General features: G+C 59.4%; 211 protein-coding genes and 2 tRNA genes (2 of these 213 cut by a window edge). 129 read left to right on the top strand and 84 right to left on the bottom strand.

The window, feature by feature from the left end:
• From ABH15_RS08550 to ABH15_RS08540, 3 genes are all read right to left on the bottom strand, one after another.
• On the bottom strand, positions 1–944 hold the 5' portion of the coding sequence (locus tag ABH15_RS08550; RefSeq protein WP_128693928.1) for an RNA-guided endonuclease InsQ/TnpB family protein. 250 nt of this gene lie to the left of the window's left edge; only the first 944 of its 1,194 coding nucleotides appear in the window; it begins with the start codon at positions 942–944; its stop codon lies off the left edge, out of view.
• Positions 945–1,089: 145 nt separating this feature from the next.
• Positions 1,090–2,745: an adenine deaminase gene (gene ade / locus ABH15_RS08545; RefSeq protein WP_128693927.1), complete on the bottom strand. Its 1,656-nt coding sequence runs from the start codon at positions 2,743–2,745 to the stop codon at positions 1,090–1,092.
• A 6-nt stretch (positions 2,746–2,751) separates the two neighbouring features.
• Complete coding sequence (locus ABH15_RS08540; protein ID WP_128693926.1) at positions 2,752–3,102, bottom strand: hypothetical protein; 351 nt, start codon at positions 3,100–3,102, stop codon at positions 2,752–2,754.
• Positions 3,103–3,280: 178 nt separating this feature from the next.
• On the opposite strand from ABH15_RS08540, the gene ABH15_RS08535 reads away from it, so the two are divergent.
• From ABH15_RS08535 to ABH15_RS08520, 4 genes are all read left to right on the top strand, one after another.
• On the top strand, positions 3,281–4,180 hold the full coding sequence (locus ABH15_RS08535) for a ParA family protein (RefSeq protein ID WP_338323532.1): 900 nt from the start codon (positions 3,281–3,283) through the stop codon (positions 4,178–4,180).
• A gap of 33 nt (positions 4,181–4,213) precedes the next feature.
• Positions 4,214–7,819 (top strand): methyl-accepting chemotaxis protein, encoded by a 3,606-nt coding sequence (locus ABH15_RS08530; RefSeq protein ID WP_164913683.1) that lies wholly within the window; start codon positions 4,214–4,216, stop codon positions 7,817–7,819.
• Between the two features lie 10 nt (positions 7,820–7,829).
• Complete coding sequence (locus ABH15_RS08525) at positions 7,830–8,306, top strand: chemotaxis protein CheW (protein ID WP_128693923.1); 477 nt, start codon at positions 7,830–7,832, stop codon at positions 8,304–8,306.
• A 65-nt stretch (positions 8,307–8,371) separates the two neighbouring features.
• Positions 8,372–9,166: a CheR family methyltransferase gene (locus ABH15_RS08520; RefSeq protein WP_128693922.1), complete on the top strand. Its 795-nt coding sequence runs from the start codon at positions 8,372–8,374 to the stop codon at positions 9,164–9,166.
• Between the two features lie 49 nt (positions 9,167–9,215).
• Here ABH15_RS08520 and ABH15_RS08515 read toward each other — a convergent pair whose 3' ends face one another.
• Both ABH15_RS08515 and ABH15_RS08510 read right to left on the bottom strand, forming a co-directional pair.
• Positions 9,216–9,803 carry a hypothetical protein gene (locus ABH15_RS08515; protein WP_128693921.1) on the bottom strand — a complete coding sequence of 196 codons (588 nt, stop codon included), beginning with the start codon at positions 9,801–9,803 and terminating at the stop codon, positions 9,216–9,218.
• A gap of 6 nt (positions 9,804–9,809) precedes the next feature.
• Positions 9,810–10,070: a hypothetical protein gene (locus tag ABH15_RS08510; protein ID WP_128693920.1), complete on the bottom strand. Its 261-nt coding sequence runs from the start codon at positions 10,068–10,070 to the stop codon at positions 9,810–9,812.
• A gap of 167 nt (positions 10,071–10,237) precedes the next feature.
• Between ABH15_RS08510 and ABH15_RS08505 the strand changes: the two genes are divergently transcribed.
• Positions 10,238–10,852 (top strand): hypothetical protein, encoded by a 615-nt coding sequence (locus ABH15_RS08505; protein WP_128693919.1) that lies wholly within the window; start codon positions 10,238–10,240, stop codon positions 10,850–10,852.
• A gap of 36 nt (positions 10,853–10,888) precedes the next feature.
• On the opposite strand, the gene ABH15_RS08500 is transcribed toward ABH15_RS08505, so the two are convergent.
• The 10 genes from ABH15_RS08500 to ABH15_RS08455 all read right to left on the bottom strand — a co-directional run bounded on the left by ABH15_RS08500 (position 10,889) and on the right by ABH15_RS08455 (position 20,385).
• Positions 10,889–11,074, bottom strand: a complete 186-nt coding sequence (locus tag ABH15_RS08500) for a hypothetical protein (RefSeq protein ID WP_128693918.1) — start codon at positions 11,072–11,074, stop codon at positions 10,889–10,891.
• A 30-nt stretch (positions 11,075–11,104) separates the two neighbouring features.
• A complete protein-coding gene (locus ABH15_RS08495; protein WP_128694335.1) occupies positions 11,105–11,356 on the bottom strand; it encodes a DUF7123 family protein in 252 nt (83 codons plus the stop codon).
• 258 nt (positions 11,357–11,614) lie between these two features.
• Positions 11,615–12,517, bottom strand: a complete 903-nt coding sequence (locus ABH15_RS13625) for a hypothetical protein (protein ID WP_164913682.1) — start codon at positions 12,515–12,517, stop codon at positions 11,615–11,617.
• Positions 12,518–12,862: 345 nt separating this feature from the next.
• Positions 12,863–14,698 carry a DHH family phosphoesterase gene (locus ABH15_RS08485; protein ID WP_128693917.1) on the bottom strand — a complete coding sequence of 612 codons (1,836 nt, stop codon included), beginning with the start codon at positions 14,696–14,698 and terminating at the stop codon, positions 12,863–12,865.
• 15 nt (positions 14,699–14,713) lie between these two features.
• Complete coding sequence (locus ABH15_RS08480; RefSeq protein WP_128693916.1) at positions 14,714–15,913, bottom strand: potassium channel family protein; 1,200 nt, start codon at positions 15,911–15,913, stop codon at positions 14,714–14,716.
• Between the two features lie 34 nt (positions 15,914–15,947).
• On the bottom strand, positions 15,948–17,144 hold the full coding sequence (locus ABH15_RS08475) for a magnesium transporter (protein WP_128693915.1): 1,197 nt from the start codon (positions 17,142–17,144) through the stop codon (positions 15,948–15,950).
• Positions 17,145–17,166: 22 nt separating this feature from the next.
• Positions 17,167–18,114, bottom strand: a complete 948-nt coding sequence (gene rnz / locus ABH15_RS08470; protein ID WP_164913731.1) for a ribonuclease Z — start codon at positions 18,112–18,114, stop codon at positions 17,167–17,169.
• Positions 18,111–18,884 (bottom strand): sugar phosphate isomerase/epimerase family protein, encoded by a 774-nt coding sequence (locus ABH15_RS08465; RefSeq protein WP_128693913.1) that lies wholly within the window; start codon positions 18,882–18,884, stop codon positions 18,111–18,113. Before ABH15_RS08465 ends, rnz begins: the two co-directional genes overlap by 4 nt.
• On the bottom strand, positions 18,881–19,429 hold the full coding sequence (locus ABH15_RS08460) for an AAA family ATPase (protein ID WP_128693912.1): 549 nt from the start codon (positions 19,427–19,429) through the stop codon (positions 18,881–18,883). The genes ABH15_RS08465 and ABH15_RS08460 overlap by 4 nt, the downstream gene beginning before the upstream one ends.
• Before the next feature lie 233 nt (positions 19,430–19,662).
• Entirely contained in the window at positions 19,663–20,385 is a 723-nt protein-coding gene (locus ABH15_RS08455; RefSeq protein ID WP_241648053.1) for an anaerobic ribonucleoside-triphosphate reductase activating protein, read from the bottom strand.
• A 162-nt stretch (positions 20,386–20,547) separates the two neighbouring features.
• On the opposite strand from ABH15_RS08455, the gene thiC reads away from it, so the two are divergent.
• The 11 genes from thiC (at position 20,548) to ABH15_RS08400 (ending at position 30,414) form a co-directional block, all read left to right on the top strand.
• Positions 20,548–21,822, top strand: a complete 1,275-nt coding sequence (thiC, locus tag ABH15_RS08450) for a phosphomethylpyrimidine synthase ThiC (protein WP_128693911.1) — start codon at positions 20,548–20,550, stop codon at positions 21,820–21,822.
• Between the two features lie 109 nt (positions 21,823–21,931).
• Entirely contained in the window at positions 21,932–22,339 is a 408-nt protein-coding gene (locus tag ABH15_RS08445; RefSeq protein WP_128693910.1) for a carboxymuconolactone decarboxylase family protein, read from the top strand.
• A 57-nt stretch (positions 22,340–22,396) separates the two neighbouring features.
• A complete protein-coding gene (locus ABH15_RS08440; protein WP_128693909.1) occupies positions 22,397–22,960 on the top strand; it encodes a 5-formyltetrahydrofolate cyclo-ligase in 564 nt (187 codons plus the stop codon).
• A 74-nt stretch (positions 22,961–23,034) separates the two neighbouring features.
• Positions 23,035–25,452, top strand: coding sequence for a CDC48 family AAA ATPase (locus tag ABH15_RS08435; RefSeq protein ID WP_128693908.1), 2,418 nt, complete (start codon positions 23,035–23,037; stop codon positions 25,450–25,452).
• A gap of 112 nt (positions 25,453–25,564) precedes the next feature.
• On the top strand, positions 25,565–26,029 hold the full coding sequence (locus tag ABH15_RS08430) for an Hsp20/alpha crystallin family protein (protein WP_128693907.1): 465 nt from the start codon (positions 25,565–25,567) through the stop codon (positions 26,027–26,029).
• A gap of 104 nt (positions 26,030–26,133) precedes the next feature.
• Positions 26,134–27,231 carry a fructose-1,6-bisphosphate aldolase/phosphatase gene (gene fbp, locus ABH15_RS08425; protein WP_128693906.1) on the top strand — a complete coding sequence of 366 codons (1,098 nt, stop codon included), beginning with the start codon at positions 26,134–26,136 and terminating at the stop codon, positions 27,229–27,231.
• Positions 27,232–27,566: 335 nt separating this feature from the next.
• Positions 27,567–27,803 carry an LSM domain-containing protein gene (locus ABH15_RS08420; protein WP_128693905.1) on the top strand — a complete coding sequence of 79 codons (237 nt, stop codon included), beginning with the start codon at positions 27,567–27,569 and terminating at the stop codon, positions 27,801–27,803.
• 6 nt (positions 27,804–27,809) lie between these two features.
• A complete protein-coding gene (locus ABH15_RS08415; RefSeq protein WP_128693904.1) occupies positions 27,810–28,151 on the top strand; it encodes a helix-turn-helix transcriptional regulator in 342 nt (113 codons plus the stop codon).
• 77 nt (positions 28,152–28,228) lie between these two features.
• Positions 28,229–28,759 carry a type IV pilin gene (locus ABH15_RS08410; RefSeq protein ID WP_128693903.1) on the top strand — a complete coding sequence of 177 codons (531 nt, stop codon included), beginning with the start codon at positions 28,229–28,231 and terminating at the stop codon, positions 28,757–28,759.
• Positions 28,760–28,835: 76 nt separating this feature from the next.
• Positions 28,836–29,282 (top strand): universal stress protein, encoded by a 447-nt coding sequence (locus ABH15_RS08405; RefSeq protein ID WP_128693902.1) that lies wholly within the window; start codon positions 28,836–28,838, stop codon positions 29,280–29,282.
• A 265-nt stretch (positions 29,283–29,547) separates the two neighbouring features.
• A complete protein-coding gene (locus ABH15_RS08400) occupies positions 29,548–30,414 on the top strand; it encodes a fibronectin type III domain-containing protein (RefSeq protein ID WP_128693901.1) in 867 nt (288 codons plus the stop codon).
• A 13-nt stretch (positions 30,415–30,427) separates the two neighbouring features.
• Here the strand turns inward: ABH15_RS08400 and ABH15_RS08395 are convergent, their stop codons facing one another.
• On the bottom strand, positions 30,428–30,994 hold the full coding sequence (locus tag ABH15_RS08395) for an endonuclease dU (RefSeq protein ID WP_128693900.1): 567 nt from the start codon (positions 30,992–30,994) through the stop codon (positions 30,428–30,430).
• Between the two features lie 38 nt (positions 30,995–31,032).
• Between ABH15_RS08395 and aglJ the strand changes: the two genes are divergently transcribed.
• Positions 31,033–31,956: an S-layer glycoprotein N-glycosyltransferase AglJ gene (gene aglJ, locus ABH15_RS08390; RefSeq protein ID WP_128693899.1), complete on the top strand. Its 924-nt coding sequence runs from the start codon at positions 31,033–31,035 to the stop codon at positions 31,954–31,956.
• Here the strand turns inward: aglJ and ABH15_RS08385 are convergent.
• From ABH15_RS08385 to ABH15_RS08365, 5 genes are all read right to left on the bottom strand, one after another.
• Positions 31,927–32,466: an aldolase gene (locus tag ABH15_RS08385; RefSeq protein ID WP_128693898.1), complete on the bottom strand. Its 540-nt coding sequence runs from the start codon at positions 32,464–32,466 to the stop codon at positions 31,927–31,929. The two genes, aglJ and ABH15_RS08385, sit on opposite strands and share 30 nt — an antisense overlap.
• Before the next feature lie 102 nt (positions 32,467–32,568).
• Positions 32,569–33,219, bottom strand: coding sequence for an NADPH-dependent F420 reductase (gene npdG, locus ABH15_RS08380; protein WP_128693897.1), 651 nt, complete (start codon positions 33,217–33,219; stop codon positions 32,569–32,571).
• On the bottom strand, positions 33,216–33,503 hold the full coding sequence (locus tag ABH15_RS08375) for a thioredoxin family protein (RefSeq protein WP_128693896.1): 288 nt from the start codon (positions 33,501–33,503) through the stop codon (positions 33,216–33,218). The genes npdG and ABH15_RS08375 overlap by 4 nt, the downstream gene beginning before the upstream one ends.
• Before the next feature lie 62 nt (positions 33,504–33,565).
• Positions 33,566–35,032: a preprotein translocase subunit SecD gene (locus ABH15_RS08370; RefSeq protein WP_128693895.1), complete on the bottom strand. Its 1,467-nt coding sequence runs from the start codon at positions 35,030–35,032 to the stop codon at positions 33,566–33,568.
• A complete protein-coding gene (locus ABH15_RS08365) occupies positions 35,029–35,883 on the bottom strand; it encodes a protein translocase subunit SecF (RefSeq protein WP_128693894.1) in 855 nt (284 codons plus the stop codon). Before ABH15_RS08365 ends, ABH15_RS08370 begins: the two co-directional genes overlap by 4 nt.
• A gap of 265 nt (positions 35,884–36,148) precedes the next feature.
• On the opposite strand from ABH15_RS08365, the gene ABH15_RS08360 reads away from it, so the two are divergent.
• From ABH15_RS08360 to ABH15_RS08295, 14 genes are all read left to right on the top strand, one after another.
• Positions 36,149–36,463 carry a DUF2551 domain-containing protein gene (locus ABH15_RS08360; RefSeq protein ID WP_128693893.1) on the top strand — a complete coding sequence of 105 codons (315 nt, stop codon included), beginning with the start codon at positions 36,149–36,151 and terminating at the stop codon, positions 36,461–36,463.
• A 56-nt stretch (positions 36,464–36,519) separates the two neighbouring features.
• Entirely contained in the window at positions 36,520–36,789 is a 270-nt protein-coding gene (locus ABH15_RS08355; protein ID WP_128693892.1) for a hypothetical protein, read from the top strand.
• A 3-nt stretch (positions 36,790–36,792) separates the two neighbouring features.
• Complete coding sequence (locus tag ABH15_RS08350; protein ID WP_128693891.1) at positions 36,793–37,200, top strand: archease; 408 nt, start codon at positions 36,793–36,795, stop codon at positions 37,198–37,200.
• Between the two features lie 9 nt (positions 37,201–37,209).
• Positions 37,210–38,646, top strand: a complete 1,437-nt coding sequence (locus ABH15_RS08345; RefSeq protein ID WP_128693890.1) for an RtcB family protein — start codon at positions 37,210–37,212, stop codon at positions 38,644–38,646.
• On the top strand, positions 38,643–39,221 hold the full coding sequence (locus ABH15_RS08340; protein ID WP_128693889.1) for a hypothetical protein: 579 nt from the start codon (positions 38,643–38,645) through the stop codon (positions 39,219–39,221). Before ABH15_RS08345 ends, ABH15_RS08340 begins: the two co-directional genes overlap by 4 nt.
• 26 nt (positions 39,222–39,247) lie before the next feature.
• Positions 39,248–39,676: a DUF2111 domain-containing protein gene (locus tag ABH15_RS08335; protein ID WP_128693888.1), complete on the top strand. Its 429-nt coding sequence runs from the start codon at positions 39,248–39,250 to the stop codon at positions 39,674–39,676.
• 5 nt (positions 39,677–39,681) lie between these two features.
• Positions 39,682–40,662, top strand: coding sequence for a biotin--[acetyl-CoA-carboxylase] ligase (locus ABH15_RS08330; protein WP_128693887.1), 981 nt, complete (start codon positions 39,682–39,684; stop codon positions 40,660–40,662).
• Between the two features lie 82 nt (positions 40,663–40,744).
• Entirely contained in the window at positions 40,745–41,245 is a 501-nt protein-coding gene (locus ABH15_RS08325) for a biotin transporter BioY (RefSeq protein ID WP_128694333.1), read from the top strand.
• Entirely contained in the window at positions 41,242–41,916 is a 675-nt protein-coding gene (locus ABH15_RS08320; protein ID WP_128693886.1) for an ATP-binding cassette domain-containing protein, read from the top strand. The genes ABH15_RS08325 and ABH15_RS08320 overlap by 4 nt, the downstream gene beginning before the upstream one ends.
• Positions 41,910–42,608, top strand: coding sequence for an ATP-binding cassette domain-containing protein (locus ABH15_RS08315; protein WP_128693885.1), 699 nt, complete (start codon positions 41,910–41,912; stop codon positions 42,606–42,608). The genes ABH15_RS08320 and ABH15_RS08315 overlap by 7 nt, the downstream gene beginning before the upstream one ends.
• The gene (locus tag ABH15_RS08310; RefSeq protein ID WP_128693884.1) at positions 42,590–43,243 is read left to right on the top strand and encodes a hypothetical protein; all 654 of its coding nucleotides are present in this window, start codon (positions 42,590–42,592) and stop codon (positions 43,241–43,243) included. Before ABH15_RS08315 ends, ABH15_RS08310 begins: the two co-directional genes overlap by 19 nt.
• Before the next feature lie 50 nt (positions 43,244–43,293).
• Positions 43,294–45,036 (top strand): sodium-extruding oxaloacetate decarboxylase subunit alpha, encoded by a 1,743-nt coding sequence (gene oadA / locus ABH15_RS08305; RefSeq protein ID WP_128693883.1) that lies wholly within the window; start codon positions 43,294–43,296, stop codon positions 45,034–45,036.
• Positions 45,037–45,076: 40 nt separating this feature from the next.
• Positions 45,077–46,552 (top strand): acetyl-CoA carboxylase biotin carboxylase subunit, encoded by a 1,476-nt coding sequence (locus ABH15_RS08300; RefSeq protein WP_128693882.1) that lies wholly within the window; start codon positions 45,077–45,079, stop codon positions 46,550–46,552.
• A 70-nt stretch (positions 46,553–46,622) separates the two neighbouring features.
• Positions 46,623–46,733 (top strand) — tRNA-Met (locus tag ABH15_RS08295).
• A 220-nt stretch (positions 46,734–46,953) separates the two neighbouring features.
• Here ABH15_RS08295 and ABH15_RS08290 read toward each other — a convergent pair.
• The gene (locus ABH15_RS08290) at positions 46,954–48,513 is read right to left on the bottom strand and encodes a TrkH family potassium uptake protein (protein ID WP_128693881.1); all 1,560 of its coding nucleotides are present in this window, start codon (positions 48,511–48,513) and stop codon (positions 46,954–46,956) included.
• Between the two features lie 154 nt (positions 48,514–48,667).
• Here ABH15_RS08290 and ABH15_RS13620 point away from each other — a divergent pair, with 154 nt between their 5' ends.
• The 4 genes from ABH15_RS13620 to ABH15_RS08275 all read left to right on the top strand — a co-directional run bounded on the left by ABH15_RS13620 (position 48,668) and on the right by ABH15_RS08275 (position 54,193).
• The gene (locus ABH15_RS13620) at positions 48,668–48,814 is read left to right on the top strand and encodes a hypothetical protein (protein ID WP_164913680.1); all 147 of its coding nucleotides are present in this window, start codon (positions 48,668–48,670) and stop codon (positions 48,812–48,814) included.
• Positions 48,815–49,143: 329 nt separating this feature from the next.
• Positions 49,144–50,088, top strand: a complete 945-nt coding sequence (locus tag ABH15_RS08285; RefSeq protein ID WP_128693880.1) for a sensor histidine kinase — start codon at positions 49,144–49,146, stop codon at positions 50,086–50,088.
• 129 nt (positions 50,089–50,217) lie between these two features.
• Entirely contained in the window at positions 50,218–50,406 is a 189-nt protein-coding gene (locus tag ABH15_RS08280) for a hypothetical protein (protein WP_128693879.1), read from the top strand.
• A gap of 691 nt (positions 50,407–51,097) precedes the next feature.
• Entirely contained in the window at positions 51,098–54,193 is a 3,096-nt protein-coding gene (locus tag ABH15_RS08275) for a PAS domain S-box protein (RefSeq protein ID WP_164913679.1), read from the top strand.
• Between the two features lie 135 nt (positions 54,194–54,328).
• On the opposite strand, the gene ABH15_RS08270 is transcribed toward ABH15_RS08275, so the two are convergent.
• On the bottom strand, positions 54,329–54,742 hold the full coding sequence (locus tag ABH15_RS08270; protein WP_164913678.1) for a YybH family protein: 414 nt from the start codon (positions 54,740–54,742) through the stop codon (positions 54,329–54,331).
• 344 nt (positions 54,743–55,086) lie between these two features.
• Here ABH15_RS08270 and ABH15_RS08265 point away from each other — a divergent pair, with 344 nt between their 5' ends.
• A complete protein-coding gene (locus ABH15_RS08265; protein WP_128693876.1) occupies positions 55,087–55,479 on the top strand; it encodes a hypothetical protein in 393 nt (130 codons plus the stop codon).
• Positions 55,476–57,782, top strand: a complete 2,307-nt coding sequence (locus ABH15_RS08260) for an efflux RND transporter permease subunit (protein WP_128693875.1) — start codon at positions 55,476–55,478, stop codon at positions 57,780–57,782. Before ABH15_RS08265 ends, ABH15_RS08260 begins: the two co-directional genes overlap by 4 nt.
• 11 nt (positions 57,783–57,793) lie before the next feature.
• On the opposite strand, the gene ABH15_RS08255 is transcribed toward ABH15_RS08260, so the two are convergent.
• Positions 57,794–58,534, bottom strand: a complete 741-nt coding sequence (locus ABH15_RS08255; RefSeq protein WP_128693874.1) for a TrmB family transcriptional regulator — start codon at positions 58,532–58,534, stop codon at positions 57,794–57,796.
• A gap of 269 nt (positions 58,535–58,803) precedes the next feature.
• On the opposite strand from ABH15_RS08255, the gene eno reads away from it, so the two are divergent.
• On the top strand, positions 58,804–60,096 hold the full coding sequence (gene eno, locus ABH15_RS08250) for a phosphopyruvate hydratase (RefSeq protein ID WP_128693873.1): 1,293 nt from the start codon (positions 58,804–58,806) through the stop codon (positions 60,094–60,096).
• 30 nt (positions 60,097–60,126) lie between these two features.
• Here the strand turns inward: eno and glnA are convergent, their stop codons facing one another.
• Positions 60,127–61,455, bottom strand: coding sequence for a type I glutamate--ammonia ligase (glnA, locus tag ABH15_RS08245; protein ID WP_128693872.1), 1,329 nt, complete (start codon positions 61,453–61,455; stop codon positions 60,127–60,129).
• 196 nt (positions 61,456–61,651) lie between these two features.
• On the opposite strand from glnA, the gene kaiC reads away from it, so the two are divergent.
• The 7 genes from kaiC (at position 61,652) to ABH15_RS08210 (ending at position 68,228) form a co-directional block, all read left to right on the top strand.
• On the top strand, positions 61,652–63,415 hold the full coding sequence (gene kaiC / locus ABH15_RS08240; RefSeq protein ID WP_128693871.1) for a circadian clock protein KaiC: 1,764 nt from the start codon (positions 61,652–61,654) through the stop codon (positions 63,413–63,415).
• Positions 63,412–63,726, top strand: coding sequence for a circadian clock KaiB family protein (locus ABH15_RS08235; RefSeq protein ID WP_128693870.1), 315 nt, complete (start codon positions 63,412–63,414; stop codon positions 63,724–63,726). The genes kaiC and ABH15_RS08235 overlap by 4 nt, the downstream gene beginning before the upstream one ends.
• A 4-nt stretch (positions 63,727–63,730) precedes the next feature.
• Positions 63,731–64,087 (top strand): circadian clock KaiB family protein, encoded by a 357-nt coding sequence (locus ABH15_RS08230; protein WP_128693869.1) that lies wholly within the window; start codon positions 63,731–63,733, stop codon positions 64,085–64,087.
• 25 nt (positions 64,088–64,112) lie between these two features.
• The gene (locus tag ABH15_RS08225; RefSeq protein WP_128693868.1) at positions 64,113–65,921 is read left to right on the top strand and encodes a PAS domain-containing sensor histidine kinase; all 1,809 of its coding nucleotides are present in this window, start codon (positions 64,113–64,115) and stop codon (positions 65,919–65,921) included.
• Between the two features lie 307 nt (positions 65,922–66,228).
• Positions 66,229–67,218 carry a hypothetical protein gene (locus ABH15_RS08220; RefSeq protein ID WP_128693867.1) on the top strand — a complete coding sequence of 330 codons (990 nt, stop codon included), beginning with the start codon at positions 66,229–66,231 and terminating at the stop codon, positions 67,216–67,218.
• A 7-nt stretch (positions 67,219–67,225) separates the two neighbouring features.
• Complete coding sequence (locus ABH15_RS08215) at positions 67,226–67,570, top strand: hypothetical protein (protein ID WP_128693866.1); 345 nt, start codon at positions 67,226–67,228, stop codon at positions 67,568–67,570.
• A gap of 256 nt (positions 67,571–67,826) precedes the next feature.
• The gene (locus ABH15_RS08210; protein WP_128693865.1) at positions 67,827–68,228 is read left to right on the top strand and encodes a hypothetical protein; all 402 of its coding nucleotides are present in this window, start codon (positions 67,827–67,829) and stop codon (positions 68,226–68,228) included.
• Positions 68,229–68,849: 621 nt separating this feature from the next.
• On the opposite strand, the gene ABH15_RS08205 is transcribed toward ABH15_RS08210, so the two are convergent.
• From ABH15_RS08205 to ABH15_RS08190, 4 genes are all read right to left on the bottom strand, one after another.
• Positions 68,850–69,647, bottom strand: a complete 798-nt coding sequence (locus ABH15_RS08205) for a UbiA family prenyltransferase (protein ID WP_164913677.1) — start codon at positions 69,645–69,647, stop codon at positions 68,850–68,852.
• A 255-nt stretch (positions 69,648–69,902) separates the two neighbouring features.
• Positions 69,903–70,730: a helix-turn-helix transcriptional regulator gene (locus tag ABH15_RS08200; protein WP_164913676.1), complete on the bottom strand. Its 828-nt coding sequence runs from the start codon at positions 70,728–70,730 to the stop codon at positions 69,903–69,905.
• Between the two features lie 274 nt (positions 70,731–71,004).
• Positions 71,005–71,823: a potassium channel family protein gene (locus tag ABH15_RS08195; protein WP_128693862.1), complete on the bottom strand. Its 819-nt coding sequence runs from the start codon at positions 71,821–71,823 to the stop codon at positions 71,005–71,007.
• A gap of 45 nt (positions 71,824–71,868) precedes the next feature.
• Complete coding sequence (locus tag ABH15_RS08190) at positions 71,869–72,462, bottom strand: HD domain-containing protein (RefSeq protein WP_128693861.1); 594 nt, start codon at positions 72,460–72,462, stop codon at positions 71,869–71,871.
• A gap of 227 nt (positions 72,463–72,689) precedes the next feature.
• On the opposite strand from ABH15_RS08190, the gene ABH15_RS08185 reads away from it, so the two are divergent.
• Entirely contained in the window at positions 72,690–76,760 is a 4,071-nt protein-coding gene (locus ABH15_RS08185) for a hybrid sensor histidine kinase/response regulator (RefSeq protein WP_128693860.1), read from the top strand.
• Complete coding sequence (locus tag ABH15_RS08180; RefSeq protein WP_128693859.1) at positions 76,711–76,968, top strand: hypothetical protein; 258 nt, start codon at positions 76,711–76,713, stop codon at positions 76,966–76,968. Before ABH15_RS08185 ends, ABH15_RS08180 begins: the two co-directional genes overlap by 50 nt.
• Before the next feature lie 233 nt (positions 76,969–77,201).
• Here the strand turns inward: ABH15_RS08180 and ABH15_RS08175 are convergent, their stop codons facing one another.
• From ABH15_RS08175 to ABH15_RS08155, 5 genes are all read right to left on the bottom strand, one after another.
• Positions 77,202–77,645, bottom strand: coding sequence for a hemerythrin domain-containing protein (locus ABH15_RS08175; protein WP_128693858.1), 444 nt, complete (start codon positions 77,643–77,645; stop codon positions 77,202–77,204).
• A 96-nt stretch (positions 77,646–77,741) separates the two neighbouring features.
• Entirely contained in the window at positions 77,742–78,260 is a 519-nt protein-coding gene (locus ABH15_RS08170) for a PRC-barrel domain-containing protein (RefSeq protein ID WP_241648052.1), read from the bottom strand.
• A 134-nt stretch (positions 78,261–78,394) separates the two neighbouring features.
• Positions 78,395–79,213, bottom strand: coding sequence for a DUF2795 domain-containing protein (locus ABH15_RS08165; RefSeq protein WP_241648051.1), 819 nt, complete (start codon positions 79,211–79,213; stop codon positions 78,395–78,397).
• 370 nt (positions 79,214–79,583) lie between these two features.
• Entirely contained in the window at positions 79,584–80,285 is a 702-nt protein-coding gene (locus ABH15_RS08160) for a mechanosensitive ion channel family protein (protein WP_128693856.1), read from the bottom strand.
• Positions 80,286–80,480: 195 nt separating this feature from the next.
• A complete protein-coding gene (locus ABH15_RS08155; protein WP_128693855.1) occupies positions 80,481–81,557 on the bottom strand; it encodes a hypothetical protein in 1,077 nt (358 codons plus the stop codon).
• Positions 81,558–81,902: 345 nt separating this feature from the next.
• Between ABH15_RS08155 and ABH15_RS08150 the strand changes: the two genes are divergently transcribed.
• Positions 81,903–83,150: a GAF domain-containing sensor histidine kinase gene (locus ABH15_RS08150; RefSeq protein WP_128693854.1), complete on the top strand. Its 1,248-nt coding sequence runs from the start codon at positions 81,903–81,905 to the stop codon at positions 83,148–83,150.
• Positions 83,151–83,369: 219 nt separating this feature from the next.
• Here the strand turns inward: ABH15_RS08150 and ABH15_RS08145 are convergent, their stop codons facing one another.
• A complete protein-coding gene (locus ABH15_RS08145) occupies positions 83,370–84,776 on the bottom strand; it encodes an ATP-binding protein (protein ID WP_128693853.1) in 1,407 nt (468 codons plus the stop codon).
• A gap of 315 nt (positions 84,777–85,091) precedes the next feature.
• Between ABH15_RS08145 and ABH15_RS14070 the strand changes: the two genes are divergently transcribed.
• The 4 genes from ABH15_RS14070 to ABH15_RS08130 all read left to right on the top strand — a co-directional run bounded on the left by ABH15_RS14070 (position 85,092) and on the right by ABH15_RS08130 (position 89,281).
• Positions 85,092–85,226: a hypothetical protein gene (locus tag ABH15_RS14070; RefSeq protein ID WP_277749826.1), complete on the top strand. Its 135-nt coding sequence runs from the start codon at positions 85,092–85,094 to the stop codon at positions 85,224–85,226.
• Positions 85,227–85,261: 35 nt separating this feature from the next.
• Complete coding sequence (locus ABH15_RS08140) at positions 85,262–85,942, top strand: diphthine--ammonia ligase (RefSeq protein ID WP_128693852.1); 681 nt, start codon at positions 85,262–85,264, stop codon at positions 85,940–85,942.
• Complete coding sequence (locus ABH15_RS08135; RefSeq protein ID WP_128693851.1) at positions 85,939–86,505, top strand: glutamine amidotransferase-related protein; 567 nt, start codon at positions 85,939–85,941, stop codon at positions 86,503–86,505. Before ABH15_RS08140 ends, ABH15_RS08135 begins: the two co-directional genes overlap by 4 nt.
• Positions 86,506–86,689: 184 nt before the next feature.
• On the top strand, positions 86,690–89,281 hold the full coding sequence (locus ABH15_RS08130; protein ID WP_164913675.1) for a hybrid sensor histidine kinase/response regulator: 2,592 nt from the start codon (positions 86,690–86,692) through the stop codon (positions 89,279–89,281).
• A gap of 3 nt (positions 89,282–89,284) precedes the next feature.
• Here ABH15_RS08130 and mmp10 read toward each other — a convergent pair whose 3' ends face one another.
• Together mmp10 and ABH15_RS08120 are read right to left on the bottom strand one after the other, a co-directional pair.
• Positions 89,285–90,511, bottom strand: coding sequence for a methyl coenzyme M reductase-arginine methyltransferase Mmp10 (mmp10, locus tag ABH15_RS08125; RefSeq protein ID WP_128693849.1), 1,227 nt, complete (start codon positions 90,509–90,511; stop codon positions 89,285–89,287).
• 72 nt (positions 90,512–90,583) lie between these two features.
• Positions 90,584–91,378 carry a glycosyltransferase gene (locus tag ABH15_RS08120; RefSeq protein WP_128693848.1) on the bottom strand — a complete coding sequence of 265 codons (795 nt, stop codon included), beginning with the start codon at positions 91,376–91,378 and terminating at the stop codon, positions 90,584–90,586.
• A gap of 140 nt (positions 91,379–91,518) precedes the next feature.
• Between ABH15_RS08120 and ABH15_RS08115 the strand changes: the two genes are divergently transcribed.
• From ABH15_RS08115 to ABH15_RS08095, 4 genes are all read left to right on the top strand, one after another.
• Entirely contained in the window at positions 91,519–91,785 is a 267-nt protein-coding gene (locus ABH15_RS08115) for a DUF504 domain-containing protein (RefSeq protein WP_128693847.1), read from the top strand.
• Between the two features lie 50 nt (positions 91,786–91,835).
• Positions 91,836–91,908, top strand: a tRNA-Thr gene (locus ABH15_RS08110).
• 1,313 nt (positions 91,909–93,221) lie between these two features.
• The gene (gene ercA, locus ABH15_RS08100; protein ID WP_128693846.1) at positions 93,222–94,388 is read left to right on the top strand and encodes an alcohol dehydrogenase-like regulatory protein ErcA; all 1,167 of its coding nucleotides are present in this window, start codon (positions 93,222–93,224) and stop codon (positions 94,386–94,388) included.
• Positions 94,372–95,556 carry a PAS domain-containing sensor histidine kinase gene (locus tag ABH15_RS08095; protein WP_241648050.1) on the top strand — a complete coding sequence of 395 codons (1,185 nt, stop codon included), beginning with the start codon at positions 94,372–94,374 and terminating at the stop codon, positions 95,554–95,556. Before ercA ends, ABH15_RS08095 begins: the two co-directional genes overlap by 17 nt.
• A 454-nt stretch (positions 95,557–96,010) precedes the next feature.
• Here the strand turns inward: ABH15_RS08095 and ABH15_RS08090 are convergent, their stop codons facing one another.
• The gene (locus tag ABH15_RS08090) at positions 96,011–96,904 is read right to left on the bottom strand and encodes a class I SAM-dependent methyltransferase (RefSeq protein WP_206633429.1); all 894 of its coding nucleotides are present in this window, start codon (positions 96,902–96,904) and stop codon (positions 96,011–96,013) included.
• 120 nt (positions 96,905–97,024) lie between these two features.
• Here ABH15_RS08090 and ABH15_RS08085 point away from each other — a divergent pair, with 120 nt between their 5' ends.
• From ABH15_RS08085 to ABH15_RS08070, 4 genes are all read left to right on the top strand, one after another.
• Positions 97,025–97,633 (top strand): TetR/AcrR family transcriptional regulator, encoded by a 609-nt coding sequence (locus ABH15_RS08085; protein WP_128693845.1) that lies wholly within the window; start codon positions 97,025–97,027, stop codon positions 97,631–97,633.
• Positions 97,634–98,208: 575 nt separating this feature from the next.
• Entirely contained in the window at positions 98,209–99,972 is a 1,764-nt protein-coding gene (locus ABH15_RS08080; RefSeq protein WP_241648049.1) for a histidine kinase N-terminal 7TM domain-containing protein, read from the top strand.
• Between the two features lie 273 nt (positions 99,973–100,245).
• Entirely contained in the window at positions 100,246–101,448 is a 1,203-nt protein-coding gene (locus ABH15_RS08075; protein WP_128693844.1) for a cation:proton antiporter, read from the top strand.
• Positions 101,449–101,541: 93 nt separating this feature from the next.
• Positions 101,542–102,837: a sodium-dependent transporter gene (locus ABH15_RS08070; protein ID WP_128693843.1), complete on the top strand. Its 1,296-nt coding sequence runs from the start codon at positions 101,542–101,544 to the stop codon at positions 102,835–102,837.
• 9 nt (positions 102,838–102,846) lie between these two features.
• Here ABH15_RS08070 and ABH15_RS08065 read toward each other — a convergent pair whose 3' ends face one another.
• On the bottom strand, positions 102,847–103,290 hold the full coding sequence (locus tag ABH15_RS08065) for a cation transporting ATPase C-terminal domain-containing protein (RefSeq protein WP_128693842.1): 444 nt from the start codon (positions 103,288–103,290) through the stop codon (positions 102,847–102,849).
• A gap of 41 nt (positions 103,291–103,331) precedes the next feature.
• Here ABH15_RS08065 and ABH15_RS08060 point away from each other — a divergent pair, with 41 nt between their 5' ends.
• Positions 103,332–104,177 carry a DNA-methyltransferase gene (locus ABH15_RS08060; RefSeq protein ID WP_241648047.1) on the top strand — a complete coding sequence of 282 codons (846 nt, stop codon included), beginning with the start codon at positions 103,332–103,334 and terminating at the stop codon, positions 104,175–104,177.
• Positions 104,178–104,234: 57 nt separating this feature from the next.
• A complete protein-coding gene (locus tag ABH15_RS08055; protein ID WP_128693841.1) occupies positions 104,235–105,476 on the top strand; it encodes a GntP family permease in 1,242 nt (413 codons plus the stop codon).
• Between the two features lie 16 nt (positions 105,477–105,492).
• Here the strand turns inward: ABH15_RS08055 and ABH15_RS08050 are convergent, their stop codons facing one another.
• Positions 105,493–106,023, bottom strand: coding sequence for a hypothetical protein (locus ABH15_RS08050; RefSeq protein WP_241648046.1), 531 nt, complete (start codon positions 106,021–106,023; stop codon positions 105,493–105,495).
• A gap of 94 nt (positions 106,024–106,117) precedes the next feature.
• Between ABH15_RS08050 and ABH15_RS08045 the strand changes: the two genes are divergently transcribed.
• From ABH15_RS08045 to ABH15_RS08015, 7 genes are read left to right on the top strand one after another with little or no spacing between them, the layout of a single operon-like run.
• On the top strand, positions 106,118–106,384 hold the full coding sequence (locus ABH15_RS08045) for a hypothetical protein (protein ID WP_338323525.1): 267 nt from the start codon (positions 106,118–106,120) through the stop codon (positions 106,382–106,384).
• Entirely contained in the window at positions 106,381–108,108 is a 1,728-nt protein-coding gene (locus ABH15_RS08040) for a DUF4129 domain-containing protein (RefSeq protein ID WP_128693840.1), read from the top strand. The genes ABH15_RS08045 and ABH15_RS08040 overlap by 4 nt, the downstream gene beginning before the upstream one ends.
• Complete coding sequence (locus ABH15_RS08035; RefSeq protein ID WP_128693839.1) at positions 108,098–108,979, top strand: DUF4350 domain-containing protein; 882 nt, start codon at positions 108,098–108,100, stop codon at positions 108,977–108,979. Before ABH15_RS08040 ends, ABH15_RS08035 begins: the two co-directional genes overlap by 11 nt.
• Before the next feature lie 9 nt (positions 108,980–108,988).
• On the top strand, positions 108,989–109,963 hold the full coding sequence (locus ABH15_RS08030) for an AAA family ATPase (RefSeq protein ID WP_128693838.1): 975 nt from the start codon (positions 108,989–108,991) through the stop codon (positions 109,961–109,963).
• A gap of 3 nt (positions 109,964–109,966) precedes the next feature.
• Complete coding sequence (locus ABH15_RS08025; protein ID WP_128693837.1) at positions 109,967–111,280, top strand: DUF58 domain-containing protein; 1,314 nt, start codon at positions 109,967–109,969, stop codon at positions 111,278–111,280.
• The gene (locus ABH15_RS08020) at positions 111,277–111,747 is read left to right on the top strand and encodes a hypothetical protein (RefSeq protein ID WP_128693836.1); all 471 of its coding nucleotides are present in this window, start codon (positions 111,277–111,279) and stop codon (positions 111,745–111,747) included. The genes ABH15_RS08025 and ABH15_RS08020 overlap by 4 nt, the downstream gene beginning before the upstream one ends.
• Complete coding sequence (locus ABH15_RS08015; protein ID WP_128693835.1) at positions 111,744–112,514, top strand: hypothetical protein; 771 nt, start codon at positions 111,744–111,746, stop codon at positions 112,512–112,514. Before ABH15_RS08020 ends, ABH15_RS08015 begins: the two co-directional genes overlap by 4 nt.
• Here the strand turns inward: ABH15_RS08015 and ABH15_RS08010 are convergent.
• Complete coding sequence (locus tag ABH15_RS08010; RefSeq protein WP_128693834.1) at positions 112,492–113,472, bottom strand: DUF1616 domain-containing protein; 981 nt, start codon at positions 113,470–113,472, stop codon at positions 112,492–112,494. The two genes, ABH15_RS08015 and ABH15_RS08010, sit on opposite strands and share 23 nt — an antisense overlap.
• A gap of 485 nt (positions 113,473–113,957) precedes the next feature.
• On the opposite strand from ABH15_RS08010, the gene ABH15_RS08005 reads away from it, so the two are divergent.
• The 8 genes from ABH15_RS08005 to ABH15_RS07970 all read left to right on the top strand — a co-directional run bounded on the left by ABH15_RS08005 (position 113,958) and on the right by ABH15_RS07970 (position 129,554).
• A complete protein-coding gene (locus ABH15_RS08005) occupies positions 113,958–119,873 on the top strand; it encodes a CARDB domain-containing protein (protein WP_128693833.1) in 5,916 nt (1,971 codons plus the stop codon).
• Between the two features lie 22 nt (positions 119,874–119,895).
• Entirely contained in the window at positions 119,896–120,678 is a 783-nt protein-coding gene (locus ABH15_RS08000; RefSeq protein ID WP_164913674.1) for a hypothetical protein, read from the top strand.
• Positions 120,679–120,827: 149 nt separating this feature from the next.
• Entirely contained in the window at positions 120,828–123,875 is a 3,048-nt protein-coding gene (locus ABH15_RS07995; RefSeq protein WP_128693831.1) for a beta strand repeat-containing protein, read from the top strand.
• A gap of 229 nt (positions 123,876–124,104) precedes the next feature.
• Positions 124,105–125,355, top strand: coding sequence for a hypothetical protein (locus ABH15_RS07990; RefSeq protein WP_128693830.1), 1,251 nt, complete (start codon positions 124,105–124,107; stop codon positions 125,353–125,355).
• A gap of 243 nt (positions 125,356–125,598) precedes the next feature.
• Positions 125,599–127,335 carry a S8 family serine peptidase gene (locus ABH15_RS07985; RefSeq protein WP_164913673.1) on the top strand — a complete coding sequence of 579 codons (1,737 nt, stop codon included), beginning with the start codon at positions 125,599–125,601 and terminating at the stop codon, positions 127,333–127,335.
• A 15-nt stretch (positions 127,336–127,350) separates the two neighbouring features.
• Positions 127,351–128,343 carry a cohesin domain-containing protein gene (locus ABH15_RS07980; RefSeq protein WP_164913672.1) on the top strand — a complete coding sequence of 331 codons (993 nt, stop codon included), beginning with the start codon at positions 127,351–127,353 and terminating at the stop codon, positions 128,341–128,343.
• 8 nt (positions 128,344–128,351) lie between these two features.
• On the top strand, positions 128,352–128,960 hold the full coding sequence (locus tag ABH15_RS07975) for an archaellin/type IV pilin N-terminal domain-containing protein (protein ID WP_128693827.1): 609 nt from the start codon (positions 128,352–128,354) through the stop codon (positions 128,958–128,960).
• Between the two features lie 15 nt (positions 128,961–128,975).
• Positions 128,976–129,554, top strand: a complete 579-nt coding sequence (locus tag ABH15_RS07970) for an archaellin/type IV pilin N-terminal domain-containing protein (protein ID WP_128693826.1) — start codon at positions 128,976–128,978, stop codon at positions 129,552–129,554.
• On the opposite strand, the gene ABH15_RS07965 is transcribed toward ABH15_RS07970, so the two are convergent.
• Entirely contained in the window at positions 129,538–130,236 is a 699-nt protein-coding gene (locus tag ABH15_RS07965; protein WP_128693825.1) for a metal-dependent hydrolase, read from the bottom strand. The genes ABH15_RS07970 and ABH15_RS07965 overlap by 17 nt on opposite strands.
• Positions 130,237–130,392: 156 nt before the next feature.
• On the opposite strand from ABH15_RS07965, the gene ABH15_RS07960 reads away from it, so the two are divergent.
• The gene (locus ABH15_RS07960; protein ID WP_128693824.1) at positions 130,393–130,584 is read left to right on the top strand and encodes a hypothetical protein; all 192 of its coding nucleotides are present in this window, start codon (positions 130,393–130,395) and stop codon (positions 130,582–130,584) included.
• A 9-nt stretch (positions 130,585–130,593) separates the two neighbouring features.
• Here the strand turns inward: ABH15_RS07960 and ABH15_RS07955 are convergent, their stop codons facing one another.
• Positions 130,594–131,319: a DUF5714 domain-containing protein gene (locus tag ABH15_RS07955; RefSeq protein ID WP_128693823.1), complete on the bottom strand. Its 726-nt coding sequence runs from the start codon at positions 131,317–131,319 to the stop codon at positions 130,594–130,596.
• A 38-nt stretch (positions 131,320–131,357) separates the two neighbouring features.
• A complete protein-coding gene (locus ABH15_RS07950; RefSeq protein WP_241648045.1) occupies positions 131,358–133,154 on the bottom strand; it encodes an ABC transporter ATP-binding protein in 1,797 nt (598 codons plus the stop codon).
• 287 nt (positions 133,155–133,441) lie between these two features.
• Here ABH15_RS07950 and ABH15_RS07945 point away from each other — a divergent pair, with 287 nt between their 5' ends.
• Entirely contained in the window at positions 133,442–134,080 is a 639-nt protein-coding gene (locus ABH15_RS07945) for a DUF2284 domain-containing protein (protein WP_128693821.1), read from the top strand.
• A 47-nt stretch (positions 134,081–134,127) separates the two neighbouring features.
• On the opposite strand, the gene ABH15_RS07940 is transcribed toward ABH15_RS07945, so the two are convergent.
• The 3 genes from ABH15_RS07940 to ABH15_RS07930 all read right to left on the bottom strand — a co-directional run bounded on the left by ABH15_RS07940 (position 134,128) and on the right by ABH15_RS07930 (position 136,516).
• Entirely contained in the window at positions 134,128–135,162 is a 1,035-nt protein-coding gene (locus tag ABH15_RS07940) for a 6-phosphofructokinase (RefSeq protein WP_128693820.1), read from the bottom strand.
• A 2-nt stretch (positions 135,163–135,164) separates the two neighbouring features.
• On the bottom strand, positions 135,165–136,082 hold the full coding sequence (locus tag ABH15_RS07935) for an aldolase (RefSeq protein ID WP_128693819.1): 918 nt from the start codon (positions 136,080–136,082) through the stop codon (positions 135,165–135,167).
• A gap of 122 nt (positions 136,083–136,204) precedes the next feature.
• Positions 136,205–136,516, bottom strand: a complete 312-nt coding sequence (locus ABH15_RS07930; protein ID WP_128693818.1) for a hypothetical protein — start codon at positions 136,514–136,516, stop codon at positions 136,205–136,207.
• Between the two features lie 126 nt (positions 136,517–136,642).
• On the opposite strand from ABH15_RS07930, the gene ABH15_RS07925 reads away from it, so the two are divergent.
• The 4 genes from ABH15_RS07925 to ABH15_RS07910 all read left to right on the top strand — a co-directional run bounded on the left by ABH15_RS07925 (position 136,643) and on the right by ABH15_RS07910 (position 139,719).
• On the top strand, positions 136,643–137,428 hold the full coding sequence (locus tag ABH15_RS07925; RefSeq protein ID WP_128693817.1) for a basic amino acid ABC transporter substrate-binding protein: 786 nt from the start codon (positions 136,643–136,645) through the stop codon (positions 137,426–137,428).
• 162 nt (positions 137,429–137,590) lie between these two features.
• A complete protein-coding gene (locus ABH15_RS07920) occupies positions 137,591–138,268 on the top strand; it encodes an amino acid ABC transporter permease (RefSeq protein ID WP_128693816.1) in 678 nt (225 codons plus the stop codon).
• A 2-nt stretch (positions 138,269–138,270) separates the two neighbouring features.
• Positions 138,271–139,014: an amino acid ABC transporter ATP-binding protein gene (locus ABH15_RS07915; RefSeq protein WP_128693815.1), complete on the top strand. Its 744-nt coding sequence runs from the start codon at positions 138,271–138,273 to the stop codon at positions 139,012–139,014.
• Between the two features lie 15 nt (positions 139,015–139,029).
• The gene (locus ABH15_RS07910; protein ID WP_128693814.1) at positions 139,030–139,719 is read left to right on the top strand and encodes an amino acid ABC transporter permease; all 690 of its coding nucleotides are present in this window, start codon (positions 139,030–139,032) and stop codon (positions 139,717–139,719) included.
• A 16-nt stretch (positions 139,720–139,735) separates the two neighbouring features.
• Here the strand turns inward: ABH15_RS07910 and ABH15_RS07905 are convergent, their stop codons facing one another.
• The 3 genes from ABH15_RS07905 to ABH15_RS07895 all read right to left on the bottom strand — a co-directional run bounded on the left by ABH15_RS07905 (position 139,736) and on the right by ABH15_RS07895 (position 144,037).
• Positions 139,736–140,818, bottom strand: a complete 1,083-nt coding sequence (locus tag ABH15_RS07905; protein WP_128693813.1) for a DMT family transporter — start codon at positions 140,816–140,818, stop codon at positions 139,736–139,738.
• Between the two features lie 95 nt (positions 140,819–140,913).
• On the bottom strand, positions 140,914–141,702 hold the full coding sequence (locus ABH15_RS07900) for an ABC transporter substrate-binding protein (RefSeq protein ID WP_128693812.1): 789 nt from the start codon (positions 141,700–141,702) through the stop codon (positions 140,914–140,916).
• Positions 141,703–141,835: 133 nt separating this feature from the next.
• On the bottom strand, positions 141,836–144,037 hold the full coding sequence (locus ABH15_RS07895) for a BMP family ABC transporter substrate-binding protein (protein WP_164913671.1): 2,202 nt from the start codon (positions 144,035–144,037) through the stop codon (positions 141,836–141,838).
• A 206-nt stretch (positions 144,038–144,243) separates the two neighbouring features.
• On the opposite strand from ABH15_RS07895, the gene ABH15_RS07890 reads away from it, so the two are divergent.
• The 5 genes from ABH15_RS07890 to ABH15_RS07870 all read left to right on the top strand — a co-directional run bounded on the left by ABH15_RS07890 (position 144,244) and on the right by ABH15_RS07870 (position 146,527).
• Complete coding sequence (locus ABH15_RS07890; RefSeq protein WP_128693810.1) at positions 144,244–144,531, top strand: DUF2795 domain-containing protein; 288 nt, start codon at positions 144,244–144,246, stop codon at positions 144,529–144,531.
• 35 nt (positions 144,532–144,566) lie between these two features.
• Positions 144,567–144,821 (top strand): DUF2795 domain-containing protein, encoded by a 255-nt coding sequence (locus ABH15_RS07885; protein ID WP_128693809.1) that lies wholly within the window; start codon positions 144,567–144,569, stop codon positions 144,819–144,821.
• Positions 144,822–145,057: 236 nt separating this feature from the next.
• A complete protein-coding gene (locus ABH15_RS07880) occupies positions 145,058–145,291 on the top strand; it encodes a DUF2795 domain-containing protein (RefSeq protein WP_128693808.1) in 234 nt (77 codons plus the stop codon).
• A 244-nt stretch (positions 145,292–145,535) separates the two neighbouring features.
• Complete coding sequence (locus ABH15_RS07875) at positions 145,536–145,730, top strand: hypothetical protein (RefSeq protein WP_128693807.1); 195 nt, start codon at positions 145,536–145,538, stop codon at positions 145,728–145,730.
• Positions 145,731–145,837: 107 nt separating this feature from the next.
• On the top strand, positions 145,838–146,527 hold the full coding sequence (locus ABH15_RS07870; RefSeq protein ID WP_128693806.1) for a glycerophosphodiester phosphodiesterase: 690 nt from the start codon (positions 145,838–145,840) through the stop codon (positions 146,525–146,527).
• Positions 146,528–146,536: 9 nt separating this feature from the next.
• On the opposite strand, the gene ABH15_RS07865 is transcribed toward ABH15_RS07870, so the two are convergent.
• Together ABH15_RS07865 and ABH15_RS07860 are read right to left on the bottom strand one after the other, a co-directional pair.
• Positions 146,537–147,661 carry an aminotransferase class I/II-fold pyridoxal phosphate-dependent enzyme gene (locus ABH15_RS07865; RefSeq protein WP_128693805.1) on the bottom strand — a complete coding sequence of 375 codons (1,125 nt, stop codon included), beginning with the start codon at positions 147,659–147,661 and terminating at the stop codon, positions 146,537–146,539.
• Between the two features lie 98 nt (positions 147,662–147,759).
• Positions 147,760–148,446: an alpha/beta hydrolase gene (locus ABH15_RS07860; RefSeq protein WP_206633428.1), complete on the bottom strand. Its 687-nt coding sequence runs from the start codon at positions 148,444–148,446 to the stop codon at positions 147,760–147,762.
• Between the two features lie 123 nt (positions 148,447–148,569).
• On the opposite strand from ABH15_RS07860, the gene ABH15_RS07855 reads away from it, so the two are divergent.
• Positions 148,570–149,034, top strand: coding sequence for a GNAT family N-acetyltransferase (locus ABH15_RS07855; RefSeq protein ID WP_128693804.1), 465 nt, complete (start codon positions 148,570–148,572; stop codon positions 149,032–149,034).
• Positions 149,035–149,068: 34 nt separating this feature from the next.
• Here the strand turns inward: ABH15_RS07855 and ABH15_RS07850 are convergent, their stop codons facing one another.
• Positions 149,069–149,587 (bottom strand): cupredoxin domain-containing protein, encoded by a 519-nt coding sequence (locus ABH15_RS07850; RefSeq protein ID WP_241648044.1) that lies wholly within the window; start codon positions 149,585–149,587, stop codon positions 149,069–149,071.
• Positions 149,588–149,726: 139 nt separating this feature from the next.
• Positions 149,727–150,323, bottom strand: a complete 597-nt coding sequence (locus ABH15_RS07845; RefSeq protein WP_128693803.1) for a nitroreductase family protein — start codon at positions 150,321–150,323, stop codon at positions 149,727–149,729.
• Positions 150,324–150,431: 108 nt separating this feature from the next.
• On the opposite strand from ABH15_RS07845, the gene ABH15_RS07840 reads away from it, so the two are divergent.
• The 5 genes from ABH15_RS07840 (at position 150,432) to ABH15_RS07820 (ending at position 153,576) form a co-directional block, all read left to right on the top strand.
• On the top strand, positions 150,432–150,770 hold the full coding sequence (locus ABH15_RS07840) for a type II toxin-antitoxin system PemK/MazF family toxin (protein ID WP_241648043.1): 339 nt from the start codon (positions 150,432–150,434) through the stop codon (positions 150,768–150,770).
• Positions 150,771–150,835: 65 nt separating this feature from the next.
• A complete protein-coding gene (locus ABH15_RS07835; RefSeq protein WP_128693802.1) occupies positions 150,836–151,543 on the top strand; it encodes a PIN domain-containing protein in 708 nt (235 codons plus the stop codon).
• Positions 151,544–151,597: 54 nt separating this feature from the next.
• A complete protein-coding gene (locus ABH15_RS07830) occupies positions 151,598–152,422 on the top strand; it encodes a hypothetical protein (RefSeq protein ID WP_128693801.1) in 825 nt (274 codons plus the stop codon).
• Between the two features lie 225 nt (positions 152,423–152,647).
• Entirely contained in the window at positions 152,648–153,253 is a 606-nt protein-coding gene (locus ABH15_RS07825; protein ID WP_128693800.1) for an MJ0548 connectase family domain-containing protein, read from the top strand.
• Positions 153,254–153,291: 38 nt separating this feature from the next.
• Positions 153,292–153,576, top strand: a complete 285-nt coding sequence (locus ABH15_RS07820; RefSeq protein WP_128693799.1) for a DUF1294 domain-containing protein — start codon at positions 153,292–153,294, stop codon at positions 153,574–153,576.
• 20 nt (positions 153,577–153,596) lie between these two features.
• On the opposite strand, the gene ABH15_RS07815 is transcribed toward ABH15_RS07820, so the two are convergent.
• Positions 153,597–153,851 (bottom strand): hypothetical protein, encoded by a 255-nt coding sequence (locus ABH15_RS07815; protein ID WP_128693798.1) that lies wholly within the window; start codon positions 153,849–153,851, stop codon positions 153,597–153,599.
• Positions 153,852–154,052: 201 nt separating this feature from the next.
• Here ABH15_RS07815 and ABH15_RS07810 point away from each other — a divergent pair, with 201 nt between their 5' ends.
• The 3 genes from ABH15_RS07810 to ABH15_RS07800 all read left to right on the top strand — a co-directional run bounded on the left by ABH15_RS07810 (position 154,053) and on the right by ABH15_RS07800 (position 156,838).
• Complete coding sequence (locus ABH15_RS07810; protein WP_128693797.1) at positions 154,053–155,501, top strand: MATE family efflux transporter; 1,449 nt, start codon at positions 154,053–154,055, stop codon at positions 155,499–155,501.
• Positions 155,491–155,946, top strand: a complete 456-nt coding sequence (locus ABH15_RS07805; RefSeq protein ID WP_128693796.1) for a MarR family winged helix-turn-helix transcriptional regulator — start codon at positions 155,491–155,493, stop codon at positions 155,944–155,946. The genes ABH15_RS07810 and ABH15_RS07805 overlap by 11 nt, the downstream gene beginning before the upstream one ends.
• Before the next feature lie 175 nt (positions 155,947–156,121).
• Positions 156,122–156,838, top strand: coding sequence for an Hsp20/alpha crystallin family protein (locus ABH15_RS07800; protein ID WP_128693795.1), 717 nt, complete (start codon positions 156,122–156,124; stop codon positions 156,836–156,838).
• A gap of 196 nt (positions 156,839–157,034) precedes the next feature.
• Here the strand turns inward: ABH15_RS07800 and ABH15_RS07795 are convergent, their stop codons facing one another.
• Entirely contained in the window at positions 157,035–157,349 is a 315-nt protein-coding gene (locus ABH15_RS07795) for a DUF2769 domain-containing protein (RefSeq protein WP_241648041.1), read from the bottom strand.
• Between the two features lie 261 nt (positions 157,350–157,610).
• Between ABH15_RS07795 and rbcL the strand changes: the two genes are divergently transcribed.
• Positions 157,611–158,903 carry a type III ribulose-bisphosphate carboxylase gene (gene rbcL, locus ABH15_RS07790; RefSeq protein ID WP_128693794.1) on the top strand — a complete coding sequence of 431 codons (1,293 nt, stop codon included), beginning with the start codon at positions 157,611–157,613 and terminating at the stop codon, positions 158,901–158,903.
• A 30-nt stretch (positions 158,904–158,933) separates the two neighbouring features.
• Here the strand turns inward: rbcL and ABH15_RS07785 are convergent, their stop codons facing one another.
• The 3 genes from ABH15_RS07785 to ABH15_RS07775 form a co-directional block, all read right to left on the bottom strand.
• Positions 158,934–159,224 (bottom strand): hypothetical protein, encoded by a 291-nt coding sequence (locus ABH15_RS07785; RefSeq protein ID WP_128693793.1) that lies wholly within the window; start codon positions 159,222–159,224, stop codon positions 158,934–158,936.
• 75 nt (positions 159,225–159,299) lie between these two features.
• The gene (locus tag ABH15_RS07780) at positions 159,300–161,333 is read right to left on the bottom strand and encodes a copper-translocating P-type ATPase (RefSeq protein ID WP_241648040.1); all 2,034 of its coding nucleotides are present in this window, start codon (positions 161,331–161,333) and stop codon (positions 159,300–159,302) included.
• A gap of 33 nt (positions 161,334–161,366) precedes the next feature.
• Complete coding sequence (locus ABH15_RS07775; RefSeq protein WP_128693792.1) at positions 161,367–163,472, bottom strand: SpoIIE family protein phosphatase; 2,106 nt, start codon at positions 163,470–163,472, stop codon at positions 161,367–161,369.
• 217 nt (positions 163,473–163,689) lie between these two features.
• Between ABH15_RS07775 and ABH15_RS07770 the strand changes: the two genes are divergently transcribed.
• Together ABH15_RS07770 and ABH15_RS07765 are read left to right on the top strand one after the other, a co-directional pair.
• Positions 163,690–164,547 (top strand): cupin domain-containing protein, encoded by an 858-nt coding sequence (locus tag ABH15_RS07770; RefSeq protein WP_128693791.1) that lies wholly within the window; start codon positions 163,690–163,692, stop codon positions 164,545–164,547.
• Between the two features lie 704 nt (positions 164,548–165,251).
• Entirely contained in the window at positions 165,252–166,448 is a 1,197-nt protein-coding gene (locus tag ABH15_RS07765) for a PocR ligand-binding domain-containing protein (protein WP_164913670.1), read from the top strand.
• A 20-nt stretch (positions 166,449–166,468) separates the two neighbouring features.
• On the opposite strand, the gene ABH15_RS07760 is transcribed toward ABH15_RS07765, so the two are convergent.
• A complete protein-coding gene (locus ABH15_RS07760) occupies positions 166,469–167,641 on the bottom strand; it encodes a hypothetical protein (RefSeq protein WP_128693789.1) in 1,173 nt (390 codons plus the stop codon).
• A 360-nt stretch (positions 167,642–168,001) separates the two neighbouring features.
• Between ABH15_RS07760 and ABH15_RS07755 the strand changes: the two genes are divergently transcribed.
• Entirely contained in the window at positions 168,002–168,337 is a 336-nt protein-coding gene (locus ABH15_RS07755; RefSeq protein WP_128693788.1) for a cupin domain-containing protein, read from the top strand.
• Between the two features lie 6 nt (positions 168,338–168,343).
• Positions 168,344–168,613 (top strand): NAC family transcription factor, encoded by a 270-nt coding sequence (locus tag ABH15_RS07750; protein ID WP_128693787.1) that lies wholly within the window; start codon positions 168,344–168,346, stop codon positions 168,611–168,613.
• 60 nt (positions 168,614–168,673) lie between these two features.
• On the opposite strand, the gene ABH15_RS07745 is transcribed toward ABH15_RS07750, so the two are convergent.
• Genes ABH15_RS07745 through ABH15_RS13980 form a run of 3 tightly spaced genes read right to left on the bottom strand, consistent with a single transcriptional unit; the run spans position 168,674 to position 169,889 of the window.
• The gene (locus ABH15_RS07745) at positions 168,674–169,093 is read right to left on the bottom strand and encodes a pyridoxamine 5'-phosphate oxidase family protein (protein ID WP_128693786.1); all 420 of its coding nucleotides are present in this window, start codon (positions 169,091–169,093) and stop codon (positions 168,674–168,676) included.
• A gap of 60 nt (positions 169,094–169,153) precedes the next feature.
• The gene (locus ABH15_RS13985) at positions 169,154–169,414 is read right to left on the bottom strand and encodes a hypothetical protein (protein WP_241648039.1); all 261 of its coding nucleotides are present in this window, start codon (positions 169,412–169,414) and stop codon (positions 169,154–169,156) included.
• Between the two features lie 22 nt (positions 169,415–169,436).
• On the bottom strand, positions 169,437–169,889 hold the full coding sequence (locus ABH15_RS13980; RefSeq protein WP_241648038.1) for a class I SAM-dependent methyltransferase: 453 nt from the start codon (positions 169,887–169,889) through the stop codon (positions 169,437–169,439).
• Positions 169,890–169,984: 95 nt separating this feature from the next.
• Here ABH15_RS13980 and ABH15_RS07735 point away from each other — a divergent pair, with 95 nt between their 5' ends.
• The gene (locus tag ABH15_RS07735; protein WP_128693785.1) at positions 169,985–170,602 is read left to right on the top strand and encodes a LysE family transporter; all 618 of its coding nucleotides are present in this window, start codon (positions 169,985–169,987) and stop codon (positions 170,600–170,602) included.
• A 76-nt stretch (positions 170,603–170,678) separates the two neighbouring features.
• Here the strand turns inward: ABH15_RS07735 and ABH15_RS07730 are convergent, their stop codons facing one another.
• Positions 170,679–171,476, bottom strand: coding sequence for an ABC transporter ATP-binding protein (locus ABH15_RS07730; RefSeq protein ID WP_128693784.1), 798 nt, complete (start codon positions 171,474–171,476; stop codon positions 170,679–170,681).
• A 141-nt stretch (positions 171,477–171,617) separates the two neighbouring features.
• Positions 171,618–172,019 carry a cupin domain-containing protein gene (locus ABH15_RS07725; protein ID WP_128693783.1) on the bottom strand — a complete coding sequence of 134 codons (402 nt, stop codon included), beginning with the start codon at positions 172,017–172,019 and terminating at the stop codon, positions 171,618–171,620.
• Between the two features lie 173 nt (positions 172,020–172,192).
• Here ABH15_RS07725 and ABH15_RS07720 point away from each other — a divergent pair, with 173 nt between their 5' ends.
• Entirely contained in the window at positions 172,193–172,972 is a 780-nt protein-coding gene (locus ABH15_RS07720; protein ID WP_128693782.1) for a DUF169 domain-containing protein, read from the top strand.
• 40 nt (positions 172,973–173,012) lie between these two features.
• Here ABH15_RS07720 and ABH15_RS07715 read toward each other — a convergent pair whose 3' ends face one another.
• On the bottom strand, positions 173,013–173,774 hold the full coding sequence (locus tag ABH15_RS07715; RefSeq protein ID WP_128693781.1) for a dienelactone hydrolase family protein: 762 nt from the start codon (positions 173,772–173,774) through the stop codon (positions 173,013–173,015).
• A 208-nt stretch (positions 173,775–173,982) separates the two neighbouring features.
• Between ABH15_RS07715 and ABH15_RS07710 the strand changes: the two genes are divergently transcribed.
• Together ABH15_RS07710 and ABH15_RS07705 are read left to right on the top strand one after the other, a co-directional pair.
• Positions 173,983–174,414, top strand: a complete 432-nt coding sequence (locus ABH15_RS07710) for a VOC family protein (RefSeq protein WP_128693780.1) — start codon at positions 173,983–173,985, stop codon at positions 174,412–174,414.
• Positions 174,415–174,738: 324 nt separating this feature from the next.
• A complete protein-coding gene (locus ABH15_RS07705) occupies positions 174,739–176,232 on the top strand; it encodes a DHA2 family efflux MFS transporter permease subunit (RefSeq protein WP_128693779.1) in 1,494 nt (497 codons plus the stop codon).
• A gap of 49 nt (positions 176,233–176,281) precedes the next feature.
• Here ABH15_RS07705 and ABH15_RS07700 read toward each other — a convergent pair whose 3' ends face one another.
• Both ABH15_RS07700 and ABH15_RS07695 read right to left on the bottom strand, forming a co-directional pair.
• Positions 176,282–177,166 carry an ion transporter gene (locus ABH15_RS07700; protein ID WP_164913669.1) on the bottom strand — a complete coding sequence of 295 codons (885 nt, stop codon included), beginning with the start codon at positions 177,164–177,166 and terminating at the stop codon, positions 176,282–176,284.
• Positions 177,167–177,279: 113 nt separating this feature from the next.
• Positions 177,280–179,100, bottom strand: coding sequence for a dipeptidase (locus ABH15_RS07695; RefSeq protein WP_128693777.1), 1,821 nt, complete (start codon positions 179,098–179,100; stop codon positions 177,280–177,282).
• A 192-nt stretch (positions 179,101–179,292) separates the two neighbouring features.
• Here ABH15_RS07695 and ABH15_RS07690 point away from each other — a divergent pair, with 192 nt between their 5' ends.
• Positions 179,293–180,381: an AI-2E family transporter gene (locus ABH15_RS07690; RefSeq protein WP_128693776.1), complete on the top strand. Its 1,089-nt coding sequence runs from the start codon at positions 179,293–179,295 to the stop codon at positions 180,379–180,381.
• Between the two features lie 132 nt (positions 180,382–180,513).
• Here the strand turns inward: ABH15_RS07690 and ABH15_RS07685 are convergent, their stop codons facing one another.
• Positions 180,514–180,894: a hypothetical protein gene (locus ABH15_RS07685; protein ID WP_128693775.1), complete on the bottom strand. Its 381-nt coding sequence runs from the start codon at positions 180,892–180,894 to the stop codon at positions 180,514–180,516.
• Between the two features lie 331 nt (positions 180,895–181,225).
• Here ABH15_RS07685 and ABH15_RS07680 point away from each other — a divergent pair, with 331 nt between their 5' ends.
• The gene (locus ABH15_RS07680) at positions 181,226–183,868 is read left to right on the top strand and encodes a PAS domain-containing protein (RefSeq protein ID WP_128693774.1); all 2,643 of its coding nucleotides are present in this window, start codon (positions 181,226–181,228) and stop codon (positions 183,866–183,868) included.
• A 134-nt stretch (positions 183,869–184,002) separates the two neighbouring features.
• Complete coding sequence (locus tag ABH15_RS07675; protein ID WP_128693773.1) at positions 184,003–186,246, top strand: PAS domain-containing sensor histidine kinase; 2,244 nt, start codon at positions 184,003–184,005, stop codon at positions 186,244–186,246.
• Positions 186,247–187,020: 774 nt separating this feature from the next.
• On the opposite strand, the gene ABH15_RS07670 is transcribed toward ABH15_RS07675, so the two are convergent.
• Positions 187,021–187,650 (bottom strand): type 1 glutamine amidotransferase family protein, encoded by a 630-nt coding sequence (locus tag ABH15_RS07670; protein WP_128693772.1) that lies wholly within the window; start codon positions 187,648–187,650, stop codon positions 187,021–187,023.
• A gap of 237 nt (positions 187,651–187,887) precedes the next feature.
• On the opposite strand from ABH15_RS07670, the gene ABH15_RS07665 reads away from it, so the two are divergent.
• Positions 187,888–188,745, top strand: coding sequence for an IS5 family transposase (locus tag ABH15_RS07665; protein ID WP_241648083.1), 858 nt, complete (start codon positions 187,888–187,890; stop codon positions 188,743–188,745).
• 216 nt (positions 188,746–188,961) lie between these two features.
• Positions 188,962–190,101, top strand: a complete 1,140-nt coding sequence (locus ABH15_RS07660; protein WP_128693771.1) for a site-specific integrase — start codon at positions 188,962–188,964, stop codon at positions 190,099–190,101.
• Positions 190,102–190,273: 172 nt separating this feature from the next.
• Here ABH15_RS07660 and ABH15_RS07655 read toward each other — a convergent pair whose 3' ends face one another.
• Positions 190,274–193,882: a tetratricopeptide repeat protein gene (locus tag ABH15_RS07655; protein WP_164913668.1), complete on the bottom strand. Its 3,609-nt coding sequence runs from the start codon at positions 193,880–193,882 to the stop codon at positions 190,274–190,276.
• 659 nt (positions 193,883–194,541) lie between these two features.
• On the opposite strand from ABH15_RS07655, the gene ABH15_RS13615 reads away from it, so the two are divergent.
• The 4 genes from ABH15_RS13615 to ABH15_RS07640 are packed head-to-tail and all read left to right on the top strand — an operon-like array spanning position 194,542 to position 198,161.
• The gene (locus tag ABH15_RS13615) at positions 194,542–194,685 is read left to right on the top strand and encodes a hypothetical protein (protein WP_164913667.1); all 144 of its coding nucleotides are present in this window, start codon (positions 194,542–194,544) and stop codon (positions 194,683–194,685) included.
• Complete coding sequence (locus ABH15_RS07650; protein ID WP_128693769.1) at positions 194,664–194,939, top strand: hypothetical protein; 276 nt, start codon at positions 194,664–194,666, stop codon at positions 194,937–194,939. The genes ABH15_RS13615 and ABH15_RS07650 overlap by 22 nt, the downstream gene beginning before the upstream one ends.
• Entirely contained in the window at positions 194,932–195,273 is a 342-nt protein-coding gene (locus ABH15_RS07645) for a hypothetical protein (RefSeq protein ID WP_128693768.1), read from the top strand. Before ABH15_RS07650 ends, ABH15_RS07645 begins: the two co-directional genes overlap by 8 nt.
• Positions 195,270–198,161 carry a hypothetical protein gene (locus ABH15_RS07640; RefSeq protein WP_128693767.1) on the top strand — a complete coding sequence of 964 codons (2,892 nt, stop codon included), beginning with the start codon at positions 195,270–195,272 and terminating at the stop codon, positions 198,159–198,161. Before ABH15_RS07645 ends, ABH15_RS07640 begins: the two co-directional genes overlap by 4 nt.
• Positions 198,162–198,479: 318 nt before the next feature.
• Here the strand turns inward: ABH15_RS07640 and ABH15_RS07635 are convergent, their stop codons facing one another.
• A complete protein-coding gene (locus tag ABH15_RS07635; protein WP_128693766.1) occupies positions 198,480–199,364 on the bottom strand; it encodes a nuclease-related domain-containing protein in 885 nt (294 codons plus the stop codon).
• Positions 199,365–199,883: 519 nt separating this feature from the next.
• On the opposite strand from ABH15_RS07635, the gene ABH15_RS07630 reads away from it, so the two are divergent.
• The 4 genes from ABH15_RS07630 to ABH15_RS07615 are packed head-to-tail and all read left to right on the top strand — an operon-like array spanning position 199,884 to position 210,806.
• Positions 199,884–203,399, top strand: a complete 3,516-nt coding sequence (locus tag ABH15_RS07630; protein WP_128693765.1) for a helicase-related protein — start codon at positions 199,884–199,886, stop codon at positions 203,397–203,399.
• 13 nt (positions 203,400–203,412) lie between these two features.
• On the top strand, positions 203,413–206,307 hold the full coding sequence (locus ABH15_RS07625) for a DUF1156 domain-containing protein (protein WP_128693764.1): 2,895 nt from the start codon (positions 203,413–203,415) through the stop codon (positions 206,305–206,307).
• A gap of 6 nt (positions 206,308–206,313) precedes the next feature.
• The gene (locus ABH15_RS07620; RefSeq protein WP_128693763.1) at positions 206,314–207,996 is read left to right on the top strand and encodes a GmrSD restriction endonuclease domain-containing protein; all 1,683 of its coding nucleotides are present in this window, start codon (positions 206,314–206,316) and stop codon (positions 207,994–207,996) included.
• The gene (locus tag ABH15_RS07615; protein WP_206633427.1) at positions 207,993–210,806 is read left to right on the top strand and encodes an ATP-binding protein; all 2,814 of its coding nucleotides are present in this window, start codon (positions 207,993–207,995) and stop codon (positions 210,804–210,806) included. The genes ABH15_RS07620 and ABH15_RS07615 overlap by 4 nt, the downstream gene beginning before the upstream one ends.
• A 12-nt stretch (positions 210,807–210,818) precedes the next feature.
• Here ABH15_RS07615 and ABH15_RS07610 read toward each other — a convergent pair whose 3' ends face one another.
• Positions 210,819–211,946 carry an ORC1-type DNA replication protein gene (locus tag ABH15_RS07610; protein WP_128693762.1) on the bottom strand — a complete coding sequence of 376 codons (1,128 nt, stop codon included), beginning with the start codon at positions 211,944–211,946 and terminating at the stop codon, positions 210,819–210,821.
• Between the two features lie 211 nt (positions 211,947–212,157).
• On the opposite strand from ABH15_RS07610, the gene ABH15_RS07605 reads away from it, so the two are divergent.
• Positions 212,158–212,412, top strand: coding sequence for a hypothetical protein (locus tag ABH15_RS07605; protein WP_128693761.1), 255 nt, complete (start codon positions 212,158–212,160; stop codon positions 212,410–212,412).
• Positions 212,409–212,825 (top strand): hypothetical protein, encoded by a 417-nt coding sequence (locus ABH15_RS07600; protein WP_128693760.1) that lies wholly within the window; start codon positions 212,409–212,411, stop codon positions 212,823–212,825. Before ABH15_RS07605 ends, ABH15_RS07600 begins: the two co-directional genes overlap by 4 nt.
• A 15-nt stretch (positions 212,826–212,840) precedes the next feature.
• On the opposite strand, the gene ABH15_RS07595 is transcribed toward ABH15_RS07600, so the two are convergent.
• On the bottom strand, positions 212,841–213,089 hold the full coding sequence (locus ABH15_RS07595; protein WP_128693759.1) for a hypothetical protein: 249 nt from the start codon (positions 213,087–213,089) through the stop codon (positions 212,841–212,843).
• 116 nt (positions 213,090–213,205) lie between these two features.
• Here ABH15_RS07595 and ABH15_RS07590 point away from each other — a divergent pair, with 116 nt between their 5' ends.
• A complete protein-coding gene (locus ABH15_RS07590; protein WP_128693758.1) occupies positions 213,206–213,709 on the top strand; it encodes a hypothetical protein in 504 nt (167 codons plus the stop codon).
• A 286-nt stretch (positions 213,710–213,995) separates the two neighbouring features.
• On the opposite strand, the gene ABH15_RS07585 is transcribed toward ABH15_RS07590, so the two are convergent.
• Positions 213,996–214,172 (bottom strand): hypothetical protein, encoded by a 177-nt coding sequence (locus ABH15_RS07585; protein ID WP_164913666.1) that lies wholly within the window; start codon positions 214,170–214,172, stop codon positions 213,996–213,998.
• Positions 214,173–214,466: 294 nt separating this feature from the next.
• Between ABH15_RS07585 and ABH15_RS07580 the strand changes: the two genes are divergently transcribed.
• Positions 214,467–214,784: a CU044_2847 family protein gene (locus ABH15_RS07580; RefSeq protein WP_128693756.1), complete on the top strand. Its 318-nt coding sequence runs from the start codon at positions 214,467–214,469 to the stop codon at positions 214,782–214,784.
• Positions 214,781–219,208, top strand: a complete 4,428-nt coding sequence (locus tag ABH15_RS07575) for a HEAT repeat domain-containing protein (protein ID WP_164913665.1) — start codon at positions 214,781–214,783, stop codon at positions 219,206–219,208. The genes ABH15_RS07580 and ABH15_RS07575 overlap by 4 nt, the downstream gene beginning before the upstream one ends.
• 424 nt (positions 219,209–219,632) lie before the next feature.
• Here ABH15_RS07575 and ABH15_RS07570 read toward each other — a convergent pair whose 3' ends face one another.
• From ABH15_RS07570 to ABH15_RS07560, 4 genes are read right to left on the bottom strand one after another with little or no spacing between them, the layout of a single operon-like run.
• Positions 219,633–220,598, bottom strand: a complete 966-nt coding sequence (locus ABH15_RS07570) for an ArdC family protein (RefSeq protein ID WP_128693754.1) — start codon at positions 220,596–220,598, stop codon at positions 219,633–219,635.
• 3 nt (positions 220,599–220,601) lie between these two features.
• On the bottom strand, positions 220,602–220,751 hold the full coding sequence (locus ABH15_RS13610) for a hypothetical protein (RefSeq protein WP_164913664.1): 150 nt from the start codon (positions 220,749–220,751) through the stop codon (positions 220,602–220,604).
• Positions 220,751–221,065, bottom strand: a complete 315-nt coding sequence (locus ABH15_RS07565; RefSeq protein ID WP_128693753.1) for a hypothetical protein — start codon at positions 221,063–221,065, stop codon at positions 220,751–220,753. Before ABH15_RS07565 ends, ABH15_RS13610 begins: the two co-directional genes overlap by 1 nt.
• A complete protein-coding gene (locus tag ABH15_RS07560; protein WP_128693752.1) occupies positions 221,066–221,329 on the bottom strand; it encodes a hypothetical protein in 264 nt (87 codons plus the stop codon).
• A 136-nt stretch (positions 221,330–221,465) separates the two neighbouring features.
• Here ABH15_RS07560 and ABH15_RS07555 point away from each other — a divergent pair, with 136 nt between their 5' ends.
• Positions 221,466–221,615, top strand: coding sequence for a DUF2080 family transposase-associated protein (locus ABH15_RS07555; protein ID WP_128693751.1), 150 nt, complete (start codon positions 221,466–221,468; stop codon positions 221,613–221,615).
• Between the two features lie 556 nt (positions 221,616–222,171).
• Here the strand turns inward: ABH15_RS07555 and ABH15_RS07550 are convergent.
• Positions 222,172–223,242 (bottom strand): hypothetical protein, encoded by a 1,071-nt coding sequence (locus tag ABH15_RS07550; RefSeq protein ID WP_128693750.1) that lies wholly within the window; start codon positions 223,240–223,242, stop codon positions 222,172–222,174.
• 197 nt (positions 223,243–223,439) lie between these two features.
• Between ABH15_RS07550 and ABH15_RS07545 the strand changes: the two genes are divergently transcribed.
• Both ABH15_RS07545 and ABH15_RS07540 read left to right on the top strand, forming a co-directional pair.
• Entirely contained in the window at positions 223,440–224,405 is a 966-nt protein-coding gene (locus ABH15_RS07545) for an HNH endonuclease (protein WP_128693749.1), read from the top strand.
• Positions 224,406–224,409: 4 nt separating this feature from the next.
• On the top strand, positions 224,410–225,387 hold the full coding sequence (locus ABH15_RS07540) for a hypothetical protein (RefSeq protein ID WP_128693748.1): 978 nt from the start codon (positions 224,410–224,412) through the stop codon (positions 225,385–225,387).
• A gap of 27 nt (positions 225,388–225,414) precedes the next feature.
• On the opposite strand, the gene ABH15_RS07535 is transcribed toward ABH15_RS07540, so the two are convergent.
• The 3 genes from ABH15_RS07535 to ABH15_RS07525 form a co-directional block, all read right to left on the bottom strand.
• Positions 225,415–227,379 carry a nuclease-related domain-containing DEAD/DEAH box helicase gene (locus tag ABH15_RS07535; protein ID WP_128693747.1) on the bottom strand — a complete coding sequence of 655 codons (1,965 nt, stop codon included), beginning with the start codon at positions 227,377–227,379 and terminating at the stop codon, positions 225,415–225,417.
• A gap of 505 nt (positions 227,380–227,884) precedes the next feature.
• Positions 227,885–228,199 (bottom strand): nucleoside triphosphate pyrophosphohydrolase, encoded by a 315-nt coding sequence (locus ABH15_RS07530; RefSeq protein WP_128693746.1) that lies wholly within the window; start codon positions 228,197–228,199, stop codon positions 227,885–227,887.
• The gene (locus tag ABH15_RS07525) at positions 228,183–229,181 is read right to left on the bottom strand and encodes an HNH endonuclease (protein WP_128693745.1); all 999 of its coding nucleotides are present in this window, start codon (positions 229,179–229,181) and stop codon (positions 228,183–228,185) included. Before ABH15_RS07525 ends, ABH15_RS07530 begins: the two co-directional genes overlap by 17 nt.
• A gap of 214 nt (positions 229,182–229,395) precedes the next feature.
• Here ABH15_RS07525 and ABH15_RS14125 point away from each other — a divergent pair, with 214 nt between their 5' ends.
• Positions 229,396–229,704 (top strand): transposase, encoded by a 309-nt coding sequence (locus tag ABH15_RS14125; RefSeq protein WP_128694319.1) that lies wholly within the window; start codon positions 229,396–229,398, stop codon positions 229,702–229,704.
• Positions 229,705–229,735: 31 nt separating this feature from the next.
• On the opposite strand, the gene ABH15_RS07515 is transcribed toward ABH15_RS14125, so the two are convergent.
• Entirely contained in the window at positions 229,736–230,539 is an 804-nt protein-coding gene (locus ABH15_RS07515) for an HFX_2341 family transcriptional regulator domain-containing protein (protein ID WP_128693744.1), read from the bottom strand.
• 84 nt (positions 230,540–230,623) lie between these two features.
• Between ABH15_RS07515 and ABH15_RS07510 the strand changes: the two genes are divergently transcribed.
• Positions 230,624–230,686 carry the 5' portion of a hypothetical protein gene (locus ABH15_RS07510; protein ID WP_128693743.1) on the top strand. It continues 411 nt past the right edge of the window, so 63 of the gene's 474 nt are visible here — the first part of the coding sequence; its start codon is at positions 230,624–230,626; the stop codon falls past the right edge of the window.

Here is a 230,686-nt window from a genome sequence, read left to right as displayed (position 1 = left end):
TCGATCACCTTCACCAAGACCCCGGCCTTTCTGGCCTTGTATGCGATGAAGGTTCTCAGTTGGTGAAACGCCCACTTATGATGTCGTTCGCGGTATTGCTTCGTAACCGTTGTCCGCTGGAGAATGCCCGTCAGGTCTTCCAGGGCAACTCCTCGCTTCGTGCCTTCTGCCGCACGAACGATCTGCTTGCTGATGACGTGGTTCACGTCCGTCTTAAACCGGCGTTCTCTGCCGGAGATCTTCCGCAGTTTCTCCTTGGCATCCTTCGTGCCCTTCTGCTGCAGGGCGGCACGAAGGTTTCCATACCGCTTCCGCACCTTCTCGGTGGCTGCACCGGAGTAGGCTATCCCGTCGCTGGTCGTGGCGATGGTGACCACGCCGAGATCGACCCCGAGATACTCGGCCGGTTCAGGGATCTCGCTATCAGGGGATTCAACGGTCGCGTAAAGCCAGAACGCCCCATCCCTGTAGACGAGATCGGTCTGCTTGACCGCCGCGACCGGAGGGAAGTAGTCGGGTCTGGAATACCGGAGTTTGATCCTGCCGTCCAGCGTCCAGATGTTCGCCCGGTTCTTCCCGAGGGAGAGCACCCGGGCATCGTAGCAGACGGCTCCGTGCTCGCGGAACGAGATCTCGGAGAGTACCTGCAGGGGTTCCCCAAGAGCTTTCAGGATCTTGTTCTTCGCCTTGATCGCTTCTCTGGTGCTCCGGTAACTCCCGGCGACTTTGCGGATGGCGAGCTGCGCCATCTGGGCAGAAAGCCCGAACCGCTCTCTGACCGTGGAGTACATCTGCTTCTGCAAGCCGATGTTGGAGAACTGTTTTTCAGAAAAGGCAACCGGCGACACAAAGGTGCAAGCAGCGTTGTACCGCTCCATGGTGGCAAACAACTTCTCCCGGTCTTCAGGAGAAGCGTATAGCCGCAACTTCGTCACCGATTGCATACAGATTCCTACTCGCTGCGATCGGCATAAAGCACAGCCGTGCACCGAGAAAGTGTTGTAACCCGTTGACCTGTGGCCGATTCCTCCCACGGCTAAAGTCGCACGGATCCTCGGCCACGGTGATCCTGAAAAGAAGAGGGGGCGATCAGACGAAGAGCGGGACGTCGGCGAAGGCCGCGACGTCGAAGACGCCCCGTTCCGTCACCCGCAGGTGCGGGATCACGGTCAGCGCGAGGAACGAGAGGTACATGAACGGATTCTGAATTGCGTTCAGGCTCCGTGCGTGCTCTTCGATCTCTTTGAGCCGTTCCGCCACCCCGGTATACGGGAGGGTCGAGATCAGCCCTGCACAGTCGAGCGGCAGCGACGTGACCGACTCGCCGCTTGCGACGGCCATCCCACCGCCGAGCCGGATCACCTCCGCGACCGCTCTCGCGATATCGGCGTCGTCGACACCGACCGCGACGATGTTGTGCGAATCGTGCGCAACGCTGCTCGCGAGCGCCCCCTCGGTGAGGGAAAAGCCGTGGACGAGCCCGATGCCCGACCCCGTGCCGCGGTAGCGGTCGGTGACGACGGCTTTTAAGATGTCGCGGTCGGTATCGGGGATCCGATCGCCGTCCACCTCGAGGCGGAGATCCTCGGTGATGATCTGGCCCTCGACGAGACCGATGACGCGTGCAGTACCGCTACCGGGGAGGCGGAGCGCATCGGCGTCGGGGGGGACTGCGACGAGCGGGCGCCGAATGGCGGCGGGAGCCCGGTAACCCGGGTCGACGACCTCGACCCCCCGCTTGAACGTCCGGCTCACCCGGAACGATGCGAGATCGTCGACGACGCAGAAGTCTGCAAGCCTGCCGGGAGCAAGAGCCCCACGGTCGTGGAGCCCGAACCGTTCCGCGGCGGAGAGCGTCGCCATGCGGAGCGCGAGCTCGGGCTCGCACCCCTGCGTAACGGCCTTCCTGATGCAGTCGTCGATATGCCCCTCGGCGAGCAGCATATCGGCATGCCGGTCGTCGGTCGCAAAACAGCAGCGCGATGCGGTACAGCCGGTGACGAGCGGCAGGAGCTCTTGCAGGTTTCGTTCCGTCGAGCCTTCGCGGAGCATGATGTACATGCCCCGGCGGAGCTTCTCCTGAGCTTCTGCAAGGAGCGTGCATTCGTGATCGCTCGTGATCCCGGCGAAGACGTAGGCGTTCAGATCCTTGCCGGTGAGCAGCGGGGCATGCCCGTCGACGATCCCGAAGAGATCGAGTTTTTGCTCGATCCCGGGATCGGCCGCAAGGACGCCGGGGACGTTCATCATCTCCCCAAGCCCGATGACGCGGTCACGCCCGCAGAACTCGCGGAGATCGTCTGCCGAGAGGCTCGCCCCGCCCATATCGAGCGGCGTTGCGGGGACGCAGGACGGGAGCATCACCAGGACGTCGAGGGGCGTTTCGGCGCTCTCCCGGAGGATATACTCGATCCCCGCCGCCCCGCAGACGTTTGCGATCTCGTGGGGGTCGGCGACAACCGTCGTCGTCCCGTGGCGGCGGACGAGGCGGGCGAACTCTGCCGGCGTTAAGAGCGAACTCTCGATGTGCACGTGGGCGTCGATCAGTCCGGGGACGACGAGTGAACCGTGAAGGTCGATCTCCTCGCGTCCGGCGTAGTCGCCGAGCCCTACGACGAGCCCGTCTTTTACTGCAAGCGAGGTGGACTCAAAGCCGCACGTAAAGGGATTGTAGATCTCGCAGTTCGTAAAGACCGTATCCGCGGGGAAAAGCCCCCTGGCCGCAAGCAACCCGTCACGGTGCATCGCGGATCAGACCTCCAGGTCACGGATCACCGAGGCTCCACGCTCGTCACCGATGAAGAGGTAGAGGTAGATCCGATAGGTTCCAGGCGCAAGCTCGACGGGGACGGTGTACTCGTTCGTGCCCACCGCGAGATCGATGTAGGTTGCCTCCGAGAATAGCTGCCGCTGTTCGAACCCGCCGATCTCGGTCAGGGTGACCTGGAGAACGGCGTCGGTCACGTTCCGGGAGCTCTCGACCTCGACGTGAAGCGCCTCGCCGTCGTAGGTCACGTCGCCGAAACCGATGCCGAGGCACCCGGCGGCCCCGATGAATGCGGCAAGGAGCAGGATGCAGAAGACCGTATAGCTATGGGACATTGAGTGAGTGTGTACCAGAGAGCAAGTTATGCCTTACTAAATAGATTCGGCGCCGGGAGATCGATACGATGGATGCAGCGGCGGACCACCCTGCCCTCCAGAGGATGTGCCCGCTCATCAGGAAGAGACTGCACCCGGAAATCCGAAATTCGGTAGCGCGTGGTAGTGTTCTAAAAAAATAGGTTTAAGAACACATATTGCAAATAGACGTAACAGGGGTGCTAGCATTACGATTGTAGCGTTCGCCCACCACAAAGGTGGGACTGGCAAAACGACATCGTGCATTAACATTGCAGGATTTCTTCAGAAAGACGGGAAGAAAGTACTCGTCGTCGACTGCGACCCGCAGGCCAACGCCACGGTAGGCCTCGGGATCGATCCGGACTCGCTCGAGAAGAGCATGTACGACGCCTTCATGGGCATCTTCGAGGGGTTCCCGGATGTCGCCGTCTCGGATATTATCGTCACGACGGAGGCAGGTATCGATCTTGCACCTGCAACCCTGGATCTCGTCGGGGTCGAACCGTATCTCTACAACATCGAAGACCGTGCCGGTGTCCTTAAGGAACTGCTGGCTCCGATCGTGCCCGTATACGACTACATTCTGATCGATACGCCGCCGAGCATGGGTCAGTTCGTCATCAACGGGCTCGTCGCTGCGGATCATACCGTCGTAACGCTCGATCCCGGCACATTCGCGCTCAAGGGAATAGGGACGCTCTCGACGATCTTCGAGGATATGGGAGACCTCCTCGGTGCCAGCATCGAGACGGACGTTGCAATCCTGACGCGCTGGAGAGGGGCGGACAGGGAAGAGCCCGCCGCAGGAGGGCTTGCCGTATTCATCAAGCGTCTCTTCGGCCCCCGCTCGTCTCCAGACGACGAAAAAGAGCGGGAACGGCTGGTAGCCCTCGAAAACGAGGTCAAAAACCAGTTCAAGCAGGTCTTCACCGTCCCGTACTCGCCGCGGATCTACGAGACGCAGCAGCGGGGACTTCCCATATCGCATTACGCACCCGATAGCGACGCCGCGGAGACGTACCGCACCATTGCGTCCGCCATTAAGAACTGGGGCTGATGCCCCGGAGAAGGAAAGAGAGGAGGAATGAGTATGACTGACAAACCAGGAAGAAAAGCGCTGTTTACCGGAGCCATCTCTCCCGGCGCGAACGGAGTGCCGCAGGCGGGAGCGCCTGCAGAGATGCCGGCGGCGGTCGAGACGGCACTGCAGGCGGCAATTGGCGGAGACTTCTCCGCGCGAATCGATCTTGCGGGCATTCCGGAGTATTATAAGCCGTTTGCAGCCTCCGTCAACACGCTCCTTGAGAAGGTAGCGGAAGAGGAGGAAGAGATCCAGCACGGCATGCAGACGATCGAGAATCTCCGGAGGAACTCGGACGAGATCATCCGGCAGAACCCGATGCCGATGCTCGTCGTCGATCAGCAGTACCGTGTCTCGGTCACGAACGACGCCTTCATCAAACTCACCGGTATCCCGCGGGAGCGGGTCATGCAGATGGCGCTCCGGGACTTTACTATCGTCTCGCAGAAGGGCGAGGGGATCAAGAAGGTGATAGGCGAGAAGAAGAAAGCGTTCGGCGAGGTCATCGTCGAGTTCCCGTCCGGCACGTTCACCCTCGAGCAGTACGGCATCCCCATCCTCGACGAGAAGGGCGATCTTGACCGGATCATGATCGTCTACAACGACGTGACGAAACTGCGGGAGGAGGAAGAGGAACTGAAGGCGCAGATGGCGGAGATCACCGGTCTTCAGAAGCAGGCGGAGGTGCTCATCGAGCAGAACCCGATGCCGATGCTCGTCGTCGACAAGGATCTCGCCGTGACCGTGACAAACGAGGCCTTCGTCAAACTCAGCGGCATCTCGCGCGAACGGATCATGGCGATGGCGCTTCACGATTTCAAGATCCTCTCAAAGACGGGCGACGGGATCAAGAAAGCCATCGTCCAGAGACAGCGTTCGCTTGCAGAGATCGTCGTCGAGTTCCCCTCCGGAATCTACACCCTCGAGCAGCACGGCATACCCATCCTCGACGAGAAGGGTGAACTCACCGCGCTCCTGAACGTCTACAACGACATCACCACCCTCCGCAAAGAAGAGGAAGAGATCAGGCGGATGCAGCACCGCGTCGATACGATGATCAAGGAAAACCCGCTCGCCATCGCCGTCCTCCGGGCGGACAAGAGCAGGATCGATATCAACGACGAGTACGTCCGGATGTGGCGCGGCACCCGCGAAGAGACGATGCGGAAGAAACTCTACGACTACGACATCGAGGTCCTCAGCGGCGACCACTTCTACGCCTGCTACGAGACGAAGAAGCGGGCGACCACGAACGTCCGCGTCAAGTGGCCCGACGGTGTGCGGAAGTACCTCACCCTGAACGCCATCCCCATCCTCGATAAGAACGGCGAGATCGAGATGGCCTTCTACGTCTGGAACGACACGACGGATCTCCACGAGAAGATGGAGGAGGTCAAGAAGGTACAGCAGCGGAACGACACGATGATCAAGGACAATCCCCTCGCGATTGCGGTTCTCAGAGCCGACAAGAGCCGGCTTGACATCAACGACGAGTATGCCCGGATGTGGCGCGGAACCCGCGAAGAGACGCTCCGCAAAAAACTCTACGACTACGACATCGAGGTTCTCAGTGGCGACCACTTCTACGCCTGCTACGAGACGAAGAAGCGGGCGACCACGAACGTCCGCGTCAAGTGGCCCGACGGCGTCCGGAAGTACCTCACCCTGAACGCCATCCCGATCCTCGATAAGAACAGCGAGATCGAGATGGCCTTCTACGTCTGGAACGACTGGACGGATCTCCACAACAAGATGGAGGAGACCACGGCCGTGCAGCACCGCGTCGATACGATGATCAAGGAGAACCCGCTCGCCATCGCCGTCCTCCGGGCGGACAAGAGCAGGGTCGATATCAACGACGAGTATGTCCGGATGTGGCGCGGAACCCGCGAAGAGACGATGCGGAAGAAACTCTACGACTACGACATCGAAGTCCTCGACGGCGACCACTTCTACGCCTGCTACGAGACGAAGAAGCGGGCGACCACGAACGTCCGCGTCAAATGGCCCGACGGCGTGCGGAAGTACCTGACCCTGAACGCCATCCCGATCCTCGATAAGAACGGCGAGATTGAGATGGCCTTCTACGTCTGGAACGACTGGACGGATCTCCACGACAAGATGGACGAGTCCAGTGCCGCACAGCACCGTGTCGAAGCGATGATCAAGGACAATCCGCTCGCCATCGCCGTCCTCAATAACGAGAGGAAACGGATCGAGATCAACAAGACCTACGAGCAGGTCTGGCGGGGCACCCGCGACGAGTTGATGGCCAAGAAACTCTCCGACTTCAACATCAAGGTGCTCTCCGGCAATGACTTCTACGCCTGCTATGAGAGCGGAAAACTCTCCGTAACTGAGATGCTGGTCACCTGGCCTGACGGCGTGAAGAAGTATCTCATCCTCTACGGAATCCCGATCTTCGATAAACACGGGAAGATCGACGTCGCCTTCTACATCTACCTCGATATGACCGAGCAGCGGGAGAAGGAGCAGCAGGTCCAGCACCTCATGGAGACGGCAAAGGAGGAGAATGCACTCCTCGCCCGGAGTGCGGAGGAACTCGGCGAAGCACTGAGTGCGATGGCTCAAGGAAACCTGACGGCATCCGTCACGATAGGAGCGAACGATCCGCTCAGAACGGTGAAGGAGGACTACAACGCATCCGCATCCGCCATCCGGGCACTCCTCCAGGAAGTGGTCAGGGCTGCCGAGCAGGTCGAGCAGACCACGAAAGAAGTGAGCAAGAGCTCGGACGAGATCATCCGGGCAACCGAACAGGTGGCGCTCTCCACGCAGCAGTCGAGCGAGGACGCCCGGCGGCAGCTCGAGAAGATCGAGGAGATAGGCCAGGAGATCACCGATCTCTCGGCATCGATCGAGGAGATCGCAAGCACCTCCCAGGAGGTCATGGAGCACGCAGCGAAAGCCGCCAAAGAGGGGAACGATGCCGCCGCCCTCGGACAGATCGCCACGAAGAAGATGCAGTACGTGGAGGAGATCTCGGAGCAGAGCGTGCAGGAGATCACCGATCTGAACGCACAGATGCGGGAGATCAACAACATCGTCAAGATGATCACCGATATCGCCAACCAGACGAACCTGCTCGCACTGAACGCCGCTATCGAGGCCGCGAGGGCAGGGGAACACGGTCGGGGCTTTGCCGTCGTCGCCGGAGAGATCCGGAACCTTGCCGGCGAATCGAAGGGTGCAAGTCAGGATATCGAGAACCTGATCCGGTCGATCCAGGCAAGCAGCGACAAGACGGCAGGGTCGATGCGGTCGTCGCACAACGAGATCCAGGCAGGCATCGAGAGCGTCAACAAGGCGATCGAGGCCCTGAACCGGATCATCGACGAGGCGGAGGTAGTCGCCCACGGTATCACGGAGATCACGAAGGCGTCCGAAGACCAGGCGAACTCGACGAACCACGTCATGCAGAGCATGGAAGACTCGACCCAGATGACCAAGGAGAATATGGGAAGAACCGAGGATATGGCCGCTCTCGCCGAGGAGGTCAGTGCATCGACGCAGGAGGTCGGCAGCGCATCGCACGAACTCGCGGCGATGACGGAACAGCTCAAGAAGATGATGGAACGGTTCCGTCTGAACTGAGGTGTCTACCATGGCAAACACCATCGATGTGGTAGAGTTTCAACTGGGCGCGGAACACTACGCCCTCGACATCCAGATAGCCCGGGAGATCGTGGAGATGATGCCGATCACTCCCCTCCCCCGCGCCCCTCACTACCTGGCAGGGATCATCAACCTCCGGGGCGAGATCACGAATATCATCAACCTTAAAAATCTCCTCGGGCTTGCGGACAGCCGTATCGCCGAGAACCAGAAGATAGTCGTCCTGATCCCCGAAGCGACCGGCGGAGCGAACGTCGGGATCATCGTCGACGACGTGCACAGCGTGATCCAGATACAGGACAAAGACGTCGAAAAGATGAGCGACGGGATAAGTTCGAATATCGGTTCGTTCGTAAAGGGCATCATCAAGAGCGGTGGCGACGATGCGGAGAAGGGAAGGAGCCTCGTCATCTGGGTGGATATCCTCAAAGTCATCAGCAGTGTCGACGGCCACCAGGACACGTAAATCATTGTTGCCCTGAGATCTTCGGAAACAACAGTGCGCCACGATAGGAGGGCGGCAGAGAACCTATGGATGCATTTTCATCGCTGCAGCGAAGTATTGAGAAACTGGTTCGGATCCGGTGCTCAAGCTACAAGGAAGACTATATCAAACGGCGTATCCTCTCCCGGATGCGCCTGACGAAGAACGAAAGTTACGAAGAGTACCACAAGTACCTCCTGGCGACCCCGCAGGAGGTCGACCTGCTCAGGAACGCGCTTACCATAAACGTCACGAAGTTCTTCCGCGACCCGGAGGTCTATACGGTTCTCCGCCAGGAGATCCTCTCCTCGCTCATTCAGAAGAGGGGCACCGTCAGGATATGGTGCGCCGGGTGTGCGACGGGAGAGGAGCCGTACTCGTTTGCCATACTCGCCCACGACCTCCTCGAAGCAAAACCGGGCGCCAGCGTTTCGATCTACGCGACGGATATCGATCGCGAAGTGCTGCGAAAGGCGGCGGAAGGCGTCTACGACCGAAGGGCCGTCGAGCAGGTCGGTGAACGGGAGCTTCGCAAACACTTCACCGCCCGCGACGACGGCATGTTCGAGGTCAAACCCCATATCAAAGACCTCGTTCGGTTCCGGCACCACGATCTGATGAGCGAGATCCCCGCCGCCCGCTACGTCGACGTCGTCAGCTGCAGAAACGTCACGATATACTTCTCGGAGAAGCAGAAGAACGACCTCGCCCGTCTGTTCCACAGCGCCCTGCTCCCGGGCGGCTACTACGTCATGGGAAAGACGGAGTACCTGGGGCGGGAGGTCGAGCACCTCTTCTCCCCGTTCAACAGTGCGCAGAAGATCCTGACAAAGAAGTCCTGACCGGAGAGGGGCAGGACGTCATACCCTTTTTTTGGCAAAAATCTCCGATCTACGAGAGGATGCCGCGCCCGATCAGAGCCTCCGCCGGCAGCCTCATCCTGATGTGGTACTGCTTTGCGGGGTATACCTCCTGCAGGATCGTGAGCGAGCAGCGCTCGAGAGAGCCTTCAAGCCGCCTGTCGTACCGCACCTCCTCGGTTCTGTAAAATGCAAGGAGCGCCCGTACGGGGGCGCCGTGTCCCTGCCGGATCCCATAACGGATGAGAGCGCCGCCGATCTCGGGTTCGATCCGCTCCTCTTCTCCATCCACCCAGAGCAGGCATTCAAGCACCTCGATAAGGTCGGAGTCGGCGGGTATCGCCGCCACGGTCTCGATGTCGAGGGAGTGCGAGGTCTGCATGCCGGTGGTGATGAGTGTCTCGAGCACCTCGCCGAAGAGATGCCGGGTCTCTTCGATATCGACAGAGAGCGCTTTTGCCGCAGCGTCCTGGGCCTGTGCCGGGATCGCCGGCTCCTCCCTGATCCGTCGCACCAAGTCGCGTTGCGAGGCGAGACGGGCGGTCATGGTGCGCATCGCCCGATACTGTTTCCAGTACTCCCGTTCACGGACATGCGGCGGGAGGAGGGTTTCGGCCAAAACGGATCACCACCTGCGCCCGGCAGCATCGATGCACGAGAGGCTGCCTTCGGTTCCGGAGAGTTTCTTTGATAGTTCCCTCTTCTCCTTCTGCTGCTTCAGTTCCGAGAAGAGCATCGTGAAGTTGACCCCGACGACGACGATGATGAGCATGAGACTGATCCAGAGCTGCCCGCTCTCCCGGGTCGTGAGGAAGAGCGCCACCAGCAGTACGACAAATGAGAGAAGATAAAAGATGACCCATGTGCGTATCTCCGGAATCTCCATAGTCTATCAGGACAGTATTCGGTTAGCCGTATATAAACAATTCTTTTCTGCCCGCTAAGCCCCACAAAGAGCCTGTGCGCCTGTGCAACCGGCGCTTCGGGCGGACGGCCGCCGCTCTCGCGCACGATACGAAACCTATTTCAAAAGACCCGGATTATTCATATTTAGTGGATAAGTGGGATCTCTGTAGTGTTCTCGCGGCACTGGCGATCGTTGCCGTCGTAGCGGTCGTCTTCGGTCCGGCACCCGAAGCGGTTCCGGTGAGTCCTGTGGCAGCCCCGGCGGAGACGCCGGTGCCCACCACCCCTTCCTCCGGTGATTCGGGGATCGTTCCCCTACCTGCGGCTACCGCCTCCCCAGGGCCGTACAGGATCGTGTACGAAACCGATTACCGCAAGTACCCCCGATACTACCTCCCGTCGAACCTGAGTTCCTTCGGCGGGTCTGATATCCCCTGGAAGACAGACCGCACGGTTCCGTTCGCCTACGTCGAGGGATCGGACGGAGGAGTCACGGAGACCTTCACGGTGCCGTCCCCCGTCTGGCGGATGAACTGTACCGTCTCCGCCGAGAGAAGGCCACAGGCCGCGCTCTTCCGGATGGCTCTCATCGATGCGGAGACGGGCGGCATTGTCGAAGGAGCTGAACTTCGCTATCCGGGCAGTATCATAAAAAATGTCCAGAGCGGCGACGGCACCTACTACCTGATAATCGGGTGCGACTACGTCGATCGGTACGTTATCAGCCTCGAGACGTTCCCCGCAGACGCCGCCGGAGCGTGAGGGGCAGCAGATCTCTGCGCCCCGGCAGGTCCCGGATCAGACCTTCTCGATGATGATCCGGACGCGGTCTCCCGCCTTCACCCCGTGGCCTTTCGGGACGTCGATGTTGAACCAGAGATCCTTCTGGTCGCCGCTGATCTTGTCCTGGGACATGATGCAGTCTTTTTCTTCGTCGATGTTCGCAACGAACTCGACCGGTGCTACAAAGTCAACAACTTTCATAGAGAAAAATAGGGACTTATGCCATTAATATTATGATGCCCGGGAGGTCACCCGCCATGTGGTGCTATTTGAGTAACTCCAGCGCGTGATATCGAGCTCATCGCAGATCTCCGAGAGGATCGCAAGGTTGATACCGACCTCTTTTGGCGAGAGCCCGAGATCCTTTGCGATATATTTGGACTTGAAGTACGACTTACCCGTCTTTATGCCTGATTTCAGATGATACAGTATTTTACGCTGGGTTTCGTTGTACTTCTCCCGAATACGGTCCTTTGTAGACATTAACTCTTCCCTCGTGAGCAACTCCATTTTATCCAGCACAGTATATATATTTACCTATTTGTGAACCCTGATGGCACCGAAGCTTAACGGATTATAGATATTCCGGTTGTTTTGGGTGGACAAATACTCCGCATGGTTAAGAACCGGATCGATGCGGGTGCACCTCTCCGCAACGGAGGAGAGGCCGGTGCGTTGCTGAAGATTAAGGTTGGTTGAGAAGAATGATAGTCGTTCCGGCGGGAAAAATGGAGATAAGACCTATCTCTTGTTCCTCCTCATGACGATCAAAAGACCGAATATGCCGAGAGCCCCGAGAACGATCGGAATCGACAGCGGGGTGGTGGCCGTCGGTGTCGGTGCGGCCGTCTCCTCCTGCATCGTGGTGAAGGTCGGTTGCGCCGTCATCTCCGTCGTCACCTCCTCGGTCGTCATCGTCTCGGCAGGTGTCTCCGTCATCTCCGGGGTCATCGTCTCCTCGGTCGTCATCGTCTCGTTGGATGTCTCATTATCCGCGGTAGTTCCATTATCTACGACGCCCCCGGCCTCCTCATTGACGGTGATGGAGTTGTCGACGACGTCCTGCCCGTCATAGGGATAGTATATGCCGAAGGTGCCCCCGAAGTCAGCGGCCGCAAGCTCTACGTTCGCGTCGTCGCTGATCTCGACGGTATTTACAGGAGTGCCTGTCTCGGGATTGTTGTTGTCGTACGCACGCAGTTCGGTGATGGCCAGGTCTTCACCACCCGTGGTGTTCCGAAGCCCGGTAAGGTCGTAGACCTGCGTTTCGCTGGTTACCGTGATAGTATCTCCCGGCTGAACCTGGATCGGAGCACCGTCGCTCACATTATCAACCACCGCTCCGGCGACCGGCGCCTCCGTCTCGGTCTCGGTCACCATCTCTGTCGGGGTTTCGGTCTCGGTCTCGGTCACGGCCTGCTCACCGACGGGGGCCTCTGTAGCGGCAGGAGTCCCGGTTTCCGTCTCGATCGGGGTCACCGTCTCGGTCGCCACCGTTTCATTCGTGGTTATGTCGCCAAACGGAATCTCGGTCGGCGGTTCTGTCGGGCTAACGACCTCGGCCACTGCCGGCATGGCGATGATGCACCCTGCCACCAGCACGGCCATCAGGAGGCCTGTAAGCGCTCGTCTACTGACTGACATAAGGTGACCATCTGAACAATAATCCTATATTTATATTTCGGTAGAAATACAATCCCGGCGGATACGTTGACCGGATACCCCTCCCGGGGATGAAGAAGCGGCCGGCCGTAAGCGAGGGTGAAAATAGCAGCGGCCTCTTCGTATGAAGCCGATTCAAAAACCCGGAGACCGGGAGAAGAGAGGGGAGACACTCGACTGCCCCTACCTCTCCGGGCAGGTCGGCCAGACAGCCTGAGCGGTATCGCAAACGGCACCGGGTTAAAACAGAGGAGCCCGACACAGGGGATCCCTGGCAGGGCACCGCCCCTGCATCTAAGAAGAGTGTAACGGGAGATGTTCCCGGGTTCAGATCGGCGCCTGGCCGATCTTCTCGATAAGGCCGTCGAGCACGGCATCCCGCATCCCTTCGACGAACTTGATGCTCCCGACGACGAGGTGACCGCCGCCGTTGACACCGCCGCCGACGATCTCCTGGCGGAGCTCCCGGACCATCCGGGGGATGTTCATCATGACGCCCTTCGAGCGCAGCACGGCAAAGTCGGGGCCAAACCCGAGCGTCACCACAGGCTCACCGGGGTGCTCCCGGACAAGCCGGTCGTGAACCTCGCCCGAGGTCTTGCCGGGCGGCGGGAACGTGAACCGGTGAGCATACATCTCGACGTCGAGCATGAAGAGGTTCGCTCCGTTCGGCAGCACCCGCGATACCACGTGCGGCATGACCGCTTCCATCTGCTCTTCGATAGCGGAGTTCGCCTCGGCCGTGAGCAGGTTGACAAACCTCATGTGCCGCTCGGCGTTGCCGCTCAGGTTGACGATATCCTTGACGATCTCGCGGCCGTCGTTGAACCGGAGCCAGAACTGTTCGTAATCGAGGGCAAGCGCGATATCCTTGCAGTGCTGCTCGGAGTAGGCGGGCGCGGCGAGTTCGAGGTAGCGTGCCCGCTCAGGAGCCTCGCTCCGGTCTCCGACGGCGGCGATCGCCGGGAGGTGCTTGATCTGCTCCTCTACCGCCGGATTGATCATCCGGGCGATCTCGGTTCCGAGCATGCCTGCGGTGATCCCGAAGTCGCCGCCGACATGGTACGGGTTAACGTGCCCGATGAGGTACTGATCGACGATCTCGTCCGGGTGGTGATGGTCGACCACGACGACCGGGAACCCGTAGATCTCGGTGACCTTCATCGCCGGCACGTCCTCCTCGGTCGATCCGTTGTCCATCAGGAGGATCATCGGCATCTTCTGGCCGTACCGGATATTGTCCTTCAGGGCGAAGTCAAGATCACGGGTGATATCCTCTATCTCGTAGAACGGCGCCTTCGACGGCGACCTCTTGAAGAGGAAGTACTCGGCGTCGAAGTCCCCGCCGCTCTCCCTGATGAGCGCGGTAACGGCCGTTTCGACCGCGACGGCGGCGCAGATCCCGTCTGCATCGGCGTGGTGCCGGAGGACTATCGGCTGAGCGGTAAAAACCGCTTTTCTGATCTGCTTCGCGACGTTCCGCATCGCCGGCCGAAGCCGCTCGAAGACGTCGCTCTCGACCAGGAACGGCATATCTTCAGGCTCCGCCCGCTCGTCGAGCGCCTGATCGATCCGAGCCCGCACCCGGTCTGCATCCTCGGGCTCGAGGACGGAGAGCGAGGAGACCTCGATCTGGAGCTGGTTATTCCGCTGCATCACCTCGCCGACGACACCGACGATGTCGCCGAGCTGCACCTCGGGGTATGCCCTGACTCCCGCCTCGATGAACGCAGCGGCGTTCTCGGTGGCGGATTCATCCACGAGCGTGAAGATCGTCGGCCCGGAGGTCTGCTTGATCTGCGCCACTTCGGCCTCGATCATAACCGTCCTGCCGATCTTGCGGCCGAGATCGGAGAGACGGATCGTCGGCATCGCCTTCGTCACGGACTCGGTCCGGTAGACCTGCGGCATTACCTCCTCAAGGTCGATGTTGCCGTTTTTGCGGATCTGCAGCACCTCGACGATGATCGGATCGCGCTCCGAGTGATCCGCTTTGATATTGCTCTTATGCACAAGCCCTTTTACGCGGTCGTTTAACTGAACAAAGACACCGAAGTTGGCAAAGCCCTGAACCCGGCCGAGGTACATCTTTCCTTCCTCGACCTCCTCGAGGTCACAGTTCGCGCTGAGCCGGTAAACGATCGTATCTGTTGTATCTGTCATTGTTATTCTCCACAATTATTCGGATTGGTCACGGGTGAACCCGGCAAGCTCGTAGAGCCTGCATTCACCATCTCTTCTGCCTTTTGCGATGATAATATCACCGCTCCTTAAGCAAACGTTCTTCCCTGGCCGGTAGATCCACCGGTCGCGGCTCTTAATCGCGAGCACCACCATCCCCGTAACCGTCCCGAGGGTGGCCTCTTTGAGCGTCCGCCCGACGAGGGGGGAGGCCGTCCCCACGGTTATGCGGGTGATGATCTCATCGGACTCGCGGACGATCTTCTTGAAGACCGGCGGAACCTCGATGTCGCGAAGGAGGACATCGACGATGGCACGGCCTGCGTTACTGATCGCCTCGGCAAACGAGGACATATACAGGAGACCCCGGAGTTCCTTCACATCATCGATCTTCTTCGCCGCTTCGAGGATCCAGAGATCGAGGTCGTAGCGCATATCGTCCATCCCCGCGTCGAGGGCGACCACTTCGTGAGCGACCTCCTTGTTGTTGAAGAGGAGGGACGTGTAGGCAAGCCCGACGGTGAGCTCGCTGATATTCTTCATCTCGATGATCAGCTTGACGACCCGGCCGATATCACCCGGGGTGCCGGTGCTGCGCGGTTCACGGCGGGGATACTCCCCTGCACCCGCCATCCGGGAGAGGAGTTCGGCTCCCCCTTCAGGGCCCTTTGCGAGCAGGATATCGCCCGCCGCGATACCGGTCTCCTTACCGGGATCATAGATCCAGCCCCTGCCCCGGCGGATGGCGATCACCTGCATGCCGCTCGTGCTCTGCAGTTTCAGGCCGCCGAGCGTCTGCCCGTCAAGATCGCTTCCGGGGTCGACCACGACGCGTGCCACGACCTCTTCGGCCTCCGGAAGAACCCATTTGAGTTCCGCCGGAAACCTGACCTCCTTTAAGATGAGCTTCGCGACGTCGGAAGCGGAGTTTGCGATCTTCTCTGCAGCCTCGGCGACCTGGAGCAGCCCGCTCATCGCCTCCGCCTCGTCGAGACGGCGGGCACCGAGCATGCTCTGTATTCTGGCCTGATAGACCAGTTTATTCATGCTCTCTTCGAGATTGATGACCTCAAGCGCAACTTCTTTACTGTCGAAGAGTATGGCGGAATAGGACAGGTCAACCATCAGCTCGGAGATGTCCTTCATCTCGATCAGGACATCCTTGAAGCTGACCGGCTGATATTCACGTTCCATCATAGGTTTGGTGAGTGTTCTTCTCATATATCTCTCACTACAGCAGTATACCGATCGTCGCGACCAGAACGGCCGCACCGATAAAGTCTATCAAGCTGGTAATGACGGGGATGCCGTAATTATCGGGGTCAAGACCGAAACGAAACGAGAGGCTTGCCGTTACATACGCCATGCCGTTCATGAGCGTCACGATCAGGAGCCCTGCCAGCAGACTGATCGCCACCATCGCCACGAGCCCGGGGGTCGCGAGCCCCAGCAGAACCGCGGCCGCATGGGCGATTACCGCCATCAAGGGAAGCAGTATCAACGTATAGAAGTAAGTGATAATAAAGTGATGCGCCGTCTCCCGCCCGGGAAGAAGCAGAGGCGGGATCGTTCCCATATGCATCCCGGTTGCAAGGCGGGAAGCGAGAATCCCGCCGATGGAACCGAGCCCCCCCATGTAGGGCGGGATAAGGATCAGGAACGCAGCGAAGGCGACGAGTTCTTCAAGGCCGGCCTCGTACGTCGCCCCCGCCATGATGCCGAGAAACGAGAGCGGGAGGAGAAGGACTGTCCTCTCCGTGACCATCCGGCGGACGGATTCGCTCGTGCGCAGGGTGTAGACGAGCGTTACTGCGACGGACGCGACTGCAGCGAGAGCGAGCAGGTCTCTCAGCTCCGGCGGGAGCAGCATGACCAGAACGGCGGACGCGACGAGTACCGGAATGGTGACGATATCCCCGGCGGTGGTCACGGCCGGTGCACCGATCAGATCGAGATCGAGCCCGTAGCGGTAACTTGCGATCGAGAGAAGAATGGTAAAGAGGAGGATCACGATGCTCGAGAGCATCCCGGAGAGAAGCGAGATCAGGACGAGATCGAGTGCGCCGATGACTTCGATACCGGAGACGAGACCGACGACGTTCGCCGCGAGACCGAGGAAGAATGCCGTCAGGACAGATATTATCAGGGACGCACGGAGATTGTCGCCGAGGACGGAGCCTTCGGTGAAGGATACTTCAAACTCGCCGAGGTGCATCGAGCTCGAGAGGCGGGATGCAAAGACGCCGGATATGTTGCCCCGCATACCGATCGAGGCGGGCAGGAGAACCAGCAGGCCGGGTATCAGTGCGAGCACGGCGGTTGCCGATCCGAGATAGATCCCTGCTATGCTCCCGGCTGCGGTGGCGATGAGCAGGGCGGAAAGGCCGGTCAGAAGGAGGTGGTACCGACTCGCTATGCCCTGTGCCATCGGTATCACCGTCCACCGTCAATCAGCTCCTGTAGGGTATTTCAAGCACCGAGAGATCGGCCGGTGCGATTATTTCTCCTTTATATCGTTTCTTTGCATCGCGTATATGGTTTGCCGTGCTCGTATAGCGGGAACTTAAGTGAACAAGCGCCAGCATCCGCGCATTGAGTGTTTCTGCCGCCTCCCCGGCCTCGCCTGCCGTCGAGTGGAGCACCTCGGCAGCCCGGGCGGCGTCCTCGTCGTCGAAGGTCGCATCGTGGATCAGGAGATCCGCATCCGCCATCAGCCCCGCTGCCCCGCTCTCCCGCTGCATCGGACGGGTGTCGCCGGTATAGACGACCTTCCGGCCGGGGCGCAGCTCGCCCATGACGTCGGTCGGAAGGATCTCAACTTCGGTGCCGTCCCGCACTATCCGGACGGTCTCGCCGCGCTGCAGCCTCCCGAAGAGCGGACCCGGCGGGACACCGAGCGCGATCGCCTGCTCCCGGTCGAACTTTCCGGGCCGCTCGTCCTCTTCGAGGACGTAACCGAGGCTCGTGATGCCGTGACGCGTCGCGAACGCCCGAACCGTGAACCCCGGAAACGGGACGACGTCTCCGTGCCCGAGAGTATGCCCGTGGATGGGGAACCGGACGTTGTGCCGGGCGACCGTCCGGAGGACATTGATGAACTCGTGCACCCAGTCGGGGCCGTAGATGTGGAGGGGTTCGTCCGTCCTCCCCATGAAGGAGAGCGACTCCACGAGCCCGAAGATGCCGAGGAAGTGATCGGCGTGCCAGTGGGTGACGAAGATCGCGTCGACGCCAAAGCCCGTCCGCGCACGCATCATCTGCTGCTGCGCCCCCTCGCCGCAGTCGAAGAGGATCGAGTCCGAGCCCCGCCGGATCATGATGCAGGAGGGGTTCCTCTGGGGAGCCGGGAGCGCCCCGGCGGTGCCGAGGAAGTGGACGTGGAGCGTCTCGCCGGCTATACGAACCACTTCCCGAATGCTGCAAGACTCCGTTTCGCTTCGTCGAGGTTCCGCCCCTCGACGACGACTATCCCTGAGTAGTCGGCGGCGATGGCCCTCCCGACGCTCTCCCAGTCGACCGTCCCGTCGCCGAGCGCCAGGTGTTCGTCCTGTTTGCCGTGGTTGTCGTGGACGTGGACGTGGTTGATCCGGTGCAGGTAGGGGAGGAACGATCCGACGACGCCGTTCGTGTTCGCGTGCCCCACGTCGAAGGTGACGCCGATACCCTCTATATCTTCGGTCATGCCGAGAATCTCCTCCGGGTACCGGCAGAAGAACTCCCTGATGCTGATCATATTCTCAAGGCACGCGAGGACACCCCGGTCGGCGGCGTAGCGCCCGATCTCGACGAGGGCGTTCTTCTGCATCTCCCACATCTTCTCGGGCACCAGTTTTCCGACGGGCGAGACGAAACCGGGGTGAACGGTCACCCGGTCGGTCAGTTCCGCCGCATGCTCGATACAGGCGCAGATCTGCCGGACCGACTCCCGCCAGATCGGGTAGTTCACCGAGGCGAGGTTCAGGTCGCTGTAGGGTGCGTGCACCGACGCGGCAAGGTTGGTGCTCGAGAGTTCCTCCCGGATCTCCTGGAACATCCCGGGAGTATCGAACCGGTACCTGCCGTCCGCGACGATCTCCCAGCCGGCATACCCGGCCTCCTCGATCCCGTAGATCCAGCTCCGGGGCTCCCAGACCTTCGATGACGAAGAGAAGTAGGGTTTTAAGGTCATGGCCGATCCCCTGCCTGCCTGAGGAGTTCGCGTACCTGCACCGCGAGATCCTCCACCGTTCCGTCGTTCTCGATGACGGTGTCGGCCTGTTCGAGCGCCCGGCCGAGTCCCCACCCGAGTTCCCGCTCGTCCCGGCAGCGGAGATCCTCCGCGGCGGGCATATCGTCCGACCGGCCTCTCCGGGCGAGGCGGGCGAGACGTGTCTCAAAGGATGCGCGGATGCCGATCAGCAGAAACTCGGGGAACCGTCGTTTGAACGTCTCGACCTCGTAGTCTCCCCTGATACCGTCCACCAGCACGACGGATGAGGTCTGGCTCTCGATCGCCGGTATGCTGAGCCGGGCGATAGCGTCCATCCCCATCTCTTCGCGGAGATGCCGTGACATCTCGCCGAGGTTTTTATCGGTCGGAGGCATGCCCGCCTCCGTAACGCGCCTCCGTATGGCGTCACCCATCACCACGACGGGAATACCATTCTCCCGGGCGATCCGGGAGACCTCCCCTTTCCCGCTCCCCGGCAGTCCTACAACACCTATGACCCTCATTAACGCAAGTCTCCCTCTACTCCATTCAAAAAATTTCCGCATCTCCCAAAGACCGGCATATAGTATCGGCTATCGGCCGGAGGGGTAATTCCGGCTCGTGTGCAGCGTGAACGCCGCCTGCAGGCGGGGCGTTCAACGGTTCCGTTCAGTAAGGTGCGTTCCGGAGTATATTATGCTTAACGACCGGAGAAGCGGATCCGCAACATCCGCTCACGAAGAACCCAACGGCAGGCTCACCCGTCCTGCGGGTCGGATCCAAACGCCACTTCCCCCTCTTCACGGGTGCGGATCCTCACCTGCCGGCGGAGCGGGGCTGCGATCGATGCGAGATCGCTCCGGGTCAGCGGAGATGCAGTGCCGAAGACGCCCTGCTGGAGCACGAGGGGCAGCCCCTCCGCGTGCGGGGCGATATGCCGGACATCGTCCTCCCATCCGGGGAAAAGGGTCACCACAACCTCAAAGGATCCGAGATCACCTCGCAGATAGGCTTCCTTGCAGAGGGCGAGCGACTGCTTCACCTGCTCCGTGGCGGGAATGCCAAGGAGCTCGTCGTAGCGTTCGAAGCGGGTCTTGATGTCGAGCGCAATCATATCCACGAGGTGCCGGTCGAGGAGCTCGGCGAGCGTCTTCGGGTAGACGCCGTTCGTGTGCAGCCCTACGAGGAGCCCGAGCGTTCGGCACTCTTCGGCAAGACGGACGAGAGCCTTCCGCTGCATCGTCGCCTCGCCGCCGGAGAAGACCACGCCGCTTATGAGGAGGCGGGAATCGCGGATCAGTGCGACGATCTCATCCAGATTCCGCCAGTCCTCACCGTTCCGGATAGGGCGGTTGTGGCAGTAGTAGCAGTCCGCGGGGCACCCCCTGAAGAATACCGTGCAGACGGCTCTTCCACGCCAGTCGACGGTGCTGATCGGGACAAAGCCTCCGAAATTCACCTTCACACCATCTTCCCTCATAACAGCATAATTGGCTTGGTTTTCTTGAATACGTTCCCATATGTGCAATGCAACTTTACCTGATTAAGGGTAAACAAATTTACTTGCGAAGAGAACAAGCACAATTTCCTCCCGATTCCCAAAAAAGAGCCTTTAATTACTCTTTCTTCCAACGATACTGGTATGGGTCTCATAGAGGATGCAAAGAAGGGCATCATTACCGAAGAGATGAAGATCGTCGCCCGGCAGGAGGGCGTCTCCGAAGATTACATCAGGCGCGCTATCGCCGGAGGGCATGTGGTCATCCCGGTCTCTCCCTACCGCGACGTCAAGCTCTGCGGTATCGGCGAGGGGCTGCGCACCAAGGTCAACGCGAGCATCGGAACCTCCTCGGATATCATCGATATCGATATGGAGGTCGAGAAGGCGCGGCAGGCGGAGCTCGCCGGTGCCGACTCCTTAATGGAGCTCTCGACAGGCGGCGACTTCCTCGAGATCCGGCGCCGGGTCGTCGAGGCCACGAACCTCTCCGTCGGATCCGTGCCGCTCTACCAGGCGTTCATCGAGGCCGCACGGAAGTTCGGTGCTGTCATCCACATGGAGGAGGACGCCATCTTCAAGGCGACCGAGGAGCAGGCGAAGCTCGGCACGAACTTCATGGCGATCCACACCGGCATCAACTATGAGACGATGAAACGCCTCCAGAACCAGGGGCGCCACGGCGGCCTCGTCTCCCGGGGCGGGGCATTCATGACCGCGTGGATGCTGCACAACGAGAAGGAAAACCCCCTCTACTCCGAGTTCGACTACCTCCTCGAGATCCTGAAAGAGCATGAGGTGACGCTCTCCTTCGGGAACGGGATGCGTGCCGGCGCCGTCCACGACGCGACCGACCGCGCCCAGGTTCAGGAGCTCCTCATCAACGCGGAACTCGCGGACAAGGCGCACAACTTCGGCGTGCAGACGATCGTCGAGGGGCCCGGACACATCCCGCTCGACGAGATCGAGACGAACGTCGTCCTCCAGAAGAGAGTCACGAACCGGAAACCGTTCTACATGCTCGGCCCGCTCGTCACCGACATCGCCCCCGGCTACGACGACCGCGTCGCCGCCATCGGCGCCGCGATCTCCTCGTCGCACGGCGCCGACTTCATCTGCTATGTCACTCCCGCCGAGCACCTCGCGCTCCCGACCGCAGAAGAGGTCTACGAGGGTGTCATCAGCTCGCGTATCGCCGCCCACGTCGGCGACATGATCAAGCTCAAGAAGCGCGACGCCGACCTCGAGATGGGACACGCACGCCGCGACCTCGACTGGGAACGCCAGTATGCCGTCGCCATCAACCCTGAGCGCGCCCGTGCCATCCGCGACGAGCGCTCGCCCGCCGATACCGATGCGTGCACGATGTGCGGCGACTACTGCGCACTCAAGATCGTATCCCGGCACTTCTCCTTCTGAGATCTACCGAACGATACTCTTTTTTCAGGGGCTCACACGGCGCAGTTGCCCCATTTCGATCAGACCGGCACGTTTTCATCCGGAGAGCGTGATACTGCATACCGATAGAATGAAACCGGAAAATACCCGCATACTCGATGCCTTTCTCAGCCACTCGGAGGAGATCGGTGACGATCTCGTTGCCGACACCGAAGAGATGCTCGGAACGGTGCCGTTTATCTTCCCTATCCTGCAGGAGCGTCCCGAAACGTTCGTCCTCTCTGCCCTGGCCGACTACAAAACCGCCCGCCCGGAAAGCCTGGACGCCAGAACCGCAGAGCTCATTGCAATCGCCGCGGCGGCCGGTGCAGGCGCCGACAAATGTCTGCACGTGCATATCCGCGCAGCCCTGCGTGCGGGTGCCACCCGGGACGAGATCCTCGACACCCTTCAGATAGCCGGCCTCATCGGCAAAACAAAGATCCTCGCAGTGGCGCTGCGGGAATTTCGCGAAGCCTGCGGGACGAAGGAACGGTGAACCCTGCACCGCCGCTGTGCAAACCTTAAGAGCATTCCGGTCGAGATCCTGATAGAAATGAACCGGACGAAACAACAGATCCGCGAAGACGCAAAGGCCGTGCGGTCGGACCTCTCAGGCGATGCCGTCACCCGGATGAGCAACGCCATCCGGGAGAACGTGACCCCCCTCCTCGATCGCTATACGACGATCATGGTCTACGCCGCAAAAGAGCCCGAGGTCGAGACCCGCGATCTGATCGCCGGCCTCCTCGCCGGAGGAAAACGCATCGTCGTTCCGATCATCGAGCGGGCGACCTGCAGTCTCCGGCTCTCATATATAGATGACCTCTCGGTGCTCGTCCCCGGCACGTTCGGCGTCCCCGAGCCCCTGGGAAGCGAGATACCCGCGGATCCGGCGGAGATCGAGGTCATCGTCATCCCGATGCTCGCCTTCGACCGGCAGGGAAACCGTCTCGGGTACGGTGCCGGGTACTACGATCGGTTCCTCGAACGCTGTTCCCAGCCGGTCAGGATCGGGATAGCATACTCCTGCCAGGAGGTAGAACGCCTTCCGTCCGAGCCGGATGATGTTGCTATGGATTTTATCGTCACGGAAAAGGCTATCATCACCTGCCAGTAATACTCACACTACAGATACATTTTTATATAATGACGATTTACTTATGGTAAACATACCATGAGGAGGTCAGTCATATGGCAGATACCAGTTATGTTGAGGTTACCGTAAAAGAGGCTGCTCACGAAGACGCCGGCCGCGGTATTGCCCGTTTAAGTATCGACATGATGAAGACCCTCAATCTTGTCAGCGGCGATGTGATCGAGATCGAGGGTCGGGCAAAAGCGGCGACACTCGTCTGGCCGGGATTCCCCCAGGATACCGGCAAGGCAATCCTGCGGATAGACGGCAGCACCAGGGGCAATGTCCAGGCGGGCATTGACGACAAGGTCAGGATCAGGAAGTCCGAAGCGGGATATGCAAAGAAGATCACCATTCAGCCGACCCAGGCCATCCGCCTCGTCGGGGGAGAGCAGTACCTCGGGCGGCTCCTCCGCGGGAGGCCGGTTGCCGAAGGGCAGGCTATCAGGGTCAACATCCTCGGCAACGCCTTAACGTTCGTCATCGCAAAGGTCGCCCCGAAGGGGATCGTCATCGTCACCGACAGTACGGAGATCGAACTCAAAGAGACCCCGTACGAACCGAAGAAAGGCAAAGAAACAACCGGGGTTCACTACGAGGATATCGGCGGCCTTGGGCGCGAGCTCGAACTCGTCCGCGAGATGATCGAGCTGCCGCTGCGCCACCCCGAGCTCTTCGAGCGGCTCGGCATCGAACCGCCGAAGGGCGTGCTGCTCTACGGCCCGCCCGGCACCGGAAAAACGCTGATCGCCAAAGCGGTCGCAAACGAGGTCGACGCCCACTTCGTCACGCTCTCGGGTCCTGAGATCATGAGCAAGTACTACGGCGAGTCCGAAGAGCGGCTCCGCGAGGTCTTCGAGGAGGCGCAGGAGAACGCCCCCGCGATCATCTTCATCGACGAGATCGACTCGATCGCGCCGAAGCGCGAGGAGACGAAGGGCGAGGTGGAGCGGCGCGTGGTTGCCCAGCTCCTCTCGCTGATGGACGGCCTTAAGGCCCGCGGCCAGGTCGTGGTCATCGCCGCGACGAACATCCCCGACGTTCTCGACCCGGCACTCCGGCGCGGCGGCAGGTTCGACCGCGAGATCGAGGTCGGGATTCCTGATACGAAAGGACGACTCGAGATCTTCCACGTCCATACCCGGGGCATGCCGCTCGGCGAGGACGTGAACATCGAGGAGTACGCCCGCTCGACGCACGGGTTCGTCGGTGCGGATATCTCGCTGCTCGCGAAGGAGGCAGCGATGCACGCACTCCGCGAGATCATACCGAAGATCAATCTCGAAGAGGAGATCCCGGCCGAGGTGATCGAGGACCTCCGGGTGAACAACGATGACTTCATCGAAGCGATGAAGCATGTCGAGCCGAGCGCGATGCGTGAGGTGCTCGTAGAGATACCCGATGTCTCATGGGAGGACGTCGGCGGCCTCGAAGAGGTAAAGAGCGAGCTTACGGAGGCTGTCGAGTGGCCGCTCAAGTATCCGGAGGTATTTGCCCAGCTCTCGACTGCGCCCCCCCGCGGGATCCTGCTCTTCGGCCCTCCCGGTACGGGTAAGACACTGCTTGCAAAAGCGGTCGCAAACGAGAGCGAAAGCAATTTCATCTCCATAAAAGGCCCAGAATTGCTCTCAAAATGGGTGGGTGAATCTGAAAAAGGCGTACGCGAAGTATTTCGGAAAGCGAGGCAGGCAGCGCCGTCAATTATCTTCTTTGACGAGATAGACGCGCTCATACCGAAACGCGGTACTTATATAGGATCATCCCACGTAACTGAGAGTGTGGTAAGCCAGATCTTGACAGAGCTCGACGGCCTCGAGGAGCTCAACAATGTCATGGTACTCGGCGCTACCAACCGCCCGGACATGTTGGACGAGGCGCTGCTGCGCCCCGGCAGATTGGACAGGATCATCTACGTTCCACCGCCTGACCGGGATGGCAGAAAGAAGATCTTCGAAGTGTACCTCCGGGATCAGGAGATCCTTGCGAAGGACATCAACATCGATGAGCTGGTGGATCGGACCGAGGGTTACGTCGGCGCCGATATCGAGGCGATAGTCCGCGAGGCAAAGGTCGCGGCCATGCGCAAGTTCATCGTGACGATGGCAGAGAAGACCGAGGATGAGCGGCGCAACGCCGCCCGCAACATCCAGATCACCCGCGGGGACTTCGAAGAGGCTCTCTCCCGCGTGAAAGGGACGCTCGACATGGACAAGCTCGAAGAGCACGAACGCCACTCCTGGGAGATCATTTACAACCAGGAGCAGCGTGCGACGCTCGAAGATGCTGTCTCGACGATCAGGCGTGCCGAGATGCGGGAGGGCGGCAGAGACGAAGCTGAAATCAGGAAGCTCAACAAGGCTCTCCGAAGCGAGGTCTACAAGAGAAAGAAGGATTTCAGCGAGATCAAGCGCCTCATCCAGGAACTGAAAGCGAAGATCGAGCGCCCCCTGCCCCAGGCAGGAGTGGCGTACTGACGGAAAGACCCCGCATCTCCGGAGTGCCGGAGAAGGGCGGATTCCACATGGCGGCAGGGGCAGATACCGCCCCACCACCATCAGCGACAACCAGACAACGACAGTGATGCACATGAGTGACAGCCCAGCAGACATCTTCCAGCAGCTCAACGAACTGATGAAACGCCTCATGGAACAGGGTATGAAAGATCAGGAGGACATGAACAAGCCCTTCGCATACGGCTTCAAGATCATCATATCCGACGCCGTCTCCGCAAAGGAGGCCGAGACCGTCGAGAGCGGAGCAGCCGCTGCCGCAACCCCGACCGAGCAGCCCTCGTCGGAGGGTTCCATCGAGCCGATCGCCGAGGTCTACATGACCGACGATGAGGTGACGGTGGCTATCGATCTGCCGGGTGCAGAGAAAGATGGCATTCATCTGTCACTCATCGGCAGTACCCTTACGGTCATCGCCGGCGGCAACCAGCTGACGAGCGTCGACCTTCCTTCCGTGGACGCAGACTCGATGCAGTCGTCCTATAAAAACGGTGTTCTCGAAGTCAAATTCAACCGCGGCAAAGCAATCAAAATCGAGTGACCAGGAAACTCACTCAACAACATTTTTTCACTTTCAGCGTATGTACATATAGGGCAAAGCCTATTACCCATAAGGGCTAGGCCTATGGTACTATTGGTGATTCTATGGCAAAGACTACCGTCTCAGTAATTAAAGCAGATGTCGGGAGTTTCCCCGGGCACTCCCGCACGCACCCGAAGCTTCTTGAAAAAGCAGCCCAGATGCTGAAAGAAGCCGAAGGCACGGTTATAACCGACTCTTTTGTCACCCACTGCGGGGACGATCTCGAGCTTATCATGACCCACACGAAGGGTGAAGACAACGCCGAGATCCACGAACTCGCCTGGAACGTCTTCATGGAGTGCGCCAAGATTGCAAAGGAGATGAAACTCTACGGTGCAGGGCAGGACCTCCTCGGCGACGCGTTCAGCGGCAACGTCAAGGGCATGGGGCCCGGTGTTGCTGAGATGGAGTTTGAAGAGCGCGGCAGCGATCCTATCCTCGTCTTCATGGCGGACAAGACCGAACCCGGCGCATGGAACTTCTTCCTCTACAAGATGTTTGCCGACCCCTTCAACACGTCCGGCCTCGTCATCGACCCGTCCATGCACGAAGGGTTCGTCTTCGAGGTTCACGATGTCATCGCGAAGCGCAGGATCTACTTCAACACGCCCGAGGACACGTACAGCCTGCTCGCCTACATCGGCGCACCGTCCCGGTACGTGATCAAGGGCGTCTCCAAGAAGAGCGGCGAGATTGCCGCATCGACGAGCACCCAGCGCCTCAACATGATGGCAGGACGCTACGTCGGCAAGGACGACCCCGTGATGGTTGTCCGCGCACAGAGCGGATTCCCGTCAGTCGGCGAGGTCATCGACCCGTTCCGGACGCCGATCCTGGTCGCAGGCTGGATGCGCGGCTCGCACCACGGCCCGTTCATGCCGGTCGGTGTCTGTGACGCCAACTGTACCCAGTTCGACGGTCCGCCCCGGGTCATCTGTCTCGGATTCCAGGTCTCCGACTGCAAGCTCATCGGGCCCGCCGATATGTTCGACGACCCCGCCTTCGACCGCGTCCGCGACAAGTGCTGCGAGATATCCGATCTGATGCGGAACCACGGACCCTTCGAGCCCCACCGCCTCTCGCTCGACGAGATGGAGTACACGACCCTCCCCGGCGTCGAGAAGCAGCTGAAAGACAGATGGGAACCCCTCCCCGAATAATCTCTTTTTCCCTGCCGCTCAAAAGCAGCGAACCAGCACGATCGGTCGAACCGCCTTTGCGAGGGGCTTTCCGTACGCGCCCGGTATTTGAAGAAGACCGCTTCGGGCTAGAGCAAACCCACGTAATCCCGGATCGCGGGCACGGCACGCACGCCGGTGATTCGGTATGCAGGTAAATCGTCGTTCTGGAGAGACTCTTTTGTCCTGGTGAAGGCGCGTATCCGGCGCAGAGAACCGTTCCCGCCGCCGATGCGTAGCAACCACGCAGACAGGAGTATCGACCGGCCGGCCGCTCATGGAAAAATTAATTACGCTCGGTAACCACATAAGAACGGATGGTTAACGGCATTGTACTTCCAGTTAAAAAAGTTTTTTCGCTCGTGGACTCGAAAATTGTCGTTGAAATTAAGGATGACGGCCGTAAGCTCCAGGGCAGGCTTATGGCGGTGGACGAGCACTTAAACATCCATATGGACGAAACCATCGAGTATTCGGGAGAACAGCGCGGACGCTCCCTCGGCACGGTCGTCATTCGCGGCAACAACATCCTGACCATTGCACCCCTGATCTGATTGCGTATGAACGACCAGGAGGAAGCAGCGCTCAGTCTCATTCAATCCCATCGGCAGGGAGTGCGCCAGAGCGACCTCTGGAAACTGCTGGAGATCGACAGCCGGAAGTGCTCCCGCATCGTGAAGCGGCTGCTGGACTCCGGCCTGATCGAACGGATCGAGTTTCGGGAGGAGGGGATCAAGACCTACCTGCTCCGCGCGAAGAAGCGGGCGATTGACCCGTCGGTTATCCTCGCAGGAACGGAGATTCTGCCCTGTATCGGATGCGATCAGGAGTGCACGCCCGAAGAGTGCGCGATGCTCCTCGATTGGATATACCAGCTTGCTCTTGAAGAATACCAGGAGTAAGCGCGTACCCCTCTTTTCACGCCCGGGCGGCGATTCGGCGCAACCCTTATCTCAGTGCTCCTTCTAAAAAATACTCTGTGAACAGCCGAAAGCAGGGTGACGGGGCCGCATCACAGGTGCATGGGGTGCTGATCCTGGTTGCACTGGTCATCATCCTGGCGCTTATCCTGTGGCTCCTCTGCAGCGGGTTCACCTTCCCGACCTGGCCGCCGCCACCGCCGGAGCTGCCCCCGATAATCATCACCGATGTCCGGCACATAAACAACGATCACCCCTACAACCTGAACTACGAGAGCAGGGTGACTCTCCGGAACAACAGTACGGTGCGCTTTCCAAACGATCTCCTGACGGCGAAGTTCTACCGGGACGGCGAAGAGATCTATCCGTGCATCATCCTGACGATGAACGGGCACAATTTCATCTCGACGCATCATTACGGCGTTCAGACGCTGCACGGCAGCGGGAGCGAGGATCAGTACTGGAACCCGAACGAACGCATCTGGATCAACTTAAACGACGGAACCCTCCATCCCGGAGACCTTGTCACCGTCGAGATCTTCGACCGCGGCACCGGGAATCGGGTCTCGCGCCATTCATACGCTGCATAGCGGGGCGGAACCAAATGGTCGTGTTTTTATCCGCGCAGCGCCTTGAACTGTATACGCGAAACGGAGCACGATTATCATGTTAAAAACGATACTGGTCGCAGTCGACGGCTCGGAGGTGGGGAAGAAAGCTCTCGATACCGCTCTTGCCCTGGCGAAGGCGCTCGATGCCGAGATCCACGCCATCCACGTCATCCAGGCGGGGCTGTACCCCTCGCTCACCATGAACGATATGGAGCCGGTGGCCGTCGCTCAGCAGGCAGTCTTTGAGATGCTCGAACGCGAGGCGGAGTACGTCCTCGCGGATGCGGAGAAGGCAGGGGCGGAGGCGGGCGTCCGGATCACGCCGCAGAAGCGCTTCGGACAGCCGGGTGCGGAGATCGTCGGTCTCGCCGTCGAACTCGAAGCCGATCTCGTCATTCTCGGCTCGCACGGCAGGAGCAGGCTCGATACGATCCTCCTCGGAAGCGTCAGCCAGTTTGTCCTCCACAACAGCCCCGTCACGACGATGATCACCCGGGCGTAGCGGGGACGGCAACCGCCCGGTTACGCCACGATAGGTATCAACGTTTCGGGGAGGCACGGAACCGACCACGAGCACCGAAGCAGTTTTCCGGCCGGGTACTCTCCTAAAAGCGGGAGATAAACGGTCGTTTCAGGAACAGCCCGATCATATTCTATCTATAGATTTTTATTAAAGTGCGAAAATTATATATGGTTCCCGGAGTATAAGGCGTCTGTCCGATGCCGGGAAAGGCATCCGGATCAGCGACCTACAGCGAGGGATACCAGTGACAATCAGAAACAGCGACAACCGGTTCCAGCACCTCTGTGCCGCCCTGCTCTCTGCAGGACTCCTGCTCGCCGCCATGACCGCACCCGCCGCCGCAGCAGCGATTTCACCCGGGATCGCCGTCCCGCTCCTCCCGGAGGATGCGGCCGGAGGTGATGCGGCGGTGCAGACTGGGCTTCGCAGCCTTCCACGCGAGGATACCGACGAATACTCCGAACCGGACGAGACCTCTATCACCGAACCACCCTTCCCGCCCGAGACACCAGTGCCGCCGTCGGGTGCAGCGGACGTCCCCGCCGACATAACCCTTCAGTGGTCGGCCGAGGAGACCGGGCAGTACCCCGTGCGCTACATGATATCGCTCGGCAGAGGCAGCCTGCCGGAGGAGCCGGTCGCCCGTGATCTGGAGGAAACGGAGTACGACCCGCAGAACCTCACGCCCGGCGTCACCTACGCCTGGCAGGTGACCGCGACCGACGGGGACATGTACGCCATCCCGGGTGAGGTCTGGACGTTCACCGTCCGGGGCGGCGACTCGCCCGGGCCTGATGCGATCATCGAACCGCCGCAGCAGCCCGACGCTCCGTTCCCGGCGAACGGTGCCACCGGTGTGCCGGTCGATACGGAACTCGCCTGGCACGGCGGGAACTTCGGCCAGTACCCCCTGCTCTACACCGTCACTATCGGAAAAGCACCGACCCCCGGCGAGGAGGTGGTAACCGAAGCGCCGCCGGCGGCATACCGGCCGGAGACGCTTGAGGCGGGAACCACCTACTTCTGGCAGGTGACCGCGACCGACGGCGATATGTACTACATCTCCGGGGAGGTCTGGACGTTTACCACGGCAGCGTCCGACCGGGCTTAACCCGCCCCTCTTTTTATTCACAGATACCCGACCGCATCATGCCCCGTGCGACGAGCCGTGCCGCCCTGAGGGGTTCGGGAACCCTGCCGTCGAGCGTAACGTCGTCGCAGAGCCGTGCGGCGTCGGCGAGGGCGATACCGTGCGGCCGGATGTAGATGGTGTGGCCCGTGCGGAGCCGAACCGCCGTCCGCTCTCCGAGCCTCCGGTACGCGGCAAGCCGTGCAGGGTCGTCCGGAAAATGGTGCAGGATATCCTCTTCGATGCCCTCCGAGGACTCGTAGGTGACGACGATCACGGGGAGCCCCGTCTCCTCCGTGATCGCCGCCGGATCGATGATATTGAACCAGGCGATCACGCTGCCGCCGATCATGATGAGGTTGATGTCCCGCCGGTCGAGGAGACGGACGATCCGGAGGACGGCTTCGGTCGCGTCCATGCCGCCGACGGTGGCGTTGGCGAACGCTGCCCCGTCGATCCGGAGATCCTTGCGCATCACGATGCCCGCGAGGGTCGAGCGTTCCCGCCCGGAGAAACTCTCGGCAATCCCGAGTACCCGCAGACCCTTTTTGGCAATATGCATGCAAGCCCTTATGATAAAAGATTCATATTACTATACCGATGAGAATCGAGAACGATGAGGTCTGCATCTTCATCCCCACGCTGAACGAGGCGCCGACGATAGAAGAGCTCGTCACGACGTTCCAGCGGATGGGTTTTCACCATATCTTCGTCATGGACGGGAACAGCACCGACGGCACTCCCGATATTGCCAGAAAAGCCGGTGCGACCGTCAGACAGCAGTCGGGCAAGGGGAAGGGGAACGCCATCATCGAGGCGCTGGAGTATATCGAACAGCCCTACGCGCTCATGCTCGACGGCGACGGCACCTACGCTCCGGCCGATGCCGAGAAGATGCTCCGGCCGCTCTTCTCCGGATTCGACCACGTCATCGGCGACCGGCTCGAAAACCCCGGGGAGGGGGCGCTCACCCGGCTAAATCTCATCGGCAACCGCCTCCTGAACCTGATGTTCCGGCTCGCGCACGGAAGAGATCTCCGTGACATCCTCTCGGGCTACCGGGCGTTCTCACTCGAGGCCGCCCGCCAGATGAACCTGACCGAGTCGGGTTTCGAGATAGAGACCGAGATGGCGGTCGAGGCGGTGCGGAACGGGCAGCAGATAGAAGTCGTTCCCATCCAGTACCTCAAACGGCCCGGAACCGAGACGAAACTGAATCCCGTTCAGGACGGATTTCGGATATTTTCGACGATATACCGGCTCGCAAAGATGAACAACCCGATCTTCTACTTCGGGATCATAGGGCTTTTCATCTCAATCTTAGGCGGCATAACCGGAGTCTATGTCGTCTACGAATGGTTCCAGAACATCGAGCACCTCCCCCTGACGGTGCTGACGATGCTCCTGATCACGATCGGGTTTCAGATATTCATGTTCGGCGTCATCAGCGACATGATCCTCGGGTTCCACCGGGAGATCATGCGGGAGATGGAGTTACTGCGACCCCCGAAACCGCCCCGATAAGAGAAGAATCCGGCAGGCGTACTCTGCAACGGAGGTGTAGAGGTATGCCTCGTCGAGCGACTTTCCGCCGGCAAACGTCCCGTGTCCCCTGACGACGACGACCGGCGAGGCGGCGAGCGCTTCCGCAACGCTCGTTGCTATCTCGTCGCTGCCGGGCCTCCCCCCGACCACGGGGATTGCAGGGCAGAGCATCTCTCCTTCGCTATCGATCGGGGCGATACGGTCGGTATCAAACGAGATCGCCACCGCATGCACCGGATGGGCGTGGACGATGGCGCGGTGCCCGGTCAGGCGGTAGACCTCCCGGTGCACCCGGTATTCGCTCGAGGCCTCCTTCGGCACGACGCCCTCGTCCGGCACAAAGACCGGCATCTCCCGGGCGTCCAGGTACGACCCGCTCCGGGTGATATGAAATCCACCGTCGCCCCTGACGCTCATATTTCCGAAACTGCCGCCGACAAGGTGCTCTGCAAAGAGACGCTTTCCGATCCGTTCAAACTCACGATCCATTGCCGTACGGTATGGCGGCAGAAGGTCTTATGGCATTTCATTCCGGCACGTAGCCGCAGGGCTCTTGCAGGGCAGACGACCGTCCAAAAAAAAGGTGGGGAATTATACGAACCGGACGCCGGCGTCCCGCATCTTATTCAGCCGCCCGACATTGAGCAGCAGTGGAGTGACGCTCTCGACCATGGATGCGGCTGCAAGCGGCCCTGCATCGCAGGCTTTGAGTTCCGAGATCCCGTTGACGAGATCCATCACCTGGCGCTTCACCCCTTCGTCGTCACAGCAGACGGCGACGGAGTAGTCGAGCACTTCATCGAGGATCTTCCACTTCTTCGCAGCGATATTGTTGAAGGCGGCACAGACCGTGGTGCTCTCCGGGAGCATCCCCTTGATCATCAGGGCGGCGGAGCCTTCCGGCGGCGGCGCATAGTAGAAGTGGGTCGACCGCTCGATCGGATTAACGGGGGTGATGACGATCTTGTCTTCAAACCCACGGAGCGATCCGAGCGTGGCGGCGACGTGCTTGAACGGGAGGGCGAGCACGATGATATCGGCCGCGTCGACGGCGGCCTGGTTGCCCACACCGAGGAGGCTGCACTCGAGCCCCCGCCCGGTGAGGATCTCCTCACAGGCGGTGCAGGATGCGACGGCCTTCTCCGCTTCACGCGAACCGACGACGACCTCGTGCGCGGTGGAGAGGCGGAGCGCCATCCCCTCTCCGATATCCCCGGTCCCTCCGACGATGCCGATCCTCACTGCTCCACCAGCGGCGTTAAGATCCCCTCAAGCCTCTCCAGGTCCTGAACCCCTACGAGTTTCTGGACAAGTTCGCCGTCTTTCTCGATGACGATCGTCGGAACGAACTGGATATCGTACTTCGAGGCATACTGTCGCGTCTCGGCGCTGTCGACACCGACGTCGACTTTGCGGATCTCTACGCGATCGCCCATCCTCTCTTTGAGCTGGTCGAGGATCGGCGTCTGCTGGCGGCACGGGCCGCACCATTCTGCAAAAAAGTCCATCAAAACAGGTTTTGCCATGTTCAGTACCCCTTTCACCAATCTTGTTGGTGAACGGGCACATAAAGGTTATTGTAGGGAGGTTATTTGGAGAGGATTGCCATGATTATCTTCCCGTAGGCGGGCCGTGTGACCAGCACGCCGATCACCACGCCGAGGATGGTGATGATGGCAAATCCGCGCAGGGTGGAGAGATCCATCAGCGCCAGCGGGAGCATCGCGATGAACATCGTCGACGCCGCGACGGCAATAATCCCGAGTGCCCGGCCGTATCGCTTCATGTAGAGGTTCTGCGAGGGAACCTTCCCGTCGTGGACCACTTCGTCGGTGATGATGACGAGCTGGTCGATACCGGTTCCGAGCACCGCAATCAATCCCGCGATCGCGGCAAGATCGAGCTGCTGGATGTACCGGGCGATACCGAGCAGGATGATGATCTCCGCTACGTTGACCGCGAGCATCGGAATGACGATGAACGGCTCCCGGTAACGGTAGTAGACGACGACACCGACGGCCGCAAGCGCAAACAGCCCGGCGATGAGGCTCATTACCTTGAAGTGCTCGCCGAGGGCGGCCGGCACCGAGCCGGAACCGACGATCTGCACGTCGACCGGCAGTGCCCCGGCACGGAGGTGGATCTCGAGCGCCTGAGCCTCCTCAAGGCCTTCTTCGCCGTACCCCGTCGAGGCGGAGAGCTGCCTGACAGGTGCAGAGCGGAGCTGTGCAGCAAGTTCGGGGTCGAGCGGGGCGCTGTAGACCGTATCGTTGTCGAGGAACATCAGGAGTTCGTGGCTCTTCGGGTTGCTCACCGCACCGTAATCCAGCGCCGCCTGACGGAACGCCTGGGCTCCCTGCTCGTCCAGTGTGAACCCGACACCCCAGTAGTTGCTGCCCGGCGGGTTCTGGCTCGGCGAGCTGACACTGGTGATGGAGTCGCCGAAGAGAACGTGAGCCGTCTCGTTCGCCGTCGTCTGGATGCGGATCTCGAATTTACCCTGTTTCCCGACGATCTCCTGTGCGGTGGCCATATCCACGCCCGCAAGCTCAACGCGGACGTACTGCGGATAGTCGCTGCCGGTCGGCGTTAAGATGTTCACCCGGGCGTCCTGGGTTCCGAGACTGTTGACCTTCTCTTCGAGGATCCGCTTGACGGTCTCGGCCGTATTCTCCGAGGCGCCCATCTGGTACGACGTCAGCGTCGCTCCCGAGGCTGCGAAGGCCGGTTCGAGCGCAGAACGGGGGATATTCTTCCGGATCTCGAGGTGCTGCCCGTCTTCGAGGACGAATACCTCGGTATCGAGTTGCTGCTGGAGGTCGGGGATCAGTTCTTCGAGCGGGCGATCGGTCTCAAAACCGACGATCACCGACTGGAACTCGAGCTGCAGCCAGGAGCCTCCCTCAAGGTCGAGGCCGAACTGGAGGTTGCCTTCGATGCCGTTCTGGAAGGCCGGCGGTGCGAGATAGATCCCGACGAGGGAGGCGACGACGAGCACGAGCATCAGTGCAACGCGCCAGTCGCGCACCATTTTACCGAGTGTATCGCTGTTCATCGCGTCCCACTCCTTTGAACGTACCACTTGATTATTCCGGCATTCAGAAGCCACGTATTCATGAGATCGATGAGGAGGCCGATGATCAGGACACCGGCGATCGCGCTGATGATCTGGATCTGTCCGATAGTCGCGACCACCCACATCGCGACGAGTGCCGAGAGGGTCGTCGTCGTCATGATGAACCCGGTCCGAAACGCACCGCCGAGTTTCTCATCGAGTTTCCCTTTCCGCTTCAGCACCCGCGAGGTCAGCAGGATATCACTGTCCACGGAGTAGCCGATCAGCATCAGGAGAGCGGCGGTCGTCCCGAGCGAGAGGGGAATACCGAGCACCTGCATGGTCGCGGCGGCGATGACGATATCCGAGAACGCCGAGAGGACGACGGCAAGTGACGGGACGGCGCTCCGGAACGCGATGAATACGACGATCGACATCCCGACGAATGAGAAGAGCAGGGCTATCAGCGACTGCTGCTGGAGCGTCTTTCCGAAGGTCTCACCGATCTGGTCGATCCCGGCATCGGGGTATCGCTCGACGACGTCTTCGGTAAAGGCGCGGAATTCATCGTCGCTCATCGGCCCGAACTTGATGTATTTGCCGTTGTTGACACTCTCGTCGATTGAGAGCAGCGGATATGCAGAGAAGTACGACTCTATCGTCTCCCTGCTATCGGCTGTAAAGATGGTGACGGCGGTTCCTCCCGCGAAGTCGATGCCCGCCTGCACGGGCATCCCGGTCATGAGCGTGCTGACACCGAGCACCGCCATGGCAATGAGGAGGAGAGCCAGAGGCAGAATCACCATCTGCTTCGGCGTGTATCTATTGATGTCATAATTGACAAATGCCATAGTACTGTAGTAGTGAGCGATGAAAGGTTAAAGGGTTAGTTGTAGCCGATCGCAGCGGATCTATTCGGTATTCTTAAGAGAGACGGATATTCAACCGGAACTTCGGACGGATTTTCTCCGAAAACAAGCACCTTTTTGCGACGGGAATACTCACGGCTCCATTGTCGGCGCAGAAATGTCAGACAGGGGCAATGTTTCCGGACGTATTGCGGGATAAATAATTAAAATGATAAAATTTATATAAAATACTGAAATAGTAGCACATATGAGATCGCCCGCTGAGCTCAAAAAAGAGATTGAGTCTCGACTCCATGGTTATCTCTCGCGGGACAGGGATGGTATCAGGCACGAACTGCTGAACCTCTTCGTGAAGGTGAAGTCACTGACCATCCCGCAGATTCATGAGAAATTGCAGGAGCATTTCAGCATCAGCTATCATTCCGTCGCCTCCATGGTAGGCATCATCGCATCCAGAATAGGGATTCTGCATGTGAAACGAAACGCCGAGGGGACAAATACACTCTACGAGATAAAAGATCAGTATCTGGAGGTCGTGACCCAGATACTGAGAACGGCCTAGGCCCTGCCGGTAACCACAACCATTTTTTAACTCCACTACCAGATTTACAGAGCACCATGCACAGCGACACCGACAGCCACTCCTCCGACCATGCAATATTCGTCACGGAGGATGTCAGAACGTACATTCTCTCACGGAAACGCGACTTCCGGGTGAGCACATCCTGCAGCGGCCCCATCCTTCTTCCGACCTCGGTGAAACCGGCAAAGATGACGGATCTTGTGGTCTCCGTCGGTGATTATACCGTGTACGTATCAAAATACCAGGCGCGATACCTCGATACCATTCACAAAGGAATGATCCCGATCTTCTTCGACGAGTTCTAAAAAATGACCTTCGAGGAACTTGAGCATACCGCGGACGTCCTCGTGCGCGTGCGGGCCGCGAGCATAAACGAACTCTTTGCAGATGCAGCACGTGCCCTCTTCTCCGTCATGTACGGACCCTGCCGGGACGCCGGTATCGTGCAGAGGCTCACGGTTGAAGCAGGAGATCCGGAATCCCTGCTCCACGATTTTCTCTCCGAACTGCTCTTCATCGCCGACGTCGAGAATGTCGTCCTCTGCAGGTTCGAGCTCGACGTCGGCGAAGGCAGCCTCTCGGCAGTGATGCACGGAGAGCCGTTCGACCCGGCGAAACACGCCGGTGGGACGATCATCAAAGGAATCTCCTATTCGGGGCTGCGAATTGTTAAAGACGATGAGACCTATGGAGTGGACGTACTCTTCGATGTATGAGGGATAGGTATGATTGAGGGCGTGAAGAGAGCAGGTCTGTTTGAGTGGGAAGTTCCGATCGGTTTTGTCCCGGGCATGCGGGTACCGGGCCGGTTCTTCCTCTCGGAGGACCTCGGCCAGACACTGGAGGCGGGAGCGGTTCAGCAGCTCGCCAATGTTGCCACGATGCCGGGCATTGTCGGAAATTCGCTTGCAATGCCGGATATCCACTGGGGATACGGGTTTCCCATCGGCGGGGTCGCCGCCTTCGACATGACCGAAGGCGTCATCTCGCCCGGAGGGGTCGGGTTCGATATCAACTGCGGCGTCCGGCTCATCGCGTCGCCCCTGACCGGTGACGACCTCGCCGGGACGAAACGGGAGCTTATCGAGGAGATCTTCAAAGCCGTGCCGACGGGCGTCGGCGCCCGCAGCGCACGTACCCTCTCGAACAAGGACCTGACCGGGATGATGACGGACGGCGTGGGCTGGTGCGTCGAGCACGGATTCGGGCTTCCGTCCGACCTCGTACATTGCGAGGAGCAGGGCAGGATGGAGCACGCCGACCCGGATGCCGTCAGTGCAAAAGCACGGCAGCGGGGACTCCCGCAGGCCGGCACGCTCGGGGCGGGCAACCACTTCCTCGAGATCCAGATCGCGGAGGAGATCCTCGACGCTCCGGCGGCGGCGGCGATGGGAATCACGGAGGGGCAGATCTGTTTCATGATCCACTGCGGTTCACGCGGCCTCGGCCACCAGGTCTGCACGGATCACCTCCAGATCCTCGAGAAGGCGACGAAGAAGTACGGGATAAGCCTCCCTGACCGCCAGCTTGCGTGCGCTCCCGTGGAGTCTCCCGAAGGGCGCTCCTACTTTGGTGCGATGGCCTGCGCCGCCAACTACGCCTGGGCGAACCGCCAGATGATCACCCACGAGGTCAGGAACGTCGTCGCAAAGACCTTCGGGATTGCAGATGAAGACCTGCCGCTCGTCTACGACGTCGCACACAACGTCGCCAAGTACGAACGCCATACGGTCGACGGCAGGGAGCGGGAACTCTGTGTCCACCGGAAGGGAGCCACCCGTGCTTTCGGGCCGGGCGCATCCGACATTCCACCGGTATACGAGGAGATCGGCCAGCCGGTCATCATCCCCGGCAGCATGGGAACGAGTTCGTACCTGCTGCGCGGCACCGCGACCGCCATGGAGCGGTCGTTCGGGAGCACCTGTCACGGGGCGGGCAGAGTTCTTTCGCGAACGCAGGCGAAGAAGGATATCACGGGGAAAGCCCTCCGGGAGCAGCTCGCAAAGGAAGGGATACTCGTCCGCGCCCACTCCGACTCGGTGCTCGCCGAAGAGGCGCCCGGCGCCTACAAACCGAGCAACGAGGTCGTCAGGGTGGTCGACAGGGTGGGTCTCTCGACGCTCGTCGCAAGACTCGAACCGCAAGGAGTGATCAAGGGGTGATCTGCAAAGCCGGCCTGATATGGGACACACCCCTCATGTTCGGGAGGTTGATCGAGGACTGCGGCACCTGCTGCGAGTACATCACTCCACATATGCTCGCTTCACCCTTCTACCGGGGCAGATTCGTCTCGCTCATCATCCCGACCGGGTTTGCGAACGCCGCATACTCGAACCTGATGCCGGCGCTCCGCGCCTCGCAGGGCCGGATCCGCCGGTTCGTCGAGAACGGCGGACGGCTTTTAGTCTTCGGCGCAGGGGACGGCCGGCAGGACGCCTACGACTGGCTGCCGTTCACCGTCCGGTACAGCCACACCTACGCCCCCTGCTCGATCTCGTTCGCGCCTGAAGACCCGTACGCCTCCATCATCGAAGGATACGATCCGTGCGCCATCGAGTGCGACGGATCGTTTGCCGGGAGCGATGCCGAGGCGATCGCATCCGACGCGGCCGGCAGGCCGATCGTCCTTAAAAAGGATATCGGAGCCGGAACGGTCATTGTTACGAGTATCCACGAATACCCGTCACGGACGTTTCTGGCAGCGTTTTCCTGCGGAGATAGGGAAACCTTATTTTAGGTTAAAATTTATGGGAAATATGGGGAATGGCCGTGGATCAGTATGTTATCTCTGCTGTGTCAACTGCACGCGATCTCGTGCCGGTTATGCAGTGTATCCATGAACTGCTCGGTCGCCTGCCGGTTACGGCGCGATCACGGGATCATCCGGGCATCCGTATCGAGGACGGCGAGATCATCGACGAACACTATTCAGGGCCAATTCTGGAGGATGTCCTCCGCAATAATGCCATCAGAAAGGTGATACCGCCGACAGGCCCGTACCGGGGCGTTCCCGTCACCGTCGCACCGGTGCGTGACGGAAGCGGAGATGCAATTGCGGTTATCGGCATCGTCGACGTCACGGGGGTCTTCGACATCGCCGATCTCATGGAGCAGTATACCACGATCAGGAAACAGGTCTGCGGAGCAGATCCGTGTCCACTCCCGACAGAGTCAACCGCAGCGAAAAGGTAGTTGAAATGAAGGATACGGCACTCAATGTACTGAGAATTCTCGAAGAAGCGGACGGCCCTCTGTCAGGGGAAATCATCGCCGAACGTCTGGGCATTACGCGTTCGGCGATATGGAAACAGATCAGGGAACTCCGGAAGATGGGTTACAACATCACCTCATCCCAGACGGCAGGATACCAGCTGACGGGTTCGACATCCATGCTGCTTCCCCACGAGGTGCATAAGCGGCTCCGGACGAAGTTCATCGGAAAGCAGATGCGGTACTTCGACCGTACTGCGTCGACGACCTGGGTCGGAAAGAAACTTGCCGACGAGGGCAACCCCGAGGATCTGCACGGCATGGTGATCCTCGCCGAGGAGCAGACCGGCGGCGTCGGACGGCTCGGGAGGTCATGGGCCTCTCCTGCCGGAGGCATCTGGTGCACCATCGTACTAAAACCGAATCTCCCGCTCGAACGGCTCTTCATGATCACCATGGCCGGATCCATCGCGGTCGCCCGCGCCATCAGGAAGGAGTACGACATCGGTGCGCTGATCAAGTGGCCGAACGACATCTTCATCGGCGATAAGAAGGTTGCAGGCCTGCTCCTCGAGCTCTCCGCCGAGGCCGATACCATCCACTACTGCCTCCTCGGGATCGGGATCGACGCCAACATTCTGCTCGACGAACTCTCCCCATCCCTGAAAGAGACCGTCACCTCGCTCAAGGCCGAGACCGGCGGGGACGTCGACCGGGTGGCGCTCCTTGCCCGGGTGCTCAAAGAGTTCGAGCAGCGCTACCTGCTGCTCGAGAGCGAGGAGTACGAGACGATTATCCGCGAGTGGAAGAGCCTCTCGCTCACCCTCGATCACCGGGTGCAGATCAAGACGATGCGCAAGACCTTCGACGGCGAGGCGATCGATATCGACGACCACGGCGCACTCATCATCAGGAAGGATAACGGCAGGATCGAACGCGTTATCGCCGGCGACTGCTACCAGCTCTAACGCATACTCATTTTTTATCGCAATCAGCAGGATCCTGAGCAATATTCATATCGTCAACCAGCGAATTGTAGAGAGGTTGACGATGAAACAGCGTGCCGAGATCCTCGCCTACAGCGGGACGTTCATTGCCCTTATTGCCGCGGGAAGCTGGATTTCTATCCCTTTTTTCCCGGTGCCGCTGACGCTCCAGACGCTCTTTGTCATGCTTGCGGGCATCACGATGCGCCGGTATGCCGTCATCCCGGTCACGCTCTTCGTGCTCCTCGGCGCCCTCGGCCTTCCGGTGTTCCACAACGGGACGGCCGGGCTCGGCGTGCTGCTCGGGCCGACCGGCGGGTTTCTCATAGGGTTCATCTCCGCCGCAGTGGTCGCAGGTCTCGCCTACGAGCGGAAAAGCGAGTGTCTCCGTATAGCAGGGCTTGTTGCCGCGACCGGCACCGTATACCTCTTCGGGGTCTCCTGGCTCTCGTACTCCGCATCGCTCCCGCTCTTCTCGGCGGTGCTGCTCGGAATGGTGCCGTTCCTGCTCGGCGATATAATCAAACTCGCCGCAGCATACTCCATCGGGAAACGGGTCGCATGATCCGCTGTACCGGGGTGCGGCACCGCCGCCTCACCATCCCTTCGCTCGCCGCCAATGCCCGGCAGATCGCCGTTATCGGGCCGAACGGTGCCGGAAAGACGACGTTCCTCGGGCTCTGCGCGGGAATGGAGGAGCCCAACAAGGGCGAGGTTACGCTCTTTGGGAGAAAGCCGTCCGAGGTGCGGATCGGCTGGGTCGGCGAGTTTCCGGACAGGACGATGCTCTTCTCCCGGGTTTATGACGAGATAGCCTCGTCGCTCCGGTTCCGCCACGTCTCCTGCCGGGAGTCCGACACACGGGTGCACGAGACCGCAGCCCTGCTCGGCATTGAGGGGCTCCTTCCAAAAGCGACCGACGAACTCTCCGGCGGGGAGAAAGCGCTCGTCGCGTTTGCTGCAGCACTGGTTCACGACCCCGAAGTCCTCATTCTCGACGAGGTGGACTCGCATCTCGACGAGGAGGCAGGCCGCCGGGTCGCCGATGCGATCAAAAGCCGGCCGGGGGTATCGGTGATCGCCTGCACCCAGAATATGGATACGGCAGCAGAGGCGGATCTCCTGCTCTACATTGAAGAGGGGTGCATCCGCCATGCCGGAACGGCGGAGGAGGTCTTCGAACACCTCAAAGAAACCTGCTTTTATCCGGCGGTCTGGAGGGTGCGGGGATGCTGATCCGTGCGGACGACCTCGAACTCCGCCGCGGCTCGTTCACGCTCCGGGCAAACGCCTCGTTTACGGAAGGGGTGCACCTCGTGAGCGGCCCGGTCGGGAGCGGGAAGTCGACGCTGGCTCTCATCCTTGCGGGTCTTGAGAAACCCGAACGGGGCGGCCTGCACCGGGAGGGGGTGGCCTCGTCCCTGCTCTCCCTTCAGTTCCCGGAGTACCACGTCACCTGCGGCACAGTCGCCGCGGAGGTTCGTTCGTGGGGGCTCGACCCCGCCGAGATCCTCTCCAGGGCAAGGCTTTCGGGGAGGGATGACGACGACCCCCTGAGACTCAGCCGGGGCGAGCTCAAGAGGCTGAATCTTGCGTGTGCGTTTGCAAAGAATCCCGACCTGCTCCTCCTCGACGAGCCGTTCAGCTCGCTCGACTGTGCCGCAAAGGTGCGCGCATGCCGGGCGATCGAGGAGCGGCGAAGCGGCATCACCGTCATCTTCTCGCACGAACGTTCGGTGCTCCCCCGGGTGCGGACGATCTCCGAGATGGCGGGTGGAAGGCTCGTCTCCCGCGGAGAGGTTCCCGGCGCCATCCCGCTCTGGCAATCGGCGCCGCCGTACCTCCGTTACGCCCTCACGCTCGGCGTAAGACCGGCGAATATCACGCTCACCGATGTTAGGGAGGCGCTATGCGGGATCCGCGGCTGAGAATCCTCGCTACCGTAATGCTCTCCATCGCCGCATTCGCAAGCGTGGCCGGGGCGGCGGCGGCACTCCTCTGGTGGGCTCTCTTCACGCCACGGTTCTCGGCACTCCCGCACCCGAAGATGTTTGCGGGGGTGATCGTGATGATCGCGGCCTCCGCTGCTCTCTCCGCTCTCTCAGGCGGGGACGGGCTCTCCTACCTGATCCGGATGACGGCGATCCTCCTCATCGCCGCCTGGGCATACGCCGAGCGGCAGGACGGCGAACTCCTCGACGTCTCGGTCTGGCTCCTCGGCGACCGGCTCGGGTTCGATATCGGCCTCGTCGCGGAGATGGGCTTACAGAGCCTCCATATCATCGAGCACGACATACGCGAGGTCGGAAGGGCGATGACGATCAAGGGAATGCGGCCGTCGATCGGGACGATCGTCCCTCTGGCCTCGAATATCATCATCAACCAGCTTCGGCGCACGGAGGAGACGGCGAAACTGCTCACCGTCAGGGGATACCGGAACGGGGGGCATATCCACCCGAGATTCGAGCCCGGCCTTCGCGACGCGACTGCGGCAATTTTCGCCGTATTCATCGCAATTTTTGCATTCATTCCCGTTCGTGATGTTTTTATAGTTGTACAGTGAAGTTTTGAGAGGCTTTATTCCACATTCCCGAGCCCCGAGGTGTACTTTCGATGTATGCTGCCAATCCGAATACGATACTCATAACCGATACTACGCTCCGGGATGCGCACCAGTCTCTCATTGCGACAAGACTGCGGACGGAGGATATGCTTCCTCTTGCGCGTGCGATGGATACCGTAGGTTTTTTCTCCGTCGAAGCATGGGGCGGGGCGACCTTTGACAGCAGCATCAGGTTTCTGAACGAAGACCCCTGGGACCGCCTGCGTGAGCTCAAAGCAGTACTCCCCAACACACCGATCCAGATGCTCCTCCGCGGGCAGAACCTCGTCGGCTACCGGCACTATCCCGACGATGTCGTCGAGCGGTTCGTCTCGGCAGCGGCAGGGAACGGCGTCGATATCTTCCGGGTCTTCGATGCCTTGAACGACATCCGGAATATGAAGAAGGCGATGGAGGAGGTTAAGAACAACGGCTCCCACCTCCAGGGGGCAATCTCCTATACGACAAGTCCCGTGCACAGCACCGAGTCGTTCATCCGGCTGGCACGCGACCTCTACGCCCTTGACTGCGACTCTATCTGCATCAAGGATATGGCCGGGCTGATCACGCCGTCGGCGGCACGCGATCTCATCACCGGGATCAAGGCCGAGATGGATATCAAAGTCTGCCTCCACTCGCACTCGACGAGCGGTCTTGCTTCGCTCAGCTACCAGGCGGCTATCGAGGCCGGCGTCGATATCCTCGATACGGCGATGTCGCCCTTCGCCCTCGGCACCTCGCAGCCGCCGACCGAGAGCGTGGTCGCGTCCCTCGCAGGAACACCCCGGGATACCGGGATCGACCTCGTCGCTCTCCGGAAGGTGCGCAATCTCTGCGTCGATCTCCGGGAGAAGTACGGCGCTCTCATCGACCCTATCTCAGAGCGGGTCGACTCGGACGTGCTCATCTACCAGCTGCCGGGCGGCATGATCTCAAACCTCATCTCCCAGCTCAAGGAGCAGGACGCTCTCGACCGCCACGAGGAGTTGCTGGCGGAGGTTCCCCGGGTGCGAGAGGACCTCGGCTATCCCCCGCTCGTCACCCCGACAAGCCAGATCGTCGGCACCCAGGCGGTCATCAACGTTCTCCTCGGCGAACGCTACAAGAACGTCACCACGGAGGTGCGGGACTACGTCCGCGGCCTCTACGGTATGCCGCCGGCGCCTATCAGCGAGGAGATCCGACGCCATATCATCGGTGACGAGACGGTCGTCACCGTCAGGCCCGCCGATCTCCTCGAGCCGATATACGAGAAGATGAAGCAGCAGGCAGAGGAGGCAGGGCTCATCCGGAAAGAGGAGGATGTGCTGACCTACATCCTCTACCCGAGCATCGCCCCGTCGTTCCTGAAAGGAGAGCGAAAACCCGAGGTGATTCCAAAGCCCCAGCCCGAACCGTCGGGTGCGGCCGATTTCCCCGCCTCCATGGAGGTGGAGGTCGACGGCGAGATCTTCGCGGTGCGGATCATCTCGGTCGAGGGGAGCGCAGTCGAGACCCTGCCCGCCACCGTGGCCAAGGAGCAGATCCCACGCGGCAACGTCGCCGGCGGCGTGAAGAGCAATATGCAGGGCATGGTGCTGAAAGTCCCGGTGCAGCGCGGCGCAACGGTGAAGAAGGGAGATACCCTCATCATCCTCGAGGCGATGAAGATGGAGAACCCGATCCACAGCCCGCGTGACGGCAAGGTGACCGATATCTTCGTCGATGCCGGCGATGTCGTCCATAGCGGCGATGTACTGATGATCGTGGAGTAGCAATGTATCTCGCAGTACTCACAGAGGAGAGACTTCCGGGATGACATACTTCGATAAGATTCTGATCGCAAACCGCGGCGAGATAGCCATCCGGGTGATGCGGGCATGCCGTGAGCTCGGCATCGAGACGGTGGCGATCTACTCAAAGCCGGATAAAAATGCGCTTCACGTCAAGTATGCGGATGAAGCGTTCTGTGTCGGCGACGCCCACCCCTCGCAGAGTTACCTGAACATGGAGCGGATCTGCGATATCGCAGGGAAATCGGGTGCGGAAGCAATCCATCCCGGCTACGGATTCCTTGCTGAGAACTGCAGGTTTGCCGAGCTCTGCGAGAAGCAGGACATCATATTCATCGGGCCGTCTTCACGGACGATTCAGGCGATGGGCTCGAAGATCGGCAGCAAGCAGATGATGCGCGAAGCAGGCGTCCCTGTGCTGCCGGGCACCGAAGGGGGCGTCTCCGGTATCGAAGAGGCAAAGAGGATCGCCGCCGAGATCGGCTACCCCGTGATCGCCAAGGCGAGCGCCGGCGGCGGCGGTATCGGGATGCAGATCGTCGAGGACGAGGCGGGACTCGAGGAGGCTATCAACAAGGGCATGCGGATTGCAGAGTCGGCCTTCGGCGATGCGACCATCCTGATCGAGAAGTACCTCACGAAGCCCCGCCATATCGAGTTCCAGGTGCTCGCCGATAAGGACGGCGAGACGGTGCACCTCTACGACAGGGAATGCTCCATCCAGCGGCGGCACCAGAAACTCGTCGAAGAGGCGCCCTGCCCGATCATGACGCCGGAGCTCCGCGAGAAGATGGCCGCATCGGCCGTGACGGTGGCGAAGACCGCCGGGTATACGAACGCAGGCACGGTCGAGTTCCTCTACTCGAACGGGGAGTACTACTTCATGGAGATGAACACCCGGCTGCAGGTGGAGCATACCATCACCGAGTTCATCACCGGAATCGACCTCGTCAAGCAGCAGATCGCGATCGCGACGGGCGAACCGCTCGCCTTTGCCCAGGAGGATATCAGTATCCGCGGGCACGCGATCGAGTGCCGGATCAACGCCGAGGATCCGCTGAATAACTTCACCGCCGACCCCGGGAAGATCCTCCGCTACCGGTCTCCGGGCGGTCCCGGTATCCGGGTCGACTCAGGCATCCATATGGGGTATACCATCCCCGCTCACTACGACTCGATGATCTCGAAGCTCTGCGCCCACGGCTCGAACCGCAAGGAGGCGATCGAGCGGATGCGGCGGGCTATCTACGAGTACGTCATCCTCGGCGTGAAGACGACGCTGCCGCTCCACCACGCCATCATGAACAACCGCCACTTCGTCGCCGGGGATACGCACACCCATTTCCTGCAGGAAGAGCATATCATCAGGAGCCTGCGCCGCTACCTCCTCGAAGAGGAGACCCGGATGCAGACGCTCGCCGCCTCGCTCCGGCAGGGGAAAGAAGTCGCTGCAATTGCGGCGGCGGTGAACGTCTACATACAGAATACGAAAAAATAGAACTCCTTCTTTTTCCGCTCAAATCAGAAGGTTTATGTGTCCGAGCATCATTGTTATACTGCACGTCCGTGCTGCGGTGGCCTAGTCGGTTAGGGCGCCAGACTCATAGGGTTTTGAGAAAAAACGGAGCGTCCAGACCTGGGACATCTGGAAATCGTGGGTTCGGATCCCACCCGCAGCATTTCTTATTCACATTCAGATCTTTCAGCAAACGCTGATATCCTCTCTTCTGACGTCCGGGTCGCGAAAGAGCGCCTGATCCCACTCAAGGCAGCCTCTCGTCGGCAGGATCCAAGCGTCGCCTATCAAAGACGATACGTCCGGATGCGGGTCATATTCGGCACGCTCCAGAGAAACCCTTAAAAATGGCTCAAAAAGCCACAGAGACGCTGCGACGATGGTCATTCAGACCATCGCCCCGTCGCATCCTCGTGCTCCCTGCCAGGTGGAACCTGAGCGCCGATCATCATTACGAGAGCGATAACCGGTACAATCTCCAGCCGTCCTGCCCACATCACGATGATGAACAGCCACTTCGCAGCCGTGCTCATGGCCGGGCTGGCGTATCCCGTGCTGATGCCGACATTGGAGATGGCGGAGACGACCTCAAAGATAACATCGCCCGAGTCATAGCCGGCAGCCGGCCAGGTGTGAAGGAGAAGGAGTGTCGCAATCATCACCACCAGCATGAAGAGAATTGCGATGAGCAGGTTCTTCGAGACCTCGTACTCCGCCAGGTGCTCCTGGATCGGTTTACCGTCGTGCTGGAGCGAGACCCGTCCCCGCCAGCCGATGAAAAGCCGCCGGAACCACCACCGGAGCGTCTCGCCGGCAAGAATGATCCTGGCGAGCTTGATTCCGCCGGCCGTGCTCCCGGTCGATCCGCCGACGAGCATCAGGGCTGCGAGGAAGATGACCGTGACGCCCGGCCACTCAAACGGATTCGCGTTCTGGAACCCCGTGCAGGTGATCCCGCTTACTACCATAAAGATCCCCTGCCGCAGTGCAGGCAGGGGCGGGATGCCGGAGAATGCCACCAGATCGTACGTCACGACGGCGCAGCCGAGAAGAGTGAGGCCGAAGAGGAGGAGCGCCTGCTGGTCGTCGAGGATGCCGAACCGCCGCCGGTGGGCGAGGAGGTAGTAGAGCTTGAACGGCAGGGCGCCAGCGAGCATGATCGGGATGACGAGCATCTCAAGCAACGGACTATCATAGTAGAGAATACCTGTCGAGTGGACTGAAAAGCCCCCGGTCGAGATTGCTGTCATGGCAATATTCACCGCGTCCCAGAGCGGGATGCCGGAGACAAGGACAAGTCCCGTGCCGAGGAGCGTGAGCACCACGTAGATCTTCCACATCTGCATCCCGGTGGCCACGACACTCGGCAGGAACGTCTCGCTCCGCCCCTCGGACCGGTAGAGCCGGAACCGCGTCAGCCCGGACCGGCCGGCCATCGCCACTGTGAACGCGACGATCCCAAGGCCGCCCACCCACTGCATCAGCGACCGCCAGAAGAGGAGCGTGTGGGGAACAGCATCGACCGATACTATCATCGAGAGGCCCGTCGACGTCCAGCCCGACATCGCCTCGAAGACGGCGTCGGTATACGGCATCCCGAGCCCGAGAGTAAACGGCAGAGCACCGATGAGAGCGGCGGCGAGCCAGATCAGGGCAACCGCAGAGAGGGCGACGCTGATGCGCACCTCTCCCTCCGCCTGCGGGACGGATGCCAGGAAAAGGCCAAGGAGCATGAACACAAAGGGAACGGACGCCATCGGCAGGAGGCAGGCTGCCTCGTCGTACCAGAAACCGACCAGGAGCGGAAGACAGGCAAAGAGACCTATGAAGAGGAAGAGCTGCCCTATGTCGGAAGCGATGATAGCGAGCTGCCGGTAGCGTATCGTCGCCGGAAACCGTCCGCCGGCGCGAGCAGGAGGCGGGGTATGGGTTGATCGGTGCATACAGGGCACCTGGTGCGGAGATCGGTAAGGCGACGTTCCGCACCGACACTCTCCATCGTGTGAGATATCAAGGTGTTGGTCGATCTCCGATAAGTGCAGGGGCAGCAGCTCCCTCCCAAAATTCAGCATAGCCCACCGGAGAACCGGCCAGGGGATGGCCGTCCGCGCCGTCGAGCACGAGACCTGCTCGTGCCGGCTCAAGTGCCGCGACCGCTCCGGCAGGATCTACTACGTCCCGTGCAACCATGATGCGGTCAGGATCTCGAGTTCCCAGGCGGACGGCGTGCCGGCGCCCGGGTGAGGGGGACGCCCCCCCGCTCTTATGATCTTAAGGCTAACTGCTCATTCCAGCAGGGTTTTTGCTGAAATACATAGTAACCGGGGAGATAATCTGCCGTACGGATGTGCCATAAAGATGCCGGAGAATGCTTTATCATGACAAATGCGCAAGATTCAGATAATCTGCGAATACCGGATCTCATCTGAAACACACCTCAGCCACCAAAAGTACGGGGGAGTATTCATCTTCCCACGAATTATGCCCGCGCACACATCAATGCCTGTGACTCTGTCACGCCGACGCTCCCGCATGATACGTGAAGAGATGCCTCACTTTTCCGGAGGGCGACTATGAACGAAGACTTCCAGTCCGGCAGCATGGTTCTGGCGCTCGGCAAGGTCGCCGCAATCACGCTCCTCTTGATGAGCGTCTTCCAGTTCGGCAAGGCGTATCTCTACCCGAACATCTCCATCACGGAGACGCATATCACCACCATCGCGTTCACCACCCTGCTGGCCGTATTCGCCGCGTACTTCGTCTTTCGCACCCAGCAAAAGCTCCTCACCGCGATGACGGTCGAAGTGCGCGAACGGAGGAGGGCCGAAGAAGCCCTCATCCGGAAGAGCGAGGAACTCGAAGCGGCACGCAACGAGGCGAACATGTACCTCGACATCATGACCCACGACGTCCGGAACGCAAACAACGTCTCGAGCATGTACGCCGACCTCCTCGTCGATCTTGCGGACGGAGACCTGAAGGCCTATGTCGAGAAACTCCACGACAGCATCGGGCGGAGCAGCGAGATACTCATGAATGTCGCCACCATCCGGCGGGCTTCCGAGGAATCCAGTCGCCTGGTGCCGGTGAACCTCGATGCGGTCATCAGGAACGAGATCAGGAACTTCCCCGATGCAACGATCCGGTATATCGATCCTCCGGTCAGTGTGCTGGCGGACGGCCTCCTGCCGACCGTCCTCACGAACCTCGTCGGCAATGCCGTAAAACACGGCGGCTCCGGTGTCGAGATCACCATCCGGGTCGAAAAGCATGACCGTGAGGTGATGATCTCAGTCGAAGACACCGGTCCGGGTATTCCGGATGAGATCAAGAGGAAACTCTTCACCCGGTTCGAACGAGGCAGAGCCTCGGGACGCGGGGAAGGCCTCGGGCTCTTCATCGTCCGGACGCTCGTCGAGCGCTACGGCGGGAAGATCTGGATCGAGGATCGGGTACCGGGTGCCCCCGAGAAAGGGGCGGCGTTCAAATTCACGCTCCGGAAGGCGGATCACGCCTGAGCGGATCCGCCGGTACGCGCGCAGATGAACGGCAGTACGTCGCCCTGCAGAGACGCCGCGCACGGGCATATCCTGCCGACCGTCACTCTATCGACACTCTTGTAAGCCGGGCGGGAATGCGAGCGTCTCGTGGGTGAGGTCGAGACCGAGCGTGGCATGGCCGGCGGGGAGACCGCCGCAAGTAGCCAGGCGCAGGTGAGACGAACCGCGATATCGTCAGGCAGCTCGACCGGGGGCGGGTCGAGTCCCGGGCGATCCGGGAGTTCCTCCGGCGCCGCGATCTGGCGTGAGAGGGAAACACCCCTCTCCCCGTCCTGAAAGAAGGCTATTTTTTGGGTATTTCCCGGTTTTAACGGCGAGATCAGAGGGTGGATTCCGGCGGAAATGTAATCCTAAGTATATTAGCCCGATTGTAGAAATACGGCAGATTCATCGAGGTATAATGCCCCATATGCGGGACAGTAATTTCCAGAGGATGGATGCCCTACCTCGCCTCGAGATCGGCCGTCTGGGGGCTTCTGTGAGGGTGGTTTTTCCGGCGGATTTGGCCGGAATTACGGGTATGTAAGGAGTGCTTTACCGAAATGACAGCCTTGATGCATGCCCGGGCTTGAGCCGGTGATGCGAACGGCGGTCAGAGAGCAGCCGTCACGCTGCGAGGCCTCGCCGGGCGAGTGAGGGCGTCCGGGGTACCGAACACCGAAAAGAACCGGGGCAGTTGTTCCGAAGCGAGCAGCGCGAACGAGGGATCTCGCCCGATCGTCCGATGGTTTACATCCGGCTCTTCGCACTCATACATCGGGTTACAGATAGCTCAGAAAAATCGGATCCTTGTCAACAGGCAAGCACTTTTCATTAACACCTGAAGGTCGACCTGAGCAGACCAAGAGAGCTATTGTTATTACAACCTATGGGTAAGTCATTGGTACCGTTTTAATAGGAGTCCCCACACCAGATGCCAGCGCCCCCAGAAACTCCACGGAAGAAGCCTGAACCCGATAGACGGGATGTGGTTCCACAGGACATCCCTGCAAAGGCAAAACGGCCTGTCGATGAGCGGATCAGCGAGCTCCAGGCAGAGATCGATGCGCTTTTGCAGGAGAATAACGAGCTCAGGCTGGCTGATACCGAACATAAGAAAGACGAGGAGGCGCTGCGCCGGGAGAACGAGAGAGTCGGTGCCATCCTGTCCGCGCTCGATACCGGACAGTCCCTTGTCGAACCGGATATGACGATCGTCTGGGTCAACCAGAAAGCCCGCGAGTTTTTCCCCGAATACGAGCCCATCGGGCAGAAATGTCACCGCCTCTTCGAAGGCCTGAGCGAACCGTGCGAGGTCTGTGCGGCACGGGCTGCCTTCTCGACGGGCGAGGTCACGAGAATCGAGAAGTTCGTCCCGTACCGTGGGCGCTGGTTCGACATTGTAGCCCAGCCCATCAAAGATGGATCCGGAGAAGTCGTCCGGGTTCTGGAGAGCTTCACCGACATCACCGAGCGCAAGCACGTGGAAGAAGCCTTGCGGGAGAGCGAAGCGAAGTACCGGACCCTGGTGGAGACCGCTCTCGACATCGTCCTCATCCACGACGGCGATAGAATCCTCTACATCAATCCGACCGGGGTGACCCTTCTCGGCGCACCCAGTCCGGACGAGATCCTGGGGAGAAAGGTCCTCGAGATCGTTCATCCCGACTTCCGCGACCGTGTCCGGGAGAACTATACTAAGGATCTCCGGGGCGAACCCTCGCCGGCCGCCCAGTTCCAGATCCTCCGGCTGGATGGAACCTCCTTCTGGGTGGAGGGAAAAGGAGTCAGGACTTCCATTGCCGGCACCCCCGTCGTCCAGGTGATCATGCGGGACATCACCGAGAGAAAGCAGGCCGAAGATGCCCTCCGGGAGAGCCAGGCGGCGCTGGAGAAAGCCCAGAAGATGACCCATATCGGGAACTGGATCTGGGACCTGCGGACGAACAGAACAGTCGTTTCCCGCGAACTTGTCCGCATCTATGGTGTTGATACGTATGGTCCCGAGGCAGACAACAGCGTGTTCCAGAATTCGACCCACCCCGATGACCGGAAAATGGTCGAAGAGGCCGTCCGGCGGGCGATAGCTGAACAAACCAAATTGAGCGTGGATTGCCGCATCATCCGCCCGGATGGAGAGGTGCGGTTCATCCATTCCGAGGGGGAAGTCGTGCTGGACGACGCAGGCCACCCGATCCAGTTCTTCGGCACCGATCAGGATATTACCGAGCGCAAACATGCGGAAGAGGCACTGCGGGAGAGCGAAGAGAAGTACCGGAACCTCGTAGAACTCGCACCTGAGCCAATCGCGGTCCACCGCCAGGGCGTACTGGTCTACGTCAATGCCCCCTGTGTTGCGCTCTTTGGTGGAGAAAAGCGGGAGGATCTCGTCGGAAAGCCAATCCTCCAGTTTGTCCATCCGGACAACCATGAATTAGTGAGAGAACGTATCCGCCAGGTGGCGGAGACAGGGGCAACCGTGCCCAGGATCGCAGAGAAGTTTATGAAGCTCGACGGTCAGGTTGTGGATGTCGAGGTTGTCGCTACCCCAATAACGTTCGAAAACCTTCCTTCAATAATGGTATTCTTCCGGGACATCACCGAGCGCAAACATGCGGAAGAGGCACTGCGGCACCAGGCGGAGATGTTCCAGCGGCTCATCGATACGATCCCGGCGATGGTTGCCATCTTCGATCCGAAACTCCAGGAGTTCCGGTTCAACAGGGCGTTCCGGGAGATCCTGGGCTGGACCGAGGAGGATGCCGCAAAAGGCGACTTCATGGCCCTGGCCTATCCCGACCCGGAGTACCGGGCAGAAGTCTCTGCATTCATGCGGTCGCTCGAACCGGTCTGGCGGGACTGGAAGACAACGGCGAAAGATGGCAGTATCGTCGAGAGTTCCTGGGCAAACATCGGCCTCTCGGATGATACCCTGATCGGCATCGGCGTCGATATTCGTGAGCGCAAGCGGGCAGAAGAGGCAGTGCGGGAGAGCCGGGCGAAGCTGGAGGCGGCTCTCGCGAGCATGACCGATGCCGTCTTTATATCGGATGCAGAGGGCCGGTTCATCGAGTTCAACGATGCTTTTTCGACATTCCACAGGTTTGGGAACAAGAGCGAATGCTACAGGACGCTGGCCGAGTACCCCGATTATATCGACGTGTATTTTGCCGACGGAACTCCCACACCGCTCGATATGTGGGCGGTACCCAGGGCATTGCGGGGCGAGACGGGTACGAACGAGGTGTATATACTGCAACGCAAAGACACAGGCGAAACCTGGGTCGGAAGTTACAGTTTCGCCCCCATCCGCGACAAAGACGGCAGGATCGTCGGATCCGTCATAGTGGCGAGAGACATCACCGAGCAGAAGCTTGCCGAAGACGCCCTCGTACGCCACACGGAAGACCTCACCCGGCTTCACAACGACCTCGAAGTCGCAAACCGGGAGGCGAACCTGTATCTCGACATCCTCACCCACGACATCGGCAACACCGAGAACGTCTCGAACCTCTACGCCGACCTCTTGATCGAGACGCTCGACGGCGAAGCCGCCGGATACATGAAGAAACTGCAGCGCAGTATCCAGAAGAGCATCGAGATCCTGGGCACTGTCTCAACTATTCGCCGGATTCATCGGACAACGACCGAACTCAAGCCGATAGACCTTGAGGCAGCAGTCCGAGTGGTGATGGAAGACTATCCCGCCAGCACCTTCCTCTATTCTGGAACAGACCACCAGGTTGAGGCAGACGACCTTCTCCCTGTAGTCTTCAACAACCTGATCGGCAATGCCGTCAAGTTCGGCGGTCCTGATGTCACGATCGCTGTTGCGGTTGAAGAGGACGATGGGTTCGTCCGGGTGTCGGTCGAGGATACCGGGCCGGGCGTGCCGGACGACGAAAAGGAGGAGATCTTCCACCTCTACGAGATGAAGAAGCGGGGCGTCGGCGAGGGGCTGGGACTCTATCTCGTGCAGATACTCGTCGAGCGCTACGGCGGGAAGGTCTGGGTCGATGACCGGGTGCCGGGCACCCCCGAGAAAGGGGCGGCGTTCAAATTCACGCTCAGGAAAACCACGTAGAAAAGCCGATATTTCGGCAGACAGTCTTGCTATGTGATTCCCGTGCGCTCTTGAGTCGTGCGGCGGATCCTGTGATCGGTGCCGGGCTCTCCTGTGCAAGGAAGATCTGCCCGGCACCGATCCAAAGGTTTTCCCTCACTTCTCGGATGCGCCAGGAGAACTATTCCAGATATCCCATACGTTCTTCCAGCCTTCGGCCGTGCGCTTCCACACAACCACGTATTTGATCTTCTGCTCGGCAGGCGTCCCGCCCTGAGTGCTTACCTTGAGGATACCCGTGCCCATCTCATGGCGATACTCGCCGCTCCCTGATAGTTCAACCGTGGCCAACGTCGCTTCTTTCACGCCTGACGCCATGACCGTCCGCCAGAACTCCTCAATAGCCCGCTTCCCCCTGACCATCTCCGCATCGGGAGGGAAGATGACCGCATCATCGGCAAATCCGGATGCCGTTATCGAGGCGTCACCCCTCATGAAACCTTCAGAAAATCGCGTATTCGCCTCTTCGATGGCTTTTCGGGCTTCATCAACCAAACCAGTTTGTTGCATACTACCCATCTCCTTTCCATTCTGCTCTTTAGGGCTGCCCCTCGCCCCGGGGCTGCGGCTCCACTATGCCTCTAACGATATGAAACTGCCTACTCGAGAGCAATAGGAGAGTCGATCTCGACGTGTCCGGAGTCGCTCAGCCCGCACGCAGTGCCGTCGACCCATTCATCACCGGCCACAGGGCGTACTCGAAGGGGGCGGATGCAGATCTCAAAGGCCGGAGCGATGAAAAATTGCGTCCGGAGGCCGACGTATGCGAGCGTCCCGTGCTTGCTCCCTTCTGCAGTTGCACCACCTATATCAGCAGATCCCGTCGACTTGTCCTCACGATTTCGGTGTTTGCCATGATTCTATCACATTCTTCAGCGATCCGGCCGGCACTCCCCGGAGAGGCGTGTCCTTTCCCATGCAGCCGGCATGATGGCGAGGGCTTTGCGACATCCCGGATCTGGACCGAGGCAGGGTTCCTCCCTCCGCGGATCCACCGGTGCATCGTCGATCTGCTGCACTGCAGCATGATGGAGGACGAGATCGATGAGAAGACTATTGCCCTGCTCGTATCGCGGTACCTGGGGATCTTCGGCTACGGAGGTGACTACACCATCCACGATCCGGTCCTTCTCCGGCGGTTCGCCGCCGAGTACGGCCTTCCCACCGACCGGCGAAGCGATGAGGCGATCGCCCGGGACGTAACGATGGCCGTCATCGGCGAATACGGGGCGGGAAACCAGCAATGAGATCGCCGTTCGAACTGCTCGCGGATGCCATCGCCTCGCGCCCGTTTGCCGTCGCGGGCATCTTCGCCTTCGTCTTCATCGTCGCGCTCTTCGGCATGACGATGGTCTCGATGGAGACCGGCGACGGCACTTACGTCGACAAAACCACCTCGCGGGGCGCCCTGCTCAACCACTACAAGGAAACCTACGGCTCCGATGCCATCATGATCATCTTCGAGGCCGATGATGTCATCAGTCCCGACGTCCTCGCCTATATCGATTTTCTCGAAGAGGATATCCGAAACGAGCGCTACATAGCGGGCGTCTCGGGCATCGTGACCCTGATGAAGGGCGCTAACGGCGGAGCGGTGCCGTCGTCCCGGGCGGAGATCACGGAGATCGAAGCGACCGTGCCCGAGGACCTGCGCATGCGCTACATGCCGTCCCAGCTGATGACCATTACCGCGATCACGCTTGAACCTGGCGTCTCGAGCGCCGCTCAGGGCCAGGTGCTCGCCGGGATCGATTCGCTCATCAGCATCTCCAATCCGCCGCCGGGCGTCAGCGTGACGGTCTCCGGCAGCCCCGCGTTCCAGGTGGAGATGCGGCAGGAGATGGGTTCGTCGATGGGAATGCTGATCGCAGGTGCCATGCTCCTCATGGTGCTCGCCGTGATGCTGCTCTTCTCCCACGTCCGCTACCGCCTGTTGTCGGTAGCCGTCGTCGCGGTAGGGCTGATCCTGACCTTCGGGGTCATGGGTCTCTTCGGGATTCCCATCAGCATGACGGTGATCGCCGCCTTCCCGGTGCTCATCGGGATCGGGATCGACTACGCCATCCAGTTCCACTCCCGGCTCGACGAATGCGCTCAGCAGATGCCACTTCCCGCAGCGGTCAGGGCGGCGGTCACGAACGCTGGTCCTTCCATCCTCATCGCGATGGGAGCGACCTCGATGGGCTTTATCGCCATGTTCCTCGCGCCGGTGCCGATGGTGGCCGATTTCGGCGTCACCTGCACCATCGGGGTGGTCTGCTGCTACCTCGCGGCCCTCGTCATCGTGCCGACCTTCGCCCTTATCATGCAGTACCGGCCGAAAGCCCATACCGGCGTACTCGACGACGTCGCCTCCTGCGAGCTCGACTGGAAGGGCTGCGAGACGGTGCCGCCGCACGCGGAGGGGACTCGCGGGTCACTCATCGAACGCTACGACGCGATGCTCGGCAAACTTGCCTACACGGTAGCAAAGCATCCTATCCCGGTTATTCTGCTCTTCTGCGTCGTGGCGGCAGTGGGCTTCCAGCTTGACACCCGTGTCCCCATCAACGCCGACGAGGAGACCTTCGTCCCCTCGGAGATGCCGGCGCTGCTCGATATGAAGAAGATCACCCGCACGATGGGCGCCACCTCGAGCATCCCCGTCGTCATCGCCGCGGACGACGTCCTCGACCCCGAGGTGCTCAGCTGGATTCACGATTTCGGGGCGTACGAACAAAGCGACGAGAAGATCACCGGCGTTACCAGCATAGCCACTCTCATTGCGCAGTATAACGGCGGGTCTCTCCCGACGACGAAACAGGAGATTGCTGCGGTCGTCGACCGCATCCCGGAGGAGTCGAAGAACCGCTACCTGAACGGGAATATGGAGGCGGTGCTGCAGTTTACGACGGTGGAGATGGAAATGGATGCCTCCCGCTCGCTCGTGCAGGATATCGAAAAGGATATCGGCTGGTTCCAGCCTCCCGCAGGAGTCCACGGACAGGTCACGGGCACCCTCGAGATGTTTGCAGGGCTGATGGACGATATCAAGGAGTCCAAGACCGGGATGACCGTGCTCGGCTTTGCGTTCATCCTCGGCTTTCTGCTGCTTATCTACCGGAAGATCAACGCAGTCTCGCCCCTCATCCCGATCGTCCTGATCGTGGGGTGGAACGGGGCGATCATGTACCTGCTCGGGATCGATTATACACCCCTGACCGCCGTGCTCGGCTCGATGACGATCGGCGTCGCCTCGGAGTACACCATCCTGATCATGGAGCGATGCGAGGAGGAACTTGCACGGGGGATGGAGATCTCGACGGCGATCCAGACTGCCGTCCAGAAGATCGGCACTGCAATCACGGTCTCGGGCATGACCACGGTCTTCGGCTTCTCGGCGCTGATCCTCTCGTCTTTCAACATCATCTCGAACTTCGGGGTCGTGACGGTGATCACCGTCGGCTTCTCGCTCGTGGGCGCGATCTTCGTCATGCCGGCCGTGCTCTCGCTTATGTACCACCTCGCCGCGAAGCGGGATGCGGGCGCGGAGCAGGGATCGGCGGCCTGATACCTCTTTTTTTATTCCCGTATCCGCTCGGCGATGCTCTTCGCGAGGTAGCGGATCAGGGCTCGCTCAGTACCGATGACGGCGAGCCGCTCGGCGCCGCTTCTGCCGATGAAGAACGATTCCTTTGCATCGATGAAGAAGGCGGCGGTCATCTCGACGTGCTCCGGCCCCGGGAGGTCACTCTCGAAAAAGTCCCGGAGGAGTCCGGTGGCCTCGTAGATCGGGAGGTTGACCCCGGAGAACAGTTCCTTGTCGCTGACGACGACAGAGACCTGGATCCGCCGCCGGAGCTGTTTGAAGAGCCGTTCGTGCTCCTGCAGGAACCGAAGGTCGCGGCAGAGGACGATGAGTTCCTCCTGCACCTTCCGGAAGACCGACTGGAAGTGGTTCTCGATCGCCCAGTCACTCCGAAGGACGAACCACGGAGCGCGTGTCACCGGCAGCTCGACCTCGAGGCTTTTTAAGGCGGTGCGGGCCTCTTCGAGCGAGCGGATGGCATCCTCCTTGAGCCGGTCGATCACCTCGTCGGTGTCGAGCACGTAGTAGGAGTTCGGGGATCCCTCCTCGATGCCGATGAAACCCCGTCGGGCGAGGTCGTGGAGGATCTCGTAGATCCTCCCGCGGGGGACGCCGCTCAGCCGGTTGATATCCCGAGCGGTGCCCTTCCGGAGCCCGACGAGGGTGGAGTAGACCTTCGCCTCGTACTCATTGAGGCCGAGAGTGCGGAGCTGCGGGATGGGTGCGATAGTCATTGCAACTCTATTTGGTTGCACCAGGTATAGGATTACCCCGGCGAACCCGATGCCCTGCGAGAGGGGAGAGCCGGCCGGGATAAGCCGGTCAGCGAAGCAGCGGGAACTACGGCCGCCTCAGTGCCGAACGCTGCCTTCTGCGGGCGCCGGCACCCGGGGTTCGGTTACCTTAATAACCCCGAAGCGATACCCGCGTCTCTCAAGCACCCGGCCGCGGTGCAGGGCGCTCGCCCTCCCGACCGGGCAGGAGAACTGCGGAGATGATACGTATGACCGAGATTGACACAACCATCCAATCGATCCGTGCCCGGGAGATCCTCGATTCCCGGGGCAACCCGACCGTCGAAGCCGAAGTCACCCTCGCCTGCGGGGCGCTCGCCCGGGCTGCATCGCCTTCCGGGGCGTCCACCGGGGTTCACGAGGCACTCGAACTCCGGGACGGCGTCATAGGCAGGTATGGCGGCAAAGGGGTGCAGCGGCCCGTCAGCCTGATCAACGGTGAGATCAGGGATCGCCTGGCGGGGCTCGACGCCCTTGAGCAGCAGGCGGTGGACGAAGCGCTCATCCGGCTCGACGGAACACCGAACAAGGAGAACCTCGGCGCCAACACCACGCTTGCGGTCTCGATGGCCGTCGCCCGGGCTGCCGCCGCTGCTGAGGGGCGCTGGCTCTGGGAGTACCTCGGCGACCCTGCACGCCCGCTCCTCCCGGTGCCGATGCTGAACATCCTGAACGGGGGCGTGCACGCGAACTGGCAGGGGCCGGACTTCCAGGAGTACATGATCGCACCCTACGGCGCCCCGACCTTCGCCGAGGCGCTCCGCTGGGGTGCCGAGATCTACCACGCGCTCAAAGCCCTCCTCAAGGAAAAGGGCTACAGCACCGGCGTCGGCGACGAAGGCGGGTTTGCGCCGACGGTCTCCTCGAACACCGAACCGCTCGACCTGATCGTGGAAGCGATCGAGCGGGCGGGCTACGACCCCGGCAGGGAGGTCGGGATCGCTCTCGACCCCGCATCGAGCAGTTTCTACACGGGCGGCGCCTACGAGCTCCGGACCGAAGGGCTCACCCTGACCGCCGCGGAGATGGTCGACCGGTACCGCGAGCTCGCCGACGCCTACCCCGTCATCGTCATTGAGGACGGCCTCGCCGAGGACGACTGGGACGGGTGGCGGCTGCTGACCGCAACACTCGGGGATCGGGTGGAACTCGTCGGCGACGATCTCTTCGTGACGAACGTTGCGCGTATCGAGCGGGGGATCCGGGAAGGCGCGGCGAACGCCGTCCTGATCAAGCCGAACCAGATCGGAACCGTCACCGAGACGATCGCCGCTGTTCGGCTCGCGCAGAAGAACGGCTGGGGTGCCATGGTCTCCCACCGGAGCGGCGAGACCGTCGACACCTTCATCGCCGATTTCACCGTCGCCATGCAGACCGGCCACCTCAAGACCGGGGCGCCGGCACGGGGCGAGCGGGTGGCGAAGTACAACCAGCTCCTCCGGATCGAAGAAGCGGCAGGAGAGGCAGCCCGGTATGCCGGGCGGGGTGGATTCGTCCGATAAAGACAGAGTGAGAACGGGAAAAATGGGGGATCAGTAGGTCGCCAGGTACCGGTCGAGTTCCCAGGGGTGCACTGCGGTGCGGAACGAATCCCATTCGAGCTCGGCAATCGACGAGAGTGCGTCGACGACATGGCTGCCGAGCGCCCTGCAGACGACATCGTCGGCGAGGAGCGCCTGGTGCGCCTCGGCGAGGTCTGCCGGCAGTGTCTCGATACCCGCTCTCTGCCGCTCCGCGGGAGTCATGTGGAATATATTCGCATTGGTGCTCGCCGGGGGCTCGATCCGGTTCCGCACGCCGTCCATGCCCGCCGCAAGGAGCGCGGCGAACGTCAGGTAGGGGTTGCAGGTCGGGTCGGGGCTCCGGAACTCAACGCGGGTGCTGTTGCCGCGGGGTGCGGGGATACGGACCTGCGTCGACCGGTTGCTCGTGCTCCAGGTGATGTAGCACGGCGCCTCAAAACCCGGGACGAGTCTTTTATAGGAGTTGATCGTCGGGTTCGCCACCCGGGTGATCGCCTTTGCGTGGGAAAGGACGCCGCCGATGAAGTGCATGCAGGTCTCGGAGAGCTGCTGCCAGCCGTCCGGGTCGTAGAAGGCGTTCTTCCCGTCTTTTGCGAGCGAGCAGTTCACGTGCATGCCGCTGCCGCAGATGCCGTAGATCGGTTTGGCCATGAAACTCGCGTGGAGGTTATTCATGAGGGCGAGCGTCTTGACCGCGAACTTGAAGGTCATGACACGGTCGGCGGTCGTCAGGGCGTCGCTGTACTTGAAGTCGATCTCGTGCTGGCTCTCGGCCACCTCGTGGTGGGAGGCCTCGATCTCAAAACCCATCGCCTCGAGGGCGAGGACGATATCGCTGCGGACGTTCTCGGCAAGGTCGGTCGGGGCAAGGTCGAAGTACCCCCCGACGTCCTGGAAGGCGGTCGTCGGCCTGCCGTCGACCATCCGGAAGAGGAAGAACTCAAGTTCCGGGCCGGTGTTGAAGGTGTAGCCGTCCTTCCTCGCATCCTCCGCCACCTTCCGGAGGATATAACGCGGGTCGCCCTCGAACGGCTGGCCGCCGGGTCCGGTCACATCGCAGACGAACCGGGCGACCGCCTTCGCCTGAGACCGCCACGGAAGGATCGTGTAGGTCGACGGATCGGGCTTTAAGAGCATGTCGGACTCTTCTATCCGGGCGAACCCCTCGATCGAGGAGCCGTCGAACCCGATACCGTCGGTCAAAGCCTTCTCCGCCTGACTGACAGGGATTGCGACGTTCTTCGGCATCCCGAGGAGATCGGTGAACTGGAGGCGCAAGAACCGGACGTTGTCCTGTTCTATTTTTTTGAGGAGTGTCGAAACGGTATCCGGGGACATAGGAGAAGCGTTGCCTCTTTTGGAGTTTAAACACTTTGCATCGTGCACCAGGAGGGGGCACTGCCTGAACAGGAGAGCCGAAACTCTCCGCCCGGAGCAGGGGCTCTTCTCCGGCGTTTCGCCTCCTGCAGCGTCCTGCCTTCACGCGAGTTTTAATAGCCGTGAAATCCAATAGACCTTTTTACCGCTGATGCATATGCACGACAGAGAAGAACCCCGGAGATCGCCCCGCACCGAGTTGCCGAAAAGTCCGACCGGGATCCAGGGCCTTGATGAGGTCACCTGGGGCGGACTGCCGAAGGGGCGCCCAACCCTCGTCGTCGGGAAGGCGGGGTCGGGCAAAACCCTGCTCGGAATGGAGTTTCTGATCTACGGTGCGCTGGAGTACGGGGAACCGGGCGTCCTCGTCTCCTTCGAAGAGCCGGTCGAAGACCTCATTCAGAACGTCGCGTCGCTCGGCTACGACCTGAACGATCTCATAGCGAAGGATCTGCTCGTCATCGACCACGTAGAGATCTCAAGAAGCGACATTATCGAAACGGGAGAGTTCGACCTCGAGGCGCTCTTCATCAGGCTCGGGTACGCCATCGACTCCATCGGTGCTTCGCGGATCGTCCTCGACACCATCGAGTCGCTCTTCTCCGGTTTCACGGACACCACCATCCTCCGCGCCGAACTCCGGCGGCTCTTCTTCTGGCTGAAGAATAAAGGCATCACCGCAGTTATCACCGGTGAGAGCGGCGAAGGAACCATGACCCGCCACGGCCTTGAGGAGTATGTCTCAGACTGCGTGATCCACCTCGACCACCGGGTGGACGAGCAGATCTCGACGCGCCGCCTGCGGGTGGTAAAGTACCGCGGGTCGGTTCACGGCACCAACGAGTACCCCTTCCTGATCGACGAGGCCGGGATCTCCGTGCTGCCGATCACCTCGACGGGTCTTGCGCATACCGTCACCCGCGAACGCGTATCGAGCGGCGTCGGGGAGCTTGATGCCATGTTCGAGGGGGAGGGGTTCTACCGCGGCAGCACAATCATGGTTGCGGGGACGGCAGGCACCGGAAAGACCAGTTTCGGGGCGAGCTTCGTGCAGGCCGCCTGCCTCCGGGGGGAGAAGTGCCTTTACTTCTCCTTTGAAGAGTCTCCCGACCAGATCGTGCGCAACATGCAGTCGATCGGCATCGACCTTGCACCCCATATCGAGAGCGATCTGCTTGAGATCCAGTCCTCCCGCCCGACGATGTACGGCCTTGAGATGCACCTCGTGATGCTGCTCAAGGAGATCCGGCAGAAGCAGCCCGAGGTCGTGGTGATCGATCCATTAACCGATCTCATCGCTATCGGTACCACAAAAGATGTCAAGGTCATGCTCACGCGCCTGATCGACTACCTGAAGACGAACCGGACCACCGCACTCTTCACCCACCTGGTTCACTCGCGGGAGGAGGGTGCCCCATCGGATCTTGCCGTATCTTCACTCATCGATACGCTGATCCGGCTGCAGTACGTTGAGTCTGCCGGAGAGCACAACCGCGGACTCTACATCCTGAAATCCCGGGGGATGGGGCATTCCAACCAGATCCGGGAGTACCGGATCACGGACAATGGCATCGAGCTTGCCGACGCCTACGTCGGTCATGCCGGGATGTTCATGGGCACCGCCCGGTTCGTGCAGGAGGCGAAGGATCGGGCGGAACTCGAGGCGAGGAGAGAGGAGATCGCGCTCCGGCAGCGCGAGCTCGAGCGGAAAAAGCGTATTATGGAGGGGCAGATCGCTGTGTTGCAGGATGAATTCGCCTCGTACGAGGAGAGTCTCCGGAGGGAGATCCAGACCGAGGGGCGCCGGCAGAGGAGTGCCGATGCGGAGATGCAGGCAATCCGGAGGCTGCGTATGCCGGAGGATTCGGACGATGATCGAAGGGTTCACCTGGCCGGGAGAAGAACGGAGGAAGAGCGATGACCGGGGAAGAGGAGAACTGCGGAGCGGTGAACGGGGAGGTCTGGATACTGCGGCTCTACGTCGCCGGCCAGACCCCGAAGTCACTCACCGCATTTGCCAACTTAAAGAAACTCTGCGAGGAGCACCTCGCCGGACGGTATACAATCGAGGTGATCGATCTCCTCGAGCAGCCCCAGCTCGCCAGGGGCGATCAGATCTTTGCCGTCCCCACGCTCGTCCGGAAGCTGCCTCCGCCCCTGCGCAAGATCATCGGCGACCTCTCGAACACCGAGAAGGTTCTCGTCGGTCTGGACATCCGGCCGGGGTGCTGACTGGATGACAAACGAGAAAAAGATAACCGGGCAGGACCCGCGGTCGACGACGGAGAGGTTCGAGCTGGCGCTGGAGAGGACGGATGCCCGCTACGTCCTGCGCCTTTATATTACGGGAATGACACCCCGATCCCGGGAGGCTATCGAGAACATCAAGGAGATCTGCGAGACGCACCTTTCGGGGCGCTACGACCTCGAGGTGATCGATATCTACCAGCAGCCCGAGCGGGCAGAGGAAGCCCAGGTCTTCGCAGCCCCCACACTCATCAAGGAGCTTCCCCTGCCGCTCCGAAAACTTATCGGGGATATGTCAAATAGAGACCGGGTTCTGATCGGGCTTGGAATCCAGGAGAAGAAGTGAGCAGTACTCCCATCGGTGATGCATAATGCAGGATCAGGGTCATCTGTCCGATACGAACGCTTCCCGGCTCCCGAGAAAGGAGGAACTCCTCCGCGTCCTTGAGGAGTTGTACGGAGGCTTTGCCGAGGCTGAAGAGACCCTTTCAGCGATCCGGAGGGGAGAGGTCGATGCCTTCCTCGTCTCTACGGACGAAGGGGAGAAGATCTATACCTTAAAGACCGCCGAGCATCCCTACCGCGTGCTCATCGAGCAGATGCGGGAAGGAGCAGCTATTCTTTCGACCGACGGCACCGTCCTCTACAGCAACGCGAGCTTCGCCCGGCTGATCCGTATGCCCCTCGAGAAGGTGATGGGGGAGTCGATTCACGCCTTCATCGCTCCTGCCGGTGCGGGGAGCTTCCGGAGGATGATGGAGGCGGGAGATCCCTCCGGCAGCACGGGCGAAAGCACGCTGCAGGCGACCGGGGGAGGCCTGGTGCCGGTATACCTCTCCCTGCGGCTGCTGCCGATGGACGGAATGTCGGTATTCTCCCTGGTCGCCACGGATCTGACCGAGCGGAAGCAAGCGGAAGAGACGCTGCAGCGGGCGTACGACGAACTCGAGGACCGGGTGGAGGAAAGGACCGCCGAACTGGCGCAGATCAATGCCAGGCTCCAGGTCGAGATCGAGGAGCGCATAAAGGTCGAGGATGCGCTCCGGGAGAGCGAGGCGCGGGAGCGGCGGCGGGCGACGGAGCTGCAGGCAATTACGGAAGCGGTACCGGCGGCGATCTTCATCGCGCTCGATCCCGAATGCCGCTCTATGTTCGGCAGCAGGTATACCTACGAACTGCTCCACCTGCCGCCGGGAAGCAACCTTTCAAAATCGGCACCCGAAGGCGAGCGGCAGGCACATTTCCGGACTATGAAAGACGGCGCCGAGATCCCGCCGGAGGAACTGCCGGTACAGAGAGCCGCCGCAACCGGCCGGCCGGTACAGCAGTTTGAATTCGACCTGGTCTTTAATGACGGGACGACGCGGCACCTGCTCGGCAATGCCGTGCCGCTGCTGGACGAGAGCGGCAGATCCCATGGCGCGGTAGGTGCTTTTATCGATATCACCGAGCGCAAACGGGCGGAAGAGGCGCTGCGGCGCCGCACCGAAGACCTCGTCCGGCAGAGCCGGGAGGTCGTAGCAGCACGCGACGAGGCGAACATGTACCTCGACATCATGACCCACGACGTCCGGAACGCGAACAACGTCTCGAGCATGTACGCCGGCCTTCTGGTCGAGCTCGCCGAAGGAGACCTGACGGCCTATGCCGAGAAACTGCGTGACAGCATCGACCGGAGCACCGGAATCCTCAGGAACGTCGCCACTATCCGGCGAACTCAGGCGGAACACGACCGTCTGGTGCCGGTGAACCTCGATGCGATCATTAAAGAGGAGATCGGAAACTTCCCCGGGGCATCGATCAGGTATATCGACCCCGCGGTCGAGGTGCTGGCAGACAATCTTCTGCCGATGATCTTCACGAACCTGATCGGGAACGCCATCAAATACGGGGAGCCCGGTGTCGAGATCACCATCGTGGTCGAAGAGCAGGGCGGCGAGGTGCTGGTCTCAGTCGAGGACACCGGCCCGGGTGTGCCGGACGAGGTGAAGAAGAAACTCTTCACCCGGTTCGAACGGGGCAGGGCAGGAGGGAGCGGCCAGGGGCTCGGGCTCTTCATTGTCCGGATGCTCGTCGAACGCTACGGCGGGGAGGTCTGGATAGAGGATCGGATACCCGGCCAGCCGGAGCAGGGGGCGGCGTTCCGGTTCACGCTCCGGAAGGCCGGGTACCGGCCGTAGGTTCCCTGACATCCCCTTCGATCTCCCGGTAATGCATCAGGCACGCCCACTGTTCGTGAGCGGTCTCCGGAGCCATACGGCCGGGCTGTCTCGGGCAATTCCCGGCCGCTCCCTGATAGCAAAGATAGACCTCTTCTCCGCAACCACCAGGCAGTTTCATGCATTCTCGTCCTCACACGGCTGACGGCGTCCCGGATCGATCCCGGTGACGGGGTCGTGCGGCCGCACGGGATACCGGGCAGGGACCCCACCGCCCGGGAGACAAAAAAGGGAAGGTTAATCGATGGCCGGAAGAAAGCAGACGTTAATGCGATACCATCTGCCGGTCATCGGGCTGCTCCTCGCCACCGTCCTGGTGGCCGGGTGCCTCTTCGGGTCGTCCTCACCCGGCGTCGATCTCCCGTACCCACCCTTCCGCGACGCCTCGGTGATCAAATTCAATCCGAACGGAACCGTCGAATGGCAGACCCCCCTCTCCTTCGGGCGCGACACGATCCCGTCGACGGTAACCCCGCTGCCAAACGGCAGCTACGCCATCACCGGCGAGACGATTCCGGGTGGTGAAAACGTCAGTATCCCCCATTCCTTCACGGCGCTGCTCGATGCGAACGGCTCGCTTGTCGGAAACCGGACACTGTCGCCATTTACAGATCCGACCGCCGGCGATGCGAACGGTACCGCGTCGTGGGAAAAGGCGCTGCCCGACTGGGCGGCGATCAGGAAAGCCGTGCCGGACTCCTCCGGTGGATACCTGATCGGAGGCAGTGCCTACGGAGATGCCGCCATTGCACGCGTCGATGCCGGCGGGGGCGTGCTCTGGGAGCAGACGGTGGACGAGGGAGATTCCGCCCTTATCTGGGATATCTCGGATCTCTGGGAGGCGGATGGAGAGATCGGGATGATCTACGAGGTCATCCGAACGGGGCAGGCCGGGAGCTCTGAGGCGGTCGTTGCCACGTTCGGGCATGACGGCACGCCTGCCGGTCGCCGGACGCTGGATGCCTTCACCCCGGTGCTCCGGCTGCCGGACAGCGGCTACGTCTTCGCCGCGTTCCCGACCGGAGAGGGAAGCTGGTACTACTACGGAACGGTGCTGCACCTCGTCCGGCTCAATGAGTCCGGGGCGATGGTTTGGGACAGTGCCGTCGATCTCGGCGAAGGGAGCCAGATAGGATCGCTCGTCCGAACCGATGACGGCAGCTACATCGTCGCCGTCACCCATGGGCCGGCATATGGGGTATCCTTCCCGACCGCAAGCGGCGGGTCGGCAGTGAGCATTGCGTTCCGGCGGGGGTGATCGGGAGATGACGGCAACCAGTCGAATCAAATACTTCCTCGCGGCGCTCTGGGTTGCAGCAATCGTCCTGCTGCTCGGAGGGCGTATTGGTTATGAGGTGACCGGCTCACCGGTCTTCGGATACATCTCGATGGCGTACATCACCATCGTCAACCTGACCGTCGTTACCCTCGTGATCATCATCGTTGTACGGCTCAAGGAATGGATCGAGAACCAGGTGGCGGCGATCGCTGAGCGGAAAGCTGCCGTGCCGGAGCATGAGGCCGGGCTGCGGGCGCTCCGGCAGTCGGTGGAGCGGCTCGAAGCGAGGGTGAGCGAGATAGAAGATGCCCGGAACAAAACGGCTAAATGACCTTCGAACCGTTCGCCGGATACACCCTTCCCCGGCCGTGAGGAGGGGTGCCGCAACGGCAGGAGACCCCGGCAGCGGGGGATTCGTCCGGTGCGGACGCCGGATGGCAGCTACAGGCCTCTTCAAGAGCTGCTTCGAACCCCGTAACGCTCTGCGAAGAGTCGGAAGAGCAAAAGATAATGTTCCGGCACGGTGATCTCCTGGAAGGGATGCACTCATGAGGGATTGTAATACGGAACTCTGCAGCACCCGGTCTATGAGCATTCGGCTGGTTCGGCCGTTCGGAACAGGTGGTAGCGACACCTACGAGATCTCCCCGGCGAGCCTTGAGATCGAGGTGGAACCGGGCAGTGCTGCCGACGAGATCCTGATGCTCGCCTCGATCCAGGGGGATTTCGCCTACCGATCCGGATCAGCCCGGAATCAGTTCCTGATCGAGATCGGGCAGTACAGCGACCTTGACCGCATCGGAGAGGCACTGACGGAGATCGCCGACCTTGCTCGTGAAGCGTCTCCGGAAGGCTCCCCCGATCCGTATGCCGTCAGGGACCTTGTCAGGGAACTGCAGCGGCGGCGGGAGGAAGCGATCATGGAGACGGAGACCGGCACGATCGAGGATGAGATCGCGACGGGCGTCTACGGCGACGAGTTCTTCTGAGTGGCTGCCCCCCTGGAGAAAGCAATCACCGAAACGGGGAGCATCTCCGTCAGTCAGAACCAGACGCGCTATTGCAGCCCCGATGAAAATGATGTATTGACCTGATTCCGAACCTCCGGGTCTCCTGCCCCTCTTCTCGCACCCCTCGTGCTTACAGCCCTTGCCAGGAAAGAGAAAACCAGGGCGGTGCCGGCCTGGAACCCTACAGATCAAGGAACCGCGGGCAGGCGAACAGAATAGTTACCGGCGTGTCCACATAGAGGCAGTAGGCGCGTTCAGGGTCATAATAGGCGCACAGGGCACATCCGCACCGGGTCGGCCTCAGGTTGAGGTTCTCTGCCGGAGCTACCCCGTTATCGCTCCCCGCACACCTGCCGGTGGCCGTCCCCTCGCAGCAGGGTGCAGCGTGATCCGCATCTGTATCCGGATCTCGCATCTCCGGGCAGGCCTGAAGCGACGGAGTCATCACACGATGACAGATTCTCCGGGTTCATAGACATTTATTGCGCCGGTGAAGATTCGTCAGGCAGATGAATGCCGGGAGATGCGTACGGGAACCGGAGATCCCCGGGCTGAAAATGAAGGATTTTTACCTGCCCAGGAGAAGGCCGGACGGCCGGTTCAGAGCAGACGGAGCGGGATTGCGCTGATAAAGACATACAACACTCCGGAGAGCAGAATAAACTGCCCGTCCGCCAGCAGCTCGCCGAAGATCTTCTCCGTGCAGAGGCGGTTGAAGGAGGTGATGTACCACTGGGCGTAGAGGACGCTCACGATCAAAAGCAGCGTTACGGGGAGGCCCATGCAGGAGAGGCCACCGCAGACGACCGCAGTCCCGAGGCAGACGTTGAGGATCGTAAGGGCGATCTTTGTCCTTCGCATGCCGAGGATCACCGGAATGGTTCGAACGCCGGAGACGATGTCGCCCTCTACGTCCCGCATGTCAAAGACCACGGTGTTGATGAAGACCAGCGAGAAGTAGAAGACTCCGACGATAGCCGTGGAGATGTCTGCGTGGAGGCCGGCATGGCAGATCGGCAGGAGAGCGGGCGGAACCGCCCAGGCGAAGGCTACGATCAGGCTTTTCATCACCGGGATCTCTTTGAGGCGCCGGAGCCCGGGGAGGAGCGGGATACTGTAGATGACCCCGCCGATAAGCGGTATGGCCGTGATAAGGAGGCTGTCGAAACCCTGAAGAACGGATACCAGAAGAGCAATACCATACGCAGCGATTGCAGAATAGAAGAGGAAACGCCCGTACTTTTTCGTAAATGCGTAGCGTTCGGCATGGTTGATGGCATCCTCGCTCTCGTCCGTCTTCCGGTTCAGGTTGTAGATGGAGAAGGTGACGAGCACCATGATGCCTGCGGCGACGGGGTCAAAGGCGAGACCCTGCATGGCACAGGAGATCCACACCATTGCCGCTCCGGCAAGCGATAGGTACGCAGAACTGTACACCAGAGGTTGAATAATCCCCCGGAAATCAATCAGGTTTGTTTCGGGCTGATATGCAGTCTCGAACATGCATAGTTTTCAGAAGACGGGTTAACATTTATTATGACAATGAAAATTCATCGATCGGATTAATCCGTCGGAAAAGATTCACTGCCGGGGCTCATAGAATAGAGAAATTAAGAGCCCCAATCCAGCAATTGAGGGAATAAAGATGTTATTTCAGAGATTGTACACCAGCGGCTCGGATCGCTGCTTATAGTGCTGGAACAGCCGTTCACCCCAGGCAATCGCCGTCGGATCGAGGCTGATGAGATCTACGGCCGCGTCGTAGGCGTCGGTTCCCCGTTTATAAAACCCTAACGACAGGCAGCCGTCGGCTACGGTCATTCCAAGCCTGACAGAAACCGGAGAAACATAGATCCTGAAGTCCCGGTAATCGGCCAGGGACTTCAGCATGTCAATATACGGCTCGGCGGTTAACTTGCCGGCAAGGTCTGCAGAAACAACCAGTTCAACCGGTTTACCCTGTCGCGCCGCACCCATCATCGCTTCGGCGTGAGCAGGACTCATGATCGAGGATACGGCATGTACCCACTTCGCGTTCTGCAGGACATTCAAAAATGTGGTATATACGGCAAATATGTTCTCCTCAACGTCCCTGACAATATCCGAGTTGTAGAGGTCGCCGATCTCTTTCAGGAGCACCGGCGGGATGCTCTCGATATCATGCTGTATCCAGAAGTCCCGGTGGCGCTGAAGCACTCCCATCAACGTTACCAGCCGCTCGATCTCGGGTTCCACAATCCTGCCGAGCGGCGAGAGCGTGTAATCTCCTCGCTCGGATTCGATGTAGTGAGCCGACTCCAGCTGCCGGATCTTGGGGATGAGCGCCTGTGAGGAACTGCCGGTGATGTCACGAAGATCGGAGAGGGATCTGCTTCCGCCCCCGAGCGCAACCAGCATCTGGGTTAAAAGCCTCGATCGGAAGATAGCCTGAATTTCTTCACGGAATTCGTCATAGATATCCAGATATGAGGTCTTTTCCATATTCACTACAGAAATACTGTCTGACGCACATATCACCCTTTCTATTCGCCTGCGTGCGCGTTCTCCCCCGGTAGTGCCGCGGTTTCCGATCTCCCGGAGCGGTTTTGCACCGGGTCGGGGGAAGCTGTGGGAAAGAGCGTGATACGGAAAACGTATACGGTGATGGGCCGCGATAGCATCGGAGAGGTGCAGAAGTCTCCGGAGCTCCGGGAACGCCGACCGCCTACAGTGGGAGTGAAGGAGCCGCTCGTGACCCGGGCATCCTCGATCTCGCTCACCGGACCGTCGGAGAGGCACGATCATCGAACGGGTTTCTCCGGACTGCAAGCGAGAAGAGATACGGGTACGTTGTCTGCAGGTGCCGCAGGTAGCCGAGCCATTCGAGGGCTAAAAGCCGGTATGCCCGGGAGATGTCACCCGTCAGGTGGGCACGGTCGGCCTCGGGAAGTGTCGCGAGATCGTCGCGGAGCATGAGTTCCTCCCGCAGGTGGAAGACCGCATGCAGAAGATCGGTGAACGCATCGTGCTCGAAGATAGCCGGGTTCTCCATGAGCCGCAGGAGAAACTCCTTCTTCCCTTCGAGGAGCTGCGCCAGCCCTGCAAGATCCGCCGCGGACCCGTCGACGGCGTACCGGTGGCCGGCGAGGCACTGCCGGATCCGCCTGAAGTCTTCCGTATCCGAATCTCCGCGGACGGCAAGCTGCTCCCGGATATCTTCGGCATCCGGGTCAAGACGGGCGAAGGCCGTGAGGATCTCGGTTCCGGCCTCGCTGTAGAAGATGCCGAGGATCATGTTGATCTTCCGGATGCGTGCCTGCCGCTCATTCTGCGATACAAGGCTCTCGACGACGGTTGCGAAGACCGAGACGAATGTCCCGACCCCGGCGACGATGAGCAGGACCGCCACCAGCCGTCCGGCACCGGTCGCCGGCGCGATATCCCCGTAGCCGACCGTCGCGATGGTGACGACGACGAAGTAGACGGCATCGATCCATGAGAGGCCTTCGGTCACCATCACGCCGAGAACGCCGGCAGTGACGATCAGGGCGAGAAGCGCGAATGATATCGTTATCCGGGAGGTTGCAGAGACCATATGGTGTACATTGCTCCGATGTATATCAGATTCCGGGAACGGTCTTCACAGCCGCGGGAGGTGGCCGTTCATCTCGTCGTCGAGTGCCTCGAGGAACGCGGTCAGGAACGCATGCCTGCGCCCGGCAATACTCCGGGCACTCTCAGTGTACATGCACCTCTGTAACTGCAGGAGCTTTTCGTGGAAATGGGCAGTGGCGTCGGCAATACCGCCTCCGCGCTCCCCCGCCTGCATGAACGTCCTGGCGATACCGACGGCGCCCATCGCATCCAGCTTGTCCGCGTCCGAGAGGATCTGTGCCTCAAGCGTCTCGGGCGCCGCGCCCGTGCTGTACCGGTGTGCCCGGATGGCGTGAGCGATGCCGGGAATGAGATCGCCCGGGTAGTCCATCGACCGGAGGTATGACTCCGCCATCCTCGCCCCCTCCTCTTCATGGGGAAGACCCTCCTTCTCCTCGAGCGGCCGTGCGATGTCGTGAAAGAGAGCGGCCGGGATGAGAACGCCCATATTCGCACCTTCACGGGCGCCGAGCAGCTCGCAGAGCCGGGTGACCCGGACGGTATGGTCAAATCCGTGTGCCCCCGAGTCCTGATACACCGTCCTGACATGCTCCCGGATCTCCGCCACACGTTCATCCATGAACTATGTCTGTCGTTCAAGAGCCGAATACTCTTCTCTTTGTTCCGGCCGTCTTCCCGGGACGCAGCGGCGCTGTGTACCAAGAGGGCTCACCCACCGGCAGACGCCCATGGGCGGCATTCCCTGCGGAGAGGGGTCTGTTCACCGCACAGGGCACGCTCGCACCGGGGTTCGTATAAGAGCACTTAAGTAGTGAAAAGATTTTATTCTAACTACGGAAGACCGCCATGCCCGATACTGCAGGTGCCGAGCCTATCCCTGTTCTATACGTCGACGACGAACCGGCGCTGCTCGAAGTAACCAAACTCTACCTCGAACGCACCGGCGGCTTTGCCGTCGATATTCTCTCGGATCCGAGGCAGGCGCCCCTGCAGGCGGCATCCGGACGCTACGAGGCCGTCGTCTCCGATTACCAGATGCCGGGAATGGACGGTATCACACTGCTCAAGACGATCCGCCAGTCGGGCTGCACCGTCCCGTTCATCATATTCACCGGCAAGGGCCGGGAAGAGGTCGTGATCGAGGCCTTGAACAGCGGTGCTGATTTTTACCTCCAGAAAGGAGGAGACCCGAGGGCTCAGTTTGCCGAACTTGCACATAAGCTGCGGCAGGCCGTCAAGGCGCGGCGGGCGGAGATCGAACTTGCGGCGCAGACCGATTTTCTCGAGAGTCTCATAGGATACGCAAACGCTCCGATCATTGTCTGGAACCCGGAACTCGTCGTCACCCGGTTCAACCGCGCCGCCGAGAACCTGACCGGCATACCGGTCGCCGAAGCTGTCGGAAGCCCGCTCACCGCCCTTTTTTTGGATAATTGTCCCGAAACCTGCACTGCGCTGGCCCGGACGACACTGACCGGCGAACGGCTTGAAGCGGCGGAGATCCCTATCCGCCACCGCTCGGGCACCGTTCGAACCGTCCTCTGGAACTCTTCGCATATCCTCGACCGGGACGGAAACCGGATCGTTGCGACGATCGCCCAGGGCCAGGATATCACCGACCGGAAACGGGCGGAAAAAGCCCTCCGGGAGAGCGAGGAGCGGTATCGGGCGATAGTCGAGAATACCGGAACGGCCATCGTCATCGTCGAAGAGGACGCGACGATCAGCCTCGTCAACGCAGAGTTCGTCCGGCAATCGGGCTACTCCCGCGAGGAGATCGAGGGAAAACGACGGTGGACCGAGTTCGTCAACCCGGCCGACCGCGATCGGATGCTCGAGCAGCACCGGCTTCGGAGAACCGACCCGGCGAAGGCACTGCATCAGTATGAGTTCCGGTTCATTGCCCGCGATGGAACGGCGTATGACATACTCATGACGATCGGGAGTATCCCCGGAACCAGCAGGAGCATAGCATCCCTGCTCGACATTACCGGGAGGAAACAGACTGAGAGGATGCTTATCCAGCAGCATGAGGAGCTCGGCTCGGCTTATGAGGAACTCACCGCGATCGAAGAGGAACTCCGGTCAAGTTTCGACGAACTCGCCGCCACCGGGGAGCATCTGCGGGAGAGCGAACGCCGGTTTGCCGATATCATCGAGTTCCTCCCGGATGCCACCTTCGTCATCGATACCGACCGGAAGGTCATCGCCTGGAACCGGGCGATCCAGGAGATGACGGGTATTGCAGCGGCCGAGGTCGTCGGAAAAGGAGATTATGAGTATGCCCGCCTCTTTTACGGGGAGCGGCGGCCGGTTCTCATCGATCTTGTACTGAAAGGTGACGAAACGTCTCTCCGCGAGCGGTACTCCCGGATCAGCCACAGCCGGCAGAGCGCCGTAATCGAGACGGAGAATGCCCGGGTGAAAGGAAAGAGCGTGGTGCTCTGGGCAACGGCTGCGCCGCTCTACGATGGAACCGGAGCGGTCGTCGGCGCCATCGAGTCCATCCGTGATATTACGGAGCAGCGAGCGGGGGAGCAGGCTCTCCTCCAGGCGAATGAAGAGCTTCTGGCAACGAACGAACAGCTGGCGGCAGCGGAAGAAGAACTCCGCCAGCAGGTGGACGAGATTGCAGCGGCGCACCGAAAACTCCGGGAGAGCGAAGAGCAGTTCCGGTCGGTCTATTGGTGGACATCCGATATGGTGGCCTTCCACAGATTGGTGCGCGACGAGAACAGAGGCGCCGTCGACTACGAGATCATCGACTGCAATCCGACGTTCACCGAGATCACCGGCATCTCTTCCCAGCAGGCGATCGGATCGCCGGCCTCCCGATTGTACGGCTCCGTTCCCCCGCCGTTCCTGAAGACCTACGAAAGAGTCGTCGCATCGGGGGATGCCGTACGTTTCGAGACGTACTATTCGCCTCTGAAGAGACACTTCAGCATCTCTGCCATCCCGATGGGTGACGACGGATTCGCAACGGTCACCCACGATATTAGCGATCTGAGATGCCGTGAAGAAGCGCTTCAAGAGAAGAACAACGCACTGCTCGATGCGAACGAGCGTCTGAGCGCTGTCGAAGAGGAACTCCGTCAGCAGGTGAACGAGATCGCAGCGGCGCAACAGGAACTTGCAAAGAGCGAAGAACGCTACCGGGACGTCGTCGAGAGCCAGACCGAGATCATCTGCCGGTTCACGCCGGATGGAGTGTTCCTCTTTGCCAACGAGGCGTTCCTGCGGTACTTCGGTCTTACCCGGGAGACCCTGATCGGGAAACGCTTCTACCCCGCTGTTCCGGAGGAGGAACGGGAACAGGTCAGCGCTTTCTTCGCATCCCTCACACCGGCACATCCGGCTGCGATGAACGAGCACCGGGTTATCCAAAACGACGGCGGCGTCCGATGGCTCCGGTGGAGCGGGCGGGCGATCTTCGATCCGAGCGGACGGATCATCGAGTACCAGTCCGTCGGCCGGGACGTTACAGAGCAGAAAGAGACCGGAGAGAAACTGCAGGCTTACCAGGAGAGGCTTGAAGGAGCGATGGCGATGGGAAACCTCGCCTGGTGGCAGATGGACTGCGATACCGGGAACGTGGCGTTCAGCGACCAGAAAGCGGAGATGCTCGGGTATCCCCGGGAACGGTTCTCACACTACTCCGATTTCGTTGCCCTGATCCACCCGGACGACTGCACCGCGGCCATGCAGGCGATGCGAAACCACCTCGAGGGGACGGTCTCCCGCTACGACGTAGAGTACCGGATCCGTGCAGCCTCCGGCGAATACCTCTGGTTCCGTGACACGGGAGGCATAACCGACCGCGGATCCGATGGGCGACCGCGGCGCGTCACCGGTATCGTGGTCGATATCACCGACCGGAGACGTATGGAGGAGAGGCTCCGGGAGAGCGAGGCGAAGTCACGTACGCTGGTCGAGCATGCGCTTGAGGGCACGCTCGTCCTCGACCGGAGAGGAACCGTCCTTCTTGCCAACAGAGCGGCTGCAGCCGTTGCAGGCTACGGGGAGAAGGGTCTCCTGATCGGCAGGAACATCATGGAGTTCATCGCCCCGGAATCACAGGAGGCTGCCGCCTGCCGGGTGGAAGAGCTTGCCCGCGGGAACGACGTCTCGGATGACGAATACGTTATCCTGACACCGGAATCCCACCGCATCTTCGTGGAGTGCACCGGAAAAAGAATCGTGTACGAGGGAGAGCCGGCAATGCTGCTCTCGTTCCGCAACGTCACCGACCGCAAGCAGGCGGAAGAGGCGCTCCGGGCTGCAAACGAAAAACTCAATCTCCTCTCCGGCGTCACCCGGCACGACATCCTCAATATGGTGACCGGCATCCTCGGCTATATCGAACTTGCACGGGAGATCTCACCGGATCCGCTTATCACCTACTACCTTGAGAGACTGGAGGCGGCGACCGGGAGGATACAGTCCCAGATCGAGTTCTCCCGGGTCTACCAGAACCTCGGCACCACCGAACCGCACTGGCAGGATCTCCGCTCAATTGCCACGGGACTGCAGGTGCCGCAAGGGGTTGTCTTCTCGGTCGAGTGCACCCCCGGAGAGGTCTATGCGGATCCGATGCTCGTGAAGGTCTTTGAGAACCTGGTCGATAACTCCGTCCGCCACGGAGAACGGGTATCGGCGATCCGGATCTCCTCCGTTGCAGACGACGAGGGTCTGACCGTCGTATACGAAGACGACGGGATCGGGATCCCGGACGCCCAGAAGGAACGGATATTCGAGCGCGGCGTCGGGAGGAATACCGGGCTCGGGCTCTTCCTCATCCGCAGGATCCTTGCCATAACCGGAATGACCATCATCGAGAACGGCGATGCCGGGTGGGGGGTCAGGTTTGAGATCCGCATTCCCGCCGGGGTGTGGAGAGCCGAAAGCGGCGGATAAGCCCACCACCCTCATGGACGCGCCCGAGGTCAGGAAGACGCTCGCACTCCCGCGGGAGTACCTCCCGAACGTCACCGAGAGCAGCAGCCCGGAAAATATCGCCCCGCCCCGGACCTCCTTCTTCATCGGTGAGCGGATCCCGTCGGCCTCCGTGGTGCAGGCCACAGACTCATGTACCAGTACCCGGATGAGTTCACCGCGATCGTGAGCACCTTCCTCGATCGAGCCCGCCGATCGACCGGGGGCACCACCTTTTCTCCGGTGCGAACCAGCGGGTTCGTTTAGCAGATCTCCCAGCGTCCCCTTTCGGAAAAAACACCTGCCGGCATCTCTTCTCCCAGATGACTGCAGCTCCCGGACGGGGGCGGATGACGGTATCCGGATCGGCACGGGCACATCTTATGCCCATGCCGCCCCTGCGTCGCATGAAAAAAGGAGCGGTCAGCGTGCTGCCATCGGCACTTTCCCTTTTGCTTCTTCAAACCGGCTGCCCATCTCCTCAAGGTCGCCGCTGCTGAACGACTGTCGGGCTTTCGGGAAGATCTCCTCCTCTTCCTTGACATGGTGCTGGACGTTCTCCCGGATCACCTTCATCCTGGCAACCCACTCGTCCTCGTTCGACATGGAGGCGCTGTCGAGCTGGCCGAGCAGGGTTTTCACGGCGTTGTGCTCCTCTATCGATTCCAGAACCCTCTCGTGCATGCCCGCCTGATCAAATGCAGGATAGACGGCCCTCTCCTCACCCTCCATGTGCGGCAGGAGAGCACTCTTCATCGAAGAATACATGCTGCTTCGGTCGCTGATGCCCTTGCTCGACAGTTTCTCGAGTATCGAGAGAACCTCCTCGTGCTCCTGTTTCAGGATATCAATCACGTTTTGTGCCATACACTCACCCTCCTGTGGTGGATGCCCCTTATGTGGAAGCATCAAAATGGTCGTGGTGGTTCGCACACACCGGCGAAAAAATCATCGGGAAGGAATCTACCTCTGCCGGGGTTGGTCGCGCACCTCGACCCGCTCCGTCGTGACGACCTCCGCTTCTTCCCTGCTCGGGGGTGCCCGGACTCTGGCAGACTCAATCAGGTTCCAGTCCGGCTCCCTCGGCCAGTCGTTCTCCGAAAAACCTGCCGCTTTGTCCAGGGTATCTTTTGCTATGTTCGCGACGAGGACATCATCCCTCGACCGGTACGTCAGTGCCTCAACCGGAACGGCAAAATGCTTCCCACCCATGCCGAGCACGCCCCCATATCTGAGGACGACGTACTCGACCCGGCCCTGGGGGAAAGCGATCCGCATATCGGATATCTTTCCAAGGTCTTCTCCCTGCGGGTTGATGACGCTCTTGCCCATCACGTCGTCGCCCGACATATACCACTCCGCCCCGGTCTCCCGCACCCTTCGCTCCATGACCATTCCGGATCTTCCTTCAGCCATTGCACTCATCTCCCAGGCCTGCCCGGATGCATCGGCCACACCGGGGCAGGGGCGGTAGGGGTACATTGAGATTATTTAAGCGTTCCGAGGGGTGTGAAACCGGCGCTGTTTCAGGGCGGAATTTGCCCAAAACGTCACGGGGATACGCAGAATCCAGCGAGACCGGAACGGATCTCACTTCCGGGTGGATAAAAAAAGGGTTATGTAACCCGGTTAAACTCGTTCCTTACATCCTCGACGGAGGAGTAATTCTTTGTCGCGAATCTATCGAGCACGTCGATCATGTCTCTCGGTGCATTGTTCGTCTTCGCACGGCTGATAAGGTCGTGCTTCCCTGCAGGGTACTCCGTGCCTTCCAGGTAGACGAGGAACTCGGGAGCTCCTATCTGCCGTGCGGACGGCGTCTCAGTGCCGGCGCCTTTCTTCTGCTGGAGATGCAGCGGACCCCCCGGCCGCTCCTGTTCGACCACCATCCTCTCTCCCTGCGCCTCTTCAGACTCCGTGACCCCGGCTGAAGGCATTTCTCCCGCCACCGAAGCTTCCGAGGCTTCGGTGGATGCCCACTCTCCGGCCGTAACTTCGACCTGCTGATCGACGACCACCTTACCGACCGGCGTAAGCCGCTCGCTCACGACGACGCGTTCCGTCGTGGTGATCACCGGGGGCGGCGCCTCGGTCGACTCCACGGCGAGCGCCTCTTCCCGGGTCGGGGGCACGATGGGGCGGTCCGACGCGATCAGATCCCAGTTCGCTTCACGGGGCCAGTCACTCTCCGAAAAGCCCGCTTCGGAGTCCAGAACATTCTTGTCGATATTTACCAGGAAGCTATCGTCCCCAGGCCGGTAGGCGAGAGCCTCGATCGGAACGGCAAAGAGTTTCCTCCCGCCGCCGCCTCCGTACGCGAGCACGACGTACTCGACCCGGCCCCGGAGCAGTCCTACCCACATGCTCGCGATCTCGCCGAGGTCGTAGCCTTCCATATTCTTCACGCTCTTCCCGATAATATGCTCGGACCTCATGAACCCTTCCGCTTCCGTCCTCCGGGTCCTTCGCTCCAGAACAACACTCGATCTCCCATTCGCCATTCAGATCATCTCCGCTTCCCAGGTTCCTGCCGGTGTGGGGCAGTGCCCGCAATCACGTACTCAGAACTCTTAATAGTATCCTCATCCCGCCGGGGAGTGAGCTTGAGAGACGTTCCCTGCAGGAGAGCGAAACCGGGTCTCCGGAGAGCCGAACCGGTGTGCCGTAGCCGCGTCGGCGAATCTCCGGAGTCCGGATCAGAACGGGGGGAGCACAGCCGTTCGACCGGCAACGTACCCGGCACCCCTGCAGAGCAGAGAAACGGCGAGAAGAGGGACTCCCACAGGAGTCCTCAAAAAAGAGAAATTATTGTCTCTTTTTCATCTTGCCTGTCATACCCTCCATCATCTCCGGCGCCCGGTCTTTGAGGCCGAACCCGACGATGATGGCGATTGCAGCACCGATGCCGATGCCGACGCCCCACGCGATCGGGACGACGAAGACGTAGATGATCGAGAGGTCGAGCAGAAGCTGTTCAAGGGCGAGGATCACGATGACGAAGTAGAAGAACGCCCGCAGCACCATGGTGATGAGACCCATGTACTCGATCTCATTCTGCTCACCGATACTGCCGATGAAGTCGAGCACCCAGTCGACGACGATGAACCCTATGATCAGGATCAGGAGGAATGCCACGACGTTCGGGATGTACGCGACAATCGCTCCAACGGCAGCCGTCAGCCCGGGAACCTGGAGAATGCTGACCGCCGCCAGAATTGCGATAAGATAGATGAACCAGCGGACGATGAGATCAAAGAGATGCCCGAGGGTCATCGTCGAGCGTTCGATGTACTTTCCGACGGAGGTCTTCCGGAGCGCGTCATCGACACCGATCCTGTCGAGAACTTCTGCGGTGATCCGCCCGAGGATTCGCCCTACAATCCAGCCGATGATAAGAATAATGATTGCCAGAATGAGATTCGGAAGGAATGCTATGCTGCTGCCGATCACGTTATTGATCTCTTGCAGTTGTGCCGTCATCTGCGACGGGATGATTCCGTTTACCATGGTTATCACCGGGGGAGACATAAACGGAATTATATATAAAGTACATTATGCCAGAACCCACCGGCGTCATCTCCGCACACCTACAGGCAGAGAGGGAAAGGTATCGCTGATCCGGACTCTTCTTCGTGTCCGATCACCGGGCTACGCATATCCGCCGGGGCGCCGGCAAGCAGGTTGCTCCCGGCACGGCAGGCACTATTGAAGACCGCTGACCTCCCAGAGGAGGATAACGGCCTCGAACGCGATCAGGAGAATGACGATAAGCTCGAGAAAGTGCGAGTGCCGGACGTTCACTTCGTCCGAGAGCATCGCGTAGTTCCGGTGGATGAGCTCGATCCGCCGGTTGACGCTGGAACGCCACTGCGAGATCCGGAGCACTCCGAGCGCCATCGCGTAGACCCGGGCGTAGTAGATATCCTCGGTTATTTTGATGAGATTGTCGACTTTATCGGTGATTTCGGATATCTCGGCAAGGGTTTCCATCAGGCGGGTCATGATGCTGCGGTACCTGGCGATGCGCCGGAGCTGGGAACGCCGCTCCGTGCACCCGATATCGTCGTACATCCGTTCCATCTGCTGGCTGAGCACTCTGTCGTAGTAGCGGAACTCAAGTGTCTGGACAGCGGCGTATTCGATGATATCGATGAGATCGCCGGGAGCATCGGGGCTGACGAGCAGGGCGGAGTCCCAGGAAAGGATAGTAAGATCGTCGATCCCGTAACTCAGAGCATTTCGGAGCAGATCCTCGCGTGTCTGCGCACTGTAGACCATATCCTCCCCGAGGAGGAGAACGACCGGGTCGAGCGCCGCATCGGTGCGGTCGGTGATGAAGATGGTATAGTCTTCGTAGAACCCGGGATCGATGGGGAGATCCCCGAGATGCGGGAAGAGGATTCTCCGAATCTGATCGAGAAAACCGGAGAAAAGCGGGTCGAGACCGTTCTGGCCGGCGAAGAGGAGAGCCGTCTCCTGCAGAGCGGAGGGCGGTGCTCCGCGGTCTTCGAGGATGAAGCAGAGACTTATCGCACCGATGTCGTATATCCGGGCGACCGTATCCATCTGCCACTCCCGACCGCCTGCAGTCGCCCGGACGGGAGGGAGCCGGACAAGCAGCGGGGGGACGTCCATCGAGACCGATTTCGGTTTGACCCGGGTGAAACTCGCACGGGTGGTCGCATGGCCGACGGCAAGGTTCTCTTCAAGAAGGTTCAGATCTATCGTATCGCCGGCATCGAATATCCGGTAAAAACGTATGGCGTACGTATAATTCACCTATCTGCCCCCGTCGCCGGCGGGTACCGGCAGGAAGCGTCGTCACTCTGTATGCAGGATGACTGTAGGCTACGCAGTCCTAAATAGGTACGCCGGCATCCGGCGGAAACCGGGTAGCGGCCTTCAGCGGGCATCCGGCAGCGGAGGCCACAGGGGCTTTTTTCTGCCATTCCCGACTACGAAAGGGGGTGGCCTCACGATCGACACATTTTTTAGAACCGGAAGTGCCGGGCGAGACCCGGGGATGCTCGATCCAGTACCATTGGATCTTTCCAAGGGCATAGCAGTATAAAATGCAACGGATAATGGTGTTACTCAGTTGAAGACTGGGGGAAATGAGGATTCGTGAATTCGATCGTGCTTACCCGAAGTGAGGCGCACCACCGGGAAGAGAGAGCGGCAACCGCAGAGGAGGCGCTCCGGCAGCAGAACAGGCATCTCACCGTACTGAACCGGATCGTCGGGATCACTGCCGCGTCCGGCTCTCTCGACGCGATGCTCACCGAAGCCCTCGAGAGGGTGCTCACCCATATGGGCCTGCACTGCGGGATGATCTACCTGCTGGACGCCGGGCAGACAGAGGCGGCGGTCCGGTATTCACTGAACGTTCCCGAATGGTACCTCTCACGGCACCGGGTGCTTCCTGTCGACACGTGGCCCTGCCATGCCGTCCTTATCGAACAGCAGCCGCACTATATCGGGACAGACACCGCACAGAGCCCTCATGAAGAGCAGATCCTCAAAGAACTCGAGATATCCTCGCTCGCCTGCATCCCGCTCATCGCCGGATCCGTAACCGTCGGTGCGATCTTCATCGGGAGCCGTGAGGACCGGATCTTTACGGACGAGGAGAAGATACTCCTCGAGGCAATCGGGAGGGAGGTCGGTTCCGGTATTCATCGGATGCAGCTTTCGCAGCAGCTCGAGGCGGCGAACCGGGAGGCGAACCTCTACCTCGATATCCTCACCCACGACATCAGGAACGCGCTCAATGTCTCCACGCTGTACGCGGACCTGCTGCTCGACCTCCTCGACCGGGAACAGTCGGAGTACGCGCGAAAGTTCAGAGCCAGCATCTATAAGAGCATCGAGATCCTTGAGAACGTCTCCACCATCAGGAGGATTTACCAGGAGGCCGTCAGCACCGCGAGCGTCGACCTTGACGGCATCATCCTCGAGAGTATCGCAAACTTCCCGGACGCGGCTATCCGGTACGAGTGCGGCTCCCACCGGGTTGTGGCCGATCCGCTCCTCGCCGAGGTCTTCGCAAACCTGCTCGGGAACGCCACCAAGTTCGGCGGACCCGGCGTTACGATCACCATTCGCATCGAGGAGCAGATGCCCGGGATGCTCCTCGTGACGGTGGAGGATACCGGCCCCGGGGTTCCGGACGATATGAAAGAGGCGATATTCTATCGCTTCGAGCAGGGGAAGCATGCAGGACGGGGCGAAGGGCTCGGGCTCTACATCACAAAGACTCTCGTCGAGCGGTACGGCGGAGAGATCCGGGTGGACGACCGGGTGCCGGGCTCCCCCGCCGAAGGGGCGGCATTCCGGTTCACCCTCAAGAAACACGAGCAGGAATACACGTAATCGATGGAACCGCACTGTCAGGTCAGAGCAGCGGCGATATCATTTCTGCAACACCCGCATCGGCCATGAGAGCGGGAGAGGAAAAGAGAACACTCCGCACCCGACCCGGAGATATAGCCAAACGGCAGTGCTTCGCTGATACCGACGATGAGAATCAGAAGTTTCCACGGGTTTTAGGATCTCATATCGATGGCAGGTCTACGGTATGCCGCACGACAGTCACGCATTTCCCCGTCGCCACCCCTTCGGCGGAAGGGTCATCTCAAACCGTGCGCCCTCACCCGGAACTCCGGTTTCCCGGATCTTGATACCGGTGATCTCCAGGATCTCCCTGGTGAGGAAAAGTCCAAAACCGGTGTTTGACCCAAACCCGCGCTCAAAAATCTGCCCTTTGATTTTATCCGGAACACCGACCCCGTCGTCTCCGTAGATAAGCACAGGACCTGACGGTTGCATCGCAACGTCCAGCGAGATTCTGGTCACCGTCTGACCGTGCCGGAGCGAATTGTCGACCAGATTATACAGCACCCGCTCAAACAGCGGGTCTGCATAGATCAGCAGCCCGTCGACCGTGCTTGACTTCGACACGTCCCGGAGATCGAATTCACGCAGAATCTTTTCAAATACCGCTCCTGCATCCTGCCACACGGGAGACAGTATCCCGAGCTGCTGGTACTCCCGGGTGAAGAGGATCTGCTTGCGGACAGCGTCCAGTTCACGATCCATTTTACTCAGAAGAGACCGAACCGATTCTTCGTGCGTTGATTCCTGCACCAGTGCGAGATACCCTGCCAGCACCATGACTTTATTCAGGGTATCGTGCCGCGTCATGCTGCTCAGGAGGTGCAGTTTGTTGTTTGCCTTCTGGAGCGCACGTTCCGCACGCACCCTCTTAATATCCGAGAACAGCCAGGCCGAATACAAGGCAAGAGCCAGAAAAATCCCTGTAGCGAGGACGAACACCGATCGCGCACTCTGGCCGGACGCACCGGACGCTTCCAGAATTTCCGGGAGCGGTGTCGACAGGCCGATCGTCCAGGAGTAGTTTCCGACACGGACCGGAGTCCACGCAGCGATCTCGGGCCCCTTTTCCGGCAGCCAGATATACCAGCCGTAACCCTCCCGGACGTTCGTGACGTCGTCGGTCATCTCCTCAAAGTGGCTTGCTCCGTGATCCAACTGGATGGCGAATATTTCAGCCATGCTTTTTCCGCGGTAGATGTCGGGAAAGTCGGAGCTCCGGTCAAAGACAACGTGATCCGGGGCATAGATCCAGGCATCGCCGTTTTCCAGCAGGTGGATGGGTTCGATGAACTTCTTGAGAACTTCCTGTTCGATATTCTCAATGTCCTGTCTTCCGAGAACTTCTGTCTGGATGTATACGTACTCCTGCATACTCCGTGCGGCTTCACGAACCACCTCTAGTTCCGTCTGTTGGTACGATGCGGTTGCCGTATGGCTGATGGCCTCATCCTGCTGGCAGACAAAAAAGATCGACAGAACAATCAGGATGAATACCGCAACGGAAACCAGAACATGGTGGCAGTTGACCGGGAACGATTGCCGTACTCGTCGTAACCCGTCATTGCACCAAATCCGGCCGGAGAAGAGAGTACGTCTGCCCATATCGTTTCACCGTTCTTCCATTCTTCGACATGACATGCGCAATCGGAACGCTTAATATTCACCAGAGCGGCGAACGTATCTTTTTAGCACGTACCAAAATATAATACAATCGATCTTCACCACTCACAATATTCCCATATTTCGAGAAAACAACAACTTTCCACCATCCAGGCCTTCGAATACAGATTCAAGCATGACCCAATCACGATCGGCTCCTCCGATGAGAAGACGGATTCGCACGGACACCAACCTTCTTTTAGGCGTCCCCCGACCAGCTGCATTCACCTCTCACGGGGCGTCTTTGGCAGGTGCACAGTGGCAGCGACAATTATGCGGACGCTGCAGGTGTTCATTCCCTTCCCGTCGGACGGCCTTCACTCCCGCGGCGGCACCGTGCCTCCCTGCGTTCCGGCACTCATACCCCGCCGGAGCAGATGCGTGATCGTTTGAGTTATGGCTCATGAACCTAACAGTACAGAGCTGGAATGAAACTCGGTGTGTTATTCTCCGGAGGGAAAGATTCCCTGTTTGCCTGCTACCAGGCAATGATGAAGGAGGACGTTGTCTGCCTGATCACCATCGTCTCCCGGAACGACGAGAGTTACATGTTTCACACCCCGAACATCCGCCTCGCAGCGCTCCAGGCGGAGGCCGCCGGACTCCCGCTCGTCGAAGTGGAGACGGCAGGCGAGGAAGAGGTGGAACTCGACGACCTGAAACGGGCACTTCTCCGCGCCCGGGAAGAGTATGGGATCGAGGGGGTCGTCACCGGTGCAATCCTCTCGGTCTACCAGGCGACACGTATCCAGCGGATCTGCAACGAACTGCATCTCTGGTGCTATAATCCCCTCTGGTATATCGACCAGGAGGCCTACATGGAGGCACTGCTTGCGGCCGGGTTCCGGGTGCTGATCGCGGGGGTTTTCTCCGCCCCCTTCGACGAGCAGTGGCTCGGGAGGGAGCTTGACGAGGACGCCCTCTCCGATCTCCGAAAGATGGTCCGGACTCACCGGATCACCCTGACCGGCGAAGGCGGGGAGTACGAGACGTTCGTGATCGATGCACCGTTCTTTTCACGGCGAATCCTGGTCGACGAGGCCTCCACAGCATACCGGAACCACAACGGCAGGTACCTGATCCGAAAAGCACGGCTGGTGGAGAGATGATACTCATCGTCGATCTCAGCTGGAGAAAGGATTCGCTCGGCGCGGACGAGTTCGTCCGGCCGGTCGTGCAGATTGTAGAGAGCATGCATGCCCGGAATACCGTCCGGCATTTTGCCGAGGTCGACGACGGGCTGCTCGACGAGGCGGACGCCGTCATCCTCTGCGGAACCGCCCTGATGGACAACGTGTTTGCCGACCGGACGGAGGAGTTTTCGCACCTCCGTTCGTATCAAAAACCCGTGCTCGGCATCTGTGCGGGGATGCAGATCATCGCACGCCTCTTCGGCGGTGCTATCGTGCCGTGCAGCGAGATCGGTATGACCGAGATCCTGCGATCCGTCAACGACCCGCTCTTTGACGGCTATGAACGTTTTTCAGCCTTCGAACTGCACACCTTCTCGGTCGAGCCCCCGGAGTCGCTTGAGGTTCTCGCACGCTCCGATACGTGCGTTCAGGCGATCAGGCACAGGACGCTGCCGGTGTACGGCGTTATGTTCCACCCCGAAGTCCGGAACGAATGGATCGTAACCCGATTCCTGCAGCGTTACGGGCTCGCAGACTGAAAAAGGGCAGAGATACCCGTTTCCCGGACTGGGGCTCCGCGACCCGCAGGGTAGCTTTTGAAGAGAGTAATCCTTAATACCGCATCGCCCCTGAGGGGAGTATCGGCCTGCCCGCACTCTGCAGGAGATGGTGGGGGACGCCGCGGAGACGCAGAAAATAGCCGGGTTTGATCGTGTGCCAGACATGAGCGCGAGACAGAAGGTTCTCCTCATCGAGAGTGACCCGAAAGACGCAAGGCTCGTCCGGAGGCTGCTCGAGGAGAGCTGCCCCCGTTTCGAGACGGTCTCTGCCGGGAGTCTCTTCGAGGGGCTCGACGCACTTGCCGCCGGAACGTTCGCGGTCGTCCTCCTGGATCCCGGATCTGCCGGGAGCAGGGCACCTGAGATGCTTGCCCGTATCCGGCGGCAGGCGCCCGGCATACCCGTTATCGCTCTCGGCGACGAGATCGCGTCGCTGCAGGGCGCCGACGACTACCTTCCGGGAGAGCAGCTCGGTCCCGACCGTATCCGCCAGGCAGTCTGTTGCGCAAAAGAGCGACGCGATCTCCACAAGCGGGAACGGGAACTTGCGTGCCTCTACAGCATCGCCCGCCTCACCGAGAGACCCGGCCTGCAGCGCGAAGAGCTCTTTTCAGAAGTGCTCGCCGTCATCCCCTCCGCCCTACAGTACCCGGAGGACGCCGGTGCCCGGATCGTCATCGACGGCGCTTCGTTCTGCACCGGACCGGTCACGGCGACGCCCCGGGTTCTGGCAAGCGGGATCTGGGTTCACGGCAGACCGGTCGGGGCGCTTGAAGTCTTCTACCGAAGCGATCATCCGGAGGAGGAGGAAGGGCCTTTCCTGAAGGAGGAGCGATTGTTCGTCGATACCGTCGCCGGGCAGCTCGGCAGGTTCGTGGAACGGATACGGACCGAAAAGATGCTCCGCGAGAGCGAAGAGCGGTATCGAAGCATCTTCACCGAGAGCCTCGCCGTTATGCTCCTCATCGATCCCGCCACCGGGGAGATCGTCGATGCAAACCCTGCTGCGTCACACTTCTACGGGTATCCGCACGACGTCCTGACCCGGATGACGATCGCCGATATCAGCACACCGAACAAGGAGGCGATTCTCACTGAGATGGCGGATGCAGCCGCCGAGCGCAGGAACTACTTCGAATTCTGCCACGTGCTTGCGAGCGGCGAGGTCAGGGACGTCGAGGTGTACAGCGGGGCGATCACCGTAAAAAACCGGCCTCTCCTCCATTCGATCGTCCACGACATCACCGCGAGGAAACTGGCGGAAAGAGCGCTGCTTGAGTCGAAGATACGGGTACAGGCGATCCTCGAGAGCATCAGCGACGCATTCATCGCCATGGACGACGAACGCCGGATCACCTACACCAACGAGGCCGCCGGGCGGCTGCTCGGGATGCAGCGCAGCGAGATCGTCGGCAAACAGTACTCCGAGGTCTTTCCGGGACCCGAAAGCCCCGCGTTTGAGGAGAGCCTCCGCCGGGTGCTTACCGGGCGGCATCCCGCCACGTTCGAAATCTTCTCTCCCCGGCACAACAGATACTTCGAGGTCAGGGTCTTCCCGCAGGAGCGGGGCCTCTCCCTCTACATCAGCGATATCAGCGAGCGGAAGACCGCCGAGGAGCGGATAACGAGGCGGAACCGGCAACTTTACGCGATCAACCAGGTGATCGGCGCCACGAGCACCTCTGCCGACCCGGAGGATCTGGTGCGGAAAACGCTTCACCGGACACTCGATCTCGTCGGGATAGAAGGGGGAGGGGTCTTCCTCTTCAACCTATCCGGCCGGACGGCGAGACTGATCGTCGGGCGAGGACTTCCCGCGGATCTGCTGCCCGGGACGGGAGAAGTCGGCCTCGATGCACCCCCCTTCGATCGTATCCTTGCGGGAGAGGGAGCCTGTTTCGCTGACGACCATCCGGGCAACGCCGCGATCCGTGCCTTCGCCCGGATCCCCCTCACCTCGGACGGCGGCCGTCTCGGGGCGATGATCCTTACCGGCAGGCGTCCGCACCGCTTCACGGACGAGGAGAAGAGCATTCTCGTCTCGATCGGCAGGGAGGTCGGCAGAGCCCTCGACCGGCTGATGCTCCAGCGCAGGCTCGAGGAGGCAAACGAGCAGGCGAACTTCTACCTCGACGTGATGGCGCACGACATCAGCAACGCCAACACCTCGTCGCTGATGTATGCGACCCTCCTCGAAGAGATCCTCACCGGGGACGAGAAGGTATACGCGCAGAAACTCCTCACCGGCATCCGGCAGAGCATCGAGATCATCGGCAACGTCTCGACGATCCGGAGGCTGCAGGAGGAGACGGCCGCTCTCGCCCCGACGGTGCTCGATACAGCCATACGCGAGGTGATACGCCTCTTCCCGGAGGCGGACGTCCGCTACCCGGGGACGGATGCGGTCGTGCTCGCCGACGATCTCCTCCCGGAGGTCTTCATCAACCTTATCGGCAACGCCGCGAAGTTCGGCGGGCCTGGTGTGGCGATCATGATAGGCGTCCGGGAGAGAGACGGATCTGTCGAGGTATCGGTGGAGGATACCGGCCCCGGGATTCCCGACCCCTTAAAACCCGAGATATTTCACCGGTTCCGGAGGAGCGGGGGGAAAAAGAGCGGGAAGGGTCTTGGCCTCTATATCAGCCGGGTTCTCGTAGAGCGCTACGGCGGGGAGATCCGGGCGGATGACCGGGTGGCGGGCTCTCCCGGCGAAGGGGCGGCGATCCGGTTTACGCTGCCGAAAGCCGCTGAGTGAGCGCTACCGCCCGTGGAGGTTGATGGTGTTGATCAGGGCGGCAAACCCATCAAGTTCCATCTGCAGAACTTCGGCCTTCGTCATCCCCATGCTGGTCTCGGCGTCGGCCGTCAGGGTCTCCGGGCCTCGCACCACCTCGCGGTAGACGCCGTCGGCAGAGAGGACGTCCTGTGCCTCGGTGTCGTGCACGAACGCCCTGCCCGGGATTATCACGACCTCTTCGAGCCGTTTTAAGTCAAGGGCACGGAGATCGTCGGTCGTGATCAGGCAGGCGATATCCTTTCTGGCCCTGACGACCCGGGACTGGTAGCCGCGGATCTGCAGCACCCGCTGGATGAACGGCGCCGCGACGCTTCCGGTGACGACGGTCGCCCGCTTCCGGACCCGGGGGAGCTTCTTTAGGAGGTCGGGTTCGTGCAGGATGGCGAACGGCGAGCCGATCTCCGGATCGAGGAGCGGCGTTCCGCTTATCTTCAGAGCGTGCCGCTCGGCAGCGCCGCTGACGAGCTCTTCAAACTCCCGCACCGTATGCACCCGCTGCCCCTTCAGGATGGGAGCGTTGCCGAGGATCAGCCCCTGCTCAGTCGTGTTTGCAAACCGCATCAGGATGAGGCCTTTCACCCCGCACCCCTCGAGCCAGTCGCAGGTCTCCTCGAGAACCTGGCCGTCGTTGACGCCGGGGACGACCACCGCAGCGGCGTAGACGTCGATCTCTTCGGCAAGCCGCTCGAGCACTTTGAGCGAGGCCTCGGGGGTGGGGTCGTGCATCCAGCGCTTCCGGAGGGCCGGGTCGGAGGCAAAGACCGTGTACGATACCTCGGAGAGCCCGCCGTCGATCAGGAGGTCGGCGACGCCGGGGTCATCGAACCCCTTCCCGCTCGTATAGCCGATATGGAGCGGCGCTTCCATAGAGGAGAGCAGGTCGACGAGATCGGCAAAGTGCGGGTAGCAACTCGGATCGCCTCCGCCGCTGATGGTGATCCGGTCGATGTCGTCGCCGCGGGTGCTGAGGTTCGCGAGCGTCTCGTCCGCGACGGTCCGGAGATCCTTGAACCCCTCGTAGAGCTCCCGGACGCCCCGGGTGCAGTAGTCGCACCCGACTTTGAAGGGAAGGCAGTAGCGGCACCCGAGCGACCGGACACCGGAGACGTGTTTGAAGTAGCAGTAGTCGCAGAATCCCCTGCAGTCAAGGCCGGGGCGACCGCCGATATCAACGGTGAGGTGAGCCATCGTGGGTACACTCTTGTCATCACTGCATAATGAGTTTGTTATTTCTCGCAAGGCGGAGTACGAGCCGCCTGCTCACTCTTCAGGGTCTTCGGCGAGGCGCTCGAGCATGACCTTGAGGCTCATCTCGTCGAACCGCGGGTACTGCAGCAGGCGGGCATAGTCCCGGGTGACGTGGTAGTGGTACTGGCCGTAGAGGTAGACGAGCATGTAGGAAAAAAGGTTGCAGATCCGTCTGCTCGAGGTGTAGACGATCTGGCGCGGGTCGTAGTTGCAGAGGATCGAGCCTTCCCGGAACATCCGGAGCGAGAGATCGTAGTCCTCGAGCAGCGAGATGTCGCGATGCCCGCTGACCCGGTCGTACGCCTGGCGGGTGATGGCGATGTTCGAGCCGATCAGCCGGTAGTAGTTGAAGACGTGATAGAGGTGGTACTGTTTGCGCCAGATCTGGAGGATCTCCGAGCGCACGGTCCGTTCGCAGAAGCGTGTCGGCCCGGTGCTGGCGTCGTAGCCGCCGACGAGCAGGTTCTCAGCGATGGCCGCGAGCCACGTCGGTGCGGGAGATGTATCGGCATCGGTAAAGACGAGCACCCGGCCCGATGCCGCATCCACGCCGTCTTTCCGGGCGCCGCCGATCCCTCGTCTGACCTGGGCGACCACGGTGTCCGCATGCCGCCCGGCGATCGCGCAGGTCTCGTCCGACGAGTCCCCGTCCACCACGATGATCTCGTACGCCTCCCGTGGCAGATGCTGCTTGGCGAGGGAACGAAGACAGACTCCGATGGTCTCGGCTTCGTTCCGGGCGGGTACGATAACCGATATCGCGACGCCGTCCTCATCGGCCGGAGCGGTATGGTCTCCGTGGGGCATAGGCAGATCCTGATCCGTGCCCTCTTCTAGGCAAACCTTATCTTAAGGATGATCCCGATCTGCACCCACCGCACGGGCCGGGGGGATCCGCACGGCAGTATTAAACGGGAGAAGAGAATGGTTCATGGGGGCACGGACGTATGCGAACAAGTCACCGCCTGCTGCTGCGGCTCTACCACGATCCGGAGTGCGACTTTGCCAGAGTCTCGCTGACCTACGTCAACCGCGGCGCTCCGGGGGGCGTCTCCTCCGTCGAAGGGGGAGCGATCCGGAAGCTCGACGCCTACTACTTCGAGGTCGACTCGGGAGATCGCGTAACCTGCATCCCGTACCACCGCCTGGCGGAGATCCGGTACGCCGGCCGGGTCGTCTGGAGCCGGGCTCCCGCCGGCAGCGACGAGGGATAGCTCGTGCAAACACCACCCTTTTTATCAGGGAAGACCAATGTATATGCTGCGCCCCAGTGGCTTAGCTGGCAGAGCGGCTGACTTGTAATCAGCAGGCCCCGAGTTCAAATCTCGGCTGGGGCTTTCATTCTTTTGTGCAAAGCCATTTTCTAAAAAGATTACAGGCGTTCAACCGATGAGCCACCCGGGAACACAGCGGTGAGTACCGCCGCCGGGCTCTATGGGAGAACCTGCCGAAGAAGATGATGTAGCAGACCTTCAAGACGATCATCGAGTACCTCGAAGAGTCGGGGAAGACTACTTCCGATGCACAGAAGAAGATCTGCTGGATCTATAATCGGAACTGACCCGGTACTATCTCGCTCATGAAGAACTGCGGATCCGACGAAGTACCGGATCTCTTTTGCCGGCAGGTGCGGGAGGCATTCGAGGCCTTACGGAAACCCGACGCACGGCGGACTCCCTTACAGGGGACGCAATACCCACCTCCGGCTGAGTGACCGGGCGAGCTTCCCCTCCGGTACCTGTACGAAACCCCGGACTCCCCGCAACGTGAGACTGCTCTTCGGAACCGCTTCGTATCACCGACCCGAGCCCGGAGATCCGCCGGGGCGACTCCTCGCAGGCGGGACAGGTCACGGAAATCTTAAATACCCTTACTCCCGGCCGGATCCCCCAAAAAGACCACCCTCACAGAAGCCCACAGACGGGCGATCTCGGGTCGAGGCAGGGTATCCATCCTCGAAAAATTACCGCCGCTCATATGGCCAATATACCTCAAGGATTCTTCTCGTTTTCGCAATCGGCGCGACATGCACAGGTTCCCTGCGGCGGCAGGATCCGGCCTCCGGAAGCAGGCGTAAAACCGGAAATAACGTCAATTTGACCGCATTTCTGGGCGGGGGGCACAGGGCAGAGGAAAACCGCGGTGAGAGCCCAAAACCACCGATGAGGGCACACCGGCCGGAGGCTCGAGAGGTGAAAATCGGCAATCCGACTCCCGTTTCCGTTTTAAAAGCGATTACCATAGGAACTGCAGAGCAGTTTGCATTATCCGCCCGCCACCGTTTCCCATCGCAACCACCGGAAAACCCGGCAGACCTACACGGACATTGTCCGAAAGCTGCTCTCCTTGCCGGAGCGATGGGAGGAGTATCCACGGTAGGATCCCTGATCGGGATATCTTCACATTAGCCAAGGAAGCGTTCGCCCTTCGGGCGATGCACCGCAATGCAAGGCTCCCTGTCACAAAATTCATCGTTCTGAACGTACCTCTGATAGGGACGAACATTTTCGCGAGGACTAACCGAAAGAACCTGATTCAGAGCGTAGCTGAGTGGTAAATTCGGGAGGGGCTAATGTATATATGTGGATAACGGGGATGAGTCCCATCGTAGGGGGACTGTCACGATCCCTCGCGGGTGGAGATTGTGTCTATGCTCGTAAGAGACGAACTCGAACTGAAAAAATTCTTTGTTCCCGAGTTCATATTCGGCCGCGGTGCACTGGAGCTCGCCGGACGGTACGCCCGCAATGTTGGCCTGAGAAAGGTGCTGCTCGTCACCGATGCCGGAGTGACAAAGGCAGGATGGGCTGACTGCGTCTGTAGCAGCCTCGATGAGGCCGGCATCCCCTACGAGGTATTCGACTGCGTCTCTCCCAATCCCCGGGTAGGTGAGGTGATGACCGGGGCGGAGGTCTACCGTGCGGCGGAATGCCAGGGGATTGTTGCCGTCGGCGGCGGCAGTCCCATAGACTGCGCGAAGGGGATCGGGATCGTCAATTCCAACCGGCGCCACATCCTGACATTCGAGGGGGTCGACCAGGTGCAGCTGCCAGGCCCCCCGCTCATCTGCATTCCGACAACTGCCGGAAGTTCTGCGGACGTCTCGCAGTTCGCCATCATCACAGATGAAGAGGGGCGGCGGAAGATTGCGATCATCAGCAAGACGCTGGTTCCGGACATCTCCCTCCTTGACCCGCTTCCGCTCACCACTATGGATACGACACTGACCGTCGACACCGGGATGGACGCCCTCGCTCATGCGATTGAAGCATATGTCTCGAACGCGAGCTCGTCGGTAACAGACCTGCACGCGATGCAGGCCATCCGGCTGCAGGTATCCGCCCTTCCGAACGCTTTCAGCGCCCCCGAAGACCTGCAGACACGCTACCGGACGATGCTCGGGAGCCTGTACGCCGGCCTCGCTTTCTCGAACGCGAGCCTCGGGGCCGCGCACGCCATGTCGCACAGCCTCGGCGGTCTTCTCGACCTGCCACACGGACGGTGCAACGCCATTCTCCTGGAGCACGTGGTCGGCTACAACTACGCCGCGGTGCCCGACCGGTTCGACGAGATCGCCCGGACGATGGGGCTGCAGCCGGACAGGTTGCCCGGGACTGAACGGCAGAAGGCTCTCACCCGTGCCATCGGCGATTTCCGCCGATCGCTCGGCATCGATGCGACGCTCTCCGATCTCGGAGTAAGACCTGGCGATCTCCCGGATCTTGCGAAACGTGCGCTCATCGACCCCTGCATGGCAACCAATCCGCGGAGACTGGAACTGAAAGAGATTGAGGAGATCTATGCATCGGCGCTCTGATCAGAAACCTAACTGGGATGCGCTCCGTCAGCGTATCATCGGACTTGGGGAGCACTCGATCCACAAGAGTTACTACCCCGAGCTGCAGGAACGCCTCGCCGAGCTCGAACGGTTTCGTGCACTCCTGGACCAGGCAAACGATGCCATATTTCTCATCGATACCCGGACAGGCCTTCTTGTCGATGCAAACGAATCAGCCTGGGTGCAACTCGGCTACGAGCGCGACGATCTGATGCAGATACCGTTCTGCAGCCTGATCGCACCGGCAAGGCGGCTTCGGTTCCTCGAGATCCTCTCGTCCGGGAAGAACCATTCTCGGAGGCAGCAGATGGTGACCGCAGATCTCCTCACATCAGGCGGAGCCGAGGTGCCGGTCGAGATCACCATCAGATTCGTAACCTTCGGCGAGGAGCAGTACGCCGTTGCCGTGGCCCGCGAGATCACCGAGCGCAAGCGGGCCGAGGAGGCTCTCCGGCACCACGCCGAAGACCTCGCCCGGCTGAACAGGAACCTTGCATCCGCCCACCGGGAAACGAATCTGTACCTCGACATCCTAACCCACGACATCGGCAACACCGAGAACGTCTCGAACCTCTACGCAGACCTGCTCATCGACAGCCTGCAGGGGAAGGGAGAGGCAGCCAGGTACGCGGGGAAACTCCAGCGGAGCGTCCGGAAGAGTATCGAGATCCTGCGGAGGGTCTCGAAGATCCGCAGAATTCATTCCGGAACAGCAGAACTGAGGCCTACTGACCTCAATGCAGTCATCCGGGAGGAGACCAGCCACTTCCCCGAGGGTATCATCCGGTACAGGGGTTCACCCTATCGCGTCCAGGTCGACGGCCTGCTCCCGGAAGTCTTTTCGAACCTGATCGGAAACGCCATCAAGTTCGGCGGCCCCGACATCGCGATCAACATCCGGACGGAAGATGCGAACGGGCTCGTCCGGGTTTCGGTCGAGGATACCGGTCCCGGCGTGCCGGACGACCAGAAAGAGGCGATCTTCCACCGCTATGAACAGGAGAAGCGGGGCGTCGGCGAAGGACTCGGGCTCTACCTGGTGCAGATCCTGGTCGAGCGTTACGGCGGAAAGATCTGGGTTGAGGATCGGGTGCCCGGGCACCCGGAGGAAGGGGCGGCATTCAGGTTCACGCTGAAAAAGGCGTGAGATACGGAGAGACCCGGCTTACACTGGGGAGGCGGACTCGACTGCCGGGGCATCCGGTGAGAGTACGATGAAGGGAGGTGAATGACCGTTGGGATCCACCGACCGTATATCCCGTTGACACAGGCTCTGGTATCGGGGCCTGAAAACCATCGGTTTACCACCACCCGGATTATCTGTCACGCAGGCTTCTCCCTGAGTAGGAAACCTGCCGACATCGGCACCATTTCAATCACCAGCAGCGAGCATGCCCCGGCCTAGCCGGCGATGCAGGCCATGGAGTATGGCCTTCGGCGCCTTGAAAAGGTCCGGAGACGGCTCCGGGGCGATGACCCTATCGCAGGGACTATGATCCTGCATTCCTTCAAAAGTTATCAGTGAGGCATACGAGTGTGCACACGAAACCGATGTGCCGGTATTTTCGGTAAAAAATGTGCCGCGAAAGGGTTCTGCCCCATCACTCCACCATCCCGTGTGCGAAATATAATGCGCTGCAGACTTCCCGGTTTTCGTTCTTCCCATTGAAATAGAGTTTTTTATAATCCTCGTTCGTCACATTTACGACATTGCAAAACCCGCGTTCCGAAAGAAATGCCTCCGCAGTTCCCTCCGGAATGCCGAACCGAAGGGGCTCTCCCAGCTGTGCAACATACGTGCGAATATTTTGTGCGATCTCCCGATCGCACGTCCCGTCAACGACACTCGAAGGATAGTAATCGAAGATGACGGCACTGCCCGGAGCCGAGGTATTTCGGATAAAGGCAAGGATCTCGTCGACCGCGTGCGGAGGGATATACATCACCAGTCCCTCCAGAATAAAGAGAGTCTGTTTATCAGGATTATAGCCATTGCCGGTCAGCTCCCGACCGAGATCTCCGGTTTCGAGATCAAGGGGGACATACACGACATGCTCCGGAAGCGAGCCGAAGAGCTCCCGAACTTTCTCCCTCTTTACCGACTGGGTCTCGGGGTGGTCGACTTCAAACACGCGGACCTGCTCGCGCAGTCCTTCGATGCGATACGCCCGGGTATCGTAGCCCGCACCGAGGATGACCAGCTGTTCGAGCCCTTCCGCGAGGGATTGCAACACGAAATCGTCGAAATACCGGACCCTTGCGAGAATCGAGCTGCTCAAACCCGGAAACCTGCGTTCCATCCGCTCCACCATCGCATTCGCCTCTGCCGGGTGACGTGCTGCGAACTCCAGGATCGCAGGGGTGATGAAGTGGATTGCATAAGGGTCATAACAGAGGCGTTCGCCTTCGGGTTTTTGCGATTCTTTGAACCGGTGCATCGCGATCCCCTCTGCCATTTTGCTGGGATCTTTTCTCTCCTTCGTCGTCAGGGTCATGAAATCACCATTCGCATAGGCAAATAAACATACGCATTGGAATGTATAAATACAAAGCGGTAGGGAACAATACCCAGATAACAAAAATAATGCGGTCAGGAATTGAAGTACTGACAGTTCATGCCGAAAGTCATACCCGAATATAAGGAAGACGCAAAGAAGAAGATCATCAAGGCCGCGATAGAGGTGATCGCCGAACGAGGGTACGCACAGGCGACCATCCATGCAATAGCACAGAAACTGAACGTTAGCAAAGGAGCGGTATACTGGTACTTCCCGAGCAGAGAGGCACTGCTCCGGGAGGTGATGGCCACCATCCAGAGGGAGATGCAGAAGGTAACCGACGAATCTTCCCGGCATGCGACGCTGGAAGAGTTGTATACGGAGTTATTCTCCCCTATCTTCGAGCAGTTCGATCTTGGCGATGAAGAGCGGCGTGCACTATTTTACGAGATGTTTGCTCTTGCCCTACGAAATTCCGCGGTCCGCGGGGCAGCGGTAGACTATATAGACGCACTGGTATCCGCAACGGAAAGCGCAATCAAGAGAGAACAAAAAACGGGGCGGATCAAAGCCCGGACGGACTCACGGACACTGGCACTGATCATGGTTGCTCTCTATTCCGGCATGCTGAACTATAAGATGACGTCGATGGGGGAAGAGGAGACACGCCGGATCTGGCGGGAAGCGATGCAACTGCTGATCTTACCCCAAACAAACGAAAGATAGTAAGTATCAGTGCCCTCACCCCAAGCCGGCCCGACCCCCGAAACGACCACCCTCACAGACGCCCACAGACGGCCGATCGCACCCCCGGTGAGGGTATCCATCCTCGAAAAATCACCCCCGCTCATACGGCCGATATACCTCAAGGATTATTCTCTTTTTCGCAATCAGCACAATATCCACAGGATTTCTCCGACCGCAGGATCCGACCTCAGAAAGCAGGCGTAAAAGCGGAAAATAACCCCGTTCTGGCGACTTTTCATAACGGCGTGAGTCGCCCTACCCGGGCGGAGGAAAACATGAGCATCCGGCTGCACGTCATCCGGCAGAACCCCGGAACGGCCGCCGGTACCATCGCAGTTTCCGCCCGGAGGCTGTAAACCCCCGTGCTGCCGGGAATCCGGTTTCAAAAGAGCGGAAACCTCCGGAAAGCCGCACCCGGGCACCGGCGCCACGAACCAAAAAGCAAACCGTTTTCCCGGCCGAAAACAGAGCAAGTAACATCCACACCGGACCTTGCAGCGAGCCATATCGATAGCCGGGAGTCGGGCAGCAGCTCCCGGCGAAACCCGAGGGATATGGCTGCCCGGGGTCGCGCGGGCTCTGCGATTGCTATGGTCGTCTTCACCTTCCTGGTCATCTTCTGCCTCGTATCGGCGCTCATCACCTACGGCCTCGGAGTATTCGTCTTTGCCAAAAACCCCTCGTCGACGGTCAACCGCCTCTTCCTCGCCACAATGCTCGCCGCAACCTACTGGGCTCTCGGCGAGTTCTTCATCTGGCAGGCAACCGGGTACGACGAGGTCTGGTTCTGGCTGAAAGCCAGCGCTTTCTGGCCGCTCGTCGCCGCACTCACCGCCCACTTCATCCTCGCCTTCACCGGCCACCCCCTCGCGAAGGAGAAGAAAACCTGGCATCTCCTCATCGCGCTCTATCTCCCTGCCCTCCTCATCGCCCTCGTCGAGATACTCACCGGTCAGATCTATACCGTAGGCTACGAGCCCGGGACAGGCTACGTCTACCTCCCGGTTTCCGCAAGCCCGGCCTACCAGATCGAAGCGATCTATGTCACGCTCGTAATGGTCACCGCGGCATACATCAGTATCACCGCCTGGCGAAGAGCACAACCGGGGAAGATCCGACGCCAGAACAGGCTCGTCGGCATCGGTATTGCGACCGTCATCGGATTCGGATTCCTCTCCGGAATACTCCTCCCAGCCTACAGGATATACACCCCGAACCTCGTCTTCATCGGGATCGTCATCTTCTCCCTGCTCATTGTCTACGCCGTCCATAAGTACGGGCTCTTCGTACTCAGTCCGGAGACGGCAGTTCCGGATATCATCCGGACGATGCCGGACGGCCTTGTCCTTGCAGATATGGACGGCAGGATCATTACGACGAACAGAGCTGCGGCGGAGATCTTCGGAATAGCGGAGAGCGACCTTCCCGGCCGGTCTGTCGGGACGCTCATCCCCGAGACCGCCTACGCATCGATCAGGGCGACCATCACGGAGCAGGGGAGACTCTCCGATCGTGAGGCACTTCTCGAGGGGAAGGAGGAGACGTATGTCAGTATTGCAGGATCACTCGTCAAAGACCCGGACGCCGAGCCTGTCGGGATTGTCCTGATCATCAGGGACATTACCGGCCGAAAGGCATCGGAGAGAGCCCTCCGGATAGCCGGGGAGAAGATCTCCCTCTTAACCCGGCTGACCCGCCACGATATCGGCAACCTGCTCACCGCCCTCTCCTGGTACCTGACCCTTCTCCAGGAGGACCGGGCATCCCCTGCGGGCGACGCCTACCTCTCCTCATCTATCGATCTCGTCGGGAAGATCACCCGCCACCTCCAGTTCTCCCGCGATTACCAGGAGATCGGGCTGCACCAGCCGATCTGGCAGCCACTCGAATCGCTGATCACCCAGGCTGTCGACGACCTCCCCCTCGACAGCGTCTCGATCACCTCCCGGGTTATGCCGGTGGAGATCTACACCGACCCGCTCTCGGTCAAAGTCATCTATAACCTGCTCGAGAACGCACTCCGCCACGGGGACGGGCTCACGGAGATACGGATAGCAACGGAGGAAGAGAGAGACGGGAGCCTCATCGTGGCATTCGAGGATAACGGCGCCGGGATCGGAGATGCGGAGAAAGAGAAGATCTTCAGGTACGGCTATGGAAAGAACACCGGCCTCGGGCTCGCCTTCTCCCGCGACATCCTCTCGATCACCGGCATCGGGATCGCCGAGACCGGCACGGCAGGCAGGGGAGCGCGGTTTGAACTGCAGGTCCCCTCCCGGGCATGGCGGCCTCTCGGAGAGGCGGACAAAGGCGCATAACCCGTTCCCGGCCTTTGCCGGTAGACGGCACGGGCAGGAGACGCATCAAAAACGTGGCGCTTTCACTGCCATAGCACCTGCAAAAGCAGGGTGCAGCCGGCAGCCCCGGTTGTGACCGGCAGGGCTGGAGAACGCTCATCACCGATCTTCGCACCCTCCCCGGCCGTCGAATCATCCGGCGAACGAGCCGCAGGAGCGGACCCTGCACGGTGGATCGCTCCCGGAATGGAAATTGGGCAGATAATTTTTAAGAACTCCCATCCATATTGTTGCATGGAGAGCATCGCCACCTCAATTGAGTTTCAGATGAGTCTGCTCCTCTTCCTTGCACTTGCCGGCTACCTCCTGGCATCCAGGATAAACCAGTCGGCAGTCATCGGAGCCATTCTTGTCGGACTCCTCGTCGGCCCGAGCATGCTCGGCCTGATCACCTACACCGATTTCGTCAGGAGTCTCGCGCACCTCGGAGCGATCATCCTCCTCTTCGTCATCGGATTCGAGTTCAACATCAAGGATATCCTGAAAGCAAGCTACGGCGTCATAGGAATCATCGGCGTCATCGTCCCGTGGATAGGCGGCTACGCCATCACCCTGCTCTTCGGGTTCGACCTCGCAAGCGCGATCTTCGTCGGGACGGCGCTCACCGCCACCAGTATCGCCATCACGGCAAACGTCTTAAAAGAGATCGGCATGCTCCAGACCGAGGCCGCGAGGGCGATCATCGGCGTTGCGATCATCGACGACGTCCTCTCCCTGGTTGCGCTCTCGATCACCGGAGACCTCGTGGGCGGGAGCATCTCGGCGGTCTCGATCGGCATCGTTCTCGCGAAAGCCTTCGGGTTCATCATCATCGGAGGCGCGATCGGGCTCTTCGGTGTGAGCCGGCTCATCGAACGGATGGACGCGTCCAACCTTGCGAAGAAGTATCCCGAGTTCGTCTTCATCTTCGCGATGATGATAGCATTCCTCTACGCGATGTTCGCAGACCTGATGGGGCTCTCCGGGATCGTCGGCGCGTTCATCGCCGGCGTCGCCTTCGAGGGCGTGGGCCTGCGGAACAGCAAGGACGTCAGGGAAGGCGCCGAGTACCTTCAGATCATATTCGCGTCGATCTTCTTCGTCTCGCTCGGTATCCTTGCAGACTTCACGGCGCTCACGCCTGAGATCCTCGTCTTCCTCGTTGCGCTGACGGTCGTGGCCATCATCACCAAGGTCGTCGGCTGCGGCCTCCCTGCCCGGGCGATGGGCATGTGCCGGGAAGACTCGCTGATCATCGGGTTCGGGATGGCGCCGCGGGGCGAGGTTGCAATGATCGTCGCGCTGATCGGGCTCGATCAGGGGCTCATCGGCCAGGGGATATTCGTCGCCATCGTCCTGATGAGTCTTCTGACCACCATCATCACGCCGATCGTCTACCGGAACTGGTTCTTCAAGGGTGAATACTGCACCTATGAGCAGGAGTCCGGCAACACCTGACCTTCTTTTTTCACCCCTCTGCCCGCGGCAGCCGGCCAGGGGAATGCTTAAGGCGATGGAGGCCATCCTGAACGGCAACGAACGGCGGTTGCAATGGTTCGCGAACGATGGTCCTCATGGACAGGGTTTATCCTCGCCAGCATCGGCTCCGCTGTCGGTATCGGGAACATCTGGCGGTTTCCGTACATCGTGGGGCAGAACGGCGGCGGGGCGTTCCTGATACCCTACCTGATCTCCGTCTTCCTCTTCGCCCTGCCGCTCATGATGCTCGAACTTGCCATCGGGCGGCACCTGCAGACCTCGGTGGGGCCGGCCTTCCGGGCTATCGGCGAACGGTTCTTCCCGGTCGGCATCCTCATCGTCGCCATCATAAGCCTGATCCTGAGCTACTACCTCGTGATCACGAGCTGGGTCTTTGCCTACACCCTCTTCTTCGCCCTGAACAGGCCGGTCGAGTTCGAAGCCTTCACGAACTCCTACTACCCGCTGATATTCTTCCTCCTCACCGGCCTCGTCGTCTACGCTACGGTCAGATCGGGAGTCCGGGAGGGGATCGAGCGGCTCTCACGCTACCTCATCCCCGTACTCGTGGCGATCCTCCTGATTCTGGCTGCATACGCCCTCACGGGATCCGGTGCGCTCGCCGGGATCGCGTTCTACCTGACACCCGACACCTCCCGCCTCTCGGATCCGCTCGTCTGGGCGGCAGCATTCGGGCAGGCGTTCTTCTCCCTCTCGGTCGGGATGGGTATCCTGATCACCTACGGCAGTTACCTCGGGCGGACGAATATCTTCAGGAGCGCCTCGGTGATAGCCGTCGCCGACATCCTGATCGCCCTCCTCGCCGGCCTGATCATCTTCCCGCTCGTCTTCTCGTTCGGCCTTGACCCGGCAGCGGGCGTGAACCTCGCGTTCGTCGCCCTGCCTTCGGTCTTTGGCAGCGTTCCGTTCGGAGCCGTTCTCGGACTGCTCTTCTTTACCATGCTCTTCGTTGCAGCGCTCACATCGGCGGTATCCATGCTCGAGGTGCCGGTCGCGACGATCATCGATTCATACGGGTATTCCCGGGGGCGGGCGACACGCCTCGTTTTTTGCGCCGTCATGCTCCTCGGCCTCCCGTCGGCGCTCAGTTACACCGCACTCCGGCTGGAACTCTTCGAAACGCCGCTCCTCGATCTTGGCGACTACGCCTTCGGAACGCTCGGGCTCATCGTAGCAGGCCTGCTCGTGAGCATCGTTGCAGGGTGGTTTATGAATCAGGACTGGATCTTCGATGAGATCGGCGGGAGCGAGAGGATGCAACGGGTGTTCCGGTTCCTCATCCGCTACGCCATTCCACTGGTGCTCTCTGTCACGCTCCTGGCACAGATCGTCCGGAGTGCAGGGTGAGAAAGCGGTTTACCCCGCTGACTCTGCCGTTCTGTCGGCCAGGTACTCCACCCACTTGATCGTCTCAACCACGGCGAAGGCCACGACGGAGAGGAGAATAACATAGATCCACTGCTCCGGCGCCAGGGGCACGGCATTAAACCAGGAGGGGACGATGTAAATCGCGACCAGCTGCAGGAGGAGCCCGATGAGAACGCCGAGGAAGATGAGCGGGTTGATCGTCAGGCTGCGCCGGATGTTCACGAAGAACGGTTCGTGCTCCTTCTGTGCCTGGATACCGTTGAACCACTGGAACGCCGCGAACGCGGTGAAGATGATCGCATTGGCGCTCTCGTAGGGGAACCGGAAAATAAGGTGCTCGAAGACCAGAAAACTCGCCACGCCCATAACCAGCCCGAAGATCAGGATCCGGGTGATCTGCCGGCGTTCAAAGAACTGCCGGGCGGCACCGATAAGCCCCGTTCACCTTTTGGATAAGGAGCGCCAACAGTTCTATGATAGCAGTGGAAGATGGAAGAGACGCTCCCTCCTACGTAGCGACGAACACGATTCACGCCATGGACTGCCTGACCGGCATGCGGCAGATGCAGGCAGGATCGGTCGATATCGTCGTCACCTCGCCGCCCTACAATATCGGCAAAGACTACAACCGCTACGACGATCAAAAACCCCGGGAAGAGTATCTCGACTGGATCGAGGAGGTGGCCGTCGCGGCAAAGCGGGTGTTGAAAGCAGACGGCTCGTTCTTCCTGAACGTTGGCGGGAAACCGAGCGACCCCTGGATACCCTTCGACGCAGTCCAGCGGTTCCGGCCGCACTATGCCCTCCAGAACGTGATACACTGGGTCAAATCCATCGCGATCGAGAAAGCAGACGTCGGGAACTACGACCGGATAACCGGCGACATCGCAGTCGGCCACTACCAGCCGGTGAACAGCACGCGGTACCTGAGCCAGTGCCACGAGCATATCTTCCACTTCACCAAAGAAGGCGGCGTCTCCTTACAGAAGCTCGACGTCGGCGTGGCCTACCAGGACAAATCAAATATCGGCCGGTGGAAGGCTGCGCAGCAGGATCTCCGCGACCGGGGGAACACCTGGTTCATCCCCTACCGGACGATACGGTCGTCGCGGCCGCACCCGACGAGTTTTCCTGAAAAACTCCCGGAGATGTGCATACGGCTCCACGGCTACTCTGCTGCGACGCTCGTCCTCGACCCCTTCATGGGCATCGGCAGCACCGCTCTTGCCTGCACCACGCTCGGGACGCAGTATATCGGGTTTGAGATCGACCCCGAATACGCTGATATCGCGAGGACGAGGGTAGCAGAGCACCGGTAAGCCGAGGAGGCGAAGCGGCGATATTTTGAGACGCGGGGTACCAGTATATCTGTACTGATGGATACCCTCCTCCCGTTCGCCGTCTGCCTCGTCCTGATCACGCTCGCCTCGGTCAGGTACCACCTGCCGCCGTTTCTCACCCTCACCGGTGCGGCGGTGCTCTTCGGCGTTCTCTCCGGGATGCCGGTGGACGTCTTCATGCCGGCCGTCACCGCCGGAGCGGGACGGATCTTCGCGATCCTCGGGATCGTCATCTTCGCAGGCGTCGTCATCGCGCAGGTGCTCCGGGAGAGCGGCAGGATCGAGGATATCGTCGCCGACATCAGGAAGGTCGCCCGCCACCCGCTCTACACGGCAGGGATTGCCGGCTACCTCCTCTCCGTGCCCCTGATGTGCGGGATCACCTCCTTTGTGATCCTCGCACCGATCGTCTCCCATCTTCGAAGTGAACGGGCGGCGGCAACCACTCTCCTCTTTGTGACCGGTGTTGCAGGGATCATCTCCTACGTCCTCCTCTACCCTTCGCCCGTGATCCATACCGTCGTCACCACACTCGGCCTGTACCCGGGCGAGCCCTGGCGGGTCGACCTCTTCACGCTCCCGATCTCGCTCCTGCTGCTCAGCGCCCTCCTCCTCTTCTGGCGGAGCCGCATCCCGGCGGGAGAGGCGCCTGAACAGAGATCCGGCGGCGGCATTGCCGTCCGTACGTGGCTGCCACTCATCGTGCTCTTCCTGATGCTCGGGATCGGGTTTATCGTCCCTCCGCTCAGGGGGCTTTCCAACATCTACATCGCGCTTCTTGCAGCGCTCTTCGTGGCGCTCATCGACGTTCCTGCCGACGTCCGGGAGCGGGCGCTCGCCCGGGGGACAAAGAACGCGGGGATCATCATCTTCGACCTTACCGGCGCCGGCGCCTTCGGCGGGGTGATCGCCGCGAGCACGTTCCCGTCCGATGTTGCAGCGCTCGTTGCGGGCCACCTTCCGGGGCTTCTCCTGCCGTTCGTCATCGCAGCGCTCCTTCAGGCGGCACAGGGCTCCCGGGTCGTCACCGCCGCCGTCACCGCGACGGTTCTCTCCACGACGGGGCTGGTTCCGGAGCTCCATCCCGCCGCCCTCGTGCTGATGATCGCCGCGGGAGCGTTCATGTTCAGCTACGTCAGCGACCCGTTCTTCTGGCTGCTCAAGCGGACGACCGGCGAAGGGTTCGAAACCGTCGTGCGCCGGTACACCCTCCCGTTATCGATTGCGGGGGTTGTGACGCTGGCGGCCGCTCTCCTCGTCGAAGCGGCTCTCGGATAAGATCTTCAAAAAAAGGTTATGCGGTTATCTCGTGGGAGAGCGACGGGATCGCACTCTGATCAAAGACCTTCTCCTCGTAGCCGTCGGGGAAGCGGACGGTGGTCACTGCCGGGGAGAAATCGGCCTCGATGAGCGGGGCAAACCAGTATTCCTTGAGTTTCTTCTCGGCTGCGGTGAAGTCAAGTGCCGGAAGCGTGTAGACCCTGCTCGTCCCGTTCTCCCTGATATGGGCGAACTCACGGACGTCGAAGACGGAGTACCCGCTCTTTACCGCAACGATCGTGACGGGTTTCCCCGAGTAACTCTCAAGTGCGCTCTTCAGTTCCTGTTCGGGCGCCGTTATCTTGAAGAAGACAGCAATCTGCTCGATCCACGAGAACGAATAATCAAACCTCACCTCTGCATCTCCGCTCTCATCGACGGCGATGTCGAGAGAATCGGCGGTGAACGCACCGGCCGGAGCGACCAGGAGCGCCGCAACCAGGAGCGACAGAAGTACCAAACCATAGCGTCTCATCTCGAATACCTCCTCAGGCAGTAATGTCATTTGGTTTTATAAATATTTGTAACCAATAGATCTCTACCTGACAGAGGTATTTCCAAAAATCCTACAAAAGAAAGGGGTATAGGGGGAAGATGCCGTGACGATCAAAAAGAAACATCTGGCTGCGGGCGGGCTCATCGTCTGGCTGCTCATCGTCACGTTCTTCATGATCCTCGCAGGAAACCTCGATCTCGAGATCTTCTTCGTCCTCTGGCTCATCGGCATTCTTATCGCCGTGGAACTGATCGATCCGGCGTTCTCGCGGCCGTCCTACCTGCACTATCTTCGGTATGCGATTGCAACGGGCGTCATCCTCTTCGGTGCCATCGTCGCCCATAAAGTCCTGGAGATCCTGAATTCATGAAGCGGCGGTACACGCAGGTTCTGCTCGTAGTCCTTGCAGTCCTATTCTTTGCCCTTATCGCCCAATATGCGGCGTCCCCCGCCCTCTACACATTCAAAAGCGACTCTGATACCCCGTTCCACCAGAACCCGGAGGCGCTGAAGCAGATCTCCCGCGAGCAGTCCCAGGTACTCCTCCCGCTGATGTCCGAGGTGCTCGACAACACCGGCACGCTCGTACTGAATATCAAGCTGAAGGACTTCGAATCTGCCGAGCGCGATCTGCAGCAGTACATGGAGCAGTCCCGGCGCCTCGACAGCATGGTGATCAACCTCGATATGTCGGAGACGGAGCTTGAGGAGTTCCGGAGGAACAATAAAAAGAATGTCGAGAGCATGCAGTCGCTCTTAAACGACACCCGGCGGTTCCAGGAGTTGCAGAGCCTCGAGATCCGCTATCGCGACGAAAACCGCCCCGACCTCCTCTACTCGGTCAGCTACGAGGGCGAAGCGCTGCGATCGCAGATCGCCGAGAACTTCAAAGGCTACCGGTCCCGCGAGAGCGCGATGGTGAACACGAGCTCCCGTTTCGAGCTCGATACTACGACCTACGAGCAGAGCATCGACGACTTCGAGGAGATCGTCGAGGAGATCGAGGCGAAGCAGGAAACGCGCCGGACGGAGACCCCCGCTCCTCCGACCACGCCGCAGCGGCTCTCGATTGCGATCAGTCCGGATACCGGCGTGTACCAGGACCGGCTCTGGGCGTCGGGAGAACTGACGGGGAAGCGTGTCGGCAGAGAGAACGTCACCCTCTACATCGACAGCAAGTACTGGACGACGGTCGCCACCGGCGACGACGGGCGGTACGGCACCACCTTCACCGTCGACCGGATCCGGGCAGGGAAGCACCTCGCTTACGCCGTCCACGGTTCCACCTACTCGGAGGTCGTCACCTTCACCGTCCTCCCGCTCGACACCGTCCTCACCCTTGAGGTGGTGGAGGGGGCACGGGCGGAGAACCGGACGCTTGCCGGCAGCCTCCGGGCAGGAGAGATACCGGTCGCCGATGCTCCCGTCCGGCTAACGGCGGACGGCAGGACAATCGCGACGGCGACGACGGACGATACCGGAAACTATACCCTCGAGCAGCAGTTCGAGGCGGGCACCTACCGGGTCACGGCGATATTCGAGAGCTCGTCCTTCCCCCTCAACGGGACGGAGAGCGCTCCCGTGCTCGTAGAGATCGCACCCTCGCTCTTCGGCTCCCCGATCTTCGTCTACGGGGGTTTCCTCCTCCTCGCCGCGATAGGCAGCGTCTGGTACATCCGCAGGCGGCGGGGGCAGCCGGGCGAACCGGCGGCAGAGGCGCTTTCGGAAGAGCGTGCCGATCTACCGGATGAACCGGCAGTCGAAGAGCCCCTTCCCGGAGAGGACGAGAACGCCGCCGAGAAGTTCGCCCGGCTGGTTGCCGGAGGCCGGATCAGCGATGCGGTTCACGCACTCTACCTGCACCTCGCAGGCAGGATCGCAAAGGCGCAGCGGATCGACAACCACCTCGCCATGACCCCGCGGGAGCTCCTCGCGGCCTGCAGAAGACTCCCCCTCGGAGAACGGCTTGCCGAGTTCGTCCGGAGATACGAGGCCGTCCGCTACGGCGGAAAGCAGCCGACGGACGAGGAGCGCCGGGAGCTTGCAGGCCTCTTCGAGCAGATCTCCGAAGATACGGAGCGTGATGCAGATTAAGAATCTATTCGCGCTGGTCGGGTGTATCCTCCTCCTGCTGGCCGCGGTGCTCTTCGTTCACCTCGCCACGACAACAGAGGATTACAGCAGGTACAACATCCAGTGGAACGGCACCTCCGTGCTCTTCGAACGGGCGGGGGACCTCGGTGCCGTGACTATCACCGACCTCGACGACCTCGACGCCTACCCGCACTCCCGCCTCCTCCTGATCGCGCCGGGAGCGGCGTTCGACGACGAGGCGATCGCTCGCTACCGGGACTACGTCGAGGCGGGGAGCACGCTCGTTCTCGCGGACGACTTCGGCACGGCGAACCAGCTGCTCGCGGGACTCGGCAGCACGATCCGGATACAGGACGGGAACCTCTCGAGCATGGACGCCGAGTACAGCAACCCCCATACCGTCCTTGCCTACCGGAGCGCGAACAGTACCCTCACCGAAGGAGTGGAGATCGTCGTGATGAACCGGCCCGCCTCGCTCACCGGCGGCGAGATACTCCTCGAGACCTCGATCTTAAGTTTCGTCGACACGGACGGAGACCTGCATATCGATGCAGACGAGACGCTCGGGAAGCACGGGGTCGTGGCATACGAGCGGATCGGCGAGGGAGACCTCTTCGTTCTCGCCGACCCGAGCCTCTTCATCAACGGCATGCTCACGCTCGGAAGCGTCCGCGACAACCAGCAGTTCGTCCAAAATATTCTCGAAGGCAACGAAACCCTGCTCATCGATCTGACCAACTCGGAGACGACGAGCGGCAGCGCCGTCACATCCCTGCTTGCTGCCGTGAAAAGCACAACCATAATAAAAATAATTCTCATATGTACCGTACTTCTGCTGGTTGCGTACGCATTTCGAAGGAACATACTCTAGGCGATCACCATGACCGACGCGAACATGACAAAGGAACTCTCCCTGCTGACAAATATCTACAACGCCACCCACGGTATGCTGAACCAGTATATTGTCGGCAACGACGAACTCATCGAACTGCTGGTGATCGGCGTCCTCTCGGGCGGCCACGTCCTTATCGAGGGAGTCCCGGGAACCGCGAAGACGACGATCGCAAAAGCGATGGCCCGGATCACCGGGTGCGAGTTCCGCCGGGTGCAGTGCGCGGTCGATACCCAGCCCGCGGATATCATCGGAGTGCGGGTCTACGACCAGGAGACGAAGGAGTTCCAGCTTCGAAGAGGGCCGGTCTTTGCAAATATTCTCCTCATCGACGAGATCAACCGTCTCAACCCGAAGACCCAGAGTGCCTTTATCGAGGTGATGAGCGAACGGCAGGCGACGATCGACGGTATCACGCTCGATCTCTACTCGCCGTTCTTCGTCATCGCCACCCAGAACCCCTTCGAGTTCGAAGGAACGTTCCCGCTCATCGAGGCGCAGAAAGACCGGTTCATGTTCAGTTACAACTCGCACCACCTCTCGGGGGACGACGAACTTGAGGTGGTCAGGCGGGAGCATACCGGTGCGCTGAAGTGGCAGCCCTTCTTTGAGCGTCTGACGCCGGTGATGAACAGAAACACCATCGAGCATATCGTCGAGGTGACGAATAAGATCCGTGTCGAGGAGCCCGTCCTGCAATATATCCGCGACCTCGTCGTCGCCACGCGGATGCACGGGGACGTGCGCCTCGGGGCGAGTTCCCGTGCGTCGATCGCTCTTGTCAGGGGAGGAAAAGCAGTTGCCGCACTGCAGAACCGGGAGTATGTCATCCCGGACGACATCAAGAGGATGGCACCCGCGGTCCTCCAGCACCGGATCATGCTCGAGCGCGAGGCGGAGATCGGGGGCATCACCACCAAACAGATCATCGGGGAGATCCTTGATGCGGTAGAGGTGCCATAGACCGTGCAGGCGACACGGTGCACGCAAGGCGTCGCCGCACTCATTCTGGTACTCCTTGTATTCGCCCTGGTGCTCGACGAACCGGCAGCCTTCCTCCCGGGAGCAGCACTCGTCCTGCTCCTCGTATCACGGGCTATCATCTTCGACCGAAAGATGCGGACGATAGCCCGCTCGGTCACGGTCGACCGCACGACGAACCGGACGATCATCAGACAGGGAGGCGTCGTCGACGTGACGGTCGCCATAAGTTATACTCTGCCCGAACAGACGACCCTTGCCGTCCGCGACATGCCCCCGGCGGGGTCCGTCCTGATTGGAGGAGATGCTACGGCCTCCACCACCAGGCCCGGCGAGGGAACGGCGGTCATCACCTACCGGGCGCGGATCATGGCACGGGGAGAGGTGAGGTTTTCCGGAATCGGCGTGACGATCGCCGATCCGTTCTTTACCGGAGATCTCGCATTCAGGAGGGGAGAAGATACGCTGCCTGAGATCCTCGTGCACCCGTCGGGTGCTTTTGAGAGCGAGAGCGGGGGCAGGGATTACGGAGATGCGGAGCGACGGGAACGATCGTCGTTTTCCGGGTACAGCATCCATTCGTTCCGGGAGTACGTCACGGGCGACGACCCCCGCCGGATAGACTGGAAACTCTCCGCGAAACACCAGAAACTCTTCGTCAAAGAGTATTCAAGCCAGCAGGGAAACCTTCCCCTGATCCTCGTCGATCTTCCCGACGCCACGCTCCGCCCGGAGATGCCGGACAGCGACCCGCTCGTATCCGCGGTGACCGGAGCGCTCGAGGATGCAATTTTGGAGCACCGGTTCGTCTCGCTCCTCATCATCTCGGGCGGAAACGTCGTGCGCTACCTCCCGGGCGAGCGCGACATCCACCGGGTTATGTCTGCCGTCGGAGACCTGCGACCTGCCGAACGGCTCGTCCACCAGTACTATGCCCGGGACGAGGTCGCCGTTCGATCGAAACTCGGGAGATGCGAACGGGACATCGCCCGCCTGCCGAAAGACTCTCCGGATTACCACTTCGCCGCCACGCTCGCTTCGGTATACCGGGAGATGCACCGGGATCAGAAGACGGCCTTTGAGATGCAGATGGGCAGGGTTATGGGATCGATCAATGCCGGGGCAGTGTACATCTTCAGCCCGTTCGAGGGGGATCTGAGCCACATATGGCAGACGATCACCCAGGCAAAACGGATGCAGAAGGACGTCCACCTCCGCATTCCGGAGAGCGCCGCGTCGCCGGGCATGCTCAAAGCACTGCTCGCCGCCGACGTCGAGAGCGTCGAGGTGATCGCGTGAGAGAAGAGACGCTGACCGGCGGCCTTGTCGCCGCGTTCTGCATCGCCACGCTTGCGGCCGCCGCCCTATCGGATATCTGGTACCTGATAGTCGCCCTGCTCGGTGTATACATCGTCGCAGAGCGGGCGACCCGCACCCTCCCCGACCGGGGCTTTTATCTCCTCTGCGCCGGAGAGGCGCCCGTCATCGCTGTCGGGACGGGAGCGCTGCTCCCCGCGCTTTCCTTGCAGATCCTGCTCTTCGCCGTCTTTCTCCGGGCGCACAATCTCCTTCGATCGCGGCACGAAGCCGTTCCCTTCGCCGTTCTCGCGGGAGCGATCCTGCTCATCTACCCGGGTATGGCGGCGTTTCGCCACACCCTCCTGCCGGTTCTTGCGATCGGGGCAGGAGTCGTCATCGCATCGGTCGCCATTGCCCTTTCCGGATACCAGCTGCAGAAGACCTGTCTCGGAGAAGAAGAGATATGAAACAGAATGAATACACCCTGGCCGCAGTCGCCCTCTTCGCCGCAGCGGCCGTCATCATGGTTATCGTTGCGGTGACGAACCGGGGCGACATGACGAGCGCCACCCTGGTGCTCGGAGCGGTGAGCAGTTTCATCGCAGGCGTCTTCGTCCTGACGTTCTCGAAGGAGGAAGGGCTTGATACGCGATTTACGAGCCTTCTTGCGGTGCAGGGCACCCTCGACATCGCCCGGATCTGCGCCGACCTCGGGATCAAGGGGAATGCCACCATGGTTCCCGCAGCAGCAGATACAGCCGGCCCTTCGGTGATGCAGGTGATCCCGGCCTCGTCGTATCGGCCTATCGAATCGGCCGACGGGTTCTCGCTTCAGACCGGCAGTGACGGAAGTGGTGTTGTCATACCGCCGCTCGGCTACCCGCTGCTCAGGCTGCTCGAAGCATCGTCTGATCTCCGGCTGCCCGGCGAGGAGGAGGAGATCCTCGCAGCGATCCGGGAGGTCTGTGAAGAAGTCCTCGAGGTTGCCGAGACGGTCGAGGCGTCGCGGGCGGGCGACTCGATCGTCGTCGAACTCCGGGGATACCGGCTCATCGACGGGTGTGCGGAGGTTCAGAAAGAGTCTCAGAAGCCCTGCACCATGTGCCCCTGCCCAATCTGCAGCCTGATTGCGTGCATGCTGGCGAAAGGGACCGGACAAGCCTGCACCATCGAGCAGGCGACGGCGGATAAAAAGAGCCGGACGCTCCGGCTCATCCTGTCGGTCGTACCCTGACCCAGAGGTGCAGGTCGCGGTAACTTTCGTTGATCCGCTCGGCCGCGGTCACCGAGTCTGCCGGGGGATTTTCATAGAGGAGGAACTCAACCCGGTTCACCGCAGGATCGGTGAGGGTAAACGTATAAGGTTGTTCGACGGTCTCGTTATGCGGCACGGTCACGGTGAACCGGTCGAGCAGTGTCGACGACAGAATCGCGGACTCGTTCGTCGTCTCATCGAAGACCTGGTTGAGCCCGAGGGTCTCGACGGTATAGGTGACGTTCCGGTATTCGTGGTTCCCCACCCCGATGATCACCGTCTGAGCGGTTCCCGCGGCAAAGTCGGTCGGGTAGTCCGCAGCCATGCCTTTCGACCCGAGGATATAGAACTCGGTGAACTTCTCCCCTTCTTTCGGGACGGCTATGACGTAGACCGTCGTCGCGACGGCGACCAGGATCGAGGCGAGCAGCACGATGCTTAAGACCCGGTCAAGGCGGGAGGCGTCTTTATTGAAGAATTCTCCGCGAACGGCAGCGGCGGCCTCGCCGAAAGGAACGACGAACCGCTCTCCGGCAGGGACGGCCGAGCGCCGGTACTGGGCGATGAGCCCCATCGCGGCACTGAAGATCAGGAGCGAGGCGACGATCGGATCGAGCCTGATACCCCACGGCGTGTAGTTCAGGGCAAGCCCGATCAGCGGGACGACCGCGATGGAGAGTCCGAACGAGAGGGCGACGCGTTCTATGCCATCGAGATCGTCGCTTCTCGGGAAGAGCGCGGCGATCAGGAGGTATCCGGGGATGAAGAGGATGAAGGGGAGCGCGAAGAGCACCCGAAGAAAACTGGTATTGAACACAGGGAGATAGATACTCGCGAGAGTTACGAGGATCCAGGCATAGATTATCGCGAGGTCGCGAGGAATCGCCCGCGGGTTCAGTGCAGTGATCAGCGCATCGGCGGAAGCGTCGGGTGGCATTCAGTTATCTCATAGATGGATGATCGAATAAATAGATATCTCCGGGACGGAAAGATTCGATTCCACGGGTTCCAATTCAAAAAGGCTCCGCACGGCCGGATGCTCTCCAAAAAGACGGCATCCGGCATCGGGATACCATTATATACGGATTCAGACAGGCACTGACGGTTAACCACGCACGGATAGGCATCGTAGCCTTCGGGGTGGTGCGCCGGCTTCCGGCATCGCCCCAAACCGGAGAAACGGAATGGGAAGAGACTATTTCGGGCAGAAGACGTATGTATCACGGGGTGCTTTGCCGGAGCCGCTGATCAGGTGCAATCGAAAAATAGCTCAAATATCAAATATAATTTCGTTTAAACCTGTTTTGTGGAAATTCTGTAAACAGAAATGTATTTATCCACCATTGAGAGAAGATCTACGTATCTCCCTACATCAGAGCACAACTGTTCCCTTCCGCAAGAATCCTTTTGAGGTGGAAGAGTATGACTGAAAAAGAAGCGAAGAATACCGCTAAAATTCTGCCATTGCTACTCATCCTGATAGCAATGATCATTCTTCCCGCGGGCGCGGTCGTGGCGACCACCATATCTGTTGGTGGCGCCGCGGTCGCCCCGGGCGGGACGATGACCGTACCGATTATGATCAACGATCTTCCGACATCCCCCGCCACATGCGGTGTCGCCCTTGTGTACGATCCGGATGTGGTCTACGTCGATGCACTTTCGGGCAGCGACTTTGACACCCCGATCTACTTCATCGACAACGAAACCGGCTGGGCCTCCATCGGGGGACTGCAGATCAGCGGCTCCGAACTCACCGGCCCGGTGAAGGTCTGTAATGTGAGTCTGCGGGCTGTCGGCACTGCCGGGGAGACGAGCCCGCTGAACCTCAGCGTCATGTGCCTCGAAAGCGAAGGCGGTGAAAGCATCCCGGTCACCACCGTCAACGGCACGTTCACGGTTCTGGGCGGCACACCCACGGTGACGCCGACTCCGACCCCGACGCAGGCACCCCTGTCAACACTCACGGGGCCATCCGGGAGCATCGCTTCCGGGCAGAGCGGTACCTTCAGCGTCAGCGTTGCAAACCTGACGGACGCGACCGCGGTGTGGATCCAGGTCGAGTTCGATGCGGCCTACATCGCCGTTGAGGATATGCAGCTCAGCCAGGGGATGCCGGAGGGCGTTTTCCTCTCGAACGGATGGGGCGGCAACGGAATGCTCGAAGGCGAGTACTCCTCTACGATAGGCTACGTTAATGCCTACGTCTTCGCACCAGCAGGGCTTACCGTCTCGGATTCGACACCGATCCTCGATATCACCTACCGGACAACGGACAGGGCGGGCGAGAGTAAGACCGTCATGTACGGGTCTTACGGAACCGGCTCCGTCAACCTCTACAGCACCGATATCATCGAGCAGATGCAGTCCGGCGCCGACGTCGGCGCAGCAGCGTACTGGGACTTCCAGTTCAACAGGACTGTCAACGGCACCGTCACCGCATCCGGCGGCAACATCCCGGCGGCCCGCGGTATACTCACGTTACCGAACGGCACCGTGACCGTCGGCACCCAGAAGACGCTCTCGCTCTCCGTACAGGACCTGGGACTGGTCGACGAGATGATGTGCGTCCCTAACTACAACAGTTCCATCGTCACCTTCACGAACATCGCGAACATCACCGTAAGCCAGACCGCTACCGCTGCCGGCGTGATGCTCGACGACCCGTGGCTGAGCGAGTATGAAAGCGGATCCAGCTCCGCCTGGCTGTTCTTCAACAATACGAGAGGTCTGAACACGAACGCTGTCACGCCGCTCGCCGATTTCAAAATGAAGGCGGTCGGAGATGTCGGTGATAAGACCGAATTCGCCGCGTACTACCACATCCAGAAGTGGTACTACCCCCGCGAGAACGTAACGATCAGCACTCCGTTCGCGAGCATCGTAAATGGCGAAGTAACCATCGTCTCACCGGCGGGCGCCGACCTCCGCGGCTACCTCGTGGACGCCCCTGCATACATCAAGAAGTACGCAGACGGCCACCTCAACTTCACGACCACCATGGTGATCGAGAACGTCGGCACCGTGGGCGTCACCGAGGACTTCAAGATTGAGGGAGGCTTTGGAAGCCAGAAGACAAACATTACCATCACCGACGACATCGCCGCCGGTGGGAAGCTCACCTACCACATGACGATGAATGTCATCCCCGGCTACCCGGAGACCAGTGTCGTCATGGGCGGATCGGGATCGGAACGCACCTACGTCATCACGACCGGCGGTGACATCAGCGTCGGCGACTACTCCATCGGCCTTGGAATCGATGTCGACAATGAGGTCGAAGAGGTCAACGAGGAGAACAACTACGTCACCCACCAGGCCGCCATCACGAAACCCGATCTCATCCCGGTTCTCTCGACCGAACTGACCGCCGGTCTCCCGTCGAGCGAGACCACCATCCAGGAAGAGGTCGTGCCCGGCACCTACAACGTGACCTACGGTGTTCGGAACATCGGCAACGTCTACGCGGTCGCGACGAAGCTCAACTTCACAAACCAGGGTGCGAGCACCATCTACAATGTTCCCGCCCTGCAGCCCGGCGAGTCCTGGACACAGACCCTGACCGGCGTTGCGATCGGCAGCAGCCAGAAGGCCTTCACCGTCACCGTCAACAGCGACGGTGCCGAGGTCGAGACGAACCCGAACAACAACACCCGCACGACCGGCTACCAGGCCTACGCACCCGTGACCGTCATTCTGCCGAGTGTGACCGGTTCGACGTCGTCAGACGCGACGCTCTCTCTCTGGCTGACGAATGTCTCCGCACCGATCACGGCGTTCTCCGTACCGATCAAGTATGACCCGACCGTCTGCTACGTATCCTCCGTAAAGACCGGAAGCGGTGTCACCTGGTCGTCGTCCTACGGACGGGTAACGATCACCGGGACGGACGTCAACATCTTCGGTAACATCAACGTTGCCGATATCACCCTGAAAGCAAGAGCCGATGCAGGCAGAACGAGTGTACTCGACTCGCAGACCGACGCCTACGTCAAGACGACCGGCGGCAATTATCTCAATCTCGGCATTACGAAAGGCCTGTACACGCAGGAGAATGTCTCCGATGCACGCGTGAACCTGTATGTCCCGACGATCGGTTCGGAGGGCTACAACCAGACCATATCGGTCAGCGTCTGGAACGCGAAGACCAACCCGGTCACCGTCGACGTCAACGTGACGATCAACGGCACCGAGATCTGGTCGGCCTCGTCGGTGCCGCTCGGCGCCTACGCAAGCAAGTACTTCACGATCAACACATGGAAACCCATGGTGCCCGGCACCTACGAGGTGAAGGCGCAGATCTCCGGTGACGACTACCCCATAGGAAATGCCGCCGTCCGGAACACCGTAATTCAGCCGTTCACCCTCGAGATCACCACCACGAACGAGAACTACTACGAGCGGTACTACAACTACAACAAGACCCCGTACGTCAACCAGTACTTCTCGCTCGGCACCTACTACACCGCAAACCAGCCGGCACGGCCAAACGCCACCCTCTCGATCTGGTATCCGAACGGGACGCCGGTCGACCTGTCACAGGACTCGCCCTTCGACCTCCACTACTACTACCCGGCGACGCTCCAGCCGTACTGCTACGACTCGACCTGGAACTCGGTGACCTGGTATTACATCAGACCGAAGGTGCTCGGCACGTTCGACTACTCGATCAGCCTTGAAGCGCGCGGCGAGTCCGACTACGTCAACGGCACCATCCGGGTGCTGGAACCGCTCCTCGACATCAAGGTGGTCAACAGCACCCTGATCGCCGACACTGCCGGAGATGCGGTGCCTTTCGACGTCTTCAACCGGTCGCCTTCGCAGGGGAAGAGCGTCAAAGTGACCCTCGCCGCGGGAGCGGAGGGAAGGACGCTGAACGGTCTTGAACAGCTCGTCGGCTACCCGCACGGATGCCCCGAGCAGACGATGAGCCCGGCGCTCGCTATCCTCAGAGTTAAGCAGTACTACGAGCAGCGCGGGGCGCTGACCGACGCGATGAACGCTTCCTTCCAGCAGAACATGCAGGATGCCATCGCGCGGATGAGCGCACCGAACGGCTACAACGCCCAGCAGCTCCCGGGCGCATCGTACGGTGACGGATCCGGCGGATGGGCCTGGGGCAAGAACTCAAGGCCGTCTGCGTTCTACACGCTCTACCCGAACTACGTCATCACCGAACTCTTAAACGACAACGACCCCGAGTACTGGGGCAGTGCGGTCAACTTCACTCCTGACGAGATCAACCTGAACGCAAGTTCGAACTGGCTGATCAACCAGCAGAAGACCGATGGGCGCTGGTCCGGTTACGGCTACATCTACAACGAGGTGGAGTGGACTGGGTTCACCAGCGAGAAGCTGGCAAACGACTATCCCTACCTCAACGACACGATGAAGACCAGCGTGAACGCCACCCTGAACAAGTCGCTCACCTGGCTCGAGAACCACAACTACAACAGCGAGGGGCCGCAGGCAGTCGCTCACGGGATCTACGGTCTCGTCGCGATCCGCGAACACGGTCTCGGCGATGCTGCGCTTATCAACAGCAACATCACCGCCCTGCAGACGAAACTCCTGAACCAGAAGAGCGCAGCGTTGGCAGGATCCTACTCCTGGGACCAGAGCGCCGAGGCCACGGCTCACGCAGTCCTCGCCCTGAACCGGTCCGGACTCGACGCCGACAACGAGACGATCGCCGGCGGTGTCCGCTACCTGCTCGGCGCCAAGGGCAGCTGGGGCTGGGGCAGCACCCGGACGACCGCAGTCGTCATCAACACCTTAACCCAGGTGCAGCCGCACGCAACCATCAACTTCAACGTCGACGCGGAGCTGAAGAACGGAAACGGCGACACCGTATGGTCGCTGAACAACATCCAGTTCGACAATGCCAACTTCCAGTACGTCTACACCCTCTCGCCCGCCCAGGTGGCCTCGCTCTACAGCGTCCCCTCGGCAGACTCCGTGGCACAGGTGATCGTCTCCGGCAAGTCGGATGTCGGAACCGTGGATGAGGCGAAACTCTTCGTCGAGGTCAACAGCTTCGAGAAGGTGCCGCAGTCTATCGCATATGCATCCATCCCCGCGGAGTTCATCGACCCGATCGCAACCGACTTCTTCCTCGACGTGGCTATCCCGAACAGCGGATACACGCTCACCGAAGGCGACGCTGCCGACGTCGGGTTCACGATTAACAACAACGGGCCCGGAGCCGTGGATCAGACGACGATGATCATCGAGATCCCGATCACGTCCCGCGTGAACTTCACGGGCAGTGCAACGGGCTCGGCCACCGCGTACTACCTCTCCGAAGGCAGCCCGGTCTACATCAACCACATGTACAACGCCACCACGGCGAAACTCTACGTCTACCCCGGCTCTGACGACGAATCGCAGCCGAGTATCACCGCCGGCGCGAGCAAGACCTTCTACGTGCCGCTGACCTTCGAGGCTTACGGCAACAACTCGGTCGAAGCACGTGCCTACCCGATGTACAACGACACCTGGATGGCGGTCGCCGACGGGGCAACCTACATCAAGGGCTACGGAAACATCACGCTGGATGCAGTCAACGAAGAGGGAGCAGCGGTTCTCGCCGACTTCTACGTTGACGGTGCAGCGGTCGCAGTGAACACCAACATCACCTCAGTGGAGCGGGTCGAGGGCGCCTACGCCGTCGCAATCCGGAACGAGACCTCCTGGGTCAACACCACCATCACCGTCACACCCGGCGATACCACGACCTACAGTGCCCAGTTCGTCTCCGACCGCACGCTGCCGCACATCGCACAGATCGAGGGCGCGAGCGGCAATGCACGCGTGATGCCGCCGGCTATCGAGGAGACTATCAGCAACGGCAGTACCAACCGCTGGAATGCCGCGACCAGAGCCATGACGTCGTTCAACTCGAGTATCTCGAGCAGCGGCGGACGGGCGACGATTGCAGTCGAGATCCCGACGGTCAACCGGACTATCGGCACGGCGATGGTGAACGACACGATCAGCGTGCTCGTGCACAACGCCTCCGGATGGTTCGCCTACACCGACTTCACCATCGAGAACGGCCAGCTCATCCTGAACAACGTCGATACCGGAGATATCGATCAGATCTACCTCGACTTCGAGGGCAGAATGCTCGGAGATGTCGACAACAACGGCAGGATCCGTCTGACCGACGCCATCACCATTGCACAGTCGCTCTTGCCGGGTCAGGGAGAACTGACGGGTAACGATGAGTTCTACGGCGATGTCGACGACTCAGGCCGTATACGGCTGCAGGATGCAATCAGCATTGCACAGTATCTGATCCCCGGTCAGTACGACGACAACTACCAGCCCCTCTAATGAGGGGAGGAGGATTGGGTCTATGACCCGAACAGCACTCATTTTTTTACTCGCAATCGCACTCGTTTCAGTGACAGCAGCAAGTGAGATCGTCATCGAGAGTGATGGCGATCAGCAGTATCTCACCTTTGTAGCCAGTGATTCGACAAAGATCGCAGGATACAATATCCAGCTGAACTACTCTGCAGATACCAGTATTCTGGATGTCGAAGCGCTCCCGCCCTACACCGGCGTGTTCGGGATCAGGAACGATGAAGGGTGGACACGGATCGTCGGGTTTACCGGAGGCGATACGTACTCTGCCCGCCTTGCCAGGTTTACCTATGCCGGTAAGGGCAATTTCTCGATCGTGGTGTACGAACTGTATGACAGCGACCTCAATGATGTGGCGGTCTCCAATACAATCGGCGCCATGCCCGATGCAACCGGCTCGCCGACGCCCACAGTGCCTGCCTATCAGCCGGAAACCGGATACGTGCCCCCGACCGGCACTGCAAGTGGATCAACATCCACTGCAACCGGCGGGTCTACCGGGTCGGGTGTCACCGGCAACCCGGCACCCGCGCCCTCCGGAACTCCGGAGCCATCATCGACGGTGATACCTGCCGCATCCCCTGCACTCACGGAGGGCAGCACGCCGCTGCCGACGCCATCGCCTTCTTTGGCGCCCGCGGTGTCGGCAGAAACGACGGCAAAAAGCACCGAACCCCAAACAACCCCCAGGTCACCGTCGAGCCCGCTACTCGTAATTAGCGGAGTGATTATTGCCGCAATTTGCCTCGCAAAGATAAGAAAACTTATTTAAATTTACAAAACTTTTTATCTGATGTTAGAAATCAAACCTCGAGAGGAGTAAGTATGTCCACCATACGCCAAGCTTGCTTATGCATTAGCATTCTATTCATTCTCTCCGTGTTTGCCGTTTCCGGAGCATCTGCCGCAAAAGAGCTGCAGGTGTCGTCCGCAACGGGCACTGCGGGGGTTGAGATATTCGTAACCTGTAACGGTTCGGATCAGCTCAACGGGTATAACTTAAAGATCACCTGGGACCCGGCAGTGATGAATGTCACGGCCGTTACTGACTACGCAGGGCTTGGGCAGTTCTACAATCCACCTGTTCCCGTAACAAATGGTATTGTCTATGTCCAGGACTTCTCCGGCAGCAAGAGTGTTACCGGAAATCAGACGCTGCTGTCCCTGACCTGTAATGCACTTGTCCACGACGGCACTTCAACCGCAATCGCCATCGACGGCGCTTATGCGAATCATGAAGTCGATGAAAAGGTCGGCGGCGATGTGACAGGTCAGTACTCCCTCGTACCCGGTACGTTCACCACAACCGATTACACCTCGCCTGCGATCACTATCTCATCCCCGGCTGACGGCGCAACGGTTGCACAGTCCGTGACCGTCGTCGCTGATATCACCGATGTCGGTGGTGTGAACGTGACCAGCATCGCTGTCAGCGTCGGCGGCGAGCAGGCCGACACCCTGAACACCGTGGCCATTGCCGGCGGGTACCGTGTCACCGCCACGAAGAGCGGCGTCGCTATCGGAACCAACGTCCCGGTCGCAGTCTCGGCAAGCGACCTGACAGGAAACATCGGCACAAGGATCCACTACGTCACCGTCGCCCAGTCCGGTGTCACCATCACCGCTCCTGCGGACGGCAACTACACGAACCAGGCACAGCCCCCGATCACCGCGGCCTTCGTGCAGGTGAACCAGGCAAGTGTCAAGATGTTCTTAAACAACGTCGACGTCACGACTGACTGTACGGTCAGCGGCGGCGCAACCGACGGAGCCATCGCCCTCAACTACGCCTCGTACGGCGTCCTCGCGGACAACACCTACGTAGTCGTCGTCAACGGCACGAGCTCGCTTGACGCCTCCCAGCAGAGCGCGACCGTGACCTTCACCAAGGACACCACAGCGCCCGTCGTTACCATCACCGGCATCCAGGACTCCGACGGTGACGGATTCGTCGAGGCGAACGAGAACCTGATCATCTCCTACACCGTAACCGACGCGAACTTCAAGCAGGCATGGGTGGAGACCGTCACCAACACGACAAACCCCGGCATGCTCTTCCTGAACACCGCGCCCGGCAACCGGAACCTGACCGTCTCTGCGGTCGACCTCGCCGGCAACCAGGGTCAGAGCGCACAGTTCCACCTCTACAACAACTATCTCGCCTACTACAACGATGCCTCGCTCGGCACCTTTGCAGGCATCGATCTCTCGAAGACGGCTATCTTCAACTACTTCGACGTCGCCCGGGCGATCACCCTGACCGGCCCGAACACGGCGATGACCTTCCCGACCTTCGGCACGTTTACGAAGACGATCGTCCCGGGAAGCAATGCAACCCTCGACAACCGGAAGAACGATCCCATAACCGCCGGCGAGCTGCCTGCGGCGATCAAGATCTACGCGACCCCCACCGGCAGCCTCGACTTCACGATCCAGGTGCCCGACGTCGACAACGCCACCATCATGATCGGCAAGGCGAACAGCACCCTGCTCGACCAGATGATCAGAAACCCGTCCAGCACCTCCCCGTCGGCAGGCACGCTCCAGGAACTGCTCAGCCAGGACAAGATCGTGCTCTACGGCAAGGGTGGCGGACAGTACGGCTACGGTATCATCAGTGTAGCAAATGACGGGTCGATCACCATCCTCAAGCAGGAAGGTACCATCAGCGCGTCCAGCAACCTGATGAGCGCTATCCGCTCGAACTACCTCAACCTCGACGCCGGTTTCAACTCGGCAACCGCAACGGGCATCACGACGCCCCTGCAGATCAGCGATCTCGGCGCCGGTGAGTATGTCGTCCTCGCGGTCTGCGTCGACCAGGACCGGTTCAGCATCATCACCATGGAGACCTTCCAGGTCGCCGCGAGTGGCCAGAACATCAACCCGAGCGCCTCGAGCTACACCATCGGCAGCCCCGTCGTGGTCACTGCAGGCAGCACCGGGCAGAACATCGCAGCGCTCCTGATCAACAGGGACGCGACCTACACCGGCGCTATGGCGCTGAACCTCACGACCCTCGGCACCGGATCGCTCGAGGACGTGAGGCTCTACGCGAACGGCAACACGACCGTTGAGAAACTCATCAGCAACATCTACATCACGCCCGGCTACGGCAAATACGGTACTGCAACGAACTCGAGCACCGTCCAGGTCGCAACGAGCGGCCTTGTCGCCGGCAACTACTACCTCTACATGTTCACCGAGAACAACGGTAACATGACCCTCTACAACCAGGCCAGCATCTCCCTGGTGCCGGTAACCCCGCCGACCCCCACGCCCACGCCGTACACGCCCAGTGGCGGCGGTGGCGGCGGCGGCGGCAGCAGCCGTAGCGTCGTTACCTATGAGGGAAGCGGTGTGGTCTCGACCAGCAGCAGCGGTATCGTGACCAAGACGATCGCCGTCGTTGCAAGCGACGAGAGCGCGAAACTCACCCTGCAGTCGGGTGTGCGTGCTCTCGATGCAGACGGCAACCCCATCAGTAGCATCACCATCGAGCGGGCCAGCGACGCTCCGGCAGCCCCGGCGGGTGCCCTCTTCAGCGTTTCCGGCTACGTCTATGAGTGCGGCCCTGCAGGCGCCACCTTCAACCCGGGCATGACGCTCACCGCCACCCTCTCCGAAGAGGACTGGAACGCGATGATCGCCAGCGGCCAGGTGCCGACGTTCAAGTGGTACAACGCAGAGACCGATGCCTGGGAGGATGTCCCGACCACGGTCAACGCGGCTACGAGAACGGTGACCGCCACCGTCACGCACTTCAGCATGTTCGCGGTCGTCTACACCACCGGTGTCCTGCCGACGGCCACCCCGACTGAAGTCGTAACGGCCACCCCGACTGAGGTCACCCCGACGACCCCGGCACAGCCTACCGAAGAACTTCCGTTCATGATGATCATCATCGCCATCGTCGCGATCATCGTCGTCGCGGGAGCAGCGTTCTTCTACATGAAGAAGGACAACTAACCATCTTTTTTTGCACTCACGAAGTATCCGGGGAGTTTTCCCGAAAGATCGATTCGCTCTATAAGCATTTCGCCACAAAAGAGCGCTCATTTTGCCGCATCTTCCGAAATTATCGGTATAAAATACCACACCGACAGGCAGAGCCATCATAGCCGGCCATAAAATATCGATAAGGTTAGATAAAATTACGGAGATAGAGATGACCACATATTAGCGCGACGGGTGTCCTATGAAGCATCAACGATTACTTACCCTATGCGGCCTTATTCTGCTCGCCTTCTGCGCGGTGGAAGGAGCAGCGGCCCTCGACATCTCAATTACCCCCGACCATATCGAGAGCGGCGATACCGTTACGATCAACGCTGCCGGTCTTGCGAACGGCAGCACATTCGCGCTCCGGATGGAGGCCACGGTCGGCCTCGAAGGCCAGGACGAGTTCAGTTTCGAGGCCACCAACGTGAACATCCCCTTCTCGCTCAATAGTCCCGTCGTACGGATTCGCGCCGAACCGGCGACGCGTGCCGGACTCCGAGTACAGACCGGCGGCACTGCAAAAAGCATAGAAGCGTTCGATAATGACGACGGTGTCGTGAACCCCGATCCGCAGGGGCTCGAAAATATTAAAGGCGGTTCCGTAGACCTGCTCCGCGCCTACGGCGATGCCGTATCCGGGTCGGAGAGTGTCGATTTCTCACTCGAACTCTCCGGGACGAAGATGGGTCCTGATAACTCGCAGATAACCTTCGATCTCGCGGGGATCGACCAGGGAACGGCACGGATCGTCATCCTCGTCAACGGCAACGAAGAAGTGAATAAGAATATCATCATCGGCGAGGTGCCGACGGCGACACCGACACAGACGCCCACGGCATCCCCGACCGCCACCACCTTGCCCGGGAGCAGCGGTTCAACGGGTGCACCGTCCGGCAGCATACCGACGACCACCCCTGAACCGTCCAACAGCATTTCTGCGGGATCGCTCGACGGTGTCGCCGGGATCATCGTCGCCCGCGATGCGATCACCGGGGTAAACCCGGAGAGCCTCGCCATCATCGAGTCAAGCCCGATGAGCGTCCCCGCCGACTGGCAGGTCATCGCGGGAACCTACGTCGTCTCGCCCGCAGCGGCACGGTTCAGCCCCGCCGCAACACTCTCCCTCCGCCTGAACGGTGAAGCGGCCACTCCGTTCCTTGCGGCGTACGCAAGCGGCACCTGGACGATCGTCCCGAGCCGTATCGAAGGGAACGCCATCGTTGCCGATATCACCGCCCCCGGGCAGTTCGCCCTCATGACCTTTGCCAGCGAGGCGACGGTGACCCCGGACGTGGAGAGCCCCACAGTCATCCCTGCCTCCGGCGAGACGACGCCGGTGACCGGGACGCCGACCCAGAAGGCAGGACCTGACGCCTGGTTCCTCGGCATGCTCTCGCTTGCGGCGATCGCCGGCGGGGCACTGCTGGTAGCCCGGAAGAGGCAGTAACCTTCCCGGGCAAGAGCCCGGGATCATCTCCTTCACTTTTTTTCGAGGGCGCACCACAGAGCGCCGGGTCGTACCGATGAGTCCGACCTTTGCTCCGGCACGACGTCATGCTAAGCCCCATGCATCCGGGGGATAACACAGATTTTTAAAAGAAGAGGTTTCGCGGCATTTATGCGGAAGGAACAATTATATATATCGTATCCAAAAAGACACTGTGTCAACGACCGGAACGGGAACAGAACGATGGACAACCATATACAGCGATTACTGGCATTTTCATTCCTTGCGGGAATACTCCTGATACCTGCTCTCGCCATTGCAGCATCCTTCGACGATACGGGCACTCCGGGGCGTGTGATCGTCGGCTACAAAACGCCGTCTCCGGTACGCCTGCAGGTTGCAGCAGTGTCCTCTTCCGATCCGATACCCGAAGAGATCGCCGGTGCGGCGGTGGTCGAGACCTGCGAACCGCTGAATGCCGTCATCTATGCGGTGAACGATACCAACCGGTTTATCGCCGGGATGGCGGCCCGGGAGGACGTGGCATTCGTCGAACCGGACTATCCCGTATACGCCTGCACTCCGGCATCGTTCCTTCCAAACGATCCCTACTATTCCCTCCAGTGGGGGCCTGCCGCCATCAGGGCCGACGAGGCATGGAACCTCGAGCAGGGCGACGCGAGCGTCATCATAGCCATCGTGGATTCCGGAGTCGACTATACCCACCCCGACCTTGCAGCAAACTACCTGGCAGGCGGGTATGACTGGGTGAACGGCGACGCCGATCCACGGGACGATAACGGCCACGGCACCCATTGCGCCGGTATCGCCGCCGCGACGATCAACAACAGCGCCGGTGTTGCCGGGATCGCGCAGGTCGGCATTCTTGCCGAGAAGGTGCTCGACGCAGGAGGTGGCGGCTATTCATCCACTGTTGCGAGCGGCATCACCCACGCCGTCGACAATGGTGCGGATATCATCAGTCTCAGCCTCGGGAGCAGCAGCCCGTCCACTACGCTGCAGGAAGCCTGCCAGTATGCGTGGGATAATGGGTGTCTCGTCGTCGCAGCCTCGGGAAACGGGTATCGCAGCCCCGTCCTCTATCCTGCCGCCCTCAGCACGGTGATAGCGGTCGGGTCTCTCGATTCGAATAATGTACTCAGCGACTTCAGCAATTACGGCAGCGAGCAGGAGCTCGTCGTGCCGGGGAGAGGGATCTACTCGACCTGGCCGGGGGGGCAGTACAAAAGCTCCTCGGGAACATCGATGGCAACCCCCTTCGTCGCAGGCGTCTCCGCTCTCGTCAAGTCTCGCTATCCCGATATGACGAATGCAGAGCTCCGCTCTCTCCTCGCGGCCACCGCCGACGATCTCGGCGCGGCCGGAAGGGACTCGTACTACGGCTACGGCAGGGTGGACGCCTTCGAAGCGGTCGTCAGCCGATCGGTTATCACCCTTGCGGAGAGCACGGTGATACCGGCATCCATCCCAAGCCTCGGCGGCGGCACTCCGGGCATCGGGGAGGCCACGACACTGACGGCTACCGTCACCGGCGACAACCCGATCGCAACCGTGACAATCGATCTCTCCCCGCTCGGCGGCGCACCCGCCGTAGCAATGAACCGGAGCACGGGGGCGACCTGGGTGCTGAACGTCTCGAGCAGCGTACCCTCCCCGTACATCGACGGAGCCTACCGGCCGTTCGACCTTGCCCTCACCGCAACCGACACCTATGGCTGTACGAACACGTCAGCCACGATACCGCTGCTCGTGATCAGGAACGGCGACGTCACCAGGGACAACCGGGTGACCCTCTACGACGCCCTGTACACCGCACGGCATCTCCTCGGAACCGAGGGATATGAGAATATCGATACGAACATCGCCGACGTCACGAACGACGGAACGGTCGGCATGCCCGACGCCATGTACCTGGCAAAGCACGTGCTCAGCGTACCGGGCTTTCTGGAATTGCACTAATCCTGGTGAACTATGATGAAGAGATGGCAATGGATACTGGTTATCGTCTGCCTGGCATACGCAACGGTTGCGGTGCAGGCCATACCTACGGTATCGATTCAGGATATCACTCTCAATCCGGGTGAGACGACGGTCGCGGAGGTCTCCGTGACGGGCGCCGAGAACCTCGGAACGATCGCACTCGACCTTGCGTACAACCCTGCGGTCGTGCAGGTGACCGGGGTGAGCGGTGGGAGTTTCGATACCGGGCCGCTTTCGAACTACAATAACTCGCTCGGAACCGCCCGGATAGGTGCTTTCCAGATCCAGAGCCCCGGACTTGAAGGAGCGGCGACGGTCTGCGAGATCGGGATCGAGGCGGTAGGGGCTGCAGGTGCCTCCACGTCACTCACGATTGTCTCGGCGACCCTGACCGATGCCACGCCCACCGGAGCAGAGATCGAGGCCTCTCTTCGGAGCGGGCAGATACATATTGCCGGAACGCCGACGCCTACCCCCGATAGCGGCGGAAGCGACCCCGAGCCAACGGCGACACCGCACGCGGCGCTCGTCACGGAGAGCCTCCGTGACAGAATGGACCGCACAGGAGCTTCCGAGGGGATACCGGTTGTGGTGACCGGAGAGGTCGCAGCACTCATCGAGTATCTCGAGACCGCGGGTATCGAGTATACCCTTTCTGAGAGCCCGAACACGGTAACCTGCACGGTGCCGACGGCGACGATCACCGATCTTGCGAAGCAGACGTTCGTTGCCGTCATCGACCTTAGCGGAGCATCGGGTACGGCCACCCCGACACCCGAACCGACGTCTCTCTCCGCTGCAGCGTCGGGAGCGGCAGAGGTGTCCACGCCGACGGCGACAGCAGCGAGCACGACAGTGGTAACGCCGTCGTTTACGGCAATACGTACCACGGAGAGCCCGGCAACTCCGGCGAGCACCGCTGCGCCCGGTTTCTCGATCTGGCTTGCACTCGCCGGTGTGCTCCTGATCTCAATACTCCGGCGGTGAGACGAACCATGCAGACCCCGGCTCCAGGAACCAGGCAGAAACGGCACCGGTTCCCGGCAGGGGCGGCGAACGGCGACGAGGCCTTTACGGGTCTTGAGGCGGCGATCATCCTCATCGCTTTTATCGTCGTCGCCTCGGTCTTCTCCTTCGTCGTCCTCGGCAGCGGTTTTTTTGCAACCCAGAAGAGCCAGGAGGTCATCCACGCCGGTATCGAGCAGTCGGGAAACGCGCTCGCCCTCGGCGGGACGGTGGTCTGCCAGGGCGATCCGTCCGGAGGGAAGGTAGGCAAGGTCGAGATCAACCTCGAGACCGCCAGCAAAGGGACCGGCGTCGATATGACCCGGGTGTCCTACCGGATAGCGCTCCATGATGTTCTCCTGACAATCCCTCCCGGGGATCCGAAGATAGAAGAGATAGTCTGGCGATACCGCAAAGACTCCAATACTATCCTCGAGGCGGGAGAACTTGTTGCGGTCAAACTCGATCTCAGTACCGCAAATATCGCCGAAGGGGATACCTTCACTGTCGAGATCATCCCCGATACGGGAGTCGCCCTTGCGCTGACACGGACAGCCCCACCCGATATAACGGCAAACGACTACTATGAACTGATCTGAACAGGAGATGATGGGATGTGCGATAGGGATGATGGCTTCACCGGGCTTGAGGCCGCCATCATCCTCATCGCGTTTGTCGTCGTCGCATCCGTCTTCTCCTATATGGTGCTCGGCACCGGGTTTATCGCCATCCAGAATACCCAGCAGGTCGTGCACGACGAGGTGCAGCAGGCGAGCTCGAGCCTGAAGGCCACGGGATCGATCTACGGATTCAGCCAGGATGGCGTCCATGTGCAGAGGATCTGCATCCCGGTCGGCCTCGCCGCGGGAGGGGGAGCCGTCGATATCAGCACGGCAGCCGTCCGGTTCCTCAGCCGGAACCATAAACGTGACCTGACGCAGGAAGTCCCGTTGATGCATACGATCCCGCCCATCGGTTCCAGCAAGTGGAGCGTCGGAGAGACCTTCAACGACGATGGTGACAGCATGCTCGAACCGGGCGAGGAGTTCCAGATCTACGTCGCGCCGTTATTCGTCAGCGACCTCGTCGCCAACGGTGAGTTTACCGTCGAGATAAAGCCTGCCGGCGCCGGCGCTCTCCGGGTGGAGAGGCACCTCCCCGCCGCCATCGATCCCGTCACTCGCATACCGTAGCAGGGCGCCGCCGGAGCAGCACCGCCCCGCCGAAACCGACGGCCATAAGGAGGAGGTTCGTCTCCGGAGTCTCGCCGACCATGAACACCTCACTCGTGCTTCCGGTCATGAGGAGGAGCATTGCGGCGGATCCGAGCCCCGCAAGAAGCGGAGCGAGCAGGGGAACTGCACTCCGGGCGGCGACAACCGGTCGTGACCCGAGGCGGCGCTCCACCACATCCCGGTAGGCGAGCACCAGAAGGACGGCGGAGACTGCGGCAAAGACCCACTCGGAGAGAGAGGCAAGCTCGCTCCAGAGGGCGAATGCAAAGAAGTCGGGGAAGTCGCCCGCCTGGTAGGGCCCAAAGAGCGGATAGAACCAGCTGACGGGAACCTCCCACATCGCGTCGAGGATCTGGTGCGAGAGGATGCCGAGCGCGAGGGCGAGGAGAACAAAAGAATGCCTCTTTCGCCAGAGCAGAATCCCTGCAAGGAGGAGAAAGAGAACGATGAAGAGCCCGTGCATGTAGATCCGTCCGTCGTCGATCGAGTCGGCGAGCAGCAGGTGGCCAAGCGGTTTGTCGATGAGATCGGGGAGGAGCGCGCCAGCGGCGGCGATGGGAAGAAGCCTCCGATCCCGAAAACGATCGGCAAGCAGAAGGCCGATCAGCACGCCGACAAAGAGGTGGCACGCAAGAAACATCGGAGTACTTCTCGTCCGGGGAGATGGAAAAATGTTGAGATGGAGGCTCTGGTGGAGAGGTCTGCAGAGAGCTCGATCCGCTGCCGCAATCAGCCCTGCACAAGAGAAGGGAAGGCTATTAGCCTCAGGCGATCTACCATCTGTCCGGGATACAGAATGCCGTTCTCAGATAGAATAACCATCATCGTCCTCTTTCTCTCGGTGCTCATCGGTTTTGCCTTCGGTTCGTGGGCATCGGCGGTCTGGCCGGGCAACCTCACCTCTCTTGCGGCGACCTTTGCCGGAGTCGTCGTTGCGTACTACGCGATCGCGTTTGTCGCGCGAAAAGCCGGGTTTCCGGTCGAGTGACCGGCCGGATCACCCCTCTTTAGCTGCCCGTGCCGCGGCCGGATTAAACGGGCAGGCCTCGCCGAGACACTCGCGGTTGATCGCGGAGAATGAACACCGGACTGTCGTCCGGACCGGAAGATCGATACCGAACCGCTCCGAAAGGAACGTGACTGCCGCCGTTATCGCAAGCCAGGAGTTCCGCTTGCAGCACCGTGGCCCCCCGTGCCGGGCAATCAGCATCAGGCTCCGTGCGGTCATCTGGTTCGCAAGCGACCATTCCTTCTGCTTCACCGGCGTTGCGCCGGTGATCAGGCTTATGAAGATACCGGTTCCAACGGCGCCCCCGCATGTCCCATGCGTCCCGCAGAAGCCGCCTTTCACCGCTTCCGCCCGATTTTTCGCGATCGGAAGCATCTTCGCCTTCATCTCCGGCTCGCCGGTATGGTTGTAGTATGCCGCAAGGAGGACGGCAGGAACCAGAAAGTGGTGTTCGGGCCCGTGCATCCTGACCGCCGGACTTTGCATCAGCGTGCAGGCGATCGCGAGCGGATCAGTATCGGTCGTCCTCTCGCAGTACCGTTCGATCAGGTCGAGCGCGGAGAGACTGTGGCAGCGATCGCAGATGAAGTGCCCCTCCGGACAGATGACCTCGGCATCCTCCGTCTCACCGCAGTAGGTGCACGTTACCCGGCGCGGTCCGTCGAGGTACACGAGATCCCGGCCGCAGACCAGGCAGCCCGTGGTATGTTCCATGCATGTACCTGGCTCACGCACCCATATAAATAGTATTTTCAGAGGTTATACGCGGCTGCCGGTGCTCCGCGTTCCGGAGCGCCGCCGCCGATCGCATCACCGGCACGAAGGCTGCCGGGCTTTACCTCACGCACGAGCCCGTCCTCAACCGAGAGCACCCGGTCTGCGATCGAGAGCAGCGAGAGGCGGTGCGATATGATGATCGTCGTGCGGCGGCGCACGAGCGTCCGCAGCGTCTCCTGCAGTTCGCGCTCGGTCTCCCGGTCAAGGGCAGAGGTGGGCTCGTCGAGGATGAGGATCGGTGCATCCTTGAGGAACGCCCGGGCGATGGCGATCCGCTGCCGCTGGCCGACCGAGAGCCGGGTGCCCCGCTCTCCGACGACGGTCTCGTAGCCGCCCGGAAAACGCGTGATATCATCATGGATACGGGCTTTCTTCGCCGCCTCGATAACCTCGTCCCTCGTGGCCTCCGGTCTGCTGTAGCGGATATTATCCTCGATCGTCGTGTGGAAGAGGAAGAGATCCTGCGAGACGATCGCGATCCGGCGGCGCAGCCACCGTGGATCGATGAGGTCGAGATCGCAGGAGTCAAGGGTGATGGTTCCCGACTGCGGCGCGGCGGCCTTCAGGAGCAGGTTGGCAAGCGTGGTCTTCCCGGCGCCGGTTCTGCCGACGACGGCGACCACATCGCCCGGTTGAACGGTGAAACTGACGTTTTTGAGCACCGGTGCGCCTTCGGTATACGCAAAGGTCACATTCGAGAAGGCGATCCGCCCCTCGACACTCCCGGGAGTAAGGAGTTCGTCCCGCTCGTACTCGGGAGCGAGGCCGAAGATCTCCCGGAGCCTTCCTGCGGACGTGAGGGCTGGCTGGAGCACGACCGGGAACGAGAAGAACGTGTTCACCGTTGCCGCAAAGGTTGCGATGTAGACGATGAACGCTACGAAATCCCCGGGCGTCATCCGTCCCGCGAGCACTTCGGTTCCGCCGAACCAGAAGACTGCGATGAGCATGAGAAACTGAACCGTAAGCCGGACGTACTCGGAGAAGGCCCCGAGCATGGTATTCCGGATCCGGGTATTGATGACGCTCTGCAAGGTGCGGGAGATCCTGCCGACCTCGCGGTCTTCCGCCGCATAGGTCTTGACGGTATCGATGCCGGCGAGCACCTCGGCGAGATCGCGCAGGACGTATGCCTGCCGTTCCCGCTCGCGGTAGGTCACCGCCCTGATGCGGCTGATGAAGAGCGCGTTCACCAGCAGAAAGAGCGGGACGAAAGCGATCACGACCACCGTCAGCCGGGAGCTCAGGCTGAAGAGAATGATGAAGGAGAAGACTACGTAGAGCGTGTTCGAGATCATATTCGGCAGAAACTGGGAGAAGATGTACTGCAGGATCTGCACATCGTCGGAGATCCGCGACATCACATACCCGGTCTGCTGCGTTTTGAAGTAGGAGAGCGGGAACCGGAGGACGTGGTCGAAGAGATCGGTCTGGAGGTTGAACGAGAACCGCTCCCGGAACTGGGCGATGAGGTAGTTCCGGACGACGTCCACGCCGCCCGTAACGATGCCGACCAGGAGCAGGGCTACCGCGAGCCCGGTAAGCGACCCGAGGGCAAGCGATACGGGTGCGGAGAGACCCTCCGGGAGCAGCGACGAGAGCATACCCCCACCTCCGGTTCCGGCACCGCCGGGGAGAATGGTATCGATGAAGAACTTGCTTGAGAGCGGAATGAGCGTCTTTAAGCCCGCGACGACGACCGTGGCAAGGAGGGCGAGAAGGCCAACCTTCCAGATCGGCCGGGCATAGCGGAGGAAGAATGCGAGATCCACGGCTCGAAGCCCCTGGTTCCCCCCGTCGGGAGAGCGGAGTATCTCCCTGACGAACGAGAGCCCGTGGCGGGAGCGCCTGAAAAACCCGGAGTTCCGTATGTCGGCCAGAACAGTTTCCTCCAGAAGAGGCTAACAGTCTCCTGAAGGTATTAAGCCCTGTGGTGACGGCACGGCAAAAAGTGATTATTCAGGATCAGTGAAGAACGGGTCGCCGGCAGAGAGATTATTTGCCGGAGGGCGAGGAATAATGATACGATAGAATCTTCGAGACGGACGGACTGATCATAATGACCTTCGACACGAATGAAACCAATGAATTCGAGTTCATCCGGCAGACCGCCTTCACGCTGGGTGCAAAGGATGCCCGGATTATTCCGGCGTGCGATGTGATTGTGGAGAACCGCGTCCCTCTCAAGTGCAGATCAGGGTGCGTCACCTATGGCAAAAAGCTGACATGCCCGCCGTATGTCCCGACGCCGGATGAATTCCGGAAGATCCTGGGGGAGTACCGGTACGTCCTGCTGGTAAAGTTCCGGTCGGATGCGGAGGTTGATCCCGACGTCGTACGTTCGATCTACAAGTACTGGCTGGATCCGGATTCTCCTCAGGAAAAGAAGGAGAAGGCGGAGCAGTTCTGGAAGGATTACTTCTCCGGAAGCCGTGAGATCCTGCCGGTCATGCTGGAACTCGAGAAGGCCGCGTTCAATGCCGGATACACGCTGGCGCTTGCTCTCGTCAATGGTTCATGCCGGCTCTGCGAGACCTGCAATGTAAAAGGAGGCCTCTGCGTCCATCCGACAATGGCCCGGATGCCCGAGCATGCCGTCGGGATCAATATGAAGAAGACCGCGGAGCTCGCCGGGATGCCGATCACATTCCCCTGCACGGAACATCCGGAGCCGATGGCGCTCCTCCTGATCGACTGATGAATACCCGGCTCGACGGCACCGCAAAAGACCGGAAAGGGGGGAGTTCATCCCCCAAAGAAGATCTTAGAGAGGTCGTAGAGATCCATATCGACGGTCTTTAGCGTGGCGACCGCCTCCTCTATCGGTACCGCCACGATGGCGTCCCCACACAGGGCGGCCATCTTCCCGTAGTTCTTCTCCCGGATCAGCTCGACCGCTTTGACGCCGAACCGGGTGGCGAGAACGCGGTCGTGCGCCGTCGGAGACCCTCCCCGCTGGACGTGGCCGAGAACGGTCACCCGGGTCTCCATGCCGAGCCGCTCTTCAAGCTCCTCGCGAAGGTAATTCCCGACTCCGCCGAGCCGGGCGTGCCCGAACGCATCCGTCTTCTCGGACTGGGTGATGACCCCTTCACCACCGCTCGGTTTTGCCCCTTCGGCCACGACGACGATGCTGAAGAGTTTCCCGCTCTCGTAGCGTGCCCGGAGGTGTTTGCAGACCTCATCAAGGTCGAACGGCACCTCGGGGATGAGGATCTCGTCTGCACCCCCGGCGATCCCCGACATCGTCGCAATCCACCCGGCGTGCCGCCCCATCACCTCAACCACCATGATCCGGTGGTGCGACTCGGCAGTCGTGTGCAGGCGGTCGATGGCTTCGGTCACGATGGCGACGGCCGTATCGAAGCCGAAGGTATAGTCCGTCCCGGAGACGTCGTTGTCGATCGTCTTCGGGACACCGACGACCGGTATGCCCATACCGGAGAGTTTCGATGCCACCCCGAGGGTATCTTCGCCCCCGATCGCAACGATCGCGTCGATACCAAACTTTCTGATATTGTCCTTGAGGCGCTGGAGATCCGCATCTTTCTTGAAGGGATTCGTCCGCGACGTGCCGAGGATCGTACCGCCTTTCGGGAGGATGCCGGTCACCGAGTAGTCGGTGAGCGGTTCGACGTTGCCCTCGACGAGCCCCGCCCAGCCGTCACGGATCCCGAGCGTATCGTAGCCGTATTTGATGCCCGTCCTGACGACCGCCCTGATGACGGCGTTCAGCCCCGGACAGTCGCCCCCACCGGTCAGTACGCCTATCGTCGCCATTGCTACCGCCCCTGGTAGATCGCGAGCGCCGTATCGACGCTTGCATCGTCGAGCGTGATGGCGGAGATCGCGTTGCACATTCGGACCGCTTCGTCGAGACCGAGCTGGTGGATGTTCCGTCCGGTCGCGTTCCCCGCCGCACCGCCGAGGTGGATCTGGTCGTGGAGCTGCTGCAGGAACGATTTCGCGTCCGTGCGGGAACCTCCTGCACAGACGACTTTCGTCCGCCCGGAAGCAAGCGTCGCCTCTTTGAGGAGCCTCGAGTCGGCAACGCCGTCCCGCTGCGGGGCGTTCACCTTCGCGAAGTCGGTGCCGAGCGCCGCCGCCACTCCCGCCGCTCCGGCGATCAGGTGCGGATCCTTCTCATTCGGAACCGCTTTTCCGCGGGGGTACATCCAGAGCACGGTAAGGAGGCCGTGCTGATGAGCCCGGTGAACGATCTGCGCCGCCTGGTAGAGCATCACGGCCTCGTAATCGCTGCCGAGGTAGACAGTGTATCCGACACCCATGATATCGAGACCCGCCCGGTCGCGAAGATCGATGGCCTGCTGGACGTGGTGTAGTTCCGAGCTCAGCGGATCGCGCTGAGCGGTCTTGACGAGGTCGGTCTTGGAGTTGAGCTTGACGAGGTAGGGCAGATCCGCATAGTCGCTGCCATAACGGGCGATCAATCCAAGCTGGGTCGCAAATACACCGATCCGTGCATGTTTGGCGATGCGGAAGAGATGCTCCGGCCCGGCGTCGTCGGGGGATATTCCTTCCCCGTAGAAATCGGCGTTGAGATGCTCGATCTTCTGGTCTCCGGCAAAGAGCATCAGGTTCCCGGTCCCGTGGGTCATTCTCCGGTAATTCTCCCGGTAGGTCTCGGCTGCCTCCTTCGGCACATCGAGGGGAATGATGATCTCGGATTCTGCTGGCATACCCCCACTCCTCGCTCCCATCTACTTAAGTGTTGCTCACCGGCAGAGAGCGGTGAGGGAGAAGCGGCAGTATACACGGGGGATCCCGAAATGCGGTAAAAGAGAGGTGCGGCCGGGTATCATTATTCCGTTACATCGAGATCGATCTCGATACCGCCCGTCGCCCTCGAGGCGATGTTATAGATGAAGGCGAGGACTGCACCGGTGACGAACCCGAGGAGAGCCATGGCAAGAACAACCAGCACGACGACCCCGACGGAAAAGCCAATCGTCCCGATAGCCCCATAGCCTGGTGCACCGAGCCACGCCGTCTTTCCACCCGCCCCGACCGCAGCGAGAAGCCCGATGACCACGCCGTACATCGCCGCGAGCACCGCCGTGAACTTTGCAACCGAGATGATACCGAACCTTTTGATATACGTTTTCTTCAGCATTGCTCGTCCCGTAGCAGGTATGCCGGGAAACGATTTATGTACAGCGTTTTTTGGGAGCAAAGAGAGGTTTTTTTCGGAACTTCAAGTCATAAGACCTAAATATCTGATTCCAGATATGTTCCTGTTATGGAAAGGAAGGTTTTAGGTGCACTCTGTGCGTGCATCCTCATGCTGGTCGTCGGGATTGCCGGCTGTACCGGAACAGAAACCCCGACAACGACCGACACGGGAGCCAAACAGACGTACATCATCGGTATCGATGCCGAGTATCCACCCTACTCGTACCTCGACAAGGACGGCAACGCGATCGGCTTTGATGTCGACTCCGCAAAGTGGATCGCCGAGCAGCAGGGCTTCGAGGTGAAATTCCAGCCGACGGCATGGGACGGCATCATCCCCGCACTCCAGGCAGGGAAGATCGATATGGTCTACTCCGGGATGACCATCACCGACGAGCGGAAAGAGAAGGTCAACTTCAGCATCCCCTACTGGCAGGTGAACCAGACCGTGGCGATCCATAACGACACAGCGGTCACCATGGACAACTTCTACGCCGGCACCCTGATCGTCGGCGCTCAGCGCGGAACAACCGGCCAGATCTGGGTCGAGGAGAACCTGATCGACTCCGGCAAGATGCCGTCGGAGAACTTAAAGCTCTACGACAGCTTCCCGCTCGTTGCCGCCGACCTGCAGAACAAGCGGATTGACGCCGCCATCTATGACAAGCCCCCGATGCTCGACGCCATCGCAGACAAGCCGGCGCATATCATCGGCGAGATCGACACCGGCGAGGTCTACGGCATCGCCATCCGCAAGACCGACACGGAACTCCTCGAAACGATGAACGAGGGGCTCACAAAACTGATGGCCGATCCCTACTGGGAGGAGCTCAAGACCACCTGGGATATGTAGACGAGCATTCGCTCAACCCTTTTTAAAGGGAAGGAAATGAAATTAACAAATTTTATTTCCTTTCCACCGGAATTGTTAGTTAATCAATCGATACCTGCCCACCCCCATGCACCTTCGGTGCCGGGAAGGAGGGGAGGTAACGCTCTTTCAGGGATACCACACATGGATATTTTGCCAATACTCATCGACTGGGCTCCGTATCTCCTCGGTGGCGTCCTGGTGACGCTGGGACTTGTCCTGAGTGCACTCGGGCTTGGGGTCGCCATGGGACTTCCGATGGCGCTCGGGCAGGTCTACGGCTCGCGCCCGCTGCGATGGGTCATCGGCATCTACGTCTGGTTCTTCAGAGGGCTCCCTATCCTCGTCCTCCTCTTCCTCTTCTACTTCGGCATCTTCCCGGCTCTCGGACTCGATGACCTCCCGGCGTTCGTCGTCGGCGCGGTGGTGCTCGGCCTTCGTGGAGCCGCCTACCAGTCGCAGATCTTCCGGGGAGCCATCCAGTCGATCAGCGAAGGGCAGATGATCGCGGCACGCTCGCTCGGGATGAGCAGGCTGACCGCTATCCGCTCGATCATCCTGCCGCAGTCGGTGCGAATCGCCCTTCCCGGGTGGTCGAACGAGTACCCGAACATCCTGACCGACTCCGCGATCTGCTATGCCATCGGGGTTGCGGAGCTCCTCACCCGGGCATCGCAGATCGTCTCGCAGACCCATGTAACGATGCCGATCTACATAGCAACCGCCGGGGTCTTCATACTCCTCAACTACGGCGGCATGAGAATTCTGCACCGGCTGGAGAAGAGAATAGCAATACCGGGCTTCGGGTCCGGAGCGGTGTAACGATGAACACGAACAACTACATTCTGAACGTGGAGGACATTCACAAGTCTTTCGGGAACAACGAGGTTCTCCGCGGCGTTTCGTTCAATGTCAGGAAAGGGGACACCAAAGTCTTCATCGGCCCTTCCGGAACCGGGAAGAGCACTCTGCTGCGGTGCATCAACCAGCTGACCCTTCCCGACAAAGGAAGGGTCTGGCTGCACGGCGAGGAGGTCACGAACTCCGGGGCGCGGATCAACCACTTCCGCCAGAAGATCGGGATGGTCTTCCAGAACTTCTTCCTCTTCGACCACCTCACCGCGGTCCGGAACGTCGAGGTTGCACTCCTGAAGGTGAAGGGGATGGGCAAGGAAGAGGCACGCGAAAAGGCGCTCTACGAACTCCGCCAGGTCGGGATGGAGGACTGGGCCGACCACTATCCCGCCGAACTTTCCGGAGGCCAGGCGCAGCGTGTCTCGATCGCCCGTGCGCTCGCCATGGACCCGGACGTCATCCTCTTCGACGAACCCACCTCGGCGCTCGACCCGGAGCTGACGCGGGAGGTGCTCGAAGTGATGAAGAAACTCGCGCAGCAGGGAATGACGATGCTTGTGGTCACGCACGAGATGGGCTTTGCCTGTTCGGTGGCGACAGAGATCCTCTTCATGGAGAACGGTCTCATCGCAGAACAGGGATCGCCGGAGATGCTGCTCTCCGACCCGCAGTATACCCGGACCAGGAACTTCCTCGGCCAGCTCGCCGACTGATAAGGAACAGAAAGCATGGATCAGATAACCTTCCTCACCGAGATCCTCCTCCCGGCACTGATGAGCGGGCTCATCGTCACGTTGCAGCTCATCGCGTTCTCCGCACCGTTCGGCCTCCTGCTCGGGATCGGGGTTGCGGTGGGAAGGCAGTACGGAGGGAGCATCCTCTCCCCGGTCTGCAAGGTCTTCGTCTACCTGATCAAGGGAACCCCCCTGCTGCTGCTGCTCATCATCCTCTACTTCGGTCTCCCGTCGATCGGGATCACGTTCTCTGCGTTCACCGCATCGGTGATCGGATTCATCCTCTGCAACGGCGCGTACAACTCGGAGTACATCCGGGGTGCGATCCTCTCGATCAAAGACGGGCAGATGGTCGCGGCACAGGCGCTCGGAATGACGCGGATGCAGGCGATCCGGAATATCGTCCTCCCGCAGGCGCTCATAAGAGCCATTCCGGGCTTATCGAACGAGTTCATCTACCTGATCAAGTACTCGTCCCTCGCGTACATGCTGACGGTGATCGAGCTCTCCGGTGCGGGAAAACTCGTCGCAACCAAGTATTTTGCGTATACCGAGAGTTTCATGATCGTCGGTATCGTCTATCTCGGCCTTGTGACGATCACGACGGTCGCCGTGAACCTGCTTGAAAAACAGCTCGCCGTTCCCGGCATGACCCGGCGGGAGAGCTCCGCCCTGCAGCTCTAGAACGCCGTTCTTTTTTTCACCGGTGCGTGTGCCGGTGATGGATATCGGGCCGGTGCGGGTGATCGTGCTCGAGCGGATCGTGCCGGTGGCTATGGGAGTGATCGCCCGCCGGCGTGAGCGGAGGGTCCCCGGGAGCGTGTGCATGGTCGTGGTGGCGATCGTCGTGCCGGTGCCGGTGTTCGTGCACCAGTGCCGGATGATGATGCAGGTGCACGTGGTTTTCGGAGCAGAGCAGCCAGACGCCGAGCGCCATAAGGGGCGCAGCAGCGAATAAGAGGATCTCCGGAAGCTCGGGAAAAACGGCGAACGAGAAGATCACGCCGAAGAGCGGGGCGATTGCAAGGAGGGACCCTGCCCGTGCCGTCCCCATCCCCCGGAGCGCGAGGAGAAAAAGCACGCTCACAAGCCCGCCGTAGCTCACAAACCCAAAGAGCATGGCAACCGATGCGGTCGTCAGGTCAGGCAGCCTCTCCCCGAGCATGAACGCCAGGGCGAGGGTGATCGCGGCGGCAGCGATCCCCTTGACGGCGATCACCTGGAAAGGATCCCGGCCGGAGAGCCTCTGGCCGAGGTTGTTGTCGAGCGCCCAGAGAACGCAGGTGGCGAGGATCCCGAGCGCAGGGAGGGAAAAACCGAGCACGGCGCCCGGATCCCATGAGAGCACCACACAGGAGAGGGTGATGCATGCCATCGCCGCCCAGATCCGGCGGCCGACCGGTTCGGCAAAGATGAGTGCGGCGATCAGGGTGGTCGCCACGGCCTCGAAGTTCAGCAGCACTGCCGCCGTTGCCGCAGGCACGCTTTCGAGGCTGACCATAAGCAGAACCGGAGCCACGACGCCGCCCGAGATGATCACCCCGAAAAGCCAGGGGAGATCGCCACGCCGGAGAGGTGCCTCGGTATGCCGCCGGTCTCTCCCGCGGGCCGCCTGAACGCCGCCGATCAGGAAGACGCCAAGGCCGCTGCCGAGATAGAGCAGGGCCGCCAGCGTTATCGGATCGACTTCTCCGAGCAGCAGCTTCGCAAGAGGTGCGGCGAGGCCGATGAGCGCAGCAGCCAGAAGAGCAGCTGCTATCGGTCTGTTGTCGTGTGAATGCATGGTATCCCAAAAAGACCGGCAGAGAGTAAAGAGAAGAGAGAGGGGGTGCCTGATAGGGAACCGCCCTTTCGCATTTCCGGCTCAGTGCCGGAAGGTTACGCCATGTTGTACTTCGTCTGGAGCTCTTCCCAGTAGGGATCGGCCATCAGTTTTGCAAGCCCCTCGTTCATCGTCTCGAGGAGTTCCGTGTCGGTCTTGCGGATTGCGATCCCGAACTGTTCGTTCGTCTCGACGGATCCGATGATCGAGACGGGTTTGCCGGCGATGATGTCCTTCAGCACCAGGTCGTCGTACATGACCGCGTCGACCCTGCCCGCCTCGAGGTCGTTGACCGCGAGCGGCGTGTTGTCGTACTGCTTTAAGTTCTCCGCCGGCATCTTGCCGGTCTCGATCAGGTTCTCCTCGATCCAGATTGCGGCGGTGCAGCCACGCTGGGTGCCTACCGTCGCATTGCCGGCGAGCACATCATCGAGCGTGACGCTCGAGCCGTTACGTGCCGCGACGTCCTGGTTGATCGTCCAGTAGGGAGTGCTGAAGTTAACCTTCTCTTTCCGCTCGTCGGTGATGGTCATGCCTGCGTAGACCATGTCGATCTTGTTCGCCTGGAGCGCGGGGATGATCGAGTCCCATGCGACCGCCTGGAACGTCACGTCGATGCCCTGCTGCTCGGCGATCCACTTTGCGGAGTCGACGTCGAACCCGACGGCGTTGCCGTCCTTGTCGATGTAGGTGAAGTTCGGGTACTCGGCATCGATACCGATGACGTACGCCTGTTTGGCTCCCGTATCGGTCGTCGTCGGGGTCTCCGTCCCGGTACAGCCGGCAAACAGCACCGCAAACACGGTGATGGCTGCCAGCAGAATGAACAATCCTTTCCTTTCCATGGAAATACAATGGATGAGAGGAAAATAAATATCTTTGGAATCCGCCCCGGGATTATGGCGATAGAAGGCTGTTTCCACCGGATCAGTGCTAAAACCTCCCATTCCTACCCCAGCGGGGCTTCATCCGTCCGGTTCAGAGTGCCGCTGTTTTCAGGTAGTCGTTCTCCGCGGCGATTGCCCGTTCCCGCCAGTCGGCGGCGACCCATGCATACCCCCCAAACCGTGGGGAGATGAAAAGTCCGGTGCCGCCGTTCTCGAGCGTCCAGACCTCCTGCCCCGGCGTGAACCTCCCATTGAGTTCCCCCTCCACTGCGTGGCGGACGACCACATCGATCTGCTTCACCACGGACGCGACGACGAGGTTGGGGGCGAGGTAGGACTGATCGGTATCCTCACCGACGAGGTAGACGTCCCCGGTCTCCCGGGCGGCATCGGCGATCCCGGTGTTCGAGGCGCCGGCGATCATCAGGATGACGTCGACGCCCTCGCTACGGAGCTCCCGGGCGATCGCACCCGCACGCTCCGGCATGCCGAACCCCTCGAAACTCTCGCCGACGTAGCGCACCGTGACGTTCACCGACGGGTCGTACGCCTCCGATCCTGCACGGAACCCTTCGACGAACGGAGCGATGACGGAGACGGGCGCACCGGCAATCGCACCGATCCTGCCCGTCGCCGTGATATTGGCCGCCATCACGCCCCCGAGGTATGACGCCCCGTACGGGACCATCACGACATCGCACGTATTCGGGAGGCGAAAGTCCGCCTGCTCGAGGGTGAAGAAACGGATATCGGGGTTTGCCTCCGCCCACGCCCGGGAAGCATCGGTGAACTGGAACCCCTCGGTTATTACGAGGTCGGGTTTCTCGGTGAAGTTCCGTGCAGAGAATACGGTATCGAGGAGCGGCAGATCGTCGTAGGTGCATTCCCTTTTGATGAAAGAGTTCGACTCCTGTGCACGGAAAAGACCCCGGTATGCCGAGTCGGCGAACGACCGGTCGCCTTTCACCAGCGGGTAGACCATCCAGATCACCGTCCTGCAGCCCCCGGAATTGCCGGAGACCGGATCGTACGAGAGGCCGGGAAGAGCCGGGTCTACGTCCGCCGAGGGAACCGGAGTGCTCTCGCAGAAGACGCCGCCTTCGATTGCCCAGCAGGTATAGTATCCGACGAGCGGGCCTGCAGAGGGCTTTTCGGCGAACCGGAGCGGGCCGGAGGCACCGGTGACGAGCGGACGGGCGCCCGCACGGATCATCGCCACGGCCTCGCTCGCTTCCTGGGAGTCCCAGCCTTTGGTGATGCCGTCGCCGGAGACGACCCATCGGAGAGATTCGGCAAGCGATTCGGCCGGAGCAGCCTCCTGTCGCGCCGTGGTGTAGACGGCGAGGAGGAGGGCGTCGTACGTCTGTGCGGCAAACGGCGGCGGCAGCTCCCCGAAGATCTCCTCATAGGCGATTGCATATCCGGTCGAGGGATCTGAAGAGAGCGACGTCCCCCGGATCCCCTCCGCCCGCTCGCCCAGGCTCCCAAGCAGGTGCGGCGACCGACCGGCATCGGTCAGGAAGAGGTCGGCAGACGAGCCCGCAGCGTGCAGCGCATCCGCGATCCTGACCGCCTCTTCGGGGTATACGGCAGCGACGACTGTATCGGGCGCCTCTTCCCCGATGCGCAGGGCAATCCCTGCAAAGTCATCCGACGCATCGACGAATACCGTCCCGGTGAGCCGGATTCCGTTCATAGCGGCCGTTGCCGGGGCAAGCCGCGCAAACGTCTCTCCATAGGTCGCGTTTGCGGCGATAAGCGAGACGTTCCGGGCGCCGTTCTCCCGAAGGATCCGGAAAATAGCCTTCAGCTGCTGGCCGTCGGCACCGCAGGTTCTCCAGAGGCGGTCGTTCTCCTCGTAATCGGTCGTGATGACACCCGATGTGGCGCTCGGGGAGATAAGGAGTTTACCTTCGCCCGTGACGAGAGGAGCGATGCGCATGAGCTCCGTGCTTGTCGCAGGACCGATGATGATATCGATATCATCGCGTCCGGCCAGTTCTTCCGCATATGCGGAGATATTGCCGGTGCCAGTGTCCCGATAGACGAACTCGATCATGCGGCCGCCGATGCCGCCCTGCCGGTTCAGCGCGTCCGCCGCCCAGGTGAGTTCGTCGAGCGTGTTCATGGCAAGAGAACCGCTCTCCGGCAGCAGAACGCCAATACGGACGGGGCCGGGATCGGTGCCGGTCATAGCGATGCATCCCGCAGAGGAGATCCCTGCAGCGATGATGCAGAAGAGCATGATGGCCGGGAGAAGGCCGGTTTTGAGGTGTTGCGGTCGTGCAGTCATGGGAGATCGGCAGATGGTTACTGGTACGGCAGCGGTTCCAATAAGGTTTCTTCGTTTCATCTCCGGCCGCCGGATACGGGGCAGCGGGGCGACAAACCCTTATTGCAAGGAGCGTCCCTGAGATATCCCGGCAGAGAACCGGATCGACCGTAACGTATTTGAGGGCTGAACCGGTGTAGGGGGGCGCATCCACCGGGTGCAAGGAGATGAGAAACGTGGCAGAAGAGAGACCATCGGTAAAAGGCGGACATGCCGGAGGCCTGAAGGGTGGCCAGGCATCGCTCCATGCGGAAGGGTCGTTTGAGGAGCTGAGCGCATCCGCACTCCAGAAGTACCTCGGCGGCATGGACTATCCGGCAGGGAAGGACGACCTGATCAACCACGCCAAAAAGAACAATGCGCCTGATTCGGTCATCACTGCACTGCAGAAGTTCAGCGACCAGCAGTACCAGTCCGCGGCAGATGTGAGCAAGGAGTTCGGGAAGGTTAAATAACCTCCCGCTCCGCCCGATACGAGGAGATGAGAAGCATGGCAGAAGAGAGACCATCGGTAAAAGGCGGCCGGGCGGCGGCATCGGCAACTGCTTCGGTCGAGGAACTGAGTGCATCCGCGTTCCAGAAGTACCTCGGCGGGATGGACTACCCGGCAGGGAAAGGCGATCTGATCAGCCACGCCAGGAAGAACGACGCTCCGGATGCAGTCATAGAGGTGCTGCAGAAGTTCGATGACAGGCAGTACCAGTCCGCTGCGGATGTGAGCAAGGAGTTTGGGAAGGCAAAATAATCTCTTTTCCAGCCCGGCGGCACCGGCAAGGCGAAGAGAGCGATGCGATCGTTCCCGTCCGGATATGAGGGGTGCAGCCCGGGACATGGAAGAAACAGACACTCCCTATTTTTCCACTGAGCCGGGACTCCACGGCGGCTTAACAGAAACGTGAAGTCGTGTACCGAAACCATTTTCCGGGTCTGAGAACCTGCACTCCCGGCACCCCCCGGGGGTGTGGCGAGGTGATCGACGATATGGCAGAAGAGCGCCCGGCGGCCGCCGTGCCGATAGAAAACCTGAGCTTCCCGGCATTTGAGGTGCATATTCAGGGGATCGACTACCCGGCACCAAAGCAGCGGCTCATCAATAAAGCCCGGAAGACCGGAGCGATACCGGCCGTGATCCGGGTACTCGAATGGTTCGACGACCGGTTGTACAGAACGATCGAGGACGTGGAGTCGGAGTTCAACCGGCTCCGGGAGGAGTAACGTAGCCGGGCAGATACGTTCCCTCTGCGAAGGAGTTGGTGCAGCCCTCCGGCACGAAACATCACGACCCGGCTTTCCCGGGCGAGCATATGCCCTTCACTTTTTTCCGCACCAATCAGAGATGCTCTTTCCGGGAGGCGGAACGCACCCGGCCTTCAAGGAAGCACGTATTCCTCAAATAACCCTTAGATTCGGAAATTCTCAAAGCACAGGATTTAATACCGAAGATTCCCTACTCCCATACATGAAAGATATCACGCCCGTTATAAAACTCATCGGGGGTCTCATCATTATATTCATCATTTTAAAGGTGATCGAGGATTTCTTCCATATCACGTCCCTTATCCAGTCGGTCGTCTCCTCCATCCCTTACATCAACGATATTATCCTGCTGCTCATCGCCGGCGCAATCATGATCGCGATCGAGAAGAAACTCTGATGCTCTGGGCGCAGAGAACCCTCGCCCCATCCGCTTTTTCCCCTGCAAATACCGCTGAGGGCACGGATGGAAGGAAGGTATATCTGCTCCGGGCTCCGGGGGGAAGTATGTTCATTGTCGGACACCGTGGTGCACGTGCCCTTGAACCCGAGAACACCCTTGCTGCGGTTCAGAGAGGCATGGCGTGTGCCGATTACGTTGAGATCGACGTCCACCTGAGCCGGGACGGCATCCCGGTGGTGATCCATGACGCCACCGTCGACCGGACGACCGGCGGGACGGGAGCGGTGCGAGACTTCACCATCGAAGAGGTACAGAAGCTCGACGCCGGGAGGGGAGAGAGAATACCGACACTCCGGGAGGTGCTCGATCAGGTCTCGGGAGCGACCGGCCTCATCGTCGAGATCAAGGAGCAGGGGATCGAGGAGGTGGTCGCTTCGATCCTGCTGGAGAACCTGCCGGAGAATCTCTTCATCGTCTCGTTCCACGACCGGAGCGTCGCGACGGCGAAGAGACTGCTCCCCGGTGCCGGTGCAGGGCTCATCTTCTCCGAAGAACGCGACGACCCCGTCCGGGATGCCGTCCGGCTCGGGGCGGACGCCATACTCCCCCGGTTCGATCTGCTCACCGAAGACCTCATCCGCGAGGCGCACGACCGGCATCTCCTGGTGATCCCCTGGGTGCTGAACGGTGCAGAGGATATCCGGCGTGCCTACGAGCTCGGCGCCGACGGGTTTGCGAGCGACGACCCCTGCCGGGCGCGGAGCGACCTTGCGAAGGTTCGCGGCGGAGCGTGAAGATCCGGATCAGGCGCGGAGGTGCGCTTCGACGTAACGTTCGAGCTGCCGGAGGGATTCGGGCATATCCACCCGGCCATAGCCGATCCTGAAGTGCCGGTCGTCGTACTCAAAGACCGTCCCGGGGAGCAGCAGCACACCCTGCCGGTCGACGAGGTCGGTGCAGAACTCAAAAGCACTCGCACCGGAGAGGAGCGCCGGGAAGGCGGTCGAACCCGCGGAAGGGTGCGACCAGACGAAGAGGTCGCCGTTCTCCCGGAAGAACCTCTCGAGGAGGGATAGGTTGCTCTCGACGAACCCGAGGTTTCGTGTAACCAGTGCGTCCTTCTGCCGGAGCGCCAGCGCCGTGAAGAATTCGCCCGGCACGTTGTTGCAGATCGTCGAGTAGTCCTTGAACGCCGAGAGTTTCCGGAGGAGTTCCCGGTCGTGCGTGGCGATCCAGCCGGTCCGAAGCCCCGCGAGGCCGAAGGCCTTTGAGATCACCCCGAGCGAGATCCCGGTTTCGGCAATGTCGGCCATCGCGGGGAGACGATCGGTGCCCGGGTGCTCGAGATAGCGATAGACCTCGTCGGAGAAGACGATCGCCCCGTGATCGGCGGCGATCTCCGCGATAGCCCGAAAGTCACTCTCCGGGATCTGGTAGCCGGTCGGGTTGTGGGGCGAGTTGATGATGACGGCCTTCGTCGTGCTCCGGATCTGCTCCTGCAGCAGATCGAGATCGAGCGTCCACGCGCCATCCCGCTCCTCCATCCGCCACATCGTCACATCGCAGCCGACCGAACGGGCGACTTCATAGAGCGACTGGTATGCCGGCGACTGGACGACAACGTGATCGCCCGCCGAAAGAGCGACGTTCATGTACGCGAGAATCCCCTCGGATGCCCCGTTGAAGGCGATGATCTCTTCCGGGGAGATCGTCGTGTAGAGTCCGGCAATCTCTTCCCGAAGCCCGGGGCTTCCCATCGGCTCCGCATAGCCGAGCCGCAGGTTCATGAGTGCTTCGCGACCTCCTTCTTCCCCTTCCAGAAGCTCGGCAACGCTGACCGTCTCGCAGTCAGACGCACAGAGGATATAGGGCGCACGAAACTCGTACTCTGCGAGAAACCGTTCCAGCTTAAAATCACGTAGTTTCATCGGTACCACCGGAGCCACGAGAGGCCTCCTGCTAAAGCGGTTTAGCAAGACTGGGTCATTAACCTCACGGAAAGAGCCTGTCGAAACATCGGGGAGCATCACCCAAGGTTCTCGACAAGCCAGTCTTTCACCTCACGATAGACGGCATCCGCCGCTTCGTCGAGCATATGCCCTGCCCCTTCGTAGAGAATCAGACGCTTCGGCTCGTGCGCAAGCTGATGGGCGTAGACCGAAGACGCAGGCGGAAGGATTGCATCCTTCTCACCGTGGATCACCAGAACCGAAGTGCTCGGCTTCAGGCGGGAGACCGGAGCGATTCCGTAACTCTGCGTCGAGAGCGTGACGACCGTATCCACGGCCTCGTCGTTCGCAGCCGCCGTCGCGACGACCGCACCCCCGAGGGAGTGGCCGATAAGCCCGATCGACAGAGCTCCTTCACCCTTCAGAAACCGGATGGCGATGACGGTATCGAGGACAGCCTCGGCGAGGTTCGTGGCGTAGCGGTAGCGCACCCGGAGAGCGCTGATCCCGAGGCGCTGCAGGTCTTCGCAGAGTCTCGGGTAGAGTCCGCAGGCAGGGGTATCGAACCCGCCCCCGACACCGCCGACCATGATCACGCCTTTTTTCGCGCCGCTCGCTGCGTAGTAGTGACAGTCGACCCTCCCCCGGCTGGTCTCGATATGCACGCTATCATACGGCCCGGATGCTGCAGGCCGCCTCTCAACACCCCGTACCGCCGCCTCTCGCGATTCCCCGTCCACGGTAACCCTGACCATCCCGCTCATAGGGGACGGATGTTACTGCCCGGCGGTATTTGGGGTTTGCGGCAGAGCTCTCCCACCCGGCGCCGCGCACGGGAGAGGGACAAATCAGAAACGCTCATAGCCTTCTTCGACCCGTGTACAGTCATGACGCTGCTGATCAGAGAGGCAAACCCAACCGATGCGGAGATCCTTGCAGAGAACAACCGTGCTACGGCATGGGAGACCGAAGAGCGCGAGCTCGATCCCGTGCTTGCGAGGAAAGGCGTCGAGGCCGTCCTCGACGACCCGTCGAGAGGGTTCTACCTGGTTGCCGAGGAGGACGGCGGCATCGTCGGGCAGTGCATGGTGACATTCGAGTGGAGCGACTGGCGCTGCGGCTTTTTCTGGTGGATCCAGAGCGTCTATGTGCGAAAAGACTGGCGGCAGAGGGGCATCTTCTCCCGGATCTACAGGGCGGTCGAAGGCGAGGCACGGGCGAGGGAAGACGTCGTCGGCCTCCGGCTCTACGTCGATGCGGATAACCTCACCGCCCGGAGGGCATACCGATCGGCAGGGATGCAGGAGGCGCGGTACGTGATGTTCGAGGTCGATTTCACCCTCGAACCCTGATATGGCGGCAGAGAGAGAGGGGCAGGGAGCCCGCTCACTGCACGATGAAGTCGCCGGTCATGGTCGTCGGGTGGACGTCGCACCGGAAGAAGTAGATACCGGGCTCCTCCGGAGCGGTGAAGGTATACGTGGTGCTGCCCTGATCGATGATCTCACCGACGAAGATGGGATCGTTCGCAGCCGGGGTCTGGTAGACGGCGAGGTTGTGCGGCACCGTATCACGGTTCTCGAAGTTCACCGTCACCTCCGCTCCGGCGGGCACCGTGATCGCGCTCGTGTTAAAGGCAAGGTTTTCCGCACTAAGATCGACGGTCACGCTCCCCCCCTCGCCGGGTGTCGCACTCTCCGTCGGGGTCGTCGTCACGGTACCATTCTCCCCAGTGGTCGGGGTTGCAGTCGTGGCGGGGGTTTCCGTCTCCGTCGGGGTGGCGGTCATCGGAGCGGTTTCGGTCGGCGTGGTGGCGTTATCTCCGCCGGGGGTCGTACAGCCGGCGGCCAGCACGGCTATGCCCGCCACCAGGAGTGCGATAACGAGAACGGCAATCGGTCTCATGAACGCTACCTACCGCAGAGGCGCCATATAGTGTTTTTCCCCCGATGCAACGAGGCCTCTTTTGGGGAAGATCTGCAGGATGAAAACCGGAAAAAGAAGAGGAAACACCCGGAACGGGATCTCCCGGACTGCAACCGGTCTACCCGACCCAGGTGATATCCGGCTCCCGCCGCTCAGGCTTTGCCGGAACATCCGCCGGATACCCGAAGATCAGCGGCGCCACAACGGCATACCCGTCAGGCACCGCCAGTCGCTCCAGGAGAGCCGGGTTCTCCTGGACGACGCCCGCCGACCCGATCCAGCAGCTCCCGATACCGAGCGACCAGGCGGCGAGCAACATATTCTCCGCACAGAGCGTGCAGTCAAGGGTGCTCATCTCATCCTCGACAGCACCGAGGACGAGGATCAGTACCGGTGCGTTATAGAAGATATTGAACTCCTTCTGCCGCAGGAACGAGAGGAAACGCTGTACATTCTCATCGGTCGTTTCCCCGAAGTTCGCGATCATCGCCGCCTTGCAGTAGTCCGAGACCTCCCGCATCAGTTTCGTATCCCTGACAACGGTAAACCTCCAGGGCTGAACGCCGAGGCCCGTCGGCGCCTGGACGCCGGCACCGATGATCCGGCGGATCAGTTCCTCCGGGACTTCCCGCTCGTCGTACTCCCTGATACTGCGCCGCTCGCCTATCGTCCGAAAGACGATACCCGCATCTCCTTCACCAGTTATAGCAGCCATAGGTCAATCGGCGGGAACCTCGCGCTCATCCTATATATGCGTTCAGCAACCAAGGCTCCCGGAAGAAGATCAATTCTCTTATTTCTCCAGGCGTCCACTCATATCGTGATGGGACAGTTCTCCCCCGGAGATGTCATTCTAGCAAGTCTCCGTCTCGGTGGAGCGGAGACCAAAAAAACCCGGCCTGCAGTCGTTATCACGGCATCGAGCGACGGTTCTCTCGTCGTCTGCCCGATCTCGAGCAGAGCATCCCCCGACGGCTCCTCTGTCCCGCTCTCGCTCGACGACTTCGCCCGGGGCGGCCTTGATATGTTCGAGGAGAGTTACATCTTAACGGCGCACCGTATCGTCATCCGGAGAAACGCCGTCATCGCAAAGAAAGGGAAGGTCACGGACGAGGTCTCTGCAGCGGTAGCATCGCTCGTCAGGCACTCCGGCCGGCGATAGGCGGACGGGCACGGGTTCCCGCATCCGGGAAACGCTTATCGTGTCAGGATGCTGTTGGATCACCGATGACGAAAGTCTTTATCGATACGAATCTCTTCCTCGGCCTCTACTGGTCGGACGAGGATACGGGGCAGATCTTCGGCGATATCGAGACGCTCAAACCTCACCTCATCTTTCCCGATCTGGTCTTCGACGAGTACCTTAGGAACCGGGACAGGATCCTGGATGTCCACTCCCGCCAGATACGGAAGACGGAGATCGGGGAGCTGAACCCACCGTTCGTCGTCCGCGAGCAGCCCGATTTCGCCCGGCTCCTCCGGATCGGCGAAGAGTATGATTCTGCGCTCCAGTCGCTCGTCTCGGATATCGAGGGAATGATCGCCAATCCGTCCGGAGACCCAATCTATGCCGCCTTCTCCCGGCTCGTCGACGATCCCGGAGTGACGATCATCAGGAGGACGGAAGAGCATGTCGAGCGTGCACACCGCCGGAAACTCCTCGGAAATCCGCCGAAGAGTGAGAAGAAGGATACCATCGGCGACGAGCTGATATGGGAGATGATCCTCGGCCATACGGCGGACGACCTGATATTTATTACCCGTGACGCAACCTACCGGAATCACATCACCTTCCTGACCACCGAGTACGGGAGAGTTACGGGGCATGCCCTCACCATCGACGGAAACATCTCCTTTGCGTTGGAACAGGTCGGAAAAGAACCTTCAGAGGCGCTTTTGCGGCTCGAAGGGGAACGATTCGAGTCCACAGGCTGATCCCGCTCCTGCCGGAAGATTCATGCTCCCGGAAGAGAGGAGTTCACCGATCCCATGCCGCCGCGGTTCACCCTCGCTCGCTCCATCGATCCCGACTACCCGACAAACCGGGCGATACTACTCCTGACGCTTGCCGTGCTGGCGGGAGGCGTCATCGTCACCCTTCTTTCCGGTGCGGCGATACCGGGAAGCATCATCGCCGCCGTTTCAGGAGCGGCTTCCTTCTTTCTGGCCTGGGCGCTCGGACGGGAACTCGATCCCGACGAGGAGTATGCTGCGTTCGTCTCGGCCGGACTGATGGCAGGAGCGCTCCTTCTCTTCCCGCTTCCCGATCCGGTCACGGCACTCTTCGCGGTTCTTCTCCTGCGGACGGTGAACCGGACGTCCGGTCTCCCGACGCAGGTGCTCGATTCGGTGGTTCTGCTTCTTATCGCCGCATGGCCTCTCATGCAGGGCTACCTGCTTGCGGGGGCGGCCATGGCCGCCGCACTCCTCCTCGACGGACTCCTCTCCCGGCCGAACCGCCTGCAGCCCGGGTTCGCCCTTCTGGCGTTGCTCGAAACCGGCTTTTTTGCCGCCAGCGGGCCGGGCATAACCGTCGATCCTATCGTCCCGGCAGCAGGCGGAGCACTCCTCCTCGGGTCGCTCCTCTATCTCGCGGTGATCGGCAGATCACAGAGTGTCACCACGACAGGCGATCGGACGCAGAAACGGCTCTCTCCGATCAGGGTGCAGTCGGCGCAGGTTCTCGTGCTCTCCTGGGCGTTTCTCTCGGCCGTTATCGGCGGTGAGACGGCGTTCGTTGCAATGCTGCCGATCTGGGCGGGAATCGTTGGGACCGGGATGTACCGGGTCACGGTACACCTCACATCCCAGTAGGGGAGACCGCCACCCGCCACCCGGCCCGCCCCGGCGTCGACGGCAAACTGCCGTGCAGCACCGGGCGAAGGGAACTGTAGAATTCTCCCCGTTGCCATAGCACTCCCGGCGGCGGGTATCGGTATGAGGGTATAAGAAAGGATCTGCCTGCCCGGAGTCGCCGGGGATATGTTCATGGTACCGGAGCCCAGACTCTCTTCAGTCAGCTGAGAGAACGATGCCGGAATGAGCCTGGTGATTGCATTTATCGGAGCACGCGGCGCGGTTATGGCTGGGGACATGCGGGAGATCCTCTTCTCCGGGGACGACTCCTGCCGTGACCGGCTTGAGGCCGAACTCTACGACGGCCGTATCGTCACCGACGAAGCACTCGCGCGGCGGGCGCAAGAGATCGGAATCGGCGTATATGTCAGGGATACGAAGAACAAGGTCGCGGAGCGAAGCGGTATTCTCGTGGGTGAGGTCGGGGAGACCGAGAAGGGAGTGGTCAGGAGCCGGAGACTCTACGCCTCGGCCGGCCGGTACGCCATCGCCGACTTCGAAGACGGCTGCATGACCGTCGTCTCGCAGGGCACGGGGAGCACCTTCATCGTGCTCGGGAACGCGATAGCGAAACAGGTCACGAACCGCTGCATCCGCGACACCTGGAAGGGCGGGACGCCCCGGGACGCGGTGCGGACGATCGTCCTTGCCATGGAGACGGCGGCGCGGACGACCGCATCGGTGAGCGAGCGGTACGTTCTGGTGCAGACGCCCGCAAGCAGGGATCTCCGCCCTTTGCTCGACGAGGATGCCCGCCGCGGCGAAGAGCGATCCAATTCAGCAGAGTAAAAAGCCGGGATACCCATACCTGATAGGTACCCGCAGGGATGATACCTATTATCGATATCGCTATCGTACTTCCGGCACTCTACGTTCTCGTAAACGTAGGTGCATTCTTCTGCTATGCGCACGACAAACGGGCGGCGGAGCACGGGGCATGGAGGACGAAAGAGAGCACGCTGCTGCTTCTTGCACTCCTCGGACCCTTCGGAGCCTATGCTGCGATGAGGAGGCTGCGGCACAAAACGCAGAAGATGAAGTTCCGGCTGGTGCCGGTCTTCGTGCTCGCCCACGCTGCAGGGCTTGCCGTTATCGCCGTCTCGCTCTTCTGACCGCCCCGGAATGCGGGCGCTCACTCTTCCCGCTCGATCTCACCGCCTGCCTCGCGAACAGCCGCCTCGACCTTCTCGAGCAACCCGGCATCGTGGAGGGCGAAGTCCAGAAGCGAGAACTCCCCGACGAGCGGCATCGGTTTTAGGACAACGAGAGGCTGCCCGGCATCCTCGCCCGGTGCGATCACGCGGGTCGTCCCGTCCTGCCAGACGGCAAGGTTTCCGTATCCCTGTGCATCCCAGAGTTTTTTGATAATCTCCCGAGTATACAGCATAGTTGTCCCGAATACGAGATGCGGGACGCTCGTATAAACGTGTTGCCGTTCCGGAGGGTGCGCGCCATGTGAGGTAGGCATCGCCCCGGCAGCTTCAACGCCGCACCGGAGTCCGGTGCCCCGCCACATAGTTGACATAGCAACTAAATACCCCCGCGACGCATTCCTATAGAAGGTATCCAGCACCGAAGGTTTCGAAATATGACGGATCAGAGTTCATCACAGCACCCATCACCCACCGAACACGGAACCGAAGGCACACGGACGCTCCTCTCCGATCCGAAGAAGGCGATCATCAAGCTCTCCCTGCCGATGATGGTCGCCATGACCCTGCTGACGGCATACAACCTCGTCGATGCATTCTGGGTCGCAGGACTCGGATCCGACGCCCTTGCCGCGGTCGGATTCACGTTCCCCCTCTTCTTCATCATCATCGGCCTCGCGAACGGGCTCGGTGTCGGCGGCGGCGCCGCAATATCCCGCATGATCGGCGCCCGAAACAAAGCCGGAGCCGACAACGTCGCCGTGCACACCATGATCATGCTGGCGGTGCTCGCCGTCGTCGTCACGGTGCCGTTCTACCTGCTGGCCGGACACCTCTTTATCCTGCTCGGAGCGGGCAGCGCCGCCGGGATGGCCGCCGAATACGGCAGGATCCTCTTTCTCGGAACGGCGGCCATCCTGTTCACGAACGTCGCCTACGCAATCCTGCGGGGAGAGGGTGATGCGAAGCGGCCGATGTACGCCATGGCGCTCGGGGCGGTCGGCAACATCGTCCTCGACCCGATCCTGATATACACCCTCGACATGGGTATCGCGGGGGCTGCGTGGGCGACCGTCCTTTCGGTTCTCGCCTCGGTCGGGCTGCTCGGCTACTGGCTCTTCATCAAGCGGGATACCTACGTCTCGTTCCGCTGGAGCGGATTTTCCCCGAAAGGATCGATCGTTGCGGATATCCTGCGGGTCGGCATCCCCGCCTCCGTCGAACAGATGACAATGGCGCTGTCGACGCTCGTCCTGAACGGGATCATCGTCCTCGTCGCCAGCACCGACGGCGTCGCGGTCTACTCGGTCGGGTGGCGGGTGATCATGATAGCCGTCACCCCGCTGATCGCGATCGCGATGGCGGTCGTCGCCGTCACGGGGGCGACCTACGGTGCACGGACGTTCGACCAGATGGAGAGCGCACACCTCTACTCCGTCCGGCTCGGATTCCTGATCGGCGGGGTGCTCGCCGTAGCGACCTATGTGCTCGCCCCCTGGATCGCCGCGGTCTTCACGACAGCAGAAGGGTCGGCGCACCTCGCTCCCGACCTCACCACCTTCCTGCAGGTCATGTGCCTCTTCTACCCGATGGTCGGTTTCGGCATGTTCTCCTCCTCGCTCTTCCAGGGTACGGGGCGAGGGATGAACTCGCTCCTGGTGACGATCCTGCGGACGGTCGTCCTGACGATCGCCTTCGTCTGGGTACTGGCCGTCTACCTCGGGCTCGGACTCTCCGGGATCTGGTGGGGGATCGCCGCAGGGAACATGCTCGGAGCAGTGACCGGCTACCTCTGGGCACGGCGGTATACACTGGGCCTGATCACCGGACAGGCAGAACCGGTGGCCGGGACTGCGTCGCCCGGAGGAGCAAGCAGTGGCAGATGACGGCAAAGAACCGTTGATCCCCCCGGAAGCGCTCGGCGGGCTCGTCTCTTACCTCTACCGCTCCACCCAGATACACCTGGCAAAGCAGCTTATACCCTACGGCATCGGGAGCGGCCAGTTTCCATTCCTGATGACCCTGTACTGCCGCGACGGCATCAACCAGGAGACGCTTGCACGGGATCGCCGGTTCGACAAGGCTACCATCACCCGTGCGGTCACCAGGCTCGAGCAGGCGGGCTACGTCCGGCGTGTACGGGACGAAGGAGACCGGCGGTCGTACCGGCTCTTCCTCACCGAGAAGGGACGGGCACTCGAGCCGGAGATGAGGGAGATCGCTGCAGCATGGAGCATGATGATGCTCACCGGGTTCTCCGGCGAGGAGCGGCGTCTGCTCATGGCTCTGCTCGAACGTATGATGGAGAACGCTACTTTTCTCCCCGAGTGAGGGGGCTCCCGACACTACGGGCGTCTTTTTTTTGTTCACCCGCCGCATCCGCCCCGCATCGGAGACGGGAACGGTTTTGAGGGGGTTAGGCCGGATACGGGAACATTAATATGATAGTGACCGCACTGGAAACCCTGTAGCATCTGCTGCAATGACAGCTACGAAGGTGTATACTATGGCATTTGGAAGATCACCACGCGGGTTACGGGGCGGCTTTGATGAGATGCTGGCCGAGATGCAGAGGCAGTTCAATGAAATGGCTGCTGGCCTTCGGGAGGCACAGCAGCAGTTACCCATGGTCACCGGTTCCGAGATGGTCGTCGATATCAGGGAGCACGACGACGAGGTTCTGGTCGTTGCCGATCTCCCCGGCGTTGAGCGGCAGGATATCTCGCTCCGGCTTCTTGAGCCGAAGATGCTGCAGATCTCGGCCCGGCATGAAGAGGCAACCGAGCAGGAGGAGGCAGGATACTACCTGCGGGAGCGGCGGTTCGGTTCACTCTCCCGGACGATAGCCCTCCCGGTAGAGGTCACCGACCAGGGTTCGGAGGCCACCTTCAGAAACGGGGTGCTCGAGGTGCGCCTGAAGAAGACGCCGGAGGCACGCGGGAGAGAGATCCTGGTAGGTGAAGGAGGTGGAGAGCAGCTGACGGCGGGCGAACCTTCCGGCGGGTCCGCTGCCGAGGAACAGAGGCGGCACACGGAAGAACTCCGCAGAGAGGCGCAGGAGAAGATGGAGTCATCCGGCTACATGAGTTCTGAGAAGGTGGAACAGCAGGCGGAGCAGGTTGACCTCGGAGAGAAGGGGAGCCCGGAAGAAGCCAGGCGGGCTGCAGAACTTCGAAAGCAGAAAGAACAGGAGTACGAAGAGGCGAAGAAGAAACTCACGTGAATGAGGGCGTGATACCCGGCGCGAGGGAGACCGTACCATCTGCAAGAGAAGAGATGATCGGTATGCCGTGAGCGTGCTTCGATCACAGTTCGGCTGCTGGAAACGGATGGCTGCGGCCGCCCTCCGCTTCATTCCGGCAGACCCGGCACGGCCCGCAACCGGCCTTGAGAGGGCGCCCTGCAGATCGAAAGAGACCTCACTTCCTGATCTGCTGATCGAACCACTGTGCCCGCTCTTCGCCGCGCGTGCAGTGATAGATATGCTTCATCCCCCAGTCGGCCATCACCGGGCAGTCCGGGCAGATGCACTTCTCCTCCTCCTCCGACGTTATGCAGACGAAACTCTTTCCCCAGGCACAGAAGAACCCCTCGTGAGCGTTCTTCGCACACGCGTTGTAGACCGGACACTCTCCGCAGATGCACTTTCTGCCCTCCTCCTCGAGAATCTTTTCCCGCTCCTCCGGCGAGATCCGCTGCATGTTCCGCATTATCTCTTCAAACTTCTCCATCATGCTCGCCGGCGCGGGTGATATCCATACCGGAGGATAAACCTATCGCATGTCCGTCGCGACTATCTCCGGCGGTTGCGGCACCGATACCGACGACCCGCCCTCATCGCGGTTGAAGGCCGGGATCGTGAGGGGCAGGTTCTGCCCTGCGGTCACCCGGGGGGTTGAGCGACCGCCAACCGCCCCGCCCCGGATGGTGCCTATCGAAAGCCCTGATGTGAGGTTTTTTTACCTTTGCGCTCATTTTTGCATGCAGGTGTTGAGATGGCAATTGACTGGTACGAAGAGTTTGTAGATCTCGATTATACGCCCGCCCCGGACGAACTTGTGGCTCTGTTCTCCTTCGAACCTGCGGAAGGCATCAGCAGAGAGGAGGCGGTCGGAAGGATTGCCTCGGAGAGCTCGACGGGCACCTGGACGACGCTCTTTACCCTTCCGCCGCGGATGAAAGCGCTGCAGGCCACGGCTTTTTCGATAGAGGGCAACTACGTCAAGATTGCCTACCCCCTCGACCTCTGGGAGGAGGGGAATGTGGTGCAGCTCCTGAGCGGCATTGCAGGGAACATCTTCGGCATGAAGGCACTCGCAAACCTGCGGCTGATCGATGCCGCACTTCCTTCCGAATACCTCCGGCACTTTAAAGGGCCGCATTTCGGGATGGACGGCATACGGGATATGATGGGCGTCTACGACCGGCCGCTCACGGGTGCCGTCCCGAAACCGAAGGTCGGCTTCACCGCAGCGGAGCATGCCGAGATCGGGTTTGAGACCTGGATGGGCGGATTCGATTTCGTGAAAGACGATGAGAACTTAACCTCGATGCCGTTCAACCGGTTCGACGACCGGGTGCGGCTCCTCGCAGAGAAGCGCGACCAGGCCGAACAGGCAACCGGTGAAGCGAAGTCCGCGTTCATCAATATCACCGCGGATACCGAGACGATGAAGAAGCGGGCGGATCTGCTCGCGGAGTTCGGGTGGAACTACGCCATGATCGATGTCGTGGTGACAGGAACGGCTGCCGTCGCGACCCTGCGCGACTACTGCTCCGACCTCGGACTTGCCATTCACGCGCACCGGGCGATGCATGCAGCCTTCGACCGGAACCCGAAGCACGGGATATCGATGCAGTTCCTGGCGAAGATCATGCGGCTTGTCGGGGTGAGCCAGATCCATACCGGGACCGCCGTCGGCAAGCTCGTCGGGACGAAGGCGGAGGCGACCCTCCTTGCGGATATGCTCCGGGAGCAGCGGACGAGCCCGGTGCACCACACGGCGCTCGAACAGGACTGGGGAGCGATCAAGAGCGCATTCCCGGTCTCCTCAGGAGGGCTCCATCCGGGACTCGTGCCGGATGTCCTTGACATCTACGGTGCCGACCTCGTGCTGCTCGTAAGCGGGGGGATCCACGGCCACCCGGAGGGGACGCGGGCAGGCGCAACAGCGACCATGCAGGCGATCGAGGCCTGGCAAGACGGCGAAAGCCTCGAAGAGAAGGCGAAAAGCGCTCCGGAACTGTCAAAAGCGCTTGAGAAGTGGGGGCACTACAAACCGAAGTGAGGTAGGCCGGAAGGGAGAGCCCCTCCCGGCTCACCGGCTGAGCGGCGGGCCCGTCAATCCTGCCTGCTGCAGAAACGGCCGGATAGCCCCGACCCGCATCGCATCGTCCTGCACGAGCACCCGGTCTCCCGCCCTGATGACCGGAACTGCGACGAGGTTCATCCGCACGAGATCGTCGAGTGCAGAAGAACCTTCCCTGACGTGCTTTTCTTCTACCGTCTCGTCATACGAAAGCCCCATATCCACGAGGGCGCTTTGAAGCGCCCCCGCAGCCTGAAAGCACCGGGCACACCCTTTGACGTGGAACAGTTCTACCTTCATGGGAATCACCACCTCCGGTTACCCGGAGAGCAGGGAAAAATGTTTCCCCGCATGCACGCTTCCCGGCAAGACCGCCTACATCCGCAGAAGCCGGGCATTGATCGCGACGATGACGGTACTGGCGCTCATGAGTATCGCACCGGCCGCAGGGGTCAACACGATCCCGTAGCCGAAGAGGACTCCCGCGGCGAGGGGGATGGCAAATGCGTTATACCCGGTCGCCCAGAGCAGATTCTGGAGCATCTTCGCGTAGGTCTTCTTCGAGAGACCGACGATAGCGGCCACGTCCCGCGGGTCGCTCCTGACGAGCACGATATCGGCGCTCTCCACGGCGACGTCGGTGCCCGCCCCGATGGCGACCCCGACGTCCGCCTGTACCAGAGCCGGGGCATCGTTGATCCCGTCGCCGACCATCGCCACCCGATAACGCTGCTGCACCTCACGGATCTTCTCCGCCTTCTCATGCGGGAGAACGCCGGCAAAATACTCGTCAAGACCGATCTCCGCTGCCACCCACGCCGCCACGTGCCGGTTGTCGCCGGTCAGCATCATGCACCGGATATCCAGCGCTTTGAGCCGTCCGACCGCCTCCCGCGACTCCAGCCTGATGATATCGGCGAGTGCGAGCGCTCCTGCAGGTTTATCCCCGACCAGGAGGAAGACAACGGTTTTGCCCTGGCTCTCGGCGGCAGCCACCCGTTCGTCCCGGGCGGCGATGCCCTGCTCCTGCAGAAAGCCGGGACCGACTACGGCGACCTTCCGCCCGGAGATCTCCCCCTCGACCCCTTTCCCAGGGATTGCACGGAAATCCCGGACAGTATGGAGAGCGAGGCCGCGCCCGGCCGCACTTTGCACCATCCCGAGCGCGATCGGATGCTCGGAAGGAGATTCTACCGAGGCGGCGAGGCGGAGGAGTTCGTCCTCACCGGAAGCATCGAACGGGACGACATCCGTCACCCCGAACCGCCCTTCCGTCAGGGTGCCGGTTTTATCGAAGACAACCGCTTCCACGTTCCGGGCACGCTCGAATGCGTTCCGGTCGCGGATCAGGAGGCCTGCCGAGGCGGCGAGCGCCGTCGAGACCGCTACCACCAGCGGGACGGCAAGCCCGAGGGCGTGGGGACAGGTGATCACCATCACCGTCGCCGACCGCTCGACGGCAAAACCGAGCGCCTCCCCTGCCGCAAGCCAGGCGATGAAGGTGATCGCACCGACCGAGAGCGCGATCACCACCAGGACAAACGCGGCACGGTCGGCGAGATCCTGTGCCCGGGACTTGCTCTCCTGCGCCTGCCTGACGAGCTCGACGACCTGGGCAAGGTAGGTCTCTTTACCGGTCTTCTCCACCTCGACGGTGACGGACCCCTCGCCGTTGATCGCTCCGCCGATAACCCGGTCACCCTCTTTTTTTGCGACCGGCCGTGACTCGCCCGTCAGCATCGCCTCGCTCATGCTGGTCGCACCTCCGGTGACCACTCCGTCGACCGGGACTTTCTCGCCGGGTTTTATCAGCACCGCGTCGCCGGGAGCGAGCCTATCGACCGGGACATCCTCGATACCGGCGTCGGTGACGCGATGCGCCTCCGAAGGCATGATCCGGACGAGCTCCTCGAGTGCACGCGACGCCCCGAGCACCGAACGCATCTCTATCCAGTGTCCGAGGAGCATGATATCGATCAGCGTCGCCAGTTCCCAGAAGAAACCCTCGCCGCCGACCAGCCCGAAGACGACCGCGGCGCTGTAGAGATAGGCAACCGTGATCGCGACGGCGATCAGCGTCATCATCCCGGGCGACCGGCTCCGGAGCTCGCGGACGATCCCGGTAAGGAACGGCCAGCCGCCGTAGATGTAGACCGCGGTCGAGAGCGCGAAGAGCACGACGACCGAGCCGGGGAAGACGGGCGAAAAGGCGAAGAAACCCTGGATGGTCTGCGAGAGGAGGAGGATCGGGACGGTCAGGATGACGGAGACGACAAAACGTCTCCGGAAATCCGCGAGCGCATGAGCGTGGTCGCCGTGCCGGTGCGTCTTCGGCGGCTCCTGCCTGCTCGCTTCACGAAGCTGCTTCTCATACTTTGCCCCGGCCATGGCAGGAAGGATGCCCACCATGCATCCTAAACCTATCGGCGGGTGTACCGCCGGTCATGCTACTTTCAGCACCATCAACGTGATGTCGTCGAATTGGGGGGCGGTTCCGGCGAACCCGGCCACGTCCTTCACGATCGCATCGATAATCCCCTCTGCCGGGAGCGCCGGCAATGCCGAGACGAAGGCCTCGAGCCTCTCGATGCCGTACTCCTCATCCTTCTCGTTCGCCGCCTCCGTCACGCCGTCGGTGTAGAGGAGCAGCAGATCCCCGGGTTCGAGTTCGATGCGGACGACCTCGAGCTCGATCTCGTCGAGGATACCGAGTGCGATTCCTCTGCCACTGAGATGGAGAGCCTCGCCGGCTCCGGGTCTGAAGAGGAGCGGGGGATTATGGCCGGCATTCACGTAGGTGAAACTCCTCTCCCGGGCATCGAGGACTGCATAGAAGAGCGTGACGAACATGCTGGTCTTTGAGTCCAGAGTGATGAAGCGGTTCACTTCGAGGATCGCCCCGGCCGGATCGGGGTTTCGGAGCGCACTTGCCCGGATGAGGGTACGGGAGAGCGCCATGAAGAGGGCGGCCGGAACGCCTTTGCCGGAGACGTCGGCTATCGCAAGACCCAACCGGGCATCACCGAAGGGGATATAATCGTAGAAGTCCCCGCCGACCTCGAGAGCAGGCATGCTGCATCCCGCCAGTTCAATTCCCGGAAGCGCCGGCGCCGACTCCGGGAGGATGCTCTGCTGGATCTCCTCTGCTATCTCGAGTTCCTTTACCATCCGTTCGTTCTCCGCCGTAGTCCGCCGGAGCTCCTCGATGTGGCTGGAGAGATCGGCGGTCATCCTGTTGAACGACCGGGCGAGATTCTCAAACTCGTCTCCGGTCGCTACATCAACCCGGTATCCGAGGTCGCCCCGCCCGACGGCCTCGGAGCCCTTCTGCAGTTCCAGAAGAGGCCGGGTGAAATACCGGGCGACGATGAGGGTGAGAGCCGCGACTGCCAGAAGGAGGATGAGGAACAGGCCGGCGAAGACGGTCTGCATGAGCTGCTCCTGGTCGCTGATATGAGCCGCGGTATCCTCCGACGCCTGCAGGATACGCTCCCGGGTCGCCGTGATCGGTGCGGTGATCTCGTCGACCGGCATCACCACCCCGACGCTCCAGTTCACGCTCTCCACCGGAGCATAGGCGACGAACCGCTCGCCGTCCGCAAACATGACCCGGGTGACACCCGTCTCTCCGGCGGTCATCTTCGCCGCCACCGAGACAAGACCCGTGTTGCTGCTCGCAAAGAGGTTCTCGGTGACGAACGATTCGTCCCACCGCAGATCACCCGCAGTGAGATCCGGCCTGCTGACGACATTTCCGTGCCGGTCGATCAGTATGGCGTATCCCCGGTCGCCCACCTGGGTGCCGATGATATTCCGGTTGATCGTCTCGATCGTGACGTCCGCACCGACGACCCATACCCATCCGCTTCCAGTATCGGCAACCGGTTTTGAGCAGGCCACCGTCAGGCCATGCCCGAGAAAGTCGACGTAGGGCTCCGACCAGCTCGTCTCCCCGGTAGTGCGCGCCTGCACGAACCAGTTCCGGAGGCGGGGATCGAACGAGGCGTTGCGATCGGTCGTCTGCGGGTATACCAGGGCTATCCCCGAGTCGGTTCCGAGGTAAACGCTCGAGAGATGACTGTCGGCGTCGGCGATAGGCCTGAAGATCCCTTCCATCATGCCGACCGCAGTCTGCTCGTCCACGGTGACGGAACCCTCCGTCCCGGGCGCCAGAAAGAGCAGTGACGCCGGATGCTGCCGTCCCACCACCCGTGCCGGATCGTGCATGATCTCCCCGGCATACGCCGCCATGATATCGACCTCGCCGCTCACCTGTTCAAAGAGGATGTTGCTGATAGCGGCCTGGTCGGCGGCGAGCATGAGAAGCGACTCTTCAGCGCTCTCTTCGAGCGCTGCCGTGCTGTCGGCCGCCCGGTCTCCGAGGGCGGTGCTCTGCTGGAGCGCATACCGGCTTACGTCGTCTGTCTGCACAAACGCGAGGATACCGGCAAGAAGGAGAGCGGCTGTGGAGAGGCCTAAAAAGGCGAGAAAAATCTTGGTCCCGACCGAAAGTCCGATGCAGAAGCGCTTCTCGCCGCCCGGGTTCATTATGGTACTCTTTCGCACGGACGAAATGTATACGTTCCTGATTGAACCGCCACTGCTCGTGCCGCGGGTGAACGGAGCGCCACCGGCCGCAGGAGAAACACGCTGCCCGTAGCCAGAGCGGTAGTTTCATTATCACCGTTCCGCTCCCTAATCCCGGAATGGCGATCAGAAACGGCAGACAATCGGGTTTATGCCATCTGTTGCAGAATACATGGTCATGTACAGGATTGCTCTCCTCCTCATCACCTGCACGCTCCTCTCCGCCGGATGCCTCTCACCGAATCCGCCTGCTGCGAATGAGCGTCTCGAACTGGTCACCCCGGCGGACGAGATCTCCATATTCGGCGGGCAGGCTACGTACATGGGGCTTATCGGCCAGGAAACCCCAGAGATTCCGGTGAACTACAGCCTTGGCCATGTCGTCATCCAGCCGGGCAATGCAACGTCCCCGCACCGGCTGATCGGGAGCGTGGAACTGGTCTACCTGCTCAGCGGCGAGGCCGAGATTCGCTGCGACAACGAGACGGTGAGAGCCGGAGAGGGGGCGACCGTGCTCCTGCCGGAAGGCGTACTCCAGTCGATAGCCGCTGCCGGTGATACCGAACTTCATTACATCACCGTTATTCAGCCGCCCTTTACCGACGCTGTCGAGGTATCGGGTGACGCGCTTGCCGCACTCGATACGGCGACGGACGGAGTCCCGATCGTCGTCTCCGATCCCCGGGACGGGATTGAGTGGGATTCGGGGTCAGGCGCGGTAGTGTATACGCTCATGAATCCGATCCTGATGCGTGATATCCCGATCGGCTACAGTCTCGCCTACGCCGAACTCCTCCCGGGCGGATATCTCGGGTACGACCGGCTGAACGGCTCGTCCGATCTCATCTACGTGATCAGCGGCGAGCTGGAGATAACCACGCCCGACGGGGAGGCGGTACGGGTTCCCGCCGGAAGCGCTGCATACATTCCACCGGATCAGATGAAAGAGTCCCGGAATACCGGAACATCGGTGACGACGGCCTTAAGTTTCGTCGACCCGGCATGGACAGCGGAGAAGACCGCCCTCTGGGAATGACGGTCTCCTCCTCCCTTTTGGTATCGACAGCCGGCCCGGTTTTGCAGGAACCTTTGCCGGCCGCCCTCGCCGGAGATCTCCGGGACTGAACCCATAGCGATCTGCCGTCAGGAATCCTCCGGCGTGATCACCCCTCTGCCGCCACGCCACTCCCGCAGGAGAGAAGATCGGGCGGAAGCGGCACTCTCCCTGTGGCGGGGTCGTCCCGGATCGTGTATATGAAAAGGCCGGATACCCTGCCGTGAACCGACCTTCGGACGCCATCGATACAGAGAAGATCAGAACCCGAACCCGGGCATTTACCGGCAGAAAAATATATTTTCGCTGAAATATAATTACCGAATTATAAATTGGATCCACGAGACCATACTGCAAAACCCGTGCCCCACCGCTCGGAAGAGTCGGCCGGGACACGGGATGTCCTCCCCGGGATCAGGAATTCGGAACAGCACTATCCCCGATCGCCTTCACGGCATCTGCCGCTGGCAGGAAGCGCCGATCCGGGATGTGCAGTTCCGAGCCGGATCCGGGATCAGAAGAAAGATTCAAGAAGCATGAGATGTGTATGCAGCCATAACCCCCGGGTCAGGGCGAGATCCGGCGAAGACGAACCGAACCTGGAGGAAGAGATCGCTACGGGGTTTTCAGGTGAGGAGAGAGGGTCTGAACGAGTTTCTGTGCCGCGAGACGGAGAGGACGGTGCCATGAATATATCCGATCTGATGGACATCGGCGAACTCGAAGCCCTCTGCAAGAGCTGCACCGCGCTGACGGGCGTTCCCACCACTCTCCTCGATCGGGAAGGTGCGGTTCTGATTGCCGCCGGGTGGCAGGATATCTGCATCCGATTTCACCGGGCTCACCCTGTAACGGCGGCACGGTGCCTGAAGAGCGACACCGTACGGAGCGGGCACGTTGCCACCGGAGAGCGGTATACAGCCTATCGATGCAAGAACGGCCTTGTGACGATCTCCGTACCCATCACCATTCAGGGCGAACACATCGGAGACTTTTTAATTGGACAGTTCCTGTTTGCGCCACCAGATCGGGACTTTTTTATCAGGCAGGCCGAAGAGTTCGGATTTGATGCGGATGCCTACCTTGAGGCGCTCGGACGCGTGCCGGTCATCTCCGAAGACCGTGTACTGAAGATGATGGACTTTTTCTCTCACCTGACGCATCTCTTCAACGAAATGGCGCTCACCACGAAACGCGTCCGGGACGCCAATGCGGCATTGCAAACGGCTAACGAACAGCTGCAGGCCGAAGTGGAAGAGCGAAAGTGGACGGAGGAGAAGATCCGGGAGACAGAGCACCGCAGCGCCGTACTCCTCGGCGCTATCCCCGACCTGATGTTCGTCCTTTCCCGTGACGGAGAGTACCGGGACTTCCAGGTGCCTGATATACGCCTGCTCGCGCTGCCCCCGGGTGAGATCATAGGGAAAAATATTCGGGATGCCGGGTTTACCCCGGACCAGGTGGACACCATCCTGCAGGCGATAGGAAGAGCGATCGAGACCGAGGAGCTCCAGTGCCTGGAGTATGAACTTGCAGTACCGTCGGGCATCGGGCAGTTTGAGGCACGCCTGCTGGCGCTGAGCGACCGGGAGGTTCTCTGTATCGTTCGCGATATCACCGAGAGAAAACAGGCAGAAGCCATCAGAATGCGGGCGTTCCAGCAGATCGAGCGAAACATCGAGCAGATTGCCGTCCTCGCCGATCATGTCCGCCAGCCGCTCCAGGTGATCCAGGGCATGGCGGATCTCACCGACGATGCGAAGGCCACGAAGACGATCAGCAATCAGGTCGAGCGGATAAACGACTATATCAGAGAACTCGACCAGGGCTGGATCGAGTCACGGAAGATCCGGACGTTCCTCCAGCGGCATGAGATGCTGTAAGATCGGAGGGGTGCCTGCACCTACACCTTCAGAAACTCCCCGGGAGCAAGGCTTGTCGCGAGCATCACCATGTTGATCTCCCGGTGATCCAGCCAGGTGGCGGCTTTCCGGTTCTGCTCATCCAGCCAGAACCCAACTATCGCCTCTCCAAGCGGCAGATACTCCGCGAGGCCCTGCACCCGCCGCAGCAGGGAGGGGGCACGGCCGAAGACGCCCGGGTGCGCCTCGAGCCCTTCCCGGATCTCCGGAACACCTGCAAGCCCGATAGCAAGCCCGAGCTCGCGGAAGGCCAGACGGTATTCGGCGGGATACCCGGTGCTGCCCCTCGCCGCGAAGGATGCAAGACCGACCCGTGCTGCATCCAGGACCGATTCCAGAAGTCCGGTGCCAAAGACCCCTCCCTCGATCGTCAGCCGGGCGATCCGTGAGGCGTCGGAGAGGAGACCGCCGATGCCGAGCGGATCGTCGGTGACGAACCGTGTTCCCCGGCAGATTCCGGCCATATCGGCGATCTCGGGTGACAGATCGATCCCAACCGATGCCCCGAACCGGTTCCTCGCCGCCTGCAGCTCGCTGTAGGTGACGAACCCGTCGAGCGGGTCGTGCTGCCCCATGGAGGGGACGAGCGGGCGGGAGAGGTCGATGCTCATCTTCCAGTACATCCTCTTTCCGCCGCCCGAGGGGGGGACGTAGGTGAACGCGGCGTGGGCTGTCCGGGCAAGTTCCGTCGCCCAGCGAAGATAGGTGAAGTCGCCGGTGACCGAAGCCACGCGGCTTAAGACGTGCATCCACTTCGTCAGGTAATGGTAGTACTGCCCGTCCCTATCCCATTCCAGCCGTTCATCGAACGGTTCGCCGATCGCGCGTTCATTTAGATCCTTCCCGATCCGAAGCCCCCCGATCGTCGGATGCTGCTCGCCCTCCTCAGCGGCGAGGCCGCTGATCCAGCCGACTCTGGGGTCGTCGCCCCGGTGCCTGCCGAGGGTGCGATGCACCTCGCCGACAAGCCGCAGGGCGAGGTCACGGAAGGTCTCGTCGTCTGTGCGGCGGAAAAGGTCGAGGTAGTTGCAGACCGCAAACGCATCCGTCCAGAGGTAGCGCCGCGGCCGGGCTCCCGTGGGGTCAAGCCCGGTCAGAGCGGCATATTCCAGCATAATCTCCCGGACAAAACCGGTGGCCGTATCCTGTACCATTCTTCCTCCCCGGGTCTATCTCCGGATGCGAGGGCGTAAAAACACCCACCCATCTGCCCGGATCGGGTGCATTCCGGAGAACGCCTCCCGACCCGGGATGAGGACAACTGCCATAAAAAGTACTCGCCGGATGGTTCCACCAGATGACAGCCGATTCAGGCTCCATATCCCCTTCGGAGATCGGAATAGGCGGGGAACAGAGCGGGAACCGTGAGGACTGCCTGGTCGAGAGCCCCGCGGCCGATGGGGGCAAGATCATTCCAGGCGAAGGATGCTCATCGCCCCCCTTCCCGGTAACAGGGCTTTTTCAGGGATACGGAGCAAAAAGAGATATAAAAACAGAGAAGAGAGGAGATCAGTATGTCGGAAGAGACGCGCAGTGAGATCCGGGGAAAAGTCATCAGGCTCGGCGACCTCATCGCCTACCAGGACGGAACAGTAGCGAGCAGGATGATCGTCAACAAACCGTCGGGGAGCATCACGCTCTTCTCCTTCGACGAGGACGAGGGGCTCAGCGAACATACGGCGCCATACGACGCGGTGGTGACGATCCTCGACGGGGAGTGCGAGGTCTGGGTGGCGGGCGAGACGCACCTTATGCAGGAGGGTGAGACGATCATCTTCCCGGCAAACGTCCCCCACGCACTCTCCGCAATCACCCGGTTTAAGATGTCGCTCGTCATGATCCGGGAGTGAAGAAGCATGACGAATGAGAAAGAAGGTGAGTACTGCACCGTCTGCGGCGGGATCAAACCCGATGCAATCAAGATCAGGGCAATCCTCGTCGACGGCAGGGAGACGGGGATCAACCAGCTCGACGAGATCGTCGCCGGTGTGCGGAAGTTAGACCTGAAGAGCGACGACGCTCTCCGCGAGGAACTGCTGAGGCGCGCCAGAGTCTTTAATTACATCCCGACGAAGAAGACGGATGCGTACGCCGATGCGCTGCTCGAGGAGTACCGGGGCGGGTGAAGGGGGAGCAGACTCTCCTGCGCCCCCGCCGAAGACCATCCCACACTTCTCAAAAGTGGATCAGATCGACGCTTCCCAGCCCTGTCCTATATCGATGAGCGGCCGCACCTCGGTGATCTCGAACGATGCCGCCGCATGAATCATCTCCGCCGCCTGCTCGCCCGCCACTTCGGCGATCTGCTGCTTGAGGTTCTGCAGCATAGCTCCCGACGTGTCGGACGCCGTCATCTTCAGGTAGACCCGGACACCCTTCCAGTCCATGATCGACTCTCCCGGCTCCATGATCAGGTAGACGGCATTCGGGTTCTCCTGCAGGTTCGCAAGCGAGCGGTTATCCCCAAACCCCATCATGATGGTCTTCTCGTCGACCATATGCGGTGAACCGAAGACGGCCGCGTCGACCTTCCCGTCGCGGCTCGCGGTGCTGAGCGTGCCGATCCTCGGTTGTTTGTTGAAGTAGTCCATCAGTCTCTGCGCCATACGTACATCTCTCCTTTTTGAGTTCTGCTCTGCCGTTTCCACCTTAAAAGTATCGGCAGCTCAAACTTCCCGCCTGCGGAGGATGAGGAAGACGTACCCGTATTCGTCCGCATGCTCCCGGTAGACCGCGATCTCATGCTCGAAGTTGGCGACCACAGCCCCGGCATCGGGGTTGCCGGGCGCAGATGCCCGGATATCCGTAAGCTTCTCACAGAAGGGCGCGTAGTAGTCGTCCCACCAGGCCGATGCAGGGAGGCGGAACGAGTCGACGACCTCGTAACCGGCTGCCGCAGCAGCGGCGGTCGTTATCGCGGGGTACACCTCCTGGAAGAAGGCCCTGGCCTCATCCGAGGGCGTGTCGGTGAATCAGGCCGACTCTGTGAGGCAGAGGAATCCTCCCGGCCGGAGCAGGCGCTTCCAGGCCGCGAGCCCTTCGGCATACCCGATGACGAAGATCAACCCCCGGCCCAGCGGCGTCGAAGGATGCATCCGGGAACGGGAGATCGTGCATCGATGCACGGACGGTCGTTATCCGTTCACTCACCCCCGCGTCCTCTGCACTTTGCCGGAGGGCGTCGAGGTACGGCTGGTAGATGTCCAAGGCCGTGATACGGCATTCCGGGCAGATCCGGGCAAGCTCTACCGTCTGCATACCCACGCCGCACCCGATATCGGCGATCTCCGCCCTCGCCGGGAGAGCGGTCAGCACGGAGAAGGCCTTTCTCGTGCAGGCGTTGCTGCCCGGCCCCTGGCGGGGAAGGGAGGCAAACATCTTGAAGAGGAATGAATAGTCCATGCTCTACTGCTGCGCTATACGGCTCGATAAACTCATTCGCGGCGGAAAGGCTATACCTGCTCTGAGCACAGGGTACCTCTCGGTTGCTGACTGCCATGTATACGATACCGGACGCCCTCATTCTCGGGTTTCTCATCGGCCTGACCGGTGCGCTCGCCCCGGGGCCGACCCTCATCGCGACGATCAACGCCTCCCTCCGCACCGGGTGGAGCGCCGGGCCGCGCGTGACGGCCGGGCACGTCGCAGTCGAGGTTATGATGGTTTTCTTCGTCGTCGCCGGCGTCGGTGCGGTGATCGGGTCGTATACCGGGATCATCGCCGGGGTCGGCGGGGCGGCGCTCGTCGCCTTCGGCCTTTTGACGGTGCGGGAGAGCAGGCACACGACGGGCATTGCCACCGCCGGGACAGAGGCCGTCACCCATCCCGTCGTTGCCGGGGTGGTGACCAGTCTCTCGAACCCGTACTTCTGGATCTGGTGGCTCACCGTCGGGAGCGCACTCCTGCTCGCCGCCTACGAAGGAGGGATCGTGGTAGCGGGGGCGTTCGTTATCGGCCACTGGGCGGCAGACCTCGGGTGGCTGACACTCGTATCGGCGAGTATCCATCGCGGCAGGTTCATCCTCGGCGAACAGGCATACCGGTGGATACTCGGGGCATGCGGAGCGGGTCTCATCGGATTCGGCCTCTATTACCTCGTCGCCGTCTTTGCGTAAAGGAGATACTCAGGCAGTAGTGTGCCGTACCGGAGAGTTCCAGATCCATCCGGCAGCTCGAAAAGCACCCTCTCCTTCAGTATCCCGTCGCATAGTAGTAACCATCCTCTTCCTCCTTCACGTGCACCGGCACCGAAAAAAGTCCGCCGATATTCGCATCGGTCAGCATCTCTGCTTTCTGCCCGTCTTTCCAGAAGCGGCCGTCCTTCATGAGGACGACCCGGGAGATCTCCGGGATGATATCGTGGAGGTTATGGGTCACGAGGATGATCCCGGTTCCCGACCGGGCAATCTTCCGGATGGTTCTCCGGAAAGTATGAAGCGCGTGCAGATCGAGGCTGTTTGTCGGTTCGTCGAGGACGAGGGCGGCCGGGTCGTGGACGAGCGCACGCCCGATCAGGAGCCTCCGTGCCTCGCCGGAGGATAACTCCGTCATCGGCCGATCCCCGAGATGCTCGATCTCGAGGAATGCGAGGATCTCGTCCGCCTTTCGCTCCATCTCGCCGGTTACTTTATGGGTGAAGAGCCCAACGCTCGAGAAGAAACCAGAGAGGACGACTTCCCGACCCGACATGTCACGGGTAAAGGTATGCTGGAGGTCGTTTGAGACGACGCCGAGATGAGAGCGGAGATCGAAGACGTGCCACCGGTCACGCCCCCAGATTCTGAACGCTCCGTGCTCCCCTTGGAAGGAGGGGTAGTATTCGCGGGTGATCAGCCGGATGAACGACGACTTGCCCGCACCGTTCGGCCCGAGCAGGGCAATATGTTCCCCGGCACCGACCGTGAGCGAGAGCGAGTCGAGGAGCGTCCTTCCGTCTCTGACGACGGTGATATTCTTAAACTCAAGCAGGGGTGGGGTAGTATCTGTCATCGCCGTTTGCTCCGCCGGAAGGGCATGGCTATCGCCGTTCTGTACATGAGCTGCCGAGCGGAGACTTGAAGGTTCTGGTGCACCGCTGAACGCGACCGGCACCCGTGAAAAACGAAGGGATAGAAGTGGCGCCGGTAAGCGTCACTCCGTCGTCTTTCCGTCGAAGTGCTCCTCCCTGGCCATCGCCTCCTCGCGGGTCTTCCGCACGACCTTGTCCTGATGCTCGGGCGGCGAGTAGATCGTGTAGAGCTTGAGGTCTGCCGTCCTCGAAGTGTTCACCACGTTGTGGTTCGCACCGCTCGGCACAATCACGGCGCTGCCGTCCTTTACGGCATGCTCTACGCCGTCGATCACGACTTTTCCTTCACCTTCCTCGAACCGGAAGAACTGATCGACGTCGTCGTGCACCTCTTCGCCGATCTCCTCGCCGGGCTTGAGGTTCATCAGCACGAGCTGGCTGTACTTCCCGGTGTAGAGGACTCTGCGGAAGTCGGTATTCTCTACAGTCTCTTTCTCGATCTCAGCGACAAATCCTTTCTTCATGATACGGCCTCCCGGTGATCGGAGTTGCTTGTGACAGACTGCCAACGATCCGATCTGGAACACCCCGGTATTTTACCTTTGGGGTGAGATGCAGGAGAATAGCTTCCACTGAGTGCCGCACCGTCCGCGCGGCGATCAGAAGCTTATTCACTGTTGTTCCAGAAAAGGGTTCTATGGATGCAGCACTGCGCGATACCTTCGTACACCTCTGGGAGAAGTACTTTCCAGGAGCGGAGCTTCCGATCACGTTCGAGGTAGGGGGCGCTACCGAAGGACTTGAGAGAGCTCCTGCCCCGACGGGCTGGAGGTGCTTCGTCTGCGATCTCGCAAAGGTACGAAGAGGAACGAGCCTCGCTTTCGATGAGGACTCGCTGGGGTGCCGCGGGGGAAGGTTCTACCTCGGCTACGATGCCGAAAGGTTTCCCGATTTCCGCTACTTCCTCTCGTACGGAAAGCCCGGCGTTGTCGAGGGAGAACGCTACAAGCAGACGCCGGAGATCGTGGACGAGCTCGACCGGGGAACCGTCCGGGTACCCACGACGGGAAAGAGTATCGTTTTCAAACGCTGGGACACCCTGACGGATACGGATAACCCGGACGCCGTCGTCTTCTTCGCACGACCCGAAGTGCTCTCCGGCCTCTTCACGCTCGCGAACTTCGATTGGGCAGACCCAAACGGTGTGATCTGCCCGTTCGGTGCCGGATGCAGTTCGATCTTCACCTACCCATGGCTCGAGCAGCAGAACGAGAAACCAAAAGCCGTGCTCGGGCTGTTCGACCCCTCGGCGCGGCCGTGCGTCCCGCTGGACGTCCTGACGATGGCCTTCCCCATGAAGAAGTTTGAAAAAGTGATAGGGTTCATGGAGGAGAGTTTCCTGAACACGGGTGCCTGGGAGAAGGTGAAGAAGAAGATCGCCCGGAGTGATGCGCTCCATACGCATAAAAGCGCTTGAAGCACGCAGATAGGATCCAAAAAAGTGATAGTCCGGTGAATCACCCGAGCGTCCGGTTAAAGAACGTCACCATCTCCCCGTAGGCGTCCTCGGCGACGAAACTCGTCGAGAGCTCGCCGTCCTCTACCATGAACCCGTGCGGCTCGCCCTGGTAGACCTTGAGCTCGAAGTACTTCCCGGCCGCATCGAGATCGGTCGCATACCGGTAGATCTCGGCCACCGGGCTTGCCTGATCCGCCGTGCCGTGGATGATCAGCATCGGATCGGCAAGGTCGCCGATCAGGTCCGCCGGGGGCGTTCCGTTCGCCTGCCCGCCGGAGTAGGGGAACCCGTACCAGGCAACACCCGCGTCGAACTCTTCAATTTGGGGTAGGAAGAGCATTGTGTAGCGTCCGCCTGCGCAGAACCCGGTCAGGCCGAGGCTGCTCGCGTTGACGTCGGGGCGGGTTCCGAGGTAGGCGACCGTATCCCGGATAAGCGCCTCCGTCACGTTGTCCTCCGGCGATTGTTCATATGTCTGCCACTCGGGAGCGACGACGACGAAGCCCTCCCCGGCAAAGCGGTCGACCATATCCCGGTAGCCGGGTTCAAGCCCGTTGAAGGAGTGGATCAACACCACCGCCGGGTACGTCCCGTTCTCTCCCGGCGCCGCAATGTAGGCCGGATACGTCTGACCGCCGCTCTCGATCTCCACCGTCGTCCCGTTCGCCGTCCCGCCGTTACTCCCTTCGCTCGGGGTGACACACCCGGCGAAGATGAGCAGGACGGCCACCGATGCAAACAATATGATACTCCCTCTCATGCAGACTCCCCCCGTCTGGGTGCACACCATCCGGGCACACCGCATATAGTATTTGTGCCCGGGCGGAGGGCATCCTCACAGCAGGGCGATCTTTTGGGATACTCGATAGATCCTGCCCCGCCTCTCTCAGCAGGAAGGTACATATACACCACCGGCTACCCTGAGCCGCCCGGCACCACACGGTGCCCGGCACCCGGAGGTATGACAGATGTTAACCGATGCAATGGTAATGCCCACGCTCCCCGTTGCCGATATGAGCCGGGCACGAAAGTTCTACGAGGAGAAACTCGGCCTCAAGCTCCGTGAAGAGCAGGAAGGCGAAGCAATCTACGACTGCGGAGGAGGGACGATGCTTTACCTCTACCAGCGAGCGCCGACGAAAGCCGACAACACGGCGGCTACCTTCATCGTCGACGACATCAAGACTGAAGTTGCCGGGATGAAGCAGAAGGGGATTACATTTGAGGAGTATGACATGCCGGGGCTAAAGACCGAAGGAAGCATCGCGACCAGCGGCCAGGAGAAAATAGCATGGTTTAAGGACACCGAGGGGAACATCCTCGCCGTGACCCAGTTTGCTGCACGTCCAGAGAGAGAACGGCGTGAAGCGGAAGCGCGGGCAGCCCCGCCGGCACGCTGAACAGGTTACCGGCAGCCATCCGGTCTCCGGCATACCTGACCCGGAGCCTTTCCGGAGCATGCCACCCGGAAGTGTCTCCACCGGGCCATCGCCCCGGCAGTGGCACTTCCCTCCTCGCCCCGAAGCGCGTTTCTTTTCGTGGACACGGAACCGATGAGAGCAGGCCGCCGGGTATATATGTCGCCATCCATTGTTTAATCCATATTCCCGCCCCTTTCAGCCAGCATAACATATCGGGGAGATCTGCACTGATTTCATGGAGAAAGAGGCTGCTTTACATACCCGTTTCAAAAATCTTAACCTGACCTGCGGGCAGATGTATGTATGCATCCATCGAACGGCGATCTCACTCAGCGGCACTATACGCTGATCCTGATCTCGATCTCCCTGGCAACGTTCATGACGGCGCTCGACGGGACGATCGTGAACATCGCCCTCCCGACGATATCGGAGATCTTCAATCTCCCCTCGACGACGGTCGCCTGGGTCGCTACGGCATACCTGCTCGTGCTGACCGGCTGCGTTCTCATCTTCGGCAAGATGGCGGACAGAATCGGTTTTAAGATCATATTCCTCGCCGGGTTCGGGGTTTTCACGGCAGGTTCGTTCTTCTGCGGCTTTTTCCCGGAGTTCTTCAATTCATTCGATACGCTGATCGCTTCAAGAGTCGTCCAGGCGATCGGCGGAGCGATGATCGGCGCCATCGCCCCGGCGCTGGTTGCTGCGTTCTTCCCGATGAAGATGAAAGGAAAGGCAATGGGGATGGTGACCATGTTTGCGGCGCTCGGAACCGCGGCAGGCCCGATCCTCGGCGGCGTCCTGACGCAGTACCTCTCCTGGAACTGGATCTTTTACATCAACGTCCCGGTGGGCATCGCCGCCATCCTGATCGGCTCGTATGCAATACCGGCAAGCCCGGCAGCACAGGCCACACCCTCCCCCTTCGACCGGCTCGGCGCCCTTCTGGTCTTTATCGGGCTCGGGTCGCTGATCTACGCGGTCAGCGAGGGATCGACGCTCGGCTGGACCGACCCGACGATCATGGCGGCGCTCGCGGCCGCGGTTATCACGCTCGGGTACCTCGTCCTCCACGAACTGAAGATGAGCGACCCGCTGCTCGATTTCCGGCTCTTCGCGAACAGGAACTTCCTGTACGTCAACCTCATGCTCATCCTCTCCTACTTCCTCTTCGGCGGCGTCAACTACCTCCTCCCGTTCTTCCTCGAACTGGTGAAGGGTCTTGATCCATCGACCTCCGGGTTCGTTCTTACCGCCCTCTCGGTCGCCATGATGGTGAGCGGCCTCCTCGCCGGCATGCTGATCAACAGCATCGGGAACCGGAAACTCTGCATCACCGGTGCAATCGCCGTTTCCGCCGGATACCTGATGTTCCAGTTCTTCTCGGCAGATAGCTCGATGCTCTACATCGTCGGCACACTCGCCGTGGTCGGATTCGGTGTCGGCCTCCTGGTCTCGCCCGGCACGAATATGGCGATGAGCATGGCCTCCCGGGATAAGCACGGCATGGTCTCAAGCCTCATCAACGTGGAGCGTTACGGCCCGATGACCCTCGGCATCTCCTTCATCAGCATGATCTTCATCCAGGCGATGCTGACGGTCGGGACGCACCGGCATGTTACCGAATCCTCCCCGGCGAACATAAGAATAGACGTCCTTGCCACCGGGTTCGATCTGGTCTTCGTCGCCGTCTTCATCATATCTCTGGCCGTCGTCGCCCTCGCCTTCCTGAGCAGGGACGAGGTGCACGCCGACAACCTCGACGAGGAGACCCTCGAGACTGCGGTCGTCGGGGTCTGATAGACCCCGTTTCTCTTTTCGGCAAAGAGGATTTCCGGATAACAACCTTTTATTCGCCCTTTCTCCAGAGCTCGCTCTGTTTCACTTCCTGCCTGCAGTGCGGGCAGAGATAGACCTCGTCACCCGTCTCCCGGGCAAGCACCTTTGAAAAGCCGGAGGCGAGAATACCGGCAGGGAGAGCGAAGATACCTATCCCGATCAGGGCAATGACGGAGCCGAGCAGTTTGCCCGCCGGTGTTATCGGGACCATGTCGCCGTAGCCGGTGGTGGTGAGCGTGATGATCCCCCACCACATCGCCGCCGGAATATCGGAGAAGGCCTCGGGCTGGGCGGGGTACTCGACCTGGTACATCAGGGTCGCGGCGGCGATCAGGACGATGAAGAGAACCACGTAGGTCGTCGCCAGGGTGTCCCTCTCGGCTCTGACCACCCGGATGATGAGGGATACGGAGTCTGAGTAACGGACAATCTTGAAGAGCCGGAAGACACGCAGGATGACAAGCCCTGTGAGATTGAACCCGAAGAAGAAGAGCAGGAAATAGGGGAGAATGACGACGAGATCGATTAACGCGTAGGGTGTCCGTGCCCACCGGAGCCTCCCCGCGACGGGCGTATGGTAGAGGGGGTCTTCGACGCACGACCAGAGCCTGAGGATATACTCAACGATGAAGATGATCAGCGTCAGACCCGCAAGCAGGCAGAGCACGATGGCAACCGCCGGATACTCACGCACCCCCCGGACGGAGAGGAGGATCATGGTCGCGATGTTCAGCACAATCACGAGCGTGATGAAGAGATCGAAGGCGTAACTTGCCCGGTCACCCTCGCGTGCGGGCTCAAGTATCTCATAGATCCGCCGCCTGACCGGCCGATCACCCTCACGTGCAGGCTCGAGTATCCCATAGATCCGCCGCCTGACCGCCTGGTAATCCATACAGATACATGATTCAGAATGGCATTTTAGCGTTTCCACCGGGTGCGGGCGCCCCATCACGGCAGAAACGGCCGAAAAATCGGCTACCCGGAGATCCAGAAAAAAAGGGAGGGTCAGATATATTCCTGGATCTCTCTGAACGTTGCGTTCTTCGGAACCCAGACGGTGCTCTCCGTATAGTTCAGCCCGCCGGTAGCCCGGAGTTCGTCGAGTTCGTAGACCCGCGGCCCGTACTGGTACCCGGTCTCATCGAGCCACCATGCCGGATACCCGGGTTCATCGACCGCCTCCGTCACCGGGTCGGTAACAAGGCCGTTTGCGTAGGTGACGATCAGCCTGCCGGTGAGATCGTGCCACGCGTCAACGATCGCATCGCCCCGGGAGACGGTGACGTTCGTGAGGAGACGCACCGCCCCTTCGGCGTCGCCGGCCTCGATGAGCAGGGCCGCCTGCCGGTCGGTATCCTGCACGAGTGCAGTCGACTCCGCTTCGAGTTCGCGCTGCTCTGCGACGATGGTATCGATCATTGCATCGTAACGGAGCATGGCCCAGTTCGTTACGAGGGCGAACGTCCAGTACGCGCTGCCGGGATCATATGTCAACCGGTCGCCGACCGTGTATGCGGCGGATACACCGGTAGCGCCCGCGTACATCGGCACGTAGACCGTCTCGTACGCGACCGCCGGACCGAACCAGAGGACGCCTCCGACCGGGTCGGGGAGAGAGGAGCGTGCCTCCGCGACGTAACTGTAGCTGCAGAAGACTGCCGATATCGGCCGCGGGTTTGCCCCGCCGCGGACTTGCTCGTACGACGCGTTCTGGAAGTCCGTATGGGCATCGTCAGGCCCGAGGTAGCGGTACGGGTTCCCGAACGGCCCTGCGGCAGCACCTCTGGAGAGGTCGAAATCGGTTCCCTCATAGTGGTCACGGAAGAGCGAAAATGCCCCGGTAAGGTTGACTTTTTCATCCGGGGTTATGCTGAACGGATACGCCTTTGTGTAGGAATTCTCGACGTACGGGCTCAGGTTGAGCGACGGCGCGAGCGTATCCTGGATACGCCAGATGCGCATCAGCGAGTAGTAGGGATGTGAATACTCACCATAGCTGACCGCCTCGAGCCAGTCGAGGGTGCCGGCCGCGGGAGACCACGGGCCTGCCGCTTCGAGCTTGCTGAAGAGGTCGCTCGAGTGGAGCTGATCGGGGTTTCCGGGAACGACCTCGCGGATCCTGAACTCGTTCGCCGCAACGAAGACTTCACCGTCGGGGATCTTCTCCGCAACCCAGAGGCCGCCACCGTCCTCCTCATCGAGGCTCGAGCAGATCTCGATGACCCACGCCTCTTCCGGGTCGGCGAAGATGAGCGTCTCGCCGGTACCGTAGTAGCCGTAGGTCTCGATCAGGCTGCCGACCAGTTCGACCGCCTCCCGTGCTTTCGTGCACCGTTCAAGCGCCACATCGGAGAGTTCCGAAGAGTAGAAGATCCGTTTCCCGGGCTCGGGGCCAAGCTCGACCTTTGCATAGTCGGTGCACTCGCCGGAGAGGAGCTGGTGCTCGTTCATCATGCCGTAGGATCCGGTGTAATACGCATAGGTGTGCGGCACCTGATCGATATACCCGAGAATCAGGCTTGAATTTCCGCCTCTCTTCCCCCCTGCCGCATCCGAACCGCTGTTTGGGTCGTACAGCACAGGCCTTTTCGTTCCGGGCGCATGATCGGCCGCGGGGACGTAGAGCAGGCTTATATCGTCGATTTCTCGCCAGTCTTTTCCGACGCCGTCGTTCGTATGCCCGACGTACATCGATCCGTCCTCGGATGCACCGGGCGTTATCGCAAAGGTCGTGCATGCCGCTGCATTCGCCGACAGGAGCATGAGGGCGACGAAGAGGCATAGACTACTGCTTAAAAAACCGTTTCTGCCGTTATGGCTGCACATACAGGAAAGATGCCGACGGTAATTAAAAAAGGTAGCGAATCCCAGCCCCGCCTTTCCGCCGGGATCCGGAAAAATTGCCTCATCAAATGGCTCCTAAGCCCATCCGGGCTTGCCAGAAACAGCATCTCCGCAGGTACAATTCGCGGCATTAAAATACGGTTACCGGAAAACACGTTACCGGTGCAATCCAGAATGGCAGGCGCTCCCGCTCTTCCCCGGTCTTTCAGTATCATATTCCTGCTTGCGGCAGTGGTATTCCTTATCATCGGCATCCAGGCGATCTCATACCTCGTTACCATCGTCGTTGTCGCGCTGATCCTCGCCATGCTCACCTATCCTGCGACGAAAGCGCTCCGCTCGAAGGGGCTGCCGGAGATCGCCGCCGTCGGAGCGGTCACCGTCGCCGCCTGCATTGCAGTCATGCTGATCTGCTACCTCATCTTCTTCTCGTTCGAACGACTCGTCTCCGATCTCCCCCTCTACCAGCAGGAGTTGACCACACGGCTCTCCGAGCTCCTCATCCTTCTCGAACGGTTCGGGATCAGTACGGTCCCGTTCTCTCCGTCCTCGATCGACCTGCAGCGGTTTGCCGGAATTCTCTCCTCCTCGGCTATGAGCGTTGCAGATCTTCTCCTCTACCTCTTCTTCATAGCGGTGACGACAATCTTCATGCTCCTTGAGGCGCCGAAGGTGCCTGACCGCATACGGAAGGTGACCGGAAACAGATCCGAGAGCGTCGCGGCGTTCTCCCACATGAGCAGGTTCATGATCGAGTTCGTCATCGTCAGGACCGAGGCGAACCTCGTCCACGGCTTCCTCTTCGGCGCGTTCCTCTGGGTGATGGGGGTGCACGCAGCTGTCCTCTGGGGAGTGCTGACGTTCCTGCTCGCATACATCCCTTACATCGGCCTGATCGTCGCCGCACTCCCGGCGATATTCTTCGCCTGGCTGCAGTTCGGGCTCTGGGGCGCGGTCGCGGTCGTTGCGGCCGTCGTTCTCCTGAATGCCCTCGTTGAGAATCCGATCTTCGCACACTTCGCATCGCGGCGCTTTGAGATCCCCGCCCTCGTGGTCATCCTCTCGGTCATCTTCTGGGGATGGACTCTCGGGGTCGCCGGGATGATCTTTGCCGTTCCGCTCACGCTTATCGTCCTGATGATCGCCGGGTTCAGCGACGACTGGGTGTGGGTGAACACGATCCTCGGTGTCGACCACCTCTTTACGGAAGAACGGAAGATCCCGGCAGAGAGCAGGGAGGCCGACACACCACCGGTCGGGTGAGAATGGTGCCCGTCCATCAGGCGTTGCCCACGCGGAGATACTGCAATTTCCTTATCTCCAACAGGTTTGTCCCGGAGCGCCAGGTGTCGCGGACGAAAGCTCTTCGGTATTCAATGCTGCCTGAAGAGGAGTTTACTTCCACTCCCACATTCTGTCCTGGACGGTTCCGTCAGGATCAATCTCGATCTCAAAGACCAGCGCTACATCGTTGAGCCGGCTCAGGGCAGGTGAAGACGTCTGCAGATACCGGACGCCACGCATGCTCCATCCGGGCTCTTTTCCGGGTACACGGATTCCTGACCCATGCAGGACGGCCTTCTCGCCGGTTTGGGTCATCATGATCCCGTTGCCTTTCGAGAACATGCCTCCCTGAGGCCTCTCCTTTGACCAGAACGTGGCAAGTAAGGTCACTTCAGTGCCGAGGATCCTGCCTTTTGACTCCATGGTCCGTTCGATCTTCAGTTCTCCCCCATAATGGCGGGTAAGGCGCTGCCCGACCACTTTGCCAGTCATTTCACCAACCATTTCTCCAATCATACAGATCGCCGGGCGCCCTAAACCACTCCAATGGACATAATGATATCCTCGCAGATCTCCCTCTGCCGGGGAGAACCAGTACGATCAGGAACACTACCGGAACGACACCATCCGCACCACGGTCGAGTTCCTCCGGCAGGGAAGTCTCGAGTCGACGACCGGGTGCAGGGCTATCCGGAGCAGGAGGGGCGGCATTCCATTCACGTTAAAGCGGGTGAATCGGAACCCCGGTTCCTCCTGATGAGACTGATCCCATGTCGGTAGGGAAAAAGTATTACTCCGGGTCGACGTATGCGACATACCCATTATGCGGAGATCTCAGCTGCACTCCCCGGATACTCCTGCCGAAGATGATCTTGAGGGGCTCCTCGCGACGGTACGAAAGGCTATCGGCCCCGAGGTTTCCTCCCGCCTTGCTGCGGCGTTTGATGACCTCATACAGCAGAACCGCGAGAGCAAAGAACGGGCAGCTATCGCCGACGCCGTTCTGGTCGGGACAGCGTGCGGGGTGATCGTTTTCGATGGAGGCGGCAGGGCAGTACGGATCAATGCGGGCACGGAGGCGATGGCAGGTTCCGATCTCGGCGGACGTGAGATCGGCGAGGTTCTCCGCCTCCTGAATCTGCGGCACCCGGACGGCCGACCGGTCGGGCAGCATGACTCCCCCGCAGGACGGGCACTCCGGGGCGAGATCGTGGAGGGATGCCGGCTTGATCTCACCGGGCGGTCAGGAGAGACCGTCCATGCTCTGGTATCGGCCTTCCCGGTAACTAAAAATGGTGTCCGTTCCGGTGCGGTCGTCATCATCCAGGATGTCACCGAAGAGGTGCAGGCAAAGACCCTCCTCGAAGGGATGTTCGACGCCCTCGGCGATATCGTCGGAATCATGACGCCCGACCATACCCTCATCCGGTATAACAGAGCCTGCTATGAGATGCTCGGCATGACGCCCGAAGAGGTGCGGGGAAAGAAGTGCTACCAGATCATCGGCCGCGAGTCGCCCTGCACCATCTGCGCCACCGAAACCGCCGTGCGGACGCGGGAACCGGCGATGATCGAGCGGTGGTTCCCCGAACTCGGGATGTACCTGGAATGCCGGAGCACCCCGGTCTTAAGCGAGAGCGGCGAGGTCGAGTTTATCATAGAGCACCTGCACGACGTCACCGAACAGAAATGCGCGGAAGAAGAGCTCCGGAAGAGCAAGGAACAGCTGGAGCTCCTTCTCCGCAGCGCCAGAGATCTCATCTACCGGATCGAGCTCGTGCCGACCCACAGGTTCTCCTACGTCAGTCCGTCGGCGACCCCCCTCACCGGATACACGCCGGAAGAGATGCTTGCCGACCCGGGTCTTGGCTATGCGATGGTCCACCCGGGTGACCGATCGCGACTCGATGCAGTCTGCCGCGGCGAGACCCCTATCGAGCAGCCGCTCATGCTCCGCCTGGTGAAAAAAGGCGGGACGATCATCTGGATTGAGCTCCTGAACACACCCGTCTATGATCCTGCCGGGAACCTGGTAGCGATCGAGGGGATCGCCCGGGACGTCACCGACCGGCAGCGGGCGAGAGAAGCGCTCGAGCGGAGCGAACAGCGGCTCGCCACCCTGCTCTCGAACCTTCAGGGCATGGCATACCGCTGCCGGAACGATCCCGACTGGACAATGGAATTCTTAAGCGAAGGCGCGCTCGACCTTACCGGCTATGCCCCCGGCGAGATCATCGAGAACAGGCGGGTGGCCTACGGCGACCTCATCCACCCTGACGATCGGGAGATGGTCTGGGAGGAGGTGCAGGCGGGTCTCTCGACGCACATGCCCTTCCAGGTCATCTACCGGATAATCACCGCAGACCGCGGGGAAAGATGGGTCTGGGAACAGGGACGCGGCATCTTCGATACAGAGAGCAGGGTCGTTGCGATAGAGGGCTACATCACCGATATTACAGACCGCATCCTGGCAGAACAGGCCCTGGCAGAGAGCGAGGAGCGCTACCGGAGCATCTTCACGACAAGCCACGCGGTTATGCTGATCCTCGATCCGGAGACGGGCGATATCGTGGATGCAAATCCGGCTGCAAGCGTTTATTACGGCTATCCGCACGACGTCCTGACCGAGATGACGATTACCGAGATCAATACGCTCGATAAGGACGCGGCGTATGCGGAGATGCAGAAGGCCAGAACCGGGGAAAAGCGCCATTTTGCCTTCAGGCACCGTCTGGCAGACGGTGAGATCCGGGACGTTGACGTCTACAGCGGGATTGTCGTCATCCATGGGAAGAGGTTCCTTCACTCCATCGTCCATGACGTCACCGACCGCAGAAGGGTTGAAGATGCTTTGCGGGAGAGCGAAGAGCGTTTCAGGAGTATCTTTACGGAGTCACCGATAGCCATCGAGTCCTACGACGCCGACGGCAAGCTGGTCGACATCAACCCGGCAGGCCTTCGGATGTTCGGCATTCTCGACAGGGATAAGATTGTGGGCTTCAACCTCTTTGCCGACCCGAATCTTCCGGAGGCCGAACGCGTCCGGCTCGAGCGTGGTGAGACGGTGCACTACACTGCCGAGTTCGACTTTGAAAAGGTCAAAGGGCAGAACCTCTACCGAACGCAAAAATCAGGCGTCCGGCACCTCGATGTCCTCATCACCAGAACCGACCACTCCGGCGGGAATGCTCCGCACGGATACCTGGCACTGGTTCAGGATATCACCGACCGGGTGCGGGCGATCAACCGGATTGAGCAGAACATGGAGCAGTTCGCCATCCTCGGCGACCATGTTCGCCAGCCCCTGCAGGTGATCCTCGGCGTCTCAAGCCTCGTCGATGACCCGCTCACCGGAAAGATCACGGCGGAGGTCGAACGGATCAACGGTTATATCAAACAGCTCGACCAGGGGTGGATCGAGTCGCGGAAAATCCGGGAGTTCCTGCGGCGCAATGAGATGATATGACACCTGCCCGCGGACGGCGGCGGAGATACACCACCCATACAAAACCTTATTCATCCATGCACAGATGATCTTTCACGGTACAATAGTTCCCCGGATCCAAACGACTATCGTCCTTCCACAGGAGTTACCATCTGATGAGCCCGCCGCCTCACCACTCCACACCCGAACCGCTGCCAGCGTCGATCTCTCTTGATGCACCCAACGAGGGAATACTCCCGATCGACTGCGATAACCGTCTTTCCGGGATCAACCGCCCGCTCGAACGCCTTCCCGGAACCTATCGAAGCATCCTCCACGGCAGCGGTGCAGACCGTTTCGTGCACCGGTACCTGCCATATATTACGGACAAAACGTCCGCAGAAGAGATCGCGGCATCGTTCCCCACGCAGCCCGACATCCCCATCCTCGCATACACCATCCGCTCCCCGGGCGATAGGGAGCCCCTTCCGGACGCCGGGAACAGGAACGCCGGAGCTCCGGATACACCGTCCGGGAACGCCGGCAGGGTGCGGGGCGAAGAACGGTGCCAGTCGGACACGGAAAAACTGAATCTCCTGCTGAGAAACGCCCGCGACATCGTCTATCGCATCGACCTCATCCCGGAACGCCGGTTCTCGTATGTCAGCCCGGCGGCAACGGCGATCACCGGCTACACCCCTGAAGAACACTATGCGGATCCCGATCTCGGCATCAAAATGGTGCACCCCGACGATCTGCTGCTTCTGGATGCGATTGCCACGGGAGAGATCCCGCAGGATAGGCCGCTCACCCTCCGGTGGCTCAGGAAAGACGGAACGGTTATCTGGACGGAACAGCAGAACGTTCCCATCTACAACGAGAACGGGATGCTCATCGCCATCGAAGGCATCGCCCGGGACGTCACGGAGCGCAAGCAGATGGAAGAGGCACTGCGGGAGAGCGAAGAGAGTTACCGCACGATTGTCGAGACTGCCAGCGAAGGAATCTGGGAGCAGGATAGTCAGCATATCACCCTGCGGGTCAATCCCACGATGGCAGCCATGCTCGGCTACCGTGTCGACGAGATGGTCGGGAGGCCCGTGCAGGAGTATCTCTTTGAGGAGGATATCGAGGAACTCCATACCGCCCTCCAGGCACAGAGGCGGGAAGGGCTTCGCGGCAAGTATGAGTGCCGCTTAAAACACAGGGACGGCACCGCCCGGTGGGTACTGGTATCGGCAACCCCGAAGAGGGACAAAAACGGCAACTTTGCCGGTTCTTTTGCCATGTTCACGGATATTACCGAGCGCAGGCGGGCAGAAAAAGCACTCAAAGAACATGCTGAGCGGTACCAGCAGTTCTTTAATAATCCGCTTGTCGGCTACGCTCTCTGCAGGATCATCACGGACGAGCACGGTAATCCTGTCGATTTTGTATACCTGGAGATTAATCAGGCATTTGAAGATCTAACCGGGTTGAAACGAGAGACTGTTCTGAACAAGCGGGTGACGGAGATCCTTGTCCCCGAAGAAGTGGTCGAGATTACGCAACGCTATGGGAAGGTAGCGTTGACGGGGGAATCGACGACATTTCACTATCCCATCCCCTCTCTTTCGAAATGGTTTGAGATAGCGGTCTTTTCTCCACAACATGGTCACTTCATTGCATTCTTTACGGACATCACCGACCGGAAACGCGTCGAAGAGGCACTCCGGCGCCGCACCGACGACCTCGTCCGGACGAGCAGGGAGGTGGAGGCCGCACGCGACGAGGCGAACCTGTACCTCGACATCATAACCCACGACATCCGGAACGCGAACACCGTCTCGAGCATGTACGCCGACCTTCTGGTCGAACTGGTAGACGAAGACCTGACGGCCTATGCAGAGAAGTTGCACGACAGCGTCGAGCGAAGCAGCGAGATCCTCACGAACGTCGCCACCATCCGGCGTGCCCGCCAGGAGACCGGCGACCTGGTGCCGGTGAGCCTGGATACGGTCATCAGGGATGAGATGAGGAACTTCCCCGGGGCATCGATTCAGTACGAAGACCCTCATGTCGAGGTGCTGGCGGATGCCCTCCTGCCGGTGATCTTTACAAACCTGATCGGGAACGCCGTCAAGTTCGGCGGAGCGGATGTCCGGGTCACCATCCGAGCCCTGGAGCGGGACGGCGAGGTGCTGGTCTCGGTCGAGGATACCGGCCCGGGCGTACCTGACGAGGTGAAAGGAAAACTCTTCACCCGGTTTGAACGGGGCATGGGCCGGGGGAGCGGCCAGGGACTCGGGCTCTTCATCGTCCGAACCCTCGTCGAGCGCTACGGTGGAAGGGTCTGGATTGAGGATCGGGTGGCAGGCCACCCGGAGCAGGGGGCGGCGTTCCGGTTCACCCTCCGGCAGGCGGATCACGGCACTGCATGAAGGGTGCCGCCCGGAGCAGAAAGGGTATGCATGACCGTGATGAAGATCGAGAGATGCACGGGGTATACCAATGCATAGTCCGGCGAGCACCTGCAGGCAGCCCCCCAGAGGCTGAGCCGGGCGAACCCTGCCGATCGCCACCTCGTCGAGAGCCTCCCTGACCGGATCGAGGCGTTCGAGGAGCGGCCCCTGAACGCCGGGCAGTTCCTCCATCAGGCTGAAACCGAGCGTGCCATGCTGCGGGCCGTGATCGACCAGATGCCGGCCGGCGTGATCGTCGCCGAAGCACCGACGGAAAGGCTCGCGGCTGGAGGTCGGGCACTCGCTACCGTTACCCGTTCCAGCAGTGGAGGTATCGCACCGGACAGCGCGTATACCAGGCTGGAACAGCCCCCCATCCGGGGAACATCTCCCCCACCTCAAAAGGGGACACACCCCACCGTTGGATCATCCCCGGAGGTGAGTGTCAACTTTTTCACTTGTCTATAACAAATGATCTCATCGCAGGATATTACGCTGCTACGATAACAGTTCCGCGGTTTCAGTTTCTGGGACACTGAGTGTAGCACAATACCTATTCCTGCTCTGTTGAAATCCTTCCCCCAACGCGCTCAGGGGAATTGCGAGGGTGACTACGGTTTCGATCTTTTGAGATGCCCGAATACCGTCATTCTCCACGGGGCGGGGGTCGACAGACCCCGGGCACCCGTGGCTCCATCACCATCCAATGCCCATCCGATCAGGTTATCAACAGAGCCAGAGTTTCCTTTTTTGTTATTGAGAAGGCAGGGATGCCATGAGGGCATAGAAAAATTCCGGTTTCCTTAACGTAAAGAGCCCGTACCATGCGTCGAGGGTTGCGGGATTCATGGCATCCAGTTTCCTGAATATGCTGCAGGCAAATTCAACCGGTGCAAGCCCGCTTGCCGTGATAAGGTTCCCGTCTGTCACTGTAGGCTCTGTCCGGTAAAATTGCTCTCCTTTGTATCCGGGGCAGAACATTTTGAGCGCTTCGGGATCATTGCTGGTGTGGGGCCGGTTGTCAAGCAGCCCGGCATTGGCCAGGCCGAGGGTAGCCCCACAGATTGCTGCAACAACCATCTCCTGCTCAAGGAGCGTGTCTACCATATTGATAATCGACGCATGGGCGGGATCAAGCCAGGTGTCTGCGCCGGGCAGGAGCAGGAGATCTCCTTTTTTGGCCCTGATATTCTCAATGGTGATACCCGGTGTCAACTTCAGTCCGCCCATCGTCGTTATCGTGTCCAGGGATTTTCCGCACAGGACGACATCGTACTTCAGCGACGGGTCTTTGAGGTACCTCCCGGAATGGAGTTCGCCAAGGGCATGGCCGGTTTCCCAGTCGGAAAGCGTATCAAGGATATAGAGATAGAGTGTCGGCATTTGGCATCACTACGCCATCAACACTTGGCGGGATGGGGTATCAATTTTACTTCCCGAAATTACCGGCAATTTAAAAAAAAGTGCTCTGTTGAAATCCGAAACTAAAAGGGGTAGACCGACGACCGAAAGATCTAAGGTACAGTGTCTCCTTCATTTGATGTGTGGTCAAATAGAAAGGAGACAATTAAAAGATCGGCGAGCCGGAATATCAGGTTTATCCAAGCCGCAATGTAGGTCATAAAGTCGACTCACCTCAAGCCCTATTCCTGCAAGTATTCGAAGAAGACTTACACCCAGTATCAGCTTCTTGTCCTCGTTCTTTTCAAAGACTTCAGGAACCAGCACTACCGGGAGTTTATTGAAGATGTTGGTGACATGGAACAAGTTCGGGATATCCTGAACCACTCAATCGTACCGCATTTCACCACACTCCAGAAATTCCTCTGCCGGATAAAATCTCTGTACCTTCGGCTGACATTCAAGAAAACCGTGAACCTGTTCTACTCCACTGACGATACACTTCCCATAACCGCAATCGACTCATCCGGGTTTACCAGCGGATACTGCAGTCATTATTTTTCTGAGCGAACCGGTAAAATCCGAAAACATTTCCTCAAAACGTCAATCTCGGTTGATACCGAACAACAGGTTATTACCGGATTCGTTGCCTCGAAAAGCCGGGTTCATGATACCCGGCATGCAGAGAAACTACTCAGGCAATGCCACAATCTCCGGAAATCCGATTGTTATGTCATGGATCGGGGATACGACTCTGAAGCCATTCACCGGCTGATCCGGGAAATCCTTCATGCCAATTCGGTTATCCCTCTCCGATCCTGGAATGCTGACTTCGTTGGTGGGACGTACCGACAGGAAATGGCCACTCGGTTCAATGACATCATCTACCCTCGACGACAACTCGTTGAAAACAAATTCTCTGTCTTGAAAAGAAAATTCTCCGGGGATCTCAGAGCAAGAAAATTTCTCATCCAGACAAAAGAAATCGCCGGAAAAATGATTGTCTGTAACCTCCACAGATTCTTACAATTTCTCATCGTGGAGGTTTTCTACAGTGCAGATATCTCGCAACATTAACAGCAGATATTCGGTTCTTCTTTGTTGAAGCGCGCCGCAAGGTTACAAGACAGAAATAGCAGAATTGCAGAGTGTCAAATATTTTAGCTAGCTATAACCCAAATATGCGAGGGGAGGGATTCGAACCCTCGGACCCCTGCGGGAATGGATCTTAAGTCTATCACATTCACTTGGCGCTGTATACCCTTATGCCAGCGTCAGGGGAGTGATAGAACAATGGATGATCTCGACAAGATGAAATTGCTCGACCCCGTCAACCGCAGGCACCTTGAGGGCTACATTCGATGGCTCCGCCTCAAGCAGCTTAGAGAGAAAACCATCAGAACAAAGCTCTGGCGCATCTATCCATTCCTCCAGTACACCAACTTCAGTGATGCGAAGGATGTCGCCCAAGAGCAGCTGGAAGACTACATCATTACGCGACGAAACGAATGCAGCCCCTTCACCGTCCAGGGTGACATTCTCGAACTGAAACTCTTCTTCCGCTGGCTCGTGCCGGAGAAAGAGATCGGGCTCTTCCAGAACATTAAGATCAAAAAGCCGCGGCGACACCTTCCGGTAGATCAGCTGATCACCCGCGACGATATCAACCGGCTTGTCGATGTCTGCGACAGGCCTCGCGATCGGGCGCTGATTATGCTCATGTGGGATTCCGGCGCCCGGATAGGCGAACTTCTCAGCCTGAACATTGGTCACGTCCAATTCGATCGCTACGGTGCCGTCGTGATCGTGACCGGCAAGACCGGGATGCGGCGGCTCCGGCTGATCAGCTCAGTCCCGGACATACAAACCTGGATCAACACCCACCCGCTCCGCACGGACAAGAACGCTCCGCTCTTCGTAACCACCCGGCGCTACGGACCTGAGCAGCGGCGGCTGAGTGCCCAGACCGTGGGGAACAAACTCAAGTACATCGCCCATAAACTCGGCATGACAAAACCGATCCATCCACACGCGATCCGGCACGCCCGGCTCACCGACCTGACAAAGAGCAACGGCAAGAAGCGGGGACTCTCGGAGATGGAGCTCCGGCTCGTGGCCGGATGGGAGAGGAACAGCGCGATGCCGGAGGTCTACGTCCACCTCTCGGGTGCAGACGTCGAGCGGAAGCTGCTGGAGAACGCCGGGTTCATCGACGACACCCCGGACCCTGCGGATACTGCTCTCGAGCCTCGGCAGTGCCCGCGGTGCAAGCACCTGAACGCCCACGACGCCCTCTACTGTGCGGCGTGCTCAATGGCACTCGTCGAGGAGGCGGCGAGGAAGGTTGATGAGTCGACGGAGGAGGCGAAAAAGAGTGAGGAGTATCTGCAGATGCTCCTGCAGATTCGGAAGGATTTGGGGTTAGCACGGTGACTCCAATTATCCAATCCAATTAATTTTGAAGGTCTCAATCTCGATAATTTCGCGATCTCTCTCGTGTGGTATTTTCGTTTAGAGGGCGCGACGATCTCGATAAGCATTGGATAGGGCATCTGAATCGGCCGGCAATTCACGCCGCTATATACAATGTGATATCATTACTACGCTATGTAGATCGTCGGAGAAAGTCTTCGATCTCCTTTTCATGCTCATTGTCAGGATCAAGTGCTTTTGCGTGATTACAGCAGGTTCTGATACCTTCAGCGATTTGTCGTCTTCTTGCCAGAGACGTTGTTCCTTCTCGCTGTTTTTCATATGCTTGGGCAAGGTGGATGAAAAAATTGGCATTGGGATATAGCGAAACGGCATCTTCAAGATCCTTTACGCCATCATAGATTTCTCCTTGTCGGACGTAAATTCGACCTTTGTGATTGAGCAGAGCGGCATTCAACTGTAATTTCTTAACATCGTCGTCAATCTTGTTGATGCACTTCATCCCCTTGTTAATGAGGCCGAGCGCTTCATCCTGACAAATGTAGTGATCGAGAGATGCACCTGCCTTCTGCAGATAGGTGTTGATCAACAGCTCATAGCCAGAGATTGTTTCGAAGAGCCTGTCATCATACTGCATTTGTAAGGGTACATCGCCCTTGCCATTTGATTCCAGATCCCAGATCACCTGGTCAAAACAGGTGTGAGCCATTATGCAATCATTCTGCATCAGGTATGCCTTTCCGAGGTAGTAAGAGATAAGCGAAGGAGAGTAATTTAGACTCCTCGCAACATTCAGATGGACAATAGCATTCGGAGGATCGTTCAACAGTAGTTTGGTTCTTCCCAACCAGTATGCTGCACGTGCTTTTTTGCCAAGGTTATCTTCGGCATTAAGATTTTTCTCTTCGGAATCGAGTCTCCCCTCGGAGAGAGCAATAGACTGACTGAAAGCCACTTCTGCTTTACGAAGCAGTGCCTCCCGATCACATTTCGGAGATTGCTCTACCATTCTCAAGTATGCAATACCCATTCTCTTTGGAGTATCGGGATCGGACGGGTCGCAGTACGCCGCTTTGTTCCACTCGCGTATGGCACCATCGAGGTCGCTCATCGAGAAATGCAGATCACCAAGGGTCTGGCAGGCGCACGGACAGGTCCGGTCGAGATCAAACGCTTTTCTCAGAGTTTCGTGGGCATCCCTATGTTTGTTCATGGCGATAAGGGCCTGGGCATGGCTTGCATGAAGTTTCAGTTCTCGTATTTCTCCGGGGTAATTCTTTTCAAATGCGCCTATTGCTCTGCTAAATAAACGTGCTGCACTCGCGTGTTTCCCCTCATTCATGCACCGTTCTGCGCATTTTTTAAAGGCCATACCCCGTTCCCACTCATCTTTAGGCATCCTAAATTCTATTTTCCACCAATCTTTAGGCATCTTAGATCCTAGTACCACAATCTCACGCCGGTCGAGAGCAGGGCAGATCTCCTTCAACCTTTCAGGTAAATACTGGAGCCATTCTCGCCTATCTTTCAGCCGATCACGCATTTGTTTGTTTTCCACCATCTCATAAGCCCTTAATACCACCTCGATACAAGTGTTCGATGCACTAGAAATGCAGCTTGTCGCTTTTTCACAGGCGGCGTTCGCCGCGTCATTCTGTTTCAACGATGCTCTAACTGCTGCAAGACTTGCCCAGTATCCCTGGTTTTCCTGTTCCATCTGCAGTGCTGCCTCAAACGATTGACAGGCGAGCCCATACCACATTTCACTATCAGAATGGCGCCTCAATCTTTCGTAACGTTGCCAGACTTCATGATATTGCAGACTACTCTCCGCAAGGTGTTCCCAAGTGGGAGTAGGAGCCAACTCTTGGTGGAAAATAGGGAGCAAGCTGGAGTATGAAGAACAATATCTCTCATTAATTCCATCTAGATCGCGATGCACGGCAGGCAATTCGTTTTTTGCATCTTTGTAACTATCTGCGCATGTTTTACATTCTTGGCGTATTTCGCCGAGTTTACTTCTGGAACTAAAGTAATTTTCCTTTTTATTCCCGAGAACCGCTTTGACAGTATCGAATCCTCTTCTCTGCGCATAGACTTCTTCAGACAAGTGGTTCTGCTCATTCTTTTTCTCCTCCATTTTGACTAGCTTTCGTTTAACCCCTGCCTCAATCTCATGTAGTTTCTTGCGCTTTTCCTCATAGTCTACCCTCCTCTTTTCATAATCCGCCCATTCATTTTTGTATGGGCTGTTTGGAATTTCCAAACTTTTTCCCACCTTCTGGATCTCTTCATGCAGTCGCGCTAGTTCAATGTTGAGAAGTTCTCGTTCTTCTCCTCGCCGATAGTAGATCAGTCCCCGCTGCAATAGGGGGCTAGAGTCATATCTATCCAGAGCAATCACTTGATGAAAGAGCTGATCTGCCAACAGGAAGGCCGCATAATGCCGGTGCTTCGCACCAACATCGAGCTGATCCATCGCATATAACATCGCATATAAGTACGTCGCTGCAAGATTTCTCATACAGTGACAGGCATTTGTTCGAGAATGTCTGTAAAGGTCAGGTCCCTTTTCCGATGTGTCATGCCCCTTACGTTCCTTTTCGCATAATTTATTCCACGATTGCTTAACGGCAATCTCCCTGTTTCTTATCGCCTCTTCATGTTCTCCAAGAAGGCGCTTGGCAAATCCCATGAGATCGTAAACTTCAGGGTAACAGCGCTGAAGGAAAATTGCTTGCTGACAGTACCGGACAGCTGACTCAAGCAGCGCATCTGGATTTTGCTTTTTTTCGCCATCCTCTTCCTTCACACTGTGATTTAATTTTGCTCTCTTAAAATGGTTGTAAGCCATAGCGTAACAGGCACCGGCGAGGCGCGGATTGTGGTGGAGTGCCCAGCCAAATGCGATCTCTGCCGCGTCAACCTTCCCTTCTTGAGTATATATAGTACCTAAGTTATAGTGGGCCAAGGCAAACTCAGGATCTTCAGCGGTTGCCTTGAGGAACGCATGTTCGGCTTTTTTGAGTCGGATCATATACTCCGTCGGCGATTGTACTGCTCTTTGATATTCCTCAAGTCCCGCATTGAATGCCTCTGTTGCCTCCCATTTTAGCGATCCGGAAGGCGTCAGGATCGTAAAAATTCTGCACGCCAGTTCTTTGATCATCCGATTGCGCTGGGAAGTATTGTCTTCATCGGATTCATCTAGCGTATCCGGTTCCTCTACTTTTATTATCCATGTGCGTCCACGTTCACTCAGCTGTACAACAAGGAGGAGTTTTTCTCCATCCATATCAAGAGTTCCCGTGATGAAATTCCTGAAGATCAGTTGACTAAACATGCGCAAGAGCAGATTTAGCGGGATTTCCAGCAGGCCTAATTTAACCGTTGAACTTTCACTCAGGGGTTCTTTCAAGGCATCGACAAAATCTTCCGATCTTATTTGTGGAGGGGTCAACCCGCTACCAGCAGAACGTGAGAAGACATCAAATGAACTAACAGGTCGCCTTCTCCCAGAAATAACGGTTTGCCGTTCGGTGATATTTTGATAAAGGCTTTCGATACGATCAAACTCCGCAAGGAGCAGATTGTTGAGATATCCGTTCATTGGAGCGGTTTCAGTATGATCGACAAAATTTCTCACGTAAATTCTGTTTTTAGATAACAGACGCGTGAACCCAACAAGTATCCCAAGGATAAAGTAAACCAGGATAATTTTCCCAAGCTCGTTTAGGGAGAATATGCTATCCAGGCTTGTTTTCAGTGTTGTAGCGTTCACCGTAATCCGTATTGGACTACCCGGATCCAGGGAACAGTATACAAATTCAGCAAGAACAACAAGCACCGTAATTGCTAACAACCACGTAATGGGCTTGTTAAGCCCTTGCCAGAGGCGCGACCCGATCTGTCCTATGCGTCTACTTATCTGGAAATTTATGTACCAGAAAGCGTGGCTGATCCAGTATCGTGCAAATTGGGGATGAGAAAGAAGAGCAAGAGCATCGGTGAGTTTTCTCCGGATAGTGTCCCTTACCCCCCTTTTATTCGAGGCGAGATCCAAAGCTGACATAAACTCCCCCCAGAGTGGGCGGGGGATAGGTGAGCCTCTATATATACCTTTCTTGATTCGAGCTGTTCTTCTACAGAAAATTGGCCACGGAAATACATGGGGGAAATGCTGGCTGCCTGAATGTGCAAATCCAGAAACATCCATCATAACATTGAGATGCGGGAGGGACCTACCAATTGTTTGGCCTCAAGCATCGCATACCATTAGCATAAAATGTACCTCACTTTCACTGAACGCAGTTCCCGCTTATAACCCCTCTCGTCCACCTTTTTTGTGTGCGGGAATCTGTTCGAGGCCTAAAGACCAAAACCCGACATCCCCGTCCTCTTCAGCACCGATCATCGTGATCCGCCGCACAGGAGCAGACCATGAGAGAGATTTCCCAGGAAGTGCTCGACCACATCCCGGACCCGATAGCAAAACTCGTCTGGGAGAAGTGGATCGCCGACGGCAAAGCCAGACTGATAACACCCCACAGCGAGGGAACGAAATGCAAAGCACAGACAGGATAGACGGCAGCCCACGGAATGAAGCGTGCGACAACATCGACTCATGCGGGACTGCCAGGAACTCTTCGGCATCGGAGGGGATAAGATCGACGGCGATCCGCACCCTCGACCCGGTGCCGCTCTACCTGATCCCGCAGACGATCTCGGCGGCGGTCCGCCGCCATGGAAGATCGATCCTCGAAATCCGGGCGAAGCTGAACGGTCACAATTTCTTCGTGATCACGATCACCCTCCAGGAGGTGGACTGCAATGAATGAGCCGGGGACGCTCTCCCAGGGTGCCGGCGGCGTGCTCCACATTCATGTGGAGGCCGAACGCTACCGGATCGAGCAGGAGGACGTGAAGAATCTGCTCTTCTACAGCCGGGTGGTGCCGATCACCCAGGACTGCACGAAGACCCGGGGCGGCAACTACCTGATCAGCGAGGTCGCCATCGAAGGCCACGCGACGGTCAACGGTACCGGCAAGGCCGTGATGCTCCACACCCGCGTCGGGTCGTTCATCATCCCGCTCGTCAGCTTCCAGCGGGTCGCCCGCGGCGAAGCGGTCAGCGCCCCGCTCTTCCCCCTCATCCAGGGGGTGACGGGGTGAGCGACGGTATTCTTGAGGCCGTGCAGGTCATTGCTCCGGAGGGTGTCGTGGAGGTGCGGGCGCTCGCCGAGAACGCCGTTCACTCCGGCTACTTCGACGACCGCACCGAGCTTGCCGCACGGGTGGAAGTGCTCGACGCCGATCCGACGGTCGGCGGGATCTACGTCACCCTCAACCCCGTCAACCCGGCGCTCCTCTCCCGGCGGGCGAACCGGATCAAGCTGCGGCTTTCCAAGAAGGACGCGACGACCGCCGACGCCGACATCCTCCGGCGCCGCTGGCTGCCGGTCGATATCGACCCGGTGCGGCCGAGCGGAGTGTCATCGACCGACGAGGAGCACGACCTCGCGCTCGCCACCGCCGAGAAGATCGCCGCCTGGCTCAGCGAGCAGGGCTTCCCGGCGCCGGTTGCGGCCGACTCCGGCAACGGCGCCCACCTCCTCTACCGGGTCGACCTTGGGAACGACGACGCAGCGACCGGGCTCGTGAAGGGCTGCCTCGCGACCCTTGACGCCCTCTTCTCAAACGAACAGGTCACCGTCGATACCGCGAATCACAACGCCGCCCGGATCTGGAAGCTCTACGGCACCGTCTCGCGGAAGGGCGACAACACGGCGGAGCGGCCGCACCGAAGGGCGAAGTTGCTCGCGGTTCCCGACGAGATTGCTGTGGTTCCGGTGGAGAGGCTCACGCACCTCGCCGGGCTGCTCCCCAAAGAAGAGCCGGCACCGAAGCGGGCGAACGGCACCGGTGCCGCGATCGACCTTGCGGCCTGGCTCCTCGACCACAAGATCGCCGTCCGGTCGACGCGGCCCTACCAGGGCGGCACCCTCTACACCCTCGAGGACTGCCCGTTCTCCTCCGCCCACAGGGACGGCGCGTTTGCCATCCAATTCCCGAGCGGCGCGATCTTCGCCGGCTGCCACCACCAGAGCTGCGGCGGCGGGCAGCAGCGGTGGCCGGAGCTCCGCGACCGCTGCCGGCCGAGGGAGAAGCGGGTGCAGAAGCAGGAGAAGAAGGAGCAGGAGGAGACTCCCGCACCCTCTCCAAAACCGGCACCGCAGCAGGACGAGCACCGGGAGAAGGCGCTCGCCATCCTGAAGAGCGGCGACCCGCTCGCATTCCTGCTCGCGACCTTCAACAAGAGCCACGTCGGCGACCGGATCGTGGCGGAGTGCCTGGCGATGTCGGTCGCCTCGCAGTCGGTGGCGAACACGAAAGGCCTGCACGTCGCGATCTCGGGCAACTCCGGCAAGGGGAAGAGCCACGCCTGCTCGACGATGCTCAACCTCATCCCGGACGCCTACAAGATGACCGGCACCGTCTCGAACAAAGCGCTCTACTACCACGACGACCTCCGGCCCGGGACGGTGATCCTCTTCGACGACACCACGCTCTCGGACGATCTGCAGGAGGTTTTGAAGTCGGCCACGTCGTCTTTCCACGAGCCGATCGAGCACCGCACGGTCACGGCCGACCGGCAGCTCCGGGTTTGCAGCATCCCCGAGCGGTGCGTCTGGTGGCTCGCGAAGGTCGAGAACCCGGGCGACGATCAGGTGATGAACCGGATGCTGACGGTCTGGATCGACGACTCGGCCGAGCAAGACCGAGCGGTGCTCGAGCACCTCAAGCGATCCGAGGCGGGCGAGCCGACCGACACAACCGATCCGGATGTGCTCGTTGCCCGGGCGCTCTGGTCGATCGTGAAGCAGCACCGGATCTTTGTTCGGATCCCCTTCGCCCGGCAGATCCAGTTCTCGAACCCGGCGAACCGCCGCAATCCCGCGATGCTCTTCGACCTGATCAAGTGCCACGCGGCGCTCCGGTTTCTGCAGCGTTCCCCAAAGGAGATCGGTGTCGTCCTCCAGATCGAGGCGACTCGGCAGGACTTCGACGCGGCTGCCCGGCTCTACGGCGCGATCAACCGGGAGGGCGGCGGGCAGGACTCGAAGATGACCCGGAACGAAGCGGCGGCGCTCCAGACGATCGCCCGGATGGGCTGGGAGACGTTCACCGTCCGGATGCTGCAGCAGGTGACCGGACTGTCGTACCACCAAGTCCGGCGGATCCTGCAGGGCTATACCGCGAAGGGCACGGTCTACTGCGGCCTCCTCGAGAAGTGTCCGGCGCTCGGGGTGGTGGATGCGACGGTGATCGACGAGAGCACCGGGACGACTGTCCGCCGGCACGAGCTCCACTTCCAGTTCGACCTCGAGTGCTACCGGGAGTGGGCGGCGCAGCTCGCGGTCTGGCTGGAGGATGAGGATGCGGACCCCGGGGAGGGGGACTCCCCGCCGCCTCCGGACGGGAGTTGTAACACCGGTTGCAAACAGGGTTGCAAAGGGGGTTGCAATAGTGGTTGCAAAGAGATCGAGGGTGAGGGTTCAGGGCAGTCTGGCGATAATTCTGGAAATCGAGGTGTTTCAAAAGAAATTGATCGCGGCGATCCAGGGTCGTTTGCAACAATTTCCGGATCACACAGTTCACCCTGTCTGACTCCACCGGAAGAGCAGCCTGATCGCGTGCCCGATCGGAGCGAACCGTGTGTTTCCGGAATGGTTGCAAACGAAAATATCGAAAATGGCAATTCATCAGGAAATGCTGTAACGCCCGGCGTAACGAAGAGTTTGCAGACCGAAAATGTTTGCAACCATGTTTGCAACCCCCTTTGCAACCCTATGTACAACCCTGTTGCAACCGGCGTCCGGCCGCTGCCCGGGCTGCTCGACCACCGGACGTTCAAGCGGGTGTCCGTTGACCTCGGGCGGTGCACAATCTGCGATACGGGGAGGGCGGCCTACCACTCACGCGAGGCACGGGCAAGTATCTGCCAGGGGTGTTACGCACGGCTCGTGCGGGAGGGGAACGCGAGGGAGGGGGTGCGGTGATCTCCGTCGATCCCCTGCAGGGACCGGCGGTAGTGCTCGGGATGGCCGGGGCGGTGCTGGTGACGGGGAAGTCGTCAGGTACCCGAGCAGCGGGATTCGGATGTTGGATTGTAGGAAATCTGCTGTGGATAGTGTACGCATCGCTTCAGGGAAACGTGTATACGATGAGCCTCTTCGGGTTTTACTGGTTAGCGGCAACATCGGGATTTGTGAGCACACGACGGAAAAGAAGGGAGGATATGAGACAAAACTCATCCGCCCCCGATCTCGGGTGAGCATTGGGTATGGATAGAGTTTCGATACTTTTAAGCGGTTTGTTTATGTCATTGTAAATTCGTGAGTTGTCTCACTGGTGTAATTCTTAATAAGATATTCTGATACTTTCTGAATAGTCTCTTGACCAACTGTTTTTTTGTTCCGTAAGATTTCTTCGTTTAACTCATATGGTTTTAGAATACTGACATTACGTGACTGCGACGTTTGGAATTCCATAAGCGGGTTTGTAAAGACGACGATTGCCTCTATCCATTCAGCAGTCGATAGTTTTCGTTGTAGTTCCTCACGTAGTCGGATGGCGTTTCCAAGAACTTGTGTTACTGGGTCTGTTTTATATGGAATTTTATTTTCCACATGGTTATTTACGCTATACCATACGCCAGATCTTTGCCGAATCTTTCGATATGACCAGTTTTTAGTCTCTATGACAAAAATGCCAGTCGGACCTATAACTACATGGTCAATATTCCCCTGATATTTTTCAATTACAATATCATCGATAACTATATACTCCTCGGGTAACCGCGATAAGTATTCTAAAACTGTTTCTTCGCCCTCTTTACCTTTCTCCGCTGCAGAGCTACCTTCTTTGAACTTCGGAGGTTCAACTTCAATTTCAGGCGTTTTAAGACCGAAAACTGACAGTATTAAAATACAGATATAAAGAACGAGTATTATACTTCCAAAATGACTCACAATCGGAATTGTGACGGCTTGCAAGAAAAGTATGGCAATAAACGAAGCTACGCAATGTAGTGCAATATTATCCTGTTTTGCCCTTAAATTCTCTACTTGCTTGATACCAGCAGCTTTTACCCTATCATCATATTCTTTTTGAATCAGCTTGTTTTCTTCGATTCGCTGTTGCTTTTCGGATTCAATTTTTTTATTGAGAAAATCTCTATTACTTCGATATAAACGTGCCATTCTCAATTTGGTTGGTTGACATCGGTTATAATTTCTTTTACTTGGCAATTGTGGCTGAGATTATATTTGGAGATTATTGAATTGGTTAATGGCTTTATTCCGGGCATTTAAGGGACTTTGGGTAATCGGTCATTGAAGGATGGGTGGCGTTGAGATTACCATCCATTCTAGTGAAGATGCCGAGCGGGCAAGGAATACTAATTCTGATAATTGCGGGTACATCTCTCCTAAACACCCGTAAAAAATGTGCTCTACTGTAGGAAAGATGGGTAACGCTCGCCTGTTCTCTCCATTCTCCATATTGATCACTGGAATAGATACCATTTAGATTCTCAGGGCTCTGAAGAAACCGAAACGATAATCCTGTCCCGCAAACAAAGGGAACTTCAGGAGACAGAGATCCGCCCTGCAGACGGATAGTGAACGTCCATAATTTACCATTCACCGGAAATGGGCGATGTTTCCGCCCCTCTCCCTATTGGATGTGCAGAAGATCGCAGAACGGAGACGTATCAGCCCATGCTACGACTGGAAGACATAAAAAAAGATGCGACCGTTAACGGTATCGAACCCGGCCAGATCGTGCGTATTGTATCAACCGATCCGGTGGGCGAGAACGCGCTGACGGTCTATTACAAGACAGCCGACGGGCAGGTGAAGGAGCAGATGCTCTTCCGCTCCAAAGAGCCCTCGCTCTCCCTCGCAAAGGCCGGGCGGCCGTGGGCGTTCGACGCACCCGGCGAGGAGTTCAAGCTCGCTGCGGAGGCCTACCGGATCGACCTTGCCTATCTCTTCGACCCGATGATGGCGGTGCATACCTCGAACGTCGAGCCGCTCCCCCACCAGATCACGGCGGTCTACGAGTCGATGCTGCCCCGGCAGCCGCTCCGGTTCGTCCTGGCGGATGATCCCGGCGCCGGCAAGACGATCATGGCCGGCCTGCTGATTCGGGAGCTTCTGATGCGGGCGGATGCCGAGCGTATTCTGATCGTCGCTCCGGGAAGCCTTGTGGAGCAGTGGCAGGATGAGATGTACGAGAAGTTCGGCCTTGCGTTCACCATTTTCTCCCGCGACCTTGCGGAACAATCGCCGAGCGGCAACCCGTTCGACGACCATCCCCTGCTGATCGCCCGGCTCGATCAGCTCTCTCGGAACGATGAGCTCCAGGAGAAACTCGGCCGGACACAGTGGGACCTCGTGGTCGTGGATGAGGCCCATAAGATGTCGGCGACGTACTACGGCTCGAAGGTGAACCGAACGCAGCGGTTCAGGCTTGGGGAACTGCTCGGCGCCCATACCCGAAACCTGCTCCTGATGACAGCGACGCCGCACAACGGGAAGGAGGAGGACTTCCAGCTCTTCCTCTCCCTGCTGGACGCGGATCGGTTCTATGGGAAGTTCAGGGACGGCGCCCATAAGGTGGACGTCTCGGATCTAATGCGCCGGATGGTGAAGGAGGACCTCCTGAAGTTCGACGGGACACCCCTGTTCCCCGAGCGGATCGCGGAGTCGGTCAATTATACCCTCTCCGATGCGGAGGGCGCCCTCTATCAGCAGGTCACGCAGTACGTGCGGGAGGAGATGAACAAGGCCGACCGGATAGAGAATAACCAGCGGAAAGGGGCGGTCGGGTTCGCCCTCACCGGACTGCAGCGGCGGCTGGCATCGAGCCCGGAGGCGATCTATCAGTCGCTGAAGCGCCGTCGCGAGCGGTTGAAGCGCCGTGTGGAGGAGATGAAGCTCGATTCACGCGGTCGGGCACTCGCCGAGACGCTCCTTGACGTCCGGACGAACGGTGATGTCTGGGACGCCGAAGAGGAGATGGCGGCCGGCGAGTACGAGGAGTACGAGGAGGAGGTCGTCGATCAGGCAACCGCCTCGCGGACGATCCATGAACTGGAGGCTGAGATCCGGATCCTCGAAGGGCTGGAGGAACAGGCCAGGCAGGTCGTTCGGTCAGGGCACGACCGGAAGTGGGACGAACTCTCGAGGCTCCTGCAGGAGACACCGCAGATGCACGAGGAGGGCGGTCGGCAGCGGAAGCTGATCATCTTCACCGAGTACAAGGACACCCTCCGCTACCTGGCGACGAGGATCCGCGGGCTGCTCGGGTCCGAGGAGGCGGTCGCCACTATCGACGGCAGCGACCGGCGTGAGGAGCGGCGGAAGAAGCAGGAGATGTTCAGGAGCGATCCGGCAGTCAGGATCCTCGTCGCCACCGATGCGGCTGGCGAAGGTGTGAACCTGCAGAACGCCCACCTGATGGTGAACTATGACCTGCCGTGGAATCCCAACCGGCTGGAGCAGCGGTTCGGTCGGATCCACCGTATCGGGCAGACCGAGGTCTGTCGTCTCTGGAACCTAGTGGCGGCCGAGACGCGGGAAGGCGATGTTTTCCAGCGGCTGCTTCTGAAGCTGGAGACCGAGCGACAGGCGCTCGGGGGCCGGGTCTTCGACATTCTCGGCGATGTCTTCGACGATCGGAGCCTGCGTGATCTTTTGATCGAGGCGATCCGGTACGGCGACGATCCCGAGGTGCGGGCGAAGCTCCTGCAGCGGGTGGAGGGTGCCCTCGATACCGAGCACCTGCGGGAGATTATGCGGCAGAACGCCCTCTGCGAGGTAGTGATGGACGAGGGGCGGCTGTTTGCGATCAAGGCCGAGATGGAGAAGGCGGAGGCGAGGAAACTGCAGCCCTACTTCATCAGGGCGTTTTTTACCCGGGCATATGAGTTACTTGGGGGTGAACTGCGCCCCCGGGAGCCCGGGCGGTGGGAGATCACCCATGTGCCGGCGGCGATCCGCGATCGTGACCGGCAGCTCTCCGGGCGTGACCGGCGGTATCTGCAGCCGGTGATGAAACGCTACGAGCGGATCTGTTTTGAGAAGCAGTACGTCCGGCTGCTCGACCGCGTGGGGGCACCGATGGCGGCGCTGATCCACCCAGGCCATCCGCTGATGCAGGCGGTGACCGATCTCGTGCTGGAGGCGCACCGGCCGAAGTTGCGGCAGGGAGCGGTGCTGGTCGATCCAAACGATCCCGGCGTGACGCCGCGGGTGCTCTTCATCATCGATCACCGGGTGCGGGACGGGAACGACGAGAACCGCACGGTCTCGCGGCGAATGCAGTTCGTGGCGATCGATGCCGAAGGACGGGCGGAGAATGCCGGCTGGGCACCCCACCTCGACCTGCAGCCGATCAGCGACGAGGAGCGGGAGCTGGTTGCCGACGTCCTGGCCTCGCCGTGGGTCAGCAGCGACCTCGAACGGATGGCTCTCGGGTATGCCACCGAGCGGCTCGTGCCGGCACACTTTGAAGAGGTGAAGGCACGGCGGGAACGGATGGCTGACCGGACGCTCGCAGCGGTGCAGGCGCGGCTGGTGAAGGAGATCAATTTCTGGCAGGACCGGTACCTCAAACTGCAGGACGACCACCGGGCCGGGAAGGAGGTTCGGATGAACCTCGAGAACGCCCGCCGGACGGTGGACGACCTCACGACGCGGCTGGAGCGGAGGAAGCGCGATCTGGCGGCAATGCGGCATGTCATCTCGGCGACACCGGTGATCGCCGGCGGCGCGCTGGTGATCCCGGCCGGGCTGCTGGCGGCATGCCGGGGCGAGGTGACCACCATTGATGCCGCCGCCCGGAAGCATGTCGAGATGGTGGCAATGCGGGCGGTGATGGAGGCCGAGCGTGCCCTCGGCCACGAGGTGATCGACGTCTCGGCCGAGAAGTGTGGCTGGGACATCACCGTCCTCCTGCCGGAGACCGACGGAACACCACCGATGACACGCCATATCGAGGTGAAAGGCCGGGCGAAGGGTCAGACTACTATAACAGTATTGCGTAACGAGATCATCTACGGCCTCAACCAGGCTGATAAGTTCGTGCTCGCCATTGTACTGGTGGACGGCGAGGACTACGAAGGACCGTTTTACATCAGAGAGCCGTTCGACCGTGAACCGGGCTGGGCGGTGACGAGCGAGAACTTCGATCTCGCTAAACTCCTCAATAGGGCGGAACGGCCACAATAATGCAGGGACTGCTATGGATACTGTCAAAATACCGAAGAAACTGATTGAGGTCGCGCTGCCACTGGACGAGATTAATGTCGCCTCGGTGCGGGAGAAGTCAATCCGCCACGGTCACCCCTCTACTCTCCATCTCTGGTGGGCACGGCGACCACTGGCAGCCGCCCGTGCGGTGCTGTTTGCACAGCTCGTCAACGATCCCGGCTATGAGCGGGAGCTTGGCCGGGGTGTGAATAAGGAAAAGGCCGAAGCTGAGAGGAAGCGCCTCTTCGAGATCATGAAGAAGCTCGTCCTCTGGGAGAACACCACGAACGAGGCGGTGCTTGCAGAGGCGAGGGCGGAGATCCTGAAGAGCTGGCGGGAAACCTGCACCCTGAACAGAAACCATCCGCAGGCGAAGGAACTCTTCAACCCCGACAAGTTGCCCGCGTTTCATGACCCGTTCACTGGCGGCGGGGCGATTCCCCTCGAGGCGCAGCGGCTCGGCCTTGAGGCCTGGGCATCCGACCTGAATCCGGTGGCGGTGCTGATCAACAAAGCGATGATCGAGATCCCGCCGAAGTTTGCCGGACGGCCACCGGTGAACCCGGAGAGCCGAAAGCAGAAGCGGGTCGGTACCGAGTGGAAGGGTGCTGCTGGGCTCGCCGAGGATGTCCGGTATTACGGCCAGTGGATGCGCGACGAGGCCGAGAAACGGATCGGCCACCTCTACCCGGAGGTCCGGATAACAGCGGAGATGGCAGAGGAGCGACCAGATCTGAAGGAGTATGTCGGCGAGGAGTTGACGGTGATCGCCTGGCTCTGGGCAAGGACGGTACGAAGCCCAAACCCAGCATATCGAGATATTGAGGTGCCGCTCGTCTCAACATTCTGGCTATCAACCAAACAAGGGAAGGAAGTCTATATTGAGCCAGTAATTGAAGGAAACACCTATCGGTTTTCTGTAAAGGTGGGAAGGCCAAAAAATCCCGATCAGGTTAAAACAGGGACTAAATTATCCAGAGGAAGCTTTAGATGTCTCTTGTCTAATACCCCAATGAGTTATTCCTACATCGACGATGAAGCAAATGCTGGGAGAATGGGAGCCCGGTTGATAGCTATCGTCGCAGAAGGGAGAAGAGGTCGAGTCTGTCTCTCTCCCTTCGCTGATATGGAGAAAGTCGCCGTATCAGCAGTAACATCATGGAAACCAGAGACACCATGCAGAGGGACATTCGCAAGCAATGCACAGGGGCGACGTTACGGCTTCCACACCTTCGGAGACTATTTCACTCCCCGCCAGCTCGTCGCCCTCACTACCATCTCCGACCTTGTGAGCGAGGCTCGGGAGTGGGTGCATAACGACGCCCTCGCCGCCGGCATGCCTGACGACGACCGGAGGCTGGAGGCTGGCGGCGACGGGGCGGCGGCGTATGCGGATGCGGTGGCGGTGTATCTTGGATTGGGATTGAGCCGTCTCAGCGATATCTGTAATGCTCTTTGCCGGTGGGAAGTGTCAAAAACTCAAGTCCGGAACCTTTTTGGTCGACAAGCTATTCCCATGGTTTGGGATTTTGCTGAGCCAAACATATTTGCTAATGCTGCAGGAGATTATGGCGTCAGCTTAAACACATTGTCAAAGGTGATCGATCGCCTCCCTTGCAATGATCATGGTTTTTGCCTTCAATCTGATGCCTCGAATCAAATAATATCCAAAAACAATGTCGTCTCAACCGATCCTCCCTACTACGACAACATCGGCTACTCAGACCTTTCCGACTTCTTCTATGTCTGGCTTCGCCACTCTTTAAAACCGGTCCTCCCCTCGCTCTTTGCCACGATGGCTGTCCCAAAGGCCGAAGAACTGGTGGCGACACCCTATCGCCACGGCTCAAAGGAGAAGGCCGAATTATTCTTCATGCAAGGGATGACTGAAGCGATGCGCCGTCTTGCCGAGCAAGCACACCCCGCTTTCCCGGTGACAATCTACTATGCTTTCAAACAGTCGGAAACGAAGGGGGGTGATACTGCCTCCAATGGCTGGGAATCTTTCCTTGAAGCAGTAATAAAGGCGGGATTCGCCGTCACTGGTACATGGCCAATGCGTACTGAGTTAGGTAATAGACCTGTAGGTATGGATACTAATGCCCTTGCCTCCTCGGTCGTCCTCGTCTGCCGCAGGCGCGACCCCGACACTCCTGCCGTCTCTCGCAAAGAGTTCCTCCGCGAGCTAAAGCGGGCACTCCCCGAGGCACTCGACGAGATGACCGCCTCCTCGATCGCCCCCGTCGATCTTGCACAGGCGGCGATAGGCCCGGGGATGGGAGTCTTCTCACAGTACTCCGCTGTCCTTGAGGCGGACGGCTCCCGGATGCCGGTGCACGACGCCCTCGTGCTCATCAACCGCGAACTGGATACCTACTTCTCGGACGATAGCGGCGACCTCGACGCTGACACCCGCTTCTGTCTCGGCTGGTTCGAGGAGAACGGCTGGAAAGAGGGGAAGTTCGGCGAAGCCGATGTCCTCGCCCGCGCCCGGGGCACCACCGTCGACGGCGTTCGGGAGGCAGGCGTCGTCGAGGCCGGCGCTGGAAAGGTGCGGCTCATGAAGTGGTCGGCGTACCCGAAAGACTGGTCGCCGGAGACCGACAGCCGGACACCGGTTTGGGAGGCGCTCCACCACCTAATCCGCGTCCACCAGTGCGGCGGCGGGGAACCCGAGGCAGCCGCCCTCCTCGCCCGCATGCCCGGCCGGGCATCGGCGATCCGGCAGCTCGCGTACCGGCTCTACACCCTCTGCGAGCGGAAAGGCTGGGCCGAAGACGCCCGCCCGTACAACGAACTGATCGCCTCATGGGGAGCCGTCGAGGCACAGACGGCCGTCGTGATCGAGAAAACACCGCAAAAGACACTTTCCTCCTACGGGGGCTGATGACGTATGAAAAACCAAAAAGAGACCATCCGAAAGATGGTCAGTTACCTCAATAATGAGGAGAGAGACGGAGGCTTCTGGCTGCCGAACATTCAGCGGCCGTTCGTCTGGAGAGAAGACCAGATAGAGCGCCTCTTCGACTCCATCATGCGGGAGTACCCTATCAGCACCCTCCTCGTATGGCGCACCAAGTCCCGCATCCGCCGCCGGAAATTCATCGACAACTACAGAAGCACCCTCCGTCTCACCGACTTTTACGTTCCCGAAGATGACAAAACCAAACTTCTCGTCCTCGACGGCCAGCAGAGACTGCAAAGCCTCTTCATCGGTCTCCGGGGAAGCTATGAGAAGCGTGAGATGTATTTTGATGTACTCAGTGGCGATCTCGTTGCACCGGAGGACATCCGCTATAAATTCCAGTTTTTAGATGCCGAAAAGGCTGTATTCCCCTGGATCAAATTCAAGGATCTGGTCTTCAGCAATGAACTCTCAAGCAGGATCGCCAAATCAACTATCAAAAATGCCGGGCGAGATCTGACCGAAGCAGAAGAGGAGCGCATCGAAGACAATGTGGCCCGCATCGCAAAACAGTTCATCAACGAAGAACTGGTGGTCTACCAGGAGCTCGATAGCGTTGATAACGCGGACGCCTACAGGGAAGATGATGTCGTCGAGATCTTCATCCGCGCCAACTCGGGAGGAACACGCCTCGGCAAATCCGATCTGCTCTTCTCTCTCCTGACATCATCGTGGGAGGCTGCGGATGAGCAGATGGAAGAACTGCTCGACGATCTCAACCGCGTCGGCTATGACTTTACCCGTGACTTTGTCCTGAAAACCTGCCTGACACTCCTCAACAAAGGGGCATCATACGAAGTCAAAAAGTTCCGTGATGAAGGTACCAGGCAGGAACTCATTGACAAATGGGAGGGCATCTCTTCAGCCATCCGCGACGTGAGGGATTACCTCTACGGCAAGACCTTCATACGGACGGACAAGGCAATGCCGTCTTATCTCGTCCTCATCCCCCTCATATACTTCCGCTACCACTTCCCCGAAAAATGGGGTACGGTACGGAACCTCGACGAATACCTCCTCCGGACACTCCTCAGCGGAGCGTTTAGCGGAACGCCCGACAATCTAATCGACCGTTGTGCGAAGGCTATCAGCTCCACTGGAGAGTTTGATGTGAATGAGATCTTCGGCATCATCCGCGAAGACGGACGCAGCCTGGAACTGACGGAGAACACCATTTTCGGGCAGTACTACGGATCAAAAAATATCCACCTCATCTTCAACCTCTGGTATAGGCATTTCAACTACACGCCAGCGTATGAGGACAACCTCCCCCAGGTTGATCATATCTTCCCGCAGTCTCTCCTCAGAACAGTAAAGAAAGTCAATCCGGAAAACGGGAAACGGAATCTTCTCAGATATTACCAGGAAGATCGCGACCAGCTTGCCAATCTCATGCTCCTCACCGCGGATGAGAACGGATTTTCGGGAAAACGGGACATACCTCCGAACGAATGGTTTGCTGACAAGGATGATGCCTACCTTGACATGCACCTGATCCCGAGGAAACCCGAACTCTGGAAACTTGACAATTATGAGAAATTTATCGAGGAGAGAGAGAAGCTCATCCTTGAGAAATTCGGATACATGATTCAGGGGTATAAATCAGAATGACCATGACACTCAGACCCTGGCGGGAGATCGCCGCACCCCACGAAGATGTCCTGAAGGGGACCTTCCAGCAGGCGGAGTTTGCGGCCGACCTCTCCCGCGTCCACACCGGCACCGCAAGCCCCGAGTACGGCGACCCAGTGCTCTTCTTCAGGCGCACCTACATCACCGAGGGGATACGCCTTCTCCTCGATTCGGTAGTGAAACGGATCACCGGCACTGGCGGCGACCCGGTCATCCAGCTCCAGACGGCCTTCGGCGGTGGCAAGACGCACACCATGCTCGCCGTCTACCACCTCGCCCGCGGCACTGTGCCAGCGGCTGACCTGCAGGGTGTCCCCCCGATCCTCGACGCCGCCGGCGTCATCGACCTCCCAAAGGCACGGGTCGTCGTTATCGACGGCACCAAACTCTCCCCGAACATGCCGGACGAGCGGGGAAGCATTAAAGTGAACACCATGTGGGGCGACCTCGCCTGGCAGCTCGGCGGCGAAGAGGCCTACGAGCAGATCCGGGATGCCGACGAGTCCGGCACCTCCCCGGGCAAGGAAACGCTCGCCCGCCTCCTCGCCAGATACGCCCCCTGTGTCATTCTGATGGACGAACTCGTCGCCTACATCAGGCAGTTCGACGAGAAGACGAAGCTCGCCGGCGGGACTTACGACACCAACATATCCTTCATGCAGGCCCTCACCGAGGCGGTGAAGGCAGTGCCGAACGCCGTTCTGCTCGCCTCCCTCCCCGAATCGGATCAGGAGGCCGGGAGCCGGCAGGGTGTCGCCACACTCCGCACCCTTGAGCACTACTTCGGCCGCGTGCAGGCGCTCTGGAAACCGGTCGCCGCCGAGGAGGCTTTCGAGATCGTCAGGCGACGGCTCTTCTCCGGGATCACGGACACCGCCGCCGCAGAGGCGGTCTGCCGTTCGTTCGCTGATCTCTACATCGACTCGGGACCTGAGTTCCCGCGGGAGACGCAGGAGAGCCGCTACTATCAGCGGCTCGTCAATGCCTACCCGATCCACCCCGAGGTCTTCGACCGGCTCTATGATGACTGGTCGTCCCTCGATAACTTCCAGCGCACCCGCGGCGTCCTGAAACTGATGGCGAAGGTGATCCACCGCCTCTGGAAGGACGGCAACAACGATCTCCTGATCATGCCCGGCAGTCTGCCTCTCTACGACGGCAGCACCCGCAACGAAATGATCTACTACCTCCCACAGGGCTGGGATCCGGTGCTCGAGCGCGACATCGACGGCGACCGTGCGGAGACGACCGCGATCGAGAGCCGCGACACCCGGTTCGGAAGCCTGCAGGCCTGCCGCCGGGTGGCGAGGACGGTCTTCCTCGGCAGCGCCCCGGGGACGCCGAACCGCATGGTGCAGGGGATCGAGGAGGAGCGGGTCCTCCTCGGCAGCGTCCAGCCCGGACAGCAGACGAGCGCCTTCCGGGACGCCCTCCGCCGGCTTTCCGACCGCCTCTACTACCTGAACAGCGCAGAAGGCCGTTACTGGTTCGACATCCGCCCCAATCTCCGGCGCGAGATGGAGGAGCGGAAGAAACGCTTCGACGAAAAGGAAGAGATCATCCCGGCCATGCAGGAGGGGGTGAAGAAGGCCATCGCAAAGGGGGTCTTCGACGGTGTACACATCTTCACCAACAGTGGTGACATCCCCGACGATTCGGCCCTCCGGCTGATCGCTCTCCCCCCCCACGCTTACTACGGGAAGAGCGATGTTCAGATGGCGAAGACCTGCGCCACCGAGTACCTCAGAAAGCGGGGCGACCAGCCGCGGCACCGGCAGAATCGCCTCGTCTTCCTCGCCGCCGACGCCGATAACGTGCGCCTGCTCACCGACCACATCCGCTCGATGCTGGCATGGGCCTCGATCGTCTCCGACTACCGGGAGAACCGGATCGTGCTCGACAACCTGATGGCGAAGAGCGCGGAGAGCAACCTTGAGATGGCTCGCCGGACGGTGACAAGGGGGATCCGGGAAACCTACCGCTGGCTGCTCGTGCCGGTGCAGGAGATCACGGGCGGTAAGACCTCATCCGACATTGAGTTGGAGCCTTACTCTATCAATCCCGGTGCCGAAAGGCCGGTCGAGGAGATCGAGCGAGTCCTGAAGGATAACGAGGCTCTGATCACCGAGTGGGCGCCCATTCACCTCTCCAGCCTGCTCAAGAGGTGGTTCTGGAACGACGCCGACACGGAGATGAAGGCCGGCGAATTCTGGGAGAACACCTGCCGTTACCTCTACCTTCCCCGCCTTCTGAACAAGGACGTCCTGAAGCGGACAATCGAGACAGGGACGGATACAAAAGATTACTTCGGCCTCGCGGCGGGAAAAGATGGGGAGAAGTACATCGGCTTCACCTTCGGGAAAGGCAGAAGATCGATCGTCGTCGACGATGCCCTCCTCCTGATCGAGCCCTCCGCCGCGGCGGTCTATGAGGAGAGCATCAAGCCGCCCGAGCCGCCTGAGCCAGTCAAGCCACCGATTCCCGATGGTGATAATGAGAGAGGCGGTGGAACACCTCCCCTACCACCTCCCCCACTGCCGCCCGTATCCCGGGTAAAGAATCGGTTTTACGGGTGCGTAGAGATCGATCCGATCACAGCGAAGATAGCGTTCAGCCAGATCGTGGACGAAGTGATCACGCAGTTTACCTCGCGGCCGAGTGCGAGCGTCACAATCAAAATCGAGATCGAAGCGAAGGACGATAAAGGATTTGACGAAAACCTGCAACGGGCAATACGGGAAAACTGCAATGTCCTCAGAATAGATCCCGCAGAATTTGAAGGAGAGTAAGAGAGGCAGGTTTCACCCACACACCTCCACCACCTTCTCCGCCTCATACCGCAGCATGATCTCGCTCGACCGCCCGCCTGACTGCACCCGGATCAGGGTGACCAGCCGCAGCGAGTCGAGTTTGCACAACCGCTTGAAGAACGCCGTATAGCCGATCTTCAGCGTGCCCTTCACCTCCGCGTAGACCGCACCGGAGGTGAGCGGCTCGGTCTGCTCCCGTGAGAGCTCCGCGATCCGCCGGAGCAGCCGCCGCTCGCCCGCCGAGAGCGACCGGATGGTAAAGGCGAGATGGACGTGCTTCGCCTGCTCGTAAGCGGCCATGACGTCCTCCTTGAGAACCGCCGTGCGCCCGGCCGCCTCGGCATACATGACCGACCGCTTCACGAGATCGATCCCCACCCGCACGTCGCCCGTCTCCATCGTCTGCTCGACGATGCGGTTGAGCATCTCCGGCGAGACGACATTCGGGTAGAGGCCGACGCGGACCCTTTCGCGGAGGATGCCCCGGATCTCGTCGGCATCATAGATCGGAAAGTAGATCATCGTCGGCCGGAAGACCGAGACCACCCAGGCATCGAGCTCCCGGCCGAGGTCGAGATCCATATCGCTGACGATCGCGAAGACTCCAGCCCGCACCCCCGGGTAGTCCTGGTGCAGCCGGAGCAGGGAGTTCAAGACATCATTGAGTGTGCTGTTGTACTGCAGGAGGTTCGCATCATCCAGGCAGACCAGCAGGCTGATCTCCCGCTTCTGCAGGGCGTCCCCGATCGCGTCCATCACCGACCGGATCGAGAGCCCGGTCCGCGGCGGAGCGTGGCCGAAGATCTTCGCGTAGATCCGGGAGTAGACCATATACTTCGTCCGGTCGTTCTGGCAGTTCACATAGACCGGCAGCACCTTCTTCGTGGCCTGCTCGAGCTCAGTGAAGATCCGGAGCACACTCGTCGTCTTCCCGGTGCCGGGCAGCCCACGGCAGACGGCGTTCAGCGACCGGCCGCCCCGGAGTGCCGGTCGGATCTGAAAGGCGAGTTCATCGAGCTGTTTCTCGCGGTAGTCAAAGAGGTCTGGAACATGGTCGATCTCAAAGACGTCGACGTCCCGAAAGAGCGTCTGGTCGGCGTGAAGGAACCGCTTCTGCATACAAGGATCGTGGGGCCGTCCCTATTTAGGAGGGAGCCCCGCGCTCAGTGAAAGTGAACGATGAGAGGAGCCCGCCGCGCTGAGCCTCCGTGTGATCAATCGGAGAGACTCACAGGCGGTAACCAGCACCGGAAATGGAGCGGTTTTGGGAGGGCGTACAGGGGCAGGGTTAAATGCCAGCGCCTCAAAATTGAAAACGAGGCTCGGGAGCATGGAATTAACTCTTCAGGAAATCGTCCACATACGGAACTTCTGGCCGGCGGTCGTCGCCTTCACGAGTTTCTTCGGGGCGCATGGTGTTTATGCTATAGCAGTGGAGTACCCCTCCCTGATCCCCGTGCTGACACCGGTATTTTATGGAATGGTCTATGCCGTTCCCGCGTTCGTCGGGGTTCAGTTCATTGTAGCAGCATGGGTGTGCCTGAAGTGGCACCGCGAAGCGAAAGCACTTGACGAAGCAGCATGACGCGCCTCTCCCGCAGCGCCGCCCTCCTCATCCTCGCAGGATGCGTGATCACCGCAACTCTCGTCATCTCGTCCGGGTTCCTGCTGACCGTGGAGACGGTGAACCTGACGATCACCTTTGGTCAGGGAGAGGAGTACTATCATCTAGGTCCGGATAATATTGGCGTCCTCCCCACTCGGGTATACACCCGGAACTTCACCGTAACAAACGAGGATGTCGTCCCGGCCGAGAATGTCGAGGTGGTGTACGAGTTCACCGATCCGGCGAGCGGCTTGATCACCGGCTCGGGCTCTTATCGGATAGGGGATCTTGCGCCGGGAGAGGCCAGAACATTCATTGCGGAGTATCGGAACCCCCGGGAAAAAGCGTATGATCTGACCGTGAAGTGCCGGTGGCTCCGGACGATTGTATAGGCGGAGTATCGGCGTCTACCACCCGCCGCCGAGCGCCCGCACCATGACCGCCACGACCCCACCGACCAGCCCGCCGGCACCGGCGCTGATCTTCGAGAGCCGCTGCTCCTCGCCGATCTTCGTCTGCCGCCAGCCCTCGATCGCTCGCAAGCGATTCTCGTGGTCGCCGGCCTGCTCCTTCATCTCCGCAAGCGTCTTGCAGATCCACTTCACGTCCCGGCTGACCTCGTAGACGAGCTCCCGGGTAGTCTTCTCCTCCGACATTGTCGCATTCCTCCATTGGAGAGAGTATAGGGAGTCAAGGCAGATTAATATTACTTGAGGTAATATTTTATGATTGTCTGTCATCCCGGGACTCGACAGGCAGGAGCAAACAGCCTATGGCAGACTTTGTCGAGAAGAGCAACACCAAGACGGCGGTCCGGGAACTTTCCCTGCCGATCGCCGATGTCAGCACCTTCGACGCTATCGTCGGAAGCGTGCTCGCAGACAACCCCTTCGGGTGCGTGGACTACATCGAGAGCGGCGTCACGTATGACGGTGTGACCCGGAACCGCGAGTCCTACACTGCGAAGGTGAACTACGAGGACAACGACGGCAAGCGTGTGGGGGCGGTCTCCGCACGGGCGCCGAGCGTTGCGGCGTTCGGCAGCGTCGCTACCGAGATCATGGGCGACGCGGCCCTCGCGGCCGCAATGGGCGGCGATGCCGTCCGCGACGCCGAGCACGACTCTTACTCGTGCCAGCTCAAGTGCCACGACCCGTCCGGCGAGATCTACTACGTCACGCTTTCCCGGAATGCAGTCCGGATCACGAGCTACCAGGACGACGCGATCCGCACCACGGTCGAGACCTGGGCGGACGGCGTGCCGGCGCTCGGGTGAGGGGGAACACCCCCTCTCTTCCATCCTGGAAGGGGGCTATTTTACGGGTATTTTCCGGTTTTGAGGCCAGTTTCAGAGGCCGGATTTGGGTGAAATTGTTCATTGAAGCAGATCGGCCTGATTCTAGAAATACGGCAGAATCATCGAGTTATAATGGCCATATGAGGGGCAGTAATTTTCGAAGGATGGATACTATGCCTCGCCTCAAGATCGGTCGTCTGTGGGCGTCTGTGAGGGTGGTTTTCTCGGCGGATGTAGCCCGGATTACGGGTATGTAAGGATTGCTTTACCGAGCAGCAGCCGCGAGCATGCCTGGCGAAGCCGGTGATGCGAGCGGCGGGCAGGAGCAGCCGTCACGCTGCGAGGCCTCGCCGAGCGATTGAGGGCGTCTGATGACCCGGACACCGGAAAAGAGCAGGGCGACGTTCTGCAGAAGAGCAGGGCGACGTTCTGCAGCGACCACCGGGAGCAAAGAATCTCACCCAGTGAAATGTAACGCATTTATTCTTAGTAACTTACGAGATAAGCTTATTATGTACAATTCGCACCGTTTGATTGGTTATTGCACCATCCTTTTGGAAAAGAGGTGCTAAACGGTGAATAAATCTTCTAAGTTTCAACGACTCCATGATCAGACGGTAATGTCCAGTTACCAGAATCAGATTTTTTAATCGCAATTGACCCGTTTTAAATGAGAATATTAATATTCCCTTCGCCGAGACTGATTCACATACAATCGTGACGAAGTGATAGAATCATGTCCAAACTCATCAAAGTCAAAGTGAACGGTACAGAACTTTGGATCGAAGCGGACGAAAAAGCGCATGCGGAGTCTGGACCCCGGAAAGTATCTAAAACCACAGACGGGATTGTGATTGGTTTTAGTGAGTTCTCTGAACCAATTAAAACTCTATGCGGTGCCATCATTCAAACATTCAACGATATGCCCGAATATAAAAAGCCAAATAAGCTCATAACTGAATTCGGTTTAAAGATTAGTGGTGAAGGGAACGTCTATTTAGTAAAGACTGGAGCTGAGGCAAGTCTAGTAATTACTGCCGAATGGCAAGTATGATGAGAATTGATCTTGACAACTTGGGGCAGTATGCCGTTGTCATCCTAGAGCCAAACTCAGATTGCCTACTAGGTACAGGCACCGGATTTTTCTGCCATCCGGATGGATACATACTCACGTGCTATCACGTCATTGAGGATCATTTAGAACACAATACTGAATCTGTAAGTGTCCTCTGTCCTGGAGAAAACGAGCCAAGAATAGCAAGAATTACAGAATATTGCATTCAGGAAGCCGATATTGCAGTTCTCCAGCTAGTTGGGTGTACTAGACCGAGTGAATACTTGCCCCTTGATGTATACGGTCGATGGAAACGCGGGGATATATGTCACAGTTTTGGTCATCCAGAGGGCTATTACCAAGAATCAGGTCGTCACGTTGAAGGGAGAATAGTCGGTCCGACTTTTGAGGGGAATACCCCCACCGTGGAGATCAGTGGACTTAGCATTTCCGCCGTGCAAAGTGGTTATAGTGGCAGTCCAGTAATAAACACGCGAACCACTAAAGTAGTTGGGCTAATCACTTCGAGAGAGATCATTGACAATAATAAAGCAGCCTTTGTACCTATCACGCCCCTTTTAAAAAAATGGCCGTGTCTTAAGGAATTTCATGATGTGTATAAAAAAATTCGATTTTCTATATCTGAACGGGCAGAAGAAGAACTGAAAATTCAAAAACTACAAAATAATGAATTTATTCCTCTTTCCCTCGAATGCGGAAAAAAACCAAGAGAAAAAGAAAAAAGGGAATTGCTGGCTGTTGGGATAGAAGAATGGGAACATGGAAGATCTTGGGAATACTTCGATTTAAATGACCTAAAACCTCCTGCCGTATCGTACATTCTTTCTTCGTCTGTTGGCACTGGCAAGAGCACATTGCTGCTCTGGCTGAGCGCACGCCTCAATAGCGAACACGATGTTGTTGCCTCATTCATCCAGTGCGCTGATTTCGAAAAGTGGAGACCAAATTCGTGGGAATCATTAAAACAAAAACTTGTAGAGCGATATAGAGAGCAGCTGTTATTAGCAAATCGAATGGATTACTATGTCACCAAGGCAGACATCGAAGATCTGTTCTCTGATTTTTTTGAGAAGGGGCAAATTGTATTTCTTCTGGATGGACTCGATCAGATCTCAGATCAAACATCTCCAAGTGTGATTGCGGAAGAAATTGCTCAAATCGTTGGTCAGAATAATTTCGTCATCAGTTCACGACCCTCTGCAGTTATTGGCCTCGAGAAAGACTTCAGAAGACCATTTTTAAGGTTAAAACTCTACTCCCCGGAGGATGAGAAACGATACTTTGGTGAGTACTATGATATTTCCCGATCGGTCTGTTCTTTTGCTCCCCACTTAACAAAAATCCCTATGCTTGCTTTTATGGTTAAAAACCTGCTGGAAACCGGAAATATTGGGGACGTACAGAACCGCACCGATCTATATAAACAGTTTATAAACCACATCATCACAGAGCATGGGAGACTCGGCAGGGAAAAGGCTAGTCGTACAACGGGTGTTAGGAAAGATCTGAAAAAAATTTCATACTGCTCACTTGGCGAAGATAATCCCGTAATCCAGAAGTTGCCAGCCTCATTTGTAGAAGAAATTATCGGCGAGGACCGCATGGATCGACTCCCTCATCTTGGACCAATTAACCTGATCCTTGAAAAGGGAGAACACTATTTCTATTACACACATCAATCCTTCCAAGAATATCTCGCGGCGGAATTAATAACAGAACGAAAAGGCGAATCTTACTATAAGCGTGTCTTCTCTGAACGATGGAATCCGAAGTGGAGAGAAGTGATTAAATTCGCTGCAGGAATAAAAGGGAACGAATGTATCAAGGATCTGCTGCAGCAGGAAGACAATATCATCTGTTCAAACCTCTTTTTGATCTCGGAATGCGTACCAGAAGTGCGGGATATTGACATTAAAATCTGGCAGGAAATCCTCCAAAATCTTATGGACATCGAGGATGCTGCACTAAAACCAAGAGCAATAGAATCTATGATCCAACTCGCGCGGGCTCCTAGAATCCCCGAGGATGAAACAAACAAGGCAATTTTCAGGATTATACAGTGCTTAAAAGATCCAGATCCCAGTGTGCGGCATGCGGCAATCGATGTCCTCGGAAAATTCCCTGAGATAGTAAACCAGGAGGGTATCAGGAACATTGCAAAACTACTGAAATCTGAAGACCCTGATGTGCGATCCGCAGCAGTCGATGCCTTTGGAAAACTTTCTGAGAGGGTTGATCAGGATGCCATCCGCGACATCGCAAAGCTGCTAAAAGATCCGGATTTCCTTGTGCAGTCTACAACAGGCCGTACCCTCGGTAAATTTTCGGGTGTGGTGAAGCATGAGACGGTCAAGGACATCGCAAAGTTGCTGGAAGATCCCGATCGCGACGTGCGGTATGCGGTAGTCGAAATCTTAGGGAAATTTCACGAGGCAGTGGATCCAGAAATCGCCAGAAGTATTGCAAAATTACTGGAGGATACAGATCCTAATGTAAGGAATGTAGCAGTTGATGTCTTGGGGAAACTTGCTAAGACAGGCAACTCGGAGACCATTAGAGACATCACCAGTCTACTGGAGCATACGGACCCCGCTGTGCGGCATGCAGCAGTCGAAGCCCTCAGGGAATATCCTAATATGGGGGATCAGGAGATCATCAAAGACATTGCAAAACTGCTGAAGGACGGGCATTTTTCAGCACAATATGTAATAATGGATGCTCTCGAGAAACTCGTCGAGAAGGTGGGCCTAGAGACAGTTCAGGATATTACAAAACTGCTGGAGGATGTAGATCCCGATGTGCGATCTAGAGCAGTATATGCCCTCGGAAAACTTGCCAAGAAAGTAGATTCAGAAACCGCCAAAGACGTTGCAAAACTGCTGGGAGATACAGATCCCGATGTGAGATACAAGGCAGTTTATGCCCTCGGAAGACTCGCCAAGCAAGTGGATCCGACAACTGTCAAAGCCATTACAAAACTGCTGGAAGATCCTGACCCTGGTGTCCGGTCTGCGGCAGGGCACGCCCTCGAGACCCTTATCGACAAAGTAGGCCCGGAAACCATCAGAGACATTGCAAAACTGCTAAGGAATACAGATCCCGATCTGCGGCATACGGCAATATATACCCTCGGAAGGCTCGCGACGAAGGTGGATCCAAAGACAGTCAGGAATGTTGCAAAACTGCTGAAGGATCCGGTCTCCTATGTGCAGAATGCGGTAGTCAAAATCTTCGGGAAATTCCGTGAGACAGTGGATCCGGAAACCGTCAGGAACATTGCAAAACTGTTGAAGGATACAAATTACGGTGTGCAGCGTGCAGCGGCAAGTGTCCTAGGGAGTCTTCCGGAAGCATTAAACCCGGAGACCGTTAGAGAGATTGCAAAGCTTTTGGAGCATCACAGCTCCGCTGTGCGGCATGCGGCAGTCGAAGCCCTCGGGGAATGCCCAGATATCGGGGATCGGGAGATCATCAAAGACATTGCAAAAAGGCTGAAGGATACAGATCCAGATGTGCGGCATGCGGCAGTTAGTACCCTCGAGAAACACGTTGAGAAGGTAACCCCAGAGGCCGTTCAGGGCATTGCAAAATTGCTGAAAGATCCAAACCGCGGTGTACGATCTAAAGCGGTATATGCCCTTGGAAAGCTCGCCGAGAAGGTGGATCCAGAGACAGTTAGAGACATTGCAAAGCTGCTGAAGGATCCAGATCCCACTGTGCGGTATGCGGCGATAAGTGCCCTCGGAAATCTTCCAGGGGCATTGAACCCAGAGACCACTAAAGACATTGCAAAACTACTGAAGGATCCGGATCGTTTTGTGCAATCTAATGCAGTTTACTTTCTCAAGACACTCGCCAGGAAGGTAGACCAGGAAACCATCAAGGACGTTGCAAAACTGCTGAAGGATACAGATCCAGATGTGCGGCATGCGATCGTCGATATCTTCGGAAAATTTTTCGAAAAGGTGGATCGGGAGGCCGTCAAGGAAATTGCAAAATTGCTAAAGGACCCAGACCGTGGCGTAAGGTCTGCGACAGCTGATGCTATCAGGAAACTCGCCGCGATGGTAGATCAGGAGACCGTCAAGGACATCGCAAATCTACTGGAGCATTCGGACCCCAGTGTCCGACATATGGCAGTAGATGTCCTTGGGAATCTGCCAGAAGCAATAAACCAGAAAGTTGTCAGGGACATCGCAAAGTTGCTGACGGATCCAGACAGGGGCGTAAGGTCTGCGGCAGTGTATGCCCTAGGAAAACTTACCGAGAAGGTAGATCCGACGACTGTCAAATTTATCCTAAAGTTGCTGGAACACAAGAGATCGGATGTGCGGCGGACAGCAGTCGATGCCCTCGAAACACTGTATGAAATGGGGATCTCACTCCCTGTATCTGTGCAATAAAACCTACTCAATGTGCAGGAACAGCCGTCACGCTGCGAGGCCGTGCCGAGCGAGTGAGGGCGCCCGCTATCCCGGACACCGGGAAGAACCAGGGCGATGTTCTGCCGCGACCGCAGGGAGCAAAGAAGCTCGCCCTGCCACACCGCCCGAGAGGTATCAGGCACTTCTCTACAGGTACCGAACTCGGTCGCGATCTGCGATCCCGTTTACTGCCATCCGACTCCACCACCCGGAGAGCCCACCTCCGCCCGCTCCCTCCGGTCGCTCCGCCCTCCTCCCCGGGGAGGAGGGCAGTCCGGTGCGATACCCCGTGTCCCGGGCCAACCTCCACTGCCAGGACGGGTAACGGTAGCGAGTGCCCAACCTCCAGCCGCGAGCATGCCCGGCGGAGCCGGAGATGCGAGCGGCGGTCAGAGAACAGCCGTCACGAAGCGAGGCCTCGCCGAGCGAGTGAGGGCGCCCGCGATCCCGGACACCGCGAAGAACCAGGGCGATGTTCTGCAGCGACCACCGGGAGCAAAGAATCTCGCCCGGCCGCTCCCGCCCTCGAAAAAGAAGAGGCCTCCCCACCGCCCCCGGTGAGGAAGTCCGCCGCCCGTTGCGCATCCGCCGCGGCCCGGATCACGTCGGCCGCCGAGCCGTCGCGGATGTGCCGGAGCCACCCGGCGATGTAGGCCGCCTGGTTCGCGAGCACCGGCAGATCGGTGCCGGTCATCGCGCAGAGGAACGCGGCGCCCATCTCCGCGGTCAGCTCCTCGCGGCTGTACTCCTCGCTGCCGAACCGGATCGGCCCCGTGATCCCCGGCCGGTCGAGCCGGGAGGCGTGCCCGGTCCAGTGGGCGAGCTCGTGGAAGAAGGCCGCGTAGTAGGCCTCCGCCGAGGTGAACCGGTCCGGCGCCGGCATCGCGATCCGGTCGCTCTTCGGGAGGTAGGCCGGCTCACCCGGGATCACCCGGGGAGCGTTCCGGGCGATCACGTCCTCGCAGGAGGCGATCGGCTGCACCTCGCCGACCTCCTCCACGGCGATTCCCTCGCACTGGGAGAGGTTGAAGACCTTGTAGTAGCGCACCAGCGGCCGCTCCCGCTGCATGACCACCGCGACCTCGTCGCCGTTCTCGCTCACCGTCCGCCTCGTCTCGTCGAACGACCAGAAGACCACGATCCCGGATGCCTTCTCGCCCTTCCGGACGTAGCCGCCGAGCTGCTTGATCTGGTTGTAGGTGCCCCACCAGGGATGGCCGGCGAGCAGGATCCGGTTGATCCCCCGGTAGGGCCGGCCGGTGGCGAGGTTCATCGGGGACATGCTCTGCCAGGTCTGCCGCCAGGGTACCGTGCCGGCTGCAAGGGACGAGATGATCCGGTCCCGGACCACCTCGTAGACGGAGACCATCCGTCATACCTCCCTGTGCCCGCACTCCGGGCAGACGTAGCCGGTGATCACCGTGTAGGAACACGGCGCACCCCAGAACTCTTCCCGCTCGCGGCTGATCCGGCAGCAGTCGTCCGGCACCTCGGCGCCGCACTCGTCGCAGGTCGCCGGCATCAGAGTCCCCTCCGTGCGTCGGCCTCGGCCGCCCACTGTACGCAGGCCTCGAGGCCGTGCTCTGCGACGAGGTCGCGGTACTGCTGCAGGATCTCCTCGGCCTGCTTGAAGAGGTGGGCAGCGACCCGCTGCGAGAGCGGGTTCTTCTCGCCGCCGATCTCCATCGCCCGCTCCTCGAGCGCGGCCATCCGGCAGAGGTCGCGGTACGGGATCGCGTCGGTGAAAGAGAGGGGGCGCCCGGAAGGGTTAAGGGGCTGCCCGCCGATCTTCTCTGTGCAGGGGTTCGGGATGGCCGTTGGCGTCTGGCAGGACATTTACGCCACCTCGAACACTGCTGCTTTTCCGATATTCCCGCTGACGACCTGCAGGAGCTGCGACTTGATCACGGTGCAGAGCGCTCCGCCCGTCAGGTGCAGGTTCATCGCTTTTCCCGTCGTGCTCGGCATCGCGTAGCCGTGCCGCCGTCCGTCCTCGCCGACCAGGCAGTGATCGTCAAAGGTGAACGATCCGACCGTGTCGATCTCGACCCGGAGCCGGCCGTCGTGCAGGGCCAGCCTTCCGATTTTCTTGAATGTCATCTGTCTATTCCTCCAGTGAGCACCTCTCCGCTCACTATTATAGTATAGGACGGCTGAGTATTTAAACTTTTATACATTGTATATACAATGTATAATTAAGGTTAGATTTTAATGATACAAAGATTACATAATGAGTATGGATAAAGTGGAACTCACTATCAGCGGATACGAAGTGCGGGAGAAGACCGTTACCAAAACCGGGAACAGCGGTCATGTTATGGTGCCGGTCTCGTGGGTCGGTAAAAGAGTGAAGATCATCCTGCTCGATCCGGTCGAGGAAGAGTAACATTTTCGGGCGCCACCCGACGGGCGAGATTCCTCGCTCGCGGGGCTCGCTTCGGAACGTCGCCCTGCTCTTTTCGTGGTGTCCGGTGCCTCAGGCGCCCTCACTCGCTCGGCACGACCTCGCTTCGTGACGGCTGCTCCGGCCCGCCGCTCGCATCACCGGCTCCGCCGGGCATGCTTGCGGCTGATGGATCGTACCTCTGCTCCCGTCCACGGTGTATCGACTGCAACGCCCGGGATACGGGCTATCGCAAATGACTGCCCTCCTCCCGGGAGGAGGGCGGAGCGACCGGAGGGAGCGGGCGGAGGTGGGCCAGGGGGTGAAATGAAATGGTCGGTGTAGTTGTCAAGTTAAGATGACTTTGTGTGGAATGTGATTACAAAGTGGTATGGCGCGGTTGAGGCAGGTCCTGTTATCAAGTGCACAAGGCGATGCTTTGCTACAGCAGAGAAGCGGCGCCTGTATATCCTACAGGCATAAATCAAAAATTAGTCTGTTGATGACAGTTCTCCCCAACAATGGAAAGGAAACCCTATTGGGTACCGGAGTCGCTTCACTAGAACCAGCCTGCTTGCAACAACCGTCTGACCGTATATTGCCAATCGATATCTGACTGAAGGTTCGCGAAGGTATGATGGATATCATGCCCACCAACGACTCTCTTTTCAATCTGCCCTCTGAGAAAAGGTTGCACTAGAACGCTGGATGTTCCGATTGCTTTTGGGATAGGATCATCGGAAAAATTACCCACAAGAGATGCGACACCAATTCCAATATCTACCCACTCCGGAATGCGATATTTGTTCAACTCCTTTATTTTACATATTTTTGAGTTAAAATTGTTAGATAGTTTATTAATTATGCTCTCTAACTGCTCTTTGTCCCCAATATCCTTGAGTTGCTCTTTTTGTACGGTTTCAACAATATATTCTCGAAATGTTTCACGAATATCAGCATAATCACTTCGTAGTTCAACATACTGCTCAACGGTTAAATCGGTAATATTGGCAGGAACAGATGTTTGAACAATTGAAGCTGCTAGCATCGCTTCTGGGCGCGAGATTGCATGATAATCCAGGGTATTTGAGGTTAAAAGTGAGAAAGGCATAATTTTATCGGTAATGGTATCCCATCCGTGATTTCTCCCAACATTGTCCGCGAGATTACACATTATGAGATCCGAGGCTCTATGATCAATGACAAGCAATTCCCCGCTGGAAGCATCAACATCTACTAAATTACATTCAAAGATTAACCTCCGAATATTTTCACATATCTTCGAATCTGCAATACATGCAAATCCGTTATGGTCGAAAATACCATTCTGATTGATTGTAACTGATACTCTATTAACACCCATTTCTGGAGGATTTTGCCGAAGAGACTCAAACGCTTTACGTAGCGACTTGAGACGAACATCCTTAATTTCTTTCTCTGAGTTTTTAAGGGGCGTCGGACGGAAGGAGTTTGGTATCAAATCATCAATCTCTGTAATCCCAAACGTCGGTTCAAAGTCAATGTTTTTAGGTACTATTGTCCTTACACTATCGTATAATAACAGATATTTCCGAAACCAATCCTCAGAAGGTTGAAAGTTAGGATAATACAAGACTTCAAGGTTCTGCATAGATAAACTCCAATCAATTATGGGTGATCAGCAAATACGATTTTGTCATGAGAGACATAAATTGATTCTTTTGCAAAACAGCAATTTTCACCGCCCTCTTAATCCGTTCCAGACACACCCTGCTGCCGCCATGTACTTTCATCCGCTCTTAAGCGAGAATAAGCAATTTAATGCACTCTAACTCCTTACAAGGACTTATGAACTACTGGTGGGTCAACCAAAATCAAACGTATAAACATGAGTTACTGGGTGGGTACCTGTGGTCACCGAAAGTCAACGCAGATGGGAGAAGGAACGTTTCCTATGACAATATGACGCAGGTGAGCCCCGGAGATCTTGTATTCTCTTACTCCAGCACATTCATCAAAGCAGTAGGAGTAGCAACAGACCCTGCAGACACAAATGAAAAGCCAGAGGAACTAAAACCCGCCGGTGATTATTGGAGGAAAGAGGGTTGGCTCGTGAAAGTGCTTTACTATGAATTAAAGCAGCCAATCAAGCCGAAAGATTTTTTCGATGAGATTAAACCAACCTTACCCGAAAAGTATTCACCGCTGATAGAGGAAGGGAAAAAGGCAGGGGATGGGGTTCAGACATTCTACTTAGTTCAACTGCCGAACGAAATGGCAAATCTCCTACTTTCTAAAATTGCTGCGGAAGATAGACAAGATCTCACCGGGTTACGCAGAGATTTTCAAAGAGAATCTCACGAGAAAGAAGAAGAAGCTAGGATCAATGCAAACCCAAAGATACCACCCACCGAAAAAGAACAATTAGTGCTCTCCCGGCGAGGACAAGGACGATTTAGAACTGAACTTGAGAGACTGGAAAAGAAATGCCGCGTGACAGGCGTCACACAATCAAAGCACCTAATTGCAAGTCACGTAAAGCCGTGGCGTGATGCAACAGATAAAGAAAGGCTTGATGGCAATAATGGTCTGTTGCTAGCTCCACACATCGACCACCTTTTCGATAAAGGATACATCAGCTTTGAGGACAACGGAGCACTATTAGTATCCCGCAGTCTGAATGAAGCGATCTTGAAAGTGTGGTGTATTGATCCAAACACTAACGCGGGCCTATTCCGACCTGAGCAGATCCCTTACTTACGGTATCACAGAGAAAACATCTTTGAGAAGGATTTGGCGAGTCCAGAAACATGAAAAAATGCAGTTCGTTGAAACCAGCCAGAAAGAACTCATGGAAGAGATGGATTGCTACGGATTGAATAGCAGGGGACATGCGGATAGTATGGGTGTTACGTCATTTCTTGAAACAGACTGGTGCGATCTGGACTGGTCACCCTGGGTGCCCCTCGACACACCGCCGCACGAGCTCGCAATGACACTCTCCGAGCCAGGCGTCTACCGGATCAAACCACTGGATAAAGAGTGCCTCGTCTATATCGGCCAGACCGGCCGGGCACTGCGGCAACGGCTGCGAGAACTCCGGGAGTATCGGAAATCAACGGAGTTGATGCCCTATAACGACCCGCACACCGCTGCCCCGTCCCTCTGGGCGTGGAGGGATGCCACTGGGATGGACTTCGCATGCTCGGCGGCTCCGGTTTCACCCGACTCAGGAAAAGACCCGGCTCTCGTCAAACGAGAGCGAGAAGGGCTTGAGTGCTACCTGTTGTGGCAGTACCGATTGGAGTTCAGAGCATCGACCCTCTGCAACTTCGGGCGGTTCCATCCAAACTATTTGAAGTCGCGGGACAAGAATAGCAAGAAACGCGGTGGCCGGCTCCCGGACGGCGCCATCAACCCCGCCGGAGGAGCAAGCTTTCCACCTCTCCGGTTGCACGGGAATCCTACGGATCGTGACTGGATGACACTCTCCTGGACAGACCCGCGGGTGTTCGATGACCAGAAGACGGCAAACGTTCCCGCCAAGCCCGGGGTCTATAAGATCCTCGATGCCGCAACCGGCGAGCTCTGCTACATCGGGCAGACAAAAACAATGAGGAGCAGATTAGCGACCCATGGACAGAAGTCCTGGGAGGGGAGAGAGGTCGCCTTTGCGTACTGTCTGCAGCCGGGGACAGTCCTGCCTCATCAGCTGAAAGAGTTAGAAAATGATCTTATTGCGGCGTTTTACGCTGCCACGAAAACAGTTCCGCGATTCCAGTTTCTGGGACACTAACAAAAGAAAAATCCTCTAATGAGGGGCTCAGCAGATCACGACATCATCCGACGCCAACATTCTGTTGACGTGCTCATTCTCTGACGAGTGCAAGATAATTAACACATCCTCCGCCCGCGTGAGCGCAACATAGAACCGGCTGTTCTCAAGCGGCAGATCGCCCGCTCTGACCGGTACGAACGCATCCGGCCACAGCAGGATCACCACCCGGTACTGCAGCCCTTTTGCAGAATCAACCGTCTGGATCTTGATGCCCTCGTCCAGCACTCTCGCCCGTGATGAAGCATCTTCATTGATCCAGACAACAGGGGCATATTGGCGGATCTCCTCGATAAGCCCGCCAAGTAGTTCTTTGTCCGGTGCCGAAGCCCTACGGTAGAGTATCCCGATCTCTTCGTGGTGGAGATCCTCGATAGCGTTGCCGTCCGGGAGCCTGCCGGCGAGAAGCCCTTTCACAATCTCCAGTGTTTTCTGGCATTCGTCGTGGTGATCCGCACACTGCACGAGAAACGGCTTCGAACCTGTTCGCTGCGCCTGGTAGGGGTCGACCGGGATGATCCCGAACGAGTCCTCATTAAACTGAGTATCCTGCGAGGCGAAGTGTGAGGCGAGCTTCAGGATCTCGCGGGTGTTCCGGTAGTTCCGATCGAGATCCAGGGCGCGGTGAATCGTTCTACCCTGCGCCTTGATGCCGACAGATTTCCAGCTGACCGTCCCGACCGGCCGGATCCCCTGGTTGCCGTCGCACACGATCAGCAGGTCGCCATCGTAGGGGTCTTTCATCGCAAGAAGGATGCACGAGAACCAGATCGGATGGAAGTCCTGGGCTTCGTCGACCAGAACGGCATCATACGCACGAAAATCTCCGACACGGCTCGACAGTTGCTCCTTTAAGCGATGACCAAGATGTTCGTCATCCTCGACCAGGCCGGTAACCGGGTCGCACCTATTCCGGATAACGCCGTTCTGCTTTGCCCAGCCATCGAAGTGAGTGACGGTTATCCGTGGATAGCCGACGAGTATGTTTTTCAAATATGCTCCAAGGGAGACGTTATAGCAGAGCAGCAGAATCTTTGCCTCGGGATCGCGGTCGTGGAGCCAGCGTGCCCGTGCGACCAGAATGACCGTCTTTCCAGACCCGGCCACACCGCAGGCGATCCGGTGCCCATCACCGATCTTCCTGGCGGTATTCTCCTGCCGTCTGTCCAGGACCTTCAGTGATCTCACCTTTGGTTCACACACTCCTTGCGCATAGGAGAAGACGTACTCATCCTCTGGTTCTTGGACAGTGTCATTCTCGGCGGGGGCTGATTGCACCGGGTCTTGAGCAGGCATTACGCATGAGGGGACGTAACTTAAGATAATCTCCGGATGGATGATAGCGCGGAGCACATCGATCTGCTCCTGGGAAAGGGGCGTGATGCGCCAGAACGGGTCAAAGTACGATCTCAGTTTAGCGGCAATCTCCTGCGGGGATGCATTCTCAAGGCTCACGAGCACGTCCCGCGTCATGGTATTCTGAGGCCGGAAGACAGCCGAGAGATCATGCCCTCTATAATTCTGGAGATGTTCCTGGGAAATATTCGAGAGTATGACAAAATGGCCGAACGGGAAGGTGAATCTGTTCTTGTGTGGGCCGTCTTTGTGAAGCAGGTGCGAGAACCTCGGGTTCTTCTCGCATGCTTTTACAAGCCTCCACTGGTAGTTCCGCGCCTGTGTAAGAGGGTGTACTTCGGCCTTCGGGCGCCCGTCATACAAGGTAACAACTTCACTGTCGCTTACTCTTTCGATGTCATCGAGGTACCACCCCTTCACTTCGATGACGATAACACCCAGATCCGGTGCGATCACGATGAAGTCAGGCCGTCGGTTGTCGATGTTGGGTTCATAGTAAACGAGGTAGTCGTCAGGCAACTTCTTCAGAATACTGAATGTACGCTCCTCCCCTCTACTCGCTCTCCCTGGGAGGCGATCAGGGATAAATTCGGCCATATTTTTGAGTTTTAGTGTATAATTAAAAAAGGCTTTTGATTTTACAGGGATAAACGAGGCTCATTGGAAAAAGGAATCTGATGAAGCACTATTTCCTGCTTTTCACTGTGTACCCTGGATTCCCGATCACACATAACGATGTAAAAGTAAGGGGGACACAATAGGGATTTAATCGCGATTTAGTTGCCAAATATCGGATATTTGAAACAAGATCTTCATCGTTACGTGTTGGAGCGACACATAACGAGGCCGTTTTTATCAACCAGATAAATAAGGCTCTTTCAAAATTTCAACTGAAATTCAGCCATTTTAATTTCATCTCATTATGTATTCACGGGAATGCAGGGTGTACCGTATGGACTGAGACCACCTACAGAGAGGGAAACCAGAGATAAGAACCGCCACCCACACGCTGCATTGGCAGAGAGGTAGGCGGGAAAAAGAGTGTCACAGCGACCACAGCCATGAAGAGGGCGGAGCATACATTCTGGCTATTTCTGAGCAATTACCTCGTTACGGACTTGAGAATTAAATTCTCGTCAAACCCGCCGCGCTCATATTTCTTGATCTTTCTCAACTCTTCGATCTCCTCAAGTGAGGCACCCTTTAACTCGATTATCCGATAGATTACTTCGAGCAAATCAGCGATCTCTTCGAGAGAGCCGGAGGCGATAAATTCGTTTGACTCTTCAACCAATTTCAATTCAAGATACTTGAGAAAAATCTCATCAGATACCTTCTCGATACTGCACTGACTTCCGTCTGCGGCGATTATTTCAGGAATTCTGTCCCGTATTGCCTTGTCATACTTTTGGAGCATAGTATCTCAACCAGTAGATGAACTCTTTGTCTTTTCCAGGGTCGTAGTGTGGGTTTCCGTTCCAAAAACGTCTTTTGAAGTGGTAAGCATCGTTATATTGCCGATATATTTCTTTTTCCCGCGCATCGCGGGTTTTACCCGTCTTTCGGATAATTTCATCTTTGAGTGGGTGTGAGCTGGAGATGTAATACTCATTCCTTGTGATTAATTTCTCGATAAACGCTTTGGACGGGAGGGTATCAGACTTCTGTTCGTTGCACTCTCCGTGAGCAAGCACAAGATTCCAGACATCATTGTGATGGATTGCAGAGTATGGAATGACATGATCGACATGTATGTCGTAGAGCGGCTCTCCACAGTAGAAACACCGTCCCTGCTGGTATCCTTCAAGCATTGGGATGAGTGGGGTGAGATTTTTTCTCTCCTCGGCATTGATTAGATACTCCAGCCGCTCGTCTATTGAAATGGGGACGGCATGCGTTCTCTCATAGGAATGCTCAAGGAGATCCCATCGTCCCAAGATTTCTTTTTCAAAGATGCCCTTCTCCGTCTTTGAATCAACTAGCCGAAGCAAGTTTGAGTTTAACACAATTTCATTGTCTCCCGGAATAAAGGAGTAGAACGGCTGGGGAATTTGCCTACCAAATAGGTTGTTGAATTTCACCAGAACCATTCCAGCAAGTGCTTGTGTCCTGACAACTTCAAGTGCGGAATCAAACGATTTATTCCCGCAGCGTATCAGATCAATCTGGTGTTCCGTGACGGTCTTTTTCCCGGTAAGTCCCATTTGTGGCTTGTTATTTTCTGTTCGCTCAATGTACAGGGATAAAAAATCATTTGCCAGATCGTCCAGAGACACTTTATCTTGCCCGTTGTAGGCGTAATCGAGGAGTAGCCTTCCGAGCGCCATTTTGTATGTTGCAGAATTCTTTCCGAATAGAATTACACCCCGCCAACAGTTCTCTGGTTCTGGCGCATGCATAGCATGAGCTTTATTCTGCAATTAATTAAGATTGCCCGATACCAAAAATCGATAACTATATTATAAAAAATCCAAATCGAACAGTTATTATTGACCGGAACACTGCGTATTCTATGGGAAAATAGTAGATAGTACATCAGAGGTCGGCCCACATTTATAAATCACTTTAGATAATATTCAGGATCATGGCCTTCCATGAAATCGACGACGAACTCTGGGAGATCATTCGGAAATATCTCCCCCCCGACGAAACCGCACATGTCCAGCCTACGATTCCCGGGAGATCCACCAATACAATCGGAAACGAGGGATCAAGGGCAATATCCCGGTCAACCGGAGATCCCGAACACACCCGAAGCGAGGAAGGCCATGCTGGTTCGATCCGGAACTCTACAAGAAGCGCAGCGCCATTGAACGATTCTTCAGCTGGATAGAGGCGTTCAAGAAGATTACTCCCCGGTTTGAACGCTATGAGCACCCATTTCTTGGGTTGATCCACTTGGCATGTGCTATGATGGTCTGAAGGTTTTGGGATGAGCTCTGCAACACATTACCTATTCCAGCAATCCGCTCAGACACGCCATATACTTGCCAGACTCCGTAAGTGTAACAAAGACGTTCCGCCCCCGCTTTTCCCGCGTAATCAGTTTGTCCCGTGCCAGTTTGGTAAGAATTGTTTTGTCGAGCTTCATCAGTTGCCTGCTCTGGACACCGCGTTTCTTTTTCTCCTCAACTTCATAGAATAACACGTCGAACCCTTGTACGTCCTGGTCCCGAAGAACCTCAAAGATATCGATGGTTCTCATGGGTTTGCCTTTCCTGTAGAGGAAAGCGAGGATCTGCTTACCAACTTCATCGGGCTGGACAAAAGCAAAATTTACAATTCTCTTTACGTCCAGCGTCGGGCAGATACTGAGCCCGTGAAGGTTGATCTCTTCTTCGGTCTTGGCATAATCCTGTGCCATGACATAGTAGAGGTTAACGTCATGCCCCATTGCGGCCACCATTGCACCTACCGACGTTAGCCGGCCGCACGCAGACATATTCACCGAAACGCGGTTTCCCTGCTCCTTCTCTTTCCTGATGATGCCGGAGAGGGTCTTGATCACGTCCTGGAGCTCGAACATATTGGTATTGATCGTGATCACTTCGGTAGTTTTGTCCAGCCGGGCCTTCACTTGTTCGACAAAATACTGCTGTCGTGCTATCATGTTTTGGTCGAGATCAGGATTCTTAGTCACGGTGAGGAGGTAGACCCGGTAAGGAGTTTGCTCCTGAAACGGGACTACAGCACGATCAATCTCATGGCCGAGCGGAATGATATGAACGATCTTTTCCAATCCGGTATTCTGCCCCATGATGCTAAGATTGCTAACGATGCTATATAAAAACTACTTATCGTTTTTCCTGAAAGATAGATGATCAGCCCGGGGGTGGGCACAATGAGGACAGAACTGCAACCGTTGGAAGGGCAAAAGTCGCGGTTTGTCGCGACCTTCGAGAGG

The organism is Methanoculleus taiwanensis (genome assembly GCF_004102725.1).
Classification (GTDB): domain Archaea; phylum Halobacteriota; class Methanomicrobia; order Methanomicrobiales; family Methanoculleaceae; genus Methanoculleus_A; species Methanoculleus_A taiwanensis.
Note: the sequence above shows the minus strand (reverse complement) of the source record. Positions and strands in the feature narration are given on the sequence as shown.

What these genes read in the sequence shown, in the direction of transcription:
- ABH15_RS07865 (WP_128693805.1), bottom strand. Translation starts at nt 147,661, where the DNA reads ATGAAACTACGTGATTTTAAGCTGGAACGGTTTCTCGCAGAGTACGAG.
- ABH15_RS08385 (WP_128693898.1), bottom strand. Translation starts at nt 32,466, where the DNA reads ATGGATCGTGAGTTTGAACGGATCGGAAAGCGTCTCTTTGCAGAGCAC.
- ABH15_RS08175 (WP_128693858.1), bottom strand. Translation starts at nt 77,645, where the DNA reads ATGGCACAAAACGTGATTGATATCCTGAAACAGGAGCACGAGGAGGTT.
- ABH15_RS08185 (WP_128693860.1), top strand. Translation starts at nt 72,690, where the DNA reads ATGCCCGATACTGCAGGTGCCGAGCCTATCCCTGTTCTATACGTCGAC.
- ABH15_RS08460 (WP_128693912.1), bottom strand. Translation starts at nt 19,429, where the DNA reads ATGAGGGTCATAGGTGTTGTAGGACTGCCGGGGAGCGGGAAAGGGGAG.
- ABH15_RS13620 (WP_164913680.1), top strand. Translation starts at nt 48,668, where the DNA reads ATGGCCGTCCGCGCCGTCGAGCACGAGACCTGCTCGTGCCGGCTCAAG.
- ABH15_RS07535 (WP_128693747.1), bottom strand. Translation starts at nt 227,379, where the DNA reads ATGGCCGAATTTATCCCTGATCGCCTCCCAGGGAGAGCGAGTAGAGGG.
- ABH15_RS07660 (WP_128693771.1), top strand. Translation starts at nt 188,962, where the DNA reads ATGGATGATCTCGACAAGATGAAATTGCTCGACCCCGTCAACCGCAGG.
- ABH15_RS08220 (WP_128693867.1), top strand. Translation starts at nt 66,229, where the DNA reads ATGCGATACCATCTGCCGGTCATCGGGCTGCTCCTCGCCACCGTCCTG.
- ABH15_RS07900 (WP_128693812.1), bottom strand. Translation starts at nt 141,702, where the DNA reads ATGGAAAGGAAAGGATTGTTCATTCTGCTGGCAGCCATCACCGTGTTT.
- ABH15_RS07750 (WP_128693787.1), top strand. Translation starts at nt 168,344, where the DNA reads ATGACGAATGAGAAAGAAGGTGAGTACTGCACCGTCTGCGGCGGGATC.
- ABH15_RS08190 (WP_128693861.1), bottom strand. Translation starts at nt 72,462, where the DNA reads ATGGATGAACGTGTGGCGGAGATCCGGGAGCATGTCAGGACGGTGTAT.
- ABH15_RS08055 (WP_128693841.1), top strand. Translation starts at nt 104,235, where the DNA reads ATGGATACCCTCCTCCCGTTCGCCGTCTGCCTCGTCCTGATCACGCTC.
- ABH15_RS08315 (WP_128693885.1), top strand. Translation starts at nt 41,910, where the DNA reads ATGCTGATCCGTGCGGACGACCTCGAACTCCGCCGCGGCTCGTTCACG.
- ABH15_RS07860 (WP_206633428.1), bottom strand. Translation starts at nt 148,446, where the DNA reads ATGAGCGGGATGGTCAGGGTTACCGTGGACGGGGAATCGCGAGAGGCG.
- ABH15_RS07925 (WP_128693817.1), top strand. Translation starts at nt 136,643, where the DNA reads ATGGAAAGGAAGGTTTTAGGTGCACTCTGTGCGTGCATCCTCATGCTG.
- ABH15_RS08200 (WP_164913676.1), bottom strand. Translation starts at nt 70,730, where the DNA reads ATGGAAAAGACCTCATATCTGGATATCTATGACGAATTCCGTGAAGAA.
- ABH15_RS08040 (WP_128693840.1), top strand. Translation starts at nt 106,381, where the DNA reads ATGAAGCGGCGGTACACGCAGGTTCTGCTCGTAGTCCTTGCAGTCCTA.
- ABH15_RS07565 (WP_128693753.1), bottom strand. Translation starts at nt 221,065, where the DNA reads ATGTCCTGCCAGACGCCAACGGCCATCCCGAACCCCTGCACAGAGAAG.
- ABH15_RS07890 (WP_128693810.1), top strand. Translation starts at nt 144,244, where the DNA reads ATGAGAAACGTGGCAGAAGAGAGACCATCGGTAAAAGGCGGACATGCC.
- ABH15_RS08530 (WP_164913683.1), top strand. Translation starts at nt 4,214, where the DNA reads ATGACTGACAAACCAGGAAGAAAAGCGCTGTTTACCGGAGCCATCTCT.
- ABH15_RS07875 (WP_128693807.1), top strand. Translation starts at nt 145,536, where the DNA reads ATGAAAGATATCACGCCCGTTATAAAACTCATCGGGGGTCTCATCATT.
- ABH15_RS07970 (WP_128693826.1), top strand. Translation starts at nt 128,976, where the DNA reads ATGTGCGATAGGGATGATGGCTTCACCGGGCTTGAGGCCGCCATCATC.
- ABH15_RS07515 (WP_128693744.1), bottom strand. Translation starts at nt 230,539, where the DNA reads ATGGGGCAGAATACCGGATTGGAAAAGATCGTTCATATCATTCCGCTC.
- ABH15_RS08465 (WP_128693913.1), bottom strand. Translation starts at nt 18,884, where the DNA reads ATGACCTTAAAACCCTACTTCTCTTCGTCATCGAAGGTCTGGGAGCCC.
- ade (WP_128693927.1), bottom strand. Translation starts at nt 2,745, where the DNA reads ATGCACCGTGACGGGTTGCTTGCGGCCAGGGGGCTTTTCCCCGCGGAT.
- ABH15_RS08140 (WP_128693852.1), top strand. Translation starts at nt 85,262, where the DNA reads ATGAAACTCGGTGTGTTATTCTCCGGAGGGAAAGATTCCCTGTTTGCC.
- ABH15_RS07710 (WP_128693780.1), top strand. Translation starts at nt 173,983, where the DNA reads ATGTTAACCGATGCAATGGTAATGCCCACGCTCCCCGTTGCCGATATG.
- ABH15_RS08360 (WP_128693893.1), top strand. Translation starts at nt 36,149, where the DNA reads ATGAGATCGCCCGCTGAGCTCAAAAAAGAGATTGAGTCTCGACTCCAT.
- ABH15_RS07530 (WP_128693746.1), bottom strand. Translation starts at nt 228,199, where the DNA reads ATGCTCCAAAAGTATGACAAGGCAATACGGGACAGAATTCCTGAAATA.
- ABH15_RS08210 (WP_128693865.1), top strand. Translation starts at nt 67,827, where the DNA reads ATGAGCATTCGGCTGGTTCGGCCGTTCGGAACAGGTGGTAGCGACACC.
- ABH15_RS07810 (WP_128693797.1), top strand. Translation starts at nt 154,053, where the DNA reads ATGACGGATCAGAGTTCATCACAGCACCCATCACCCACCGAACACGGA.
- ABH15_RS08270 (WP_164913678.1), bottom strand. Translation starts at nt 54,742, where the DNA reads ATGCAACAAACTGGTTTGGTTGATGAAGCCCGAAAAGCCATCGAAGAG.
- ABH15_RS07770 (WP_128693791.1), top strand. Translation starts at nt 163,690, where the DNA reads ATGTACAGGATTGCTCTCCTCCTCATCACCTGCACGCTCCTCTCCGCC.
- ABH15_RS07735 (WP_128693785.1), top strand. Translation starts at nt 169,985, where the DNA reads ATGTATACGATACCGGACGCCCTCATTCTCGGGTTTCTCATCGGCCTG.
- ABH15_RS07615 (WP_206633427.1), top strand. Translation starts at nt 207,993, where the DNA reads ATGACCATGACACTCAGACCCTGGCGGGAGATCGCCGCACCCCACGAA.
- ABH15_RS07935 (WP_128693819.1), bottom strand. Translation starts at nt 136,082, where the DNA reads ATGCCAGCAGAATCCGAGATCATCATTCCCCTCGATGTGCCGAAGGAG.
- ABH15_RS07910 (WP_128693814.1), top strand. Translation starts at nt 139,030, where the DNA reads ATGGATCAGATAACCTTCCTCACCGAGATCCTCCTCCCGGCACTGATG.
- ABH15_RS08445 (WP_128693910.1), top strand. Translation starts at nt 21,932, where the DNA reads ATGAAACCGGAAAATACCCGCATACTCGATGCCTTTCTCAGCCACTCG.
- ABH15_RS07705 (WP_128693779.1), top strand. Translation starts at nt 174,739, where the DNA reads ATGCATCCATCGAACGGCGATCTCACTCAGCGGCACTATACGCTGATC.
- ABH15_RS08285 (WP_128693880.1), top strand. Translation starts at nt 49,144, where the DNA reads ATGAACGAAGACTTCCAGTCCGGCAGCATGGTTCTGGCGCTCGGCAAG.
- ABH15_RS07650 (WP_128693769.1), top strand. Translation starts at nt 194,664, where the DNA reads ATGCAAAGCACAGACAGGATAGACGGCAGCCCACGGAATGAAGCGTGC.
- ABH15_RS07855 (WP_128693804.1), top strand. Translation starts at nt 148,570, where the DNA reads ATGACGCTGCTGATCAGAGAGGCAAACCCAACCGATGCGGAGATCCTT.
- ABH15_RS08350 (WP_128693891.1), top strand. Translation starts at nt 36,793, where the DNA reads ATGACCTTCGAGGAACTTGAGCATACCGCGGACGTCCTCGTGCGCGTG.
- ABH15_RS07555 (WP_128693751.1), top strand. Translation starts at nt 221,466, where the DNA reads ATGGATAAAGTGGAACTCACTATCAGCGGATACGAAGTGCGGGAGAAG.
- ABH15_RS07715 (WP_128693781.1), bottom strand. Translation starts at nt 173,774, where the DNA reads ATGAGAGGGAGTATCATATTGTTTGCATCGGTGGCCGTCCTGCTCATC.
- ABH15_RS07550 (WP_128693750.1), bottom strand. Translation starts at nt 223,242, where the DNA reads ATGCAGAACCTTGAAGTCTTGTATTATCCTAACTTTCAACCTTCTGAG.
- ABH15_RS07720 (WP_128693782.1), top strand. Translation starts at nt 172,193, where the DNA reads ATGGATGCAGCACTGCGCGATACCTTCGTACACCTCTGGGAGAAGTAC.
- ABH15_RS07680 (WP_128693774.1), top strand. Translation starts at nt 181,226, where the DNA reads ATGCGGAGATCTCAGCTGCACTCCCCGGATACTCCTGCCGAAGATGAT.
- ABH15_RS08485 (WP_128693917.1), bottom strand. Translation starts at nt 14,698, where the DNA reads ATGACAGATACAACAGATACGATCGTTTACCGGCTCAGCGCGAACTGT.
- ABH15_RS08015 (WP_128693835.1), top strand. Translation starts at nt 111,744, where the DNA reads ATGAAACAGAATGAATACACCCTGGCCGCAGTCGCCCTCTTCGCCGCA.
- ABH15_RS08255 (WP_128693874.1), bottom strand. Translation starts at nt 58,534, where the DNA reads ATGACTATCGCACCCATCCCGCAGCTCCGCACTCTCGGCCTCAATGAG.
- ABH15_RS07700 (WP_164913669.1), bottom strand. Translation starts at nt 177,166, where the DNA reads ATGGATTACCAGGCGGTCAGGCGGCGGATCTATGGGATACTCGAGCCT.
- ABH15_RS08495 (WP_128694335.1), bottom strand. Translation starts at nt 11,356, where the DNA reads ATGTCTACAAAGGACCGTATTCGGGAGAAGTACAACGAAACCCAGCGT.
- ABH15_RS07800 (WP_128693795.1), top strand. Translation starts at nt 156,122, where the DNA reads ATGGCATTTGGAAGATCACCACGCGGGTTACGGGGCGGCTTTGATGAG.
- ABH15_RS07630 (WP_128693765.1), top strand. Translation starts at nt 199,884, where the DNA reads ATGCTACGACTGGAAGACATAAAAAAAGATGCGACCGTTAACGGTATC.
- ABH15_RS08330 (WP_128693887.1), top strand. Translation starts at nt 39,682, where the DNA reads ATGAAGGATACGGCACTCAATGTACTGAGAATTCTCGAAGAAGCGGAC.
- ABH15_RS08540 (WP_128693926.1), bottom strand. Translation starts at nt 3,102, where the DNA reads ATGTCCCATAGCTATACGGTCTTCTGCATCCTGCTCCTTGCCGCATTC.
- ABH15_RS08370 (WP_128693895.1), bottom strand. Translation starts at nt 35,032, where the DNA reads ATGAACAGCGATACACTCGGTAAAATGGTGCGCGACTGGCGCGTTGCA.
- ABH15_RS07895 (WP_164913671.1), bottom strand. Translation starts at nt 144,037, where the DNA reads ATGACTGCACGACCGCAACACCTCAAAACCGGCCTTCTCCCGGCCATC.
- ABH15_RS08500 (WP_128693918.1), bottom strand. Translation starts at nt 11,074, where the DNA reads ATGAAAGTTGTTGACTTTGTAGCACCGGTCGAGTTCGTTGCGAACATC.
- ABH15_RS08480 (WP_128693916.1), bottom strand. Translation starts at nt 15,913, where the DNA reads ATGATGGAACGTGAATATCAGCCGGTCAGCTTCAAGGATGTCCTGATC.
- ABH15_RS07690 (WP_128693776.1), top strand. Translation starts at nt 179,293, where the DNA reads ATGGCAGGCGCTCCCGCTCTTCCCCGGTCTTTCAGTATCATATTCCTG.
- ABH15_RS07785 (WP_128693793.1), bottom strand. Translation starts at nt 159,224, where the DNA reads ATGAAGGTAGAACTGTTCCACGTCAAAGGGTGTGCCCGGTGCTTTCAG.
- ABH15_RS08405 (WP_128693902.1), top strand. Translation starts at nt 28,836, where the DNA reads ATGTTAAAAACGATACTGGTCGCAGTCGACGGCTCGGAGGTGGGGAAG.
- ABH15_RS08005 (WP_128693833.1), top strand. Translation starts at nt 113,958, where the DNA reads ATGACTGAAAAAGAAGCGAAGAATACCGCTAAAATTCTGCCATTGCTA.
- ABH15_RS07670 (WP_128693772.1), bottom strand. Translation starts at nt 187,650, where the DNA reads ATGCCGACACTCTATCTCTATATCCTTGATACGCTTTCCGACTGGGAA.
- ABH15_RS08265 (WP_128693876.1), top strand. Translation starts at nt 55,087, where the DNA reads ATGATTCTATCACATTCTTCAGCGATCCGGCCGGCACTCCCCGGAGAG.
- ABH15_RS07885 (WP_128693809.1), top strand. Translation starts at nt 144,567, where the DNA reads ATGGCAGAAGAGAGACCATCGGTAAAAGGCGGCCGGGCGGCGGCATCG.
- ABH15_RS08520 (WP_128693922.1), top strand. Translation starts at nt 8,372, where the DNA reads ATGGATGCATTTTCATCGCTGCAGCGAAGTATTGAGAAACTGGTTCGG.
- ABH15_RS08225 (WP_128693868.1), top strand. Translation starts at nt 64,113, where the DNA reads ATGCAGGATCAGGGTCATCTGTCCGATACGAACGCTTCCCGGCTCCCG.
- ABH15_RS08205 (WP_164913677.1), bottom strand. Translation starts at nt 69,647, where the DNA reads ATGGTGTGGATCTCCTGTGCCATGCAGGGTCTCGCCTTTGACCCCGTC.
- ABH15_RS08095 (WP_241648050.1), top strand. Translation starts at nt 94,372, where the DNA reads ATGCATCGGCGCTCTGATCAGAAACCTAACTGGGATGCGCTCCGTCAG.
- ABH15_RS07675 (WP_128693773.1), top strand. Translation starts at nt 184,003, where the DNA reads ATGAGCCCGCCGCCTCACCACTCCACACCCGAACCGCTGCCAGCGTCG.
- ABH15_RS07645 (WP_128693768.1), top strand. Translation starts at nt 194,932, where the DNA reads ATGAATGAGCCGGGGACGCTCTCCCAGGGTGCCGGCGGCGTGCTCCAC.
- ABH15_RS07830 (WP_128693801.1), top strand. Translation starts at nt 151,598, where the DNA reads ATGCCGCCGCGGTTCACCCTCGCTCGCTCCATCGATCCCGACTACCCG.
- ABH15_RS07570 (WP_128693754.1), bottom strand. Translation starts at nt 220,598, where the DNA reads ATGGTCTCCGTCTACGAGGTGGTCCGGGACCGGATCATCTCGTCCCTT.
- ABH15_RS07605 (WP_128693761.1), top strand. Translation starts at nt 212,158, where the DNA reads ATGGAATTAACTCTTCAGGAAATCGTCCACATACGGAACTTCTGGCCG.
- ABH15_RS07545 (WP_128693749.1), top strand. Translation starts at nt 223,440, where the DNA reads ATGAACTACTGGTGGGTCAACCAAAATCAAACGTATAAACATGAGTTA.
- ABH15_RS08345 (WP_128693890.1), top strand. Translation starts at nt 37,210, where the DNA reads ATGATTGAGGGCGTGAAGAGAGCAGGTCTGTTTGAGTGGGAAGTTCCG.
- rbcL (WP_128693794.1), top strand. Translation starts at nt 157,611, where the DNA reads ATGGCAATTGACTGGTACGAAGAGTTTGTAGATCTCGATTATACGCCC.
- ABH15_RS07960 (WP_128693824.1), top strand. Translation starts at nt 130,393, where the DNA reads ATGCCGTTCTCAGATAGAATAACCATCATCGTCCTCTTTCTCTCGGTG.
- ABH15_RS08165 (WP_241648051.1), bottom strand. Translation starts at nt 79,213, where the DNA reads ATGAGGTCCGAGCATATTATCGGGAAGAGCGTGAAGAATATGGAAGGC.
- ABH15_RS07755 (WP_128693788.1), top strand. Translation starts at nt 168,002, where the DNA reads ATGTCGGAAGAGACGCGCAGTGAGATCCGGGGAAAAGTCATCAGGCTC.
- ABH15_RS08060 (WP_241648047.1), top strand. Translation starts at nt 103,332, where the DNA reads ATGATAGCAGTGGAAGATGGAAGAGACGCTCCCTCCTACGTAGCGACG.
- ABH15_RS07850 (WP_241648044.1), bottom strand. Translation starts at nt 149,587, where the DNA reads ATGAGACCGATTGCCGTTCTCGTTATCGCACTCCTGGTGGCGGGCATA.
- ABH15_RS07965 (WP_128693825.1), bottom strand. Translation starts at nt 130,236, where the DNA reads ATGTTTCTTGCGTGCCACCTCTTTGTCGGCGTGCTGATCGGCCTTCTG.
- ABH15_RS07795 (WP_241648041.1), bottom strand. Translation starts at nt 157,349, where the DNA reads ATGATGGAGAAGTTTGAAGAGATAATGCGGAACATGCAGCGGATCTCG.
- ABH15_RS08230 (WP_128693869.1), top strand. Translation starts at nt 63,731, where the DNA reads ATGACAAACGAGAAAAAGATAACCGGGCAGGACCCGCGGTCGACGACG.
- ABH15_RS08085 (WP_128693845.1), top strand. Translation starts at nt 97,025, where the DNA reads ATGCCGAAAGTCATACCCGAATATAAGGAAGACGCAAAGAAGAAGATC.
- ABH15_RS08415 (WP_128693904.1), top strand. Translation starts at nt 27,810, where the DNA reads ATGAACGACCAGGAGGAAGCAGCGCTCAGTCTCATTCAATCCCATCGG.
- ABH15_RS07620 (WP_128693763.1), top strand. Translation starts at nt 206,314, where the DNA reads ATGAAAAACCAAAAAGAGACCATCCGAAAGATGGTCAGTTACCTCAAT.
- ABH15_RS08300 (WP_128693882.1), top strand. Translation starts at nt 45,077, where the DNA reads ATGACATACTTCGATAAGATTCTGATCGCAAACCGCGGCGAGATAGCC.
- ABH15_RS07815 (WP_128693798.1), bottom strand. Translation starts at nt 153,851, where the DNA reads ATGCTGTATACTCGGGAGATTATCAAAAAACTCTGGGATGCACAGGGA.
- aglJ (WP_128693899.1), top strand. Translation starts at nt 31,033, where the DNA reads ATGAGAATCGAGAACGATGAGGTCTGCATCTTCATCCCCACGCTGAAC.
- ABH15_RS08090 (WP_206633429.1), bottom strand. Translation starts at nt 96,904, where the DNA reads ATGACCCTGACGACGAAGGAGAGAAAAGATCCCAGCAAAATGGCAGAG.
- ABH15_RS08290 (WP_128693881.1), bottom strand. Translation starts at nt 48,513, where the DNA reads ATGCACCGATCAACCCATACCCCGCCTCCTGCTCGCGCCGGCGGACGG.
- ABH15_RS08455 (WP_241648053.1), bottom strand. Translation starts at nt 20,385, where the DNA reads ATGAGGGAAGATGGTGTGAAGGTGAATTTCGGAGGCTTTGTCCCGATC.
- ABH15_RS07610 (WP_128693762.1), bottom strand. Translation starts at nt 211,946, where the DNA reads ATGCAGAAGCGGTTCCTTCACGCCGACCAGACGCTCTTTCGGGACGTC.
- ABH15_RS08475 (WP_128693915.1), bottom strand. Translation starts at nt 17,144, where the DNA reads ATGGCACAGGGCATAGCGAGTCGGTACCACCTCCTTCTGACCGGCCTT.
- ABH15_RS08010 (WP_128693834.1), bottom strand. Translation starts at nt 113,472, where the DNA reads ATGCCACCCGACGCTTCCGCCGATGCGCTGATCACTGCACTGAACCCG.
- ABH15_RS07985 (WP_164913673.1), top strand. Translation starts at nt 125,599, where the DNA reads ATGGACAACCATATACAGCGATTACTGGCATTTTCATTCCTTGCGGGA.
- ABH15_RS08310 (WP_128693884.1), top strand. Translation starts at nt 42,590, where the DNA reads ATGCGGGATCCGCGGCTGAGAATCCTCGCTACCGTAATGCTCTCCATC.
- ABH15_RS08395 (WP_128693900.1), bottom strand. Translation starts at nt 30,994, where the DNA reads ATGCATATTGCCAAAAAGGGTCTGCGGGTACTCGGGATTGCCGAGAGT.
- ABH15_RS07945 (WP_128693821.1), top strand. Translation starts at nt 133,442, where the DNA reads ATGACCTTCGACACGAATGAAACCAATGAATTCGAGTTCATCCGGCAG.
- ABH15_RS08000 (WP_164913674.1), top strand. Translation starts at nt 119,896, where the DNA reads ATGACCCGAACAGCACTCATTTTTTTACTCGCAATCGCACTCGTTTCA.
- ABH15_RS07915 (WP_128693815.1), top strand. Translation starts at nt 138,271, where the DNA reads ATGAACACGAACAACTACATTCTGAACGTGGAGGACATTCACAAGTCT.
- ABH15_RS08525 (WP_128693923.1), top strand. Translation starts at nt 7,830, where the DNA reads ATGGCAAACACCATCGATGTGGTAGAGTTTCAACTGGGCGCGGAACAC.
- ABH15_RS07975 (WP_128693827.1), top strand. Translation starts at nt 128,352, where the DNA reads ATGCAGACCCCGGCTCCAGGAACCAGGCAGAAACGGCACCGGTTCCCG.
- ABH15_RS07840 (WP_241648043.1), top strand. Translation starts at nt 150,432, where the DNA reads ATGGGACAGTTCTCCCCCGGAGATGTCATTCTAGCAAGTCTCCGTCTC.
- ABH15_RS07930 (WP_128693818.1), bottom strand. Translation starts at nt 136,516, where the DNA reads ATGCTGAAGAAAACGTATATCAAAAGGTTCGGTATCATCTCGGTTGCA.
- ABH15_RS13625 (WP_164913682.1), bottom strand. Translation starts at nt 12,517, where the DNA reads ATGTCAGTCAGTAGACGAGCGCTTACAGGCCTCCTGATGGCCGTGCTG.
- ABH15_RS08050 (WP_241648046.1), bottom strand. Translation starts at nt 106,023, where the DNA reads ATGACATTACTGCCTGAGGAGGTATTCGAGATGAGACGCTATGGTTTG.
- ABH15_RS07560 (WP_128693752.1), bottom strand. Translation starts at nt 221,329, where the DNA reads ATGACATTCAAGAAAATCGGAAGGCTGGCCCTGCACGACGGCCGGCTC.
- ABH15_RS07765 (WP_164913670.1), top strand. Translation starts at nt 165,252, where the DNA reads ATGAATATATCCGATCTGATGGACATCGGCGAACTCGAAGCCCTCTGC.
- ABH15_RS08195 (WP_128693862.1), bottom strand. Translation starts at nt 71,823, where the DNA reads ATGGTCTCTGCAACCTCCCGGATAACGATATCATTCGCGCTTCTCGCC.
- ABH15_RS07775 (WP_128693792.1), bottom strand. Translation starts at nt 163,472, where the DNA reads ATGAACCCGGGCGGCGAGAAGCGCTTCTGCATCGGACTTTCGGTCGGG.
- ABH15_RS07955 (WP_128693823.1), bottom strand. Translation starts at nt 131,319, where the DNA reads ATGGAACATACCACGGGCTGCCTGGTCTGCGGCCGGGATCTCGTGTAC.
- ABH15_RS08115 (WP_128693847.1), top strand. Translation starts at nt 91,519, where the DNA reads ATGCGAACAAGTCACCGCCTGCTGCTGCGGCTCTACCACGATCCGGAG.
- ABH15_RS08320 (WP_128693886.1), top strand. Translation starts at nt 41,242, where the DNA reads ATGATCCGCTGTACCGGGGTGCGGCACCGCCGCCTCACCATCCCTTCG.
- oadA (WP_128693883.1), top strand. Translation starts at nt 43,294, where the DNA reads ATGTATGCTGCCAATCCGAATACGATACTCATAACCGATACTACGCTC.
- ABH15_RS07940 (WP_128693820.1), bottom strand. Translation starts at nt 135,162, where the DNA reads ATGGCGACGATAGGCGTACTGACCGGTGGGGGCGACTGTCCGGGGCTG.
- ABH15_RS07905 (WP_128693813.1), bottom strand. Translation starts at nt 140,818, where the DNA reads ATGCATTCACACGACAACAGACCGATAGCAGCTGCTCTTCTGGCTGCT.
- ABH15_RS13980 (WP_241648038.1), bottom strand. Translation starts at nt 169,889, where the DNA reads ATGGACTATTCATTCCTCTTCAAGATGTTTGCCTCCCTTCCCCGCCAG.
- ABH15_RS07595 (WP_128693759.1), bottom strand. Translation starts at nt 213,089, where the DNA reads ATGTCGGAGGAGAAGACTACCCGGGAGCTCGTCTACGAGGTCAGCCGG.
- ABH15_RS08420 (WP_128693905.1), top strand. Translation starts at nt 27,567, where the DNA reads ATGGTTAACGGCATTGTACTTCCAGTTAAAAAAGTTTTTTCGCTCGTG.
- ABH15_RS07685 (WP_128693775.1), bottom strand. Translation starts at nt 180,894, where the DNA reads ATGACTGGCAAAGTGGTCGGGCAGCGCCTTACCCGCCATTATGGGGGA.
- ABH15_RS07980 (WP_164913672.1), top strand. Translation starts at nt 127,351, where the DNA reads ATGAAGAGATGGCAATGGATACTGGTTATCGTCTGCCTGGCATACGCA.
- ABH15_RS07725 (WP_128693783.1), bottom strand. Translation starts at nt 172,019, where the DNA reads ATGAAGAAAGGATTTGTCGCTGAGATCGAGAAAGAGACTGTAGAGAAT.
- ABH15_RS07540 (WP_128693748.1), top strand. Translation starts at nt 224,410, where the DNA reads ATGCAGTTCGTTGAAACCAGCCAGAAAGAACTCATGGAAGAGATGGAT.
- ABH15_RS07780 (WP_241648040.1), bottom strand. Translation starts at nt 161,333, where the DNA reads ATGGTGGGCATCCTTCCTGCCATGGCCGGGGCAAAGTATGAGAAGCAG.
- ABH15_RS07870 (WP_128693806.1), top strand. Translation starts at nt 145,838, where the DNA reads ATGTTCATTGTCGGACACCGTGGTGCACGTGCCCTTGAACCCGAGAAC.
- ABH15_RS07990 (WP_128693830.1), top strand. Translation starts at nt 124,105, where the DNA reads ATGAAGCATCAACGATTACTTACCCTATGCGGCCTTATTCTGCTCGCC.
- ABH15_RS08260 (WP_128693875.1), top strand. Translation starts at nt 55,476, where the DNA reads ATGAGATCGCCGTTCGAACTGCTCGCGGATGCCATCGCCTCGCGCCCG.
- ABH15_RS08215 (WP_128693866.1), top strand. Translation starts at nt 67,226, where the DNA reads ATGACGGCAACCAGTCGAATCAAATACTTCCTCGCGGCGCTCTGGGTT.
- ercA (WP_128693846.1), top strand. Translation starts at nt 93,222, where the DNA reads ATGCTCGTAAGAGACGAACTCGAACTGAAAAAATTCTTTGTTCCCGAG.
- ABH15_RS08430 (WP_128693907.1), top strand. Translation starts at nt 25,565, where the DNA reads ATGAGTGACAGCCCAGCAGACATCTTCCAGCAGCTCAACGAACTGATG.
- kaiC (WP_128693871.1), top strand. Translation starts at nt 61,652, where the DNA reads ATGCACGACAGAGAAGAACCCCGGAGATCGCCCCGCACCGAGTTGCCG.
- ABH15_RS08375 (WP_128693896.1), bottom strand. Translation starts at nt 33,503, where the DNA reads ATGGCAAAACCTGTTTTGATGGACTTTTTTGCAGAATGGTGCGGCCCG.
- ABH15_RS08325 (WP_128694333.1), top strand. Translation starts at nt 40,745, where the DNA reads ATGAAACAGCGTGCCGAGATCCTCGCCTACAGCGGGACGTTCATTGCC.
- ABH15_RS08235 (WP_128693870.1), top strand. Translation starts at nt 63,412, where the DNA reads ATGACCGGGGAAGAGGAGAACTGCGGAGCGGTGAACGGGGAGGTCTGG.
- ABH15_RS08080 (WP_241648049.1), top strand. Translation starts at nt 98,209, where the DNA reads ATGGCTGCCCGGGGTCGCGCGGGCTCTGCGATTGCTATGGTCGTCTTC.
- ABH15_RS07600 (WP_128693760.1), top strand. Translation starts at nt 212,409, where the DNA reads ATGACGCGCCTCTCCCGCAGCGCCGCCCTCCTCATCCTCGCAGGATGC.
- ABH15_RS07920 (WP_128693816.1), top strand. Translation starts at nt 137,591, where the DNA reads ATGGATATTTTGCCAATACTCATCGACTGGGCTCCGTATCTCCTCGGT.
- ABH15_RS08075 (WP_128693844.1), top strand. Translation starts at nt 100,246, where the DNA reads ATGGAGAGCATCGCCACCTCAATTGAGTTTCAGATGAGTCTGCTCCTC.
- ABH15_RS08130 (WP_164913675.1), top strand. Translation starts at nt 86,690, where the DNA reads ATGAGCGCGAGACAGAAGGTTCTCCTCATCGAGAGTGACCCGAAAGAC.
- ABH15_RS08440 (WP_128693909.1), top strand. Translation starts at nt 22,397, where the DNA reads ATGAACCGGACGAAACAACAGATCCGCGAAGACGCAAAGGCCGTGCGG.
- ABH15_RS08070 (WP_128693843.1), top strand. Translation starts at nt 101,542, where the DNA reads ATGGTTCGCGAACGATGGTCCTCATGGACAGGGTTTATCCTCGCCAGC.
- ABH15_RS07575 (WP_164913665.1), top strand. Translation starts at nt 214,781, where the DNA reads ATGATGAGAATTGATCTTGACAACTTGGGGCAGTATGCCGTTGTCATC.
- ABH15_RS07760 (WP_128693789.1), bottom strand. Translation starts at nt 167,641, where the DNA reads ATGGTACAGGATACGGCCACCGGTTTTGTCCGGGAGATTATGCTGGAA.
- ABH15_RS07590 (WP_128693758.1), top strand. Translation starts at nt 213,206, where the DNA reads ATGGCAGACTTTGTCGAGAAGAGCAACACCAAGACGGCGGTCCGGGAA.
- ABH15_RS13610 (WP_164913664.1), bottom strand. Translation starts at nt 220,751, where the DNA reads ATGCCGGCGACCTGCGACGAGTGCGGCGCCGAGGTGCCGGACGACTGC.
- ABH15_RS07845 (WP_128693803.1), bottom strand. Translation starts at nt 150,323, where the DNA reads ATGGCTGCTATAACTGGTGAAGGAGATGCGGGTATCGTCTTTCGGACG.
- ABH15_RS07625 (WP_128693764.1), top strand. Translation starts at nt 203,413, where the DNA reads ATGGATACTGTCAAAATACCGAAGAAACTGATTGAGGTCGCGCTGCCA.
- ABH15_RS07695 (WP_128693777.1), bottom strand. Translation starts at nt 179,100, where the DNA reads ATGTGCAGCCATAACGGCAGAAACGGTTTTTTAAGCAGTAGTCTATGC.
- ABH15_RS07825 (WP_128693800.1), top strand. Translation starts at nt 152,648, where the DNA reads ATGAGCCTGGTGATTGCATTTATCGGAGCACGCGGCGCGGTTATGGCT.
- ABH15_RS07580 (WP_128693756.1), top strand. Translation starts at nt 214,467, where the DNA reads ATGTCCAAACTCATCAAAGTCAAAGTGAACGGTACAGAACTTTGGATC.
- mmp10 (WP_128693849.1), bottom strand. Translation starts at nt 90,511, where the DNA reads ATGGCTCACCTCACCGTTGATATCGGCGGTCGCCCCGGCCTTGACTGC.
- ABH15_RS07745 (WP_128693786.1), bottom strand. Translation starts at nt 169,093, where the DNA reads ATGGCGCAGAGACTGATGGACTACTTCAACAAACAACCGAGGATCGGC.
- thiC (WP_128693911.1), top strand. Translation starts at nt 20,548, where the DNA reads ATGGGTCTCATAGAGGATGCAAAGAAGGGCATCATTACCGAAGAGATG.
- ABH15_RS07835 (WP_128693802.1), top strand. Translation starts at nt 150,836, where the DNA reads ATGACGAAAGTCTTTATCGATACGAATCTCTTCCTCGGCCTCTACTGG.
- eno (WP_128693873.1), top strand. Translation starts at nt 58,804, where the DNA reads ATGACCGAGATTGACACAACCATCCAATCGATCCGTGCCCGGGAGATC.
- ABH15_RS08510 (WP_128693920.1), bottom strand. Translation starts at nt 10,070, where the DNA reads ATGGAGATTCCGGAGATACGCACATGGGTCATCTTTTATCTTCTCTCA.
- ABH15_RS08135 (WP_128693851.1), top strand. Translation starts at nt 85,939, where the DNA reads ATGATACTCATCGTCGATCTCAGCTGGAGAAAGGATTCGCTCGGCGCG.
- ABH15_RS07730 (WP_128693784.1), bottom strand. Translation starts at nt 171,476, where the DNA reads ATGACAGATACTACCCCACCCCTGCTTGAGTTTAAGAATATCACCGTC.
- ABH15_RS08335 (WP_128693888.1), top strand. Translation starts at nt 39,248, where the DNA reads ATGGCCGTGGATCAGTATGTTATCTCTGCTGTGTCAACTGCACGCGAT.
- ABH15_RS08365 (WP_128693894.1), bottom strand. Translation starts at nt 35,883, where the DNA reads ATGGCATTTGTCAATTATGACATCAATAGATACACGCCGAAGCAGATG.
- ABH15_RS08145 (WP_128693853.1), bottom strand. Translation starts at nt 84,776, where the DNA reads ATGGGCAGACGTACTCTCTTCTCCGGCCGGATTTGGTGCAATGACGGG.
- ABH15_RS08355 (WP_128693892.1), top strand. Translation starts at nt 36,520, where the DNA reads ATGCACAGCGACACCGACAGCCACTCCTCCGACCATGCAATATTCGTC.
- ABH15_RS08170 (WP_241648052.1), bottom strand. Translation starts at nt 78,260, where the DNA reads ATGTACCCCTACCGCCCCTGCCCCGGTGTGGCCGATGCATCCGGGCAG.
- ABH15_RS07820 (WP_128693799.1), top strand. Translation starts at nt 153,292, where the DNA reads ATGATACCTATTATCGATATCGCTATCGTACTTCCGGCACTCTACGTT.
- glnA (WP_128693872.1), bottom strand. Translation starts at nt 61,455, where the DNA reads ATGTCCCCGGATACCGTTTCGACACTCCTCAAAAAAATAGAACAGGAC.
- ABH15_RS08035 (WP_128693839.1), top strand. Translation starts at nt 108,098, where the DNA reads ATGCAGATTAAGAATCTATTCGCGCTGGTCGGGTGTATCCTCCTCCTG.
- ABH15_RS08160 (WP_128693856.1), bottom strand. Translation starts at nt 80,285, where the DNA reads ATGGTAAACGGAATCATCCCGTCGCAGATGACGGCACAACTGCAAGAG.
- ABH15_RS08120 (WP_128693848.1), bottom strand. Translation starts at nt 91,378, where the DNA reads ATGCCCCACGGAGACCATACCGCTCCGGCCGATGAGGACGGCGTCGCG.
- ABH15_RS08435 (WP_128693908.1), top strand. Translation starts at nt 23,035, where the DNA reads ATGGCAGATACCAGTTATGTTGAGGTTACCGTAAAAGAGGCTGCTCAC.
- ABH15_RS07635 (WP_128693766.1), bottom strand. Translation starts at nt 199,364, where the DNA reads ATGGCACGTTTATATCGAAGTAATAGAGATTTTCTCAATAAAAAAATT.
- fbp (WP_128693906.1), top strand. Translation starts at nt 26,134, where the DNA reads ATGGCAAAGACTACCGTCTCAGTAATTAAAGCAGATGTCGGGAGTTTC.
- ABH15_RS07880 (WP_128693808.1), top strand. Translation starts at nt 145,058, where the DNA reads ATGGCAGAAGAGCGCCCGGCGGCCGCCGTGCCGATAGAAAACCTGAGC.
- ABH15_RS08030 (WP_128693838.1), top strand. Translation starts at nt 108,989, where the DNA reads ATGACCGACGCGAACATGACAAAGGAACTCTCCCTGCTGACAAATATC.
- ABH15_RS07525 (WP_128693745.1), bottom strand. Translation starts at nt 229,181, where the DNA reads ATGCATGCGCCAGAACCAGAGAACTGTTGGCGGGGTGTAATTCTATTC.
- ABH15_RS13615 (WP_164913667.1), top strand. Translation starts at nt 194,542, where the DNA reads ATGAGAGAGATTTCCCAGGAAGTGCTCGACCACATCCCGGACCCGATA.